Raw genomic sequence first — 230,686 nt, forward strand, 5'->3', positions numbered from 1 at the left:
GTTCAACCGGGTCTGTAGCTTTGCGCCACCCACTGAAAGGCGCGCTGAAGACTCTCGATAACAAGGTGTTCCCCCAATGATGAATTGGCTGCAAAGCAGCAGCGACATGGCTGAACGGGTAATTCAGCATGATTGGGCCAACACGCCTCTCGGTCCGCTGGAGCAATGGCCGGACGTTCTGAAGACCACCGTCGCGCTGTGTTTCGCGTCGAGCTTTCCCCAGGCCATTGTCTGGGGGCCCCAGTTGATCACGATCTACAACGACGCCTTTATTCCGATACTGGGCAATAAGCCCTATGCCTTGGGAAGACCGTTCAGTGACATATGGCGCGAGGTGTGGGCTGACGTCAGCCATATCGCCGACGCGGCGTTCCAGGGGCATGCCACCTATATCGAAAACTTTCCCCTCGTGGTTGAACGCGGCCAGGCGCGGGAACAAGCCTACTTCACTTTCTGCTACAGCCCGATCCGTGATCCCCAAGGCCACGTGGTCGGCTTGCTCGACACCGTGACCGAAACCACTGCCACGGTGTTTCTCGCCAGACGCCTGGAAGTGCTGGATGCCATTGGCAACGCCGTGGTCAATGCGGCCGATGCCGAAGCCATCATGACCCGCACTACCCAGTTGCTCGCCGAACACCTGCAAGTGAGTAATTGCGCCTACGCCGACATGGACGCCGATGAAGACGGCTTTACCATTCGCGACAACTGGACCGCGCCCGGCTCGCCGAGCATTGTCGGTCGCTACAGCCTGGCGGCGTTTGGCGAGGCGGCCGTCAACTGCCTGCGGGCTGGCGAGCCTCTGGTGATCTGCGACAACCTGCGCGAGCTGCCACCCGAAGAGTCTGCGGCCTTCCAGTCCCTGGGGGTGACTGCGACTATCTGCATGCCTCTGATCAAGAACGGACGCCTGACTGCATTGATGGCCGTCCACGACAAATCCCCACGCCCATGGTCACCCTACGACCTGGCCTTGTTGAGGGAAGTCACCGAGCGCTCCTGGGCCCATATCGAACGCGTGCGCGCCGATGCCGAGGTCCGTGAAGGTCTGGCAGCGTATGCCGAGCTGAACACCTACCTGGAACAGCGGGTGGAGGAACGCACACAGGCGCTGGCCCAAGCCGAAGCCGCGTTGCACCAATCCCAGAAACTCGAAGCCATCGGACAGCTGACCGGCGGCGTCGCCCATGACTTCAACAACCTGCTCACGATCATTCGCTCCTCGGTGGATTTTTTGCGGCAGCCAGGCCTGTCGGAAGAGCGCCGCCAGCGCTACATGAGCGCCGTTTCGGATACCGTGGAGCGGGCCAGCAAGCTGACCAGCCAGTTGCTCGCCTTTGCCCGTCGACAACCGCTCAACCCGGAGGTCTTCGACGTAGGCCAGCGGGTACAGAACATTGGCGAGATGCTGGAAAGCGTCACCGGCGCACGCATTCAGGTGCAGGTCGAGATGCCGTCACAGGCCTGTTTCGCCCGCATCGACGCGAGCCAGTTTGAAACCGCGCTGATCAACATCGCCCTCAATGCCCGGGACGCCATGGGCGGCCAGGGTACGCTGAGCCTACGGGTGGTCGGGCGCAAGCCGCTGCCACGTATCCGTGGCGATGCGGGGTCACGCCAACCCTATATCGCCATCTCCATGGCTGATACCGGGCCGGGTATTGCCGCCGATACCGTGGAGCGGATTTTCGAGCCGTTCTTTACCACCAAGGCCGTCGGCAAAGGCACCGGCCTGGGTCTGTCGCAGGTCTTCGGGTTCGCCAAGCAGTCGGGGGGCAATATCGATGTGTCCAGCACGCCCGGCCAAGGCAGCGTATTTACCCTGTATCTGCCCCAGGTCGAAGCACAGGATGTGCCGCCCCAAAGCCCTCAGGGAACGCTCGCCATGCCCCACGACACAACCCAGTGTCGGGTGCTGATCGTGGAAGACAACCTGGAGGTCGGGCGGTTTGCCCGCCAAATCCTTGAAGACTTGGGCTATCAGACCGCCTGGGCGACCGATGCCGAACAAGCCCTGAGCTTGGCCGGCCAGGATGGAATGGCCTTTGACGTCATCTTCTCCGACGTCGTGATGCCCGGTATCACCGGCGTTGCCATGGCCAAGCTGCTACGCCAGCGTCGTGCCGACCTGCCGGTGGTGTTGACCTCGGGTTACAGCGAGGAGCTGGCAGACAGCGGCTATGAAGGCTTCGAGTTTCTGCCCAAGCCTTACTCGGCCGAACAACTTTCGCAGGTATTGATCAAGGCAACACTCAAGGACTGAGCGTCGCCCTACTCCGCCACGGCCACTTGGTTGCGGCCCAGCGCCTTGGCCCGGTACAGCGCCTTGTCGGCGGTGTTCATCAGGCCATGCAAGTCCCCATCCAGCGCATGGGCCGAGGCGACACCCAAGCTGGCTGAAAGCCCCGTGACCGGTTCGGCCGGCAATCCGGAAATCGCCTTGATCAACTGCTCGGCGATACCCCGTGCGGTTTCCAGCGAGGTATTGGGCAGCAATACCGCAAACTCCTCACCGCCCAGACGACCATACACATCAGACTTGCGAAACGACGCACTGATCACCCCTCCAATCTGGCGCAACACTTGGTCGCCGGCCTGGTGTCCGTAGGTGTCGTTGATGTGCTTGAAGTGGTCCATGTCCAGCATCAGCGCGCACAGCGGCTGTTGGTTGTGTCGGCATTGTGCGTACAGCGAATGGGCATGTTCGAAGAATGCACGACGGTTCATCAGCCCGGTCAGCTCATCGGTCTGTGCGGCACGGGTTGAAATGTTGTGGGCTCTTTCCATTTGCCGAGTCAGGCGAAACGCCTTTTCCAGCGCATCGGACAATTTACGCGTGGCGCTGGCGACAAAGGTGGTGAACACCAGCACCGCGATGGCAACACCCACCTGCATGGGAGCCGGCTGGAACAGCAGCCAGAAGGTGCACGGCAGCAATACCAGACCGATAGACGCCAGCGTCATGTAGCGATAGGCCGAGTAACACGACACCGCGCTGACCGACATGCCCACGGTGAACAACATCACCAGCACTTGGGACAGCCGATCATCCGCTGGCATCACCGCTAACGCACCGGCGCCCCAGATACCGGCAGAGAGCACGAGAGTGACCCAGTAGCGGCGCTCCCAGCGAGCCGGCGTGCGCTCGCTGTTGGGACAGCGAAACCAGTCCATGAACATCTTCACACGCAGCAGCGACGACGCTGTGAGCAACAGCATCCAGACCAGCATAACGTCGTGGTCGAAGCGATCCCAACACAGCCAGCAGAGCATGGTAGCCGCCAGGTAACTGCCCAAAATGGCGGCAAATGACTGCCGGAACAGCTGGTGCAGACGGTCAGTCCGCACCTGCTCCTCTATAACGCAATCCTGGTCCTGCTCACGCCCAAGGCCATTCATGAAATTCGCCTGATTCGACTGCCATGACAAAGGCGCCATTGTGGCACCCTGCCAGCACCGCGGACAACTGAATCCCGCGCGGCAGAGCGGTTAACCCCCTTCAGGTCGCAGAATCAACACTCCCAGCGGCGGCAAATTCAGCGACAGCGACACCGGTTGCCCATGGCGCGGTTCATCCTGGGTAAAGACTTCGCCGCCATTACCGAAGTTGGAACCGGCATACATGTCCGCATCACTGTTGATCACCTCACTCCAGCGCCCGGCAAACGGCACACCAACGGAATAGGACTCGCGCGGCACCGGCGTGAAGTTAGCCACCACCAGCACAGGCTTGCCGTCTTTGCTCCAGCGCAGCCACGCGTAGACACTGTTGATCGCGTCATCGCCGATCAGCCATTGGAAACCTTGCGGCGCATCGTCCTGCTCGTGCAGGGCCGGCTCTTCGCGGTACAGACGGTTCAAGTCGCCGACCAGCTTCTGCACGCCTTTGTGCTCGGCGTACTGCAACAAGTACCAGTCCAGTTGCTGGTCGTGGTTCCACTCGCGCCACTGGCCGAATTCGCAGCCCATGAACAACAGCTTCTTGCCGGGATGCATCCACATGAACGCCAGGTAGGCACGCAGGTTGGCAAACTTCTGCCAGCGGTCGCCGGGCATCTTGTCGATCAACGAGTGCTTGCCGTGCACCACCTCATCGTGGGAAATCGGCAGGATAAAACGCTCGGACCAGGCATACACCAGGCCAAAGCTCAGCTCGTTGTGGTGATGGGCGCGATACACCGGGTCTTGCTGGATGTAATGCAGCGAATCGTGCATCCAGCCCATGTTCCACTTGTAGTTGAAGCCCAGGCCGCCCTGTTGGGTCGGCTGGCTCACACCGGGCCAGGCGGTGGATTCCTCGGCGATCACCAACGCGCCGGGAGCTTCCAAGGCCACTACGTCGTTAAGGTGACGCAGGAAGTCGATGGCTTCCAGGTTCTCCCTACCGCCGTGGCGGTTGGGCACCCATTCACCAGCCTTGCGCGAGTAATCGCGGTACAGCATCGACGCCACCGCATCCACACGCAGCCCGTCGATATGGAAGTGTTTAAGCCAATGCAGGGCCGACGCCAGCATAAAGCCGTGAACTTCGGTGCGGCCCAGGTTGTAGATCAGCGTGTCCCAATCCTGGTGGAAACCTTCCAGCGGGTTGGCGTATTCGTACAGCGCCGTGCCGTCAAACTGTGCCAGCCCGTGGGTATCGGTGGGGAAATGCGCCGGTACCCAGTCAAGGATCACGCCGATATCGGCCTGGTGCAGCGCATTGACGAAATAGGCGAAATCTTCCGGCGAGCCAAAGCGCGCACTCGGGGCGAACTGCGACAACGCTTGATAGCCCCAGGAGCCACCAAACGGGTGCTCCATGATCGGCATCAGTTCAATATGGGTGAAACCCAGTTGCTGCACGTACGGGATCAGCCGTTCCGTCAGTTCACGCCAGCCGTATTGGCGGGCGACTTCGCCGGCCTCGTCCAGCTCGCATTGCCAGGAGCCCACGTGCAACTCATAGATCGACAGCGGTGCGGAGGATTTCTGCTTTTCGCTGCGCGACTGCATCCACTCATGGTCCTGCCAATCCACCTGCAACGGCGGAGCGACTTTCGACGCAGTGTCCGGCGGCAGTTGAGTGGCCAATGCCATGGGGTCAGCCTTGAGCGGCAAAATCCCATTGGCACCCAGGATCTCGTACTTGTAGGCCGCACCCGGTTGCAGACGCGGGATAAACAGCTCCCATACGCCCGAAGGATGGCGCAGGCGCATCGGATGGCGGCGACCGTCCCAGATATTGAAATCGCCCACCACCGACACCCGCCGGGCATTCGGCGCCCACACGGCAAAGCGCACGCCCTGCACGCCATCGACGCTGGTCACCTGTGCACCTAGGCAGCTGCTGAGGTCGCGATGGTTGCCTTCGGCAAACAGGTACAGGTCCATTTCGCCCAGCAACAACTGGCTGAAACTGTAGGGGTCTTCGGTAATTTGCTCACCGCCGGCCCACTGGATCTTCAGCAGGTAGGCCTGGCGCGTGGTGAAGTGCCCGACAAACAAGCCCGGCACCTGGGTCGCGTCCAGGCTGCCGATCGGCTCGCCACTGTCCTGCGCCAACACCTGGACGCTCAGAGCTTCCGGCAGGAATGCGCGGATAAATTGCCCACCCTGCTCGTCATCATGTGGCCCGAGGATCGAGAACGGGTCATGGTGCTCGGCGCGCACCAGCGCTTCGACGTCCTTGGACGCCGGCATGGCAGTCAACTTGGGCTGCAGCGGTTCTTTATGCGTGTAATTCATGACGTCTCCCCACCGCGTGCAGTTTTAGATAGAGGTGCTAGCCCGCTGAGCAACCCGTGCAGCCCTTGCAGGGGCACCGGTAGCCAGGTCGGGCGATTCTCCGCTTCGTAAGCCACTTCGTACGCGGCCTTCTCCAGGCTGAACAAGGTCAGCGCGGCGTCCTGGCCTTTGGCATCCTGCCAGTCATGCGCCAGTGTAGACGTAGCTGTCTGATAAGCCTGGATAAATGCCTCGCGTGCTTCATTCAGATAGCGATCGGTCACGCGCCTGCGGGCCAGATCGGCTTGCGGCGAATGATCCACACCTTGCACATTCAAGGCCATGGCCGCCGCGTAATCAAACGAGCGCAGTACGCCGCTCACATCTTTATACGGGCTGTGCTTGCCACGCCGCTCATGCAATGGCCTGGCTGGCTCGCCTTCAAAATCGATCAGGTAAGCATCGCCCTTCACCACCAGTACCTGGCCCAAGTGCAAATCACCGTGAACTCGAATACGCAGCCCGCCCAACGTGGCTTTCGCCAACGCCTGGACATGGGCGCCGATGGCTTTTTTCTGCGCCAGCAAGTCACTGACCAGTGCCTGATCCGCCGGGTTCAATGTGTGTTGATGCAACTTGAGCAATTGCAGCGCGCGGTCAAGCTGTGCGCCCACGTCCTTGGCCCAGGCCTGAGTGTCCTTGGCCGTAGTGACTTCGGGTTTGAAGTCCTTGTTGTCAGTCTTCGCGCCTAGCACCAGGTGCATTTCCCCCAAGCGCTGGCCGAGCAACCCGGCAAAGTCCGCCAGTTCACCCAAGGCGTTGTAGTGCTGTTCCTGCTCGGAAATGGCCTGCGCCAATTCATCGCGAATCGCGCGCTCCAGGTTGTTCTGGGTCCAGCTCCAGGCGTCGCCCTGATTGCTCAAATAACCCTGGGCAATCATCAGCAGGTTGTCCTGGCCGTCGGCGTCGCGACGAATCATCGAGCCCAGCAGCGGCGAGATATTCGGGTAATCGGCGGCGGTGAGGTAGGCGCTCATTTCCAGCTCCGGGTGTACGCCGGCGCTGACTTTGCGGATCAACTTGAGCACCAGGCTCTCGCCCACTACCACCGAACTGTTGGACTGCTCGGCGGACAAGTAGCGTACTTGGGCGTCGTCCGTCAGTTGCAGCGGGGCCAGGTGCGGCGTGGCTTCAAAGCGTAAATCGCCTTCGCTGGAAGTGAGCACCGTACCCGCCTGCAGCCCCTGGATCACCGCGCGGATGAAGTGCTCCAGGCTGAAGGCATCGGTGACCAGCCCCACCTGCCGCGTACGCCGCACACGAGCCAGGGCCAATTGTTGCGGCAAGGCACTGGTGAACTGATCTTCACCCAGGAAGCCAAAGGGCAGTTGATAGCGACTGACTTGGCCGCCGCTGGTGACATCAATTTCACTGAGCAACACCGGATGCTCCGGGTCGCCAAACCGCACGCCGTAAGCGATGTTCACGCTGTCGATGGCGGTGTCCTTACCGGCGAACCAGCGCCGCTTGGGCAGCCAGGCCGGCAACGAGGTCTGCTCCAGGGTGGTGCGACAAGGTTCTTCGAGCAATTCTTCCATGCGTTTTTTCAGTACCAGAGTGGTGAAGTCAGGGATGCTCTGCGCCGGTTCCACATGCCAACTGGGCATCTGGTTTTCCGCCGCCAGTACAAACCAATAGAAGCCGTAGGGCGCCAGCGTCAGCAGGAAATTCAACTGGCCAATGGGCGGGAAAGCGTTTCCGCCAAGCATCTCCACCGGCACCATTCCCGCGAAGGCAGAGAGGTCCAATTCCGCCGCCTGGGCGCTGCGGGACACGTTGGCCACACACAGGATAATTTCCGTACGGCCGTCTTCCCCGGTGTATTCACGGGTATAGGCCAGGATGCGGCGATTGCTCGGCGAGAGCATTTTCAAACTGCCCCGCCCAAACGCCTTGGATTGCTTGCGCACCGCCAACATGCGCCGATTCCAGTTGAGCAGTGAGTGCGGGTCTTGAGTCTGGGTTTCGACATTGACCGACTGGTAGCCGTACAGCGGATCCATGATCGGCGGCAGCACCAGGCTGGCCGGATCGGCGCGGGAGAAGCCGCCGTTACGGTCGATGGACCACTGCATCGGCGTGCGCACACCGTCGCGGTCGCCGAGGTAGATGTTATCGCCCATGCCGATTTCATCGCCGTAATACAACGTCGGCGTACCGGGCATCGACAGCAGCAGGCTGTTAAGCAATTCCACGCGCCGGCGATCCCGCTCCAGCAACGGTGCCAGTCGGCGACGAATCCCCAGGTTGATGCGCGCGCGCCGATCTGCGGCGTAGTAATTCCACAGGTAATCGCGCTCTTTGTCGGTGACCATTTCAAGGGTCAACTCATCGTGGTTGCGCAGGAAGATTGCCCATTGGCAGTTGGCGGGAATCTCCGGGGTCTGGCGCAAAATATCGGTGATGGGGAAGCGATCTTCCTGGGCCAGGGCCATGTACATGCGCGGCATCAGCGGGAAGTGGAACGCCATGTGGCATTCATCGCCGTCGTCGCCCTTTTTGTCACCGAAATACAGCTGAGTGTCTTCCGGCCATTGGTTGGCTTCGGCGAGCAACATGCGGTCCGGGTAGTTGGCGTCGATTTCGGCGCGGATCTGCTTGAGCACATCGTGGGTTTCGGGAAGATTCTCGTTGTTGGTGCCGTCGCGCTCGATCAAGTAAGGGATGGCGTCCAGGCGCAGGCCGTCAATGCCCATGTCCAGCCAGTAACGCATCACCGACAACACGGCCTTCATCACTTGCGGGTTGTCGAAGTTGAGGTCGGGCTGGTGAGAATAGAAACGGTGCCAGAAGTACTGGCCGGCGACCGGGTCCCAAGTCCAGTTGGACTTCTCGGTGTCGAGGAAAATGATGCGCGTGCCATCGTACTTCTGGTCGTCATCGGACCACACATAGAAGTCCCGCGCCGCCGAACCAGGCTTGGCCTTGCGGGCACGCTGGAACCACGGGTGCTGGTCGGAGGTGTGGTTGATCACCAGCTCAGTAATCACCCGCAATCCACGCTTATGGGCCTCGGCGATAAAGCGCTTGGCGTCGGCCAGGGTGCCGTAGTCGCTGTGTACGCCACGGTATTCGGCGATGTCATAGCCGTCATCGCGGCGAGGCGAGGGATAAAACGGCAATAACCAAATGGTATTCACGCCGAGGTCGGCGATGTAATCGAGCTTGGCGATCAGCCCGGGGAAGTCACCGATGCCGTCGTTGTTGGAGTCAAAAAAGGATTTGACGTGAACCTGGTAGATCACCGCGTCCTTGTACCAGAGCGGGTCTTTGATAAAGGTGGCAGGGTTAGGTTTCTTCGCCATTGGAAACTCCTGAATGACTTAAATTCTGCGGACGCGATGCGATCGTTGTGGGAGTGGGCAAGCCCCCTCCCACAATGGATCTGCGCAAGACTTAGGAAACCGTGATGCGCCAGATTCCAAACGGCATCTGCGGATCAAGGCGTGTCCATTGGGTCTTGCCATACCAGGTCCAGCGATGGCCGTTCATCAGGTCTTCGCCTTGGGTCTGCGCATCATCCGGCAGCCCCAGTTCCCACAGCGGCAACTCAAAGTGCGCTTCCTGGGCGTTGAATGGATCGAGGTTGATCGCCACCAGAATGAAGTTACTGCCATCCTCACTGCGCTTGCCGAAGTACAGGATGTTGTCATTCCAGGCGGTGTAGAGCTTCAACCCCAGATGCGTCTGCAACGCCGGATTTTGCCGGCGGATACGGTTGAGCTGGGCAATTTCGGCAATGATGTTGCCGGGCGCGGTGAAATCCCTTGGGCGGATTTCATACTTCTCCGAGTCCAGGTATTCCTCTTTGCCCGGCACCGGCGCTGATTCACACAGTTCAAAACCGGAATACATGCCCCACAGGCCCGAGCCCATGGTCGCCAGCGCGGCCCGGATCAAAAAGCCTGGGCGGCCGGACTCGTGCAGGAAGGCTGGGTTAATGTCCGGCGTATTGACGAAGAAGTTCGGCCGGTAGCACTCGCGCCACGGCGATTGGTTCAACTGAGTGAAGTACTCGCTCAGTTCAGCCTTGGTATTGCGCCAGGTGAAGTAGGTGTAGCTCTGGGAATAACCGACCTTGCCCAACCGCGCCATCATCGCAGGCGTGGTGAAGGCTTCAGCCAGGAAGATCACCTCGGGGTACTTTGAACGCACATCGCTGATCAGCCATTGCCAGAACGGCAGCGGTTTGGTGTGGGGGTTGTCGACGCGAAAGGTCTTCACGCCCTCTTCCACCCAGCCCACTACGATGTCGCGCAACTCCGTCCAGAGACTGGGAATCGCGTCCGCCGCATAGAAGTCGACGTTAACGATGTCCTGGTACTTTTTCGGCGGGTTTTCCGCGTATTTGATCGTCCCGTCCGGACGCCAGTTGAACCAACCCGGATGCTGCTTGAGCCACGGGTGATCCTGGGAGCACTGGATGGCAAAGTCCAAGGCGATTTCCAGGCCATGATCGGCGGCAGCCTGGACCAGGCGGCGGAAATCATCGCGACTGCCCAGTTGCGGGTGGATGGCTTCGTGGCCGCCCTCCTCACTGCCAATGGCGTACGGGCTGCCCGGATCGTCGGGGCCGGCAGTGAGGGAATTGTTCTTGCCCTTGCGGTGGCTGCGGCCGATGGGGTGGATCGGCGGGAAGTACAGCACGTCGAAGCCCATGTCATGGATCATCGGCAGGCGTACGTGCACATCGTTGAAGGTGCCGTGACGGGCCGGATCATCAGTGATCGAGCGCGGAAACAGCTCGTACCAGCTGGCGAATTGCGCCGCTTCACGCTCCACATCAATCGGGTATACGGCACTGATGCTCAAATAGGCGCGGTGATCGGCCTGAGTCATCAAATGTGCACTGTCTTCGTGCAGAAACAGTGCGACCTGCTCGGTTTCCAGCAGGCCGGACAGTTCGTGGTGCAGCAGCATCAAGCGATCGCGCAGTTCGTTGTCACTGCGTTCGGCGGCCTGCAACACCAGGCTGCGGCCTTCCTGCAACTCCAGGCTGACCGGCACACCGGCCTCGTGCTTTTTGCGCAGCTCGTAGCAAAAGCTGGCGAAGGTATCGATCCAGGCTTCGATGCAGTATTCGTGAGGGCCCTGGTCGGTGACGGTAAATGCGCCCTCCCAACCGTTGTTGCCCACATCCGCCATCACCACGCTGTGCCAGCTTTCGTCCTGCAGCGGGCGCCAGCGGATCAATACGGCGAGTTTGTCGTGGCCATCGGCGAACACCTTGCTGGTCACGGTGACCCGCTGGCCCACTGCGGCCTTAACGGCGAATTCACCGCCATCAATCACAGGCATGGTGCTTTCGATTGCAATCCTGGGCAGCAACAGCGCCTGGGACAGCGGCAATAAGGAAACATCTGGAACCTGAGTTTCAGCAGTCATCGAGCATCTTCCCCTTACGCCCTGTGGACGCTCTTTGCTTGATCCGAATTCTGAGACGGCGACGCTCTCCCTGAGCAAGGCCGTAATAGGTCCGAGCCTGAGGCTTGGTCAAAAGTTCAGGTGGATGTTCCGCCATTGAGCGGGGAATCAAATCGCCCGGGCGGTTGTCCACCGGTAGAGCAAAGCACAAAGGAGGCCACACCGATGAATATCCCGATCCCGGCTGAAACCCCTGATCCTAATATCGACAATCCGACCCTGCCGCCCACCGAACCGGAGCCGATTCCAGAAAAAGAGCCGCCCGAAAATGAGCCGCCACCGGTGGAAGAGCCGCCGACAACCATGCCCCCTGTGATCGTCAGTCCTTCTCGAAACGCTTGACGATTTTCGGCATCACGCTGAACACCGCCAAGGCCAGCAACGTACTCAGGACCGCTGTCGATTCCCGGCCCAACCCGGCCGAGACCCCAATCGCAGCGGTCATCCACAGGCCGGCGGCGGTGGTCAGGCCTTTGACATGCCCCTCTTCATCATCCTTGCCTTTGATGATCGTGCCTGCGCCGAGAAAGCCGATCCCCGCGATAACGCCCTGCACCACGCGACTCATGGCATCCGCCTGATTACCTGACATCTGCGGCACCATCACAAACAGCGCGGCGCCCAACGCCACCAGCATGTGGGTCCGTACCCCGGCGGCCTTGCCCTTGCTCTCGCGCTCAAACCCCAGGATGCCGCCGAGTACGGCGGCGATCAGCAGGCGCACGGTGATCTGGGTCAGTTGTTTGGCATCGCCGATATCGGCGAACTCGGCCTGCAGGGTTTGCCACACTTCATGCCACCAAGCGTCCATGGATCCTGTCCTTTAAAGAAGCGGTTAAGTCATGGACAGCGCCTACCGCCAGTCAGTTGCCTTGAACCACGCCACGGCACCATCCCCTAAGGTTCATAGCCGATGAGAAAGGAGTTCGACATGACCCTGCGTATTGAAAACCACCTGTGCTATTTCACGCTCGACGACAATGGCCAGGAACAGAGCGTCCCCGCCACCCGAGTGAAGATATTGACGGACGATGACAAGTCCATGTCCTACGTAGAACTTGCGGGCGAGCGCACCTACATCACCGAAGCTGAAGCAGACGCCTTGACCGTCGAAGGCGCGACAGACGGACGCAACCATGTGAAGGCCACGGAGCCTGGTTCGCTGATTTGATTGATCTGTATCATTACCGCTGAAATGCCCCTGCACCCCAGGCGCGCCGGGGTGCAGCAGATTGTCGCAGAGCTCACCACACGGACCATCTGATCCGCTTTTTATCGCGCTAGCTGAGTCTGTTATGCAAACAGTCCCCGGCCCATAGTTCATCCGCCTGATGGAGGCTGATGAGCGAACGACCATGAGCGAACGAATCCCAACCGTGGAAACCTTTGAGCCCATACACCCAAAGAAGGTGAAGGCCAAATCCAGCGACACCCTGATCCATACCCGCAGCTTCACCGGACTGTTCCGCACCTTGCGCGTAGCCGGTGCCGGCTTTCTGTTCCTGGCGTTTTTCGGCACCGTGTGGCTGAACTGGGGCGGGCGCCAAGCCGTGCTGTGGGATCTGGCGGAAAGCAAATTCCATATTTTTGGCGCGACGTTCTGGCCCCAGGATTTCATCCTGCTGTCGGCACTGCTGATTATCTGCGCCTTCGGCCTGTTCGCGATCACCGTGTTCGCCGGCCGCGTGTGGTGCGGCTATACCTGCCCGCAAAGCTCGTTCACGTGGTTGTTTATGTGGTGCGAAAAGGTCACTGAGGGCGAACGTAACCAACGCATCAAGCTGCAAGCCGCGCCCTGGAGCCTCAACAAACTGGCAAGGCGCTCGGCCAAGCACACGCTGTGGCTGGGTATCAGCGTGCTGACTGGGCTGACCTTTGTCGGCTACTTCACGCCTATCCGCCCGTTGGCCGAGGAACTGCTGACTTGGCAAATGGGGGGCGTGAGCCTGTTCTGGGTACTGTTTTTCACCGCCGCGACCTACATCAATGCCGGTTGGCTGCGTGAGGCGGTGTGCATGCACATGTGTCCGTATGCGCGGTTCCAGAGCGTGATGTTCGATAAAGATACCCTGACCATTTCCTACGACAGCGCCCGTGGCGAGAACCGTGGCCCGCGCAAACGCGAGGTCAAGCCGGCCGATGTCGGCCTGGGTGACTGCATTGACTGCCACCTGTGCGTGCAGGTCTGCCCCACCGGCATTGATATCCGCGATGGCCTGCAAATGGAATGCATCGGCTGCGCGGCCTGCATCGACGCCTGTGATTCGATCATGGACAAAATGGGTTATGCCCGTGGTCTGGTGAGCTATACCAGCGAGCATCAACTGCAAGGCGGCAAAACCCGTCTGCTACGGCCCCGTCTGATCGGCTACAGTGCGGTGCTGCTGGTGATGATTGCCGCGCTGGCAGTAGCACTGGTGGAGCGGCCGATGGTGTCGCTGGACGTGACCAAAGACCGTGGCATGTTCCGCGAGAACGCCCAGGGCCAGATCGAAAACATCTACAGCCTCAAGGTCATCAACAAGACCCAGCAACGCCAGGATTATCGGGTGGAGCTCGTGGAGGCCGACGGCTTCCAACTGCAAGGCAAGACCGAGATCAGCCTGGCGCCGGGGGAAATCATAGATGTGCCGGTGTCGGTGGCATTGCTCGCGGAGAAACCCGCGAGCAGTTCCCAGACATTGCGCTTCAAAGTGATGGATGTAGATGAGCCAGGGATCTATAGCGTTGCCGACAGCCGCTTTGTGGCGCCGTTGAACCGCTGAGATCTATCTAAATCAGTGAGAATCCAATGTGGGAGCGGCTTGCCCTCTCCCGGATTGGATCTGCGCTCGTATAAACATTGTTAAGGCCCCTATGAAACGCTACGAAAAATTCGCCGAAGACATTGCCGAACTGATCCGCTCTGGCGTCCTGGGGCCTGGCCAACGTGTGCCGTCGGTGCGCTACGCCAGCCAAACCTACGGCGTCAGCCCGTCCACGGTGTTCCAGGCCTATTACCTGCTGGAACGCCGTGGCCTGATCCGTGCTCGGCCGCGTTCCGGCTACTTCGTCAACACCCATGCACCGAGCCCGTTCTCTGAGCCGGCGGTGAGCGAGCAGGTGCACGAGTCCACCGAGGTGGATGTCAGCGAGTTGGTGTTTTCCGTGCTCGACTCGATCAAAGACCCCAATACAGTGCCCTTCGGCTCGGCGTTCCCCAGCCCGATGCTGTTCCCGTTGCAACGCCTGGCCCGATCCCTGGCCAGCGCCAGCCGTGAAATGGACCCGCGCCTGGTGGTCACCGACATGTCGCCGGGCAATCCGCAGTTGCGTCGACAAATTGCCCTGCGCTACATGGTCGGCGGCCTGATGCTGCCGATGGAAGAACTGCTGATCACCAATGGCGCCCTGGAAGCCCTGAACCTGTGCCTGCAAGCCGTGACGGAACCGGGCGATCTGGTGGCCATCGAGGCCCCGGCGTTCTATGCCTGCCTGCAAGTGCTGGAACGCCTCAAGCTCAAGGCGGTGGAGATTCCGGTGCACCCGCGCGACGGCATCGACCTCAGCGCCCTGGCGCAAGCCCTTGCGCGCTATCCGATCAAGGCCTGCTGGACCATGACCAGTTTCCAGAACCCCATGGGCGCAACGTTGCCGGAAGAAAAGAAGCAGGCACTGGTTGAGCTGTTGCGCAGTCACCAGGTGCCGCTGATTGAGGACGATGTGTACGCCGAGCTGTATTACGGGCAACAGGCGCCCAAGCCGGCCAAAGCCTTCGACACCGAAGGGCTGGTGATGCACTGCGGTTCCTTTGCCAAGAGCCTGGCGCCCGGCTACCGCGTCGGCTGGGTCGCGGCCGGGCGCTATGCGCAAAAGGTCGAACGTCTCAAGCTGATGACCTCGCTGTGCCCGTCGATGCCGGCCCAGGCGGCGATTGCCGACTACCTGCAACATGGCGGCTATGACCGCCACCTGCGCAAATTGCGTTATGCCCTGGAAGAACAACAAAGCGCCATGCTCGCCGCCATCGCTCGGTATTTCCCGGCGCAAACCCGCGTCAGCCAGCCGGCCGGAGGGTATTTCCTGTGGCTGGAATTGCCGGAACAAACGGACTCATTGAAGTTGTTCCAGATGGCGCTGGCGCAAGGCATCAGCATTGCACCGGGGCCGATTTTTTCGGCGACCCAGCGCTTCAGAAACTGTATTCGCCTGAACTATGGCAGCCCGTGGACCGAGGCCTCGGAGAAGGCGATGGAGACGTTGGGGCGGATTGTGCGGTCGTTTTGAGGGAGGGGGGTTGCTCTTTCTGACGGCATCGGGAGCAAGCCCCCTCCCACACTTGGACTGTGTGAACCCGATCAAAATGTGGGAGGGGGCTTGCTCCCGATGGCGCCCGCACAGACGCTACCGACTCAACGGCCGCCACCCAAATCTAAAAAAAGTCCCGGTGGCATACGACGCCTTATCCGACAACAACCAGATAATCGCTTCCGCCACTTCATCCGGCCGCCCTCCACGGGCCATGGGAATGCCGGACTCCAGCTTGCTGACCCGATCCGGGTCGCCGCTCAGGGCGTGGAAGTCGGTAAAGATATAGCCGGGGCGTACTGCGTTGACGCGGATACCCTCACCTGCCACTTCTTTGGACAGGCCGATGGTGAAGGTGTCGAGGGCGCCCTTGGAGGCTGCATAGTCCACGTATTCACCCGGCGAACCCAGGCGCGCCGCCACCGAGGACACGTTGACGATGCTGCCACCCTGCCCGCCATGTTTGGGCGACATGCGCAACACCGCGTGCTTGGCACACAGGATCGGCCCCAGCACATTGGTCCTCATGATGTTAAGGATGCGGAATTCGGACATCTCATCGACCCGCGACTTGTGCGCCACGGTGCCGGCATTGTTGACCAGGGCGGTCACGCGGCCCAACTCGGCGTCGACGCGATGAAACAACGCAATCACTTCATCTTCGATGCTGACATCAGCCCGCACAGCAATCGCCTGGGCACCCAGGCCACGGACCTGTTCCAGAACGCCCAGGGCCGCTTTTTCATCGGAGCGGTAGTTGATGCAGATGCGATAACCTTCGCGCGCCGCCAGCAGTGCCGTTTCGGCGCCAATACCGCGACTGCCCCCGGTGATGATGACAACTTTGTCCATGCGTACGGTCTCCTGATCCAACCTGGCGTTAGGGTTGGATCCGATACTAACCGTCAGGCACTGTTTTTGTCAGGCGCCTGTGCGTCCTCGGCCCGCAGAATATCCGCCATGAAACCATCGGCCGGCAGCGGATGCCCCAGCAAGTAACCCTGCAGGGAGTTACAGCCCAGCCGCGTGAGGAAACTCTGCTGCACGTCCGTTTCCACGCCTTCGGCGACAATCCGCAATCCCAAGGCCTGGCCGAGGGCAACGATGGCCGAAACGATGGCGGCGTCATCGCTGTCGTGCTCAAGGTCGCGCACAAAACCGCGGTCGATCTTCAACTCGTTGGCCGGCAGGCGCTTGAGGTACATCAGGCTGGAATAGCCGGTGCCGAAGTCATCGATGGACAGGTCGACGCCCATGTCCGAGAGCTGCTGCAACACCGTCATACTCGCGTCGGCATCGCTCATGGCGGTGGTTTCGGTGATCTCCAGGGTCAGGCTGTTGGCCGGCAACTGATGACGATCAAGGGCGTCGGCCACACTCTTGACCAGCCCCGCATGGCAGAACTGCAACGCCGACAGGTTCACGGCGATGCGCCAATGCTCATAACCCAGCGCGTACCACACGCTCATCTGACGGCAGGCCTCATTAAGCACCCATTCGCCGATGGGAATGATCAAGCCGGTCTTTTCCGCTAGTTCGATAAAGGTGGCCGGCAACAACAGGCCCTGCTGCGGATGCTCCCAGCGCACCAGCGCTTCGGCGCCCACCGCAATACCACTGACCGCATCGAACTTGGGCTGGTAGTACAAGCGAAATTGCTCTTGGTCGAGGGCGTTGCGCAGGTCCTGCAACAACTGCAATTGCTTGCGCGCATTGGTGTTCATCGACACGTCGAAAAAGCTGTAGCCGTTCTTGCCCATGCCCTTGGCGTGGTACATCGCGGCGTCGGCGTTCATCAACAATTCCTGGGGGTTGCCACCGTTACCTGGGAACACAGCGATGCCGATACTGGCCGAGATTTTCAGCTCATGCTCGGCCACCTGGAATGAGCGGTTGATCAGCCCGACCTGCCGCTCGGCCAAGCGCAGGGCATCGTCTGGCTGGCTCAGTTGCACCAACAGCACAAATTCATCACCGCCGATGCGCGCCAGGGTGTCGTGGCCGCGCAAGTCTTCGCGCAGGCGCAGGCCGACTTCGCGCAGCAACTGGTCGCCCATGTGATGGCCAAAGGCATCGTTGACTGGCTTGAAGCCATCCAGGTCGATAAACATCAAGGCGAAGCAACCGCCCTGCTCGTTAACCGCCTGTATGGCCTGTTGAATCCGATCGGCCAGCAACGTGCGGTTAGGCAGACCGGTGAGCATGTCATGCAGGGCCAGGTGGGTCAGCTCCTGATTGGCCAGGCTGAGGGAATCGGCGAGCACAGCGGTGCGGGCCTCCAGCCGCGCGTCGAGCAACGAGGTCAGCAATGCGATGGCAAGCACCGCCAGGGTGGTGACCAGCACCAGGTTATCCAGGCCCTTGCCGGTCAAGCCGTCCAACGCGGCAGCGCAGTAGCTTTCATCGGCAAAGCGTGCTGCGGCCATTCCGGTGTAATGCATACCGACGATGGCAAACCCCATCACCACCGCCGCCCCGCCGCGTGCCAGGCGTACATACGGCGTGTTGCGCCGCAGGTTGAAAGCTATCTGCAAAGCGGCGCCCGAGGCCACGACCGCTATTAACAGAGAAGCTCCAAACAAGGTGGGGTCGTAGTCGATACCGGGGGTCATGCGCATCGCGGCCATGCCGGTGTAATGCATGGTGGCAATGCCGGTGCCCATGACCAGCGCGCCAAACACCAATTGCCAGGCGGGCAAGCGCGGTTGGCTGACCAGCCATAAGGCAAAGCCACTGGACATCACCGCGATCAACAACGACAGCGCAGTAATGCCGATATCGAAGCCCAAGGCAAACGGCAGGCGCAGGGCCAACATGCCGATGAAGTGCATCGACCAGACGCCCACGCCCATGGCCAATGCCCCGCCGGCCATCCACAAATAAACCGCGCGACCCTTGGCGGTCGCAATGCGGCCGGTCAGGTCCAGCGCGGTATAAGAGGCCAGGATCGCGACGCACAGGGAGATCACGACGAGGGAGGTTGAATAACTACCGATGAGCATGGGATTTCTCGCGGGCAACAGTTTTGAGACGTCCGTGCCAGGGTGGCAAAGCGCGCGATTGTAGCGAGATTAATTCTGGTGCAGGTGATTAATTATCATAGGGCCATCACCTGTAATTTGACGTCAAACTACTGGCCAGGTCCGGAGTGGTCTATAGCTCGTGTGCGACGTCACCTGCGTATCAAAGGCAGTGTGTCGCTTCAGTGTTGGCGGGTCTCGGGATAACAAAAACTAAAAATTTTAGAGGATTGTTACCCCTTTTCCAGTATAGACGCCCGTATTTAGAAATCGGGTTTAACACAAACTCCCAGCATCCTGCACTCCATAAAAATAAAATTTTTATTCCGTAAGGATATATAAAACTGTCATATCTTACAGGTGACTTTCATGCTGAGAGCGATAAACTTTACTCCACATGACATTCAGAGTTTCAGAAATGGCCATCATCGCACTTCTATACCCTAATAACACTGAGAATACTGGCCACCTGAAAGGCACTCAATGTATTCGAGACAAAGGCGGCGAAATCAAGTCTTATAGAATCGAAAACATCGGAGATGCTCAAGCAGTGACCGATATAACACCCTATGTAGAGCGAAAAATTGCTGAACGCGGCACTTTCCCCATTGACGATGGCGAGTACGTAGTAAGCACTCATCTATGTTATGACAAACAAATATGTTATAAAAAACAAAAAATATATGAAGTCTGGGGGAGAATCGACGCTTTCGAGGACACGGTCATTACCTATCATTTTCCCGGTGGAAAAGAATACCAATTAACCGACGGAAATAACCGAGTATTGAAATTTCGAGTCGCTTGTAAAGTTGACCAAATTCTAAAATACCTACCACGGTACACAAAAATAATTCTGGAATACAAAGGTCGCTCTACAACAGAATTTGGGAGTTTGATATCGTATAACCATGACTCTTTAGAGCTGCATGTTGAGAACAACTCCAAGTCATACAAATTTGCTGATTTAATATCCCTCAGAGCCATTTAACTCAGGTTGGCAAACAATGATGAGTGAGCCGAACAAAGAGCCCTTTCGTTCGGCTATCGCGCGTTGGCCTGTTGATCTTCGCTCAGCAACTACAGACTCAATTGGCTAAGACCGCACCAAGTGCGCGCAACGAGTCCTGACCACGTAGCATTATTCCCCCTCACGCCTACTCGGCTATTGACGTCTGCCCATCCCAACCGCCCCCCAAAGCGGCAATCAGTTGCACGCTGGCTACCAACCGGCTCTGCAGCAGCGTTAACACCGTGCGTTCATTGCTGAGTGCGGTCGCCTGTACCGTCACCACATCCAGGTAGGCAATCAACCCCGCCTTGTACTGGTTCTGAGTCAAGCGCAGGGATTCGCGCGCCGCTTCCAGCGCTTCGTTACTGACCACCGCCTCGTCTTCCAGCACCTTGAGTTGCACCATGTAGTTTTCCACTTCACGGAAGCCGTCGAGCACCGTCTGGCGGTACTTGGCCACGGTTTCGTCGTAGGACGCCACAGTGCGGTCGACTTCCGCCGAGCGCTGGCCGCCGTCGAACAAGGTCATGGCCAGCTTCGGGCCCACCGACCAGAAGCGGTTCGGCAGGCTGATCCAGTCAGCGTACGTGCTGCTGGAATAACCACCGGCCAGGCTCAGGCTCAAGTCCGGGTAGTAGGCGGCCTTGGCCACGCCAATATTGGCGTTGGCAGCGATCACCGAGCGCTCGGCCGAGGCGATGTCCGGGCGGCGCTCCAGCAACTGCGACGGCAGGCTCACCGGAATCTGTGGCAGTGCCGGGATGTCCTTGCTCACGGCCAGGTTGAAGTTGGCCGGCGCTTCACCGATCAAGACCGCAATGGCGTTTTCCAGCTGCGCACGCTGCCAGATCAGGTCGATCAGACTCGCCTGGGTGCTCTTGAGCTGGGTTTGCGCCTGGGCCACCGCATCCTTGCCGGAGACACCAGCGCGGTATTGGTTTTCGGTCATTTGCAGGGAGCGCTGGTAAGTGTCCAGCGTGGCTTGCAGCAAGCGGGTCTGTTCGTCCATCACGCGCAATTGCAGGTAGCTCTGCACCAGTTCCGATTGCTGGCTCAAGCGCATGGCCGCCAAGTCCGCCGAGCTGGCTTCGGCGCTGGCTTCATTGGCTTCCAGACCACGGCGCAATTTGCCCCAGATGTCGGCTTCCCAGCTCACGCCCAATTGCGCGTTGAGGGTGTCGCGGATACCACTGCTGGAACTGCTGAGGCTTGCGCTGCTGCTGCCGGTGCCCTGGCTGGCGCGGGTTTTACCGGCGCTCAGGTCGACCGTCGGGTAAAACGCCCCGCGCGAACTGCGCACCAGTGCCTGGGCCTGGCGAAAACGCGCCTCGGCCTGTGCCACCGTCTGGTTAGCCGTATTCAGGCGCACCACCAGGTCGTTGAGCTGGCGGTCGCCGTACAACTCCCACCAGGCGCCACGGGCCAAGGAATCACTCGGCGTGGCCTGACGCCAGCCCTGGGCCTCCTTGAATTGCACGGGTTCGATAACATCCGGGCGCTTGTAGTCCGGGCCGACGGCGCAGGCGCTGAGCAATACGCCGCAAAGCACCAGGCTCGCGACACGGGAACCGCGGGTCATGGCCAATTTGGCAAAGGTTGAATCGGTCATAGCGCAGTGTCCAGGGCAGCATCGGTACGCACGCCGCGCCATTTATTGAAACGATGGCGCGCGCGGTCGAGATAAAGGTAAACCACCGGGGTGGTGTAAAGGGTCAGGACCTGGCTGAAGACCAGGCCGCCAATGATGGTCAGGCCCAGGGGGCGACGCATTTCGGCGCCGTCGCCAGCGCCGAGCAGCAAGGGCAAGGCACCGAGGATGGCCGCCAGCGTGGTCATCAGGATCGGCCGCAGACGCAACAGGCAAGCGCTGCGAATCGACTCCAAGGGGCCCAAGCCGTCGTTACGCTCCAGTTGCAGGGCCAGGTCGATCATCAGGATTGCGTTTTTCTTCACCACGCCGATCAGCAGGAACAGCCCCAGCAAGGAGATCAGGCTGAACTCGCCCCCTGTCAGGTAGATCGCGAGCATGGCGCCGACGCCGGCCGACGGCAGGGTCGAGAGGATCGTCAGCGGGTGAATGTAGCTCTCATACAGAATGCCCAACACCAGGTACACCGCCACGAGCGCGCCGAGGATCATGAACGGCTGGCCTTTCTGGGTGGCTGCGAAGGCATCGGCAGTGCCGGCCATCTTGGCGATCACGTCCTCGGGCAAACCGACCTTGGCAATCGCCCGTTCGATGGCGGCCGTGCCCTGCTCCACCGTCACCCCTTCGGCCATGTCGAAGGCGATGTTTTCCGAGGCGAACTGGCCTTCGTGACTGACCCGGTCATCGGCCAGGCTGTTCTCGTAATGGGCAATGGTCGACAGCGGCACCCGTGCGCCATCGGCAGTAATCACCTGCATCTGGTTGAGGGTGATCGGGTCCTGGGCGTATTTGGGGTTGACCTCCATGACCACCTGATACTGGTTAAGGCTGTCGTAGATCGTAGAGATCTGCCGTTGGCTGTAGGCGTTGTTCAACACTCCGGTGACCATGTCCATGTCGATGCCCAGGCGCTTGGCCTGGTCGCGGTCGACAATCAGCGTGACCTGGGCTGCGCCCCGGCCTTCACGGGCGTCGATGGCGGTGAGTTGCGGCAGTTCACGCAACGCAGCGACGACTTTCGGGTACCACAGGCGCAATGCGGCCAGATCACCGCTTTGCAGGATGTAGGAGTACTGCGCGCTGGTCTGGTCGCGGCTGCCGCCAAATTGCAGGTCTTGGTCAGCCATCAGGAACAGGCGCCCGCCCGGCACCAGCGGCACTTCCTTGCGCAGGCGCTCGATCACCGCCTGGGCAGAAATCTTGCGTTCGCTGATGGGCTTGAGGCGTACCAGCATTACCGCGTTGTTGGTGCCGTTGTTGCCGCCGATAAAGCCAGCCACGCTGAGCACCGCCGGGTCCTTGAGCACCGCCTTGCGGAAAGTCTCCATCTTCGGCTGCATCACGCTGAACGACAGCCCGTCATCGCCGCGCACAAAGCCGATTAACTGGCCGGTGTCCTGCTGGGGCATAAAGGTTTTTGGCACCACCACGTACAACGCCACGTTCATGCCGATGGTCAGCAACAAGCTGAGCAAGGTCAGGCGTCGATGGCGCAGTACCCAGTCCAGACTGGTGGCATAACCGGCAACCATCCGGTCGTTGATCCTCTGGCTCCAGCGCTGCAAACCGGTCATCCGGTCTTTGACGTGGGGCTTGAGCCAGCGAGCGCAGAGCATTGGGGTCAAGGTCAGCGAGACAATCAACGACACAATGATCGCTGCGGACAAGGTGATGGAAAACTCGCGGAACAGGTTGGTGACAATCCCGCCCATAAACAGAATGGACAAGAACACCGCCACCAGCGACACGTTCATCGACAGCAAGGTAAAGCCGACTTCCTGGGCGCCCAAGTACGCCGCCTTCATGGGCGGCACACCATCGTCGATATGCCGGGAAATGTTCTCCAGCACCACAATGGCATCGTCCACCACCAGGCCGGTGGCCAGGATCAACGCCATCAGCGAAAAGTTGTTCAGCGAGAACCCGTACAAGTACATCACCGCGAAAGTGCCCACCAGCGACACCGGCACCGCCAGGGTCGGGATCAGCGAGGCGCGGAAGTTACCGAGGAACAGGTAAACCACCAGAATCACCAGCCCCACGGCAATCAGCAGGGTCATCTCGGCTTCGTGCAAGGTGGCGGTGATGACCGGCGAGCGGTCCATGGCCAGGCTGAGCTTGACGCTGGACGGCAGCACCGCCTGCAACGCTGGCAGTTGAGCCTTGATCTGTCGGACGGTCTCGATGATGTTGGCGCCGGACTGGCGGTTGATCACCAACAGCACCGCCGGCTCGTTGTTGAAGAAGCCGCTGTTGTAGCGGTCTTCAACGCCGTCGCTAATCTTCGCCACATCCGACAGGCGCAAGGCCGCGCCATTCTGGTAGCGAATCAGCAGCGGCTCGTAGTCCTTGGCTTTTTCCAACTGGTCATTGGCCTGGATCTGCCAGTTGCGCTCGCTGTCTTCCAGCGACCCCTTGGGCCGCCGCTGGTTGGCGTTGGCAATGGTGTTGCGCACATCGTCCAGAGCCACGCCGTACTGGTCGAGGGCCTTGGGCTCCAGCTCGATGCGCACCGCTGGCAGGGAACTGCCGCCGATCTGCACTTCGCCCACACCCGGCACTTGGGACAGGCTCTGGGACAGGATGGTCGAGGCCAGGTCGTAGAGCTGGCCCTTTTGCAACACGTCCGAGGTCAGCGACAGCACCATGATCGGCGCCTGGGACGGGTTGATTTTCTTGTAGGTGGGCATGCTGCGCATGCCGCTGGGCAGCAGGTTGCGTGACGCGTTGATCGCCGCCTGCACTTCACGCGCCGCGCCGTTGATATCACGGTCGGAGTCAAACGCCAGGATCACTCGGGTAGAGCCCTGGCTCGACGAACTGCTCATGGTGGTGATGCCGGCAATCGCGCCAAAGGAGCGCTCCAGCGGCGTGGCCACCGTGGACGCCATCACCTCGGGGCTGGCACCCGGCAAGCTTGCCGAGACCACGATCACCGGGAAGTCGATCTGCGGCAGCGGCGAGACCGGCAACAGGTTAAAGCTCACCCCGCCCAGCAGCATGATCGCCAGGCTCAGCAGCAGGGTCGCTACCGGTCGGCGGATGAAAGGTCCGGACAGGTTCATGACTCAACCGGCTCCAGGCTTTGCGGTTCTTTGCGCCAGCGACGACCCAGGCGATCGAAATACAGGTAGATCACCGGCGTGGTGAACAGCGTCAACACCTGGCTCACCAGCAGGCCGCCGACCATCACCAAACCCAGCGGCTGGCGCAATTCAGCACCGGAGCCGGTGGCCAGCATCAGCGGAACCGCACCGAACAGCGCGGCCAGGGTGGTCATCAGGATTGGCCGGAAGCGCAACAGCGCGGCCTGGTAGATCGCGGTCTGTGGGTCGAGACCCTGGTTGCGTTCGGCGTCGAGGGCGAAGTCGATCATCATGATCGCGTTCTTTTTCACGATACCGATCAGCAGGATGATGCCGATGATCGCGATCATGCCCAGGTCATTACCACTGAGCAGCAGGGCCAGCAATGCCCCCACCGCCGCCGAAGGCAAGGTCGACAGGATGGTGATCGGGTGGATATAGCTCTCGTAGAGCACGCCGAGCACGATGTACATGGTGACCACCGCCGCCAGGATCAGCAGCAAGGTGCTCGACAGCGAGGCTTCGAACGCCTGGGCTGCGCCCTGGAACTGGGTCTGCACGCCCACGGGCATGCCGATGTCTTTCTGCGCCTGGTTGATCAGCTCCACGCCCTTGCCCAGCGCCACGCCGGGAGCCAGGTTGAACGACATCATCACGGCCGGAAACTGGCCGATATGGGCAATGGCCAACTGCGCCTGACGCTGTTCCACACGGGCCAGGCTCGACAGCCGCACTTGGCCGCCGTCGGTGGTTTTCACATGGATCTGGTTCAGAGCATCCGGGCCGAGGGTCTCGCCGGACTGGGCCTGCAACACCACGCGGTATTGGCTGGCCTGGGTGTAGATGGTGGAAATCTGGCGTTGGCCGAAGGCGTCGTACAACGCGTCGGTGATGGTCGACACACTGACGCCCAGGCGCGAGGCCGCATCGCGGTCGATCACCAGGTACACCTGCAGGCCTTTGTCCTGCAGGTCGCTGGCGACGTCGGTAAGCTCCGGCAACTGGCCGAGGGCGTGCACCAGCTTGTCACTCCACAGCGCCAGCAACTCAGAGTCCGGGGAGGACATGCTGAATTGGTACTGGGTGCGGCTCACACGGTCTTCGATGGTCAGGTCCTGCACCGGCTGCATAAACAGGCGGATACCCACCAACTTGTCGATTTCCGGTTGCAGGCGCGTGATTACCTGGGCTGCGCTCAAGTCGCGCTGGCCGTGGGCCTTGAGGTTGATCAGCAAGCGTCCGCTGTTGAGGGTCGCGTTATCGCCATCCACACCAATGTAGGACGACAGGCTTTCCACCGCCGGATCCGCCAGGATGATTTTGGCCAACGCCTGCTGGCGCTGACTCATGGCCGCAAAGGAAATCGACTGCGGCGCCTCGGAAATACCCTGGATCACCCCCGTGTCCTGCACCGGGAAAAAGCCCTTGGGCACCACCAGGTACAGCACCACGGTAAGACCCAACGTGGCGATGGCCACCAGCAGGGTCAGCGGCTGGTGCTTGAGCACCCACTGTAACTTGCGCCCGTAGGCTTCGATCATCCAGTCGATCCAGGCGCCACTGGCCTTGTAGAAGCGGCCCTGTTCTGCCTCTTTCGGCTCACGCTTTAGCAACCGCGCGCACATCATCGGCGTGAGGGTCAGGGACACCACCAGGGAAATCAGGATCGCCACCGCCAGGGTGATGGCAAATTCGCGGAACAGACGCCCCACCACATCGGCCATGAACAGCAGCGGAATCAGCACCGCGATCAGCGAAAGGGTCAGGGAAATCAGGGTGAAACCAATCTGCTTGGCGCCCTTGAGGGCGGCGGCCAGGGGGGTCTCGCCTTCTTCGATGTAACGGGAGATGTTCTCCAGCATCACGATGGCATCGTCCACCACAAACCCGGTGGCGATGGTCAAGGCCATCAGCGTGAGGTTGTTGATGGAGAACCCAGCCAGGTACATCACGCCGAAGGTGCCCACCAGAGACAACGGTACGGCGATGGACGGAATAATCGTGGCGCTGACCCGGCGCAGGAACAGGAAGGTCACCATCACCACCAGGGCAATGGCGATCAGCAATTCATGCTGTACGTCCTTGACCGAGGCGCGGATGGTCTGGGTTCGGTCGGTGAGGACGGTGACGTCGAGGCCCGCAGGCAGATTGTCGGTGATGCTCGGCAGCAACGCCTTGATGCGGTCCACCACCTCAATGACGTTGGCACCCGGCTGGCGCTGGATGTTCAGCAGCACCGCCTGGTTTTCATTGGCCCAAGCCGCGAGGCGCTCGTTTTCGGCGCCGTCGACGATCTGTGCCACATCTTTAAGGCGCAACGGCGCGCCATTGTTGTAGGCCAGGATCAGTTCGGCGTATTGCTGGGGCGAGACCAACTGGTCGTTGGCGTCAAGCATCGACACCCGGGTCGGGCCGTCGAAGTTACCCTTGGGTTGGTTGACGTTGGACGCCGCGATCAAGGTGCGCACATCCGACAAGTTCAGGCCATTAGCCGCCAGGGCTTCGGGGTTGACCTTGATACGCACGGCCTGACGCTGGCCACCAGCGATGCTGACCATGCCGACGCCACTGATCTGGGCAATTTTCTGTGCCATGCGCGTGTCGACCAAGTCATTGAGCTTGGGCAGCAGCATGGTCTTGGAGCTGATAGCCAGGGTCAGCACCGGGGTATCCGCCGGGTTGACCTTGTTGTACACCGGCGGCGCCGGCAGGTCCTTGGGCAGCAAATTGGTGGCGGCGTTGATCGCGGCCTGCACCTGTTGCTCGGCGACATCCATATTAATGTCGAGGTTAAAACGCAGGGTCAGTACCGAAGCGCCGCCGGAACTGGTGGACGCCATCTGGGTCAAGCCGGGCATCTGCCCGAACTGGCGCTCAAGGGGCGCGGTAACCGCGCTGGTCATCACGTCGGGGCTGGCGCCGGGGTAGAGGGTCATCACCCGAATGGTCGGGTAATCCACCTGGGGCAAGGCCGAGACCGGCAGCAAGCGGTACGCGATGATGCCGGCCAGGACAATGGCCAGCATGCTCAACGTGGTGGCGACCGGGCGAAGGATAAACAGCCGCGACAGGTTCATGCGCCGACCTTTTGCGCCTTGCCAGCGTCAGCGCCGGTCTCCCCTTTCGCTGCTGGTTTGCCTTGCAGGTGCTCAGTCGGGGTGGTCGGGACTTCAGTGCTGTCGTTGACTACTTCGATTTCGCTGCCTTCCTTGAGGCGGTCGGTGCCTTCCAGCACCACACGGTCGCCAGCGACCAAGCCTTCCTTGATCACGGTGTTTTCACCGTCGGTATCACCGACCACAAGGGGCTGTACCTTGACCTTCTTGTCGCCATCAAGCTTGTAGACAAAGGTGCCAGCATTGCCGAACTGAATCGCGGCGGACGGCGCCAGCACCACGTTGTGCAGGGTGTCGGCCAGCAGGTGCACGTTGACGAACTGGTTGGGGAACAGCGCTTTGTCCTTGTTATCGAAACGCGCCTTGAATTTCAGAGTGCCGGTGGTGACGTCGATCTGGTTGTCCAGGCTCTGCAACACGCCGACGGCCTGCTGTTTCACGTCGCCACGGTCCCAGGCTTCCACGGGCAGTTTGTTGCCAGCGTGGTAACGGGCGAGCACGGTTTCCAGGGTGTTTTCCGGCAGGGTAAAGGCCACGCTGATCGGCTGGGTCTGGGTGATCACGGCCAGGGCGGTGGTGTCGTTGGCGGCCACCAGGTTGCCGACGTCGAGCTGGCGCAGGCCGACGCGACCGGCGATCGGCGCGCGGATCTTGGTGAATTCAAGGTTGAGCTTGGCGTCGTCCACCGCGCCCTGATTGGTCTTGACCGTGCCTTGGTATTGCAGGACCAGCGCTTCGGCGGTGTCCAGGGTCTGCTTGGCGATACTGTCCTGGGCATACAACCCACGATAGCGTTCCACATCGACCTGGGCATTTTTCAGCTGGGCCTGGTTCTGCATCAGCGTGCCCTGGGCCTGGAGCAAGGCGTTCTGGTAGCTGCGCGGGTCAATCTCGGCCAGCAGATCACCGGCCTTGACCATCTGCCCTTCTTCAAAGGCGATCTTCATCAATTCCCCGCCCACCCGGCTGCGTACATTAATGGTGTTGAGCGCAGTAACAGTGCCCAATGCCTTGTAGTACACCGGAAACTCTCCCAACACCGCCGGCGCCACGCGCACCGGTATCGGGCCCGTGGAACCGCCGAAACCAGGGCGTGCCATGCCGGTTTTGCTGGTGTGCCCGGCCGGTGCGTCTTTTTGGGCCGCGCCGCCGGGCCAGAATTTCCAGCACAGACCGGCGATAACCAGCAGCACAAGCAGGCCGAACAGCCAGCGACGGGAGTTGCGGGGGGAGGATTGCATGGAATGATCAACCATTGGGCGCGAGAGCTTCTTCTTTGGGAGGCTGAAAGATAAGCACTGGGGCGCATTAAGAAAAGCGCCTTTACCGGCTATTTACCTTGGGCTTACAACTTTTAACGTCTGGGTCTAGTCCGTCGGCTATTTGCCTAAACGTCTGAAGCACAAATGAAAACGGCCTGGACTAGGCCAGGCCGCAATCATGTATCACGCGTGTTACTGCAAAACGACAGCATCCACGCAAACAGTTACTTCAGAACAGCCAGAACGGCTTCGTAGTTTGGTTCTTCAGCGATTTCAGAAACCAGTTGGGTGTGCAGGACGTTGTTGTTTTCGTCCAGAACCACCACGGCGCGGGCGGTCAGGCCGCGCAGCGGGCCATCAGCGATTGCCACGCCAAAGTCCTGAGCGAAAGCAGGATCGCGGAAATCCGACAGGTTCTTCACGTTTTCCAGGCCTTCGGAGCCGCAGAAGCGTGCTTGGGCGAATGGCAGGTCGGTGGAGATGCACAGTACAACGGAGTTGTTCAGTTCGTTGGCCTGGGCGTTGAACTTGCGAACCGACGCCGCGCAAGTCGGGGTATCAACGCTTGGGAAGATGTTCAGCACTTTGCGCTTGCCGGCGAAGGTCGCCAGGGTGGCGTCCGACAGGTCGTTGGCAGTCAGGATGAAGTCTGGAGCCTGGGTGCCGACTTGCGGCAATTCGCCTTCAACCTTGACCGCGTTGCCTTTAAGGGTGACTTGAGCCATGAACAGAATCCTTATGCTGGGTTTAGTTAAACGAATTCGAGAGGCGGAAGTTAACCACAAAGTGCCGTGCCTACCTACCGCCAGACACAAATTGTCATGCCCACAGGTTGTGGTTTAATTGCGCGCTTTTCGCCTGCCCTTAAAGGAAACCGTCGTCGATGAATCCGCCTGCCACCAAAGTTCTGGTCATTGGTTATGTCTGGCCGGAGCCCCGTTCTTCGGCCGCTGGTGGGCATATGATGCAGATTCTTGAGACCTTTCTTACGCAAGGTTGGGACATTACCTTCAGCAGCCCTGCTGCACTCGGCGAGCACAAAGCCGACCTGCTCGCCCTGGGCATTGCCGAATGCGCCATCGAGCTCAATAACAGCAGTTTCGACGACTTTATCCGCGAGCTCGCTCCGGATATCGTGCTGTTCGACCGTTTCATGATGGAAGAGCAGTTCGGCTGGCGCGTGGAGAAGTGTTGCCCCGACGCATTGCGCGTGCTGGAAACCTGCGACCTGCAAAGCCTGCGCGACGCTCGCCAGCAACGGCTCAAGAACCACCTTAAGACCCATCCCGACAGCGACGACTTCAGCGCTCTGTTTGCGCCCGCCCTGGAAGATGAGTTCCAACTGATGGCCGACACCGACGTGGCCAAGCGCGAGATCGCGGCGATTTACCGCTGTGACATCAACCTGATGATCTCCGACGTGGAAATGCGCCTCCTGACCGAGCAGTTCAAGGTGCCGGCCGCCCTGCTCCACTGGTGCCCGCTGATGCTGGAGCCCGTGACCGAAAAGTTCGTCCCGTTTGACGACCGCGCGCATTTCCTCAGCATCGGCAACTTCCGTCACGCGCCCAATTGGGACGCTGTGCTGTGGATGAAGAACAGCCTGTGGCCGCTGATTCGACAACAATTACCCGGCGCGCAGCTGCATATCTATGGTGCTTACACCCCACCCAAGGCCACCGCCCTGCATAACCCGGCCCAGGGCTTTCATGTGATGAACTGGGCTGAAGATGCGCTACAGGTAATGAGCGCTGCACGCATCTGCCTGGCCCCCCTGCGCTTCGGCGCGGGCATCAAGGGCAAACTGGCGGACGCGATGTTGTGCGGTACGCCGAGCATCAGCACGCCGATCGGCGCCGAGGCCATGGGCGATGAGCAACCATGGCCCGGCATGATCGAAACCAGCGCGCCTGCCTTGGCCGCCGCTGCCGTGGCTTTGTATCAGGACCGCGAGCGCTGGACCCAGGCCCAGGAAGACGGTCGCCAATTGATTGCCCGCCGCTATGACCAGAACGTCCACGGGCCTGCGCTGGTGGAGTGCCTGGAGCACTGCCGTCGCCACCTCGCCGCCCATCGCCGCGACAACTTTACCGGCAGCATGCTTCGCCATCACGCCCACAAAAGTACCCAGTACATGTCCCAGTGGATCGAGGCAAAAAACCGCGTGCTGTAAACACCGACGCTGGCAGGGTCGCGCGCAAGGGGGCATTATTCGGGTCGCAACCAACAATAAAAGCGACGGCAGCATGACCCGAGCAGCGCGAATCACCGACCCTTCCTACGAGCTGATGGACGATCACAACGGTCTGTCCATCATCTATCGCCAGCATGGTTTCCCCTGTCCGCTGGTGCGCTGGCATTTCCACAAGGAATACGAACTGCACCTGATCGTCGCCAGCTCGGGCAAGGTGTTTATCGGCGACTACATCGGTAATTTCTACCCTGAAAGCCTCTTCCTCACCGGCCCCAACCTGCCCCATAACTGGATCAGCCAGGTGGAAGAAGACGAGGTGGTGCCCAAGCGCGACATGCTGGTGAACTTCACCGATGAATTACTGGAAAACGGCAGCCATATCTTCACCGAGCTGAAAACCCTCACCCCACTGCTGGAACGTGCCCAGTACGGCATCGAGTTTCGTTGCAGAAAGACCATTGCCCAAGCCATGACCCTGATGCAACGCATCGAGGACGCCCAGGGTATGGCGCGCCTGGGGCACTTCTTTATCTTGCTGGAAGTGTTGAGTACCTGTGAGGACTACCAACTGCTGTCCGGCGTGACCACGCCGCAACTGGCCGATGAACACAGCATCGACCGTACCAACCGGGCGGTGGATTACATCTTCGCCCACTACGCGCGGGAGTTGCCGCTGGAGGAAGTGGCGGAACACTTGGGCATGAAGCCCACGTATTTTTCCCGGGTGTTCAAGCAGGCCACCGGGCGCACATTTATCGAATTCGTCAACAGACTGCGCATCAGCAAGTCATGCGAGTTACTGGCAGATGGCGACAAGGCCGTCACCGATGTGTGCTTTGAGTCGGGTTTCAACAATATCTCCAACTTCAACCGACGTTTTCAGCAGCTTAAAGGCATGACCCCTTCCCACTACCGGCGCCTGGCGGTGCAACGGCTGACCGAGCAGAACCTGGCTTGAAGGTTTAAAAGGCTGTGTGACCGAGTGCAAAAAAGTATCAGTCCAAGTGCTCCCAAGGATTTGTCACAACCCCATTTGAAGGCTGTAATCAACGCACACTCTTCCTGACTCCTCGTAGGAAGACACAACAACAATAACTGTCCTTCTGTAGCCCCTGGGCGCGGAAATGGAGTGCGCGATGAAGTTCACAGCAAAAGCACTGCTTGTCTCCACCTGCATGACAACCTGCATGACCCTCAGCGCCGTCAGCTTTGGCGCGCAGACCCTGACCATTGCCACCGTCAACAACAGCGACATGATCCGCATGCAAAAGCTCTCGAAGACCTTCGAGGCCGAGCATCCAGAGATCAAGCTGAATTGGGTGGTGCTCGAAGAAAACGTGCTGCGCCAACGCCTGACCACCGACATCGCCACCCAAGGCGGACAGTTCGACGTGCTGACCATTGGCATGTACGAAGCCGCACTCTGGGGCGCCAAAGGCTGGCTGGAACCGATGAAGGATCTTCCGGCTTCCTACGACCTCGACGACGTTTTCCCTTCTGTGCGTGACGGTTTGTCCGTCAAAGGCTCGCTGTACGCCCTGCCGTTCTACGCTGAAAGCTCGATCACGTATTACCGCACCGACCTGTTCAAGGACGCCGGGCTGACCATGCCCGAGCATCCGACCTGGACCCAGATCGGCGAATTCGCGGCCAAACTCACCGACAAAACCAAAGAGCAATACGGCCTGTGCCTGCGCGGCAAAGCCGGTTGGGGTGAAAACATGGCGCTGATCACCACCCTGGCCAACGGCTATGGCGCGCGGTGGTTCGATGAAAAGTGGCAGCCTGAGTTCAACGGCCCCGAATGGAAAGACGCGCTTAACTTCTACGTCGACAACATGAAGAAATCCGGCCCGCCGGGTGCGTCCAGCAACGGTTTCAACGAAAACCTGGCGCTGTTCAACAGCGGCAAGTGTGCAATTTGGGTCGACGCCAGCGTGGCTGGCTCGTTTGTCACCGACAAGTCCCAGAGCAAGGTGGCCGACAGCGTAGGCTTCACCTTCGCGCCCCACGAGAAGACCGACAAAGGCACTTCGTGGCTGTACTCATGGTCCCTGGCGATCCCGACCAGCTCCAAGGCCAAGGACGCCGCCAAGGTGTTCACCAGTTGGGCAACCTCCAAGGAATATGGCGCGTTGGTCGCTAAGACCGACGGCGTGGCCAACGTACCGCCTGGCACCCGCAAGTCGACCTACAGCGACGAGTACATGAAGGCTGCACCGTTTGCCAAGGTGACCCTGGAATCGCTGAAAGTCGCCGACCCGACCAAACCGACGCTCAAGCCGGTGCCGTATATCGGTATCCAGTTGGTGACCATTCCTGAGTTCCAGGCGATTGGTACCCAGGTCGGCAAGTTCTTCTCCGGTGCGCTGACCGGTCAGCAAACGGTCGATGCTGCACTGACCGCCGCGCAGACCACCACCGAGCGTGAAATGAAGCGGGCGGGTTACCCCAAATAACCCGGGTCTCACCACAGTCAAATGTGGGAGGGGGCTTGCTCCCGATAGCCATCTACCAGTTGATGATTCAGTGACTGATACACCGCTATCGGGGGCAAGCCTTCTCCCATCCTGACCGCATTCCGATCCTTGCTTCGCAATGGCCTTGATTATCATGAATACAGCACCCAAAAACCGCCTGGCCAACCCCGGCTGGTTCCTCGTCACGCCCTCGGTCGCCATGCTGTTGCTTTGGATGATCGTGCCCCTGGGCATGACCCTGTACTTTTCCCTGATCCGCTACAACCTGCTCTACCCCGGCGAAAACCAATTCGTGGGGCTGGAGAACTTCACCTACTTCATCACCGACTCGGGCTTCTTGCCCGGTGCCTCCAACACCCTGTTGCTGGTAGGTAGCGTATTGCTGATCAGCGTGGTGTTCGGCGTGTTGATCAGCGCGCTGCTGGAAGCCAGTGAATTCTTCGGTCGCGGCCTGGTGCGGGTGTTGCTGATTTCTCCGTTCTTCATCATGCCCACCGTCGGTGCGCTGATCTGGAAGAACCTGATTTTTCACCCGGTGTCGGGAATCCTCGCTGCCGTGTGGAAGTTCTTTGGCGCAGAACCTGTTGACTGGCTGGCGCACTACCCGCTGCTGTCGATCATCATCATTGTGTCGTGGCAATGGCTGCCCTTCGCGATCCTGCTGCTGATGACCGCCATGCAGTCCCTCGACCAGGAACAAAAGGAAGCGGCACGTCTGGACGGTGCCGGCGCCATTGCGATTTTCTGGCACCTGACCCTGCCCCACCTGGCCCGCCCGATTGCCGTGGTGGTGATGATCGAAACGATCTTCCTGCTCTCGGTATTCGCCGAAATCTTCACCACCACCAACGGTGGCCCCGGCTACGCGTCGACCAACCTCGCCTACCTGATCTACAACCAGGCTCTGGTGCAATTCGACGTGGGCATGGCCTCGGCCGGCGGCTTGATTGCCGTGGTCATCGCCAATATCGCGGCGATCATCCTGGTGCGGATGATCGGCAAAAACCTGACTGACAAGCCTTGAGGGCCGCGCCATGACGCTTCAACAATCCCGCCGCCTGCAAAGCCTGTTGCTCGGCACGTTGGCCTGGGCCATCGCAATCCTGATTTTCTTCCCGATCTTCTGGATGGTGCTGACCAGCTTCAAGACCGAAATCGACGCGTTCGCCACGCCGCCGCAGTTCATCTTCACGCCGACGCTGGAGAACTACCTGCACATCAACGAGCGCAGCAACTACTTCAGCTATGCCTGGAACTCGGTGCTGATTTCCTTCAGCGCTACCGCCCTGTGCCTGCTGATCTCGGTGCCGGCGGCCTACTCCATGGCGTTCTACGAAACCAAGCGCACCAAGGGCACGCTGCTGTGGATGCTGTCCACCAAGATGCTGCCGCCGGTGGGCGTGCTGATGCCGATCTACCTGCTGGCCAAGAGCTTTGGCCTGCTGGATACGCGCATTGCGCTGATCATCATCTACACCCTGATCAACCTGCCGATCGTGGTCTGGATGGTTTACACCTACTTCAAAGACATCCCCAAAGACATCCTCGAAGCCGCACGCCTGGACGGCGCCACCCTCTGGCAGGAAATGGTCCGGGTACTGCTGCCGATCGCCAAGGGCGGCCTCGCTTCCACGGTGTTGCTGTCGCTGATCCTGTGTTGGAACGAGGCGTTCTGGTCGCTGAACCTGACCTCATCGAACGCGGCGCCGTTGACCGCGCTGATCGCCTCCTACTCCAGCCCCGAAGGTTTGTTCTGGGCCAAATTGTCGGCCGTCTCGACCCTCGCCTGTGCGCCGATCCTGATCTTTGGCTGGATCAGCCAGAAACAGCTGGTGCGCGGTTTGTCCTTCGGCGCAGTTAAATAATAATTTCTAGCGGAGGGCCCATCATGGCCAACCTCAAAATCAAGAATTTGCAAAAAGGCTTCGAAGGTTTCTCGATCATCAAAGGCATCGACCTGGAAGTGAACGACAAGGAGTTCGTGGTCTTCGTCGGCCCGTCGGGCTGCGGTAAGTCCACCCTGCTGCGCCTGATCGCCGGCCTGGAAGAAGTTACCGAAGGCACCATCGAACTCGATGGCCGCGACATCACCGAAGTGACCCCGGCCAAGCGCGACCTGGCGATGGTGTTCCAGACTTACGCGCTGTATCCGCATATGAGCGTGCGCAAAAACATGTCGTTTGCCCTGGACCTGGCCGGCGTCGACAAGAAGCTGGTGGAGAGCAAGGTCAACGAAGCGGCGCGCATCCTCGAACTGGGCCCGCTGCTGGAGCGCAAGCCCAAGCAACTCTCCGGTGGCCAGCGTCAGCGCGTAGCGATTGGCCGCGCCATTGTGCGCAACCCGAAGATCTTCCTGTTCGACGAACCGCTGTCCAACCTCGACGCCGCCCTGCGTGTGCAAATGCGCCTGGAGCTGGCGCGCCTGCATAAAGAACTGCAGGCGACCATGATCTACGTGACCCACGACCAGGTCGAAGCCATGACCCTGGCCGACAAGGTGGTAGTGCTCAACAGCGGCCGTATCGAGCAGGTAGGTTCGCCACTGGAGCTGTATCACCAACCCGCGAACCTGTTTGTGGCGGGCTTTCTTGGCACGCCGAAAATGGGCTTCCTCAAGGGCAAGGTCACGCGTGTCGAGTCCCAGACCTGCGAAGTGCAACTGGACGCCGGCACCTTGATCAACCTGCCGCTCAGTGGTCCGACCTTGAGCGTCGGCAGCGCGGTCACCCTGGGCATTCGTCCGGAGCACTTGGAAATCGCGTCGCCTGGCCAAACCACCCTGACCGTCACCGCCGACGTCGGCGAACGCCTGGGCAGTGACACCTTCTGCCACGTCAACACCGCCAACGGCGAGCCGTTGACCATGCGCATCCGCGGCGACATGGCCAGCCAGTACGGTGAAACCCTGCACCTGCACCTGGACCCGGCGCACTGCCATCTGTTCGACACTGATGGCGTGGCCGTGGCCCGTCCACTGCGCGCTGCCGCCTGATTTCGCGAGTATTACGTTATGAAATTGAACACACAGAACCTCACGCAACTGGCTGAGCAGGTGAAAATCCCGGCCTACGCCATTGCCGACACCCGTCAGGGCATCGCCCATATCGGCGTCGGCGGCTTCCACCGCGCGCACCAGGCGTATTACACCGATGCGCTGATGAACACCGGTGAAGGCCTGGACTGGAGCATCTGCGGCGTCGGACTGCGGGCCGAGGACCGCAAAGCCCGCGACGACCTGGCCGGCCAGGACTACCTGTTCACCCTGTATGAACTGGGCGACACCGACGACACCGAAGTGCGCGTAATCGGTGCCATCAGCGACATGCTGCTGGCCGAAGACAGCGCCCAAGCCCTGATCGACAAGCTCGCCAGCCCTGAAATCCGCATCGTCTCGCTGACCATCACCGAGGGCGGTTACTGCATCGACGACAGCAACGGCGAGTTCATGGCCCACCTGCCGCAGATCCAGCACGACCTGGCGCACCCCACGGCGCCGAAAACCGTGTTCGGTTTTATCTGCGCGGCGCTGACCCAACGCCGCGCCGCCGGCATTCCCGCGTTCACCGTGATGTCCTGCGATAACCTGCCCCACAACGGCGCCGTCACGCGCAAGGCATTGCTGGCGTTTGCCGCCCTGCACAATGCCGAGTTGCATGACTGGATCGAAGCCAATGTGAGCTTCCCGAATGCCATGGTCGACCGCATCACTCCCATGACCAGCACCGCCCACCGCCTGCAATTGCACGATGAACACGGCATTGACGATGCCTGGCCAGTGGTGTGCGAACCCTTCGTGCAGTGGGTGCTGGAAGACAAATTCGTCAACGGCCGCCCGGCGTGGGAAAAGGTCGGCGTGCAGTTCACCGACGATGTGACGCCCTATGAAGAGATGAAGATCGGTTTGCTCAACGGCAGCCACCTGGCCCTGACCTACCTGGGGTTTCTCAAGGGTTATCGGTTTGTGCACGAGACCATGAACGACCCGCTGTTCGTAGCCTACATGCGTGCCTACATGGACCTCGACGTCACGCCAAACCTCGCGCCGGTACCGGGCATCGACCTGACCGACTACAAGCAGACGCTGGTGGATCGCTTCTCCAACCAGGCGATTGCCGACCAGTTGGAGCGCGTGTGTTCGGACGGCTCGTCGAAGTTTCCCAAGTTCACCGTGCCGACCATCAATCATCTGATTGCCGATGGGCGTGAAACAGAGCGCGCGGCGCTGGTCGTCGCAGCCTGGGCCTTGTATTTGAAGGGTGTGGATGAGAATGGGGTGAGCTACAAAATCCCCGATCCGCGGGCGGAATTCTGCCAGGGGTTGGTGACTGACGATGCGCTGATCAGCAAACGCCTACTGGGTGTAGAAGAGATTTTTGGCACGGCTATTCCCAACTCGCCGGCGTTTGTGGCAGCGTTCGAGCGGTGCTATGAGAGTCTGCGTGATAACGGCGTCACCGCTACCCTGAAGCACCTCCTGAAGAAACCGGTTTAAATGTGAGAAGGGGCTTGCCCCCGATGAGGGTGTGTCAGTCAAATATCCTTCACTGACCCACTGCCATCGGGGGCAAGCCCCCTCCCACTGGACCGGGTTGCCAATCCAAAAAAAATAACACTGCTGAGCACACCATCATGACCCAGCAAAACCTGTTCCTCGGCATCGACTGCGGCACCCAAGGCACCAAAGCCATCGTCCTCGACGCCTCCAGCGGCAAGGTGCTGGGCCTGGGCGCCGCCGCGCACACGTTGATCAGCGGCGCCAATGGCCGTCGCGAACAGCACACCCAGGAATGGCTGGACGCCTTTACCGAAGCCACCCACCGCGCCCTGCAACAGGCTGGCGTGGACGGCCAGGACATCCTTGGTATCGGCGTTTCCGGCCAGCAGCACGGGCTGGTACTGCTGGATGACCAAGGCCAGGTCTTGCGCCCGGCCAAGCTGTGGTGCGACACCGAAACCGCGCCGGAGAACGACCGCCTGCTGCAACATCTGGGCGGCGAAAGCGGTTCACTCGAACGGCTGGGCGTGGCCATCGCACCGGGCTACACCGTGTCCAAGCTGCTCTGGACGCGCGAACAACACCCGGACATCTTCAAGCAAATCGCCCATATCCTGCTGCCCCACGACTACCTCAATTACTGGCTCACCGGCCGTGCCGTCGCAGAATACGGTGATGCGTCCGGCACCGGCTATTTCAACGTGCGCAGCCGTGACTGGGATGTGGCACTGCTCAAGCACATCGACCCCAGCGGTCGCCTGGAACAAGCCTTACCGCAACTGATCGAAGCCGATCAAACCGTGGGCAGCATCCTGCCTGCCATCGCCGAGCGCCTGGGCATCAACCCCAACGCCATCGTCGCCAGCGGCGGCGGCGATAACATGATGGGCGCCATCGGCACCGGTAATATCGCGCCCGGCGTGATCACCATGAGCCTGGGCTCATCGGGTACCGTCTATGCGTTTTCGGACCAACCCAACGTCAGCCCCCCAAGCGTCGGTCGCCACATTCTGCTCATCCAGCGGCGGCTGGTTGCCATTGATCTGCACGATGAACCTGACCAACGCCACAGGCGTGATACGCGAGCTCTTCGAACTGGACCTGAACGCCTTCAACGACCTGGTGGAGCAAGCGCCGATTGGCGCCGACGGCGTCAGCATGCTGCCGTTCCTCAACGGCGAACGCGTACCCGCCCTGCCCCACGCCACTGGCAGCCTGCACGGCCTGACCATGACCAACCTGACACGCGCCAACCTGTGCCGCGCCGTGGTTGAAGGCACCACCTTCGGCCTGCGCTACGGGCTGGACCTGCTGCGCCAGACCGGCCTGCAAAGCCAGAGTATCCGCCTGATCGGCGGCGGCTCGAAAAGCCCCGTGTGGCGGCAGATGGTCGCCGATATCATGAACACCGAAGTGATCTGCACCGAACAAAGCGAAGCCGCCGCCCTCGGCGCGGCGATCCAGGCTGCGTGGAGCCAATCCGGCGAATCCCTGGCCAGCCTCTGCGAAAAATGCGTGAGCGTCGACCCGGCCAGCCGTACCCTGCCGGTGGCGGCCCATGTCAGCGCCTATCAACTGGCTTACGAACGCTATCAACAGCACGTGGCAACCCTTTAAGAGCGAACGACTATGTATCTGGTGTGTGGTGAAGCGCTGTTCGATTTTTTCAGCGAGGAAGATGCCAGCGGGCAGGCCTCCAAGGTCAACTACAAGGCGATTGCGGGTGGCTCACCGTTCAACGTCGCGGTGGGGTTACGCCGCCTGGGCATCGAGGCCGGGTTGTTCGGCGGCCTGTCCACCGATTTCCTCGGCCGACGCTTATTGCAGGTGCTGAAAGATGAAGGCGTCAGCGAACAGTTCCTGGTGGAATTCGCCGCGCCGACCACCCTGTCCATGGTCGCCGTGGGTGCCAATGGTTCACCGCAGTACAACTTCCGGGGTGAGGGCTGTGCGGACCGGCTGCTGCAAGCCGAGCATTTGCCGGTACTCGGTGATGACGTGCGTGGGCTGCATATCGGCTCGTTCTCCCTGGTGGTGCAACCGATTGGCGACACCCTGCTGGCCCTGGTACAGCGCGAAAGCGGCAAGCGCCTGATCAGCCTCGACCCCAACGTGCGCCTCAACCCGCAACCCGACATCCAGCTGTGGCGTGACCGCGTCGCCGAGCTGGTCAAACATGCCGACCTGATCAAGGTCAGCGATGAAGACCTGCACCTTCTGTACCCTGACCAGTCGCCGGAAAGCGTGCTGCAAGGCTGGTTGCAACACCGTTGCCAGTTGGTATTCCTCACCCGTGGCGGCGACGGCGCCAGTGTCTTCAGCCGCCAACATGGCACCTGGTCGCAACCTGCGGTCAAGGTGGTGATGGCCGACACCGTGGGCGCCGGCGATACCTTCCAGGCTGCGTTGATTGCCTGGCTGACCGAGCAGCAGTTGGATTCGGTCGACGGCCTGCAACAACTCACCCGCGCGCAGATTGACGCCATGCTGGGCTTCGCGATTCGCGCGGCGGCAATGACCTGCACCAAAACCGGCCCGGACCTGCCGTATCGTAAACAGTTGGGCTGAACACCCGGTTTCATGAAGGTTTTGTCAGCCAGGCCTCGATTAATCGATGGTTAATCCCGCAAGCCGACAGTGAAGTCGAACCCACTTGCGGAGCACCTTCATGAAACTACGTACTTTACTGTGTGGCGGCGCGCTGGCACTGGCAGCCGTCTCGGGCCTGGCCCAGGCCGACAACCAGAAACCCGTGCCTTACCAATACGGCATGCCGTTGAACATCAAGCATGTGATCGCCATGAACGAAGCGCCGACCAATGACTGCAAAGTCATCGACGCCGATATCAAGTTCGTGGACAAGGCTGGGAAAGTCGAAGATGTGGGCTATCGGAAGCTGTCCGACGCGTGCAGCTTCCAGAATTGAGCGTTGCACTGTCACACAGCAAGCCCGCGTAGATAGGCGTATTCTTGCGGGCTTGTCCCAAGGCCGAAAGGAATCGCCATGCCGTTCAGTTTTCGTACCCTCGCCACCACAACCGCCCTGCTGTGCTTTGCCCTCGCACTGGTCTGGGGGTTACGCCCCGATCTGCTGCTCGGGATGTGGGGAGTGAATTCTTCAGACGCCACAGGCCTGGTCGCCCGCCGCAGCGCCGCGCTGTTCCTGGCCATCGGCATCATGTTTTACCGGGCCCGCCATGCGCCGCCTTCGGACACGCGTCGCGCCATGACCAGTGGCTTTGCCATCGGTTGCCTGGTGCTGGCTGTGCTGGGCTTGAGTGAGTGGTTCAATGGCAACGCCGGGCCGGGGATCTTCCTGGCCGTGGCGACCGAAACCGTATTGGGCCTGGCGTTTATCCAAGCCCACAGGTCTTCGGTGGTTCACCCTCAGGCGTCTGCCTAGTAATAGGCTCGACCTCCCGCTCTTTGCAGGGCGGGTGCATGGGTATTTTTCAGATCTTCACGCAACCCGGCGATCAGGTTGCAAATCGCTCGACTGCTGTCGAGTTTGTCCGTCTTGATGCCTTTGACCTCCAAATCCACCCGGTCACGGTCGCGATCGTCATAGATCTTGATCGTCAGCGAAGCATCTTCGGCTTTGGTGCATTCGCACCGTTTGGGCAGGAAACTTCCTTCAATAATGCTGCGAAGCTCTAATTCCGAAAGCATGGCCAACCTCTCCTTTTTTGAGACTGCCAACAGAGTCTTATGGGTGTGGCAGACGCCTGCCTGCCGCGTCTTGCCGACCTTGGAAGACGTTTCAACTACCAGCCTACTCGGCAAAATACGCTTGCGTTGTAACCATTCCTCATAAGGAACGCGCAAGTTTATATAACTTAAACAGGTCCACGCCCGTAGTGTTTATAACATCGTCGAACAGCCACGATTAAACGTTTAACCCTGCGCTTCGTGTGCGTATGCCGTCACTCTTTCAGCAACATGTCGCAAACTATCAAAGTTAATATTCGCCCCGGAATTCACCGCCACCAGAGTCTGGCCATGCACGCCTCGTTGCGCCACGTACTTGCGAATGCCCGCCACCGCCAACGCGCCAGAGGGTTCGGTGATGGAACGGGTGTCGTCGTAGATCAGCTTGATGGCGCTGCACAGTTCGTCATTGCTCACGGTGATGACTTCGTCCACCCACTCCCGGCAGATTTCAAAACCGTAGGCGCCGATCTGCGCTACGGCGGTACCGTCGGCAAACCCGTCGACGCTCGGCAATACCACCCGCTCAGCGGCGCGCAGGGCGGCCAGCAGGCAACTGGAGCCTTCGGGCTCGACACCGACGATGCGCACCTCAGGCCGCAGGTATTTGACGTAGGCCGCGATACCTGCGATCAGACCGCCGCCACCCACCGGCACGAAGATGGCGTCCAACGGGCCCTGTTGCTGGCGCAGGATTTCCATGGCCACGGTGCCCTGGCCGGCGATCACGTCCGGATCATCGAAGGGCGAAACGAACGTGCATCCGGATGTCTCGGCCAGTTGCAGCGCATGGGCCAGGGCAAACGGGAAGCTCTCCCCGTGCAACACCGCTTCGGCGCCTCGGGAGCGCACGCCCAACACCTTCAACTCGGGCGTGCTGCACGGCATGACGATCCGCGCCTTGATCCCCAACTCCTTCGCCGCCAGTGCCACGCCTTGCGCATGGTTCCCCGCCGATGCGGTCACCACACCGCGCGCCTTTTGCTCGGCGGTGAGCTGCACCAGCTTGTTGTAGGCGCCGCGAATCTTGAAGGAAAAGGTCGGTTGCAGGTCTTCGCGCTTGAGCAGCACTTGGTTACCCAGCAGCGCCGACAATGCCGGCGCGGCTTGCAGGGGCGTACGCAACGCCAGGTCATAGACCGGCGCGGCGAGGATCTTTTTTACATAGTGTTCAAGCAATGCCGTATCAGCGGTGTGGGGGACGGGGCACGTGCTCATGGGTGTCTCCTGGTTTTCAAGGGCCCTGGAGACGGAAAAACAAAACCCGCCTCTAAGGCGGGTTTGGGTGCAGCCGTGTGCTATCCCGCCAAATGAGGAATGGCGGTAATAATGCTTGGCTGGCTGCGGAAGGTTTGAAATGTCATGTCACGAAATTAACCGGGCGTCACCGGGCAAGTCAATGGCCAAGCGCCATTTAGCGTTTGGGGGTTTACGATAGATATACGAAACATATACGCTTTGTATATCAACTTTTAAACAGTGAACCCCATGGGCATCGTCAAAATCACCGACCAACTGCATGAACAACTCCGCCTGGCCAGCGCGGCCATGGACCGCTCCATCAACGCCCAGGCCGAGTTCTGGATCAAGATCGGCCTGCTCGCCGAACTCAACCCCAACCTGCCGTACAACGAGCTGATCAACAAACTGTTGCTGGACAAGCCCGACCTGATCCGGGGGCGCAGCTGATGATCAAGACTGCCGCTCAACTGGCTGTGATGCGCGAATCCGGGCGCCTGCTGGCTCAAGTGTTTGACATGCTCGACGGGTTTGTCGCCGCCGGCCGCTCCACCCTGGAGCTGGACGCCGCAGTCGAAGCCTTCATTCGTAACGACCTTAAAGCCCGCCCCGCCAGCCTCGGGCAATACGACTACCCCTTCTCCATCAACACCTCAATCAACGAAGTGGTGTGCCATGGCATGCCCAGCGCCAAGGAGATCCTCAAGGACGGCGACATCATCAACATCGACATCACCCTGGAAAAAGGTGGCTTTATCGCCGACTCCAGCAAGATGTACATGATTGGCAACGTCGCCCCCAAGGCGCGGCGCCTGGTGGAAATGACCTTTGAGGCGATGTGGGCCGGGATCCGCCAGGTCAAACCCGGCGCACGCCTGGGTGATATCGGCCATGCAATCCAGAGCCACGCCCAGGCCAACGGCTACAGCGTGGTGCGTGAATACTGCGGCCACGGCATCGGCAAGCAGATGCATGAAGAACCGCAAATCCTGCACTTCGGCCGACCCGGCACCGGGCTGGAACTGCGCGAAGGCATGGTGTTTACCATCGAACCGATGCTCAACCAGGGCAGTTCCAAGGTGCGCAGCCTGAAAGATGGCTGGACGGTGGTGACCAAGGACAACAGCCTGTCGGCGCAGTGGGAGCACACGGTGGCGGTGACGGCGGATGGCTTTGAAGTGCTGACCTTGCAAACACAGCCAGTCGAATAACCTGTGGCGAGCGGGCTTGTCGAAGAAGTATTCCCTCGCCCCCCTTACATCGTCGCGCCCGCCATCCGTTTGAGCGCCAGTACCATCAAGCCGGCGCCCAACCCCATCGCTGCCAGGAACAATGGGTACGACACCCACCACGGCGTACCCGCGGTCATCATGCTGAACTCCGACATACCGCCAATGCTGGCGATCAGGTTGAGCGGCAAGAACACCACGTTGATCAGCGTCAGCTTGCGCAACAGGTTGTTCATGCTGTTGTTCATCAGGTTGCCGCGCGCATCGATCAGCCCGGAAAACACGTTGGAATAGATCTCCGCCTGTTTGTAGCACTGGTGGTTCTCGATGATCAGGTCATCGATAAGGCCGAGAATTTCAGCACTGAAGTGCTCTTTTTCCCCATGGTTACGCAGCCGCGACAGCACGGCGCCGTTGCTGTGCAGCGCGTTGATGTAATAGATCAGGCTTTCGCTGAGGCTGAACATCTGCATCAGGTGATGATTGCTCATGGACGCGTTGAACTGCTGCTGCAACTCCCGTGCAACCAGCTTGATCACCTTGAGGTGGCCCAGGTAGTGGTGGATGTTGTTGAGCAACAGGTCGAGCAATACGTCCAGCGGCGTGTGCAACGGCCGGCGCTGGCCCAGGCCACTCAGTGGGGTTTCATCGGTGGCGATCACCAGCAGGCGGCCGGGTGAAAACAGCAGGCCGCACGACGCCACTTCGAACACCAGGTTGCCGCCACCGGAATAGTTCTCCGGGCGCTTCCAGATCAGGAACAGGTTGTCGGGGTGAAATTCGATGCGTGAGACTTCGTCCGGGTCGAGCGCCGACGCCAACGCGTGCTCGTCAAGCTTGTGGTGATCACGCAGCCACTCGCGCTCGGCCAGGTCGGGGTTGTTGAACAACAGGATCGGGGCCGCGTCGCTGTGCCCCGGACGTAACTTTCCACCGTTCAGTTCAAAGCGCTGGATCATCGCGCGTCACCACACCTGGCCCTGGCGTTTCAGCTCCAGGCGCCGCACAAACTCTTCCAGCACCAGGCTGTACAGGTCGTCCTGCAAGTAGGCATCTTCGATTCCAGCATCCAGGTTCGGGTTGTCGTTGACCTCGATCACCACCACCTTGTCGCCGGACTGCTTGAGGTCCACACCGTACAGGCCGTCGCCGATCAGGTTGGCGGTCTTCACCGCCAGTTCCACCACCGCCTTGGGCGCTTCATGGACGGCCAGGGTGCGGCATTCGCCGTTGATGGCCTGGCCGATGGCCTTGTGGTTATAGATCTGCCAGTGGCCCTTGGACATGAAGTACTGGCAAGCGAAGATCGGTTTGCGGTTGAGTACGCCGATGCGCCAGTCGTACTCGGTGTAGAAGAATTCCTGGGCCAACAGCAGCACCGAATGCTCGAACAACTCGGCGGTGGCCTTGAGCAAGGCCTCCTGGCTTTCGACCTTGATCACGCCACGGGAGAAACACCCGTCGGGAATCTTCAACACCAGCGGAAACCCGAGGCGCTCGCCGACCCGTTCGAAATCTTCCGGTCGCTCCTTGTAGAGAATCTCGGTGGCGGGCATGCCCAACTGATGGCTGTTGAGCAAGTCGGTGAGGTAGACCTTGTTGGTGCAGCGCAGGATCGACGCGGGGTCGTCCATCACCACCAGGCCTTCGCTTTCGGCTTTTTTGGCAAAGCGGTAGGTATGGTTGTCAACGCTGGTGGTCTCGCGGATCAGCAAGGCGTCGTATTCGGCCAGCCGCGCGTAGTCCTTGCGCTCGATCAGCTCCACATCGATGCCCAGGCCCTTGCCCACGCGGATGAAGTTCTCCAGGGCACGGGCGTTAGAGGGTGGCAGCTGCTCCTGTGGATCGTGCAGGATTGCCAGGTCATAACGGGCCAGGCGCCGCGAACGGGGTTGGCGCCAGATCTTGCGGCTGAAGTTATCAAGGGCATGGGCGAACTGATCTTCCTGATCGTCACGCAACTTGTGCAATACGCCGGATTTCACCCCTTCGATATGCCAACCGTTATTCTTTCTGAATTCAACCAAGAGGATCGGACACGGGAATGTTTCAAACAACTGGCGGGCCAATTCCTGCAACGGTTCTATATTGGTCCTGCCGAAATAAAGTGTCAGGGTAAACCCTTCGGTATTACTGTAGAGGTGATGACTCAAGGCTTTATCAAGGGTTTTATCCAGGTCATCCAGCGCCAGGCCGTACAGCGACTTCTTAGTCAGTTCGCTTATGGTACGCACCGAGGGAATCACCTTGTGTCCGCGCGCTTCGGCCAGCAACGAGCAGTAGTAGCCGTGCCCCAGGTACTTGTAGCTGCGGCACAGATTGATCACCTGTACACGCTTGCCAGTCTCGTTTTGCCGTGTTTGCTCAAGGTATTCCTGGGCGGTGACGATGTCTTCGCTGGGAAAGTAGGAGGCCCAATCTTCCTTGCGCTCAACAATAATCACCACTTGACTGTTACTTCGAGGCGACGCAGAAAAAAGCCCTTCGAAGTTATTGTCGCCGCGACAATTTGCTCGGATACTTCACGCCAATGACCTTGTACCGCCGACATAATATTTGATCCGCTTTAGAGAACTCGACCTTTTCTATTAAGCACGATCTTTTAGGGAAGTCCCGTTTCGTTACGCAACTTTTACGGCGGTTATATGGCTCTTTTCTCTCGCGTTGCATTACCCGGTGATGTACCGGCATTGGTCGCATTGGAACAACAGTGTTTCACCAGTGATCGGCTCTCATCGCGCAGTTTTCACTGGATGATCAGCCGCGCCCACGGCCAGTTGCTGGTAGCGGAACAGGACGGGCAGTTGCTCGGTTATGCGCTAGTGCTGTTTCGTCGTGGCAGCGCGTTCGCACGCTTGTATTCCATCGCCATTGCCGCCCACGCACGCGGCCTCGGGCTGGGCAGGCAGTTGCTCAGCCATGTCGAGGCCTGCGGGGTGACGCACGGGTGCGCGCACCTGCGCCTGGAGGTGCGCACCGACAACCCCGGCGCCCTGGCGCTGTATGAGCGCAATGGCTACCGGCGCTTCGCCCAGGTCAACGACTACTACGCAGACCACACCCCGGCCCTGCGCCTGGAAAAAACCTTGGTCAGGCCACCTGCTTGATCCCGGCCTTGGCTTCCAGCTCACGCACCAGCGGCAGTACGCGTTTGCCGAAGTACTCCACTTCTTCCTGGAAGTGCAGGAAGCCCGCCAGCACCAGGTCCACGCCTACGGCCTTGAGTGCAACGATGCGCTCGGCGATCTGCTGCGGAGTGCCGATCAGGTTGGTCTTGAAGCCATCGTTGTACTGCACCAGGTCTTCAAAGCTGGACTTGGCCCAGTTGCCCTCGCCTTCGGGTGACGCCTTGCCTGCTTGCTTGGCCGCGTCGCCAAAGGCATTCACGGCTTCCGGGTCGGCCTTGTCGATGATCTCTGCGAGTACGGCGCGGGCTTCTTCCTCGGTGTCGCGGGCGATGATGAATGCATTCACGCCGACTTTGACCGAGTGGTTATTTGCGGCAGCCTTGGTGCGAATGTCATCGACCTGGGCCTTGATGCCTTCCGGGGTGTTGCCGTTGGTGAAATACCAATCCGACACCCGCGCCGCCATGTCCCGCGCGGCCCGTGAACTGCCGCCTTGGAACACTTCCGGCTGGCCCAGCGGCTTGGGTTTGAGGGTGTAGTTGTTGAAACGGTAGAAGTCGCCCTTGAAGGTAAAGTCGTCCTGGGTCCAGATGCCTTTGAGGGCGCGGATAAATTCCTCGGAACGGCGATAGCGCTCGTCGTGTTCCAGCCAGTGTTCGCCGATGGCCTGGAACTCGCCCTTGAACCAGCCACTGACGATGTTCACCGCAATGCGGCCGTTGGTGAGTTGGTCGATGGTCGCCAGTTGCTTGGCCGCCAGCGCCGGCTGCCAAGGGCCGGGAAGGATCGCGGCGATGACCTTGAGCTTGGTGGTCGCCGCCAGCAGCGCATGGCTGAACGCCACGGATTCATGCTGGTTCTCGGCGCCGTAGCCAGCGGTGAAGCGGATCTGGGTCAGGCCGTATTCGAAGCCGGCTTCTTCGGCCAATTGCGCCAATTTACGGTTGTAGTCGATGCCCCAGTGGGTGCGTTGTTCGATCTTACTGACCACCAGCCCACCGCTGACGTTGGGCACCCAATAGGCAAATTTCACGGCTTGCTGACTCATCGAACGGTACCTCGTGCAAAAGGGATGTGTCGAGGCTTGAGCAGCAAGCGTGCCAGTCAGTGGCAAAGGCCCATGCCATGGGCGTTGCGCCCAAAAAAACGCCCCCGGCGGGCGTGCACGCACATGTCATGGATCACGCCGGTTTGTCGGAATGCTGTTGCTGGAGCAACAGTAATCAACGCAAATCCCCCGTAAACATTGGGCCACGAACCCGGCACGGACTGTGCAATCCCCCTTGCATTGACCACTGCCCCGGAGCCTTGCCCATGACCGAACATCACGTCATTAACCCGCTGTCCATCGGCGTCGATTACCCCACCTTGGCCGCGCGCTTCCGGCCGATCTTCCAGCGCATCGCCGACGGTGCGGTGCAGCGCGAACTCAGCCGTACCCTGCCCCATGAGCCGATCCAATGGCTCAAGGAGGCCGGTTTCGGCGCGGTGCGCGTACCGGTGGAATATGGCGGTGGCGGTGCTTCGCTGCCACAACTGTTCGAACTGCTGATCGAACTGGCCGAAGCCGACTCCAACGTACCCCAGGCCCTGCGCGGGCATTTCGCCTTTGCAGAGGACCGCCTGAACGCGCCGCCGAGTGCCGGCCGCGACCTGTGGTTCAAGCGGTTTGTCGACGGCGATATCGTCGGCTGCGCCTGGACTGAAATCGGCAACGTGGCCATCGGTGATGTGGTCACCCAGGTCAGCCCCGACGGCGATAAGTGGAAGCTCAACGGTGAAAAGTTCTACAGCACCGGCAGCATTTTCTCTGACTGGATCGATGTGTACGCCCAACGCAGCGACACCGGCGGCGATGTGATCGCTGCGACCCGTGCACGCCAGCCTGGCGTGGTGCACAGCGACGATTGGGACGGCTTTGGCCAGCGCACCACCGGCAGCGGCACCTCGCGCTTTACCGATGCTGAAGTCGAGGCGGATAACGTCATCGACTTTGCCACCCGTTTCAAATACCAGACCGCGTTCTACCAACTTGTCCTGCTGGCCAGCCTCGCCGGTATCGGCCGTGCGGCGTTGCGCGATGTGGCCCACCAGGTGCGCAGCCGCAAGCGCATCTACAGCCACGGCAATGCCCAGCATGTGAGCCAGGATGCACAGATTCAACAGGTGGTGGGCGAAGTCGCGGCGCTGGTGTATGCCGCTGAGGCCAGCGCGTTAAGGGCGACATTGCCAGCGCAACGGGCTTACGTGGCGCGGTTTGGCGGGGATGACGCCGTGGAGCGCGAAGCCAACGTCGCCGCCGAAATTGAATCGGCCACGGCGCAGGTGGTGGTGTCGGAGTTGATCCAGCGGGCTACCAGCGAGTTGTTCAACGCACTGGGGGCGTCGGACGTGCGCCAGGGGAAAGCCCTTGATCGGCATTGGCGCAATGCGCGGACTGTGTCGTCCCACAACCCGGTGATCTACAAGGCGCGGATCGTGGGGGACTGGGTGATCAATGGCACCGAGCCGCCGTTTGTGTGGCAGATCGGTAATGGCCCGGCGAAAGCCTGAGGCTGAGCGGGGTCAAAACTGTGGGAGGGGGCTTGCCCCCGATGGCAGTGGGTCAGTCACTGTATTCAAAAACTGACCCACCGCTATCGGGGGCAAGCCCCTCCCACATTGGATACTGCGCACGCCTCAGAAGGCCAGTTTGTAACCAACCGCCATCAGCATGATCGCCAGGCACGGGCGAAGCACGCCGTCCGGGATCTTGCCGGTCATGTGGCTGCCGAAGTAAATGCCCGGCAACGAACCCATCAGCAGAAAGCCCAGCAGGTGCCAGTCCATATTGCCCATGCCAGCATGGCCTAGGCCTGCCACCAGGGTAAGGGGCACGGCGTGAGCAATCTCGGTGCCGACCAGGCGGCGCGTGGCCAGGAATGGATACAGGATAAACAGCGCCACAGTGCCCAGGGCGCCGGCGCCGATTGAGGTCAGGGCGACCATGGTGCCGAGGATGGCGCCGGTGACAACGGTCAAGCCGTTCAGGTTGCGCGGGTTCATGTGGTAGCTGTCGCCCGCGTGACGCTGGGCGAAGGCCAGCAGGCGTTGCTTGAACAGGATCGCCAGGGCCGTCAACAGCAACACGACGCCGAGGGCTTGCTTGATGACCGCGTTCATCGCCGTAGGATCGGTATGCAAGGTGGCGAGAAACCACAGGGTCAGCAGCACCGCAGGCACACTGCCCAGGGTCAACCAGCCGGTGATGGTCCAATCGATGTTCTTGTTCTTGCTGTGTACCAGCACGCCACCGGACTTGGTGATGGCCGCGTACAACAGGTCAGTGCCCACAGCCGTGGCCGGGTTGATGCCGAACCACAACAGGATCGGGGTCATCAAAGAGCCCCCGCCGACACCGGTCATGCCCACGATAAAACCTACGATCAGGCCGGCAATTACGAAACCAAAGTTACCCACTTCCATTACAGCTACCCGCGGCCTTATAAATTTCTGGCGGCAGGATAGCGATTTTTCTTATAACGACTTATACCAATATGATCTGACTTTAGATCTTTTTCGCTTAATGCAATTTTTTTTGCCGATCACTGCATCCAGTTGGCGTGCCCATGGGTAGTCCTTGCAGCAACCCTGCTGTTTCATCTAACGGAGAAACACCCATGAACGCTAAAGCCCTGCTCTGCCTCACCGGTTTGCTCGTTGCCAGCCCCGCCGCCTTTGCCCAGGCCGGTTTGCCGGACAGCATTAAAGTGCCGGACGGCCACAAGGTGGCGATGGAAACCACCGGTGTCGGCGAAATCACCTACGAGTGCCGCGACAAAGCCAACGCCGCTGGCCAGACCGAATGGACTTTCGTCGGCCCCAAGGCGGTGCTCAATGATCGCAGCGGCAAGCAGGTCGGCACCTACTTCGGCCCACCCGCCACTTGGCAGGCCAAGGACGGTTCGAAAATCACCGGCACCCAGCTGGCCGTGGCGCCATCGAGCCCGGGCAACTTGCCATATCAACTGGTCAAGGCCAACCCGGCCGAAGGCAAGGGCGCGATGAGTGGCGTGAGTTACATCCAACGGGTCGCCCTTAAAGGCGGTGTAGCGCCGAGCACTGAATGCACGGTCGCCAACAAGGGCAAACAGGAAGTGGTGAAGTACCAGGCCGACTACATCTTCTGGGCGGCCAACTGATCAAACTGCGCTACGCTGCCTGTGGCGAGCATGCTCGCCACAGGGGTTCAGCCATTTGAGGGATGTGCGTGTTTGATTACGAAGCCTGTCTGCTGGCCTGTGCCCGTGGCGACCAACGCGCCTTGCGCCGACTGTATGAGCAGGACAGCAGCCACTTGCTCGGCGTAGCCCTGCGTATCGTGCGTGACCGGGCGCTGGCCGAAGATATCGTGCATGACGCGTTTATCAAGATCTGGCGCGGCGCCGGCAGTTTCGACCCCAGCCGTGGTTCGGCGCGGGGTTGGGTGTTCAGCGTGACCCGACACTTGGCGCTCAACGTGGTGCGCAACCAATACCGTGAGGTGCCGCTGGACGACGAACACGAGCACGTCACCGCGCCCACCGACACCTTTGAGTTTTCCGCGCGTTCCGGGCAGATCCACACCTGCCTGGAGCAGCTCGATCCGGCCCGCCGCACGTGCATCCTGCATGCGTATGTCGACGGCTATTCCCATAGCGAAATCGCTTCGAGGTTGGACACCCCCCTGGGGACCGTCAAAGCCTGGATCAAACGTAGCCTCGCCGCGCTGCGGGAGTGCATGGCATGAACAACCCCTTGGACGAACTGGCCAGCGAATACGTGCTGGGCACCCTGCCCGCCGAACAACGGGCCGACGTGGAACAACGCCTGCCCCACGATGCCGAGTTACGCGCGGCGGTGGATGCCTGGGAACAGCGCCTGCTGCCCCTGACCGCGTTGGCCGAGCCGGTGTTGCCCTCGGCGCAGTTATGGCGGCGCATCGAACGTAACACCGCGACCCCGGACGCCGACGTACCGTGGTGGAACCTGCTGGCCTTGTGGCGCGGCCTGGCCGGTGCCGGGCTGGCGGCGAGCGTGGTGCTGGGGACGTTATTACTGACCCGCCCGCCTATCGCGGACCCCGCCTTTGTGGTGGTGCTGGTGGCCCCCCAAAGCCAGGCGCCCGGCTGGGTGATCCAGGCCAGCAACAATCAGCAGATTCAGTTGATCCCGTTGGGCGTGATGGAAGTCCCAGCGGACAAGGCGCTGCAGTTCTGGACCAAGGGTGATGGCTGGCAAGCCCCGGTGTCCCTGGGGCTGGTCAAGCCGGGGCAAACCCTGTCGCTGCCGCTGGACAGGCTGCCGCCGCTGTCGCCTAACCAATTGTTCGAACTGACCCTGGAAGACCCGAACGGCTCGCCGACCGGCAAACCCACCGGGCCGATCCAGGCCATCGGCCGCGCGGTCAAGGTGCTCTGATCAACCGAGGCTGGGCAGCCACACGCGAAACCGCGCGCCACCCAACGGCGACGCCTGGGCGGTCAACGTCCCGCCCTGGGCTTCCAGGGCGCGGCGGCTGATCGCAAGACCCAGGCCGAAGCCGCCGGTGCTGCGGTCGCGGCTGCGGTCGAGGCGATAGAACGGTTCGAAGATACGTTCACGCTGGTCCAGCGGGATGCCGATGCCATCGTCATCCACCCAGATTTCACAGCCCTTGGGACACACCTTGCCCCCCACCTGGATGCGCTTGTCGCAGTAACGCGTGGCGTTGCGCAGCAGGTTCTGCAAGGCACGGGCGGTGAGGCGCGGGTCGAGGCTGAAGCGTTCTACAGCGCAATCAAGCACCACGTCGATGACGATCTCGGGGTTTTCCAGCTCGTCGTCGACGCTGCCCAGCACGCTGTCGATAAACTCATCGAGCACCACCTCGACCCGCTCCGGCAATTGCGCCGGGTTTTGCAGGCGGCTGTAGGAGAGCAACTCCAGCACCAATTCATCCAGCTCACGAATATGCGCCACAAGGCCGTGCAGACGTTCGCGACTGGCCTCGGGCAAGTCTTCGGACAGCGCCAGGGCCAGGCCGAAATCCAGGCGCGTCAACGGCGTGCGCAGTTCATGGGAGACGGCGTTGAGCAGGTCTCGCTGTTGGTTGAGCAGGTGTTCGATGTCGTCGGCCATGGTGTCGAACACCGCCGCCAGGCTGCCGATGTTGGAGCTGGGCGGAATACGGGTGCGCTCGGCCAGGTTGCCCTTGCCGAGTTGAGCGGCGGTGCTTTTCAGGCGTTCCAGATCACGCCAGTGCGGGCGCAGCCAGAACAGCAGGCAGGCGAGCAACGCCGCGCCGATCAGCACATTCATCGACCAGTACAGCAGGTTCATGTCCAGCGGGTCTGGCGGGATGGTCAGCTTGACCACGAACTGCTGGTTGAGCGGCGAGCTGATCTCTTCCATCCAGCCCCATTCTCCCAGGCGAATCACCGGCTTGCCCTGCTCCAGCAGCTTGGCTTCTTGCGGGGTATAGCTAGCGTCCTGACGCAGCAGCAGTTGCACTTTGAGCGGCGCAAAGTCGCGGCCCAGTTGCTCGGTGACCTGGGACCAACGCTCCACCGGCGCACGCAGGTATTGCTTGACGATGAGGGTTTGCTGGCCACGGGACTGCTCAATGTTGTAATCCAGGTAACGGTGTTCGAACAGCTGAATGACCAGTTTGGGAATCAGGTAAATCGCCGCACTGTAGGTGACGATGGTGATCAGGTAGAGGCGCAGCAGTACACGAAACATGGCTCAGCATTCCCACTCGGAACGGCTGAACAGGTAGCCCTTGCCCCACACGGTCTTGATCTTGCGCGCCTCGCCGGCATGGTCGTCGAACTTGCGGCGCAGCTTGGAGATGGCCACGTCTACCGAGCGATCGGTGCCGTTGAACTCGATCCCGCGCAGGCGTTGCAGGATCTGGTCGCGGCTGAGCACTTCACCGGCATGCCGCGCCAACACCACCAGCAGGTTGTATTCGCCGCTGGACAGCTCCACCGGCTGCTCACGCCACACCACGGTGCGCTCCGACAGGTCGATGCACAGGTTGCCCATGTGGATCTGATCGTTGGCCACCTGGGGCTCCGACAAACTGCTGCGCCGCAGCAAGGTGCGCACGCGGGCCAATAGCACGCGCGGCTCGCAGGGTTTGGTCACATAGTCGTCGGCGCCCATTTCCAGACCCAACACCTGGTCGTGGCTGTCGTCGCGAGCGGTGAGCATCAGGATCGGCAGCCCTGCCGAATCGGCGCGCAGCAGGCGGCACACTTGCAGGCCGTCGAGCCCCGGCAGCATGAGGTCGAGGATCACCAAGTCCGGCGGATTGAGGCGTGCGCGTTCCCGTACGTGGTCGCCACGGCTGAGCACACTGACGTGATAGCCATTGCGCTCCAGGTAGCTGGCAATCAGCTCCGAGAGTGCGGCGTCGTCTTCCACCAGGAGGATGTTGGGCATGAAGGTGTTTCCAAAAAATACAGTGATAGGTCGTACACAAATCCAATGTGGGAGGAGGCTTGCCTCCGTTGGCGGTGCTTCAGATGCAGAGTCGTTGACTGATTCACCGCCACCGGGGGCAAGCCCCCTCCCACATTGGATCGTCAGTTTTTGCAAGGTTGTGCAAGGATATACGCCCTCGGCGCCCCGCGCGCCGCACCTTACATTTCTTCACAGACCACCTACACAGCTTCACAGCACCGCGGCGCAGGTGAACTTAGGATGCGCCAGTCACTATTGGGATAAGAGCATGTCGAAGAATCTGTTTGCGCCGTTTTGCCTGTTGGCCCTGACGCTGGCCCTGAGTGCTTGCGACAAATCAGCCGCTGAAGCGCCGGAAATGCCCCTGGCCAAAGTGCGCATCGAAACCCTTGAGGCCAAGCCTCTGTCCATCACCAGCGAGCTGAGCGGACGCATCGCCGCGCCGCGTGTTGCCGAAGTACGCGCCCGGGTGGCCGGCGTGGTGATGCAGCGGGTATTCAAGGAAGGCCACGACGTCAAACAGGGCGACGTGCTGTTTCGCATCGACCCGGCCCCGTTCAAGGCCGATCTCGACAGCGCCCAGGCCAACCTGAGCAAGGCCCAAGCCAACGCGTTCCAGGCGCGCCTGCAAGAGCAGCGCTACAGCCAATTGGTGGAAGGCAACGCCATCAGCGGCCAGGACTACGACAACGCCCGCGCCAACCTGCGCCAGACCAACGCCGAAGTCGCCGCCAATAAAGCCGCCGTCGAACGCGCCAAGTTGAACCTGGGATATGCCACTGTGACGGCCCCAATTTCCGGGCGTATTGGCCGGGCGCTGGTGACCGAAGGTGCACTGGTCGGCCAGAACGAGGCCACGCCCCTGGCGATCATCCAGCAACTGGACCCGATTCACGCTGACCTCACTCAATCCACCCGCGAACTGAACGACCTGCGCCGCGCCTTCCGCGCCGGCAGCTTGAGCAGGTCGGTCAGGACCAGGCCAAGGCCACGCTGATCCAGGACGACGGCAGCCTGTATCCGCTGCCGGGCAAATTGCTCTTCGCCGACATCAGCGTCGACCCCGGCACCGGGCAGATCATTCTGCGCAGCGAGTTCCCCAACCCGGACCTCGACCTGTTGCCCGGCAGCTTCGTGCGAGTGCGCCTGGAGCAAGCGGTCGACAAACAAGGCATCAGCGTGCCGCAACGCGCTATCAGCCGTGACAGTGCTGGTATCCCGATGGTGCTGCTGGTGGATGCCGAGCAGACCGTCAGCCAGCAACCGGTGCAATTGGGTGCGGTGATCGACGATCGCTGGATCGTCAGCAGCGGCCTCAAGCCCGGTGATCGCATCGTCGTCGAAGGCCTGCAACACGCGCGCCCCGGTGAAAAAGTCCAGGTAGACGACAGCCCGACGCCACTCGCTCAGGCTTCCGGCCAATAAGGATTATTCGACCATGCCGCAGTTCTTTATTGACCGCCCGATCTTCGCGTGGGTGGTTGCCCTGTTTATCCTCCTGGCCGGTTTACTGGCCATCCCGCAGTTGCCGGTGGCCCAGTACCCCAACGTGGCGCCGCCGAAAGTCGAGATCTACGCGGTGTACCCTGGCGCCTCGGCCCAGACCCTGGATGAAAGTGTGGTCAGCCTGATCGAGCAGGAGCTTAACGGCGCCGATCACTTGCTGTACTTCGAATCCCAGAGCAGCCTGGGTTCGGCCACCATCACTGCCACCTTCCAACCCGGCACCGACCCGGAAATGGCCCAGGTCGATGTGCAGAACAGGCTCAAGGCCGTGGAGCCACGCCTGCCCCAGGCGGTGACGCAGCAAGGCTTGCAGGTAGAAAAAGTCTCCGCGGGTTTCCTGCTGCTGGTGACCTTGACCTCCAGTGACGGCAAGCTCGATGACGTAGCGCTCAGCGATTACCTCGCGCGCAACGTAATGAACGAACTCAAGCGCCTGGACGGCGTGGGCAAGGCGCAGTTGTACGGCGCCGAACGGGCCATGCGCATCTGGATCGACCCGCAGAAGCTGATCGGTTTCAACCTGACCCCGGCCGACGTCAACAACGCGATCAGCGCGCAGAACGCCCAGGTTTCCGCTGGCAGTATTGGTGATCTGCCGGGCACCAAGACCCAGGAAATCACGGCGGCTATCCTGGTCAAGGGCCAGCTTTCCACCCCGGCGGAGTTCGCCGACATCGTGCTCAAGGCCAATCCGGACGGTTCCACCGTTCGCGTCGGCGACGTGGCGCGGGTAGAAATCGGCAGCCAGGAATACCAGTTTTCCACGCGCCTGAACGGCAAGCCATCCACCGCCGTCAGCGTGCAACTGGCGCCCGGTGCCAACGCGCTGAACACCGCGACCCTGGTGCGGGCGAAGATGGATGAGCTGTCACGCTACTTCCCGGCCAATGTGGAATACAAGATTCCGTACGACACCTCGCCCTTCGTCAAAGTCTCGATCACCAAGGTGGTCTACACCTTGCTGGAGGCCATGGCGCTGGTGTTTGCAGTGATGTTCCTGTTCCTGCAGAACGTGCGCTACACGCTGATCCCTACCCTGGTGGTACCGATTGCGCTGATGGGCACCTTTGCCACGATGCTGTTGCTGGGTTTCTCGATCAACGTGCTGACGATGTTCGGCATGGTGCTGGCCATCGGCATTTTAGTGGACGATGCGATTGTGGTGGTGGAGAACGTCGAACGGATCATGGTCACCGAGGGCCTCTCGCCCAAGGACGCGACGAAGAAAGCCATGGGCCAAATCACCGGCGCCATCGTCGGCATTACCTTGGTGCTGGTGGCGGTGTTCCTGCCGATGGCGTTCATGGCGGGCTCAGTGGGGGTGATTTACCAGCAGTTCTCACTGTCGATGGCCACTTCGATCCTGTTCTCGGCATTCCTCGCCCTGACCTTGACCCCGGCCTTGTGCGCCACCCTGCTCAAGCCGATAGGCAAGGGCGAGCACCATGCCAAGGGCGGTTTCTTCGGCTGGTTCAACAAACGCTTCGAGCAACTCACCGACCGCTATGAAGGCTGGGTGGCCTATGCCCTCAAGCGCAGCGGCCGCTACCTGCTGATCTACCTGGTGCTGCTGATGGGCCTGGGCCTGATGTTCATGCGCCTGCCCGCCTCGTTCCTGCCGGTGGAAGACCAGGGCTACACCATCACCGATATTCAGCTGCCGCCGGGCGCGAGCAAAAACCGCACGGTGCAGGTCGCCGAGCAGATCGAAGCGCACAACGCCGAGGAGCCTGGGGTGGGTGACACCACCATGATCATGGGCTTCAGCTTCTCCGGTTCGGGGCAGAACGCCGCGTTGGCGTTTACCACCTTGAAGGATTGGTCCGAGCGCAGCAGCGAGGATTCGGCCGCATCGATTGCTGAGCGCGCCAATATGGCGTTCAGCGAATTGAAAGACGCGATTGCGTACTCAGTGCTGCCACCACCAGTGGACGGCCTGGGCACGTCCAGCGGTTTCGAGTTCCGCCTGCAGGACCGCGGTGGCGTCGGCCATGCCGCGTTGATGGCAGCGCGCACCGAGTTGCTGGCGGCAGCCGAGAAAAGCCCGATCCTGGCCAACGTGCGCGAAAGCGCCCTGGCCGAAGCGCCGCAAGTGCAGCTGGAAGTGGACCGTAAGCAAGCCAACGCCTTGGGCGTGTCGTTTGCGGATGTGGGTAATGTGCTGTCGTCGGCGATTGGCTCGGCCTACGTCAACGACTTCCCCAACCAGGGCCGCATGCAGCGCGTGGTGGTGCAAGCCGAAGGCGACCAGCGCAGCCAGGTGGCGGACCTGATGAAAATCAACGTGCGTAATAACGCCGGGAAAATGGTGCCGCTGTCGGCATTTGTCGAAGCCAAATGGACCCAAGGCCCGGCGCAACTGACGCGGTATAACGGCTACCCTGCCATCGCCATTTCCGGCGAGGCGGCCCCCGGGCACAGTACCGGCGAGGCGATGGAGGAAATCCAGCGCCTGGTCAGCCAACTGCCAGCGGGCCTGGGTCAGGAATGGACCGGGCTGTCGTTGCAGGAACGCTTGTCCGGCGCACAGGCACCGATCCTGCTGGGCCTGTCGCTGCTGATCGTGTTCCTGTGCCTGGCCGCGCTGTATGAAAGCTGGTCGATCCCGACCTCGGTGTTGCTGGTGGTGCCACTGGGCGTGCTCGGCGCAGTACTGGCGGTAACCTTGCGCGGTATGCCCAACGATGTGTTTTTCAAGGTCGGCTTGATCACCATCATCGGCCTGTCGGCGAAGAACGCGATTTTGATCATCGAGTTCGCCAAGGACCTGTATGACCAGGGTGAAGACCTGATCGAAGCCACGTTGAAGGCTGCGCGCTTGCGCCTGCGGCCGATCATCATGACCTCGCTGGCGTTTATTCTCGGCGTGGTGCCATTGGCGATTGCCACCGGGGCCAGTTCGGCAAGCCAGCAGGCGATTGGTACGGGCGTGATTGGCGGGATGATTACCGCGACGTTGGCGGTGGTGTTCGTGCCGGTGTTCTTTGTGGTGGTGATGACGCTGGTGCGCAAAAAGCGCTGATGCGAACAGCCGGCGGGTTGTAGCGAGCAACCCGCTCGCTACAAAAAATGCGCTAAGGTGCTCACAGGTAACCATCTGTGAGCTGCCATGCCCTTCCTCGCCCGTACCCACCCTCGCCTCTCCGCCGCCGCCGTACTGGGTCTTGCCGCAGGCATCCTGATGCCCGCCGAAACACTCATCAGCAAAATCCTGATCGGCTGGAACGCTGGGGTCTGGACCTACCTGGTGCTGATGCTGTGGCTGACCAGCCGCGCCAAGGCCGAAGACGTCAAACGCATCGCCGAAGTCGAGGACGAAAACGCCGGGCTGGTGCTGTTCATTGTGTGCATCGCCGCCATCGCGAGCCTGGCGACCATTACTTTCGAATTGGTGGGCAGCAAGGAGTTGGCCACCGGGCAACGCCTGTTGCACTACGGTTTCACCGGGCTGACGGTCATCGGCTCATGGCTGCTGATCGGGGTGATTTTCAGCGTGCATTACGCCCGGCTCTATTACACCTGGGCAGGCAAGGAGCCGGCGCTGCGTTTCGCCGAAGGGTTGCTCACGCCCAACTACTGGGACTTCCTGTACTTCTCCTTCACCATCGGCGTGGCCGTGCAGACCTCGGATGTGGGCGTCGCCACCCGTGGCCTGCGCAAGGTTGTACTGGCGCAGTCGTTGATCGGCTTTCTGTTCAACACCGCGATACTGGGGTTCTCGATCAATATCGCCGCCGGCCTGTTCGGCTAGCCTTGCACAAACCTTCTAGACGCTCATTAGCGGATGGGCGCCAATAGCCTCACTTATTCCTCAACGGTGATGCATGGCCGCGCACAATTGGATCGACCTGTCTCAGGACGCCGACACTGGCATCGAGACCCTGCGCGCGCATTTTGAAGGCCATGCCTATGACCCACATTGGCATGACAGCTACCTGATCGGCGTCACCGAACAAGGCGTGCAGCAATTCAACTGCCGCCGTGCCCGCCACAACAGCGTGCCCGGCCAGGTTTTTTTGGTGGAGCCTGGCGAAGTGCATGACGGCGACGCGCCCACGGCGGACGGCTTCACCTACCACATGCTGTACCTCGACCCACAGTGGCTGGCGCGGGAAGTGAGTGCGGTATTTGAAGAAGCGCCGGTCAACAGTCAATTGGGCTTCGCCAGCACCCTGGCCAACGACCCACGCCTGGCGCTCTCCACCAGCCAAGCCTTCCAGACACTGCACAGCGGTGAACTGCGCATCGTGCGGCAACGGGCAATGGACCACTTGCTGGAATGCCTCACCGACCAACTCTACTGGCGCACCCGCTACCGCGAAGATCCGCGCCTGCCGCGGGTGGCCCACAAGGCGCGGGAATACCTGCATGACCACCTGCATCAGGACGTGGGCATGGACGAACTGGCCCTGGCCTGCGGCGTCGACCGCTTTCGTCTGAGTCGCGCCTTCAAAAGCGCTTTCGGCCTGCCGCCCCATGCCTACCTGGTGCAACTGCGCCTGGCCCGCGCGCGCCACTTGCTGGGCAAGGGCGCGCAACCGGCCGATGTGGCGATTGCCTTGGGCTTCGCCGATCAAAGTCACTTGGGCCGCTGGTTCGTGCGCGCCTATGGCCTGACACCGGCGGCGTACCGCAAGCGCTGCTCAAACGTTCCAGACAGCTAAGTCACGGGCTTGCAAGGATGGACACCACTGATCTGTTCACTGGAGTCCCGTCCCATGCTGTCTACCTTGCTGCCCTTCGCGTTATTTGCCTTCGTCGCCTCCATTACGCCCGGCCCCACCAACATCCTGGTGCTGAGCAACAGTGCCCGCTATGGCCTGCGGGCGGCACTGCCGATCATCCTCGGGGCTTGTGCCGGTGCAGCGGGCATTGTGCTGATAGTGGGTTCGGGGTTCGGTGAGTCGCTGATTCATCTGCCCAAGGTACAAGCCACCCTGCAGTGGGTCGGCGTCGCATGGCTTAGCTACCTCGCCTGGCAGATTTTCAGTGCGCCCGCCCAGGCCGTTGAGCGCGATGCATCCCACAAGCGCCTGGGCCTGCTCGGCGCCGCCAGCCTGCAACTGGTCAACCCCAAGACCTGGATGATGGCGTTGGCGGTGGTCAGTGTGTTTGCGGGGCAAGGAGACGGGCGTCAGGCGCATGTGCTGACCCTGTCCCTGATGTTTTTTGTGGTGTCCCTGCCGTGTCTTGGCATGTGGGCGGTGCTGGGCGCCGGATCGACCCGGCTGCTGGGCTCGGCCAGGGCCATGCAACGGTTCAATCGGTTAATGGCGATCTTATTGCTGATGTCGGCCTGGATGAGTGTGTGGACACAGGGCTAGAACCGACGAATGGCAGAGCGAACCTGTTAGTTCTGACAGTTGCCAACCCTGCTCTTATAGCGCGCAATAGCTTCACCCACAGGGATTCATCGGAGCTGGCGAGATGCCTGGACAGAGTACGTTGATCAACAATTTGCTGCGCAACGGCAACTTCAGCAAATTTGGCGCCGACTGGACCACGCAAGACAGCGTGGACTACTCACGCCAGTATTGCCGCGTACTCACCGGCCAGGCTTCCCAAGTCATTGACGCCAGTGCCGAAACAACCTATCTGCTCGAGTTCTGGAGCCAGGTCCTGTTTAAAGGTAACGGCACGCTTTCTATCCGTTCCAACGCGCCCGGTGCCGACTTGGAAGTTGAGCTCAACGACTTCCATGTTTGGAGATGGCAGCAAATCAGCTTCACCACTCCACCGGCGACAACCCTCCTCACCGTGGCTATCACCGGCACCAGCGGAGAAGTGTGCGTCGACGAGATGCAACTGACCCTGGATACGGGCATCCCGCCCCGACCTGAGTTGGTGCTTAACGGGGATTTCTCCAACAACATGGATCACTGGAGTACCGAAGGCTCCCCGATCGGCTCCGGCACTCATTTTGACGGTAGTACCTTTCAGTGCACCCTGGGCGGCCGCGCCCGGCAAACCGTCCCTGTCACCGGAGGAAACACCTACGAATTTTCCTTTCGCTCGCGCAGTGATTTTGGCGGGCATGGGTTCTGCCGATTCGAAGTTGAGCCATCCGGCACGTTTGCGGAAATTCGCGTAGATGCGTCGAGCTGGACCACCTATCCAGAGGAACTGGCGATGCCCGCCAGCGCTACCGCGCTAACCATCATTCTTATTGGCATTGATGGCGCAGAATTTTTCGATGATGTCTCGTTGAGACGCAAAGCTTGAGCCTATCCGCAACCACTGCGCCTCCATCCAGGACGTGAACCGGAGTCGCGATCACTATGTAGAGGAGATGTCGCCATGACAGCCGTTCAAGAAATACTCACCCCAAAATCATCCCAAGAGCTTAATCATTTCAAAGGAACAATCGACGGGAAGGACTTTACTGCCACAGTGTTTTCCATCTCCAAGACAGCGGACCGATGGACTGTTTCCGGCACTCAAGTCGTCGTTCCGGGTCTCGTCCGTCATAAAATCCAGCTCTCGTTTCCGACGACTTTAATGAAAGGCGTTTACAAACTGGAAGAAGAACGTCATCAGATTAGGCTGACCTATACAACAGATGACTTGTTTGATCCCATCTTCATACGCGGTGATACAGGCCTCATTGACTTGACCACCATAGACCCAGCCAATGATCACGTTGAAGGCGGATTGCTAAACATCCTCACACACGATGATGGAAATCCTGTCTCTACCATCACTGCGTTGTTCAGGGTGCGTTGAGCCCTGAGCGATAACCAAAAAGCCACCGCCCAGACACCCAAAAAGGAAGCCGAAGCTTCCTTTTTGGATTACCGCACAGGCTTTTACCAGCTATAGCGCAACCCCACGTTAACGCCCCACGGTTGATCCACATGCTTGCCTTGGCTGTGTTCAAAGTCGCCATGCAACTGCAGGTTCTGCGAGAGCGACACCGCCACACCCGCGCCAAACTCGGCACGCGAGCCCGACAGATCACTCTTGAAGACTTGGCCGTTCACCCGCGCTTTGTTATCGCTGGCAAACTCGTGGGCCACTGCAGCGCGAAGATACGGCTGAACCACACTGCCGTCATTCATGATGAAATCGCGGCCTACCGTCACACCCAATTTACCCAGCACAGAGTGAGTATTTTCACCTTTTGCCTGGAGGCCGTTGTCCAGATCATACTTCTTGCCCTTGACCACCACCGTAGAGGCCTGAGCAAAGGGCTCAATGAAGAACGCGTCATCCAGTTTGATGTGGCGCCCCACTTCGGCCGACGCACCAATACCGTTGGTTCCGTACTTGCCTTTAGCCTGGGCACCATCGCTCATGCCGACCTTGGATTCGTTCTCGAAGCGGTTGGCTTTGACGACACCGTCGAAGTAGTAACCGCTGTCCGCATCCATCCACGTCGCATAGAGACCGGCGTAGTAGCTTTTCACTGTTCCGGAGGTGCCACGGCTCAAGTCCAGGTCCGAGGTGCTGTGCCCCGCCATGACACCGACCAGCCAATTGCTGTCTTCGCTCAGCGGTGTATCTGCACCGAGGGAGAACCCGCGCTGAGTCTGTTTGAAACCCGTACCGTTGGCATCAGAGACTGTGTATTTATTGCCATAACTACGAATCCAACCGCCGGCCTGGGCATCATTGTGCCGCAATTCGCCCATGCGACTGCGCAACGAGGTCATCTCGCCGTACCACACGGTAGGCGCGGTATTGAGCAGCGCCAGTACCGAACGCGTGCCCGGGCTGATAGTGCGTGCGCTGGGGTCGAGAAACCAGTCGTTGCCATCCTGCTTAAGGCCATAAGACCAGGCACCGATATCCACGGCGCCTCCCGCCAGAGAGAACTCCGCGTCGCCGCCACCGGTATGCACGATGTGCACGTCACCGGGGGCAACAGGTTCCAAACCACTGCTGGCCACTAACAAACTGTGTTGGCCGGTAGCTTCCCCGGTGATATTCAGGAAATCGTTCGAGCCGACCGCAAAGTCGGCGCCCATCACGAACGTGCCGTTACCACTGAGGGTGTCCAGGTTCAACTGGTAAAACGCATCGGTCTCACCGAATTTCACCGTACCGCCAGCGAGATCCAGGTCCCCCACCAAGCTGTCACCGGTCAGGTTCCAGAACGACCCATCAGCAATGCTCAACGTGCTGACGTTCAACAAAGCGCCGGTCAACGATGCGTTGTTGTGCAAATTCAAGTTGGCATTGCTGCCAGCTTCAACGATGACATTGCCATTCAAGTGGCTGTTATTGACGTTCATATTGGCCGTCGCACCACCGGTCACTTCCAGCAGGTTGCCGTTGCCGCCGATCAATTGAGAGCCGTTGTTCACATCGATGGTTGCCGTCGGCACCCGACCCGGCAAGCCGGCGACCAGAATTGCCGCGCCGGTTTGACCTTCGACTGTCGTCTGATCCAGGACCAGTGAGCCATCTTGAGTGGTTCCGGCCACACGGGTAAAACGAACCCCATTTTGCTCACCCAACAGCACACTATTCTGGGCAAACGCAGAACCGCCGATTAACAACACGCCGGTGCTGCCGACGGCAGTCCCTTGTACCAGGGAATCCTGCAAATACAGTTCACTGAATTGAGTCGCCGATGCACCCGCTTGTGCGCCCTTTATCGTGCTGTGACTGACGTCTGCACGAGAACCACCCGGCGTCGAGCTATAACGATTGAGTACCAGGCCGATAGATTGGGCACTTTCCAGATGGCTGCCGGAAATGGTCGCGCTGCCGTTGGTCAGCTCCATCGCTGACGCGCCCGCAGCACTGGCTTTAACAGTCGCGGCGTCCAGGCTCACAGTGGAACCTTCCTGGGCAACAATACGTTCAATGGCGCTGCCACTATTCACGGTCAATTGCGCACCCAGGCTAAGGATGGCACCGGTAGTTGCTCCGTTGACGGTCAGGCTGGAGCCGGCCTGCAGCGCCCAGTTTTTTACTGCCTCTCCAGACTCAATAACTTTGGATTCACCTGGGGCGACGACTTCCTGACTTGCCTGGCTTTGTACCGCTACGCCCAGCAACAGGCCCAGTGAAGACACCTTGACAGCCGCACTTATGGGGGAAAGTTTAAAAAAATACTTGATGGACATGCTGTAACACTCGCTCTAACTAAATGCCATGAATCAGTGGCATGACTCGTTCCGAAGGAGTGGAGCCAGACCTGTAGAGGCCGCGAGGTTATAGTTGGGGGAGGTAGGCGTAAGTAGGATAAATCTGAAGAGCGCAGAAGAACTGAGTGGTGCAACCGTAGTAAAAAGCACCGAGACACATCATGTCTCGGTGCTTGTCGCACGCCTTGGGTTACGCGGGCGTTCCATCGCAATAGTTATTGGACGTCACCATACGAATCGGAACAACCGCAGGTATCGATCGTGCCGGTGTTCCGGCGATGTCCAGAGAGTATTGGAACCAGAGCGTATTCCACGGCGCGGCGGCACCGACCACTTTGAGATGCGGATCGAACGGTTTGAGTTGGAAGATAAACCCTTTCGCCGCCATCTCCGCGTCCAGCGTAACTGAAGCTGTACCGCGTGTAGCCTCGATAGGGATATCGCCTAGAAGTCCCGTGGAAGCAACAAACTCAACGGTGATTTGTTTTCCATCCGCAAAAAACTCAGAATTGGGCGGAATCCTCACCTCAACATACTTCTCACTCCACGGCGTACCGGCATCTGTCGGCCGCAAGGAATCACAGATAAGCCTGCCTCTAGGATCCATGCTCCAGGGCCCCAAATGGAGAAACTCCGCCGGGTCGAGTTGATGAGTAATGGCATCGTCCACTCTCACGGACGTGCTATCCGAGTAGTTGCTATTGCTTGCCCCGGAGCGGCTCACCCCATAGAACACCGGAATATCGTCGCCGTTGCCTCCCGCAGCAATCGCAGTTTTATCTACCTCGATTTCGACCTCAGTGCCAGGCCCATCGCCAGGCCCAACCGTGTATGAGCCTGCCAGGTTCAGCTTGCTCCCCCAATACAGCTTAATGACGTCGTCTTCTTCCGGCTCAGGGTCGACAGACCACAAATCGAAGGTGGCCAGGATGGGGCCAACGTGATCGATGTCGGCGGAGTTCAGATAGTTCGTCGTTGGGGCCGACGCGGGGCCGGTGATGGTGACGATGTCCAGGTCTGGGCTAGGCTCGCCCGGAACCGGACCCGGAGGCCCAACAACGCTTAAATCAACACTCACCAGAGTGTCATCGGTCGGAGAATTGGTAGAGCCGGTCCTGATGATGTCATAACTGGCCGTCACCGAAACCGGGCCTTCCTGATCGGCGTACTCGTCCACAATCAGTTGGCCAGGGACCGTGAATTCGAACGGAAAAACCCCGCTTAGAGGCGCCAGAGCGGTGGTCTGGTCGCCCCAATGCAACCTGTATTGATCGCTCGGTTCCCATGCATATTGTGGAATGGCCCCCTTCACGCCGGCCTGCCATGCTTCGATATCCACCATCCCACCAGAGGGTGGTGCAACGATGACAAGAGGATCCAGGTTCAGGTTTGCACTGCGCTTAAGCCTGCGCCCGGTGGGAATTCTGGAAATTTCGCTGTAATTGCCGGCAGCGTCTACGAATTGGCAGTAAGCAAATAAAATGCCATCAGCCATAGCAGCAATGGCTGAAATAGGTACGTTGAACACTGTTCCACCAGCCTCCATGGGTTTGCTGCCCAAAGAGGGCGCATCGTCGGGCGGCTGGATGGCGGTAACCCAGACCCGGGCTACGGTGTCCCCCGCCTCATAATCCCCGTAGCCCGGAATACCGAGCTCAAACCCTCCGGGGTTCAGGTCCAAGGTCTCTTGCGTAATATCAACACCGAGAGGCAATGAAGCCGGCCAAACAACTCTTGCAGGTGCTTCACTCTTACCGGGCGCTTTGTAAGGACCGTACAGATCAATCTTGACCCGTTGTTGGGCAGAGAAGTCTAAATAATCACTGCCCGAACCGGGCCTTACTTTAAACCTGAGATCAAACTCACCATGGCCGAGGGGTGCGATATTGATGGTCACCTGAACGAAAGGTCCCGACGGCTGAACTGGAAAGAAAATGGGATCCAGCGGTATCCAGAAGGCTTGCCCAACCACGCTGAATTCGATCTGCAGTACGTCCCCGTCATCCGGGAAGGCCCAGATGGGGCAGTCAACCCTCAAACCGCCATCGCTGTCCAAATGCGGCCGCCAGATCAAACCGCTTATACCATCGAGGGCCTGAGGAAAAATCGGCGCAGCCAGGTTGGGGTCTTCCCAGCCCGCCACACTTGCTTTTTTTGAACGGTTAATTGCCATCTCAGTTTCTCCTTGCCAGTAGTAAGGCGCTCAAGAATGACCCGGGTATATTGTCGGCCGCTCAGCAACCGAAACAGCCGCCAGCCCGTACATAACCAAGTTCAAATCAAGCACGATGAAGAACGATCAATTAATCTTTAATTACCCTTCACAGCCACGAATGGAAACTTCGTTTTTAGTCCGGACCATCACCACCAGGCCCACAAAACAGTGGCAAATCATGTGATCTACGCCGATCAATTTTTATATAACGAATCAATGAGCTGCCTATGCGATTTTTATTACGCCATACCGTGAACTCAGCATAAGCGCCTGCATCGTCTTTCATGGGTTTTACATAAGGAACATAAGGCACGACACATTCGTAATAACCCTGAGCCTCATGGGCGGCCGACCAATAATCCACAAACACCTCAGTGGTTTCCGGGATAGGCTGGTTGCCGCCGAAGCCAAGCGTACCCTGCCATTTCAGCCGCACTTCGTCCCCTATCTTGATATCAGGATGTTTGAGCACGTGAACACGAACCCCGTCCCAGATGCGTGGGTAGGTGTCACAGTTCAACCAGGCGTTACTGTTTGCATGTGGAAATTCCGGCCGAGGAAATCTAACCGGCGGGGCTATATTTATATTCACCAGTTGACTGGGCGCCAGTTGGTCATTCACACCATTACGGGTTCGATAACTCACTGGGAACGCCGGGTTATTGGGTGTTTCAGCAACCACCGACCAGGCAATAGGGGTAAATGTCACCAAGGCCCCTGCTACGTCCCCGGGCTGTACATGATAGGAGGCCACTGGCTCTTCTTTATCTCCCCAATACAAGTCCAACCACTTACCGACACTCGGACCGTCGGGCAGCGCGACGGTCGCCGTGACAGGTTGATCCGAATCACTGAAATCCAAGTGGTTGGCCGTATCGGAAACCGCACCGCGAATCTCGACCCGCTCCAAGTGTCGATTCAACTCATCAGGTGCCTGATCATGATCCACGCCAAAGACCCGGAAGTCGGCATCGACATGCCGCACGGGCGATGGAATGGCCGTCGGAACGCCTGCACGATAAATGAAGTATTGAACCGGTAGATGGGTCTGCAGGTAACCCTTCTGGATCAACGTAGACCAGGGCACCGGCACCACTTTCGGGAAACCCTCGACCCCCTCTCTTGCCAGAACAATACTGTCCCAGCTGACCACTACCTCGTCTGCCGGATCCCAATCGAAATAGGCTTCAAACCTCACATTGACGCCCGCACGTGCATCCGCGCGATCAATCAGGCCGTCAAATTCGTAGGCAAGGACCTGGGGTGGTTTAAGCCCACTTGGAGACGGTTTCAAATTGATGTAGACGGGCGTAGGCCCCGAATAATTGGTTTGCTGGTTACCTGCCCGGTCACGCAGGCCATAACGAATAAACCGCGGGCCATTCGGTAATTGTCGAAACAAAATAGAAGGCATAGTGACTAGCAACGTATCCTGAACAGTCGTGAGCGTGTACGTATAGTTGGCCTCGAAGGGGTTTGACTCTTCGTTCAATAATAGAAATATCAATATATCGTCATAGGGTTGGGCATCTATATACCTGGGAATACGCAGACCCGTGTTCTCATACTTGCTCAAATACTCTTCAGTGACGCCGTGCTCGATGATCTCGTTGTTTATGAAGGTCGCAGGCTGCAAAGGCCCCGTCCCACCGGGCGGTATCCAGTCCAGTGTGAAGGTCGTGGTATATGGGCAGTGTTCTATGCCGCCGGGTCCGTCAACATAATAGGTAAGGTCATACGAGCCGCTGATCTTCAGCCAGTTTCCGCCTATGGTCAGCTCCACAGGGAAATCGTCTTCCTGGCTCAGTGGCCCTTCTAATGGAATCGGTGTCAGCGGATAGGCTGGCTCAGGCGTATGAGGTTTGATGAAGAAGTGGACATAGTCCGTCTCACCCTCTTGGGCAGGGAACCTCCAGATGTTCTTCAACTGAATTTTTATCGGGTGGTACAAAAACTCAGTGGGAATCAATCCGACTGGATCACCCTCAATGGCATCCACTACTACAGCGGCCTCAAGTGACGATACCTGCCCTTCTGAACGGCCGCAGAAGGATTTTTGGGTGGTCTTCGAAAGCGTCATCGTGCGCTCCTTGATGCTCAGACAGACAGGTAGAAAACCATGGCTGGATCAAATTAAGCGCCCATTTCGAACCTCTGGATACTGTCATAAGTAACAGGTAGGCGACCCCTTTCGTCGGATTCCACAGGAGCCTCCCGACGAGCGCCCCCTTGACGCAAGGGTTGTGTTGGTGTTTCCTGAAACCGGTTTCAAGGCAACCTCCAAACTAATAAAAAAGGCTCTACCGTGACTTCCTTTTCCGATGCCCAGCGCTCTCGCGTCACCATGCTCGACGTCGCCCAACACGCCGGTGTATCCAAGGCCAGCGTGTCGCGCTTTATCGGCGACGACCGTGCCCTGCTCTCCGATGCTATTGCCTTGCGCATTGAGCAAGCCATCGAACAGCTCGGCTACCGCCCCAACCAGATGGCCCGTGGCCTGAAACGTGGCCGCACCCGCCTTATCGGCATGCTGGTAGCCGATATCCGCAACCCCTATTCCATTGCCGTGATGCACGGCGTCGAAACCGCCTGCCGCCAGCACGGCTACAGCCTGGTGGTGTGCAACACCGACCGCGACGACGAGCAGGAACGCCAACACCTGGCTGCACTGCGCTCGTACAACATCGAAGGGCTGATCGTGAATACCCTCGGCCATCACCTCGACCAACTGCTGGAACTGCAACGGGAAATGCCTCTGGTGCTGGTGGACCGCAAGGTCGAGCCGCTGCACAGCGACCTGGTGGGTCTGAATAACCCGGCAGCAGTGCGCATGGCAGTGGAGCATCTGGAACAACAGGGTTATCGCGAGGTGTTGCTGGTGAGCGAAGCCGCCGATGGCACCAGTTCACGGGTTGAACGCTTGGGCAGTTTCAAGGCCGAAATTGCCCGGCGCCCGGCGCTGACCGGCGCGGTGCTGGAGTTGGATGGCAACCTCGAAACCGGCCTAAAGAATTTTCTCGCCAAGCCCGGCCCCAAGGCGGTGTTTTGTGCCAACGGCGTCGCCGCGCTGGCCTGTACTCATGCGCTCAAGACGCTGGGCTGCAACTTGTTTGAAGACGTGGGCCTGATCGCCCTGGATGACCTGGATTGGTATCCGTTGGTGGGCAACGGCATCACCGCCCTCGCCCAGCCTACCGAGGCAATTGGCGCCAGCGCGTTCGACTGCCTGCTCAAGCGCTTGCGCGGTGACGATGCACCCACGCGCACCCTGGACTTCCTGCCACAACTGATCGTTCGCGGTTCTACCCACCGTCGATAATTTTTTTGCACAAAAATGAAACCGGTTTCAGAGGTAAACAACAATGCATAAATACCCCGTCTCCATCAGCCTTTCGAGCTACGGCGCCGACTTGGTCCGCCAGCAAGGCCAGTTGAGTTTTGTCCAGCTATTGGCCGCCGCCGGTGCCCAACGCATCGAGTGGCGAGAAGAGTTGCTGACCGGCGAAAACGCGGCCGAACTCGCCCAGGCCGCTGCCGAAAAAGGGCTGGAAGCCGTGTTCTCATCGCCCCTGGAACTGTGGGTCGCCGGTCGCGCCCAACCCAACGCCGAACTGAACGCGACTCTGGACCGCGCCCAGGCTTTTGGCGCGCGCTGGTTGAAAGTCTCGCTCGGTTACTTCACCGACACTAACGATCTGGAAAGCCTGCACGCCCTGCTCAACCGCCACCCGGTCCATCTGTTGGTGGAAAACGACCAGACTCTGCACGGCGGGCGCATCGAGCCCATGCAGCGGTTCTTCACCGAGGTCGAGCGCCTGGGCCTGCCGGTGAAAATGACCTTCGACATCGGCAACTGGCAATGGCAGGACCAATCCGCCCTCACCGCTGCGCGCCTGTTGGGCCGGCATGTGGACTACCTGCACTGCAAGGCCGTGGCCCGCCGCCCGGACGGCAAGTTGGTAGCGCTGCCGCCTGGCGCCACCGACCTGCACCTGTGGGAACAACTGCTCAAGCACATGACTCAAGGCATTACGCGGGCGGTGGAATTTCCGCTGCAAGGCGATGACCTGATTGATGTCACCGCCCAACAGGTCGCCACCCTTGCCCTGCTCGGCCAACCCCGCCAGGAGAATGCCCATGTCTGAGATCGATATCCTGTCGTTCGGTGAAACCATGGCGATGTTCGTCGCCGAGCAGACCGGTGATTTGGCGCAGGTCAGCCAGTTTCACAAACGCATCGCGGGAGCCGACAGCAATGTCGCCATTGGCCTGTCGCGCCTGGGCTTCAACGTGGCCTGGCTGAGCCGGGTAGGCAACGACTCACTCGGCCGCTACGTGGTCGACACCCTGCAAAAGGAAGGCCTGGATTGCCGTAATGTGGCCGTCGACCCGCTGCACCCCACCGGCTTTCAGTTCAAGTCCCGCGAAGAAGCCGGCGCCGATCCCCAGGTGGAGTATTTCCGCAAAGGCTCGGCTGCCAGCCATTTGTCCATCGCCGCCATCAGCCCTGCGCTGCTGCAAGCCCGCCATTTGCACGCCACCGGGATTCCGCCGGCGTTGTCCGAGGCCACCGGTGAACTGTCCGTCGAGTTGATGACCCAGATGCGCAAGGCCGGGCGCAGCGTGTCATTCGACCCGAACCTGCGGCCGTCGCTGTGGGCCAGCCAAGCCCAGATGATCCGCCAGATCAACGCCCTCGCCGGCCTGGCCGATTGGGTGTTGCCGGGCTTGAGCGAAGGCCGCCTGCTTACCGGTTTCGACGACCCGGCCGACATCGCCGCGTTCTACCTGGACCAGGGCGCCGAAGCCGTGGCCATCAAGCTCGGCCCGGACGGCGCCTACTACCGCACCCACCTGGACCAAGGCTTCGTCGCCGCCGTACAGGTGGACAAGGTCGTGGACACCGTCGGCGCCGGCGATGGGTTTGCCGTGGGCATGATCAGTGCCCTGCTGGAAAACCTGAGTTTCCCCGAGGCGGTACAGCGCGGTAACTGGATCGGCAGCCGCGCCGTGCAAAGCCGTGGCGATATGGAAGGCCTGCCCACCCGCGCCGAATTACCCACCCGATCCGTTGCGTGACCCACACCCTGTTGCCACAACTACAACAAGCTCAGGAGCAACCTCATGGAAACCGTGAAATTCGCCACCCGTCGTTGGTGGTACATCATGCCCATCGTTTTTATCACCTACAGCCTGGCCTATCTGGACCGCGCTAACTACGGCTTCGCCGCCGCCTCCGGGATGGCCGAAGACTTGATGATCACTCCCGGCATGTCGTCGTTGCTGGGCGCACTGTTTTTCCTCGGCTACTTTTTCTTCCAGGTGCCGGGCGCGATCTACGCGCAGAAGCGCAGTGTTAAAAAACTGATTTTCGTCAGCCTGATCCTCTGGGGCGGCCTGGCGACCCTGACCGGCGTGGTGTCCAACGCCTACATGCTGATCGTTATTCGTTTCATGCTCGGCGTGGTCGAAGCCGCAGTGATGCCGGCGATGCTGGTGTACCTGTGCCACTGGTTCACCCGCGCCGAACGATCGCGGGCCAACACCTTCCTGATCCTCGGCAACCCGGTGACCATGCTGTGGATGTCGGTGGTGTCGGGTTACCTGGTGCAGCATTTCAGCTGGCGTTGGATGTTTATCATCGAAGGCCTGCCCGCGGTGCTGTGGGCGTTTATCTGGTGGAAGCTGGCCGATGAGCGTCCCAAGGATGCCAAGTGGCTGAGCGATAGCGAAAAGCACAGCCTGGAAACCGCCCTCGCCGCCGAACAGGTGGGCATTAAGGCGGTTAAAAATTACGCCGAAGCGTTCCGCTCGCCCAAGGTGATCATCCTGGCGCTGCAGTTCTTCTGCTGGAGCATCGGCGTGTACGGCTTTGTGCTGTGGCTGCCGTCGATCCTCAAGGCCGGTTTGCAGATGGACATGGTCGAAGCAGGCTGGCTGTCGGCACTGCCGTACCTGGCGGCAGTGATCGGCATGCTGGTGGTGAGCTGGGGGTCGGACAAACTGCAAAAACGTAAACGCTTTGTATGGCCGCCGCTATTGATTGCCTCCATCGCGTTCTATGCCTCCTACGTACTCGGCGCCGAACACTTCTGGTGGTCCTACACCCTGCTGGTGATTGCCGGGGCCTGCATGTATGCGCCTTATGGACCGTTTTTCGCGATCGTCCCGGAAATCCTGCCCGCCAACGTCGCCGGTGGCGCCATGGCGCTGATCAACAGCATGGGCGCGCTCGGCTCGTTCGGCGGTTCGTACCTGGTGGGCTACCTCAATAGCAGCACGGGTTCACCCGGCGCTTCGTACCTGCTGATGAGCGGTGCATTGATGCTGGCGGTGGTGCTGACGATTTTCCTCAAGCCAGGCGCCAGCGACCGTGAGCGCGTGCCCCTGCAAACCCTCGAATTGAAGGTAAAAGCCCAATGAAAAAGTCTGTGGTGTTGTACAAGAAACTCTCCGCGCCGCTGATGGCCCGCCTGCATGAACAGGCCGAGGTCACGCTGATCGAAGCCCTGGACGACACCGGCCTGGCCAAGCTGCGCGACGCCCTGCCGACCGCCCATGGCCTGCTGGGCGCGAGCCTGCGCCTGGATGCCAAATTGCTGGATCTGGCGCCTCACCTGGAGGCGGTAGCCAGCGTGTCGGTCGGGGTCGACAACTACGACATCGACTACCTGACCCAGCGCGGCATCCTGCTCAGCAACACGCCGGACGTGCTGACCGAAACCACCGCCGACACCGGCTTCGCGCTGATCCTCGCCACCGCCCGGCGCGTGGTGGAACTGGCTGATATGGTGCGCGCCGGCCAATGGAACAAAAACATCGGCCCCTCGCACTTTGGCAGCGATGTGCACGGCAAGACCCTGGGTATCATCGGCATGGGCCGCATCGGCGAAGCCCTGGCCCAGCGCGGGCATTTTGGCTTTGGCATGCCGGTGATCTACCACAGCCATTCGCCCAAGCCGGCGGTGGAACAACGCTTTGGCGCGCAATACCGCAGCTTGAACGACTTGCTGGAGCAAGCCGATTTTGTCTGCCTGACGTTGCCGCTTACGGCTGAAACCGAAAAACTGATCGGCGCGCAAGAGTTTACGCGGATGGGCCCCGAGACGATCTTCATCAATATCTCGCGGGGCAAGGTGGTCGACGAAGCGGCGCTGGTCGAGGCGTTGCAGCAGCGCACAATTCGGGCAGCGGGGCTGGATGTGTTCGAAAAGGAACCGCTGGATCACGGCTCGCCGTTGCTGCGTTTGAACAACGTGGTGGCAACCCCGCATATCGGCTCGGCGACCCATGAGACGCGGGAGGCGATGGCCACCTGTGCGGTGGATAATCTGCTGGCGGCATTGGCGGGCGAACGGCCAAAAAACCTGGTGAACCCAGATGCCTGGAAACACTAGTTTCTAACACTGCAGAGAACACATGTGGGAGGGGGCTTGCCCCCGGTAGCGGTGGATCAGTTATAGATATCTTGACTGACACACCGCCATCGGGGGCAAGCCCCCTTCCACATTTGATTGCTTTGCACAGTGGGTCAGATCACGAACTTGGCCACCATCCCGTTCAAATCCACCGCCAGGCGTGACAGTTCATGGCTGGCAGCGCTCGTCTGGTTGGCCCCCGCCGCCGACTGGGTGGCCAGGTCGCGGATATTCACCAGGTTGCGGTCCACCTCGCGGGACACCTGAGCCTGTTCCTCCGAGGCGCTGGCAATCACCAGGTTGCGCTCGTTGATCAGGCTGATCGACTGGGTAATCTGCTCCAGCGCCACCCCGGCAGCGCGGGCCATTTCCAGGGTGCTCTGGGTACGTTGATTGCTCTGCTGCATCGATTGCACCGCTTCACCGGTGCCGTTCTGGATGCCGGCGACCATTTTTTCGATTTCCTGTGTCGACTGCGCGGTGCGGTGAGCCAGGGCCCGCACTTCGTCCGCCACCACCGCAAAGCCACGCCCGGCTTCACCGGCGCGGGCCGCTTCAATGGCAGCGTTGAGCGCCAGCAGGTTGGTCTGCTCAGCGATCGCGCGGATCACATCAAGCACCTTGCCGATATCGCGGCCCTGAGTGGCCAGGCCTTCGATCATCGCGGCGGTGTTCTGCACGTCCTGGGTCATGGTCTGGATCGCGCCGACGGTTTCCACCACCCGGTCGCGCCCTTCCCGTGCAGCCAGGTTCGACTGGCTGGACGCTTCAGAGGTGGACACCGCATTACGCGCCACTTCTTCGACTGCGGCGGTCATCTCGTTAACCGCGGTGGCCGCCTGATCGATTTCATTGTTCTGTTGCTGCAAGCCTTTGGAGGCTTCTTCGGTGACCGCGCTGAGCTCCTCGGCGGCAGACGCCAGTTGGGTGGCCGAACCGGCGATGTGCTGGATGGTCTGGCGCAGGTTCGCTTGCATCGCGGCCAGGGCGCCGATCAAGCGAGCCGGTTCGTCGTTGCCGTCGTCTGCGATGGTGCTGCTGAGGTTGCCGGCGGCGATGGTTTCGGCCACGGTCACGGCTTTGCGCAACGGCGTGACGATGCTGCGGGTCAGCAACCAGGCCAGTAATACGGTGAGCAACGCGGCGGCGACCGAGACCATAATCACGCCGGTGATGGCACTGTCGTACCCTCGCCCAGCTTCAGCGTCTGCGGTCTTGGCGTCAGCGGCGTTGATGGCAATCAACTTGTTCAGCTGTTCGCCCATCTGATCGGTGCCGTCCTTGATACGGGTGTTGATCAGCGCACGCATTTCATCGACCTTGCCTTGCCTGGACAGGGTCAGCATGTCGGCCTGGGCCTTGAGGTAGTTGTCCAGGGTCGTACCAAATGTCTTGTACAAAGCCGCCTCTTCCGGCCCGGCGGGCAGCGTGGCGTAACCGGCCTGGGCGGTCTTGACCTTGTCGGCCAACACACCGATGCGGGTTTCTGCTTCCTGCAACGCGGCCGGTTCACGGTTGACCAGCACGCGAAAGGACAGGATGCGCAGGCGCAACACGTTTTCCGTGATCGTGCCCAGGTACGTCACGCTGGGCAGCAGGTTGGCACTCATGGCCACTGACGCCTCGCGAATCAGTGTCATGCGGTTGACCGCAAACACACCTAGAACAACCACTAACAACGCGATGAACGCGAAACCCAGAGAAGCACGAGGGGCGATATTCAGGTGACGGAGGGACATAGGCGAGACTCTCAGGAGTAGTGTTTGCGCGCGTCCCTGCCGCGAAACGATCCGCCGGTGTCAACGCACCGCTCAGACCTTGGCCCACTGTTGTTATTGAGGGGTGGGCCTATAAACGGTATCGGCCGGCTGCGGCATTTTATGCAGGGGGTTCATAAATATTTTTTTACACTTCTGACGACTAGCGGTTTCTGGCATCCTGCGCCTCCATTTTCTGACCCGAGCCCTCAACTTGTCTGACGCTCAAGCCCCCCGCCCGCGCTATAAATCCGACCTGATCTACGGCCTGGAAGACCGCCCACACTTCACCGCAGCGATCTTTGCCGCGTTGCAGCATGTGCTGGCGAGTTTCGTCGGCATCATCACCCCAACCCTGATCGTCGGCGGTGTGCTCGGCCTGGAAAGCGAAGTGCCGTACCTGGTGAGCATGGCGCTGTTTGTGTCGGGGCTCGGCACTTTTGTGCAGGCACGCAAGTTCGGCCCGATCGGTTCGGGGCTGCTGTGCCTGCAAGGCACCAGTTTTTCGTTTATCAGCGTGATCCTCAGCGCGGGTTTCATGGTCAAGGCCCGGGGCGGCGGCACCGATGAAATCCTTTCGACCATCTTTGGCATCTGCTTTTTCGCGGCGTTTATCGAAGTGGTCCTGAGCCAATTCATCGGCAAACTGCGCAAGCTGATCACCCCGGTGGTCACCGGCACCATCATTACCTTAATGGGTTTATCGCTGATCAAGGTGGCGGTCACCGACATGGCCGGCGGCTTCGGCGCCAGCGACCTGGGTGCCGCGAGCAATATGGGCCTGGCGGCGCTGGTGCTCGTGACCATCGTGGTGCTCAACCGCTTCAACAACCCGTTCCTGCGCCTGGGCTCGATCGTAATCGGCCTGACATTGGGCTTTGTGGTCGCCTGGTGGCTGGGCCGCGTCGACCTGGCCGCCTTGCCCCACGTGCCCTTGATCAGCGTGCCGGTGCCGTTCAAGTACGGTTTCTCTTTCGACTGGGTGGCGTTTATCCCAGTGGCAGTGATCTTCCTGATTTCGCCGCTGGAAGCGGCGGGTGATCTGACAGCCAACTCAATGATTTCCCAGCAGCCGGTCAAGGGTCCGCTGTATATCAAGCGCATCAAGTCCGGCTTGCTGGCCGACGGCCTCAACTCGGCGATGGCGGCCACGTTCAACAGCCTGCCGATGGTGACCTTTGCGCAGAACAACGGCGTGATCCAGCTGACAGGCGTGGCCAGCCGCTATGTGGCGTACTTCATCGCGGGTTTACTGGTACTGCTGGGGCTGTTCCCGATGATCGGCGCGGTGCTGCAACTGATGCCCAAGCCGGTGCTGGGCGGCGCAACCCTGATCATGTTCGGCACCGTGGCCGTGGCCGGCATCAAGATCCTCGCCGAAGCCGGGCTGCACCGGCGCAATGTGCTGATCGTGGCGATCTCCCTGGGCATGGGCCTGGGCGTCGCCGCCGTGCCGGAAGTACTGCGTGACCTGCCCAAAGCCCTGCACAACATCTTCGAGTCGCCGATTACCGTGGGCGCGTTCTGTGCGATCCTGCTGAACATTTTCCTGCCGGAAGAGTTCATAGAACTGCAAGAAGATGAATTTGATCCGGAGTCCTCCACCCTCAAAGTGATGCAGGACCCGGACGTCACGAAATAGGAGCACTTTTGTATGCGCAAGCTCATGGTTCTATCACTGTTGCTGCTGACCTTGAGCGCCTGCGCGCTGTTCCCCAACCGCGACCCGGTCAACATCAATGTGGTGGGCATCGAGCCACTGCAAAGCCAGGAACTGGAAGTGCGCTTCGTCGTGAAACTGCGGGTGCAAAACCCCAATGAAACGGCGATCGACTACAACGGCGTGGCCCTGGACCTGGAGGTCAATGGCCGGCCGTTGGCGTCGGGTGTCAGTGATCAGGCCGGAAGCATCCCACGCTTTTCCGAGGCCGTTCTGAGGGTCCCCGTCAGCGTTTCTGCGTTCTCGGTGTTGCGCCAGACCCTGGGCCTGAGCCAGACCCAAAGCTTGAACAATCTGCCGTATGTGCTGCGCGGCAAACTCGCGGGTGGGCTGTTTGGCACGATGCGGTTTGTGGATCGCGGTACCCTGGACCTACCCAATACTGCCACTTGGTAAACCTGGAGCTTCTGCAACATGGATGCGTTGCCTACCCTTTACACCGAACGCCTGATTCTGCGCCCGCTGACGCTGGACGATGCGGACGCCGTCCAACAGCACTTTCCCCACTGGGACGTGGTGCGTTACCTCAACGCCCTCGTGCCCTGGCCCTACCCGGCCGACGGCGCCCTCGCCTATCTGCAAAACGTGGCCTTGCCGGCCATGGCACGGGGCGAGGAATGGCATTGGTCAATCCGCCTCAAAACCGCGCCTGAACAACTGATCGGCAATGTCAGCCTGATGGATGAAGTGGATAACAACCGTGGCTTCTGGCTCGCGCCCGCATGGCAAGGCCAGGGATTGATGACCGAAGCCAGCGCGGCGGTGACCGACTATTGGTTCGGCGTGCTGCAACGCCCCGTGATGCGTGTACCCAAGGCCGCGCCCAACCTGGGGTCGCGGCGAATTTCCGAGCGTACGGGGATGCGCTTGATCAGGACCGATGAGGGGCAGTTTGTCGAAGGCACCTTCCCACGGGATATCTGGGAGATGACCCGCGAGGAGTGGTTGGAATCCCAATGACCCAAACGCTGAAATCAACTGTGGGAGGGGGCTGCCCCCGATGGCAGTGGGTCAGTCACACCTGCACCCATTGACACAGCGTCTTCGCGAGCACGCCCGTTCCCACATTTAGACCCGGTTCAGTCTGTAACAAAGCGCACGCCCGGCTTGGCCCGCTCATCCACCGTCAGCTCAAACACATCCGGGCGAGCGTAGTGCCCCACCACGTCATAGTCGTACCGCGCCTTCACCAAGTCATCGGTGTTGATCTGCGCCGTCAACAGCCCAGCCCCACCCAGCAACGGCCCCGCGAGGATGTCGCCCATGGGGCCGACAATCACACTGCCGCCAGCAATCAACGGACGGCCTGCTGGCCAGTTGGCAATCTCCAGCCCCAATGCCTCGGGCGAAGCTTGCACCTGGCACGCGCTCACCACAAAACAGCGCCCTTCATGGGCCACATGACGCATGCTCACCTGCCACATTTCGCGCTCATCCACTGTTGGCGCGCACCAGACCTCGACGCCCTTGGCGTACATCGCCGTGCGTAACAACGGCATCATGTTTTCCCAGCACACCGCGCCACCGAGACGCCCTACTGCGGAGTCGATCACTGGCAAGGTGGAGCCATCGCCCTTGCCCCAGATCAGCCGTTCGGTGCCGGTGGGCATCAGCTTGCGATGCTTGGCCACCAGACCACCCGAGGGTTCGAAATACAGCACGGTGCAATACAGCGTGCTGCCACTGCGCTCGATCACACCCAGAACCAAGCTGGCGCCGGTGCGCGCCGACAAGCCGGCCAGCGCCTCGGTTTCAGCGCCTGGCACATCAATAGCGTTGGCAAAGTAACGGGCAAACGCCTCGCGCCCCTCGGGCAGGCGGTAGCCCAGTTGTGTGCCGAAGCCTTCGCCTTTGGGATAGCCGCCCAGCAGCGCCTCGGGCATGACCACCAATTGCGCGCCGCTGCGTTTGATCTCGTCCTCGTAGCCCAGGATTTGTTCAAGGGTTGCCGCCTTGCCGTCCGGCAACGAACCGAGTTGCAAAGCTGCCACAGTAGAAACAGGCATTACGATCACTCCAAATTAGGGGGGTTGCCCATTCTCCGGCCAGCCGTGATCATGAATAAATCCCACCTCAGCACTGAATGATATGAGCCAAATGAATATCGCCCAGGTCGATCTGAACCTGCTGAAGACCTTCGAAGCGCTGCACGACGAATCCAGCGCCAGCCGCGCGGCATTGCGCCTGGGCGTCACGCAATCGGCCATCAGTGCGGGCTTGCGACGCTTGCGCGAGGTGTACGGCGACCCGCTGTTCGTGCGCACGGGCCGAGGCCTGGCGCCGACGTTGCGGGCCAATCAGTTAAAGCCGGTGATCAGCGAGGCGCTGGACCGTTGCCGACAGAGCCTGGCGATGGTCAACCCGGATAACCCGCATTACCAAGGGCGTTCCGTGGTAGTGGGGTTGTCCGATGATTTCGAGATCGCCTACGGTCGCCGCTTAATGCAGGAGATCGCTCAACGTTTACCGAAACTGCGCGTGATCTTTCGCCAGACCCACAGCCAGATCGTGGCAGGCGCCCTGCTCGACCGCACGCTCGATCTGGCAATTACCGCCGGCGGGTTTGCGCAGAACCGTTTGAGTCGACAGGTATTGGCGGAAGGAGACTACCGTTGCCTGGTAGACCCCGGCAGTCTTGCGCCGGACCAGAACAGCATCGGCCTGGAAGAGTTCGTCAGCCGCGAGCATGTGCTGGTGTCGTCAGGCGGTTTTATCGGAATTACCGATGAGGGGCTCGCAGCGCTGGGGCTGAGCCGGCAAGTGTGTGCGTCGACCAGCCACTTTGCCGCACTGCCGTTTTTGCTCAAGGACAGCCACGCGGTTGCGACCATTCCGGGGCATGCGGCACAGGCGATCGCCGAGATGACAGGCCTGCGCGTACTGCCCTGCCCGGTGGCGCTGCCGCGCTACCCCGTGGAACTCGGCTGGCGGACACAGGCCCAGTTGGACCCTATGTTGCTCAAAGTACGTGAGGCGATTGCCGCCAGCTTTACTTCGCCGCTGCCATCAGCTTATTGACTTCGCTGCGCACCATATTGGAAAACTCTGGCGGTGACATGCCATCAAGCTCTGCGCGGACCCACTCGGCCCACTTGCCCTTGCGCTTGGCACGCTCACCGAACAACCGCGCCGCTTCGCCCTTGGCCTTGCCCAGATTGGTTTGCCACAGGTCATAGAGGCGGGACTTTTCATCTTCCAGCTCGGCACGTTCGGCGAGGGTCTTGTTGGCGAGATTGAAGCTCATGTTGAATTACCTGCTGCACAAATAGGCGACATCTTACACTGTAGGTCGAAATTTCCTGATTCGGATTTTGGCTGGAACTGCGCTCAAGCAAAAAAACTGCAACTTTTGCCATCGCGCGATACTCCATTGTTCACTGCCACATTCACTCGCAAGGAGTCACACAATGGCCCGCAAAACTGCTGCCCAAGCTGTCGAAGACCAGATCAAGGATCAAGCCTTCAGCGAACTCACCGCGCTGATCGAAGAGTCGGACAAACTGCTCAAAAGCAGCGCCGCCCTGGTGGGCGAAGAAGGCGAAACCCTGCGTGAGCAGGTCGCGATCAAACTCAAGCAAGCCCTGGACTCAGTGTCCAACGTGCGCGAGCGTAGCAAGCCAGTGGTGGATGCCACCGAAACCTACATCGGTGGCCACCCGTGGCAAACCGTGGCCATTTCCGCAGGTTTTGGCCTGGTAGTGGGTTTGTTGCTGGGTCGTCGTAACTGATCAAGCAAGCGGCGCAATAGCAACCACACCGCTGATGCTATTGCGCCGTTGCACTGGCTCTTGATCTGTCTGTGATCTTGATCTAATGCCCCCCGGCAAACGGCTATCGCTGACAAACCAGCGCCTACATTTAGGCTGCGCCAAACCCTTCTCAGTCAATCACCAGCGCCTGTAATCGCGCCAGATCCTCAGCCTCCAGCTCAATCCCCACCTCTAACGACTTCGTCCGCGTGCGATGACGTCGATCCCCCGGCAACCTGCGCAACCCTGCCGCATGCATCTGCCGCACCAGTTCCTGGCTGCGCTCGGCAAAGCTTTGCCCAGCGGTTTTGCTTGGGTCGATCACGATCAGCAACTGCCCAGTCCACGGCGTGCGGGCGCCTGGGTGATCTGCCCAATCAAACTCAAAGGAGAAGTTGCCTCCGGTCAACGCCGCCGCCAACAGCTCGACCATCATCGACAACGCCGACCCCTTGTGCCCGCCAAACGGCAGCAACGCGCCGCCTTCGAGCACGGCTTTAGGGTCAGTGGTGGGTTGGCCGAGGCTGTCGACGCCCATGCCCGGCGGCAATCGCTCGCCCTTGCGCGCGGCTATTTGCACGTCGCCATGGGCAATGGCGCTGGTGGCCAGGTCGAAGACAATGGGCGCGCCATCGGCACGCGGTGCGGCGAAAGCGATGGGGTTGGTGCCGAACAACGGGCGGTCGGCGCCATGGGGCACCACGCAGGTCATGCTGTTGACTACGCTCAGCGCCACCAGGCCTTCTTCGGCGAAGGGTTCGACGTCGGGCCACAGCGCCGCAAAGTGATGGGAGTTGTGAATCGCCAGCAACGCAATACCGGCGCTGCGGGCCTTGTCCACCAGCAAGCCACGCGCTGCCGCCAGGGCCGGCTGAGCGAACCCGTTGCCGGCGTCGACCCGCACGAAGCCGGACGCCACGTCGGTGACCACCGGCACCGCCTGGCCGTTGACCCAGCCGCTGGCCAGGGTGCTGAGGTAACCAGGGATGCGGAAGATGCCGTGGCTGTGAGCGCCATCGCGCTCGGCGCTGGCGCAGTTGTGCGCAAGGATCGCCGCGACGTCGGGCGAGGTGCCGTGCTTGACGAAGATCGCCTGCAGCAACGCCTTCAGCTCGTTGAAACCCATGAATGCTGTAGCACTGTCGATGATCGGGGACTGGGCAGACATCTGTAGCTCCGATTTTATAATTGGAAGAGACAACAACAATCCAGACCCGCCGATTAAACAACGCCTCCTGTGCTTGCTGTCAACGTCCGCTTGCCGCCGAAGCAGTTATCTACCGCCCCGCCCCTGGCGCAAGCGCCTACCGTGGAGCCTCGTAACTGCCAGTTTGATGGAGCGAGCACCATGGCGACGCTTTCCCCGCCGTACTTTTTCGACGAATTCCTGCTGCCTGCCGGGCGTAAACAGCCAACGCCACGGGAGCGGGCGTTGGGATTTACCGTCAAGGATCTGGAGTGGCTGCATACGCTTTACTACGCCACGGATGCAGCCCGCCAGGATGCGGCCCTGCACACGCACCCCATGCAGGTGGAGCGACTGCTGATCAACCGTCCTGGCAAACCCGCGCTGACCCTGACTGGCGCGTTCCTGATGAGTCCGACACCGGACGACAATAAAGCCGTGCTCTATACCCCCTACGGCGGGCTGGAGCTGTTCGACAGCCGCGCCGTGCTGCTTGCTGCGGTGCACGAGCGCTTGCAGTTACCAACACAGCGAGACGACCTGCTGTGCTTTATATCAATCGCTGAACGTGACGCGCTGCCGGTAGACGCGCCGGTAACAATTACCACCTCCATCATCCAGGGCGCGGTGATGCAGGATCAGGAGGACGCCATTATGGCCAGCCAGCAGCAGAACGTAGCTGCCCTCCTCAATGAGCTGCGCAAGCTGCCGAGCCTGCACGGGATGCTTGATAGCCTGCTCGGCATCATGGCCCGTTCCTTCTTTCCTAAGTTGAAACAGGCCGACACGCGGGTGGATTTTTTCAGCCGCGCCTCGCAGCAAAAAGACCGCCGCTGGCTGGCCTCACTACCGTTGCGCGATGCACTGCTGCAGTTTTATGCCAAACAAGCCTGGCCCCAGGATCAAACTCATTCGTTCGTCAATATCGGCTACGACAGCAGCGCCTTGAACGCGGACCAACGCGCCCTCGACCAGCAGCGCTGGGACAGTGTGATCGAACAAACCAGCGGCATTCTTTCCTCGTTACTGAAAAGCCTGCTACAGACCTACTGGAACGAAGACGTCAGCGCGGGCCAGTCGCGCCTGACGTTTTGTGCGCGGGTGATGCGCGAAAAATTTCGCGCCGATCTGTTGCTCAAACGCCAAAACGCGATTGTCTCCACCCCAGAGAGCCAGCAACTGCGCGCCGCGTTCCTGCTGGACTCGGCCGCGAGCACAGCGCCCGCGGATGATTTGCGCATAGAAAAGGTGCGTATTCACGCGCCCTATCAACATTACGTCGACCTCGCCAGCACGTTGATGATCAGCAAGGCCCACACCTACCTCTACACCCAGTCCCGCGGTCTGCAAGTGCTCAAGGATCTGAACGACCTCAACGACACGCTGCTGGCGATGCTCAAGGCCGCCGGCCATCAGGATGAGCTGCTCAACTTTCTCTCGCTGGATGAACGCAGCGTGTATATCGGCATGGATCACGTTTAAGTCAGCGGGCAACCGATGCAGGGCGATGTCTTCCAGGACATGCTCGAAGACATCGTCGCCAAGCAGTTCGACAACCTTGAGCATGCCCTCGGCGTGTACCGCCGCAGCGCCAGCGACATCGACCTCGCCGCGCTGCTCGACCATGCGCTGGACGTGCGCACCCTGCTCGATAGCCGTCTGCTGGTGCAGGACGCCGGCGGGCGCTGGTCGGTACACCCCGTGTCCAGCGGCAATGGGCACCCCAGCACCGTGCTGGCGGAAACCGCCAAACGTCATCTGCAGCGCCTGCAAGCCGTTGAGACCGCCATGGCTATGGGGCGCAGCAAACATCCGACCTTGGGCGTGCTGGCGGCCCATGCGTTGGACCTGGAGCTGGCGAAAAGACAGCTGGCGCTCTACGCCGACGATGTCTGCATCAATACCTATGCCACCCCGGCTCAGGAACGTGAGGAGCGCTTGCCCGTGGCGTCTTCGAGCATGGTCGCGCACTTTATCGCGCGGGTGACCGGTCAGGCCGAAGCACTTACGCCCTCGGCCCTGACCTGGTTCTACGGCCTTCGCAGTGAAGGCGTCGCCCGGCAACTGCACAACCTGAGCGTCGATAGCTTCAATGCCATCATCGAGCAGGTGATGAGCACCTTCGCCCAGCACGAGCTGCGCGAACTGCCGCACCTGCTGCTGGACAACAACCAGGCCCATCTAAGCCACGGCCTGTTGCAGGGGTTGAGCGGCGAGGCCGAGATGAGCCGGTTATACAAAAGTTTGTCGCCGCAGCAACTGGCGCTGCTCGACTGCGTGCTCAACGCCGACAGCCTGCGCAGCCGCGCCAGCCGTCACGGGCTCAACGGCTTCCTGCCGGACGCATACGCCCTGAGTCTCTGCAGTGACGCAGCCGCCCTGCCCCAGCCCCTGGCCAACTGTTTTGTACTGACCGAACGCGGAGGCCTGGACCCCGATCACTCCGGCGCGGCCCTGCTGTGGACCCCGCGCTCTGGGTTTGAGGCGTTTGCATCCATCCAGGCGCTGGGTGAGGTGCTGGGGCAACGCTTGCAAGATCCGCTGGTCTGCTGGCCCTTGCTCGAAAACCTGCCGGTATCCAGGCGCATGCCCCACCAGACCTACCGCTTGGGCCCGCTGCAACGCATTGACGATCATCTACTGGATAACCGCCAACGCTCCTACAGCGCCTGGCTGCGCGACGAGATTGACCATCTGCTGGCAATTAAACCCGGCGTGCAGCGCTTCCAGGATTGCATGGACGCTTTGATCCGCCGCGCGCCACCGTCCAACCTGCCCAGGGCGATTGCCATGGCGCACGCGATGATCCACCAGCAGTCACTGCCGGTCTGGCTGGGCATGGCGTCGCCGGATGAACAGATACTGCACGCCGAACTGCTTGAGCAGTACCGCCTCAGCGCGCCGCAGGAGCGTGACTATCTGCACAGCATTACGCCCCTGCGCGAGCAGGTCGCTAACACGCTGACGAGCCTGCTCGATGCTCGCTTTGCCCAACAAGCGCTCAACCCCGATAACATCCTGATTCCCTGCCGTATTGACCTGGACGGCCACACGCAGACCCTCACCGATTTCGCCCTGCGGCACTTGCCGGACCTGCATGCCGAGCGCATCCGGCCACGCTCGCGCACCGCCACGCCGTTACCGGCGGCGCTGGACGGCGATGCCGTCGTGCAACTGGTGCGCCAACTGGACTTGAAAGGCATCTACCAGCAACGGCTTATCACCCACCTCAAGCAACCAAGCGAAGACGCGCGCGCGCGGCGAACCCTGTTTTGCCGGCAGTTACCCTGGCAACTCCTGCAATACGCCCATGAGCAGATGCTCAATGAGCGACTGTCTGCCAACGCCTGGAGCCTCATCCAGCAAGTGTTTGACATGCCCGATGCAGTGGCGCGTGCCAGCGTGAGTGGCAGCTCGGCCACCGTCCGCCACTTGGAGTTGATCGCCACCGAAGGCGCAGCAAGCGCCAGGGCGCTGGGTTGCTACCTGATAGGTCCGCAGGCCGGCGCGTCCGGGCCGCTGGTGCTGTACGCGCCCTTCAGCCCCCAGCATTTGCTGAAGGAATTCGCCAGCGAAGCGGCGCTGCTCAGTGAGTTCACCAACCCCGGCGCACTGCAGGACTGGATCGTGGGGCAACTGGAGGGGGCGCAGCGCGCCACCTATCGCAACCTGCTGGACAAGGGCTGGCACGTCGGACTGGCAGAAATCACCCTCGGCGCAACGCCCATGGGCGGCAACCTACTCAAGCAACTGTTTGAGGACAACGTGCAGATGCTGCTGCAGATGCTAGGCGCGCAGTTTGCCCCGTCGGGCAAGACCCATTGGGATGCGATCACTTGCCTGCTCACTCAGGAAATCCCCAACGGCCTCCAGTTCCTGGCCGGCAAACTGGCCTATCCGCTGGTGGTGTGGCGTAGCTATCAACTGTTCAAAGACTCCGCCGAAAACCTGCAGGCGCACCGCTGGAGGCACGCACTGAAAACCTTCGCCCTCGGCGTGGCTGAATTGGCCTCGTTGCGCAAAGCGCTGGACAGGCCCCTGCAACAGAACGCCGCCACCTGCAGAGCAGCCCTCAGTGGAGCGGTGGCTGCAAGCGCCTGCCCCCGCAGCCGCCAACCTGGACGAGTTGGCAATAACCGCGCCCGAACGCACGCAGTTGCGCGGTTTTGAACACCACGATGACGCCCTCGGCGACTTGTCATTCAGCTCAGCCAACCAGGTGTATCGGGATGACACCACCTCGCGCAATTTCCTGCCGCTGGCGGGAAAAGTCTATCCGGTAAAACGCGCCGGCGAACGCTGGCGCCTGAGCAAGGGCGATCGGCTGGGCCCCTATGTACAGCGCAACGCCCACGGCCAGTGGACGCTGGACCTCGACCGCCATCACCCACGCTACGGCAAAACCTTGAGCCGCTACGCCGGCAAAATGAGCACACGCCTGGCCGAACGGGACGCCATCAACATTGAAGCCGTGGGCATGCGCGAGATCGCCGCGCTATCCAGTTGGAAGGCCCAATGCATTGATGAAGCGCTGAATGTGGCGACTTACTATGCGGTGACCTGCAAGCGCAACTTGCTGCACTTCGCCACGCTTCGTGAACCGAGCAGCCGCCTGGGGCGTTTTTTCAGTGAATTTTTCGGCGTTGTCTCGCTGACGCCCGAACAAGTGCGAAGGGTCGAGCGGCGCATTGACGAGGTGCTTGATGAGCTGATCAATCACACCCTGATCGGGCCCGACTCGATGCGGTTTGTCAGCGGCACCCATCGCTACAGCCCCCACGATTCCTTTGCCTTCGTCGTGCCCGACGATGCCGACCACAAGATCTACCTGCTGGACCGCTTCTTCGACCCGCCCATGGACATCTATCAGAACCGTCTGACCACCCCGTTCAACATCTGCGCCCATGCGCGCGCCACGGTGCTGATACACGAGATCACCCACATCAAATCCCTGACCGAAGACCTGGCTTACTTGGACAGCATGCGGCCCTTCCCGGACCTCATCAACGTTGCCATCAACGGCGCCACGCTGATGAAAACCGACCTGGATAACCTGCGGGATAACGCACTGTCGATCTCCACACCTGCCAGCATGCTGTTCAGAACCTGGGATGCATTTTCCCAGCAATGGGAGGATTTCGGCAGCCGCCGCTTGACCGCGCCGTTGCGCGATAAAGTCCTGAGCACCACCGGCGCCCGCACACTGGAGGAGGCGCGATCGGTGTTTATGAGCAACAGCGACAAGCGTATCGACACGATTCTGGCCAACGCCGACTCGGTGACCTGCATGATCAGCGAGCTGGGGCGCAGTCTGGATGCGGGAGCCTGAGCAGGCTCCCGGCGGGGTAGATCAGTCTTTCTGGTCGCGCAGGATATTGCCCGAAGCGCCGTCGATACGTGCTTCATAAACGGTGCCGTCGGACTTGCGCCCTTTGACTTCCCAATAACCGTTGTCGTCGGCTTCAGCGGCGTAGACCTCGACATAGCCTGCCTTGGTCTTGGCCACTTCGATGGCCTTCTCGATGGTGATCCAGCCCGCACCCGGTTTATCGGCCAGCGCGGCGCCGGCGCTGAGCAGCGCGGTGGTTGCACACAGGGCGACTAAGGTTTTCTTCAGCATTTTCGTTCTCCATTGTAGGAATGTCCTGAATTTTTTAGGTGCCTCCAAACGAGAATAAGTTCCAATTGATGTGCAATCGCCATGATGGATGTTCTCGCGATGCACCCTGGGGGTTAGAATGTGGGAAATCAGGATGAGTTAATGAGCGAAAAGTCCCTTTCAGAAGCCGAATATGACGCCATCACCGACGCCGCTGCGCATTGGTGCATGCGTATGCATGCAAGTGATTGCACCCCCGGTGAACGTCAGGCTTTTGCCCAATGGCACGATTGCGACCCGCTGCACGCCTTCGAATACGCCGCGATGCTGGAAATCTGGGACGTCGCCGACCATCTGCCCCGCCACGAACCCACCGCCTTGGTGGTGCCGTTCAAACCGCGCAGTCGGCTACGTACCTACGCCGCCGCGGCAGCCATATGCCTGGCAGCCTTACCGGTGGCGGCCTTTACCGGTTGGGAAGCGGGCTGGCTGCCCAATGCCTACGAGCGCTTTGAAGCCGCCGATGGTTTGCGCCAGGTGACGTTGGGGGATGGCAGTCAAGTGGAGCTGAACCTCGGCACTGAACTGGTCTACAGCAACTACAAGGACCAACGTCGGGTCACGCTGAAAAAGGGCGAAGCGTTTTTCAAAGTCAGCCACGACCGTGAGCATCCGTTCGTCGTGCGTGCCGGCGAAGGCCAGGTGCAGGTGACGGGCACGCAATTCAATGTGTGGAAATACGGCGATCAGGTGCGGGTCATGCTGCTTGAAGGCGCAGTCCAGATTTCCAGCGACCGGATCCACGGCAGCGTGCCGCTTACCCCCGGGATGCAGGCCAGCTATCAACTGGGCGACGCCACACCGCGCGTCGCCACGATCAGCCCCAACGACAGCGCGCTGGCCTGGCGCCAGGGCAAGCTGATCCTCGACAACCTGGCCCTGGTCGACGCGTTGCCGCTGATCAACCGCTACCTGAACAAACCGGTGATGCTCGCAGATGCCAGCACCGGGGCGATTCGCATTGGCGGGATCTACAACATCAATGAAGTCAACAACCTCATCCCCTCCCTGCCCAAGGTGCTGCCGGTCTATCTGACCCAGAACCAGGATGGCAACCCCGTGCTCAACTCCATTCCGCGTCAATCCCCCAAAGGCTGAGCCTGATCCACATCCCCGGGCCTCTTTGCGCCCGCAGTGTCCATTTTTGAAACACACGGCGCCTCTGAAGCGCCCGTACTGTGCGGATTCATCGATTTGTCATGGGCGGTGTTACAGCGGTGATACAACAGGGTGAATCGTTTGTGGTACGGCCGCGTGCGCGTGCCGTGACCGCAGGTGTATCAGCCATGAAACAGCACTGACATCACTTTGCCCTCGATTCATTCCAACCTATTGAAAATAAACACTAAATAAAAAGCGGCACGGCTTCTGCTCTATCCCTTACAGCGCTGTTTAGGGTCAGCGCGAAGAATAGGGAATGCCGCCGTGATCACACTCACTCAAGGTCCGATGAACGTACTGCTGATCAGCTGTGTACTCAGCGTCGGCATCAGTGTTCCAAGCTTTGCAGGCGATGGCGTGATCGTGACAGGGCGCAACGTACAGGCTCACATGTACGGTCGCGCCGCCTTCGGTAAAGACCCCTACCCCACCACCGCCAACGCCAATCCCAGCCGCGACATCATCGGTGCAACCGGCGAGCTCAGTGATATGGATATCGGCGGCATCAGCAGCGGCTCCAGCATCGTCGGCGCGATTCCGACGAACAACACCTTGACCGGCCTGCATGCCACGCAAAACAGCATGTCCACCCTGGGGGCCGGCTCTGCCGCCGGCCACGGTGCGGGCAGCAGCATGGGTGGACAGATCAGCGACTCGATCCAGCGCGGCATGGCGCCGCTGAACAACATCGGCAGCATGATGGGGGGCAAGTAATGAACCGCTCCCTGCTCGTTCTCGCCCTGCTGGCCGCCGCTCCGGTCTTCGCCGACAACACCGCGGTGATCAACAACAGCGGCCAACAATACGAAGGTGTCGTGTCGATCAACCAGGCGGCCGGCAACCAGCAACAAATGTCCAACAGCCGTGCCATTGCGCTCGGTGGCCAGGCCACCAACGTCAACATCCAGCGCCAGAACGGCAGCGTCGACCCGTCCCTGAACGCCAAAGCGGCGATTCATGGCACCTCTTTTACCAACGGCAACGGTGTGCTGGGTATCAACCAGTCGGCCGGGGCCAATAACCAATCAGTCAATGCCGTGCGGATCAGCATCAACCCTGGCCCGCAAAGCATTGATGACAGCGTCCTGTTGCAACAGAACTCGACGCAGTTGACCGACTCAGGGCTCACCCCCACCACTGGCAGCCGCCAGGTCGCTACCAGCGACCAGGCCTTCACAGGCAGCCGAGGAGTGATTCAGGTGAACCAGAGTGCCGGGGTGGGGAACCGAGTGGCTAACACCCTAGGCATCACTATCAAGTAAACGCTTGGTAGTACTCGTTAGACCGTACCAACACTTAACCAACTAATTAGAAGCAAGGAGAAACACCATGAAACCTCAAATGGCTCTGAAACCAATGGTTTTCGCTCTCGCCGCACTCATGGCTGCTGCTGCTCAGGCAGGTGGTGGTTGGCACCCTGCGCCTCAACCAACTGGTGTGGTTGCGTCCGTGGTTACCGATGTACAAAACAGCGTAGGCAACAAGTTCGACGACACCAAAACCGAAAACAATGCCTCTGCCGACAACTCGGTAAACGGCAACAGCGGCAACACCGGTGTTAACGTTCAGTCGGGCAGCGGTAACCAGGCAGACAACTCCGGCGCCATCTCCAGCGCCAAGGGTGACTTTGCAACAGTATTCGCTGTCGTCGATGTCAATCAAAACAGCGCGCTGAACAACTTCGTCAACAAAGGCACCCAGAACAACGCCTCTGCGGATAACTCCCTTAACGGTAACTCCGGCAACCTGGGTTACAACGGCCAGGCCGGTCAAGGCAACCAGGGTAAAAACAACCTGGCAATCACCACTGCTGATGGCAAAAACATCGCAGCGGCCGCCAACACCGAGCAAAACTCCCTCGCCAACAGCTACCTGAACACTGCCGCTACCAGCTACGGGTATGGCCATGGCAAGGCTCAATACGTGTCCAACAACTCCAGCCTCGACAACTCGGTTAACCGCAACTCTGGCAACGTGGGTGTGAACCTGCAATCCGGTGGCGGCAACCAAGGCAGCAACAGCCTGTCGATCGGTCAAGGTTGCACCGTCTGCGCCAGCGGCGTGCGCTTCTGATCCAACGGGGCCTTGGCAACAAGGCCCTTTTTTATTCCAGTGTCCAGCAGGTCACACGATCATGCGCGTCGCGACCCTCACCCTCCTGATGTTACTCACCGGCCCAACGTGGGCAGGCAACATGGCGATCTCCGCCCTGCCTGGCGGTGCAGTGATCTACAAGAAGGTCGAGAGTATTCGTGAGCGCCGGTTCGCCAACCTGGTGGAACAGAAAACCGATTTCAGCTGCGGTGCTGCGGCACTCGCCACCATTCTGCGCCAGGGTTACTGGCTGGACGTGGACGAAGATCACGTCATCAAAGGCATGTTGGTCAATGCAGACCAGGACCTGGTACGTACCCAGGGCTTTTCCATGCTGGACATGAAGCGCTACCTCGAAAGCATCGGCATGCGTGCCCGGGGCTACAAGATCGGACCAGAGACCCTGGTCACCGTGAAGATCCCTGTGGTGGTGCTGCTGGAAATTCGTGGCTACAAGCACTTCGTGGTGATGCAGCGCGCGGACAAGGACTGGGTCTACATCGGCGACCCGGTATTGGGCCACAAGCGCTATTCGCGTGACGACTTCCTCAAGGGCTGGAATGGCATCGTCTTCGCTGTGCTGGGTGAAGGTTACGACAAGGCCAATGCCTTGCTCGACCCGCCTACTCCGCTGACCGCCAAGAACCAGTTGAATGAGTTCAGGCCCGTAGGCGATGCCGAGCTGATGGACTTCGGTTTTATCCAGAGCGACTTCTTCTAAGAAGCGCAATAAGGGGCAGGACGCTCCAGGAGCAGAAGATGAACACTTCCCGTTGGCTGACGGTCATGTGTCTGGCAGCCTCAATGCCCGCTTATGCTTCATCGGGGTTCAAACCGATCGAACTCAAGGATTCGGAAATGGCCGACCTGCGCGGCCGCTACGTCATGCCGGGGCGCATCATTAGCTTCGGCATTGTCATGAGCAGCACGTGGACCAACGCCGTGGGTGACACCATCACCGGCAAGGCCAGCATGCAGGTCGACTCTTCGACTATCACTCCACAATTCTACGTACAGACCACCGGCTCGACCGGCAACGGGACCAACCCGAACACCGGCACCGGCACAGTCACAGGCGGCGCCGGGCTGGGCAGTGGCCAAGGCGTGACCCAGAGCGTGCGAACCGCTGGCGATGGCAACACCGCATATAACAACGTAGGCATTACCGTCGAGAACGGCTTCGCGCCTTCCAACGCGGTGCAATCGGGGCAAGTACTGGTCGCCGGCGGTACCGTTACCGGGGACAGCGCAGCAGGCCGGGTGAGTGTGTCGGCCAACAATGGCGGCTTGCAGATGGCGATCCAGGCCAACCATAACCAGGGCAACAGTTTGCAGCAGATCGGCGGCGGTACTGTGCTGCAAGGTACGGTTTTGACCGGCAACACCAACTTCGTCAACAACATGACCCAGCTCAACGTCGTGATGAATAACAACGGTTTGAACAACGGTGCGCTGAACTGCAACTTGGACCAACTCAAAGGCCTACGCACCCTCGGTTATTGAACTACGCTGACCCTCGACACTTACGCATTAGAAAAGGACGGCTTATTTCATGCATCGATCGTTATCGCTTCATGCGGTGGTCTGTTTAAGTACGCTCTTGCCTGCATCCGTTCTGTATGCCGCGCCAGACGCCGATATAGAAACGCTCAAACAGGAACTTCTAGAACTCAAGCAGCGGTATGACGTTCAGCAAAAAGCTTTGGCGGTACTGGAACAACGGGTACGACAGGTCGAAGATCAACCGGCGGCACCGGCGCCCAAGCGCCTGGCCAAATCGCCGGCAGACTTTCAGAAAGCCAGTGGCGCGACGGTCGCAGGCACGGGCGCCGCAGCAGCATCCGGCGGCGCCGGTGGTGGTGGCGGCAGTTCCTACGGCCAGTCCCTCAAGGACGACTCGGCCCCTGCGCAAAGTGTGAGTAACCTCTATAACGAAGCCAGCGGCTTTTTCGGGAATGGCAAGTTCAGCTTTGAAACCGGTATTACCTATGCCCGTTACGATGCTCGCCAGTTGACCCTCAACGGCTTCCTGGCGCTGGACTCGATTTTCCTCGGCAATATCAACCTGGACCGGATCAAGTCCGATAACTGGACCCTGGACCTGACCGGGCGCTACAACTTCGATAATCGCTGGCAGTTCGACGTGAACGTGCCCGTGGTGTACCGCGACTCCACCTACCAGTCCGCCGGCGCCGGCAACAACGGCACGGCGACGTCGGAAGCCTCGGTCACGCGCGACCCGACCATCGGCGACGTCAACTTTGGTGTGGCGTACAAATTCCTCGACGAAACGCCCAATCTGCCGGACGCCGTGGTGTCGGTGCGGGTCAAGGCGCCTACGGGTAAAGAACCGTTTGGTATCAAACTGGTCAACACACCCGGCAACGACAACCTGTTCGTGCCGGAAAGCCTGCCTACGGGTAACGGGGTCTGGTCGGTCACGCCGGGGATTTCCCTGGTCAAGACCTTCGACCCGGCGGTGTTGTTTGGCTCGCTCTCGTACACCCACAACTTCGAGGGTTCGTTCGACGACATCAGCAGTGACGTCAACCAGAAGGTCGGCGGCAAGGTCAGCCTGGGCGACAGCTTCCAGTTTGGCGTCGGTGTGGCCTTTGCCCTCAACGAGAAGATGAGTATGTCGTTCTCGGTGTCGGACCTGGTGCAGCGCAAGAGTCGGCTCAAGCCTAATGGCGGCGACTGGCAGTCGGTGGTGTCCAGTGATGCGAACGCCGGGTACTTCAACGTGGGGATGACGATCGCGGCATCGGATAATTTGACGATCGTGCCGAACCTGGCGATTGGGATGACGGATGATGCGCCGGACTTTACGTTTAGCCTCAAGTTTCCGTATTACTTTTAACTGATCCGACGGTGTATTCCTGAGGCAAAGGAGCTTGCTCCCGATAACGTAATAAAAGGAAAAGCCCCGCAACGATAAGGGTCGTTGCGGGGCTTTTCGGTTTACCCGCCCTAGCGGATCTGGTGTTTGTGCAGCAACCGATAGAACGTTGGCCGGGAAATTCCCAGGACGCGGGCAGCGACACTCAAGTTATCGCTGTGCCGGTTGAGCACATCGCACAGCGCCTGGCGTTCGGCGCGGTGTTTGTAGTCTTCCAGTGTAGACAGGGGTGGCGAAATTGCCTGTTCGCTGATCAATCCCAGATCAATAGCCTCGATCTGCCGCCCTTCGGCGAGTACCAGGCCACGACGCACGCGGTTGGCCAACTCGCGCACATTGCCCGGCCACGGGTGTTGCCCCATCGCCACCAGCGCGTCCTCGCTGAAACTGCGCGGACGGCGGCCGGTTTCCTGGCTGTAGAAACGTGAGAAGTGGTTGGCCAGCATCGCTACGTCGCCGTGGCGCTCGCGCAGCGGCGCAGTGACCACTTGCAGCACATTGAGTCTGTAGTACAAGTCCTCACGAAAAGCCCCCTTGGCCACAGCGGCTTCGAGGTCGACGTGAGTTGCCGCCAGTACCCGCACATCCACGGGGATGGGCTGGCTGCCGCCGACGCGCTCAACCTGTTTCTCCTGGAGAAACCGCAGCAGATTGGCTTGCAGTTCCATGGGTAAATCGCCGATTTCATCAAGGAACAGCGTGCCGCCATGGGCCGCTTCGATGCGCCCGACCTTGCGCTGATGGGCGCCGGTGAAGGCGCCCTTCTCATGGCCGAACAGTTCGGATTGGATGAGGTGTTCAGGAATCGCGCCGCAGTTGATCGCGACAAAGGGCTTGGCGTGGCGTTGGGATTGGCGATGCAGGGTCTTGGCCACCAGTTCTTTACCGGTGCCACTGTCACCACGGATCAAAACCGGGGACTCGGTGGGTGCGAGCTTGGCCAATAGCTTGCGAAGTTCGCGAATCGGCCGACTGTCGCCGAGCAGTTCGTGCTCCGGCTCATTTACAGGTGTATTGCCCTTGCCGCGCAAGCGCGCCATGCCAAAGGCCCGGCCGAGGGTAACCTGCACGCGCGCGACGTCAAACGGCAGGGTATGGAAGTCGAAGAACCACTCGCAGACAAAATCACCGACATTCTGCAAACGCAGCACATCCTGGCTGAGCACAGCGATCCACTCGGTGCCGCTGCGGCCGATCAATTCCTTGACCGCTTCGGGGCGCTCCAGGTGATAGGGCTGCAACCGCAGCAAACCCAAGTCACACGACCGGTCGCCCACCGCCTCCAAAGCACAGCTGTCCACCTCCCAACCTGCCGTGCGCAAACCGGGCAATAGCCCATGGCAGTCATCACAAGGATCGACCACGAGCAAGCGGCGTTGCGCAGGTGTAACAACCATGACTATTCCTTGGCGCCAAAATTGTTGATTGCTGGAGGTAAAGTTATTTAGAAACAACGGTTTGTGGCGCTCAGCGCTAACACTAGCAAAATCTTGACGCGGGCCTTGTACCGTTTCGCTATAAGTGCGGGCAAAAAGCCACCCACTGTCGCGTCCATCAAAAAGAGTTGGGCACGGCTAAAACTTTCATTCAGCTTTCAAAACAGCCGCTTACAGGACAGTCATCAGGAAAAGTTAAAATTTGTTGCTCTAACATGTGACCCGTACCCCGTCATCGTGCATCAGTACAAGTAACCCGCCGCACGGTCAGCCCAACCGCCGGTACTCACTTGAATGGGCATTTAGAGAGAGACCCACATGAACGCCCCGCTCCGCATCAACGAAGCTCTTTTGATCGCAGACCGTGCTTTTCAGCCCTTTCAGTGCGTGGCCTGGCACGATGGCAACGGCGCCTTGAGCCTGAGCGTCATCGACCGCACCAATACCCGTATTGGCAGCAAACAACTGTCATCGAACACCTACAGCGACCCGGCGCAATTGGAAGACCTGCTGTTGCAGGCCCGTGCCGAACTCGACAAAGATGGCTACCAGTTGCAGTCCTGGGCCATGCCTAAGTAAGTTGCTGCACCAACTTCCGATCACTGCAAGACACTGATCGGAAGTTGGGCAACTGAACTTAAGACGTTTATCGCGCAGCGAGAATAAACCGCTCGATTGCCTCTGCAGCACCGTCATCAATATTACTACCGGTGACCACATTGGCCTGGCGCTTGACGGTTTCTTCCGACTGCCCCATGGCAATCGATAATCCGGCCACCTGAAACATCGCCGGGTCATTTCCCCCATCGCCGATGGCCGCCGTCTGCTCCAGCGGGACCCCAAGGTGCGCCGCCAGGGTCTTCAAGGCCTCGCCTTTATTGGCCAGCATGGCCGTCACATCCAGATAAATCGGTTGCGAACGCGATACCTGCGCCAGGCCTAGCACCTTGGGCTGTAAACGCGCCTCCAGTTCCACCAACAACTGCGCGTTGTTGCTGGCGGCGACGATCTTGTCGATCCGATCCAGGTACGGCTCGAAACTCTCCACCACCACTGGCCCATACCCCAGGCCATGGGCTTCGCGCGGTTCCATCGGGCCTGGCGGGCCACGGCGCAGCCAATCACCGTCGGCAAATACCCATGGTTCCACGTCCGGCTCGGCCGAGAACATCGCCAGTGCGACCAGCGCCGCCTCCGCCGGCAGATGGTGGGCAACCAGGATGCTGCCATCCGGGTTGATCAAGGTGCCGCCGTTAAAACCGGCTACCGGCACATCGATCCCGAAGGTCTCGATCAGGTGCAGCATGGCTTTGGGCGGTCGCCCGCTGGCGAGGCTGAAAAACACCCCCGCCTCGCGCAACGCACTGACCGCATCGACCGTACGCTGGCTCAGACGGTGATCTGGGTGCAGCAACGTGCCGTCCACGTCGCTGAGGATGAAACGGATGGGATGAATCGCGGCATCACTCATCCCAGGGTGTGCCAAGTGCGACCATCGCGGGCCAGCAACGCATCTGCAGCAGCAGGACCGTCTTCACCGGCCTTGTAAGCCTGGATTCCATCGTCTTCCTTCCACGCATCGAGAAATGGCTGCACGGCACGCCAGCCGTTCTCGATATTGTCGGCCCGCTGGAACAAGGTCTGATCGCCGGTCATGCAGTCGTAGATCAGGGTTTCGTACCCGGTCGACGGTTGCATCTCGAAGAAGTCCTTGTAGGCAAAGCCCAACTGAATGTTGGCCATATCGAGGGTCGGCCCTGGCTTTTTAGCCAGCAGGTCAAACCACATGCCTTCGTTGGGCTGGATCTGGATTTTCAGGTAGGTGGGCTTGAGCTCATCAACCTCGGTATCGCGGAACTGCGCATAAGGCGCCGGTTTAAAGCAGATCACGATTTCGGTGTCGCGCACGCTCATGCGCTTACCGGTACGCAGGTAGAACGGCACACCGACCCAGCGCCAGTTGTCGATCATCACCTTGAGGGCAACGAACGTCTCGGTGCTGCTGTCGGGCGCAACGTTGGCTTCTTCCCGGTAGCCCGGCAACGACTTGCCGCCGATTTCGCCAGCGGTGTACTGCCCACGCACCGAGTTGGCCCGCGCATCTTCCAGGGACCACGGCCGTACCGCGCCAATCACCTTGGCCTTTTCACCGCGCACAGCGTCGGCACCAAATGCGGCGGGCGGTTCCATGGCCACCATCGCCAGCAACTGGAACAGGTGGTTCGGCACCATGTCCCGCAGGGTGCCGGTTTTTTCGAAGAAATTACCCCTGGTTTCCACACCAACGGTTTCGGCGGCGGTGATTTGCACATGATCAATGTAATGGTTGTTCCAGAACGCCTCGAACAGCACGTTGGAGAAACGGCTGATCAGGATGTTCTGTACGGTTTCCTTACCCAGATAATGGTCAATGCGGTAGATCTGCTTCTCGCTCATCACCTTGAGCAAGCTGGCGTTCAGCGCTTCGGCGGTGGCGAGGTCGGAGCCGAACGGCTTTTCGATCACCACACGCCGGAAGCTGTCATCAGTCTCCGTCAACAATCCGGCACTGCCCAGGCGCTGCACCACTTCACTGAAGAAGCGGGGCGCAGTGGCCAGGTAGAACACAGCGTTGCCGGTGCCGCTGTCGGCGATTTTCCTAGCGATGTCGGCGTAGGTGCTGTCGTCGAGGAAATCACCCTCGACGTAGCTGATGCCTTTGGCCAACTGCGCCCACAAGTCCGGGTCCAAAGCGTTCTCGCCATTACCCTTGACCTTGCTCGCAGCCTCGGTGCGAATGAAATCCTCGAGTTTCTTGGCGAAGTCGGCATCGCTGATGGCGTTGTGATCAACGCCTACAATGCGCAGCCCATCGCCCAACAGGCCATCACGACTGAGGTTGTACAGCGCCGGCATGAGCAGGCGCTTGACCAGATCGCCATGGGCGCCAAACAGAAACAGCGTGGTTGGAGGTGCGGGTTCGGCCTTGGGTTTCTTGCCGTTAGCGGTCATTTTTTGGAAGTCTCCACATGACCACCAAAGCCGAAGCGCATGGCAGACAGCATCTTGTCACCGTAGGTGCTCTGCTGGCGCGAGCGGAACCGCGCGAACAACGAGGTGGACAGCACCGGCACCGGCACGGCTTGTTCCATGGCGGCTTCGATGGTCCAGCGGCCTTCACCACTGTCGGCGACGGAACCCGAGTAGCCTTCAAGTTTCGGGTCGGTGGCCAGGGCGTCGGCGGTCAGGTCCAGCAACCAGGACGAAACCACACTGCCACGGCGCCAGACTTCAGCGATATCGGCAACGTTGAGGTCGAAACGCTGGTCTTCCGGCAGGTTGTCCGAGTTCTTGGTTTTGAGGATGTCAAAACCTTCGGCGAAGGCCTGCATCATTCCGTACTCGATGCCGTTGTGGATCATCTTGACGAAATGCCCGGAACCCGCAGGACCGGCGTGGATATAACCCTGCTCGGCGCGCGGATCTGCGGAGGCGGAACGGTCCTTGGTGCGCGGGATATTGCCCAGGCCCGGTGCCAATGCGGCGAAGATAGGGTCAAGGCGTTGCACGGTCTCGGTATCGCCACCGATCATCATGCAATAGCCGCGTTCCAGGCCCCAGACGCCGCCAGAGGTGCCGACATCAACGTAGTGCAGGCCCTTTTGCGCCAACGCCTTGCCGCGACGAACGTCATCCTTATAGTTGGTGTTGCCGCCGTCGATGATCACGTCACCGTCTTCGAGCAGCTCACTGAGTTCATTGATGGTGTTTTCAGTGGGGTCGCCTGCTGGCAACATCACCCACACGGCGCGAGGCTTTTGCAGCCCGGCAACCAGGGCTTTCAAGTCGGCAACGCCAGTGGCGCCCTCCTCGCTCAAGCCTTTGACAAATGCTTCGTTACGGTCGAAAACAACGGTGGTATGCCCATTGAGCATCAGGCGCCGTGCAATATTCCCGCCCATGCGGCCTAGTCCGATAATCCCCAGTTGCATGTGCTGATGCTCCTAACTACTAAATAAATGTGTGACATAGTTTATAGCGCAATGAGGCTAATGAGGGTTAGTCAGGGGCAGATCGATGTAGTTTCATGACAAAAAAGTTGCCATCGTTTCAGCATCACAGCACCAAAAGTCACAGGACCACCAAAAATAAAAAAGTTCCATTGCGCTGAAAAAGAATTCAGAATTGCTTCCGACTGTTGCCGAGAACCTCGACTCAAGCGTTCTGGCACACCGCGACACACCGGCTATTTGCGAGGTAAGCAATGAGCACTGCACAGATGACCCGTCCTCCCCAGACCCTCTACGTCACGCTCCGTCGCGATGAACTGCGCCAGTTGAAAGACGAACGCGAGCAGTTGCAGCAGGAGGTCATGCGCCTGCGTGCTCATATCATTCAAGCCCAGCTGGATCAGCCTTACGGCGCGCAACCTGCGCTCTGCTGAGCCCTGTCATGACTTTGTAAGATAACGGCTACACAAATCTCACAAAGTTTTCACACGCACTTCCCGATACTCCCGCCCACAAGGGCCACCCCAATGCAAGGGTGGCCTCTATTGCGCGCAGCCCTGCGCGTGATTGAAAAACTACCGGGTTGGAGCGCTGGATGGCGATGTTCGAACGCAGCACTAAGTCTGCGAAAGGCTTTGATTGGGCCGGTCTTGGCTGGCTATTCCTGTTTTTCTGGTACTTCTCCGGCATCACACAACTGCTGATCCAGCTCAGCGGCACGTCCGGCTTCAGTGGTTTTCGCCAAGCGTTCTTCATGAGCGCACTGTGGCTCGCCCCCCTGCTCGTTTTCCCACGCCGTACGCGCTTGCTCGCCGCCCTGATTGGCGTGGTGCTGTGGGCCTGCTCCATGGCAAGCCTGGGTTACTTCTTCATTTACCAGCAGGAGTTTTCCCAAAGCGTCATCTTCATCATGTTCGAGTCGAACATCTCTGAAGCCGGTGAATACGCCACCCAATACTTCGCTTGGTGGATCGTGCTGGCCTTTATTGCCCACACCGCCGTCGCGGTTTTCCTGTGGACCCGCGTGCGACCGGTGTACCTGCCGCGCGGCCAAGCCCTGGTGGCGGCAACGGCGATCCTGGTGGCCATTGTCGGATACCCGCTGGTCAAGCAAATTGCCCGCAGCGACACCCTGGACGACGCCATCGACCGCTTTGAATCGCGCATCGAGCCTGCCGTGCCTTGGCAGATGATCGTCGCCTATCGCCGCTACACCGAACAACTCGACAACATGCAAGGCATGCTCGACAGCGCCAGCCAGATTGCGCCCTTGACCAATCTCAAGGACACCATGGCCGGCCAGCCCTCGACCCTGGTGCTGGTCATCGGCGAATCTACCAACCGCCAGCGCATGAGCCTCTACGGTTACCCGCGCAACACCACGCCGGAACTGGACAAGCTGCGCGACCAACTGGCGGTGTTCGACAACGTCATCACCCCGCGCCCCTACACCATCGAAGCGCTGCAACAGGTGCTGACGTTCGCCGATGAAGAGAACCCGGACCTGTACCTGAAAACCCCGTCGATTGTCAGCGTGATGAAACAGGCCGGCTACAAGACTTACTGGATCACCAACCAGCAGACCATGACCAAGCGCAACACCATGCTCACGACCTTTTCCGAACAGGCCGACGAACAGGTGTACCTGAACAACAACCGCAACCAGAACGCACGCCAATACGACGGTGACGTCCTCGCGCCATTCTCCAAGGCCCTGGCCGATCCAGCGGAGCGCAAGTTCATTGTGGTGCACCTGCTCGGCACTCACATGAGCTACCAGTACCGTTACCCGCCGACGTTCGACAAATTCACCGATCGCCAAGGCGTACCGGCAGGCATCAGCGATGATCAATTGCCCACCTACAACAGCTACGACAATGCCGTGCTGTATAACGACTTCGTGGTGTCGAGCCTGATCAAGGATTACGCAAAGACCGATCCAAACGGCTTCCTGCTATACCTGTCCGACCACGGTGAAGACGTATTCGACTCCGCCGGCCACGCCACACTGGGACGTAACGAAGGCAAACCGACTGCGCCGATGTACACCATTCCCTTCATGGCCTACGCCTCGCCGAAATGGCGTGAGAGCCATGACTGGAGTTTCGCCGGCGATCTGCAACGCCCTTACACCAGCTCGCAGTTGATCCACACCTGGGCCGACCTGGCCGGGTTGAGCTCCGATGAAATCGACCGCAGCAAAAGCCTGGTGAGCGACAGTTTCAAAGCACGTCCGCAACTGATCGGCAACCCGTACTTGCGCCAGCAGAAGGCCCTGATCGACTTCAGCCTGATCAAGCCGAAGAAGGTTGGCCCGACCGATGTGGTGCTCCAGGAAGCGCCGGGTTCGTAACAGAAAGATAACAATCATTCTCGTTTAACCCTAAAGTTCCGCTCCTCCTTTCGTCTTTGAGCCAAGGCCTTCCCTTTCCGGGGCGGCCGCAAAGACGACAAGGAGTCTCACGCGATGTTCGCGCCAATTACCCGCTCCATGACCCTCACGCTCGGCCTGTTCAGCGCCGCGCTGAGCCCGGACCTGCTGGCTGAAACCGACCCCGAACAGACCCAACTCGAACTCGGCGCCACCCGCATCACCGCCGAAGGCCTGGGCGCGACCACTGAGCACACCGGTGCCTACACCACCGGTTCGATGAGCACCGCCACCCGCCTCAACCTGTCCGTGAAAGAAACTCCGCAGTCGATTTCGGTGATCACGCGCCAGCAGATGGACGATTTCAATCTCAACACCTTGACCGACGTGCTGCGCCAGACCACTGGTATCAACGTGCAGCACAACGACTCAGACCGCGTGTCCTACTCCTCTCGCGGCTATGGCATCACCAATTTCCAGATTGACGGGATGCTCAACACCTTCGGCTACATGAAGTCCGACGCTGACACCATCATCTACGACCACATCGAAGTGGTGCGCGGCGCCACGGGCCTGACCACCGGAGCGGGCGACCCTTCAGCCACTATCAACATGGTACGCAAGCGCCCCACCGCCCAGTGGCAGGCGAAAACCGGCGTAAGCGCGGGCAGCCATGACAACTATTACAGCTACGTGGACGTGGGCGGCCCGCTGGCGTTCGACGGCAAGTTGCGCGGGCGTACCGTGCTGGCCTATCGCGACAGCCAATCCTTCCGTGACAACTATGAGCTACAGCGGGAGGTCGGCTACGGCATTCTCGAAGGCGATCTGTCAGACGACACCGTGCTGGCCGTAGGTTTTGATTACCAGAACAAACAAGTCCAGGGCACTTCCTGGGGCACCGTGCCGTACTGGAACAGCCAGGGCGGCAAGGCCGGGCTGTCGCGCTCCACCAACATGGCCGCGCACTGGAGTTCCTGGCCGCTGACGGACAAGACCACTTTCGCGACCCTCGAACATCGACTGGGCGGCGATTGGCATATCAAAGCCGCCTACACCCATCGCCAGAGCGACACAGATGGCAAGGTCTACTACGGCGGCTCGGGTTTCCCCAACGACGACCGCAGCGGCATGACCGCCTGGGCGAGCCACATGCGCGGCACCTCGCGGATGGAAGCCATCGACCTCAACCTGGCCGGCAGCTATCAGTTGCTGGGCCGCGAACACGCCTTGATGATGGGCTACGGCGAGGCCGCGCAACGGGACAGTTCGCCGTTTATGCGCGAGAACATCCCAGCCGGCTACTACAGCATTGAAGACTGGAAATACATGGGCGGGATCGCTAAGTTCGGCGACACCGTCACCGGCCTCAAAGGCGAACACAGCAGCAAGGAACAGAAGGCCGGCTACCTGGCTACGCGACTGAGTCTCACCGACCGCCTGCATGCGGTACTGGGCAGCCGCTATGGCAGTTGGGAACTGAAAAGCGCAGCCCCTCGATACGACGACAACGACCAACTGACCGCCGCTGGCAAAACCAGCCAGACCCACAACGACATGTGGACGCCCTATGCCGGGCTGCTTTACGACATAACACCGGAGTACACCGTCTACGCCAGCTACACCGATATTTTCAAACCCCAAAGCCTCAAGGATGCCAACAAGAAATTCCTTGAGCCGGTGGTGGGCAGCAACTACGAAGTGGGCATCAAGGGGAGTGTGCTGCAAGAGCGCCTGAACCTGGCGGCGGCGTATTTCTGGAGTACTCAGGACAACGTTGCCGAGCGCGATTACTCGGTGCCACGCAACCCAAGGACCGGCGAGGAATATTACAAGTCAGGCGGCAAAGGCAACAAAGTGAACGGCTTCGAACTAGAAGCGTCCGGGGAAGTGATGCCCGACTGGAACCTCACGGCAGGCTACACCTACACCCATTCGGTCAACGGTTCGGGCAACCGCAATAACACGGGTCAGCCGCTGAACCTGCTGAAAGTATCCAGCGCTTACCGCCTGCCGGGTACATGGCGCAACCTCACCGTCGGCGGCGCCGTGAACTGGCAAAGCGATTTCTATGATTTCAGCAATCGACCGACCGGTGCGCGCGATACCGATGGCGACCCGATCACCACCCGGGCAAAAATCACGCAGCAGGCCTACACCGTGGTTAACCTCATGTCCCGCTATCAATTCGACGACCATGTTTCGGCGTCGCTTAACGTCAACAACCTGTTTGATAAAAAATATTACGAGCGTGTCGGCTTCTATAACGGCGTGTACTGGGGTGACCCGCGCGCCATTACGTTGGCCTTGGACTGGAGACTTTAAAGCGCACAACCCGAAGTTAACGAAATTGTTAACTTCGGACGTTTCTCGAGTTAATTCCCACTTAATAAGATCGCTGCAAAATCGCCCCATGACTCTGCTCAAGGACAGAACGGATAACCGATCACACTTAATGAGAATACCCCGATGAAACTCTCGACTTTGATGCTTGCCAGCCTGATGACCCTAGCCTCCGCCGCCGCTTTTGCAGAAGATGGCTCGGAGCGCGCGAAGGAGTACTACAACAACTTCACCTTCATGCAGCAGAAGGTTCACGGCACTAACGAGCAAACAGCATCCGCCGACGACACGTCTTCCAAGACCAGCACCACCAATCAGGAACAACCGAAGAGTTAATTAATGTTTAGTTAATCCGCAACACCCTGGGCCATTCCGCTCCGTTGGCAAAGGTTTATTGGGCGCCATTTAATGGCGCCCTTTTTTTGCCTGTTATTTATTAAAGCGGCTTGTTCCAGAACAGCATACGGCCATGAGCCGGATCAAACTTTGAATCATCAAAACCAAACTTTCGATACGCCGACTGAGCGATAGCATTACCCTCAAGCACCTCCAAGGTGATCTTGCAGCAACCGCGCTGGCGGGCAATTTCCTCGACCTTTTGCAGCATTTTCTGACTCAGGCCCAGGCCGCGGAACTCATTCATCACCACCACGTCATGAATGTTGACCAGTGGACGGCAGGCAAAGGTGGAGAACCCCTCAAAACAATTCACCAGCCCCGCTGGCACGCCGCCGACGAACGCCAGCACACTGAAGGCATGGGGGCGCTTGGCCAATTCGGCTGGCAGTTGTTCTAGAAGGTCAGCGGGCAGGCTATGGCTTCCGCCCATGGGGTCTTGTGCGTAGTGGTTGAGCACGCGGCCTATGGCTTCAGCGTGCACGGGGTTGGTGTAGCTGGCTTGCAGCACCAGGATATCTGGGGTTTCCATTGCCTTCCTCGATCACGACAACAAGGGAATCGGCTCCCTTTGAGGGGCTCGATTGTAAGCGTGGAGTTGGCGGTAGATGAAGGAGAAAAACTACAAATATCTGCCAGAAAGCGCGAGGTTCATGCCGACGAAAAAGCGCTGGCGGCAGATTTAGGAGGTTGCCCTGCACGCCTTAGCCGAAACGCTGCAATTGCATCTCCTGCAGCCGGCTCAGGGTGCGGCGGAAGGGAAACTCCAGGTAGCCCTGGGTATAGAGGCGCTCCAGCGGCACTCGGGCCTCGATGAACAGGGGCACCTTGCGGTCGTAGCACTCATCCACCAGGGCGATGAACCGACGCACGCTGTCGTCGTGCACCGACAACTGCGGCAATTCGCGATCACCCGCCACCACCCGCTGGGCGCCGTCTTCGGTGCCTCGGGCAATCCGGCCCGGGCGCTGCTGCGCACTCAGGTCAGGCACCTCGCCAAGTAAAATCGCCTTGAAGCGATCACACAGCAGCATGAAGTCCATAGCGGCCAAGGGTTGTTCGCACAGGTCGGCATAACGACACCAGAGCACGCTGTCACTGGACCGCACCGTCACGATGCTACGGTGACCGACAACGACCGGCTCGTGGCTCACCACCTGCCCTTCTGCCAATTGCGTGAAGACAGCCGCAAGCGCCTCGGGCTGATTCACCCAATAACGCTGCATGCCGACACCTGGATGCAAACGATGGTCTTCACCGCCGTCCACCGCCACCACCCGCATATGCTGCTTGATCGCTGCGATACCCGGCAAAAACCGTTCGCGGTTGAAGCCATCGGCATACAGTTGGTCGGGAGGCTGGTTGGAGGTGCAGACCATCACCACACCTTCCTCGAACATCACCTGGAACAACCGCCCCAGGATAATCGCGTCCCCGATGTCATTGACGAACAACTCGTCAAAGCAGAGTACGCGCACTGCCTGGCTCAGCTCTCGCGCCAGGGCCTGCAACGGGTCGGCGGTGCCAGTAAGCTCGAATGAACGCTGATGCACCCACCCCATGAAGTGATGAAAGTGCTGACGCCGCGCCGGCACTCGCAGGCTCTGGTAGAACTGGTCCATCAACCAGGTTTTGCCCCGACCCACCGGCCCCCACAGGTAGACACCAGTGACCGACGCACGCCCTTGGTGCAGAGCCTCATGGCAGGCTTGCAGGGCATCCACCGCCCGCCGCTGGGCGTCGTCAGCGACGAAACCCTGTTGGGCGATGGCGTGTTGATAGGCAGCGAGAGGCGAGTCGAAAGTCATGCACGCACTCCTGACAGGCCGTTTTCTTAAACTTCGAACTTACGCAAGGCTCTTACTGACCACCTCGAAGACATCGCTCGACAGCTCGCCCGAACCACGAATGCGCTCCAGCTCGGCCTTCATCAGCGCCTGTCGCGCGCTGTCGTATTTACGCCAGCGGGTCAACGGCGCCAACTGGCGCGACGCAATCTGCGGGTTGAAGCCATTCAACTGAATCACCAGATCCGCCAGGAAGCGGTAGCCGGAGCCATCCGCCGCATGGAAGTTGATCAGGTTCTGCCCGGCAAAGGCGCCGATCAGTGCACGCACTTTGTTCGGGTTTTTGAGCGTGAACGCCGGGTGCTCCATCAACGCCTGGACCCGCGCCAGCCCGCCCGGCAAGGTGCTGCCGGCCTGCACACTGAACCACTGGTCCATCACCAACGGGTTGTCCTTGAAGTTCTCGGCAAACACCGCCAACGCCTGGGCTTTTTCCGCCTCGAACGGCGAGTTCACCAGCACCGCCAGCGCGGTCAGGCGCTCGGTCATGTTGTCACTGGTGTCGAACTGCTCCAGGGTGGCCGCCAACACCTCAGGCTTGCCGCTGAGCATCAGGTACGACAGGGCGATGTTCTGCAAGGCGCGACGGGCAAAGTGCTCGGCCGCTGCCACATATGGGGTTTGCTTGGACAGGTCGCGATTGGCCTGATAACGCAGCCACAGCCCTTCGAACAGGTTGTCGGCCAGTTGCTTGCGTGCAAATTCGCGTGCGGCGTGGATCGCATCCACATCCGCCACTTCGCTGATTTCTGTCAGGTAGGCTTCGCCCGGCAACGAGAGCATTTCCGCGACCATCGCCTGGTCCAAACTTTCGTCGCTCAGTACCGTACGCAGCGCGTCGATCAGGCGTTGATCCATTTTCAGCGCCTGGCCCGCCTGATGCTGGCCAATCAGTTCCTGCAACACCTGCACCGACAGTTGCTGGCCGGCATCCCAGCGGTTGAAGCCATCGCTGTCGTGTTGCATCAGGAACATCAACTGATCGCGGTTGTACGGGAAGCTCAGTTTCACCGGCGCCGAGAAGCCGCGCAGCAGCGACGGCAACGGCTGTTCAGCGATGTCGACAAACGTGAACGTCTGCTCGGCCTCAGTCACCGAAATCACGCGGGACGTAACGCCCGCCGCTGCTTCACCGGCCAGGCGCAAGGCGATACCGGCGCCCTTCCCGTCCAGCAAGCCCAGCTCAACTGGAATCACGAACGGCAGTTTCTCGACCTTGTCCGGGGTTGCCGGGCAGCTCTGGCGGAAGGTCAGGCTGTAGGTCTTCGCCGCGGCATCGTACGACTCGCTCACCGCCAGACGCGGTGTACCGGCCTGGCTGTACCAGCGCTTGAACTGGCTCAGGTCGGCGCCGTTGGCGTCTTCCATGGCCTTGATGAAATCGTCGCAGGTCACGGCCTGGCCGTCGTGGCGCTCGAAGTACAGGTCGCTGCCTTTACGGAAGCCTTCGGCGCCCAGCAAGGTGTGGATCATGCCGACCACTTCCGAACCCTTTTCGTAAACAGTCAGGGTGTAGAAGTTGGAGATCTCGATAAAACTGTCCGGGCGCACCGCATGGGCCATCGGGCCGGCGTCTTCGGCGAACTGGTGGGTCCGCAGGTATGCCACGTCCTGGATACGCTTGACCGTGGCCGAGTTCATGTCAGCCGAGAAGCCGGAGTCGCGGAACACGGTGAAGCCTTCCTTGAGCGACAGCTGGAACCAGTCGCGGCAGGTCACGCGGTTGCCCGACCAGTTGTGGAAGTATTCGTGGGCGACGATGGCCTCGACGCGCTGGTGCGCGGCATCGGTGGCGGTTTCGGCGCGGGCCAGCACGGCGCTGGAGTTGAAGATATTGAGACCCTTGTTCTCCATGGCGCCCATGTTGAAGTCGTTCACCGCGACGATCATGAAGATGTCGAGGTCGTACTCACGGCCATAGGTTTCTTCGTCCCAGCGCATGGATTTCTTCAGGCTGGTCATGGCGTGCTGGCACTTGTCGATGTTTTCTGGCTCGACGTAGATGCGCAGCGCCACTTCGCGCTGGGTCATGGTGGTGAAGCTGTCTTCGACGCACCACAAATCCCCGGCCACCAGGGCAAACAGATAAGCGGGTTTCTTGAACGGGTCTTCCCAGGTCGCCCAGTGGCGGCCGTCTTCACCGGGGCCGCTGGCAATCGGGTTGCCGTTGGACAACAGCACCGGGTAGCTGTGCTGCTCGGCGATCACCGTGGTGGTGAAGGTGCTCATCACATCCGGGCGGTCGAGGTAATAGGTGATTTTGCGGAAGCCTTCGGCCTCGCATTGGGTGCAAAACATGCTGCCGGATTTGTACAGGCCTTCCAGAGCGGTATTGGTTTCCGGGTGGATCTTGACCGTGGTATCGAGGGTAAAGGTCGCCGCCGTCGGGTGCACGGTCAGGTGGCTATCAGTCAGTTGGTAGTCAGCGTCCGTCAGTTCCTGGTCGGCCAGATTCACGCTCACCAGCTCCAGCTGCTGGCCATCGAGCACCAACGGCGGCAGGCCCGCGCCACGCTCGGGGTTACGGCGCATCACCAGCTGCGCGTGGACCAGGCTGTGGTCCTCGAACAACTCGAAGGTCAGGTGCGTCTCATCGATCAGGTAGTCCGGCGCCTGATAATCCTTCAGGTAAATCATCTTCGGTTGTTCGGTGCGCATGGGTGGCATCCTTCTACTGGTGCACGGCGAGCTGGTAGGCCGTGTACTTACGAATATTGATAACGCCGGTGTCGAAGATCAGGTATTGGCCCTTGATCCCCAGCAGCGTGCCTTCGGCAATCGGGTTCTTGTCCAGGTTGAAGCTGACGATCTTGGCCGGATACTGCTCCACCGGGTAGCGAATCTCAATCGGCTCGATGTCGGTCACCGGTTGGATGGCTTGCAGGCCAAAGCGTTCCTGCAGGTTTTCCAAGCCTTCGGCGCAGGAGGCGAACAGTTCGTCACGCACCTGCTTGAGGTCTACGGGTTGCGCGTCGCCCTTGAGCAATGCACGCCAGTTGGTCTTGTCGGCCACCTGGCTGCGCAGCACGTCTTCGACGAAGCCGGACTGCTGGCGCGTGGCAACTCGCAGGATCGGCAACGCCTGACTCGCGCCCTGGTCCAGCCAGCGCGTCGGCAGTTGGGTGGCGCGCGTGATGCCGACCTTGATCCCCGATGAATTGGCCAGGTAAACCACGTGGTCGGTCATGCAAAATTTCTCGCCCCAGCCTGGATCACGGCAAGTGCCGGCGTCGTAATGGCAACGCTCGGGGCTCATGATGCACAGGTCGCACTGGGCCAGCTTGGTCATGCACGGGTAGCAATAACCCTGGCTGAAGCTGGTCTTGGTCTTGCGGCCGCAATGGCTGCAATGGATGGCGCCGAGGTACTCCAGGCGGATATGGGTACCGATCAATGGGTTGACCGGCACCTCGGTCTCGCCCAGGCGAAACGCGTATTGAACGGTCGGCTCACCGAGTTGCGCCGACATTTTGCTGACTGCACCGCGACCAATTTCAATCAATGGATCGCATCCGACTTGAACAGGATGTTCGCCACCGGCTCGGATTTGGACGCGCATTCCTGCGGGCCCATGTAGCCGGTGCGCTGGTCTTCCGGCAGGTTCTGGATTTCCCAGGCGATCATCGCTTGCAGGGACAGTTCACGCTGTTCGGCGGTGAGCTTGCGGCCATCGGACCACTTGCCGATTTCCACGGCGAGCTTGAGGCTCTCGTAGATGTCCGGGGTGATGTTTTCGATCATTTCAGCAAAAGAGGACATTAGGCTCTTCCTTATCAAATAGACGATTTGCGGCGGCTGTACAGCCCACCCAGCAAACCGGTGAGGCAACCGATAACCAGGCCGCCCACGTGGGCTGCGTTGGCGATTTCGCCGAAGCCGATCATAGAGACCAGCCCCGACATGCAGAGCACCAGCCAAATCAGCATCATCGCCAGCACGCCACGGGGCAGGCGATAAGCCGGATTCGGCGAGAGTAAATGAAAGATCCAGCAATGCCCGAGCAGGCCATACAGCACGCCCGACAACCCGCCAAACAAACCGGGGCCACCGTAAGCGTATTGAGCGTAGTTGGAGACCAGGCTGAACAGCACGGTCAAACCGAGCAAGTTGACACTGCCCTGGCGTGCTTCGATACGCCGTCCCAGTTCCCAGTACCACATGCCGTTCATGGCCAGGTGCAGGATGCCGAAGTGGATCAACATCGGCGTAACCAACCGCCACCACTGCCCCGACGCCAAACTGTCGGCCAGCGGCGTGAATTGGATGTACTCGCCCAGGATGCGGAACGGCAAAAACGTCAGCCAGGCGACGGCTTGCAGGTTGTCCCCCAGCAAGGTCAGTGCGCCGACGATAATGCTCGCCAGCAGCACAGACGCCGTAACCGGGCTGTGACGCACTTGCTGGGCAAAACTCGGACGCGTCATCGGCGCCTGTTCAGGGATATCCAGTTGCTGGTCGGGGTCCCCGGCGGGAAACCGCTGGTACAGCACGCGCACGTCGTCGCTGATGGTCTCGGGCACCCACAACACCTGCTCGCCCGCCTCTTCGCTGACGCGATGGGGCACTTGCATGCGTTGCAGCAGTTTGACGAAGCCGCCCAGATCGACACTCAGGGGCAGGCGCAGTACAGCCACGGTACTCATGTGATGACCTCAGGCCGCTCAACATCGACCCATACGAATTTACGTGGATCGAGGCGGGTTTCCTGATCCAGGCGATACGCCACCAGCTTGCCGTACAGCACTGCGCTGTAGTCCAGGCAAGCCAGGTTGTCGCGGATCGGCGCCGGTTTGCCGCTGCGCCAGTAGTGGCCGACGAACAACAACGGCTCGTCGACGCCATAGCGCAGCAGTGAATTTTTTTCAGTGGAGGACAGCGGCGTGCGCGCCACCGGCTCGGGCAGTGCGTCGGGCTGGAACACGATGTCGCCGTAAGTCTTCGGGTCGTCTTCCCAGAACTTGGTGCGGAAGAACGAACGCGTCAGACCGTCGCCACCGGTGAGCGTCAGGCCATCGGGCAGGCGCATGTCGGTGCCGCGCAGCAGGCGGTCAAAGGCGTTGCAGGCAAAACTGCCAGGGACGGCAGCGGCCTGCAGGAAGTGCTGGTCGATGCAGCCATCCGGGAAGGTCGCACGCAGCGGCGTGATAAAGCCGTCGTCCCAGCACGCATGCACCACGCGGAAACGCCCGGCATCGACAAACAGCGGCATGTCGTAGAACCAGCCGAGGAAGTCGTGCCAGTCGGCCGGGTGGTGTTCGAACTGGGTCAGGGTCTCTTGGATCAACCGCGCATGCCGTGGGTTGTGCTCACGCACGAACTGCTTGCCACTGCCCGGTGGCGCTGGCGTGGTCCAGCCCCAGAGCGTTGAACTCGTGGTTGCCCATGATGCACAGCGCCTGGCCGGCCTCGGCCATGTCGTGGACGATATGCAGCGCCTCGCGGATGCGTGGGCCACGGTCGATGATATCGCCGAGGAACACCGCCATGCGCGACGGATGGCGCCAGGTGCCGCCCTGCTTGTGGTAACCCATTTGGTCGAGCAAGTGCTCAAGGGTATGAGCGCAACCGTGCACGTCACCAATCAGGTCGTAGCTACGCGCGGGATCGAGCATCAGTCGCCTCCACCCCCAAGCGGCTGCCCCAGCCCAACTTGGTGCGGCACACTTCGTAATAGTTGTGGTCCAGCGGGTGGATCAACCGCAGCTTCTGCGCCTTTTTGCTCACGGTGATGGTGTCACCGGGGGCGCAGGTGAAGTGGTTCTGCCCGTCACAGGAAACCTGCGGGTAGATTTGCATGTCTTTGGACACCACGATTTTCAGCTCACTGTTGCCATCGACCACAATCGGTCGGCTCGACAACATATGGGGATACATCGGCACGATCACAATGGCATCCAGCTTGGGATGCATGATCGGCCCGCCGGCCGACAGCGCGTAGGCCGTGGAACCGGTGGGCGTGGCGACGATCAGGCCGTCAGCCTTCTGGCTGCACACGAACTGGCCGTCGATGTACAACTCGAACTCGATCATCCGCGTGGATTTACCGGGGTGCAGCACCACATCGTTGAGAGCATCGCCCTGGCCGATGGCTTCGCCGTGGCGGCGCACTTCGGCTTGCAACAGGAAGCGGTTTTCCACCAGGTAGTGGCCGTCGAGCACCTTGGCCACTTCGACTTCCAGTTCATCGGGGCGGATATCGGTGAGAAAACCCAGGCTGCCCCGGTTGATCCCCAGCACCGGCACGTTATGCCGCGCCAACGCCCGCGCGGCACCGAGCAGGCTACCGTCGCCGCCCACCACGATGACCATGTCGCACACTTCGCCGAGCATTTTGCGCGACGAGGTTTGCAGGCCGTGGCCAGGAAGAATCTCGGCGATGGTGTCTTCGAGGATCACGTGCAGGTGGCGATCCAGCAGGAATTTTTTCAGCCGGCGGACGGTGTCCAGCACCTGGGTACTGCCCAGGCGACCGATAATGCCGATATTGCGAAAGTGCTCCATGGGGCTCCTGCGGGATATGGGGTGTGGCAAAAAAGAAACGATTATGGGCGAAAGGCCGCCTCAGACAAAATCCTTTGTCATCGCCAAGCCTTGATGACAATGGTTCTCAGGGCTTCTGCTCATCCTGCGCCCGCATTAAAAGGCTATGCTCGGACCATGACCGTATTCCCCGACCTGCACAGCTTACCCCGCCAATTGCGTCACCCTGAGGTGCGCGACCTGGCGTGGGTGGTGCTCGCCCCGCCGATGCTCGCGCAGACGCCCTGGCCGCAACGCCATCCATTGGCCGGCAGCGACTGGGTGCAGGCGCCCGAGCGTCTGGAACGCTGGCTGCGGCAACTGGACCAGGACAGCCGTGACTTGCAGCACTGGTTAAGCCTGGCCCGCACTCGCCGCCTGGGCCTGTACTACGAGCGACTTTGGCAATTCGCCGTGCAGCATGCGCCGGGCGTGGAGTTGCTCGCCGCCAACCTGCCGATCCGCCGCGCCGGGCATACCCTGGGTGAGTTGGACATGTTGCTGCGCGACCGCGATGGCGTGCATCACCTGGAACTGGCGATCAAGCTCTATCTCGGGCCGCAGGCGGGTAATGGCGAGGACCCGGCGCAGTGGCTGGGGCCGGGCTGCCATGACCGACTGGACCGCAAGTTGGCGCATCTTGCCCAGCATCAATTGCCTATTTCGGCGCGTTCGGAAAGCCGCGAAGCACTGGCGGCGCTGGATATCCAGCAGTTCGATGCGCATTTGTGGCTTGGCGGGTATTTGCTCTATCCCTGGCCTGGACTGGCCGAAGCGCCCCACGGCGCCCATCCGCAGCATTTGCGGGGGCGCTGGTTGCATCAGCGTCATTGGCAGGATTTTGTCAGCGCCAGCGCGCCAGGTCGCTGGCAACCATTGCCCCGGCATGCGTGGCTGGCGCCGGCGCACTACTCGGCGGATGAAGTGTGGAGTGACGACCAGATGCAGCATTGGCTGAGGAGCTCGATCCGATGGCGCCCGCGCAGTTGCTCGTGCGCATGGTGCAGAGCGGCGAGGATTGGGGAGGAAGCCGAGCGGTTATTCCTGGTGGCGGATCTTTGGCCGAATGTGCCGGGGGCTGGCTGATGGAGTGTGTGGTGTCTGTGAGTGCCTCATCGGGGGCAAGCCCCCTCTCACACTGACCGCATTCCAAAGGGGTGTACTCGGTCAAATGTGGGAGGGGGCTTGCCCCCGATAGCGGCGACACCGCCACTACAAATTATCGATATGCCGATAATCCAACTGCAACCCGGCCGCCAGCGCCTCGGCCCGGCCCAGCCTGATTGGCCCGCGCTCGATATCCACCAGCAACCCTGAACACTCCAACGACGGCAACGCGGCGATGTCCTTGAGGCGTCCATCGGTGATCACCAATAAACGCTGCTGCTCAGCCGGATAACGCCTGCGCCGCGCCGTCAGCCACTGCCCGGCCTCGGTCAGTGCGGCCAGCAATGGGGTGCCACCGCCCGCGCCGAGCTGATCCAGCCAGCCTGCCAAGCCTTTCGCCGCCTTCAAGCCCTGCACCTGCCATTTGGGCGCCTGCCCACTGGCGGTCAGCAATGCCATGCGCGCCCGTTGTCGGTACGCGTCATCAAACAGCTGGGCCAGCAAGCCCTTGGCATCGGTCAACGCGTGATGGCGCCGAGTAGAAGCCGATGCGTCGACAATCACCAGCCACAATTGCTGGGCCGAACGGCTGCGCAGGTGAAACAGCAACTCCTCACGGGATTGCGGTCGGCCGCCAAGCAAGGTGCCCGGCCAGTTGATCGAACCCTGTTGCGCGCTGCGCGCCTTGCCCTGCCTGCCTCTGTCCAGTCGCCCTGCCTTGGGCCGGGCATCCGCCCCCGCGTCAGGTCGGGGGCGAATGCCTAGGGCTTTTTTGGCCAGCTGGGTACTTCGCGACGTGCGCCGGTGGGCAGCGGCGGCGCGGGCATGTCACCCCATTGGCCTTGACCCGGCGAAGCCTCGCTGGACTTGGGCGACTGGCCTTCAGGCGGCGGACTGGCGGGCGGCGACTGTTCCTGGCGACGGTGGCGCAGGGCAAACTCAGCCACGGCTTCAATATCCTCCTCGGCAATTTCATCAGCGCCACGCCACGCCGCATGGGCCCTGGCGCCGCGCAGCCAGACCAAGTCCGCGCGCAAGCCGTCGACGCCCGCAGCAAAGCAACGCTCGGTAATCTGCGCCAGGGCCTGGTCATCCAGCGCGATACTGTCGAGCCGCGCCCGAGCCTGGGTGCAACGCTCGCGCAAGGCCGCCTGGGGCTCGGCCCACTGGGCGCAGAACGCGACGGGGTCGCTGTCGAAATCCAGGCGACGGCGAATGATCTGGCCACGCTCGGCTGGCAAGGTCTGCCCACTCAAGGCCACGTTAAAACCGAAACGGTCGAGTAACTGCGGACGCAACTCACCCTCTTCCGGGTTCATCGTGCCGATCAACACAAAACGCGCGCTATGGCGATGGGAGATGCCGTCACGCTCGATCAGATTGGTGCCGCTGGCCGCCACGTCCAGCAACAGGTCCACTAAGTGGTCGGCCAGCAAGTTGACTTCATCGACATACAACACGCCGCCATCGGCCTTGGCCAATACGCCGGGGGAAAACTGCGCGCGGCCCTCGCCCAGCGCAGCGTCGAGGTCCAGGGTACCGACCAGGCGCTCCTCGGTCGCACCCAACGGCAAGGTGACGAATTGACCGCTCGCAAGCAGGTCCGCCAGGCCACGGGCCAGTGTGGACTTGGCCATGCCACGCGGGCCTTCGATCAGCACACCGCCGATCTTCGGGTCGATGGCAGTCAGGCACAGCGCCAGTTTCAGGTCGTCGGCGCCGACCACGGCGGACAGCGGGAAATGGGGAATATCGGTCATCCGGTCTCTCTTTAAATTCTGCTGTACACGTAATCACCCTGTCACGAGCCCGCTTCTTGTGGCGAGCGGGCTTGCCCGCGCTGGGCTGCGAAGCAGCCCCAATAGAAGCGCCGCAGTCTGCCAGGCAGCTCCGAGGCTATGTTTTGGGGCCGCTTCGCAGCCCAACGCGGGGCAAGCCCGCTCACCACAACAGCACCGCCCGCCACAACAGGCCCATCTCGCGTTCTAACTGTCTTCTTCTATATCCAGCAACAGATTTTCCAACGCTTCACGGTACGCCCCCGGCTCTTGCCAAAGGCCACGCTGTTGCGCCTCCAGCATGCGCTCGGTCATGTCCCGCAACGCCGCTGGGTTGTGCTGCTGCACAAACGCGCGGGTGTCGGGGTCGAGCAGGTAGGCGTCGGCGAGCAAGGCGTATTGATGATCGTCGATCAGCGCGGTGGTGGCGTCGAAGGCGAACAGATTGTCCACGGTCGCGGCCATCTCAAACGCACCTTTATAGCCATGACGCTTCACCCCATCGATCCACTTGGGGTTGGCAGCGCGGGCACGGATCACCCGGTTCAGCTCTTCCTTCAAGGTGCGGATCTTCGGCAAGTCCGGCTGGCTGTGATCACCGTGATAGCTGGCAGCCTTATCGCCGCTCAGGGTTTCCACGGCGGCGAGCATGCCGCCCTGGAATTGGTAGTAATCGTTGGAGTCGAGCAGGTCGTGCTCGCGGTTGTCCTGGTTTTGCAGCACGGCCTGCACCTGGCTCAGGCGCTGGGCGAACTGCTCGCGGGCGGCGGTGCCTTCGTCGGCGCCGCCATAGGCGTAGCCGCCCCAGTTCAAGTAAACCTCGGCCAAGTCCTCGCGGCTTTGCCACAGGCGGCCATCGATCGCGCCCTGCACCCCTGCGCCATAGGCACCGGGCTTGGCGCCAAAAATGCGCCAGCCGGCCTGTTTCGCCGCGACCTCTTCATCCAGGCCAGACGCCAGCAACGCCGCTCGTTCGCTGCGCACCTTGGCGGCCAGTGGGTTCATGTCGTCCGGTTCGTCCAACGCCGCCACCGCCTGCACCGCCGCGTCAAACAGGCGGATCAAGTTGGCGAAGGCATCGCGGAAAAACCCGGACACCCGCAGCGTCACATCCACACGCGGGCGGTCCAGCAGGCTGACCGGCAGGATTTCAAAGTCATCCACCCGCTGGCTGCCCGTGGCCCACACCGGGCGCACGCCCATCAGCGCCATGGCCTGGGCGATATCATCGCCGCCGGTGCGCATGGTCGCGGTGCCCCAGACCGACAGGCCCAACTGGCGCAAATGATCGCCGTGGTCCTGCAAATGCCGCTCAAGAAGCAAGCTGGCCGACTGGAAGCCGATGCGCCAAGCCGTGGTGGTGGGCAGGTTGCGCACATCGACGGTGAAGAAATTGCGCCCGGTGGGCAGTACATCCAAGCGCCCACGACTCGGCGCGCCGCTCGGACCTGCCGGCACGAAACGGCCGTCGAGGGCTTCCAGCAAACCGCGCATTTCCGCCGGGCCGCAGGCATCCAGGCGTGGTGCCACGACGATGCGCAGGCTTTCGATAACCGCTTTCACGTCTTCCCAGCCGGGTTCTTCCAACTGTTCAAGGGGACCTTCCAACGCCTGCTCGATCAGCCGCGCTGCGTACAACTCCAGACGCTCGCGGGTGTCGCCGGCGGTGCGCCACACCTGCGCATCGATGCTCTGCAACACCGCCGGGCGGCGCCCAGTCCACGGTTCGGCCAGGGCGCAGTCCAACGGGTCGAAGCCCAGCCCAAAGGCCTTGGCCACCACGCGCAGCAAGCTCGATTGCGGGCCACGGCCATCGCCTCGGGGGATGCGCAGCAAGGCCAGCAACGTATCAATGCGCAAACGGCCTTGCGGCGATTCACCGAAGATATGCAGGCCGTCGCGGATCTGCGATTCCTTCAAATCACACAGGTAGGTGTCCAGGCGCGGCAGCCAAATCGCCGCATCGGCGTCGCCATCCAGTTCAAGCTCCTGGTCGATACGGGTTTCGCGCACCAGCTTAAGGATGTCTTTTTGCAGCTCACGGGCACGGCGTGGGTCGAGCAGTTGGGCCTCGTAATACTCGTCCGCCAACAGCTCCAGGTCACGCAGCGGGCCGTAGGTTTCGGCGCGGGTCAGCGGCGGCATCAGGTGATCGATGATCACTGCCTGGGTGCGCCGCTTGGCTTGGGCGCCCTCGCCCGGGTCGTTGACGATAAAGGGGTAGATATTCGGCAGCGGCCCCAGTATTGCGTCAGGCCAGCAGTGTTCCGACAGGCCCACGCCCTTGCCTGGCAGCCATTCCAGATTACCGTGCTTGCCCACATGGATGACGCCATGGGCGCCATAGGTGTGGCGTAACCAGAAATAGAACGCCAGATAGCCGTGGGGCGGCACCAGGTCCGGGTCGTGGTACACCGCACTGGCGTCCACTTGGTAACCCCGCGCCGGCTGGATGCCGACGAACGTCAGGCCCAGGCGTAGGCCGGCGACCATCAGGCGGCCATCGCGGAACATCGGATCGTTATGGGGCGTGCCCCAGCGCTCCAGCACGGCGCGCTGGTTGGCTTCAGGCAGGCGCTTGAACATCGCCTCGTACTCATCCAGGCCCAGGCTTTGATGGCACGGGCGCAAGTCGAGGCTGTCCAGATCGTTGGTGACGCCACCCAGCAAGTCGTGGATCAAGGCGGTGCCGCTTTCCGGCAGTGCCGCTGGCACCGGGTAACCTTCAGCTTGCAACGCACGCAGGATATTCAGCGCCGCCGCCGGGGTGTCCAAGCCCACGCCATTGCCGATGCGGCCATCGCGGGTCGGGTAGTTGGCAAGGATCAGCGCGATGCGTTTATCCGCATTCGGCACACGCGCCAGTTCGACCCAACGGCGCGCCAGCTCGGCGACAAAATCCATACGCTCGGGCGCTGCGCGGTAGCACACCACATCCGACTGGCTGCGTTCGCTGCGCCAGGCCAGGTCTTTGAAGCTGATCGGCCGGCTGATAATGCGGCCGTCCAGCTCCGGCAAGGCAATGTGCATCGCCAGGTCGCGCGGGCCCAGGCCTTGTTCACTGGCCTCCCAGCCGGGCTGGTTATCCTGGGCGCAAATCGCCTGGATCACCGGAATATTGCGGCGAAATGGCCGCAAATGCGGGGCTTCGGGGCTGGATTGGGCAAAACCGGTGGTATTCAGAATCACCGATGCCTGCACGTCATCCAGCAAATCCTCGACCACCGCGAGGCAGCCGGGCTCTTTCAAACTGGCCACCGCCATCGGCAACGGGTTGAGGCCCGCCGCCTGCAAGCGCTGGCAGAACACATCGATAAAACCGGTATTGGCCGCCTGCAAATGGGAGCGATAGAACAGCACCGCCGCCACGGGTTGGTCGGCGTGCCAATCTGCCTGCCAGTCGCTCAGGCGAGCATTGGCTTTGCCGGGATGATAAATCGCCGTACGCGGCAAGGCTTGCGGCTCGGCCCACGGGTAGTCGCGGCCCATATAGCCGCTGGCCAGGCAGCGATAAAAGTCCAGCGCGTTGCCCAGCCCGCCCTGGCGCAGAAACTGCCATAGGCGATCCCGCGCCTCGACGCCGACGGTACTGAGACCGCTGAGTTCCGGGTCCGGGCGATCATCCCCCGGCACCAGGATCAGCTGCACACCGCGCTCGGCCAACTCCACCAAGCGCTCGATGCCGTAGCGCCAATAACCGATGCCACCGTGCAGGGAAATCAGGATGACCTTCGCGTGGCGCAGCACCTCATCGACATACAGGTCGACCGAAGCGTGGTTCTGCACCTGCATCGGGTTGGCCAGACGCAGGCTCGGGTAGTCATCCGGCAACTGCTGGGCCGCTTCGGCCAGCAGCGCCAGGCTGGAATCACCGCTGCACAGGATCACCAGTTCGGCGGGGGTCTGTCCAAGGTCGGCAATATTGTCGTCCGCGACAAAACCACCGGGCTGAGTCCTGAGCAGGTGCATGGATTAAACGCTGAGCGCGGCGCGCAGTTGCACTTCGAGGCCGACCGCATCCAGGTCCTGGCCGATCAGTACCAGGCGCGTGATGCGTGCTTCGTCAGCACCCCAGGCGCGGTCGAAGTGTTTGTCAAAGCGGGTGCCCACGCCCTGGATCAACAGGCGCATCGGCTTGTTCGGGATCGCGGCGAAGCCTTTGACACGCAAGATGCCGTGTTGCACGACCAGTTGAGTCAATGCGTCGAGCAGCAGCGCTTCGTCGGCCTGGGGCAAGTCGATGGAGATGGAATCAAACGCATCGTGGTCGTGATCGTCTTCACCTTCGTGGTGATGATCGTGATGACTATGACGACCGTCGATATGCTCTTCGGAGCCGGCACCCAGGCCAATCAACACGTCCAGGGGCACGCGACCGCTGCTGGCTTCGATGATTTTGACGGCTGGCGGCAGCTCTTCGGCGACTTCCAGGCGCACACGGGCCAGGTCTTCCGGGCTGATCAGATCGGCCTTGTTAAGGATGACCAGGTCCGCGCTGGCCAGTTGGTCGGCGAACAGCTCGTGCAGTGGCGACTCATGGTCCAGGTTCGGGTCGAGTTTGCGCTGGGCGTCCACTTGATCGGGGAACGCAGCAAAGGTACCGGCGGCCACGGCCGGGCTGTCGACCACGGTGATCACCGCGTCAACCGTGCAGGCGCTGCGGATTTCCGGCCACTGGAAGGCTTGCACCAGCGGTTTTGGCAGGGCCAGGCCCGAGGTTTCGATGAGGATATGGTCGAGGTCGCCGCGACGGGCGACCAGTTCGCGCATCACCGGGAAGAACTCTTCCTGCACAGTGCAGCACAGGCAGCCGTTGGCCAGTTCGTACACGCGGCCATTGGCTTCTTCTTCGGTGCAACCGATGGAGCATTGCTTGAGGATTTCACCATCAATGCCCAACTCGCCGAACTCATTGACGATGACGGCGATGCGACGGCCCTGGGCGTTGTCGAGCATATGGCGCAGCAAGGTGGTTTTGCCCGAGCCGAGGAAGCCGGTAACGATGGTGACGGGGAGTTTGGCCAGTGTTTTCATCGGATGCCCTTGGGGGCGGGCATACGGGACGATAGGCCCTGCGGCGCGGCGCAGAAGCGGATTTCGTCACCGGATCACCCCGCCCGGTTGAATTAGAAAATCGGTTGCGAGGCAGGTCTCCTGGCTTAGGGCTTGCGGGTCGTTAGACCGGCGCCGGCTGCGCCTTCCCGCCGTTGATGGCAGTGGCGTGGCAGTCGGATGAACCCTTCACAGTTGCGGGGGCAGCCGCGGATTGAACCGCGTTCCCTTCTTAGCTTCGGCCTGGGCCGAAGAACCTCGAAGGTGCAAGGCTACAGGGGCTCGGTGAATTTGACTACCGTCGCTCTGCATGCTTTCCTACATGCCTTGTTTCGGGTGCCCTTCACAGGGTGAAACGGGAAACCGGTAAATCATGGCTGCCATGACCAGTCCGGTGCTGCCCCCGCAACGGTAAGCGAGTGAAGCGTCAGATCCACTGTGCCTGTAAGGCATGGGAAGGCGATGCTTTATAGACCCAGTGTCCCTCGCAAGCCCGGAGACCGGCCCGAAAAACCAGATAACAAACCCGCGGTGGGCGGGCGCTGTTCGGAACTCTGCGTGCCTGGCTCGCGGGGTTTTCATGCGCTCGTTTCATCCAGACACCTGAAAGGGACGCGCCATGTCGATCATCAGCAGCACTTCGCACTCCGCCAGCAGCACCTCTACCTTGAGCCAACGCCTGACCGCCGCCATCGGCGCGTCGATCCTCGGCGCGTGTCTGGTGTATTTCGCCGGTTTCTCGCATATCGAGGCGGTGCACAACGCTGCCCACGATACCCGCCACAGCGCCGCGTTCCCGTGCCACTGAGACCTGCCGACATGATCAAGCGTATTGCGCAAACCGCAGGTTTCACCGGCCTGTTGGCCGCGCTGCTGCTGACCCTGCTGCAAAGCTTTTGGGTCGCCCCGCTGATTCTTCAGGCGGAAACCTTTGAAAAAGCCCCGGCGGCAACCGAAGTGGTGCATGAGCACGCTGCCGGCGCTGCTGCCCACACCCACGATGCCGAAGCCTGGGAGCCTGAAGATGGCTGGCAGCGCGTGCTGTCGACCACCGGTGGCAACTTGGTGGTGGCGGTTGGTTTTGCACTGATGCTGGCCGGCCTCTACACATTGCGCGCCCCCACCCGCACGGCGCAGGGCCTGCTGTGGGGCCTGGCCGGTTACGCAACCTTCGTGCTGGCGCCGACGATGGGCCTGCCACCCGAGTTGCCGGGCACCGCCGCCGCTGATCTGGCACTGCGCCAGACGTGGTGGATCGGCACTGCGGCCTCCACCGCTGCCGGGATTGCGCTGATCGTGTTCGGGCGCAACTGGCTGCTGAAAGTGCTGGGCGCTGCCATCCTCGCGGTACCTCACGTCATTGGCGCGCCGCAACCGGAAGTGCACGCAATGCTCGCGCCGCAAGCCCTGGAAACGCGGTTCAAAATCGCTTCGCAACTGACCAACGTGGCGTTCTGGCTGGCCCTGGGCCTGATCAGCGCCTGGCTGTTCCGCCGCAAACGCGACGATCAATACTCCGCATGACCTACGTGGTCGGCCTGGGTTGCCAGCGGGGTTGTGAGGTTCATACCCTGATGGCGCTGTTTGATACCGCTCTCGCCGAGGCAGGGATTGATCCCCAATGCATCACCGCGCTGGCCAGTATCGACCGCAAACACGACGAGCCAGGCTTACTGGCTCTGGCACGGCACTTGAACCTGCCGCTGGAGTGCTTCAACGCCGAGCAACTGGCGATTTATGAACACCGGCTAAGTCACAAGTCCGACGTTGCGTTCGCCCATACGGGGTGTTACGGCATCGCCGAAAGTGCCGCCCTGGCCCTTGTTGAACAGCTCGGCGGCGCGCCTGCCAAGTTGCTCATCACCCGCAAAAAAACCGCAGAAGCCACCTTTGCGTTGGCCTGCGCCGGTTAAAACCCCGATAATCGCCCTCCCCGATCATGAGCAATCTTCATGCTCGCCCGTTTTTTGACAGGAATTCTCCATGACCGTCTACTTCATCGGCGCCGGCCCCGGCGACCCGGAATTGATTACCGTCAAAGGCCAGCGGCTGATCCGTAGTTGCCCGGTGATCATTTATGCCGGTTCGCTGGTGCCTGCGGCGGTATTGGAAGGTCATCAGGCAGAACACGTGGTCAACAGCGCCGAACTGCACCTTGAACAGATCATCGACTTGATCAAGACCGCACACGCCAAAGGCCAGGACGTGGCGCGCGTGCACTCCGGGGATCCGAGCCTTTACGGAGCGATCGGCGAGCAGATCCGCCTTTTGCGGGAATTGGGCATTCCATTCCAGATCATTCCTGGCGTCACCGCCGTAGCGGCCTGCGCAGCGTTACTGGAGACGGAGCTGACCCTGCCAGACATCGCCCAAAGCGTGATCCTGACCCGTTATGCCGATAAAACCAGCATGCCCGCCGGTGAGGGTTTCGACAGCCTGGCGCAGCACGGTACGACCATGGCGATTCATCTGGGGGTGAATCATCTGGAGAAAATCGTCGCCGAACTGCTGCCGCACTATGGCGCGGATTGCCCGATTGCCGTGGTGCATCGGGCGACTTGGCCGGACCAGGATTGGGTAGTGGGCACCCTTAGTGATATCGCCGAGAAAGTCGCGTCCAAAGGTTTTCGGCGTACGGCGTTGATTGTGGTGGGCCGGGTGCTGGCGAGTGACAGTTTCAGTGAGTCGTCGCTGTATCGGGCGGGGCATGCGCACCTTTATCGACCTTGATTTTTCACTTCAAAAAAGCCCTATAAGCTACTGATAAATATCAATAAATACAGATAAATATGGGAAGGTCTTGCTCCTGTTAGCGGTGGGTCAGCTTCCAATGGGGCAACTGAGCTACCGCTATCGGGAGCAAGCCCCCTCCCACAGTTAATCTTAGTTGTTAGGTTTGTTGCGTAAGATTCTGAATTTAAAGCAAAAAAAACGGCGCTCACGGGGCGCCGTTTTTCTGTTCGCAGTGAACGCCTTACTCAGTAGTAGGCGTTTTCTTTCTGCGTGTGGTCCGTCACGTCACGGACGCCCTTGAGCTCCGGAACGCGCTCCAGCAGGGTGCGCTCGATGCCTTCACGCAGGGTCACGTCCGCCTGGCCGCAGCCCTGGCAGCCGCCGCCGAACTTCAGCACGGCGATACCGTCATCGACCACGTCGATCAGGCTGACCTGGCCGCCGTGGCTGGCCAGCCCTGGGTTGATCTCGGTTTGCAGGTAGTAGTTGATGCGCTCGTTGACCGGGCTGTCGGCGTTGACGCTCGGCACCTTGGCGTTCGGCGCCTTGATGGTCAACTGGCCGCCCATACGGTCGGTGGCATAGTCCACCACCGCGTCGTCCAGGAAGGCTTCGCTGAAGTGGTCGATGTACGCGGTGAAGCTTTTGAGCCCCAGGGCGGTGTCTTCAGGTTTCTCTTCACCGGGTTTGCAGTAAGCAATACAGGTCTCGGCGTACTGGGTGCCGGGCTGGGTGATAAAGACGCGGATGCCGATGCCTGGGGTGTTCTGCTTGGACAGCAGGTCAGCCAGGTAATCGTGGGCGGCGTCGGTAATGGTTATGGCAGTCATGGAAACTCCTCACAGGCTTGCCCGGAGTTTACGCCAAATTATTACGGAGGTACAAAGTCCTAGTGTTTTTGTCGGGTTAGGCTTTGGTTTCGGGGTGGTGGTGTGGATGTGGGGTGTATATCCGTTATTTAGGTGGCGGCTACAATTGGTTCCGACCTGACGGCGGGTCACTTTTGAAAAGAGCCAGAATGCCGGCCCCGCCAAAAGCAACCAAAAGGCTCTTGCCCCATCACTCGGTGCCTCGCCTAGGCACGGCATAGCCGTAATCCGAGATTGATTTTGGGGGGCGCTTTCAGATCAAAAGCTAGAGCGCGACGGCTTTAGAGCCGACTGGATTTTTGTCTGGTGTACTCGGGTAAAAATGTGGGAGGGGGCTTGCTCCCGATGGCAGTGGGTCAGTTACAGATCTTTTCGCTGACACACCGCCATCGGGAGCAAGCCCCCTCCCACATTTTGATCTCCATGTATCAGATAGGTATCAGCCTGCTTTTGCTCTGCTTTTGCTCTGCTTTTGATCTGGCCCTTACATCCTTTTCGCTGACGAAGTCAGCGGTCTTTTGATCTGCGCTTTTGATCTTGATCTTGGGCGCCCCATCAAACACGCTGGCCGAACGCAGGCTTGAATCCGTGGGTAACCCGGCAGGACGCCGGGTTAGCCGCGCTGGGCCATGGATGGCCCATCGCGGCGGCCCACGGATTCAAGCCGGAGTGAGGGCACACCGAGCCTAGGCGAGGTGCCGAGTGGTGGGGCGAAGCGTTTTTGGTTACTTTTTGCGCTCTTCAAAAAGTGACCCGCTGTAAGAGCGGAACCCATAGCCGCCGTTACCCAAATAACGGATATGCCCGCCCCCACCCCCCCCCAACCACTCACAAATTCTCATACCGATTCATATCCAGGACCCCCGCCTCAACCGGCGTAGTCTCCCGAACATACTCCGACAAGTCGTGGAAATACTGCCAAAACAGCGGATGACTACGCCTCACCCCCCAACGATCCACAATCTTCTCAAACTGCGCGGCATCCTTGACCTGCTCCATCTGCGCCACAAAAACAGGCACTTCCTGCGCCGGAATATTGAACATGAAGTTCGGATAACTACTGAGCACCCCAGGGTAAACAGTCACCGTATCCAGCCCCGGCTGATAGCGGTACGCCTCACCCAGCAAAAACGCCACATTACTGTGAGCCCTATTACGCAGCAGGCTGTAAACCACACGCGTCCCACTGGCAGTCTCAACACGCAACATCGTCGCCTCAGGCAACTGATCTATCACCTTAAGACCAGCCGCCGGACGCAAGGTCAGCCGGCTAAGCGCCTGCTCAGCATCCTGCAAGGCAGGCTCAATACCGTCACGCGAACAATAAGCACCAGAACAGCGATTGATCGGGTCCGGGCTCGCATTCAGATCGCCGTAACGGGCAATCAACTGGTTGGCAAAGTCCCGCTTGGGATCCTGTTCATTGAGGTGCAAACCTGTCGGCTTATCGTCATCAATGGCTTCGTAATCCAGCCACTAGCTTGATCTTGCCGCTGTTCTGGTACCAGTCGTCCATAAAGTCTTCACGAGAGTCCGCCGGCATCAGGCGCAGGAAGTTCTGCTCGGCACCGTTACGGATCAAGTCGAAGTAAAGGCGAGTCTGGGCCTGGTGCGAGACGTTGCCAAACACATCGAAATTCACCGCCAACTGGTAATAGGTCCGTTCCAGCAACGGATAGTCGAACAGCCACATCGTCTGAGGCACTTCGCCGATCAGGCCTTTGTTGACCGACGCACTGTCAAAGTGGCGGAAGATACTCAGCAAGGCGTTGTCATTGCCCGCCCACAGGCTCGACCAACTGGGTGGCGGCAAATCGGCATAACTGTCCCGGCGCAGCGCTTCGTACTGGTTGCGCTTGTCGCGATAGGCCAGCCACAGGCTCAACACGCTGCCTACATCATCGTTCTGCCCCGGCATGGCGAGCAACGGTGTGGCCTGTCCGCGATAACGTGCATCGGTGATGTACAGGTCGTGGTCCGGGTCCTGGAACAGGGCCCAGAAGTTGTCGCGGATCACATCCGTGGCGATCTGCCCACGGCACACCGGCCCACGAATAAAGGTGCGTACAAAGTACTCGGCGTTATCCAGCATGAACTGGTAGCGCGCCTTGGCGGGGATTGCCTCGAAGGTGTCGAACGGATTGGCGCGACGTCCAGGCCCGTAACCCGGCAAGGCGCTGACCTGCCAATCACCGGTGTAAAACAGCGCTTTGATCCGCACCATTTTGGCAGCGCTGAACGGATAGGTAATGTGAGTCTTGTGCACGATCACACCCTGCACCGGCCACAGACGGTAGTACACCCGCGTGCCCGGATCGTCATTGGGGCGACGGGTGCTGATCAGGTCGATGGGCTGCCCACTCGGCGTGCGCGAGCGCACCCACTGGAAGAAATGCCCCGGCTCGCCGTTCTCGAAATAGATGTGGGCCAGGAACAAGTGCTCGAACAACCAGCGGGCCACCAGGCTTTCTCGGGCGCCGGGCTGGTTGAGCAGGTTTTCCCACTGCTGCACCTGCAAGGCTTCCTTGGCACTCGGTGCCAGGCCCTGCTCATCGATCGGCGCGCCGGACGCCAGCCAGCGCTGCAGCGTCTGGTATTGCTGGTCGGTCAGGCCGGTGACCGCCAATGGCATGCCTTCCTTAGGATGACTGCCTGCGTAGGCATTGAATTCGCCGGGGGTGGCGCACATGTTTTCGCGGTTCAGGCCCAGCACAATGTCGTCCGGCAGCTTGGCGTTGGGCTGCAGCGGCGCGTTATGCCCCAGTTCCAGCATGCGTGCCATCAACGCGGCCTGGCTGCCCTGGGCGTCCAGCACCGAATAGAAGCCCTTCTGCTGCCAGGCTTGCTTGCCGAATGCGTCATAGAACAAGCGCGTAGTCGGCGCAGCCTGGCTGCGCTCGCCGTCGTACACAGGCACTTTGCTCGCGCCTCGGGCGGCGCCCTCGGCACTGCCCAGGTTGAGCTGGCAGGCGGAGTCATAGCAGGCATGGCAGGCCACGCACTTCTCGGTGAAAATCGGTTGGATGTCGCGGGTGTAGGAGATCGCCGGGGCGGGACCTTCTGCCTGGGCAGTACTGGCAATCAATGCCAGGACGGCGCTGACGATAAGACGAAGTGACATGTATCCGGTCCCGATTCAATGCGTGCGCTGAAAAATTGCCAGTGATTCTACCGGGCCATCGCACCTCACAACGTGAGCGATATTCATGCAAAAGCCGGACATGCCGCAAATCCGCACAGGTTTGCTATGATCCACGCCCTCCGTAATGCCTGACCAGAGTAGTCCCATGTCCGATCGTAGCGCTCGTCTGCAAGCCCTCCACCACGCCCTCAAGGAACGCATCCTGGTCCTCGACGGCGGCATGGGCACGATGATCCAGAGCTATAAACTGGAAGAGCACGACTACCGTGGCAAACGCTTTGCCGACTGGCCGAGCGACGTCAAGGGTAACAACGACCTGTTGGTGATTACCCGCCCGGACGTGATCGGCGGCATCGAGAAGGCCTACCTGGATGCCGGCGCCGACATCCTCGAAACCAACACCTTCAACGCCACGCGCATTTCCATGGCCGATTACGGCATGGAAGAGCTGGCCTATGAACTGAACGTCGAAGGCGCACGCCTTGCGCGCAAGATCGCGGACGCCAAGACCGCCGAGAACCCGGACAAGCCACGCTTCGTTGCCGGCGTCCTGGGCCCGACCAGCCGTACCTGCTCGCTGTCGCCCGACGTGAACAACCCCGGCTACCGCAACGTGACCTTCGATGAACTGGTGGAAAACTACACCGAGGCCACCAAAGGCCTGATCGAAGGCGGTGCGGACCTGATCCTGATCGAAACCATCTTTGACACCCTCAACGCCAAGGCCGCGATCTTCGCCGTGCAGGGAGTGTTCGAAGAGCTCGGTATCGAATTGCCGATCATGATCTCCGGCACCATCACCGACGCCTCCGGCCGTACCCTCTCGGGCCAGACCACCGAAGCATTCTGGAACTCGGTCGCCCACGCCAAGCCGATTTCCGTGGGCCTGAACTGCGCCCTGGGTGCCAGCGAGCTGCGCCCGTACCTGGAAGAGTTGTCCAACAAGGCCAACACCCATGTGTCGGCGCACCCGAACGCCGGCCTGCCAAACGAATTCGGCGAGTACGACGAACTGCCTTCGGAAACCGCCAAAGTCATCGAAGAGTTTGCCCAGAGCGGCTTCCTCAATATCGTCGGCGGCTGCTGCGGCACTACGCCTGGTCATATTGAAGCCATCGCCAAGGCCGTGGCCGGTTATGCGCCGCGCCCGATCCCGGCTATTCCCAAGGCCTGCCGCCTGTCGGGCCTGGAGCCGTTCACCATTGATCGCAGCTCGCTGTTCGTCAACGTCGGCGAACGCACCAACATCACCGGCTCCGCACGCTTTGCCCGCTTGATCCGCGAAGACAACTACACCGAAGCCCTGGAAGTCGCCCTGCAGCAGGTGGAAGCCGGCGCCCAGGTGATCGACATCAACATGGACGAAGGCATGCTGGATTCGAAGAAGGCCATGGTGACCTTCCTCAACCTGATCGCCGGCGAGCCGGACATCTCCCGCGTACCGATCATGATCGACTCCTCCAAGTGGGAAGTGATCGAAGCCGGCCTCAAGTGCATCCAGGGCAAGGGCATCGTCAACTCCATCAGCATGAAGGAAGGCGTCAAGCAGTTCATTCACCACGCCAAGCTGTGCAAGCGCTACGGCGCCGCCGTGGTGGTGATGGCGTTCGACGAAGCCGGCCAGGCCGACACCGAAGCGCGCAAGAAAGAAATCTGCAAACGCTCCTACGACATCCTGGTGAATGAAGTCGGCTTTCCGCCGGAAGACATCATCTTCGACCCGAACATTTTTGCGGTCGCCACCGGTATCGAAGAGCACAACAACTATGCCGTCGATTTCATCAACGCCTGTGCCTACATCCGCGACGAGCTGCCGTATGCGCTGACCTCCGGCGGCGTGTCCAACGTGTCGTTCTCGTTCCGTGGCAACAACCCGGTGCGCGAAGCGATCCACTCGGTGTTCCTGCTGTATGCGATCCGCAACGGCCTGACCATGGGTATCGTCAACGCCGGCCAGCTGGAGATCTACGACCAGATCCCGGCCGAGCTGCGCGAAGCCGTTGAAGATGTAGTCCTCAACCGCACCCCGGAAGGCACCGACGCCCTCCTCGCCATCGCCGACAAATACAAGGGCGACGGCAGCGTAAAAGAGGCTGAGACCGAGGAATGGCGCGGTTGGCCGGTGAACAAGCGCCTGGAACACGCGCTGGTCAAGGGCATCACCACCCACATTGTTGAAGACACCGAGGAATCCCGGCAGTCGTTCGCGCGCCCGATCGAAGTGATCGAAGGCCCGCTGATGTCCGGCATGAACATCGTCGGCGACCTGTTCGGCGCGGGCAAAATGTTCCTGCCCCAGGTGGTGAAATCCGCCCGTGTGATGAAGCAGGCCGTGGCTCACTTGATCCCGTTCATCGAGCTGGAAAAAGGTGACAAGCCGGAAGCCAAGGGCAAGATCCTGATGGCCACGGTGAAGGGCGACGTGCATGACATCGGCAAAAACATCGTCGGCGTAGTGCTCGGTTGCAACGGTTATGACATCGTCGACCTGGGTGTGATGGTGCCGGCGGAGAAGATCCTGCAGGTGGCCAAGGAGCAGAAGTGCGACATTATCGGGCTGTCCGGCCTGATCACGCCGTCCCTGGACGAGATGGTGCATGTGGCCCGCGAGATGCAGCGTCAGGACTTCCACCTGCCCCTGATGATCGGCGGCGCGACCACCTCCAAGGCGCACACGGCGGTGAAGATCGAGCCTAAGTACAGCAACGACGCGGTGATCTACGTCACCGACGCCTCACGCGCGGTGGGCGTGGCCACGCAGTTGCTGTCCAAGGAGTTGAAAGCCGGCTTCGTCGAGAAGACCCGCCTGGAATACATCGATGTGCGTGAGCGCACCTCCAACCGCAGTGCGCGCACCGAACGCCTGAGCTACCCGGCGGCCATCGCCAAGAAGCCGCAGTTCGACTGGAGCAACTACACACCGGTGGTGCCGACGTTTACCGGCGCCAAGGTGCTGGACAATATCGACCTCAACGTCCTGGCCGAGTACATCGACTGGACTCCGTTCTTTATCTCCTGGGACCTGGCCGGCAAATTCCCACGCATCCTCACCGATGAAGTGGTGGGCGAAGCCGCCACCGCGCTGTACGCGGATGCCCAGGAAATGCTCAAGAAGCTGATTGATGAAAAGCTGATCAGCGCCCGTGCGGTGTTTGGTTTCTGGCCGACCAACCAGGTGCAGGACGATGACCTTGAAGTGTACGGCGACGACGGCCAGCCAATTGCCAAACTGCACCACCTGCGCCAACAGATCATCAAGACCGACGGCAAGCCGAACTTCTCCCTGGCCGACTTCGTCGCGCCTAAAGACAGCGGCGTGACCGACTACATCGGTGGCTTTATCACCACCGCCGGCATCGGCGCCGAAGAAGTGGCCAAGGCCTACCAGGATGCCGGCGACGATTACAACTCGATCATGGTCAAGGCCCTGGCCGACCGTCTGGCCGAAGCCTGCGCCGAGTGGCTGCACCAGCAAGTGCGTAAAGAGCACTGGGGCTACGCCAAGGACGAGCAACTGGACAACGAGGCGCTGATCAAAGAGCAATACAGCGGTATCCGCCCTGCTCCCGGCTACCCGGCGTGCCCGGACCACACCGAGAAAGCCCAGTTGTTCCAACTGCTCGACCCCGAGGCCCGCGAAATGCACGCCGGGCGCAGCGGTGTATTCCTTACCGAACACTACGCGATGTTCCCGGCGGCGGCGGTCAGCGGCTGGTACTTCGCCCACCCGCAAGCGCAGTACTTTGCCGTGGGCAAGGTCGACAAGGATCAGGTCGCCAGTTACACCGCCCGCAAGGGCCAGGACCTGGCCGTGACCGAGCGCTGGCTGGCGCCGAACCTGGGTTACGACAACTAAGCCCTGACGGAGAAACGTGCCCACGCTCAACGCGGGCATGCAGCCCGTGACACTGCGCGTCGCCTCCCCGAACCCGCCTCGGGCAATCGTCTATGCTTTCCCTCACACACCTTGTGTCGAGGGACGTATGGACGATCCAGCCAACTACAAGCCCCCTACCTTCTGGCAGATGCTCCACAGTGTGGTGGCCGCTGCGTTTGGCGTGCAGAGCGGCAAGAATCGGGCCCGCGACTTCACCCATGGCAAGCCCAGCCACTTTGTGATCCTGGGCATCCTGTTTACAGCGGTGTTTGCCTTGACCTTGTTTGGAATCGTCAAGCTGGTGCTGCACCTGGCCGGCGTCTAGCGCAGCAACAGACGTAGGCTGAATGGGTAGCGATAGGACTCGGGCTTGCCCTGGGCCGACAGCACGCGAAAATTCACCGACGGTGTCGGCCCCAACAAACGCCGCGCCTGGCCGGCATCGATCAATTGGAACAACGTCAACTGCCGGTCGCGCCCACCGTATGCGCCAATGTCCAGGCCCTTGGCATCATCATGAACCAACACCATGGCCCAGCCGCCGACAGTGAAATGCCCGGCGACCAGGGACGACAAGCGTCCGTCCAGTCGAGCCTGCAAAATCTCCGGCGAGCTGTTGATCGCGCTGAACAGCACGTCCTTACCCGGTAACCGCCCGCTGGCCTGCAGCGCCTGCATGGCGCCCAGCGCCATCTGATCGTTGGCCGACCACACCAGCGCCGTCTGCGGGTAGCGCTTGAACAGTTGCGTCGCTTGCTCGAAGGCGCGCTCGCGGCTCCATTCACCGTAGACCAACTGACGCAGGCGCACCTCGGGATGTTCGGCCAGCGCCCGACGCATGCCCCGCTCACGCAATTGCGCGCCCGGCGTGGTCTTGACGCCGGAAAAGGCCAACAGATCGAGGGATTGACCGGGCGCAACCGGTCCGTGCTGGCGCAGCAAGTCGCGGAGCATCAGGTAGCCAGCCTCTTCATCGTCAGCGACCAGGCTGCCGATCAAACGGATGCCACTGCGGGTTCCTAGCAAATGCATCTGGTCGGGGGTCAGCGCGCTGTTCACCAACAGCAGCTTGACGCCACTGCCCTCGGCCATGCGCAGGATCTGCGGTGCAACGTATTGCTCATTCACCAGCACCAGGTAATCAGGTCGCTGGCTGCCTTGCAGCACCTCACGCGCCTGAAGCAGCGTATTGTCGGGATTACGCTCGCCATAACGCACACGCAATTCCAGGCCGAGGTCCTTGGCGGCGGCCTGCATGAATTGCGTGTAGCTGACCCAGAAGGTTTCCGTCGACACGCCCGGATTGAGAAAGACCACCGACGTTGCATGAGCCATCACTCCATACGTCGATCCCAGCAACCAGACACACGTAATCAACACCTTCAACATAGATGCCTGAGCCTCGAAAATAGGCCGCCATGATAGTAGCAATGCCCAAACCAATCGAGGTTCGATCAACCACCTTTATTGGTGGCTTACCCAAAACACGGCAGTTCCCACCACCAGAATGATCAAGAACAGAATGGCCCACGCATCCACGGTACTGTCGGGTTTACTAGCTTTTGTCGGATTGCTCATCGCATCGCCTCTTGTCGGTTTTATAGGTGATTGCACTAAGACTCGCTCACAGTAAAGTTGATGATTGCCCGCATGACAAATGTGGATATCGCGATAACTGTTCTCATTAGTCATTTTGGTTATTTGCATATACTCAAACATCACTTTTGCGCATAAACGCAAACTGGTATCGTGCGCCGGCTCCGTTGGGAGTGCGCGGCCGTGCGCGCAGATTTGCCGAGAACAGGACCTATATGTACGTATACGACGAATACGATCAGCGCATCATCGAGGACCGCGTTAAGCAGTTCCGTGATCAGACCCGACGCTACTTAGCAGGTGAACTGAGCGAAGAAGAGTTCCGCCCTCTGCGCCTGCAAAATGGCCTTTATGTTCAGCGCTTTGCGCCGATGCTGCGGGTGGCCGTGCCCTATGGCCAACTGACTTCGCGCCAGATGCGCATGATGGCCAAGATTGCCCGCGACTTCGACAAAGGCTATGCCCACATCAGTACCCGCCAGAACGTACAGTTCAACTGGCCGGCGCTGGAAGATGTGCCGGACATCCTCGCCGAGCTGGCCACCGTGCAGATGCACGCCATTCAGACCAGCGGTAACTGCCTGCGCAACGTGACCACCGACCAATTCGCCGGTGTTGCCGCCGATGAGTTGATTGACCCGCGCCCATGGTGCGAAATCGTCCGTCAATGGACTACCTTCCACCCCGAGTTCGCCTACCTGCCGCGCAAGTTCAAGATCGCCGTCAACGGCTCGACCTCGGACCGCGCGGCCATCGAAGTCCACGACATCGGCCTGGAGCCGGTCTACAACGCCGCTGGCGAGCTGGGCTTCCGTGTGCTGGTGGGTGGCGGCCTGGGCCGTACCCCGGTAGTTGGCGCGTTTATCAACGAGTTCCTGCCGTGGCAAGACTTGTTGAGCTACCTCGACGCCATCCTGCGTGTCTACAACCGCTATGGCCGTCGTGACAACAAGTACAAGGCCCGGATCAAGATCCTGGTCAAGGCGCTGACCCCTGAGGTATTCGCCCAGAAAGTCGATGCCGAGATGGAACACCTGCGCGGCGGCCAGACCACCCTGACCGAAGCCGAAGTGCACCGCGTCGCCAAGCACTTCGTCGACCCCGAGTACAAGGCCCTGAGCAATCAGGACACCGAACTCGCCGCACTCGACCAGCAGCACCCGGGCTTCGCCCGCTGGCGTACGCGCAACACCCTGGCGCACAAAAAGCCGGGCTATGTGGCCGTAACCCTGTCGCTCAAGCCTACCGGTGTTGCCCCAGGTGATATCACCGACAAGCAGCTGGACGCCGTTGCCGACCTGGCCGACCGTTACAGCTTCGGTCAACTACGCACCTCCCACGAGCAGAACATCATTCTCGCGGATGTGGAGCAGAGCCAACTGTTCACCCTGTGGGGCGAACTGCGCGAAGGCGGTTTCGCCACGCCGAACATTGGCCTGCTGACCGACATCATCTGCTGCCCAGGCGGCGATTTCTGCTCCCTGGCCAACGCCAAGTCGATCCCGATTGCCGAATCGATCCAGCGCCGTTTCGACGACCTGGACTACCTGTTCGACATCGGCGAGCTGGACCTGAACATTTCCGGTTGCATGAACGCCTGTGGTCACCACCACGTCGGCCACATCGGCATCCTGGGCGTGGACAAGAAAGGCGAAGAATTCTACCAAGTGTCCCTGGGTGGCAGCGCCAGCCGCGATGCGAGCCTGGGCAAGATCCTCGGCCCGTCCTTCGCCCAGGAAGCCATGCCCGAGGTGATCGGCAAACTGATCGATGTGTACATCGAACAGCGCACCGAAGATGAGCGTTTCATCGACACCTACCAGCGCATCGGCATTGACCTGTTCAAGGAGCGCGTCTATGCAGCGAATCATTAAGAACAACGAAGTCCTCGACGAAACCTGGCACCTGCTGCCCAAGGACGCGAGCTTCGACGGCATTTCCAACTGCGACGACCTGATCGTGCCGCTGGCCCTGTGGCGCGAGCATGGCCACGCGCTCAAGGCCCGCGACGGCGGCCTGGGTGTGTGGCTGGACGCCGATGAAGAAGCCGAAGAGATCGGTCCTGACGTGGAACACTTCCAGGTCATCGCCCTGAATTTCCCGGCCTTCACCGACGGTCGCAACTACTCCAACGCACGCTTGCTGCGTGACCGTTATGGTTACAAAGGTGAGCTGCGGGCGATCGGCGATGTGCTGCGCGACCAGTTGTTCTACCTGCGCCGTTGCGGGTTCGATGCCTTCGCGCTGCGCGCAGACAAAGACCCGTACGAAGCATTGGAAAGCCTCAAGGACTTCTCGGTGACGTACCAGGCTGCAACCGATGAGCCGTTGCCGCTGTTTCGCCGGCGTTAAGTCTGCGGACATGAAAAAGCCCTGGCATGCCAGGGCTTTTTTTATGGTTGAAGTTTTATCGACGCCAGCACCTGCTTCTGCCCCATGGAGCATGGCACGCCTTCCGGCTGCGCCCGCACGGCCTCGATCACGCCCAGCAACTGCGCTTTGCTGTGGGCCAATTGCGCTTGCATCACTTCGATCTGTGCCACTTTGCGCTCCAGGGCCTCGATCAACTCGTCGCGCTTGTGCTCTCCAGGCGCAGGCATCAGCGCCTTGAGTTCCTGCAAGGTAAACCCGGCCTGCTGCGCACTCTGAATCAATTGCAGGGTCTGCAAGGCCTCAGGTGCATAACGCCGGTATCCGTTGGACTGGCGTCCGACCTGACTGATCAACCCTTCGCTCTCGTAAAAACGAATGCGTGAAGCGGCCAGACCGCTCTGTTTTGCCAGCTCACCAATATTCATCACAACGCCTGCTTGACATTAAAGTTAACTTTAAGCTTAGCCTGAGCCCTCCCCCGCTCAGGAGTCAACTCATGTCACCTTTTGAAGCCCTGCAACTGCCCAACGGCCAAATCATCGCCAATCGCATCGCCAAGGCTGCGATGGAAGAGAACATGGCCGATATCAACCAAGCGCCATCCCGCGAATTGAAGCAGTTGTACAAGGCCTGGGCAGATGGCGAACCCGGCCTGCTGCTGACCGGCAATGTGATGATCGACCGCCACGCCATGACCGGCCCCGGCGGCGTGGCCCTGGAAAACGAGGAGCACCTGGACAGCTTTCGCGAATGGGCCGATGTAGCCCGTAACAAGGGCGTGCACTTCTGGATGCAGCTCAGCCATCCAGGGCGCCAGACCATGGCCAATCTCGGGCAACAAGCCTTGGCACCGTCTGCCATTGCGCTGGACCTGGGCAGCTTTTCCAAGATGTTCGCCACACCAAAAGCGATGACCGAAGACGATATTCAGGACGTGATCCGGCGCTTCGCAACCAGCGCACGCCTGGCCGAGAAAGCTGGCTTTACCGGGGTGCAGATCCACGGCGCCCACGGCTATTTGCTGAGTCAATTTCTCTCGCCCTTGAGCAACCACCGCAGCGACCGTTGGGGCGGCTCGCTGGAAAATCGCGCGCGCCTGTTGCTGGAAGTGATTCACGCCGTGCGCGCCAGTGTCAGCTCGTCGTTTTGCGTGGCGGTCAAACTCAACTCGGCGGATTTCCAGCGTGGCGGCTTCGATGAAACCGATGCGCGCGCGGTGGTCGAAATGCTCAACCCGTTGCCCATCGACTTGTTGGAATTGTCCGGTGGCAGCTACGAGGCGCCCGCCATGCAAGGCGAAGCGCGGGATGGTCGCACCCTGGCCCGTGAGGCGTATTTCCTAGAATTTGCCGCAGAAATGGCCAGCGTCGCCACCATGCCCGTGATGGTCACCGGTGGCATTCGCCGACTGCCTATCGTGAAGCAGGTACTGGACAGCGGCGTCGCCATGGCCGGTATCGCCACCGCCCTGACCCTGGAACCACAATTGATCAAGCATTGGCGCGAAGGACGCGACCTCAACCCGCAACTCAAACCGATCGATGGTGGAAGCGCAAGCCTCTGGCCTCACTCGCTACGCTCGCCGTGGTGCGCGGCCAGATGCGCCGCCTCAGCCGTGGTCGTTTGCCCAACCCCAAGGTTATCCCCTGGCTGGCCCTGGCGTGTGACCAATGGTTTATCGCTCGGCGCACTCGGCAGTACCGTGCGGCCATGACGCAATCTTCACATTAAAGACGGAGCATTCGCCGTGATCGAGCTGTCCCCTATTGATCAGCAGTTTTTTAACCTCACTGACGATTGGAGTGCTTCATGGCGAAAATCAACCTGGCCCAGCAACTGGCGACCACCCTTGAACAGGCGGGCATCAAGCGCATTTGGGGCCTGACCGGCGACAGCCTCAACGGCCTCACCGACGCCTTACGCACCATGGACAGCATTGAGTGGATGCATGTGCGCCACGAAGAAGTCGCCGCGTTTGCCGCCGGTGCCGAAGCAGCAGCCACCGGCGAGTTGACGGTGTGCGCAGGCAGCTGCGGGCCGGGCAACCTGCACTTGATCAATGGTCTGTTCGACTGCCATCGCAACCATGTGCCAGTGCTGGCGATTGCCGCGCAGATTCCGTCTTCGGAAATTGGCCTGAACTACTTCCAGGAGACCCATCCCCAGGAACTGTTCAAGGAATGCAGCCACTTCATCGAGCTAGTCACCAACCCCGCGCAGATGCCCCAAGTGCTGCACCGCGCCATGCGCTCGGCGATCCTCAATCGCGGCGTAGCAGTGGTGGTGATTCCGGGGGATGTGTCGCTGCTGGAAGTCGAAGACACCCTCAAGCCGTGGCCGGCCCTGCACGCGCCACGCACACTGCCTGCGGAGGCCGATCTGCTGCACTTGAGCGAGATCCTCAAGGACAGTGAAAAAGTCACGCTGCTGTGTGGCAGCGGCTGTGCGGGCGCCCATGCGCAAGTGGTGGCCCTGGCCGATACGCTGGGTGCGCCGGTGGTGCACGCCCTGCGCGGCAAAGAACATGTGGAATGGGATAACCCGTTTGATGTGGGCATGACTGGCCTGATCGGCTTCAGCTCCGGTTACCACGCCATGCTCGACTGCGACACGCTGATCATGCTCGGCACGGACTTTCCATATCGCCAGTTCTACCCTACGGACGCAAAAATCATCCAGGTCGACCGCAACCCACAGGCATTGGGTCGTCGCGCTACCTTGGACTTGGGCATCGCCGCAGATGTGGGCGAAACCATCGACGCCCTCCTTCCGCGCTTGACCCGCAAGACGGATCGCAGCTTCCTTGAGACTTCATTGAAGCATTACGTGAAAGCCCGCCAGGGGCTCGATGACCTTGCGCAACCTTCAAAAGCCAACCGGCCGATCCATCCGCAATACGTCGCGCGATTGCTCAGTGAGCTGGCCGACGATGATGCGATCTTTACCGCCGATGTCGGTTCGCCCACGGTCTGGGCGGCGCGCTACCTGAAGATGAACGGTAAACGCCGCCTGATCGGCTCGTTCAACCACGGCTCCATGGCCAACGCCATGCCCCAGGCCATTGGCGCGCAGGCAGCATTCCCGGGGCGGCAAGTGATTTCGATGTCCGGCGATGGCGGGTTCGCCATGTTGATGGGGGATTTCATCTCGCTGGCGCAGCTGAAGTTGCCGGTGAAAGTCATCGTGTTTGATAACTCGTCACTGGGGTTCGTCGCCATGGAGATGAAGGCGGCGGGTTATCTGGACGCGGGCACCGAACTGAAAAACCCGGATTTCGCGGCGATGTCCAACGCCATGGGTATCCTCGGCATTCGTGTGGAGCAGTCCGAAGACCTGGAGCCGGCCCTGCGCCGCGCCCTGGCCCACGATGGCCCGGTGCTGGTGGACGTGGTGACTGCCACCCAGGAACTGGTGATGCCACCGAGCATCAAGCTGGAACAGGCCAAGGGGTTTAGCTTGTACATGCTCAAGGCGGTGATGAGTGGGCGTGGCGATGAGGTAATCGAGCTGGCGCGGACCAACTGGCTGCGCTGATCTAAGCATGTGGGAGGGGGCAACCCCCTTCCCACGCTTTACGCTATTGCCAACTCAAGCCGTTTGTTTTTCTACCCACTGGCCGTAGGCATCGATAAACGCCTGCAAAAACGGCTTGGTCTTTTCCGACACTTTGCCCGACTCATCAAACACACTGCCCGCCCCACCCAGGTAGGCTTCGGGCTGCTGCATGCACCACACATCCAGGAACACCAGGGACTGACGCAGATGGTGGTTGGCGCCAAAGCCTCCGATAGCACCAGGCGACACACTGATGATCGCACCCGGCTTGCCGCTCCAGGCGCTTTGCCCATAAGGACGGGAACCCACATCAATCGCGTTCTTCAACGGGGCCGGCACCGAGCGGTTGTATTCCGGGGTCACGAACAGCACCGCGTCGGATGAACTCACCTGTTTGCGGAAAGTACTGTAGGCTGCCGGCGGTGAATCAGCGTCGATGTCTTCGTTGTAGAGCGGCAAATCGCCAATTTCGACGATGTTCAACTTCAGATTGGCTGGGGCCAGTTCGGCCAATGCCAACGCGACCTTGCGGTTGATCGACTGTTTTCTCAAGCTGCCAACCAGGACGGCAATCGTGTAGACCTTGCTCATTGAGGTTTTCCCGATGTCTGACTAAAGGAGCTTGTAGTTATAGAGGCTTCACGACAGGTTCACCAGAAGGTTTTGAGAATCCTCCAGACGTTTGCCTCGCACCTCTCTGCGTAGGAGGCGTCGTAAAATCCCAGCGAATAGTATTTTTTTTCCGTAGGCAAACTACCCCTCTTTATTACGGTCTACAGAACCGCAAATCGAGTGTTTATCTCCAGAGGTTCTAAACAGATGGCAGCAGTACTTGTCGGACAGTTCCATGCCAGAGACGCGGAAGGTCGCGTTTATTCCGTGCATGAGTTCCAGGAATCCAACCCGGCGCAAGGCGACCTGGCTGGCTCGGCGCCCACCACAACCTACAAGCTGGCCATTGGCGACCGTGTAGAAAAACTGGAAGGCGATGAGTTCAAACTGATCCAGTCGGGCATCATTATTGTCCGCGAATCGCAAACCACCCTCGCTTCATAAGATCTCGCCTTGATGACCTGCTCAGTCCTGGCCATTGCTGGCGTTGACTGGGCTGGGGTGATCAGGGGCTGCGGATTTCCGTCACTTCGATGCCCTGCTCGCCTTGCTTGAGCGTCACCAGCAAGTGCCCCCGCTCCCCTTCCACGGCGTACATCGAGCGCGTGTAGCCCGACGTGTTGTACGCGGGATACGCCTCCACCTGCCTGATCAAGGTCACCCCCAACACCGCCCCCACTTGTTCGCCGACCTGTTCCTGAGCACGGATAAACGCTTCGAGCGCCAGACTTTCCGGTGTGTTGTTGTCGTGATTATTGAGGAGATAAGCCGCCGCGCACCCCACGGTCACCAGAACCATGAGTTGCTTGGCCGTTACCCCGAAGAACGTCGAGGGAATAGGCATTCGAGACCAGACCTGTTTTTGTTGTAGTGCCGGTACCCGGCTTTGGTCGTTGATGATCAGACGAGCCATTTTAGTAAGGTCGTGGCTGAACGCCAGTGGCATAGGCGACTTGCACCGTCTTTTTTGCGCACGACCGCTTGCACCATTGAAACCCCACCACACTGCACATAGACTCCGGCCATGCGTTTACGTCATATCGAAGTGATTCAGGCCATCTTGCAGACCGGACACCTCGGCACGGCCGCCGAATGGTTGCAACTCCCTGTGGGCGATGTGGACGCGGCGCTGAAGGAAGCCGAGCAGCAACTGGGCTTTATGCTGTTTGCCAGCGTGCGCGGGCGCTTGCAGGCAACACGGGAAACCCTCGAACTGCAGGCAGAAATCGCCCATATATACGAAGCGCTGGAACCGGTGCAACGCCTGGCCAGCCGTTTGAAACACCATCACGCCCCGCCCTTGCGTGCGCTCTGTACCCCGCCCCTGGCCAATCAACTGCTGCCGCAAAGTATCGCAGTGCTGCGTCGACGCTTTCAGGACACCCCGTGCAACCTATCAAGCCAGCCCACAAGGGAGATCGTCAGGAGCCTGTTGCTGCATGAGGCCGATGTCGGCTTGAGCCTGCATGACCCGGAACACCCGCAAATCGTCAGCACCGTGCTGGCTCAAGGCAAACTGCAGTTGCTGGCGCCCCACGGCTGGCTCAAGCCCAAGCAGAAGTACATTGCACTACAGGACCTGGCCGGCCAGTCGATGATCGGGTTGGAGGGGCAAGACCCGCTCAGCCGCCTGCTGGACGCCAAGCTGCAAGCCCTACGGCCGCTTCCGGTGGTGCAGACGCGGGTGCAGACCTACCAGATGATGCGCAGCATGGTAGAAGCGGGAGAAGGCTTGGCGATTGTCGACCCCTTCACTGCGTTTGGCGCGCAAGAGGCCGGACTGGATGCGTGCCCGGTGTCGCCGCCGATGATGGTCAGCCTGTACGCGCTGACCCTCAAGGATGGCGTGGCCTCTCCAGCGATGAATGCATTGCTGGAGATTGTCACGCAGAAGGCTGAAAGCCTGCTGCTGAGTTAAGCCTTGTCGACTTCGGCCTTGAACAGCCGATACCAGAAAATCGCCACTTCGCGAGTTTGCGGATCAATGCCGCGATAGCGCAGGTGGTCGATCCCGCCCATCACATAGCCGCATCGCTCATAGAGGCGGCAGGCGCCGAGGTTGTTGTTCTGGGTTTCGAGCATCATGCCCGGCAGGTTTTTCTTGCGGCTCCAGAACTGCGCTTCATCCAGTAATGCCTTCGCTACACCGTGCCGCCGCGCCGGCAAGACCACCGCCAGTTCATCCACATGGGCAAAGCCATTCCAGTTGGTGCTGACCACGACATGCCCCACCGGTCGATCGTCCAGATAGGCCATGAAGATCGCACTGTCTGGGGCATCGCGGAAACTGGCGAACTCCTCAGGATCAATCCCATAACATTTGCGGTACGGCAGGATACGCTCCAGCGGCCATTGATCGACGCGCTTGCCCATCTCCGGCACGCTGTAGGCGCTGACCTCGAAACTGAAGTCATTGCCCCACACGTAGGCATCAAAACCTTCGTCGGCGACTCGCACACTGAGCCCTGGATACTTCGGGTTCATTACAGCTTGCATAAACATCCTTAACCCTTGATGCAGTCGACGGTGTAACAACGACCACTGCCGTCATCTTCGTGTTGTAACCCGTGAACATCGGCAAAAAAACCGGGAAAACTGCTATCGAACGTACGGGCAAATGCCAGGTAGTCGATGATCGAGCGGGTGCTCTCGGTAAAGCGCTCGCCGGGCATGATCAACGGAATACCAGGCGGATACGGCACCAGCATCACGGCTGCGACGCGTCCTGGCAAGGCATCAATCGACACTGCTTCCACTTCACCCCTTACCAATTGGTCGTAGGCGTGCGCCGGTTTCATCGCAATCTCCGGTAGTAGGGTGTACATGCGCTTGAGGTGTTTGGCGGTGGCGTTGCTGCGGTAACAGCTGTGCAATTGGTCGCACAGGTCGCGCAAACCCAGGCCCTGATAACGCGCCGGGCCTTGGGCAAACACCGAGGGCAAACAACTGGCCAGGCTGACATTCGCGTCGTAGCTGCGTTTGAATTCCAACAACTCGGTGAGCAACGTACTCCATTTGCCTTTGGTGATGCCCATGGAAAACAACACGAGGAAGGAATACAACCCGGTCTTCTCCACCACCAACCCGCGCTCCCAGAGGAACTTACTGACCACGGCGGCAGGGATCCCACAATCGCTCAAGGCGCCGCCGGCATTGAGACCGGGCATGACCAGCGTCACTTTGATCGGGTCCAACAACACATAATCTTCGGCCACATCCCCAAAGCCATGCCAGTCATCCTGCGGCTGCAACAGCCAGTCCTCCGTCGCGACGCGGTCGATGCCCGCCACCGACGGCGGCTGCCAGATCGAGAACCACCAATCTTCAGCGGCGATATGCTGCCGGAGGTTAGCCAGCGCGCGGCGAAAACTCAGGGCTTCGTCGAACATTTCCTGGAGCAACGAACGCCCGGCAGGGCCTTCCATCATCGCCGAAGCCACGTCCAGCGACGCGATGATGCTGTACTGAGGCGAGGTGGAGATGTGCATCATGAACGCTTCGTTGAAACGGTCACGGTCCAACTGACGGGCGCCGCCGTCCTGTACATGGATCATTGAGGCCTGGCTGAACGCGGCCAACAACTTGTGAGTGGAGTGAGTGGTGAACACCAGTGGGCTGTCCGGAGTGCGCGAGGTGCCCATGCCATAGCGCCTGGCAAAGAATTCGTGGAACGCCGCGTAGGCGTACCAGGCTTCGTCAAAGTGCAGCACCTCGACGCTGTTGCCCAATTGCTGCTTGATCAGCTCGGCGTTGTAGCACAGGCCGTCATAGGTGGAGTTGGTGACCACGGCCAACTTCACTTTCGCTGGCCGGCCACGGGTCAACGGGCTGGCGTCGATCTTGGCGCGGATCGACTCGGGGCTGAATTCACTCAGGGGGATCGGGCCGATAATGCCCAGTTCGTTGCGCTCCGGGCACAGGTACAGCGGGATCGCGCCGGTCATGATGATCGAGTGCAATACCGACTTGTGGCAGTTGCGGTCCACCAGCACCAAATCATCGCGGGCGACCATCGAGTGCCAGACAATCTTGTTGGCGGTGGAAGTGCCGTTGATCACAAAGAAGGTGTGATCAGCGCCAAAATTACGGGCAGCACGAGCCTCTGCTTCGGCCAGGGGGCCAGTGTGGTCCAGCAGCGAGCCCAATTCGGGCACAGAGACCGACAAATCCGAACGCAGGGTGTTTTCCCCAAAGAACTGATGAAATGCCTGCCCCACCGGGCTTTTGCGGTAGGCCACGCCACCGCCATGGCCGGGGGTGTGCCAGGAATAATTTGAATCAGCGGTGTGCTGCACCAAGGCCTTGAAGAACGGCGGCAACAGGCCATCCAGGTAGGTGCGCGCAGCGCGGGCCACTTGCCGGGCCAGGAATGGCACGGTGTCTTCGAACAGATAAAGGATGCCACGCAGCTGATTGAGCTCGCTCATGGCATCGGCCGGGGCGTTTTCCAGGGTGACTTGCTCGCCCAAGGCAAAGATCGGCAGATTCGGTGCCCGTACCCGCGCCAAGCGAATCAGCTCAACCATGTTTTGCAGCAGATGGGTATTTTCGCCAGCGCCTTCGGCGGCGATCAACATGCAGGCCAAGCCGTGATGGGTAGACGCCACTAGCCGACCTTCGGCGTAGTCCACGGCGGAAAAAACACTGAAGCCCTCTTGTTCCAACTCCCTGGCGATGCCGCGGACCCGGTCGCCGGCAACGGTGTCGGCCTTGATGTCGCGGTGCACGATAAGGATAGGGAACTTCAGGTCTTTGTACATGAGGGCGTGGGAGTCCTGAGGGCTATGCACTCAGGGTAGAAGCTGGGAAGCGATGACGCGAATGAAGATTTTGAAAGCTATGCAGATCAACTGTGGGAGGTGGCTTTCTCCCGATCACGGTGTGTCAGCTAATAGTTGATTGGCTGATCCACCGCTATCGGGGGCGAGCCCCCTCGCACAGGTTGATCGGACCCACGCAGGGCTACTGTTGTGTCAATTGGGTCCACAGCGCCGGCGCGCCCGCCGACTTGGCAATCGCTTCCAGGCGTTGCGCATGCTCGACCATGTCCTGCTCGCTGGCGCGGAGAATGGTGGTCGGCTTGCGATCTGCCGGCAGGCGCCGGATTTCCGAAGGACGATTGCCCGAGCCTTCCGCAGAGCCGCTGCCATCGGAAGCATTGCCGGCCAAGGACAGGCTGGTCTGCCCGCCGGTCATGGTCAGGTAGACGTCGGCGAGAATCTCGGAGTCGAGCAAGGCGCCGTGGAGTTCTCGGCCGGAGTTGTCGACGCCATACCGCTTGCACAACGCATCCAGGCTGTTGCGCTGGCCAGGGTGACGCTCCCTGGCCATCATCAAGGTGTCGAGGATCGAGCAGTGCTGGGAAATATCCGCGCGATCCGTCTGCCCCATGAGGGCAAATTCGTTGTTGATGAAGCCGACGTCGAACGCCGCGTTATGGATGATCAACTGGGCGCCGTTGATGAATTCGAAGAACTCATCGGCCACCTCGGCAAAACGCGGCTTGCCCTTGAGGAACTCGTCGGTGATGCCGTGGACGCCGATGGCGCCTTCGTCACTGTCGCGATCCGGTTGCAGGTAGACGTGGAAGTGACGCCCGGTGAGGCGCCGACCCATGAGTTCGACACAGCCGATTTCAATGATCCGGTGGCCGTCAGTCACCGGCATGCCGGTGGTTTCGGTATCGAGTACAACAGATCGGATGGCCATCAGGGTTCAGCTCTCAACGGGGTGGTGGTGTGCGTCAAAGGGCGGGATGTTAACACGTCAGACGGCATCAGCTTTGCTTGTAGCCCCGCACTTCATCCACGCCACGGTTGGCCAACTGGTCGGCACGCTCGTTGCCGGGGTGGCCGATGTGACCACGTACCCACTTCCAAGTGATGTCATGGCGATTGCATTGCTCATCGAGCAGTTGCCATAGGTCGGCATTCTTGACCGGTTCTTTGGCGGCGGTCTTCCAACCGCGCTTTTTCCAGTTGACCATCCACTCGTTGATGCCCTTCATCACATACTGCGAGTCGGTCACCAGCAGTACGTTGCAACGGCGCTTGAGTTCTTCAAGGCCGCGAATCGCACCCATCAATTCCATGCGGTTGTTGGTGGTGTTGGCTTCGCCGCCCCACAGTTCCTTCTCGACGCCCTTGCACACCAGCAACGCGCCCCAGCCGCCGGGGCCTGGGTTGCCCTTGCAGGCGCCATCGGTGAAGAGTTCTACGGTATCGGTCATCGGTTACATCCATCAAAACAGGCGGGATCTGAAATCAAAAAGGTTTTACGGTTCGCTTTGCTTGCGATTGACCTTGGCCATGGGCATCGGCACCAGCTTGCCCATGGGCTGGCGGGGCACCTGGCGCACTGGCCGTAGCCCGACCACAATCTTGCGCGCTACTAATAAATAGAAGCCGCCGCCCGACAGTTGCCAGGCACCCGCGCGGCGTTCCCAGCCGGCCAGGCGCGCCTGCCACTTGGTCGAGGCAAGCGGCGGACGATAGCACCCGAAGCGGCGTTTCTCCAGCGCGAAGCCCAGCAGGTTCAACCAGTCCGCCACCCGCGACGGCGAGATGCAGCGCGCCTGGCGAAGGCCATCATGAGCGAACACATGGCGCAGCCCCCAACTGCTCCAGGGGTTGATACCCACAATCAGCAAATGGCCACCAGGGCGCACGCTGCTCGCCGCCTCGCGCAGCAATCCGTGAGGCGACAGGCAGAAATCCAGACCATGCTGCAACACCACCACATCGGCAGCGTGCTCGCTCAACGGCCAGGCCTGTTCCTCACAAACGATCTCTACGCCCGGCAACGGCGCACCCAGGCGCACATTGCGCTGCACCTGCGGCGCAGAGGGCGGCGTCTGTGCCGAGGGACCGTAATGCACGAGGTAGCCACCAAAGAAACGACCCAACTCGTCTTCGAGCATGCGCCGTTCTTCATCCAGCAAAAATTGCCCGATGGGCCCGGACAGCCATTCGCGGGCCGCGCCGATCAGGGCCAGCCACTCAGGATCGGCCTGGGCGAACGCTTTATCAGTCATTGCATTCTCCAACTCGCCTAGACGTTCTAAGATGCACCAATGTGTTCAGCTTGGCGAATCGAAGAATGATACAGATCAGTGCTCTGCCCGCCTTCACCGATAACTACATATGGTTGCTACAGGACCCGCATACCCAACGTTGCGCGGTGGTCGATCCCGGCGATGCCGCGCCGGTACTGGCCTGGCTTACGCAACATCCGGAGTGGACCCTGAGCGACATCCTGATCACCCACCATCACCATGATCACGTGGGTGGCGTCGAGCAACTCAAGCGCGTGACCGATGCCAAGGTCTACGGACCGGCCAACGAGCAGATCCCGGCGCGGGACGTCGCCCTGCAGGATAACGATCGCATCAACGTGCTCGGCTGGGACTTTGACATCTATACCGTGCCAGGCCACACCCTCGGCCATATCGCCTTCTATCACCAGGGCGCGCTGTTCTGTGGCGACACCCTGTTCGCCGCTGGCTGCGGCCGCCTGTTCGAAGGCACGCCAGAGCAGATGCACACTTCCCTTGAGCGCCTGGCCGCACTGCCCGCCGACACGCTGGTGTACTGCACCCACGAATACACACAAAGTAACCTCAAGTTCGCCCAGGCAGTGGAACCGGACAACGCTGATATCGCCGAACGGGTGGAAATCGTCCGCCAACTCCGGGCCCGTGGTGAGATAACACTGCCCTCCAACCTGGCATTGGAAAAACGCACCAACCCTTTTCTGCGTACTTCTGAAACATCCGTTAAACAAAAAGCGGACGAACGGAATGGCCGCGACAACCGCTCTGGGGCCGAGGTGTTTGCTAGCTTGAGGGCTTGGAAAGATAAGTTCTAAGACGATGCAATCTGATACGTAATTTCTGAATGGTTGACCGGAACCAAAGTGCTTTCTAGAATCGCCCGACATTTTTGCCCGGAACTTACTTCCAGCCAATGTCGTCATCTATTCGTAAATCCAACCATTCAGACGCATTGACCCGCCTGGCTCAAGCTGTGGCGGTGGCTGTGTCCGCAACGCTGGCGGGCTGCCAATCGACCAATTTCACTGCACAATCCACCGTGCAACCCAAGCCCAACCTTACTGCCAAAATCAAACAGAAACCCGTCATCTGGCTTTCAGAAAAACCTGCTCCCGAAGTACCGCAGGATGTCTGGGAACGCATGCGACGGGGCTTTCAATTGCAGGACAACGTTGGCGTCAACCCGCGCATCGAGCAACAGCGCCTGTGGTTCGCCAGCAACCCGTCCTTCCTGGAGAACGCCGGCGAACGCGGCAGTCTCTACATTCATTACATCGTCGAACGCCTTGAAGAACGCAACATGCCCCTGGAGCTGGCGCTGCTGCCAGTGATCGAAAGTGCCTACAACCCAATGGCCTACTCGCGCAGCGATGCCGTCGGCTTGTGGCAGTTCATCCCCTCCACCGGGCGCTACTTCAACCTGCGCCAGACCCGCGCCTATGATGGCCGCCGCGACATTACCGCCTCCACCACCGCAGCCCTGGACTACCTGACGCGTCTGCACGACATGTTCAACGGCGACTGGCTGCTGGCGCTGGCAGCCTATAACGCCGGCGAAGGCACGGTGAGCCGGGCGATCGAGCGCAACGAGAAGCTCGGTCTGCCCACCGACTACTGGAACCTGCCCCTGCCCCAGGAAACCAAGGATTACGTGCCCAAGTTCCTGGCGCTGTCCCAGGTGGTGCTGGCCCCTGAGGCCTACGGCGTAAACCTGAACCCGATTGCCAACACGCCTTACTTCGAAGTGGTAGAAGTCAAACAGAGCATGGACCTGTCACGGGTCGCTGCGCTGGCTGAAATCGATGAAGACGAGCTGTTCCAGCTCAACCCGGCCCTCAAACAACGCACCACCCTGGATGGCCCGCAGCATCTGTTGGTACCGAGTTCCAAGGCGCAGTTGCTGACCAGCACCCTTTCGACGATGAAGCCTGAAGAATTACTGGCGATGCGCCCGAAGAAACAGGTCTTCGACGAAGTTGAGACCGCACGGGTTGCCGGCCGCAGCCGAAGCTACAAGGTGCGCAGCGGCGACAACCTCACGCTGATCGCCAAGGCCAACAAGGTCGATGTGCATGACCTGCAACGCTGGAACAAGCTTAACGGCCAGGCCCTCAAGGTTGGCCAGACCCTGGTGATGCAGGACACCCGCCGCGCAGTAGCCAGCAGCAAGAAGCCGGTGCAATACAAGGTCAAGAAAGGCGACTCGCTGTACATCGTCGCCAAGCGTTTCAACGTCGAGATGCAACATCTCAAGCGTTGGAACCCGCGTACTGGCCAAGCGTTGAAGCCGGGGCAGATGCTGGTAGTTTCCGGGCCGCGCTAAGGCTTTCAGAACACTGTAGAACCAATGTGGGAGGGGGCTTGCCCCCGATATCGGTGGATCAGCCAATGAATCTGGTGGCTGACAAACTGCTATCGGGGGCAAGCCCCTCCTACACTGAATCTCCAGTGTTCCCAACCGGCTTTTTCCAACCGGAACAAGCTGTTACTGTACCGACCATAAAGCCCAAGCCGCCTGGATCGGATCTCTGACTTGAAGCGTCCCCTCCTTCTACTAATAAGTCTGGCCTTGAGCTTTGGTGCGAACGCGACGATTACCGAGAGCCACGGGTATACGCAGTTCGGCAGGCTCAAATACCCAGCCAAATTCACCCACTTCGATTGGGTAAATCCTGCAGCGCCGAAAGGCGGGACCTTGCGGGTCATGGCGTTTGGCACCTTCGATACGCTCAACCCCTACACGTTCAAAGGCTCAAGCCCGGTTTCAACCCCCAACTTCCTGCAATACGGCGTCAATGAGCTCAACGAGCCATTGATGGTCGGCACCGGCCAGTACGCGCCATCCGGCGATGAGCCCACCTCAAGTTACGGATTGATTGCCCAATCGGTGGAGTACAGCGAGGACCGCAGTTGGGTAGTGTTCAACCTGCGCCCGGAAGCACGCTTTCACGATGGAAAGCCGATCACCGCGTATGACGTGGCGTTTTCCTATCGCACCCTGCTGACCGAAGGCCACCCGCAGTACCGCACCAACCTGCAGGAAGTGGCGCGGGTGGACATCCTCAACCGTCACCGCATCCGCTTTGTATTCAAGCGCGCCGGCAACCCGCTGCTGATCCTGCGCTTGGGCGAGTTACCGGTGCTGCCCCAACACTATTGGAAAACCCGCGATTTCAAGGCGACCACCTTCGAACCGCCGCTGGGCAGTGGGCCTTACCGTATCAGCAAGGTCACGCCTGGGCGCCAATTGGTGTTCGAACGGGTCAAGGATTACTGGGGCAAGGACCTGCCAGTCAACCAGGGTTTCTATAACTACGACAAGGTCGAGGTGGAGTTCTACCGCGACAGCGACGTGGCCTTCGAAGCCTTCAAGGCCGGCGAGTTCGACATCTATATCGAGCACCAGGCCAAGAATTGGGCGAATGGTTACAACTTCCCGGCGGTGAACCGGGGTGACGTGATCAAGGCGCAGATCGCTCACCAGATCCCCACCCAGAGCCAGGGCCTGTTCATGAACACCCGCCGGCCGACCTTCAGCCAGACCAAGGTGCGCGAAGCCCTGGGGCTGATGTTCGACTTCGAATGGACCAACCGCACGCTGTTCAGCAACGCCTACAAACGCACTTTGAGCTACTACCCCAACAGCGAATTCGCGGCGACCGGCGTACCCGTGGGCCACGAATGGCTGATGCTCTCGCCGTACCGCGAGCAATTGCCGGCGAACCTGTTTACCCAAACCTTCAGCCTGCCGCAGACCGACGGGCGCGGCATCCCCCGTGAAAACATGCGCCGCGCCCTGTCGCTGCTGGGCGAAGCCGGGTGGAAGTTGTCGGGCCAACGCCTGCTCAGCAAGGACGGGCAACCGCTGCGCTTCGAGATTCTGCTGGTCAATCCGAACCTGGAGCGCATCCTGCAGCCCTATGTCGAGAACCTGATCAGCATCGGCATCGACGCGCGGCTGCGCACCGTTGACCGCGCGCAGTACAAGCAGCGCCTGGATCAGTTCGACTTCGACATGATCCTGATCACCCTCAATCAGACCCTGAGCCCCGGCCTTGAGCAGTGGCAGTACTTCCACTCCAGCCAGGCCGCAATCAAGGGCAGCAAGAACTACGCGGGCATCGCCAACCCCATTGTCGATCACCTGCTGGAACAACTGCTGGCCGCCCAGACCCGCGAAGAACAACTGGCCGCCGGCCGCGCCCTGGACCGAGTGCTCCTGTGGCAGCACTACAGCATTCCCAACTGGTACCTCAACTATCATCGCCTGGCGTACCGTAACCGGTTCGCCTTTGTCACCACGCCGCCCTACAGCCTGGGCCTGAGCGCGTGGTGGCTGAAAGCGTCGGAGAAAGCCCAATGATGTCTTTGCGTACTTCACTGTTTGCCGGCCTGTTGCTGTGCTCCGCAGCCCACGCGGCGCCGCAACATGCGCTGACGCTCTACAACGAGCCGCCGAAATACCCCGCCGACTTCAAGCACTTCGACTATGTGAACCCGGATGCCCCCAAGGGCGGCACCTTCCGCGAATCGAGCATGGGCGGCTTCGACAGCCTCAACCCGTTTATCAGCAAGGGCGTGCCGGCCGACAACATCAGTCTGATCTACGACACCCTGGCCATGCAGAGCCTGGACGAACCCATCACCGAATACGGCCTGGTCGCCGGCAAGATCGAAAAAGCCCCGGACAACAGCTGGGTGCGTTTCTACCTGCGCCCCGAAGCGCGGTTCCACGACGGCCACCCGATCCGCGCCGAAGACGTGGTGTTCACGTTCCAGGAACTGATGAAGGAAGGCTCGCCGATCTACCGCACCTACTACGCCGATGTCGATGAAGTGGTCGCCGAAGACCCGCTGCGGGTGTTGTTCAAATTCAAGCGAACCAACAACCGCGAGTTGCCACTGATCCTCGGCCAACTGCCGGTACTGCCCAAGCATTGGTGGGCCACGCGGGACTTCGCCAAGGGCAACCTGGAGGTGCCGCTGGGCAGCGGGCCGTACAAGGTGGCCGAGGTCAAGGCCGGGCGCATGATCCGCTACGAGCGGGTCAAAGACTACTGGGCCAAGGACCTGCCGATCACCAAGGGTTTCTACAATTTCGATAACCGCATCACGGACTACTACCGCGACAGCACCGTGTCCCTGGAAGCGTTGAAGGCCGGGCAGTTCGACTACTGGCTGGAATTCAGCGCCAAGAACTGGGCCAACGCCTACAACATTCCGGCAGTGACCCAGGGCCGGTTGATCAAGGAAGAGATCCCCAACGGCAACCCCACGGGCATGCAAGGTTTTGTGTTCAATACGCGCAAGGCGATGTTCCAGGACGTGCGCGTGCGCAAGGCCATCAGCCTGTTGCTGGACTTCGAGTGGAGCAACAAACAGCTGTTCAACGGCGCCTACACCCGCACCCGCAGTTACTTCGAAAACTCTGAAATGGCCGCCACCGGCCTCCCCGGCCCGGATGAGCTGAAAATCCTCGAGCCCCTGCGCGACAAAATCCCGGCCGAAGTCTTCACCCAGGCCTTCGAGCCGGCCAGAACCGACGGCAGCGGCATGATCCGCGCCCAGCAACGCGAGGCCTACCAACTGCTGCAGGAGGCCGGCTGGCGCATCGTTGATGACAAGATGGTCGACACCACGGGTAAACCTGTGACCATCGAGTTCCTGCTGGCACAGACCGAGTTCGAACGCATCCTGCTGCCCTTCAAGCGCAACCTGGCGGACCTGGGCATCGACCTGGTAATCCGTCGGGTGGACGTCTCGCAGTTCGTCAACCGTGTCCGCTCTCGGGACTTCGACATGATGGTGGGCAGCTTCCCGCAGTCCACTTCGCCGGGTAACGAACAACGGGAGTTCTGGAAGTCTTCCAGCGCCGACAAGCCTGGCAGCCGCAACTACATGGGCCTCAAGGACCCAGCGGTGGACCAGTTGGTGGAAGAACTGATCGACGCCGATTCGCGCAAAAGCCTGGTGGCCCATGCCAAAGCGCTGGATCGCGTGCTGCAGTTTGGCTACTACGTGATCCCCAACTGGCACATCAAGACGTTCCGCGTGGCGTATTGGGACCACCTGGGGCACCCCAAAGTCCCGCCGCGCTACGACGTGGGCACAGCCACCTGGTGGAGCAAACCCAATGTCAAACCTGCCGTCACCTTGGACACAGACACGAACGCCGATTCGGCGAGCGGAGGCGATTAAATGCTGGCCTATATTGTTCGCCGCCTGTTACTGATCATCCCCACGCTGTTCGGGATCCTGCTGATCAACTTCATCATCATCCAGGCCGCCCCCGGTGGCCCGGTGGAGCAGATGATCGCCAAGCTTGAGGGCTTTGAAGGCGCCACCAGCCGCATTGCCGGCGGCGGCGCCGAAGTCTCGGTGGCTGGTTCCAGCAGCTATCGCGGCGCCCAAGGGCTGGACCCGGCGCTGATCAAGGAAATCGAAAAGATGTACGGCTTCGACAAGTCGGCGCCGGAACGCTTGTGGATCATGGTCAAGAACTACGCCCAGCTGGATTTTGGCGACAGCTTCTTCCGTGACGCCAAGGTCATCGACCTGATCAAGGAAAAGATGCCGGTGTCCATCTCCCTCGGGCTATGGAGCACGCTGATCATGTACCTGGTGTCGATCCCCCTGGGGATCGCCAAGGCCACGCGGCATGGCAGCCATTTCGACGTGTGGACCAGTTCGGCGATCATCGTCGGCTACGCGATCCCGGCGTTTTTGTTCGCCATCCTGCTGATCGTTGTATTTGCCGGCGGCAGTTACTTCGACTGGTTCCCGTTGCGCGGGCTCACCTCCAACAACTTCGACGAGTTGAGTTGGGGCGGCAAGATCCTTGACTACTTCTGGCACCTGGCATTGCCCATCACTGCTCTGGTTATCGGCAACTTCGCAACCATGACGCTGCTCACCAAAAACAGCTTTCTCGACGAGATCAACAAGCAGTACGTGGTCACCGCCAAGGCCAAGGGCCTGACCAACAACCGCGTGCTCTACGGCCATGTGTTCCGTAACGCGATGCTGCTGGTGATCGCCGGGTTTCCGTCCGCGTTCATCGGGATTTTCTTCACCGGCTCGTTGCTGGTGGAAGTGATCTTCTCCCTCGACGGCCTGGGCCTGATGAGCTTTGAAGCGGCGATCAACCGCGACTACCCGGTGGTGTTTGGCACGCTGTTTATCTTCACCCTGCTGGGGCTGATCGTGAAACTGATCGGCGACCTCACCTACACCCTGGTCGATCCGCGTATCGACTTCGCCAGCCGGGAGCATTGAGATGAATCTATCCCCCCTCAATCGCCGCCGGTTCGAGCGTTTCAAGGCCAACAAACGTGGCTGGTGGTCCCTGTGGCTGTTCCTGATCCTGTTCGGGCTGAGCCTGGGCGCGGAGCTGATCGCCAACGACAAGCCGCTGGCCGTGCACTACGACGGCGACTGGTATTTCCCGGCGCTCAAGCGCTACCCGGAAACCACCTTCGGCGGCGAATTCCCACTGGAAGCCAACTACAAGAGCCCGTATATCCAGGAGCTGCTCAAGGCCAAGGACGCCTGGACTCTGTGGGCACCGATCCCGTTCAGCTACCAGAGCATCAACTACGACCTGAAAGTGCCGGCCCCCGCGCCGCCTTCGAGCGTCAACCTGCTGGGCACCGATGACCAAGGCCGCGATGTACTGGCGCGGGTGATCTACGGGTTCCGGGTTTCGGTGCTGTTTGCCCTGACCCTGACCATCCTAAGCTCGATCATTGGCGTGATCGCCGGAGCCTTGCAGGGTTTCTATGGCGGCTGGGTCGACCTGGCCGGGCAGCGTTTCCTGGAAATCTGGTCCGGGCTGCCGGTGCTGTATTTGCTGATCATCCTCGCCAGCTTCGTGCAGCCCAATTTCTGGTGGCTGCTGGGCATCATGCTGCTGTTTTCCTGGATGAGCCTGGTGGATGTGGTGCGCGCCGAGTTCCTGCGTGGGCGCAACCTTGAATACGTGCGTGCAGCCCGGGCACTGGGGATGCAGAACGGCGCGATCATGTTCCGCCACATCCTGCCCAACGCCATGGTCTCAACCATGACCTTTATGCCGTTCATTCTCACCGGCGCTATCGGCACCCTGACCGCACTGGACTTCCTTGGCTTTGGTCTGCCAGCCGGCTCGCCGTCCCTGGGTGAACTGGTAGCCCAGGGCAAATCCAACCTGCAAGCACCGTGGCTGGGCATGAGCGCGTTTGCCGTGCTGGCGATCATGTTGAGCTTGCTGGTGTTTATCGGCGAGTCCGCTCGCGATGCCTTCGACCCGAGGAAATGAGATGAATCAGGACAATCTGATCGAAATCCGCGACCTCAGCGTCGAGTTTGTCACCGGCGAGCATCACCACAGGGTGGTCAATAACGTCAGCTTCGACATCAAACGCGGCGAAACCATCGCGCTGGTCGGCGAAAGCGGCTCTGGCAAGTCGGTGACCGCCCACTCGATCCTGCGCCTGCTGCCCTACCCCTTGGCACGGCACCCGAGCGGCATCATCCAGTACGCCGGACAAGACTTGCTGACCCTCAAGGAAAAGACCCTGCGGCACATTCGCGGTAACCGCATCGCAATGATCTTCCAGGAGCCGATGACCTCGTTGAACCCACTGCACTCCATCGAGAAGCAGATCAACGAAGTGCTCGGCCTGCACAAGGGGCTCACCGGCAAGGTTGCCACGCAGCGCACCCTGGAATTGCTCGAACTGGTGGGCATTCCCGAACCGCACAAGCGCCTAAAAGCCCTGCCCCACGAGTTGTCCGGCGGTCAGCGCCAGCGGGTAATGATTGCCATGGCATTGGCCAACGAGCCGGAACTGTTGATCGCCGACGAGCCGACCACGGCCCTCGACGTGACCGTGCAGTTAAAAATTCTGGAGCTGCTCAAGGAGTTGCAGGCACGTCTGGGCATGGCCTTGCTGCTGATCAGCCACGACCTGAACCTGGTGCGGCGCATTGCCCATCGCGTCTGTGTGATGCAGAAAGGTTGCATCGTAGAACAGGCCGAATGCGAGACGCTGTTCCAGTCGCCGCAACACCCTTACACCCAGGAATTGCTGGCGGCCGAACCCAGCGGTGGACCGGCCAATAATGTGGTCGGGCCGCCGCTGCTGGAGGTCGATGACCTGAAGGTGTGGTTCCCGATCAAGAAGGGCTTTTTGCGCAACACCGTCGATTACGTCAAGGCGGTCGATGGCATCAACTTTAGCCTGCCCCAAGGGCAAACCCTGGGCATCGTCGGCGAAAGTGGTTCGGGCAAATCCACCCTCGGCCTGGCGATTTTGCGCTTGATCGGAAGCAAAGGTGGGATTCGCTTCGAAGGCCAGCAGCTTGACCGCCTGACGCAACAGCAGGTGCGCCCGCTGCGCCGGGAAATGCAGGTGGTGTTCCAGGACCCGTTCGGCAGCCTGAGCCCGCGCATGAGCGTCAGTGAGATCGTTGGCGAAGGTCTGCGCATTCACAAAATGGGCACGCCGGCCGAGCAGGAAGCGGCGATTATCGCGGCGCTCAAGGAAGTGGGCCTGGACCCGGAGTCCCGCCACCGCTACCCCCACGAATTTTCCGGCGGGCAACGCCAACGCATCGCCATCGCCCGCGCGTTGGTGCTCAAGCCGCGCCTGATCCTGCTGGACGAACCTACCTCGGCGCTGGACCGCACGGTGCAACGCCAGGTCGTGGAATTGCTGCGCAGCCTGCAGGCCAAGTACAACCTGACCTACCTGTTCATCAGCCATGACCTGGCGGTCGTGAAGGCATTGAGTCACCAATTGATGGTGGTCAAGCATGGCCAGGTGGTGGAACAAGGCGATGCGCGGGCGATTTTTGCTGATCCGCAGCACGCGTATACCCGGCAGTTGCTGGAAGCGGCGTTCCTCGTTCCTGCCTGAATGCACGCAGACCAAATGTGGGAGGGGGCTTGCCCCCGATGAGGGATTGTCAGCTGATGCAGCTGTGGCTGACCCACAACAATCGAGAGCCCCCCTCCCACCTTCAGCCCTACTCCTTTAAGCCTGCCTAGTAGCGAACCAATATCATTTGCGCTCACCCCATCCTTTTGCTTTAATCGCGACCAATTCTTATTTACACCGTTTCTCTCGCGCTGGATGGCTAGTGTGTCGACCTCCTTCACCCACCTCTACGGCACCCACCACGGCTGGCTGCTCGGTCTGTTGCGCAGACGCCTGAACGACCGCTGGGATGCCGCCGACCTGGCCCACGAAACCTTTATCCGCCTACTCAGCCGCCCACCGACCGAGACCGATCACGCGCGCCAGCGCTCCTACCTGGCCACCATCGCCCGTGGTTTGTGCATCGACCATTGGCGACGTCGCCAACTGGAAAGAGCCTGGCTCGATAGCCTCGCCCTGCGTCCCGAAAGTACCCAGCCGTCGCTGGAACAGCGGGCAATCATCGTCGAAACCCTCTACGAAGTGGACGCCATGCTCGCCCGCCTGCCGAGCAAGGTTCGCGAAGCATTCCTGCTGGCCCAACTGCATGGCCTGCCCTACAAAGCCATTGGCGAGCAACTGGGCGTGGGCGAACGCATGGTCAAGAAATACATGGCCCAGGCCTTGCTGCATTGCGCGATCCTCGAAGCCGAGCTGGATGGGATGCTGGTGCAATGAATACCCCCGGCAAGCTCAGCCATGCCAGCCTGGAACAGGCCGCGCACTGGTACGTGCGCCTGCAGGACCAAGGCAGCGCCCAGGAGCAGCAACGCTGGCAGGCCTGGATGGCGCAGAACCCGGAGCATCTGGCGGCCTGGCAGTATGTGGAGCGCGTCAGCCAGCGTTTCGCGCCGCTGATGGACCAAGCCCCGAGCGCCAGCCGCGCCTTGCGCAGTTCGCGGCGCCAGACACTCAAAACATTACTGGCGTTGTGTGCCGGTTCAACCCTGGCGTGGGGCACTTGGCGCAACACCGCTCTGCCCCGGCTGGTGGGCGGCTGGAGCGCCGACTACGCCACCGGCAGCGGCGAGACCCGCGATGCCGTGCTGGCCGATGGCAGTCATGTATGGCTCAACGCCCTGAGCGCGCTGGATGTACGCTTCGATCCCCTGCAACGCCTGTTGCACCTGCGCTTTGGCGAAGTGCTGATTGATACGGCCAAGGACGCCGGCCGGCCCTTCCTGGTAGACACCGAACACGGCCGCCTGCAGGCCCTGGGCACTCACTTCAGTGTGTTGCAAGGCGAAGACCACACTGAGCTCAACGTCTTTGAGGGCCGGGTGCACGTGCGCACCGCCAGCCAGCAGGTGCGCATCATCGACGCCGGCCAGCAAATCGCGTTCAACCGCGATGGCTTCAACCCAACCACCGCGGTATCCCCCGCGCGTGAAGCCTGGAGCCGTGGCGTGCTGCTGGCCGACAATTTGCCCCTGGGCCAGTTGGTGGCCGAGCTCAACCGCTATCGCCCCGGCCACCTGGGCTGTGACCCGGCGGTGGCGCACTTGCCGGTGATGGGTTCATTCCCGCTGATGGACAGTGACCACGCCCTGCATCTGCTGCAAGCCGCGCTGCCGGTTCGGGTCGATCGGCTGATGCCATGGTGGGTCACCGTCGGCCCACGGTAAGTTTTTCCCCGCCGCCAGTTCCCTTTTTCAAAACTCGTTCGGTTAACCCTGTAGACGCTTTCAATTCGCCGATCGACTTGATCCAAAGGGAAACATTCATGTCGCAACCTGCTCGCTTCGCGCTGCGCCCATTGGCGCTGGCCACTTCACTGTTTTGCCTCGGTGTGCCGGTGGTGCATGCCGCCGAATCGCCTTCGACCCAGGAGACCACGCGCAGCTACCGCATCGCTGCTGGTTCGCTGATCAGTGTGCTGAACCGCTTTGCCGAGCAGTCGGGCATTTTCATTGCCGGCCACAACAGCCTGGCCGCAGGCAAGACCAGCCCTGGCCTGTCGGGCAACTACACCGCCGCCAGTGGCTTGCAACACGTGCTGCAAGGCAGCGGCTTGCAGGCCCTGCCCCAGGGCAACAATGGCTACGTGCTGGAACTGATCCCGGCCAGCACCGGGGCCCTGGAGCTGGGCGCTACCACCATTTCTGGCCAGGACTTGGGCGCTACCACTGAAGACACCCACTCCTACACCACAGGCTCGATGGCCTCGGCCACCGGTCTACCGTTATCAATGCGTGAAACCCCGCAATCGGTCACCGTGATCACCCGCCAGCAGATGGACGATCAGGGTTCCAATAGCATTGCCGATACCCTGCGCCGCGCCCCTGGCGTGAGCGTGCAGAACTACGACAGCGAGCGCTGGGAGTTCTCCAGCCGTGGCCTGCCGATCACCAATTTCCAGTACGACGGCGTCAACTCCACCTACGACGGCGTGTACGACTACGGCACCACCAGCACCGACATGGCGGTGTACGACCACCTGGAAATCATCAAAGGTTCGGCTGGCCTGTTAAGCGGCTCCGGCGACCCGTCCGCCACCGTCAACCTGATCCGCAAAAAGCCCACCAAGGACTTCAAGGCCTCGGTCACCCAGACGTTCGGCTCTTGGGACAACTACCGCACCGAAGGCGATATCTCCGGCTCTTTGACCGAGTCTGGCAATGTACGCGGGCGCTTTGTCGGCGTGTATCAGGACCGCCAGTCCTACCTGGACCATTACCAGAACACCAAGGACATCGCCTACGGCATCCTGGAAGCGGACCTGACGCCCGACACCCTGCTGACCTTTGGCATCGACCAGCAGAACACTCGCTCGCGCGGCGCCAGTTGGACCGGTTTCCCGATGTACTTCAGCGACGGCTCGCGCACGAATTTCTCGCGCTCGTTCAACCCGGCTGCCGACTGGAGCCGCCGTGACTTCCAAAACCAGACGCTCTTCGCCTCGGTACAGCACAAACTGGCCAATGACTGGTCGCTCAAAGTCAGTCTCGACCGCAAACGCAGCCAGCACGACACTCTTTTGGCCTCCGCCAGCGGCGGCAACCCGGACCCGGTCACCGGCGACGGCATGTACATGTTCATGGGCAAGTACAAGGGCGACCAGGTGCAGAACACCCTGGACGTTAATCTCAGTGGACCGTTCAGCCTGTTCGGCCGCGAGCATGAGTTGATCATGGGCTTCATGGCCACACGCTCGAAACAGGACGTGCCGGTGTACGGCTCGATCTACCCCGGCGTGGGCGGCAGCATCTTCGACTGGCAAGGTGAATACGCCAAACCGAACATCCCACGCAGTGGCCAGAACGATATCGTGCAACGCCAGACGGGTGCCTACCTGGCCACTCGCCTGAAGCCCACCGATGACCTATCGGTGATTCTCGGCACCCGCGTGAGCAATTTCAGCGGCACCGACAGCACCGACTTCTACGACCCGACCCAGACCGACAACCGCACCACCTACCACCAGAGTGGCGTGGTCACGCCGTACGCCGGGATCGTCTATGACCTCAACGACACCTGGTCGGTGTACACCAGCTACACCCAAATCTACCGACCACAAACCAGCAAAGACGCTGACCGCAAATTGCTCGACCCAGTGGAAGGCCAAACCTACGAAGCCGGGCTCAAGGCCTCGTTCTACGACGGTCGCTTGAACGCCAGCTTCGCCGCGTTCCGCATCGAACAGGACAACGTGGCCGAGTATGTCTCAGGCTTCGATACCGACTCGATTTACCGCCCCATCGCCGGCGCGACCACCAAGGGCTTTGAAGCCGAACTGTCGGGCGAGGTGCTGGACGGCTGGAATATCGCCGCCGGCTACACCTACCAGCACACCCGCGATGCCGATGACGGCTACGTGTACAGCTCGGTGCTGCAGACCACCACGCCACAGCAAGTGGTGCGCCTGTTCAGTTCCTATCGCCTGCCCGGCGCACTGGAAAATGTCACCGTGGGCGGTGGCGTGAACTGGCAGAGCGCGTTCTTCGGCAACGTGTTCCAGCCCGATCCGAGCGATACCGTCAACTTCGGCCACGACTCGCGCATCACCCAGGACAGCTACTACCTGGTAGACCTGATGGCGCGCTACCGCTTCAACGAGCACCTGAGCACCACGTTGAACGTGAAGAACCTGTTCGACAAAAAGTACTACACGGGCCTCGGCAACTTCGGCACTGGATTCTACGGCGAACCGCGCAGCCTGCAGCTGGCGACCAAGTGGGACTTCTAAGCTGACGCCATTGGCGGCGTGTGTAATGATCATCCCTCGTTCTTCCAAGGGATGGAGCCACCGCTATGTCACCGGACACTTGCGTGACACACTCGCCCCGCTTCTGGCGTGACGAGCGCTTGCCGTTCATAGAAGCGCGGACCATCGCCGACGGGCGCAAGGTCACTTACACCCGTCACGCCCATGAGCATTTTTCTATCGGCGCGATCACCACCGGACGCAGCTATTACCACTACGGCGCCGAGACCTTCCAGATCAGCGTCGGCACGGTGGTATTGATGAACCCTGGCGACGTGCATGCCTGCAACCCTATTGAGAACGAGCATTGGTCCTACCATATGCTCTACCTCGATACCCCGTGGCTCACGAACCTGCAATACCAACTGGGCTTCAGTACCGAACAGGGTTACCGGCCATTCAATACGCCCCATACCCGTGACCCGGTGTTGTTCAGCGGCCTGTTGGCGCTGTACAGCACATTGGTGGACGAACAGGCCGAACTGCTGCAAAAGCAAAGTGCACTGATCAGTTATTTCAGTGAAGTTCAGCAGCGCCTGAACCCATCGCTTACGCCAGTGCGGGAGGTGAACCACAAGCTGGAACGCGCCGCCGAATTCATCCGCGCGCACTGCACCCTTGCGTTGAAACTGGAAGATATTTGCCAGGCGGCCGAGCTGTCGCCGTCTTACCTGATCCGCGCGTTCAAGCAGTATTACGGGCTGACGCCCCATGCGTTTGTGGTCAATGAGCGTATCCAGTTTGCCCGCAGCCAACTACGCCAGGGCGAACTGATCGCCGATGTGGCCCTGGCCGCAGGCTTTGCCGACCAAGCGCATTTCCAGCGTGCCTTCAAACAGCACTTCGCCGCCACGCCCGGCCAGTACCGCGACCGGCTCAAGCCATCAGCAAATAACCCACACTGGCCACCAGCAACGCGGCCATTGAGCGGTTGAACACGCGCACGCCCTGAGGGTTACTCAAGTAGCGGCGCAGGAAGGTGCCCGCATAGGCCCAGCACGCCACCGACAGGTAACAGATCACCAGGTAGAGGCTTGCAAACAGCCACACCTGACCGGCGTCGCCATCGGCCACGAACAGGCCCATTCCCGCCACACAAGCCAGCCAGGCCTTGGGGTTGAGCCATTGCATAATCGCGCCGTAAAGCATTGATGGCGCAGTGGCGGTGCCCTCGGCGTCCAGACGGCCATCATCGACGGCCAGTTTCCAGGCCATGTACAGCAAAAAGGCCACGCCGCCCCATTGAATCAATTGGGTCAGGATTGGCCAGCGCACCAACACTTCATGCAGGCCCAGGCCGATCAGCACCAACAGCAGGGTGAAGCCGACGGCAGCGCCGAACACGTGTTTCTGGCTGGCGGCAAAACCGAACCGAGCGCCGGAACTCAGGGCCACGACATTGACCGGTCCCGGTGTGATAGAGGTGGCCAGAGCGAAGGCGGCCATGGAAATAATCAAGCTCATTGCGGATCCCTTTTTATGGTGATGCATAAAGAGGGATCCACGGTATAAGGCCGAGCCGAAACGGTATTGAACAAAATCACCCTGGCCCCCAGTCTCGTGGCGAGGCTGCCTCAGCGCTGCGCAGGAATGCGGATATCGCCCTCCCGGCATTGGGTTTTCACACTGCGCGGGCAGCCGGCGAACGCCAGCTCCTTGGTCAGGCAGACGCGCACTTCCGACAGCACCTTGCCTTTGCAGATCACGGCCAACCCATGATTGCCCATGCGCGGGTTGCTCTCGCGAAACAACGCCTCGATCTCACGGACAGGCAACGAAGGCGGTGTATTGAACGGTTGCAGTTGCGGCGGAATGGCGACAACACCCAGTGCCACATCGGTCTTTTCCAGATACGCCATTGGATCCAGCCCACTGCAAGTACCGTGCTTGGCCCATTCGTGCTTGAGCAGGGAACGCGTGGGAAACAGCGCCGCGCCCTTGTCCATCTCTTCGCGAGACAAGCGTGACTGGGAATCACAGGACGCCGGCCACCCGCCCTTCGCGTATTGCGGCCACAGACCGTGAAGCACAAAACCGTAGCCTTTACCTGAACACTGTTCGTTATCCGGGTGCGTCAGGCAAAACGTCGGCGACCATGACAGCGACAACACGTAGAAATCAAACTCTCCAGGCGTGCCCTGACTTCTTGGGGCCGCCATTGCGCCTGTAGCGAACACAAGGCACAACACCATCCAGTATCTCATCCGTCTATTCCTTGAGAAAAAACACGTATATCGCATCTAGCCGGGATGATGGGGGTTGCGCTGTAGCGCCTTGTCCAGAATCCGGTCGGTTTTCAATGCCTCGATGGCCAGCGAAGGATGCTCGGCTTCACCACGGATATGCGCGTTCATGGCCAACACGTGGTGCCACTGGATATGCGCGTGGCACGGCACGTCCAGCACTTCGTTGGTCTCGCCTTCAAGGCGCAGCGGTTGGTCTTCGAAAACGGCAAACGTAATGCGCCCCTTACTGCCGATCAGCTCGACGTTGTCTTCCCGTCGGTCGGCAACAAAGTTCCAGCAACCCATGCCCAGCGCGCCCGAGCTGAAGGTCCAGCAAGCTGTAACCGCGTCCTCGGCCACATAGCGACCTGCCTGGCGTGCGGTAAAACCGGACACCTCGACGATATCCCCGGCCAGGTACTGGAACAGGTCAAAACCGTGGCTGGCCAGGTCGGCAAAGTAGCCGCCACCCGCGATCAGCGGGTCGGTGCGCCAGTTGGCGGCGCTGGCGTCCTCGGCAGCCGGTGGTTTGCACAGGGTCCAGGTAAGCTGACGCAGCTCGCCGATGCGCCCATCCCGCAGCCAATCGCGAACTTGCTGAAAGCGCGGCAGCGAACGGCGGTAGTAGGAGACAAACAAATGCAGCCCGGCACGCTCGAAGGTACGTTGCATCAATGCGCTTTGCTCGGCATTCAGCGCCATGGGTTTCTCGACGCAGCAATGCTTGCCGGCCGCGGCCACCATCAGGCTGTATTCCAAGTGGCTGTCGGGCGGTGTGGCGATGTAGACCGCGTCCACCTCGGGGTCGTTGATCAGCGCCTGGGCGTCGGTATAGGAACGGGCAATGCCATGGCGTGTTGCATAATCGCGCACGGCGGCCTCGCGACGCCCCATCACGGCCACCAGGGCCGAACCTGGCGCTTTGTAGAAAGCGGGCCCACTCTTCAATTCAGTGACACTGCCACAGCCGATCATGCCCCAACGTACGGTGCTCATCTGTTTCCCTCGTGCGTTTTGTTCAGTCGGGCAGTATCCACATACCCATCCCTGCGCGCCATAACCACTTAGCATGACAATTGCATTACACTTTTATGACATTCATGCCGCTGCGGGACACAAACGATGAAAATCAGGGCAACGGTCATATGCGAACACGAGGGGCATATCCTCTTCGTGCGCAAGGCCAGATCAAAATGGGCGTTGCCGGGTGGCAAGGTCGAACGCGACGAACGCCCGGTGGGCGCCGCCGAACGCGAGCTGGAAGAAGAAACCGGATTGAACGTGGACGGCCTGCTCTATCTGCAGGAACTCAAAGCCCGCGACACGCTGCATCATGTGTTCGAAGCGTCAGTGGTGAACATCGCGGACGCGCGACCCTGTAACGAGATTGTCGACTGCCAGTGGCACGCTTATGGCGCGCTCGACCAGTTGGACACCACCGACGCCACCAAACACATCGTCAAATCCTTTCTACGCCGCCTGTAAATCGACGCTCTGGTCGCTGGCCAACACCCCTCGTATCACCAAGCCATTTGCTCTCTGCCGTTCGACAAAGGATTTGACGAACGCGGCAGCGGCTGCCTGCACCAACGGTACTGTCAGTGTTCAAAAATCCAGCGTCTATTTGTAGCGAAAACGCCGAAACACCCGCGCCAAAAAGCCTCTTTCACGACCTCTCGTCTGCTGCCTCGGCTTACGCTTGACTCCAAGCGACGATCAAAAGAGGCTCTTGGCTATTCGCCATCATCCCCGAGCACTCCCATGAGCATCGATCACCCAAGCCAGCCCGACAGTGACGTATACCGAACGCTGTTGGAGTCGACCAAAGCCATCCCCTGGCGTATCGATTGGCAAACCATGACGTTCAGCTACATCGGCCCGCAGATCGAAACATTGCTGGGCTGGACCCCGCAGAGCTGGGTCAGCGTGGACGACTGGGTCGAGCGCATGCACCCGGATGACCGTGAATACGTGGTGAATTTCTGTGTGTCGCAGTCCCGCGCCGGCGTGGACCACGAGGCGGATTACCGGGCACTGACGGTCAACGGCGACTACGTGTGGATTCGTGACGTGGTGCACGTGGTGCGCAAGGACGGCGAGGTCGAAGCCCTGATCGGCTTCATGTTCGATATCAGCGAACGCAAGAAAACCGAAGAGCACTTGGTACGCCTGCAAAAGCAACTTGAGGAATATTCCTACCAGGACGGCCTGACCGGCATCGCCAACCGACGCATGTTCGACACCGTGCTTGAGCGCGAATGGGCCAGCGCCCAGCGCAGCCAGTTGCCGCTGTCGTTGATCATCCTGGATATCGATTTTTTCAAGCAGTACAACGATCACTACGGCCATATCAAGGGCGACGAATGCTTGCGCCAGGTCGCACGTACCCTGTCGCTGGCAGCCAACCGGCCACGGGATTTCATCGCGCGGATCGGCGGTGAAGAGTTTGTATGGCTACTACCGGAAACCGACGCGGCGTCGGCCAAACAGGTAGCACGACGTTGCCTGCACCTGATCTGCCAGCAGCAGATCGAGCATGGTTTTTCGGCGGTGTCGAACCTGCTGACCATGAGCCTGGGCGTCGGTACACGTATCGTCACACCAGATAGTCCGATGCTGGAATTTGTCGAGGGTGTCGATAAATTGCTCTACCAGGCCAAACGCAATGGACGGATGCGCGCGGAGTTTGCCGAGGGTGAAGTTTGACGCGGAGGTCAAATCGCGGGCAAAAAAAATCCCAAGTAGCTGATGGAAACTTGGGATTTAAAAATGCATAAACCGTGGGAGGTGAACGCCCGGCTATAGTAACGACTGTAAAAACGTGTAACAAGACTATTTCAATCCTTTCGTCGGATTGGAAGTGTTGTAAGTCCTTCAATAACCACATGTTTTTTAGGGTAGTGACGGATACAAGTGCCACTTTTTGGTGCAACTACCGGGTATATTTCCACTTATAAAAAAGGGTTATTAATAAAAATAACGACGCATCCTTAGATGGGTCCACGCGTGATTACACCCTGTTTTTTTCGTAGCGCACGTCGTCACACTCAACCTGCCCTACTTTCGACCAGCCCAGGCGTTGGTAAAAACCATTTGCACGAATGTGGTCACGCCCGTCGGTGATCAGAAACAGTGTGGTGTGGTGTTCAAACAACACGGCTTCGGCAACAGCCATCAGTTTCCGACCGAGGCCGAGACGCTCGTGAGTCGGCAGTACGAACATCGCAAACACTTCGCCTTCGGCCAGGTCGACCATCGCAAAGGCTGCAGGTTGACCGTCTACCTCAGCGATCCATGCACAGGGCGCGTCACGAATGCTCTCGGCCAGAACTTGGGGCGTAATGCCCAGGTCGGCCATCTGCGCAACGCTCAAATGGTTTTGCACCACAGACGTACGGATGGCGAAGAGCGTGGCGACATCGTCCTGCGTCGCTACCCGGATAGTGGTTTGCATACTGGCTCCCTGTCCTTGGATAAAGGCGCAATTGTAGACAAATGAGAAGCCAGGGGTTGGGATGGTTTTGTAAGCCGAGTGCTGGTGGCCGAGGCCTATTTACGCGCCACTTTGTAGCGTACGCAGTCCTGGTAGAAGCTTTGGCGGATCGCCTCCGGCTTGAGGCGTGAACGGCTGTCGTAGGTCTGTTCGGTGATGCCCATGGCCATCATGCGCATCCAGGATTTGTTGAACTTGAGGGTCTGGATCTTCTGCCGAGCGGCGTACAACGACACCCCCGACAGCTTGAGTTCCTGGGCCCTGGCAGCGGTGCCAGCGCCCCAACTGCACATGTACTTGTCACCCTCGCGCAGCTCCCGTGCCTGCACGACAGCCGCGCCCCCTGCCAGGGAGCAGGCGATCAGCATGATTCCAACATTGCGCATTTGCATCCCCGCCTAACCACCTGAAAATAAAAGCGATTCTGGCGAGAATTTTGTTACAAAGGGGCCATTAAATTGCCTTATCGAGTGAACGGGTTGTTGGCGAGCACGCTCGCCTCACAGCGTTCACCCATTACAACGTTGCAGGCAGTCACCACTGATAAGTCGCACTCGCCTGCACCGTGCGCTGCGAGCCATACCAGCACCACGAGTAGGAATAGCACGACGCGACATACTCTTTATTCGCCAGGTTGGTAGCGTTCAGCGCCAGGCGCAGGTTGTCCTTGAGGTTGACGATGTTCTTGATGTCGTAGTGCACCGCCGCATCGAACAAGGTGTAGCCCGGTACTTTCAGGGTGTTAGCCGTATCGCCCCACGAAGAGCCGACATAACGCGCACCGGCGCCGGCACCAAAACCCTTGAGGTTGCCGTCATGGAAGGTGTAGTCCGCCCACGCCGAGGCGGTGTGACGCGGAACCGCGTAAGTGGTGGTGCCCTCTGCGTTGATGGCCGGGCCTACGCCGATGTCGCTGATGGGTGCATAGCGCACGGTATTGTTGGACTTGCTGATGCGGTTATCCAGGTACGCGTACGCCGCAGTGATGTCCAAATTGTCATTGAGGCTGGCCTTGCCTTCCAACTCAAAACCACGGGATTGCACTTCGCCGTCCTGGCTCTGGCAACGACCGGTACCGCACAGGTGCGTCGGGTCCGGATCGGTCGTCAGTACGTTGCTCTGGCGCAGGTCAAATATCGCCGCCGTGATAAAGCTGTTACTGCCCGGCGGCTGGTATTTGATGCCGATTTCATACTGTTTACCTTCGGTCGGCTTGAACACCGAGCCGCCATACCCGGTGCCCGACTGCGGGTTGAAGGATTCCGAATAGCTGGCATACGGCGCCAGGCCATTATCGAAGAGATAGACCAGGCCGACACGACCGGTGAAGGCCTTGCTGTCCAGCGAGGATTGACTCTTGACGCCCGTGCGAAGAGTTTTGGTGCTGCTCTCGGTGCTGGCCCAGTCATAACGACCACCCAGCAGCAACACCCACTTATCCCACTTCATCTGCTCTTGCAGGTAGACGCCGGTCTGTTCGCTATGCGACGTGCCGTCGGTGGTGTACGCCGGTACCGTAACGGCTGCGCCGTAGACCGGGTTGAAAATATCCAGGGTTGGCCCAGCAGTGTAGGTGCCTGAGCCGGACAGGGTGTCGGTGCTGGTGTTCTGATAATCGAGCCCCATCAGCAAGGTGTGCTGCAACGGGCCCGTGTCGAATTTGGCTTGGACCTGGTTGTCGAGGGTATAAGCGTCCATGTCCACATCAGTAGCGATAGTCGAACGGCGGATAGTCCGATAATCCGTCAGCAGGTAGTTGCTGTAGAGGCTACGGTATTGGCCTTCACTGCGCAGGTAACGCGCGTTTTGGCGTACGGTCCACACGTCATCGAAGTGATGTTCGAAGGCGTAGCCGATGGAGTAATACTCGCGGTCGCTCTTCTCAAAGTTCTTTTCACCGTCGTAGAAATCCACATCAATGCTGCGCCCGGTTGGGCTGTGCAATACCGAGCCCCAGGCGGGCACTGATCCGTAGGACGCGCCCTTGGGGTCCTTTTGAAAATGCCCGAGCAGCGTCAGCGACGTGGCATCGTCCGGGCGCCAGGTGAACGCGGTCGACAGCGACTGGCGGCGGGTCTCGGTGTGTTCAACCTGACCATCGGCATCGTCGAAAAGTCCGGCAACACGGTAGGAGTACACGCCCTGATCGTCTATCGGCCCGCTCAAATCGAAGGTGGTGCGTTTCTTGTCGAAGGTGCCGTATTCGACGCCCACTTCATGAAACGGCGTGTCCAGCGGGCGCTTGGTGACCATGTTAATTACCCCGCTCGGTGTGCCTTGACCGTAGAGCACCGACGCCGGACCACGCAGCACTTCAACACGCTCCAGGTCGAAGGCGTCTTTTTGCGGCAAGGCATCACGACTCGATGGCATCCGCAGGCCATCAAGGTAGGTGGCCGGAGCGAACCCGCGGATGGTCAATTGGTCCAGACGCGAGGCGGTAGCGCCACGGGTTTCCGGGACCACGGCGGCGCTGTAGCGCAGGATCTGGTTGAGGCTCTCGGCGTTCTGCGCACGCATCTGGTCTCTGGTCACGATGGAGATCGACTGCGGGGTTTCAATCAGCGCGGTGTCGGTCTTGGTTCCCGACAGGCTGCGCGTGGCCACATAGCCGGACACCGGCCCAGTGGGGCTTTCAGCCTGGTAGGCAGCGCTGATGGTGGTGGGCTGCAACTCCATGGCGCCGCCGTTATCCGGGATGGCTTCCAGGCGGTAGCGGTCGGCGGAAATCTTCAAGGCTTGCAGGCCGTTGCCGGCCAGCAGTTGGTTCAGGGCCACATCGGTGTCGTATTGCCCGCTCAAGCCATTGCTACGCTTGCCCCGAGTCAAGCTTGCATCAAAGGCCAAGACCAGCCCCGCCTGCTCGGCCAGGCTATTGAGGGCCTGGCTCAAGTCACCGGCCGGGATCTGGAAGCTACGCACAGCGCGGCTGCTTTCTTCGGCAAAGGCGGATTGGACATTCAGCAACGGCACTGCGGCAAAAGCCATCGCCACTGACAGAGCCAGTGGATGCAAGGGACGAGCGAGGCGCGACATGGGAAATCCTGCGTAATAGAAGTTCTATTAACCATGACGGCCATGTCCGCAAATCGGGCAGGAATGAGATCGTTTTTTATTTGAGAAAGTTTTCCCCGTGTACTGATGCAATCAGTTGGATCGCGTTTTTGTGTAGTCCTCTGCCGAGACATGGGTGGGCTCCCACGAATTCCTCTGGTTCAAAACTGGTACTTCATCCAGTCATGATCCAGGGATCTGAAAAAGCGATCCGTCCATCACCCCCACGCCACCACCAACAACCCTACCCCCAACGCCAGGCACAAAGGCGAATAAAACCACGTGTCCATACTCGCAAACCGCGACCCACTGACTTTCTTGAAAAACCCGACCAACTCCGAGTCCCCAATCGCCCTGGCAAACATCACCAAGGCAATCGCGCTGATCCCCCACTGCAATGCCCCATGGGACACTGGCGAGAAATAAAGCCCAGCCCGAAGACACACGAGCAGCGCAATCGCCACCAGCCCCATCGCCACCAGAAAAGTGCCCAATGCCGACGGTTTAAACGCCGGGCGTGGCCCGCTGGCGAATTCGCCGGGGAGTTGGGGGATGGCGGCGAGGCTGCCGAGTTTTCCTCCCGCCGCCCAGTACAGGTGGACCATGCTGATGCAGGTAAAAATGCCGACAATCCACCGCGCGATGACAAAGCTCATGGCTGGCTCTCCTTAAAGGTGCGAAACAGGATAGTCGCCCAGAGATTTTTTGCAGGCATTTCGTCGGCAGCTGATGCTAAAGTGCCGCCCCATGAAATTCGCCCGTGCCGACCGCTCGCTCATTGCCTGGATGCTGTATTGCTGCGTCCTGTTCAATGTGTTCGTCTGCAGTATTGGTCATGGGCAGATGGTGGGGATGCAGCTCAATGGCATCGGCGGTCAGTTCTGTACCGTGGACCCGCGTACCCAGGCGCCCCAGCCGTCCAACTCCACCGATGAGAACCTGCCCACGCTGTCCAAGGCGTTTGGTTGTCCGCTGTGCTCCTCCGGCGGGATGGGACCGGCGCTCAGTTCCAGCCTGAATGTGGCGGTGTTGCCGCAACCCCATGCGCCACCGCCGGCCATTGTGCTGGCCGCCGACATCCCTGCTCGCTTCACCTGGCCCGCGGCTAACCCGCGCGCGCCTCCTGCCTTCGCCTGATCCCTTCGCTTTCCGATCTGCACCGGCCACCGTTTTTCCAAGGAGATACGGACGGCTGTGCGTTGCTTTCAAGCCAAGTTTTTCAGGATTCAATCATGAAACATTTACCCCTGTTGGCGGGCCTGTTCGGCTGCCTGCCTGTCTGCGCCTGGGCCATTGAGCTGGCCCCGACCACCATTGATGGAGAATCAACTGCCGAGCCTGGCCTGTCCCTGGATCAGTCCAGCGGCGTGGCTTCGCGCTTGGGATTGAGCGTGCGGGAAACCCCGGCGTCGGTGGCCATAGCCAATCGCAACGATATCGAGCGTCATGGCGCCAAGACCTTCCGCGATGCAGCCAACACCCTGCCCGGCGTCAACGCCAGCGCACCGCCGGGTTTCGGTGGGTTTGTGTCTTATCGTGGATTTACCAGCAGCCAGATCACCCAAATGTTCAATGGGATCAACGTCGCCACCGGCCTGGCGCGTCCCGTGGATGCGTGGATCTATGACCGGGTGGAACTGGTCGGCGGCCCCTCCTCCTTGATCAACGGCGCTGGCTCCGTGGGCGGCTCACTGAACTACGTCACCAAGTTGGCGACCCGTGAGGATCAAGCCGCCGAAGGCCAACTGACCTATGGCAGCTACGACACGGCCGGCATGGCTTTTGGCGTGAACCAAGCGTTGACCGAACCGGGTGCCGAGATGCAGCACTATGCGCGCCTGGATGTCAGCCGCAATACCAATCACAGCTACATCGACCGCGCTCAGCGCGATGCCTGGAGCCTGGCGTTTTCCCTGCTCAGTGACCTCACTCCCGACCTGTCACACACCCTGGCCCTGGAGTATCAGGATGAACACGAAGACAGCCCGTATTGGGGTACACCGGTGCTCAACCCCAAGGCCGGCGAGCTGAAGATCGACACACACAACCGCTTCAACAACTACAACGTGGCAGACGGTCGTTATGAACAGCGCACGCTGTGGGCACGCTCGATCATCGACTACCGGATCAACGACAGCACCACGCTGAAAAACACCCTCTACCACCTCGACAGCCAGCGCGACTACCGCAACCTGGAGACCTACCAGTACACCACCAATAACAGCGCGGTGAACCGGTCCACAGCCTACCAAGTGCGCCATCAAGGCGAACAGAACGGCAACCAGTTCGAGCTGCGCCATGACGACAGCTTGTTCGGCCTGTCGACCACTTGGTCCGGCGGCTTTGAGTACAAGGTCAACAGCACCACCAGCACGCCCTGGAATATGCCGGGTAACAGCACGGTGGATCCAAACGACTTCAATCCCGGGCACTTCTACGACATCCCGCGAACCCAGGAAAAGTTCGGTAAGGACAAGACTAATGAAGTCACCACCAAAGCACTGTTCGTGGAAAACCGACTGGGCCTAACCGATAAACTCTCGCTGCTCAGCGGCCTGCGTTACGACGCCATCGACCTGGATGTGACCAACCACCGCGTTGTCACGGCTACTAACCCACGGCACTTCAAGCGCCGTTGGGAGCCGGTGACAGGCCGCGTGGGCCTGACGTACCAGTTCATCCCCTCAGCCAATGTCTACGTGCAATACAGCACCGCCGCCGAGCAGCCCACTACCACCACTCAGGTGTTCGACGTCTCGACCGGCAAGCAGTGGGAAGTGGGCAGCAAGTTTGACTACTTGGACGGGCGTGGCTCGGCGACCGTGGCCGCATACAGGATTGAGCGCAAGGATTTTGCCGTCACCGACCCACAGGACCCGACCACCAGCATCCCGGTCGGCGCGCAGTCGTCCAAGGGCATCGAGCTGGCGACTTCGCTGCGCATCACACCAAAGCTTCTGGCAGAGGGCAACTTCGCCTGGGTGGATGCGGAGTACGACGAGTTCAACGAGAAAATCGCCAGCGGCGCAGTGGTTTCGCGTAAAGGCAATACGCCGACCAACGTGCCCAAGCGCGTGGGGAATGTGTGGATGACTTATGATTTCGCCGAGGACTGGCAAGGCGGCGTAGATGCGCGGTATGTCGCCGAGGTGTACGCAGATAATGCCAACACGATGACCGTCCCTGCCTACACCCTGTTCGGGACGTTCCTGCGATACAACGTGGATGCGCACACGTCGGTGACTGGGCGGGTGCGCAACTTGACCAATGAGGTGTATGCCGAGTTTGCGCATGTATCGCCGGCTTACTACCTCGGTTCGCCGAGGACCTTTGAAGTGGCGGTGCAAACCAAGTTCTAAACAGCAACGTGTTCACAATGTGGGAGGTGCGGTGCGACGATTCGGCTTGCTCCCTCCCACATTACGGATCATTTCAGGCTGGCTTCAACTTTCCCCGCCACATCCTCCGTCAACCAAGCCTTCCACACTTCAGGGTGTTCTTTCATAAACGCCTGAGCCACGTCACGTGGCGGTGTGTGGTTCTCGCTCATGGTCGCCAAGGCTTTGTTCAGCGGCTGAATCGGAAACTCGACCTTCTCGAAAAACGCCGCAATCTGCGGGTGTTCCTTCTGAAACGGGGTAGACACACCGATGCTCAACTTGGACGCCAAAGACCGCGTAGGCTTCGGATCAGGATTATCCGCATCCGTCAGCGTTTTCCAGGCCTCGGCATCGAACGGTGGTTCTTCCAGCTGGATCAACTTATAGCGCCCCATCAAAGGCGTCGGCGACCAGTAGTAGAACAGCACCGGCTTGCCACGGCGGATCGACGAGGCAATTTCGGCATCCAGTGCCGCCCCCGAACCACTGCGAAAGTTCACATAACTGTCGTCAAGGCCATAGGCCTTGAGCTTCTGCTTGTTGACCACTTCCGAGGTCCAGCCGATGGGGCTGTTAAGGAAGCGTCCTTTGCCTGGGGATTCCGGGTCTTTGAACACGTCCTTGTAACGAGCCAGGTCTTTTACGCTTTTAAGGTCCGGTGCCATAGGCTTGATGCCTTTGGCGGGATCGCCCTTGACCACGTATTCCGGCACCCACCAACCCTCGGTGGCACCTTTGACCGTATCGCCCAGGCCGACAACCTTGCCTTCGGCCTCGGCCTTCACCCACACCGGGCTGCGCCCTGCCCACTCTTCGCCGATGACCTGAATGTCGTTCTTGGCCAGGGCGGTTTCCAGCGTAATAGTGGTACCGGGCAAGGTGTCGGTGGGCAGGTCATAACCCTTCTCGACAATCACCCGCAGTATTTCGGTGATCAGGCTGCCGCTTTCCCAGTTCAGGTCGGCAAAGTGTACCGGCGCCTGCGCGGCCGAGACAGACAGACTCAGGGCCGTAAACGACGCAGCCAACAGCGTTCTCAATCCTTTCATGCCCTTGCACCTCGCGATATCGCAGCAAACAGCGGACGGCTTTGCTGCTATGCGCGAAGCCTCTGAATAGTTAAGTCAACTCAACTGTAGTAGAGGTTCCGGGAGATAGGAGATGTTCGCAGTATTTGTTGGCTATTCGCTGGCCTTGAACGTTACCAGCTCACCCTTGCGCCATTTGGCGGCCTTGCCGGTCACGGCTTTGAGGGTTTTGGTCAGGCCTTCCTGCAGTTGCTCATTGGCCGCAAACACCAGCATCACGCTATGGCCTTCCTTGAAGACGATGCCGTGACCTTCGGCCGTCGACACAAAGGCATAGTCGCCCAGGCCATACACCGTCAACTTGATGTCGCGGAACTTGAGTTCGAACTTGCCACCTTCGCGACTGGGCAATACCGCGGCACGAAAATGGTCACCCACCTTGAGTTCCAAGCGCGGCTTGTCATCTACGACCATCGCCGCTTCCGTGTCTATTTCGGCGATGTAGATGCCTTCCGGCGTCTGCTCAGTGATGTAAACGAAACGGGATTGAAACTGTTTGACCAACTTTGCGCGCAAATCACCCAGCACGAACAACGCGTGCATATCCAGATTACTGACTGCCAAGGAAACGCCCCCACATCGAAAAGAGCGCTGTCCGCCAGAGCGGGCAGCACAAAAAAACGGCCATCTCGGCTCGATCACACAACACAATCATAGAAAAAACTGAAGAAGATCTCGCGGCTGCGCTCCAGGAGACTAGTGCAGACGCACACGATGGGCCTCATGCAAGGTCATCGCGAATCGCAGGAGATCACAGGTTCAATAACCAGAGAATACTGGTCGACCCGCTTCAGAAAATAACACTATTAAAAACGCAGTTTCCGACAGCGTATACAAACAAAAAACGCCTCGGCGTGGAACCAGACGCCAACTGCCGACGACAATACTAAAACAGCAACACAGGTTAAAACCACCTGTAACGCTGCTGCTGGGTCAACAAAGATCGATCGACAGGAGCTGACCATGCAACGACGCCAATACAACGCTATGCCTTCCAGCACTCGTTCATCATGGCAGGACGAACATCCATACTACTGCTTGCACAGTCCCAACGGGTACCCTCAATCAGTTCTTTACCAAGTAGTACCCGCCGGAAGAAACTTCTTTCATATCCGCGAAGTGACCAGCGGCAGGATCAAAGGCTTTCGCAGCGACCACATCGAGGCCTGTGAACTGGCCAAGCGGCTGGAGGCCTCCCTGCTCGGGGGGATCGTTTCGTCACCCGGATGACTTTACTGCGCCGCCACCCCTCAACAACTGCCATACTGGCCTGTCCATTGAAATTGGCCCCGTTCGGGTCAGGTTTCATCAGTGCAGTTGGTTACCTCGAAGGGAAGGCTATACGTGACGGAATTTGATATTGGCGAATTTTTCATCCACGGCGACGCAAGGGAAGTAGACGGTGAGTTTCAAGCAGTGATCGTGATGCGCGCCAAGCCACCGTTGACCACTGTCACCACGCATCAGGTGGAAAAGGACCGTTGGTTCAAGACGCTGGATTCCGCCGCCATCGCTGGAAAAGAATCCGCCCAGGCGCTCAAGACTGCGGTGGATTCAGGCGCGCTGACCTCCTGACAATCCGATCGAACTCTACCGCGCCACAAGCCTCCCATGCATAACCATCTAGAAACCTGCAGGGAGACCGATATGGACGCGCCAATACCTACACTCGAAACGTTATTCGAACAACTGGGCCTGGACTCGTCGCCGCAAGCCATCGACGCCTTCATTGTCGCGCACCCGCTGAGTGACGACGTGAAGTTGATCGACGCACCGTTCTGGACGCCGCAACAGGCTCAGTTTCTGAAGGAAGAACTGCGTGAAGACGCTGACTGGGCCATCACCGTAGATGAGCTCAACCAGCGCCTGCATCAACCGCAGTAACCCACTCGACGCAGGCGGCCTGCGACTCGCAGGCGCTTGCCCTACCTGCAACCGTGCCTAACGCACAGCCTTCGCCGCCTCCGGCTTATAGCCCAGACGCAAGCCACCCCAATGCCGCCCACGGACCATGATAGGTACCGACAAATCGTGCATCAACTCGCCGGTATCGCGGGTGTAGGTCTGCAACAACACCGCTTGTTGATGGCTGCCGCAACGAATCCCGGTGCGGTCGTCGAACTTGCGCTTGGTCCGATTCTGCACCGCGTCGACTTGGGTATCACCGGTCAGCGCCTGGGAAAACGCGTTGTTGTGGGTCGGCACATAGCCTTGGGGCGTGCAGGCAATCGCAAACACTAACCCTTCGTGACGTGGCAGCAGCGCTTCCTGAATCGCCGGCAACACCTGGTCGGTATAACCGTCGAACCGCGTGTGGTACTTGCTCGGGCTGGTTTTGGGGATCAGCGTGTAGCTGCGGTCGAACAGGTCGTCCAGGCTGATGCGGTTTTGCTGCACATCCGCCTCGAACTGCTCGGCAATGCGGCCAGCCCCCTCCCGCGCCAGGTCGTAGACACGCTGGTGATAGTCATCGAGCCCGACCTCGGCGAGGCGCTCGCTGATGGTTTCCGCCTGCCCTTCCATTTGCACAGCGGCGTCGGCCAATTGGCGGGTTTGCTGGTCGCTTATATCCAGGTCGCTGCGCATCTGTTCAACGGCGTGGAACAAACTGTCGAGCTGGGCGCGGTTGGTGTCGGCGCCCTGGGCGATCTCATTGACCTGCCCTTCCACATCCGCCGCCAGGCTGGCGATGCTGTGCAGTTGCTCGCCAGCCTGCTCCACCTGCTCGACACCGGTGTGCAAGTCCGCCGACAACTGGCGAATCTGCTCCACCACCTGAGCCGTGCGCTGCTGGATATCCGCCACCATCAACCCAACTTCATCGGTGGCGGTGGCCGTACGACCGGCCAGGCCACGCACTTCGTCCGCCACCACGGCAAACCCGCGCCCATGCTCGCCCGCCCGCGCCGCTTCAATGGCGGCGTTAAGCGCCAGCAGGTTGGTCTGGCTGGCGATGGACTGGATCACCAGGGTGACGCGCTGGATTTCTTCGCTGCGCTGGCTCAAGGCCTCGATCAACTCGCGGCTGGCATTGGCACGTTGGCTGAGCTGGTGCATGCGGATGATCGACTGGGCCAGAACTTCACGACCTTCAGTGCTGCGCTGATGGGCTTGGCTGGCAGCATCCAAAGCCTCGCGGCTCAGTTGGGAAGTGACTTTTTCGGTGCCGATCATCACTTCGGCACTGCTGACAATCTGCTTGGCGGCGCTCAATTGCGATTGCACGCGCGCAGCCAGCTGCTTGACCGAATAGGCCACTCCGGCGGCGGACAGTGCGTTATGGCTGGTGGTATAGGACAGGTCGCGGGTCAGCTCGCCTATCGCATCGATGGCGGCAGACTGCTCGATCACAGGCTTGGGACTTTTCAGGCGGGGCAACCAGATGACCAGCAAGGCCAGTGGCAGGCAGAGGTACAGCGGCAGGCTGGCATAAGCAAGGCCCAGCAGTACCAGCACCAGAGCAGTGCTCTGCAAGAGCGGCATCAACCAGCCGGGCAACCCGCGCACCACCGCTTGGGGTGGCACTGCTGCGCCCATCAGAGTTCCGTCTCCAGCCATCTTCATTACCCCACTGCTTGTCGTTATTGTGTCTGCATTTAACGCCACTATCGGGCCATTATCCATGGGCCTTTAGTGGGGTGGGCTGCAGCAGATCAATAGACGGGCGTAACGGGGGGTCTTTCTCTGGGGAACCGCGCGGGCGGCCCCCAGCTTCACCGCATCAGGCTTGGCGCTGATGCTTGTCGATCTGCTCGTGGCGCTCTTGCGCTTCGATGCAGTACTTGGTGGTCGGGCTGATCAACAGGCGCTTGAGGCCGATAGGCTCACCGCTGTCATCGCACCAGCCAAAGGAATCTTCCTTGATGCGTTCCAGTGCACGCTCAAGCTGCGGCAGCATGCGCTGGTCGCGGTCGATGGCGTTTACCAGCCAGGTGCGCTCTTCTTCAACGGAAGCGGCGTCGGCCGGGTCAGCTGGAGTGTCCAGGCTTTCAATGGCGATACGGTTCTGTTCAATGCGCTCGTGGTGCTCCACTTTCATGTCTTGCAGCAATTGCTCAAAAAAAGCGTGCTGTTCGGCATTCATGTAGTCATCCGCCGGCATGGCCAGCAACTTTTCCTTTGTCATTGATTTCTCTATAAAAAATACGTGCATTAAGGCGAATAAGGGAGCGTTCCGGCCGACCTCTGCAGGTCTCGGAAGGGCGCCATCCATTCCAAGCGCCACCCGGCACTCAATTTACGAGGGGCGGCAGTCTAAGGCCGACTTGAGGGCGCAGCAACTGAAAAGACAGGCATTTTTACCGATACAACCCCAAAAGGCACCAGGACGGGCTTGGCGAATGGTTATCGGAGTGCGTTTATAGCAAGAAATTCAGTGTTGTGGAGCTATATAGAAGACAAACGGTTGAAACAGACTGTTGATGATTAAATGTGGGAGGTGCGGTGCGACGATTCGACTTGCCCTCAGTCGAATCGTCGCACCGCACCTCCCACAGTTTGTACCGCGTCAGCGTTTGAGTTTGCGTTTGTTGCGGTACTGGTCGATCACCACCGCCACCACGATGATCAAGCCTTTGATGATGTCCTGGATATACGCATCCACCCCCACAAAGGTAAACCCGCTGGCCATCACCCCAAGGATAAGCGCGCCGATCACCGTACCGGTAATACGCCCTACCCCGCCCGCCAGGCTGGTGCCGCCGATGACCGCTGCCGCAATCGCGTCCAGCTCATAAGACATGCCCATGCCCGCCTGCCCCGTGGCGGCGCGTGCCGAAGCCACCACACCTGCCAGGCCTGCCAGGAGGCCGGCGATGCTGTAGACGATGATCAGGTGACGCTTGACGTTGATCCCCGAGGTCCGCGCCGCCTGCATGTTGCCGCCGATGGCGTAGGTGTACTTGCCGTACTTGGTGTAGCGCAGGGCGATATGGAAGATCACCGCCACCACCAGGAAGATGATCACCGGCATCGCGCCATGACCAATAGCCGTGTACGAGTCCGAGAGCATGCTCACCGGCTGGCCTTCCGTGTAATAACGCGCCAGACCACGGGCCGAAACCATCATGCCCAGTGTCGCGATAAACGGCGGGATACCGGTGACGGCAATGATGCTGCCGTTGATCGCCCCTGCCAGCAGCCCCACACCCAGCCCCATCGCTACCGGAATCCACACGGGCAGATCGGTCAGCGACGGGAACACCGCCCGGGAAAAGTCAGAAGTCTGAGCCAAACTGGCGGCAATCATCGCCGACAGCGCCAGCACCGAGCCCGAAGACAGGTCGATCCCCGTGGTGATGATTACCTGCGTCACCCCGATGGCCAGCAGGCCGATGATCGATACTTGCAGAATCATCAGCACCAGCCGCTGGGAGTTCATCAAAAAGCTCTGGTCACGCACGATCCAGCCGAACAACTCAAACACCAGCCCGATGCCGATCAGCACGAGGAAGATACTCAGCTCGGTGGGCAGTCGCCGCCGGTTCTTGACCGGTGCCGTGGCAGGCTTGTTGTCTGTTATCGCGTTCATAGCCAATCACCTTCTTATTCTATGGTGCGGACCAACCGCAAGCCCGCACGGCTGTTCGTCAGTGGACTACGGTCATACCGGAGGCCAACTGCATGACTTTTTCCTGGGTCGCATCCGCACGGTCCAGGGTGCCCATCAGTTCACCCTCGTGCATCACCATCACCCGGTCGCTCATGCCCAGCACTTCAGGCAGCTCCGAGGAAATCATGATCACCGCCATGCCTTCGCTGGCGAGGAAGGAGATCAGGCGATAAATCTCGGCCTTGGCACCGACGTCGATGCCTCGGGTCGGCTCATCCAGGATCAGCAACCGCGGATTGGTCATCAACCACCGGGCGAGCAAGGCTTTCTGCTGATTGCCACCGGATAAGGTGTCGATGCACTGCTCAAGAGACGGGGTTTTCACCCGCAGCTTCTTGCACATGTCTTCGCACAGCGCACGCAGGGCTTTCTGCTGGATAAAACCGTTACCCGAATAGTGCGGCAGTACCGCCATCTCCATGTTTTCCAGCACCGACAGGCACGGGAACAGGCCGCTGAGCTTGCGGTCCTCGGTCAGCAGCGCAAAGCCTTTCTCGATGGCCATGTGCGGGTCGGTAATGCGTACCGGCGCGCCATCCAGGGTGATCTGCCCGCTGCTGCTTGGGGTGATGCCAAAGATGGTTTCCGCCACGTTGGTACGGCCCGAGCCCATCAACCCGGCAATACCGAGGATCTCGCCAGCATGCAGGTCGAAGGAGACGTCCTTGAACACGCCATCCAGGGTCAAGTCGCGCACCGACATCAGCAACTCGCCGATAGGCGTCTCGCGCACCGGAAACAGCTGGCTCAGCTCGCGCCCCACCATCATCGAGATCAAGCTGTCGCTGTTCATGCTGTCGGCACGTTGAAGGCCGATGTAATGGCCGTCGCGGAACACCGCCACCTCATCGGCGATGGCAAACACTTCGTTCATTTTGTGCGTGATGTAGACGATGCCTTTGCCCTGCGACTTGAGGTCGGCAATGATCGAAAACAGGTGGGCCACTTCCTTTTCGGTAATGGCCGAAGTCGGCTCATCCATGATCAGGATGTCGGAGTCGTAGGACACGGCCTTGGCAATCTCGACCATCTGCCGTTCGGCGATGCTCAGGTTACCCACGTGTTCCTCGGGGTCCAGGTTGATGCGCAGGCGCGCCAGCAACTCGGCGGTGCAGCGGTGCATTTCGCGGTGGTTGACCATGTGCAGGCTGTTGAGCTGCTCGCGGCCGATCCAGATGTTTTCGGCGATGCTCATATGGGGCATCAGGTTGAGTTCCTGGTGGATCATCGCGATCCCGGCTTTCTGGGCCGCCAGGGGTGTTTCAAAGACGATGGGCTTGCCGCGCAGACGGATTTCGCCAGCATCCGGCTGATAGATACCGGCGATGATTTTCATCAAGGTCGATTTACCCGCACCGTTCTCGCCCATCAGCGCCAGCACCGTGCCGGGGCGCACACGCAGTTGTACGTCGGCCAAGGCGACGACGCCGGGAAAGCCTTTGCTGATGTTGACGATTTCCAGCAGGTAGGGTTCTTCCTGCGCCAGCGGCTGGATACCGGGAGGCTGCGAGACAACGGCTTGAGCGAGCATAGGGAGGTACTCCATCAGCAGGGCGGGCACGACCGCCCTGCCGGTTCATTGTTGTTATGTCTGGGCTACTTGAACTTGGCGACGTTTTCCGGAGTGATCAGTTGGAACGGGATGATCACGTTCTGCTCGACCGGCTCGTTCTTGGCCATCTTGCGCGCTGCTTCCACCGAGCCCACCGCCTGGCCCTTGGCGTCCTGGAACGCGGAGGCAGCCATGTCACCCTTGGTAATCGCATTCAAGCCGTCCGGCGTACCGTCGACCCCGGCGATCAGCACACTGCCTTTTTCCTTGCCAGCCGATTTCAAGGCCATGGATGCGCCGATCGCCATCTCATCGTTGTTGGCCAACACCGCATTGAACTCGCGGCCTTGGGTCAGCCAGTCGTTGACCAGGGTCATGCCTTTGTCCCGCAGCCAGATACCGGTCTGTTCCTGTTCGATCTTGATGTCCGGGTACTTGGCCAACACTTCCTTCACGCCCTTGGTGCGATTGGTGGTGGAGTTGTTCGCCAGGTCGCCCAGCAGGATCACGATCTTGCCCTTGCCGCCGAGTTTTTCAGCGATGTACTGCATTTGCAGCTTGCCGGCCTCGACGTCATCGGAGGTCACGGCCACTACGTCCTTGGGCAGGTCTTTCTGGTCCGGACGGCGGTTGACGAACACCAGCGGGATACCCGCCTTGGTCGCGGCGTTGATGATGTTCTTGGTGGAAGCCGTGTCGACCGGGTTGACGATGATGGCGTCGACTTTCTGACTGATAAAGTTCTCGACCTGGCTCAGTTGCTTGACCACATCGGCGCGGGCGTCTTCGAACTGCAGCTGCACGCCGTCTCCCTTTGGATAGGACTTGGCTTGCTTGTCCATGTCTTCGCGCAGGTAAGTGAGGAAGGTGTCATCGAACGCGGACATGCTCACGCCGACCTTGATGTCGGCGGCGCTGGCAAAACCGCTGGCCAGCAGCATCGATAAAGCCAGCGCGGTAAAACGGATCGGGGTCTTCATGAACGGTCTGTCTCCACTTTCTTGTTGGTTTTTTGGACGTTGCGTTTATCAGAGCTCGGCGGGCAGTCGAACGACCGGGGCGCCAGGAATGCAGCAGACCAGCGCGCCTTGGTTTTCGACGCACAGCACATTAAGGAAAGAGAAGTAGAACGGCCGGGCGCGGGGCAGACCGCGGGGCGTGTGGGCAGGGCGTAAAACTCGCAGTACAGCGTTGAAGATTTTCATCTGACGGTACCTGGTTGTTTTTGATCTTGTTTTTGTTGAGTCGCCGGGGTCGAGCCCAAGACGTACTTTATGCAACCTGGAAAAGACTTTATTGGAAAATAATTTCCATATCAACCTGTTTTAGAATTTTATTCTATTTTTGTTGAAACCACCTGCTGACGCTCGGCGCTCAGGCGTGCGGCGTCCAATATACGGGTGGTTTCCAGCGCGTCATAGGCATCTACCGGCAAGGGTCCCTGCCCTTGCACGGCCGCTTGCAGTTGCCGGTAAAACTGCGTCCAGCAGCCCTTTTCTGAAGGCACCCGTTCACGCTCATCACCTTGCTCAAACCAGCCCCAGCGGCGGTGCTCCTCGGCGCCCCAGTGCTCGCCTTCGGTTTTCGGCGATTTGCCCGCCATCAGCGCTTCTTCCTGGCCATCCAGCCCGTCCACCGTGTAACAACCCAAGGTGCCACTCACCCGAAAGCGCGGGGCCTGGCTGTTTTGCAGGGCGTTGCCCCACAGATGGGAAATAACCCCGTTGGCATGGGTCAGGGAGACGAAGAAACCGTGGTCGACGCTGGGGTGTTCGGCGGTGTAGTGCAATTGTGCGAACACCCGGTCCACCGGGCCAAACAATTGCAGCGCCTGGTCCACCAGATGACTGCCCAGATCACGCAGCCACCCCCCGCCACTGGCATTGCCCACCGCTTGAGGGCTGAAGCGTTCCACGCGGGATTCGAAACGAGTGATGGTGCCCAGTGCACCGGCGTCGATGAGCTTGCGAAGGGTCAGGTAATCCGAGTCCCAGCGCCGGTTCTGATAGACGCTGAGCAACACTTCATGGCGTTCGGCAGCGGTGATCAACGCCTGGGCCTGTTCAGCGTTGGCAGCAAAGGGTTTGTCGCTGACCACCGCCACACCGTGTTCGATGGCTTCCAGCACCAGCGCCGGGCGGCCCTTGAGGGTGGTGGAAATGACCAGCGCATCGACACCGGCTTCGACGATCTGGCCAATGCTGTCAAAGGCCTTCACACCTGGAAGATCAGTACTTAATTGCTGGCGCCGCTCTGGTGAGCGCGTCACCACGCCGACAAACGTCGCACCCGGCAAAGTCGCAATCAGCGGCGCATGAAAAAAGCGCCCTCCGTGGCCGTAGCCGACTAGTCCGATTCGCATGATCAACTCCTGAGTTGAATTGGAAACCCAATCAACTGTGGGAGGGGGCTTGCCCCCGATAGCGGTGGATCAGAAACAAATTTATTGCTGACCCACCGCTATCGGGGGCAAGCCCCCTCCCACATTGACCGAGTGTTAGCCGTAGAAGTGCGGACGATCCGGCAAGCTCACCTTCACAATCTGCTCACTGCCCTGCGCCTCAATACACGCATCCGCTGCCACCGCCGCCGCAAACCCATCCCACGCCGACGGCCCACCGACCTGCCCAGCGCGCACGCTATCAATGAAGGCCTGCAACTCCACGTCATAGGCACCGATAAAACGGTCCTTCCAGTCCATCAAAATTGCGTTCGACAGTTTGGCACCGCTGCGCAATTGCACTTGTGAAGGCTCCGGCAATTTGGCGATGCCGGTCTCCCCTACCACTTCGCACTGGATGTCGTAGCCGTACTGGCAGTTCACAAACACTTCCACATCGATACGGGTGCCCTTGGCGGTTTCCAGCAGCACGATCTGCGGGTCACGCAGGTGGGCCAAGGCCTTGCTGGTCTTGCGCGGGAACACCACTTGCACTGATACGTAGTCGTCGTTGAGCAACCAGCGCAGCACGTCCAACTCGTGGATCAGGGTGTCGGTGATCGCCATATCAGTCTTGTAGTTCTCACCCACCGTCGGGTTGCGGTGCGCGCAATGCAGCATCAACGGCTCGCCGATCTGGCCGCTGTCGATCACGGCCTTGAGGGCGCGATAGCCTTCGTCATACGGGCGCATGAAGCCCACTTGCACCAGGCGCTTGCCGTGGGCCACTTCGGCCTCGACGATCTTGCGGCAGCCTTCGGCAGTCACCGCCAGGGGCTTTTCACAGAACACCGGCTTGCCGGCGGCGATGGCCGCGAGCACGAATTCTTCATGGCTCGGGCCCCACGAGGTCACCAGCACCGCTTCCACCTGCGGCGAGTTGATCAGCGCGTGACCGTCCGGATACACCTCGGCGTCCAGCTTCAACTCCGCAACCACCTTGGCGGCCTGCTCAAGGTTGATATCGGTCACCGCCACCACCTGGCTGTTGAGCAAGGTCTGGCTGCAACGACGAATATGGTCGCGGCCAATGGCGCCGGTACCGATCACTCCAAGCTTCAAAGACATACAAACACTCCTCTTGTTATTAGTACTGCCGGGCCTTCGCCAGGTGTTCATTGAGTTTTTTCGCCGCTGCGTTGGTGCGCTCACTGGTGGAAACCTGCGCCACGCCTACCCGCCACCACGACAGGTAGCCGTGGATCATGGTCTTGGGCAGCACTTTGATGTCGATCAGGGTCGAGACGGTTTGCGTGCGCGCATCGGCCAGGGCCGCTTCAAGCTGCTCCACGGTGCTGACCTTGTAGGTCTTGCAGCCGTAGGCCGCCGCACTCATGGCGAAATCCACCGGCACCAGCGCGCCGTCGAGCTTGCCGCTCTCGGGGTCGCGGTAGCGGAATTCAGTACCGAAGCTGTCCATGCCATTGCCGATCTGCAGGTTGTTGATGCAGCCGAAGGCCATGTTGTCCAGCAGCACTACGTTGATCTTGCGTCGCTCCTGGATGGAGGTGGCCAGCTCCGAGTGCAGCATCATGTAGGAGCCATCGCCGACCAGCGCGTAGACCTCTTTGGTCGGCTCGGCCAGCTTCACGCCCAGGGCAGCATTGATCTCGTAGCCCATGCACGAGTAGCCGTATTCGACGTGGTAGGTGTTGACGCCCTTGCTGCGCCAGGCGCGCTGCAAGTCGCCAGGCAAGCTGCCGGCGGCGGCCACGATGATCGCGTCATCGGCCAGGGATTGATTGAGCACGCCGAGTACGCGACTTTGGGTCAGGCACGAGCCGGTCAGCTCGATAAATTCGCGCAGTACAGCGCGGTCCAGGTGGTCGTCGACCTCAGGCACAAAGTCATCACCCTGGTATTCCACCTGGTGCACACGGTCCACTTCGGCGTCCAACTGCGCCTTGGCCTCACTGATCTGCGAGCCCCATCCGGAGCGATAATCGCCGAGGGCATCGGCCAGCGCTTGCAGGGCCAATTTGGCATCGGCCAACACCTGCACGCCGTCCAGCTTCAAGGCGTCGGCGGGGCTGATATTCAAGTTGAGAAACTTCACCTCGCCATGTTTGAACAGTGACTTGGATGAGGTGGTGAAGTCGGTATAGCGGGTACCGATACCGATGATCAAGTCGGCCTCTGGCGCCAGCAGGTTGGCGGCCAGGCAGCCGGTTTCACCGATACCGCCCACGTTCAGCGGATGGCTTGAGACCACCGCACTTTTGCCCGCTTGGGTTTCAGCGAACGGAATATCAAAACGCTCGGCAAACGCCTGCAACGCAGCATTCGCGCCGGAGTACTTCACGCCGCCGCCACAGATAATCAGCGGCTTGCGCTTGCCTCGGAAAGCCGCCAACGCATCGCCAATCATCGCGGCGGTGGCCGGACGGCGGTCGATACGGTGCACGCGTTTTTGCAAGAAATAATCAGGGTAGTCCCAGGCTTCGGCCTGCACATCCTGAGGCAGCGCCAGGGTTACCGCGCCGGTTTCAGCAGGGTCAGTGAGCACGCGCATGGCGTGAATTGCGGCGGTCATCAGTTGCTCAGGACGGTTGATACGGTCCCAGTATTTGCTCACCGAGCGGAACGCGTCGTTGGTGCTGATGCTCAGGTCGTGGAACTGCTCGATCTGTTGCAGCACCGGGTCCGGTTGACGGCTGGCGTACACGTCACCGGGCAACAGCAGCAACGGGATACGGTTGGCGGTGGCGGTCGCCGCAGCGGTCAGCATATTCGCCGCGCCAGGGCCGACAGAGGCGGTGCACGCGTAGATCTTGCGGCGCAGGTGCTGCTTGGCAAAACCGATGGCGGCGTGGGCCATGCCCTGCTCGTTGCGGCCCTGGTGCACCACCAGATCGCCGCTGTCCTGCTCCAGCGCCTGGCCCAGGCCCAACACATTGCCGTGGCCGAAAATGGTAAACACGCCGGCGACAAACTTGCTCTGCACGCCATCGACTTCGATGTATTGGTTATCCAGGAACTTCACCAGGGCCTGGGCCATGGTCAGTCGTGTTGTGGTCATGTCGCGCCCCTTAACGATTTTGCAGGTGGGCGATGCTTGCCCCCAACGCCTGCTGTATATCCGCCAACTCATGCACGCTTGTGGCAAATGGCTCGAACGACAGGTAGCCGCTGTAACCGGTGCTGAGCAACGTGTCGATCTGTGCGGCATTACCGAGGATGTCGCCCTCGCCCACCAGCACACGATGGCCGTCGCGGATCGAGTTGAGCGGCGCCTCGGCATCTTCCACGCCGGAGATATGCACCAGGCCGGTCAACTCCGGGAAGAACTCATGTTCATTGGCCAAGTGGTGGTGGAAGGTGTCGTGCACCACGCGGAACACATCCAGGCCGCCAATGGACTTGATTGCGTCCACCGCCACACGCTTGCGGCGCAGGGCGAGACTCTTCGAAGCCCAGGGGTTCGACGAAACCGAGAATCCCGTACTCGCGCAGGATCGGCGCCAGCTCGCTCAATGCAGTGCGCAAACCGGCGGCGCGCTGGGCATCGTTGCGCGTGTCGCCCGGTTCATTGAGCGGGCACATCACCAGGCCTTGGGCGCCGCATTCACGGGCGTAGGTAGCGAGTTTGATCGCCTGGGCGCGGCGCTCGTCGTTCCACACATCAAAGGGGTACAGCGCGTTGATCGACAGCACCGTAATGCCCTGCACCGCGCATAACTCACGCACGCGACTGGCCGGGGTGCCGTATTCGATTTCACGGTCTTTGAGGTCATTGCGAATTTCGATGGCATCGCACTGAAGCGCGGCCGCCAATTGGATGAAATCCGGCAGGGACAGGTTGGGCGCGACCATGCGGTTCAGGGCAAAGCGTAGAGGCGACTTCATTGTTGTTCTCCGTCTAGAACCGTTTTAAAGGTCAAGCAGCCAACTGTGCTGCGGGTCGTTGTGGAAATGCCAGGCGCGCTTGGGGCCGGCCATGACGTTCAGGTAATAAGACTCGTAGCCGTACGGCACACTGACCGGGTGATAGCCCTTGGGTACCACCACCAAGTCACTGTTTTCCACGGCCATGGCTTGGTCGATGCTGCGGTCGTCGGTGTAGACCCGCTGGAACACAAAACCCTGGGGCGGGTTGATCTGGTGGTAGTAGGTCTCTTCCAGAAAGCTTTGGTGCGGCAGATCGTCGGTGTCGTGCTTGTGCGGCGGGTAGCTCGACGAATGACCCGACGGCGTGCGTACTTCTACCACCAGCAGCGAATGGGCCGGCGAGGTGTCGGGCAGGATGTCGCACACGTAACGGGTGTTGGCGCCTTTGCCACGTACGCTGCGCTTGCAGTCTTGCGGGCGGATCAGGCGCGGTTCGTAACCGCCGGCACCGGGAGCAGCGCAGACGGCAATTTGTACGTCGCTCAAGGCGGTGACCTGGGCATCGGTGCCCGGCGGCAAGTAGGCGGCGAACGGGGACTTTTCCTCGAACACTGACTGGCGATCACCAAGGTTCTGCCAGTTGAAGCCCTCGCCGTCGATATTCACCCGACCGCTGAGCAGCACCAGGCACAGCTCTTTATCGCCGGCGCTGACCGGCAGGGTTTCACCGAGACTCAGACGGTAGGCTTTGAACCCTACGTATTCCAGACGCCCCTCTTCCAAGGCAACCATGGTTTGCCCGCGTTTGTTGCTTTTGACCAACAGACTCATTGTCCAACCCTCTCAGTGAGAAGAGCACGCAAGGTGTCATAGCCCTTTTTCGCGTAGATATAACTGGGCGCCACCGCCGGATCCTGCTCGGCCTCCACCACCAGCCAACCTTCGTATTTGGCGGCCAGCAGCACATCGAGCAACTCGGCAAAATCGATATCGCCATCGCCGGGCACAGTGAAAGTGCCGTTGACGATGCAGTCGGGGAAGCTCCACATCTGGTTGCGCGCCAGCTGCACCACCGGTTTGCGCACGTCCTTGAAATGCACGTGGCACACGCGGTCAATGTGTTTGCGCAGCACGTCGAGGGGTTCGCCGCCGCCCATGTAGCAGTGGCCCGAATCGAACAGCAGGCCGACTTCCGGCCCGGTGCGGCGCATCAACTCGTCGATGTCTTGCGGGGATTCGACGTACGCGCCCATATGGTGGTGGTACGCCAGTCGCACACCTTGGGACAAGGTAAAACGCGCTAACTCAGTGAGCTTGTCGGCGTATTCCTGCCAGGCCAGTTCGCTATGAAAGCGCGGGCGTTCGATCAGGCGAATGCGCGAGCCCTGGATCGAATCGGCCACCTCGCCGTACACCAGCACCTTGGCGCCGTTTTGTTTCAGCAGTTCGACGTGGCCGGCAATGGCTTCGATTTCTTCAGCCACCGAGCGGCGCGCCAGACGGCTGGAATACCAGCCGGAGACCAGCGCCAAGTCATAGGGGCGCAATACGTCGCCGACGCCCTTGGCATCCTTGGGGAATTTGCCGTTAAGTTCGAAACCTTCGTAGCCGATTTCCTTACCTTCGCTCAGGGCAGTGCTCAGCGGAGTTTCACCGCCGAGGGCCGGAAGGTCGTCGTTACTCCAGGAGATCGGGTTGATGCCAATTCGGATTGCGGGCATGGCTGCACCTTTATTATTTTCAGGTATCACTGAGATCTGCTTTCTGCTTTATGTGGGAGGGGCTTGCCCCCGATAGCGGTAGTTCAGTTACAGAAGTGTTGTCTGACACTCAGCCATCGGGGGCAAGTCGAATCGTCGCACCGCCCCTCCCACATTGGATTGCATTTCAAATTAGGAACTGGGTTTAGCCTCGGGCACTGCGCCAGGCGTTGATCAATTGCTCAAAGGTCGCCTGTACCTGCTGAATCAACGTCTCATCATCAATCTCCCCCGCCATCCACAAACGGCTCGGTTCCTGGAAGATCGTACGGCCCACGGCAAACCCACGGCAGGTGGTGCTTTGGCTGGCTTGCTGGAAGCCGTCAGCGAGAAACTCAGCCGAGGCATTCAAGCCCAACAACACCACGCCACGGCAGTACGGGTCACGCTCCTGGATCAGCTCGTCGAGCTTTTTCCAGTCCTCGGCCGACTGCGCCTCGATTTTCCACCACGCCGGGTAGATGCCCAGGTTGTACAGGCGCTTGAGGCTGCGGTAGAGCGCGTCCGGGTAGGTGGACGGGTGATCCTTGGGCGGGATGACTTCCAGCAGCAATTCATGGCCGCTGACCAGGGACGCCTCGTACACCGCCTTGAGCTGGGCTTCCTGTTCCAGGCGCAGCAAGGGTTCGTCATCCGGGTGGAATTGCACCAGGCACTTGATGATCTGTTCCTGAGGCCAGGCAATCAGGTTGCTGCCAATCGAACGGCCATGCTCGAAGGCCAAGGGCCGCGAGTTCTGCACTTCCACCGGGCGGGCGATCCACCAGCCACGACCGCTGGCGGCGTTGAGCGCGTCCTGACCAAAACGCTGGTCGGCCAACAACCCCACATCGGCGGCAACGCCCTGCTCGGCGAGCTTTTTTTCCACGCGTTCGATGGCCTGGATAAACAGCTGCTTGATATCGCTGATGCGTGCCGGATCCTGGCCGCCTCTTTGCGCCAGGTCGACCAATTGCCAGCGGTGGTCGAAGGCGAAAATAAACAGTTGCTTCCATTGCTTGCGCGGCACGCTGACACGGTGCAGACGTTGCAGGGTCACGTCCTGGTCCGGCCGAGTGATCGGCACCGGGCTGTTGAACAGGTAATCAAGCTCGGCTGGCGTCGGCATGGCCGGAGCGCAAGCGTGGCGCGAGACCACCAGGCCGCCACAGGCATTGGCCAGTTGGCTGCAACGTTCGTCGCTGGCGTCATTGATCCAGCCGCTGAGAAAGCCCGACATAAATGCATCGCCGGCGCCCAGCACATTGAGCACTTCCACACGCACGCCAGGGTAGATCGCGCCGTCTTCCAAGCGCGCAGGAATCGCACCGTGGATGACCGTGCACCCCCTGCGGCCCGAGCTTGACCACCAGCGTGGCAGGCGTAAGTTCGCGCACGGTGCGCAGCGCGGTGAGCAGGTCTTCGCTGCCGCCGGCGATCAGGAATTCTTCTTCGGTGCCGACGATCAGGTCGAAACGCGGCAGGATTTTCTGCACATGCTGGCTGACATTCTGGTCCGCGACAAAACGCGTCTCGCCATCTGCCTTGCCTGCCAGGCCCCACAGCACAGGGCGGTAGTCGATATCCAACACGCGCTTGACGTTGTGCTTGGCCGCATAGTCCAGCGCTTGGATGCTGGCCTTGTACACACCGTCGGTGGAGAAATGCGTGCCGGTAATCAGCAGCGCTTTGCTGGAGGCAATAAAGGCTTCGCTGATGTCTTCGGCGCGCAGGGCCATGTCGGCGCAGTTTTCGCGGTAGAACACCAACGGGAAGGTTTCGCGGTCCTTGAGGCCCAGCAGCACCAGGGCAGTGAGTCGTTCCGGGTCGACCTTGATGCCGCTGACATCACAGCCTTCGCGGGCCAGGGATTCCACCAGGAAGCGACCCATATGATCGTCACCCACGCGGCTCAGCATCGCCGACTTAAGGCCTAACCGCGCAGTGCCGAAGGCGATGTTGGCGGAGGAACCGCCGAGGTATTTGGCGAAGCTGGACACGTCCTCAAGCCGCGCACCTACTTGCTGTGCGTAGAGGTCGACGCCCAGGCGCCCGAGGCAAATCAGATCCAATTGACGCCCACTGGCAAAACGAGTCTGGCCCATGCTGGCTCCTGTTATTTTTATCAGCCTGCGTGGTGCCGCCGTGGTGACGGCTCACGCTCTTGGTGAGAGCAGACTAGAACGTTCAGCGGGCTCAATCAATATTTATTCCAGAATTATTTTTAGTGGAATATTTTTTCCAATAAGCCAGCATAATGGCACCCTAGCCCGCGTGCATCGTTTCAGCAGCCCACCGGGGCCGTGATGCCGGGGTATTTTTTTGCGCCTACCCTGTAGACTTGCGCCACCCATCAGCGCATCAGACGAACACGCCAGAAGGATTGCCCATGTCCCGCACCGATCCCGAGACCACCCTGGAAGCCCCTCTCGCCAGCCCTCCGGTCAATGCCGAACGCCTGTTGCAGCTGATCACCGACGAATATGAAAGCCTGCCTCGGCAACTCAAGCGCATTGCCAGCTACATGAGCCAACAGAGCGACCGCATCATGGTCGACCGCATCAGCGACATCGCCCGCGAATGCGAAGTGCATCCCTCGGCGATCGTGCGGTTTTCCCAGCGTTTCGGCTTCAGTGGGTTCAGTGAAATGCAGGCACTGTTTCGCGAGGCCTACACCCACAAGACCACGCCGGTACAGAACTACCAGCAGCGCATTCGCAGCATGATTGCCAACAAATCCCAGAAGGCCAGCGGCGGCGACCTGGCGCGCGAATGCGTCAACGCCACGCTGTCGGGTATTGAGCGTCTGGGGCTGGAGTTGGATGACGTCGCGTTCGACAAGGCCGTGGACCTGGTGGTCAATGCCGACAATATCTACGTGGTGGGTGTTCGCCGTTCGTTCGCGGTGGCCGATTACTTGGTCTACAACCTGCAGCACACTAACAAGCGTATCCATCTGATCTCGGGTCTGGGCGGCAGCTACCGCGAGCAGATGCGCAGCGTGCGCGCCAATGATCTGGTGATCGCCATCAGCTTCACGCCCTACGGCAAAGAGACCCAGCACTGCCTGCGCATTGCGCAACACCACCAGGCAAAGACCCTGATCATCACCGACAGCAACCTGTCGCCCCTGGCCAAGCGGGCGAACGCAGTGTTGTTGGTGAATGAAGGTTCGTCGTTTGCCTTCCGCTCATTGAGCGCGACCCTCTGCCTGTGCCAGGCGCTGTTTATTGCGGTGGCGTATCGGTTGGAGTTGAAGGTGGACGAAATTCACGAGCAAGTCGGGTTCGACGACTGACTATCAAACACCGCAAAGCAAATGTGGGAGGGGCTTGCCCCCGATGGCGTTGGAACAGTCGATGTTGCTGTCGACTGACACTTCGCTATCGGGAGCAAGCCCCCTCCCACAATGGACCGAGCGGGGTCCGGATCAGTGCATGAAAATCGCGATCAGGATGATCACCGGGATCGGCACGCCGAGGAACCAAAGCAGTAATGAGCGCATGTTGTTCTCCTTGAATTAACGAACGTAGTTTTCGGTTTCGACGTACACCACGGCATCGCGACGACGACCACCAAAGGTCGCAGCGAAGCTGGCAAAGAACGCACCGATCAACAGGGCAACAAAGGTCCAAAGCGAGGTGTAAGCGGCGACCTTGGCGGCGGTATCAGCAGCCTGTTTGGCTTTGAGCTTGGCGTCTTCGACGGCTTTACGGGCATCGCCGTAAACCTTGTCGATACGCGCTTCGGCGTCGGCCTGGCTGAGGTTGGTGCGCTGGCTGATCAACTGGGCCAGGTAGGCACGGTCTTCAGCGGCCAGTTGGCCGTCGTTGCTCAGGGTGCGGGTGAAGATGCGAGCGACTACGCCGTGGGCCGCGTCATCGCTGACGGCAACTGGGCGGTCATCGCGAAATAGGCTGTCGACGTAATAATCGAAGTCGCCGCCGTTCACGCCTTTAGCCGCACTGCCCGCCGCTTGAGTGATTCCGCTGGCAGCACCCGCCGCCACGCTGGCACCGGCTTTGACGCCACCGCTGACAACACTGCTGACCGAACCGACCACCAGCACTGCGGTAACCAACGTGGCTACCGCCCAGGCCAGGAAGCCATGGGCTGTGTCGCGAAAGTACACCTCGTCGCCATGCATCCCGGCCCACTTCACACGTAACCGGCCGGCGATATAGCCACCCAAGCCGGACGCAACGATCTGGGTAAACGCCAGCCAGACAATGGTGGAAATGCCAAGCCCCTTGGCACTGATACCGCTATCGGCCCACGGCGACACCGCCGAAAAGCCCAGGCCGAAACCCAGCAGTACCAAAATCAGCGACAGCGCAGCTGCCGCCGCGGCCCCTGCAAAAATAGCCCCCCAGGAAACCCCGGAGAGCGTGCTCGACTCTTGCAGCGTGGATGAGGATGTGATCATTGTTGTTTTGCTCCCGGCAGGAAAAATAGTGTTACAAGTCTCAAAAGGGACAGTGCAGGCACCATGCCAGCCGGCAATAAAATTAAAATCCTTAAAATTCAACACGTTAACTCGATTGAACTTAACCGAACCATGCAAGTTGCAAGATAGGGCTTTCACCAGCGGGCGTTATGCAAGCCCTGCCCAACTTTATGAGCGCCAACCGTGGAAACAGGGTGAGCTTCAGAAACATGAAGTTTTATTTAGGAAGCGTTCAGCCATTTCTTGGCAAAATGCCGCACTTCTAGTGTGAATCGCTCACCAGGTAATCCTATGACCCGCATTTTGACCATCGAGGATGACGCCGTAACGGCCCGCGAGATCGTCGCCGAGCTGAGTAGCCATGGACTGGACGTAGATTGGGTGGACAACGGCCGCGAAGGCCTGGTCCGCGCCGTGAGTGGTGATTACGATCTGATCACCCTCGACCGCATGCTGCCCGAACTCGATGGCCTGGCCATCGTCACCACCCTGCGCACCATTGGGGTGTCGACGCCGATCCTGATGATCAGCGCCCTCTCGGATGTCGACGAACGCGTACGCGGCCTGCGCGCCGGGGGTGATGACTACCTGACCAAGCCGTTCGCCTCCGATGAAATGGCCGCCCGCGTCGAAGTGCTGCTGCGCCGCAAAAGCACGGTCAAGGAGTTCGAAACCGCCCTGCGCGTGGCCGACCTGGAACTCAACCTGATCAGCCGCGAAGCCAGTCGCGCCGATCAGCCCCTGAGCCTGTTGCCCACCGAATACAAACTGCTGGAATTTTTGATGCGCAACACCGGGCAGATCCTGTCGCGGATGATGATCTTCGAGGAAGTCTGGGGCTATCACTTTGACCCAGGCACCAACCTGATCGACGTGCACATCGGCCGCCTGCGCAAGAAAATCGATCCACCGGGCCTCACGCCGCTGATCCGCACGGTACGAGGTTCCGGTTATGTCATTGCTGAACCCCTCTAAGGGCTGGCGTTCTTCCAGTAGCCGTCTGCTGGCGCTGTACAGTTCGCTGTTCGTGGCCTGGAGTTGCATCCTCATGGGGGTGCTGTATTACGAAGTCTCCGGTTACCTGAGCGACCTCTCGCGCCACTCGCTGATGCAGCGCCAGCACCTGTTCCAGCGTTTCGACGGTGAAGAACTGGTGGAAGCGCTGACCACCAGCATGACCTTCGACATGAAAGGCGTGGACGCCTACGGCCTGTTCGACGAACAATTTCGACCCTTGAGCGGGCCGATCCGCGCGATACCACCCGACTTGCCCCTGGACGGCAAGATCCACACCCTGACCAATTGCGTCGACTCCGACGATCCCAAACTGCCCAAGGACAGCTGCGACGCCGTCGCCACCCACACCGACGAAGGCCGCTGGCTGGTGCTGGTGCGCGCCAACGGTTCGCTGTTTGGTGTGACGCGGATCATCTGGCATGCATTGCTGTGGGCATTGTCCCTGACGATCATCCCCGGCGCTGCCGGCTGGCATTTGCTGCGCCGCCGTCCGTTACGGCGGATTCGCGGGATCCAGGCCAGCGCCGAAGCCATCGTCGCCGGCGACCTCACGCACCGCTTGCCATTGTCCAACCGCCGTGACGAACTGGACATGCTCGCGGCCATCGTCAACGCCATGCTCGACCGCATCGAGAAGCTGATGAACGAGGTCAAGGGTGTGTGCGACAACATTGCCCACGACCTGCGCACCCCGCTCACTCGCCTGCGCGCGCAGTTGTACCGCATCAAGCAGCAGGCCGAAGCCGAGTCGGCGCATGCGTTGCAACTGGACGACGCCATCGCTGAAACCGACACCCTGATGGCGCGCTTTCGCGGGCTATTGCGTATCTCGGAGCTTGAAGACCACCAGCGCCGCTCAGGCTTTCTCGTGATGGACCCACTGCCGCTGCTGCGCGAGTTGCACGACTTCTACCTGCCCCTGGCCGAAGAAGGCGAGCTGCATCTGGTGCTCGACACCCCGGAATCCTTACCGTGGATCACCGGCGACCGCGCACTGCTGTTCGAAGCCCTGGCCAACCTGCTGAGCAACTCAATCAAATTCTCCCCTGCGGGAGGCGAAGTGATTTTGCGCGCGGTCAACGATGGCGGCAGCACGCGCATCGAAGTGCACGACTCCGGACCGGGCATACCGGCGGCAGAACGCAAAGCAGTGTTCCAACGGTTTTATCGCGTGGATGAGAGCGACCAACAAGGTGGGTTCGGGTTGGGCTTGTCGATTGTGGCGGCGATCATCAACTTGCATGGGTTCAAGTTGGAAGTTGGCAGCAGTGCAAGCGGGGGCGCGCGTTTGGTATTGGAGTGCCGCCAACAGCTTATGCCCGAATAGCCTTAACCGAGTGAATGTGCGTGTTGTGGTGCGCCATTCATTATTCTGCTGTACCCGTTATCTTGCTGTACCAGCTATCCCGTGGTGCCAGTTGTCTGCGGTGACAGTTGTCTGTGGTACCAGTTGCCTGTAGTGACAGTTATCTGTGGTGACAGTTGTCTGTAGTGACAGTTATCTGTGGTGACAGTTGTCTGTAGTGACAGTTATCTGTGGTGACAGTTGTCTGTAGTGCCAGTTATCCGTGGTGAGCGGGCTTGCCCCGCGCTGGGTGGCGAAGCCGCCCCAAACCAGGCGACCCGTTGCTGCTTGACACTGCGCGGTGCGCTTATTGGGGGCCGCTTCGCAGCCCGGCGCGGGGCAAGCCCGCTCACTACAGAAGCCCGCTCATGAGGTCAGAAATTCGCCCGCAGCGCCTCAACACCACCCTTGTAAACCCCGGCAAATTGTAGTGCCAGTTGTCTGTGATGACAGTTATCTATGGCGACAGTTATCTGTGGTGACAGTTGTCTGTAGTGCCAGTTATCTGTGGTGAGCGGGCTTGCCCCGCGCTGGGTGGCGAAGCCGCCCCAAACCAGGCGACCCGGACGCTGCCTGATACTACGCGGTGCGCTTATTGGGGGCCGCTTCGCAGCCCGGCGCGGGGCAAGCCCGCTCACTACAGAAGCCCGCTCATGAGGTCAGAAATTCGCCCGCAGCGCCTCAACCCCGCCCTTGTAAACCCCGGCAAATTGGAGTGCCAGTTGTCTGTGATGACAGTTATCTATGGCGACAGTTGTCTGTAGTGACAGTTATCTGTGGTGAGCGGGCTTGCCCCGCGCTGGGTGGCGAAGCCGCCCCAAACCAGGCGACCCGTTGCTGCTTGACACTACGCGGTGCGCTTATTGGGGCCGCTTCGCAGCCCGGCGCGGGGCAAGCCCGCTCACTACAGAAGCGCGCTCATGAGGTCAGAAATTCGCCCGCAGCGCCTCAACCCCACCCTTGTAAACCCCGGTAAATTGGAATGCCAGTTGTCTGTGGTGAAAGTTGTCAGTGATGACAGTTGTCTGTGGTGAGCGGGCTTGCCCCGCGCTGGGTGGCGAAGCCGCCCCAAACCAGGCGACCCGGACGCTGCCTGATACTACGCGGTGCGCTTATTGGGGCCGCTTCGCAGCCCGGCGCGGGACAAGCCCGCTCACTACAGAAGCCCGCTCATGAAGTCAGAAATTCGCCCGCAGCGCCTCAACACCACCCTTGTAAACCCCGGCAAATTGGAGTGCCAGTTGTCTGTGATGACAGTTATCTATGGCGACAGTTATCTGTGGTGACAGTTGTCTGTAGTGCCAGTTATCCGTGGTGAGCGGGCTTGCCCCGCGCTGGGTGGCGAAGCCGCCCCAAACCAGGCGACCCGGGCGCTGCCTGATACTACGCGGTGCGCTTATTGGGGCCGCTTCGCAGCCCGGCGCGGGGCAAGCCCGCTCACTACAGAAGCGCGCTCATGAGGTCAGAAATTCGCCCGCAGTGCCTCAACCCCACCCTTGTAAACCCCGGTAAATTGGAATGCCAGTTGTCTGTGGTGAAAGTTGTCAGTGATGACAGTTGTCTGTGGTGAGCGGGCTTGCCCCGCGCTGGGTGGCGAAGCCGCCCCAAACCAGGCGACCCGGACGCTGCCTGATACTACGCGGTGCGCTTATTGGGGCCGCTTCGCAGCCCGGCGCGGGACAAGCCCGCTCACTACAGAAGCCCGCTCATGAAGTCAGAAATTCGCCCGCAGCGCCTCAACACCGCCCTTGTAAACCCCGGCAAATAACTCTTCGACCGCAGCATCCGTGGTGCCCGCCGCCGGCGTGAATACGCCCGACCAGGTTACCTTCGCCGACGATTCGCTCAGCGCTTCAACCTGCAACGTCGCCAGGTACGCAGTCACAGGAAATGACGATTCCTCGATGGTGTAGCTGTAGGTGCGCGCCACGTTATCAAAGGTCTGCAAACGTTCTACGATCACACCACCGTCGCCAGTGGTCAGGTGACGCAAGCGGCCGCCTTCGCCTGGCTCGCTCTTGGCGATCAGCGGCAACCAGTCCGGCAGGCTGTTGAAGCCGCCAACCAATTGCCAGACCGTGTCGGCCGATACCGGGATTTCAATCACTGCTGATGCTGTTGCCACGGTAAATCTCCAAGTCGTAAGAAAACGTCGTCCAGACTGCCACGCCACGCGCCTCAATGCATCAACTCCCTCAAGCCGCGGCGAACACAACACCTTTAGGCGTTCTTGCTGAAATCTAATCCCTAAGCCGGCTTCCACCGTTGCGGGTGAGGTGAAAGAACCATTCTCGATAACTTGTAAAACCGCGCCGTAATGCCTAGCTTATGCGCCCCCCCGCCCTGCGCTTTAAGGCCCTGCCCCCATGGTTTTGCGTTTTCGTCCCGTCGTTAGTTCACGTTTCGCCCTCGGCCTGTTGCTCAGCGGCGGTATTGGCAACAGCCTCGCGGCAGAGATCGAACTGCCGGCCGTGAAGGTTCAGGGCCAGGATGAGTCCGGTTATCGCGCCGATACCGCCTCGGTCGGCGGCTTCACTGAAGCACCGCTGCTGGAAACCCCGGCGTCGATCAGCGTGTTCAACGCCGACCTGATCAAGGACCAGCAAGCGCGACTGCTCAGTGAGGTGCTGCGCAACGACGCCTCGGTAGGCGACAGCTATGCGCCCATCGGCTACTACGAAAACTTCGTGGTGCGTGGCTTCTCGCTGAATGCGGCAAGCAGTTACAAGATCAACGGGCGCACCATCACCGGCGAACAGAACGTGGCCCTGGAAAACAAGCAACAGGTCGAAGTGCTCAAGGGCCTGGCCGGCCTGCAAAGCGGGATTTCCGAGCCCAGCGGCGTGATCAACTACGTGACCAAGCGCCCTGAGGATGTGCGTTCGGTAACGGTGTCCACCGATGACCGCGGCAGCGGCTATATCGCCACCGACGTCGGCGGCTGGTTTGGCAGCGAGCAGCAATTCGGGCTGCGCGCCAACGTCGCCCATGAAGACCTCAATTCCTACGTGGAGCATGCCAACGGCCAGCGCGACTTTGTGTCCCTGGCCTTCGACTGGAACATCAGCCCCGACGCGGTGCTGCAACTGGACGCGGAATACCAGAACAAGCAACAACGCTCGGTACCGGGCTACCAGTTGCTGGGCGGCACTGAGGTGCCCCACGACGCCTCGCCGAAAAAACTGCTGGGCCACCAGAGCGGCTCCAAGCAAGTCGGCATCGACTCGTTGAACCTCAACGGCAGGTTTGAATACCGCTTCAGCGACCAGTGGAAAGCCAGCGTCAGCGCCGCGCGCAGCAAGGTAGTGATCGATGATTACAGCTCGTTCGCCTGGGGTTGCTATGGCTCGACCAGTTGCACCTCAAGCGTGCCGAACACCTTCAGCCCCGAGGGAAACTACGACGTCTACGACTACCGCAGCCCCGACGACACCCGCCGCGACGACGAAGTGCAGGCGGCCATGACCGGGTTGTTCGACACCGCAGGCATCGGCCATGAGCTGACCTTTGGCACCAGCGCGTTCCGTCGGGTGATCGACAAGCGCAACCCGGTCAACGAGTACATCGGCACCAGCAACATCGACGAAGACACGCCAACGTTCACCCCCACCGACAAACCGCTGAATCCAAGCCACCGCAACCTCGACAGCCGCCAATACGGCGTGTTCGTCACCGACCGCATCCGTTTCAATGAGCAATGGCAAACCATCCTCGGTGGCCGCGAAGTGCGCCTGGATGAAAAATCCTTCGACGCTGTCAGCGGCGACCAGACACGCGATACCCAGCAATACGTGTTCCTGCCCCAGGCTTCGCTGATCTACACACCCATTGAAAACCTCTCGCTGTACACCAGCTACAGCAAGGGCCTGTCCCTGGGCGGCACCGCGCCGTGGTTCGCCACCAACGCTGCTGAAACCCTGGCACCCACCACCTCACGCCAGATCGAAGCCGGGGTGAAATACGACTGGCGCCGCATCAGCTTCGCCGCTGCCGTGTTCCAGACCCGCCAGGCCTACCAGTACGCCAAGCCCGGTGCTGCCGGCGACTTCACCTATGTGCAGCAGGGCGAGCAGAAAAACACCGGATTAGAACTCTCGGCCAACGGCTGGGCCACTGAACGCCTGCAAATCTCCACCAGCGTGGCGGCGATTCGCGCACGGGTGACCAGCAGCGGCACGCCGCAATACGAAGCGCATCAGGCGATCAACGTGCCGAAGCTGCGCGCCAGTGTCTACGCCGACTATGCGTTGCCGTGGGTGAATGGATTGGCGGTGCTCGGCGGCGTGCAATACAGCGCCAAGAAGTACGCCAACCGCAGCGGCAATGTGGAGGTGGGAGATTATGCGGTGGTCAACGTCGGCAGCCGCTACACCACCAAGGTCGACGGCTACGAGACGGTGTTCCGCCTGAGCGTCGACAACCTGTTCGACAAGCGCTACTGGCGCGACGCGGGTGAGTACATGGGCGATGACTATCTGTTCCAAGGCGCGCCACTGACGGCGCGCCTGAGTGCCTCAGTCAACTTCTGACGCTTACTTGGGCATCTTGCGAAAACCCACCGCCAGACGGTTCCAGCTGTTGATCGTCGCGATCGCCACGCTCAGGTCGATCTGCTCTTGGGCGCTGAATTCAGCGGCCAGCGCGTTGAAGTCTTCGTCCGGGGCGTGGGTCTGGCTGATCAGCGTCAGGCTTTCAGCCCAGGCCAGCGCCGCACGTTCACGGGGGGTGAAGAACGGCGTTTCACGCCAGGCTGACAGGGTGTACAGGCGACGCTCGGTTTCGCCGCCCTTGCGGGCATCGGCGGTGTGCATGTCCAGGCAGAAGGCGCAGCCGTTGATCTGCGACACACGCAGGCGGATCAATTCCAGCAACGGCAACTCGATGGAGAGTTTGCCGACCGCCGCTTCAAGGGCAAGCATGGCTTTCATGGCGTCCGGGGAAGCGGTGTAGAAGTCGGTACGGGATTGCATGGTGAAACTCCAGAACGGTGGGATTGGTGGCTAGGTTAGTCACCGTCGCGGCCGTCAGGAATATCCAATTCCGGGGAAGATCAGGTAGCCAATGCATCAGCCCGGCAACGGAATCACCCGCAACGGCCGCACCGACTTATAAGAAAAACTCGAATAGATCTCTTTGACGCACGGCAGCGTCTGCAACACCTCCCGCGCAAACTCGCCAAACGACTCCAAATCCTTGGCGACCACTTCGAGCAAAAAGTCATAGCGCCCCGATACGTTATGACAGGCCACGATTTCCGGAATCTCCAACAACCGCTGCTCAAACGCCCGGGCGATATCCTGGGTGTGGCTTTCCATCATGATGCTGACAAACGCCGTCACCCCATACCCCAGCGCCTTGGGCGAAAGAATCGCCTGGTAACCGCTGATCACCCCGCTCTCCTCCAAGTGACGGACCCGACGCCAGCACGGTGACGTGGTCAGTGACACGCGTTCGGCGAGTTCGGCCACGGTTAAACGGGCATTGCCTTGCAGGGCGTTCAATAACGCTTTGTCGGTGCGGTCCAAGGTGACGGGCATGATTTGCCTCTGTTCATTATTTTTAGGGTTTTTTCATCCCTTAACGCGGGATTTGTCGGCAAAGTTTGGAAAATTCAGCCTTGGTTATGAGCATAGCATTGTAGGAAATAAGGAGCGCCCGACATGAACAATAAACATAATGCATTCGGCTTTTCTACCCGCGCCATCCACCACGGCTACGACCCCAAGGACCACCACGGCGCGCTCGTGCCGCCGACCTACCTGTCGGCCACGTTTGCGTTTCCCACTGCCGAATACGGCGCCGCCTGTTTTGCCGGCGAAGCCGACGGCCACTTCTATACACGCATTTCCAACCCGACTCTGGCGCTGCTGGAATCGCGCATGGCCACCCTGGAAAACGGCGAGGCGGCAGTGGCGTTCAGCTCCGGCATGGGCGCAATTGCCGCGACGTTCTGGACCCTGCTGCGGCCAGGCGATGAGGTGATCGTCAGCCAGACCCTCTACGGCTGCACCTTCGCCCTGCTGCATCACGGTATCGGCGAGTTCGGCATCAAGGTGCGCCATGTGGACCTCACCGACCTGGCCGCCCTGCGAGCGGCGCTCAGCCCTGCCACTCGTATGATCTACTGTGAAACCCCGGCCAACCCCACCCTGCAATTGGTGGATATCGCGGCCGTTGCCGCCCTCGCCCATCAACAGCCAAATGTGACGGTGGTGATCGACAACACCTACTGCACGCCGTACCTGCAACGCCCGCTGGAACTGGGTGCCGATGTGGTGGTGCACTCGGCCACCAAGTACCTCAGCGGCCACGGCGACATCACCGCCGGCATCGCCGTCAGCAACCTGGCCACGGCCCAGCGCATTCGCCTGCAAGGCCTCAAGGACCTGACCGGCGCAGTGATGTCGCCCCAGGATGCGTCGCTGCTGATGCGCGGGCTCAAGACCCTGGCCCTGCGCATGGACCGCCACTGCAGCAACGCCCAGGCCGTGGCCGAAGCGTTGCAGGCGCACCCGGCGGTGGATTGGGTCACGTATCCGGGGCTGCCCTCTTTCCCGCAATACGAACTGGCGGCGCGGCAAATGAGCCAGTCGGGCGGCATGATTGCTTTCGAGCTCAAAGGCGGGATCGATAGCGGTCGGCGCTTCATGAATGCCCTCAAGCTGTTCACCCGCGCGGTCAGCCTCGGCGACGCTGAATCCCTGGCCCAGCATCCGGCGAGCATGACTCATTCCACCTACACCCCGGAACAGCGCGCGCACCACGGCATCAGCGAAGGCCTGGTGCGTTTATCGGTCGGGCTTGAGGACGTTGCCGACCTGCTGGCGGATGTGCAACAAGCACTGGCCACATGCACGCGCGCCTTGCCGCGCCGAACGCTGATGGCGGCGCATGCGGTGAGATGAGTTTGTTTTGCCCTGACGGCGGTCGGACAGGTCCGGCCGCCGTTGGCCGTGCTTAATCTGGTTTTTTCCCAATTGGATCCCCATCCCGCCGCCAGGCTGTACTAGCATACGTCCTGCACTCGACATTCATGGACGAACTGATGAACTCAAACCTGTTCCCACATATAGGCAAGGTCATCGCCAGCACCGGCAGTCGCCATTTCCCACGCATGCTGCATGACCTGATTCTCACCCAACTGGCAGTGGACGCCACCCATATCACCCAAATGCGCGTGAGCCCCGAAGGGCACACCCGCCGCAAGATCAGCCCGGTCTACACCGATTCGGTGGCGGCCCTGGGCGAAGCACAACCCGCCGCACAACTGCACCTCACACGCCGCAAAGACGACGTGCGCTACGTGCTGTCGGTGTACCGCTCGCACCAGTCCGAAAGCTTTTCGCTTCAGGAGCGCAGCATGCTGCAGGACTTCTCCACCCTGCTGCTGCCGATGGTGGAAAAACACATCGCCGCGATCCAGCCCTGCCGCCAGGACAGCGATCCGAGGGAGCCGCAAAACCAGGGCATCGACACCCTGCGCCGACGCATTGAAGAACGCCTGGTGCAATCGGGCCTGACCCTGTCCAACCGCGAGCTGGAAGTGTGTGTGGGCCTGCTGGCCGGGCGGACGGCGCCGGAGTTGGCGGAGCAACTGGCATTGAAGGTCAACACGATTGAAAGCTACCTCAAGCGGGCGGCGATCAAACTGGGGATCAGCGGACGGCATTCGTTGTTGCGCTGGATGTATTCCACGGACGACGTCACCAGTTAACCGGTGGGAGGGGCTTGCCCCCGATAGCGGTGTGTCAGCCATAGATGCATCAACTGACAGTCCCTCATCGGGGGCAAGCCCCCTCCCACACTTGATCTTCACCGGCCAACAGAAATCAGTCCCTGGCCAATGCCTCAATCGGGTCCAGCCGCGCCGCGTTCCGCGCTGGCACAAAGCCGAACACAATGCCGATCAGCGTCGAACAGGCGAAGGCTGTGACGATTGAGCCGACCGAAAACACCATTTCCCATTCCTTCACAAACAGCGAAAACAGAAACCCCAGCGCGTAGGACAGCGAGATACCAATCAAGCCGCCGATGAGGCACACCATCACCGCTTCCACTAAAAACTGCTGACGAATGTCCGACTGCCGCGCGCCCACTGCCATGCGAATACCGATCTCACGAGTACGCTCGGTGACCGACACCAGCATGATATTCATCACGCCAATCCCCCCCACCAGCAATGAAATCACTGCGATCAACGACAACAGCAGCGCCAGGGAGCGGCTGGTTTTCTGCACCGTCTGCATGATGCTGTCGAGGTTGTTGGTGAAAAAATCCTTGGTGCCGTGGCGTTGCAGCATGAGCTTGTTGACGTTGTCTTCCACCACCTTGCTCGGCTGGCCGTCCTTGATGCGCACGGTGATGCTGTCCAAATGGCGCTGGCCTAAAAGACGCCCCGCCGCGGTTTCGTAAGGCACCCACACGTTGAGCGCCTTGCTGGCGGCGAACATGTTTTTGTTGTCGGCCGTCACGCCAATCACTGTGCACGGCAGGTTGCCCACCAGGATCACCTGGCCCAACGGGTCCACGTTCGGCCCGAACAGACGGTGCCGGGTGTTGTGGTCGATCACCACCACCTGGGCCTGGCGCCGTGCATCGCTTTCGCTGAAGGCAATACCGGCTTCAAGCTTCAGCCCCTTGACCTTGAAGTAGCGGTCGCTGACGCCATTGACTTGGGCATCCAGATCAATATTGCCGTAGCGCAGCAACAGGCTGCGGCCCACCACCGGCGTGGCACTGTCCACGTAGTACAACTGGTTCAGCGCGTCCACATCCGACGGCATCAGGGTTTCGATGGCCGAGGCGCGGCTGTCGCCGAAACTGGTGCCGGAAAAGATATCGATGGTGTTGCTGCCAATCGCCTGGATGTCCTTGAGCACATAGCGCTTGGCGCCTTCGCCGATGGCCGAGATCGACACCACCGAGGTGATGCCGATGACAATGCCGAGCATGGTCAGCAAGGTGCGCATGCGATGGGACACCAGCGCGACCCAGGCCATGTTGAACGCTTCCTTGAACAACCCAAGGCTCGCCACCAACCGCCGTGCGCCGCTGCGCCGGGGCTCTATCGGCGCCTCGGCAGGCGCGTCCAATCCACTGCGGGTGTTGGCCTTGTCACTGATGATCTCGCCGTCACAGACCTCGACAATACGCTGGGCATTCGCCGCCACCTTGGGATCGTGCGTGACGATAATCACCGTGTGCCCGGCCGCGTGCAGCTCGGCGAGGATACGCATCACCTCCTTGCCGCTGTGGGTGTCGAGGGCGCCGGTGGGTTCGTCGGCGAGGATCACTTCACCGCCATTCATCAAGGCTCGGGCGATACTCACCCGTTGCTGCTGCCCGCCCGACAACTGGCTGGGACGGTGGGTGGTGTGGCTGGCCAGCCCCAGGCGTTCGAGCAACTCCCGTGCGCGACTGTGGCGTTGAGTCTGTGGGGTGCCCGCGTAAATCGCCGGCATTTCCACGTTGTGCAAAGCACTGAGGTGCGCCAGCAAGTGGTAGCGCTGGAAGATGAACCCGAAATAATCGCGGCGCAGTTCCGCCAGTTGTTCATCACCCAACGAACGGGTTTCGATGCCATTGATCTTGTAACTGCCGGCAGTGGCGTAATCCAGGCCGCCAAGGATATTCATTAAGGTGGATTTACCGGAACCGGACGCGCCGATAATCGCGATCATTTCCCCGGCCTGAATCGTCAGGTCGATACCCTTGAGCGCAATGAACTCACGCTCGCCGGCCATGAAACTGCGGGTGATGCCCTTGAGTTCCAACAGTGGCTGGCTCATCCGTCAATTCCCCGCCACAGCAGGTGACGCATCACCGATCACCACTTTATCGCCCTCGGCCAGGCCCTCCAGGATCTGCACCTTGACGTTGTTGTTGATGCCGGTTTTTACATCACGGGACACCGCCTTGCCCTTGGCATCCAGCACCCGCAGCGCGTAACTGCCGTCCTTATTGCGCGCCCCGAGCGCCGCCACCGGCACCATCAACGCGGCCTGGGCGGTGTCGAGCACGATACGCACCTGGGCGGTCATGGCGATGCGCAGGCGATGGTCGGGGTTGGGCACATCGAACAACGCGTTGTAGAACACCGCCGTGTTCTGCTTGGGCGTGCCGGCGGTCTGGGTTTCAAGGAAGTTCTGCGGTGCCGGCTCGGTGCCGCGCAGCTTGGCGTAGTAGCGTTTGTCGGCTTCACCGAGGATGGTGAAATACACCTGCTGGCCGGGGCTGATATGAATCACATCCGCCTCCGACACCTGGGCCTTGACCGTCATGGTGTCCAGGTCCGCCAACTTGAGCAGCACCGGCGCCAGTTGGCTGGCGATCACCGTCTGGCCTTCTTGGGTGACGATGCCCACCACATCGCCGTCGATGGGCGCATTGATGCGGGTGTAATCCAGGTTGATCTTGGCGGTGTCGATCTGGATATGTGCGCTTTTGATCTGCGCATCCAGGGCCAACAGATTGGCCTGCTGCACCTGGAAGGTCGATTCGGCATCTTCAAAGTCCTGGCGCGATACCGACTCGTCATCCTGCAAGCCTTTGTAGCGTTCATACACCGACTTGGCCTGCTTGAGCTGAGCCGCCGTGGCCCTGCGCTGGGCCTGGAGATTTTCCTCATCCACTTGGGCTTTGCGCAGGGTGTTTTGCAGGATCAACGGGTCGATTTCGGCGAGCCATTGGCCCTTTTTTACCTTGTCGCCCACTTTGACCTTGAGTGACTTTAACTGGCCGGAGACTTGGGCGCCGACGTCGACTTGTTTGATGCCTTCGAGTAGACCGGTGGCCAGGACGGCGTTTTCGATGTCGCCGCGTTCGGCGGTGGCGGTGAGGTACAGCGGTGCGTCGGCCGGGGCCTGGACGGTGTAGATGATTAGGCTGATGGCTACGGCCAGTACGGTGAATATGCCGATTTTGCGGAATTTAGAGTTTTGCATAGATGACCATAGAAAGTGGTTTGGCCCGGCCTATTGGGTTGGGCTTTTTTTGATTGGGTACATATCCGTTTCTGCAGGAATGGATATGCACACCGAAAGATCGCTATCGAGGGCAAGCCCCCTCCCACCTGTGAAAGCAGTTCGACTCAATAAACCGGTCGGCTCTAAGGCCGCCGCGCTCTTGCTTGTGATCCGCGGTCGCCCCGTAAAACCACGCTGGCCGAACGCAGGTTTTGGAGCGGCGGCCCACGTTCCAAAGCCGGAGTGAGGGCACGCCGAGCCTAGGCGAGGTGCCGAGTGGTGGGGCGAAGGCCTTTTGGTTACTTTTGGCTGGGCCGGCATTCCGGCCTTTCCAAAAGTGACCCGCTGTAAGAGCGGAACCACAAGCCGCCGTTACCGCGGGAATGGATATGTGCACCGAAAGATCGCTATCGGGGGCAAGCCCCCTCCCACATTTAAAGCGGTATACCCTCTTCACGAAACCACCTCCCCAATCACCGCAGTGTCCAACCACCACCGCGCCAGCCCGTGAACATTCGGTGCTTTGAGCAATGTGAAGTGATTCCCCACCCCATACCAAACCTCCAAAGAGCTGCCCTGCTTACGCCACCCCTCAATCATCCCCCCCTGCTCCCGCTGATTGCCCACCGCATCCAACGCCGGATCCTGCGCCAACACCAACCGCACCACCCCGCGATATCGCTGAGTCGGCCGATACTCCGTACGCAACGCCGCCGCATAAGTCCGGGCCGGTCCCGCCATCGCATCAACACTGGCACGGGCCGGCAACAACCCCACCCCAACCATTCCCCCATGCAGGCTCTGGCGCTGCGCCACTTCGTCGCCAACCGCGAAGGTTTCACGGTCAATCCCCAAGGGTTTCCCCGCCGCCAGCTGCATCGCCTCGATCAACCTCAACAACGCCGCCGTCGTCGTATAAGCCCGACCCGCACTACCCGGCGCTTCGCTGTCGATCACCGTCAACGACGCCACTTCCCGTCCAGCCGCCTGCAACCGCAGCGCCATCTCCAGTGCCACCCAGCCGCCAAACGAATGCCCGACCAGATGCACCGGCCCATGCGGGCACTCATGTTCCAGCGCGTGCAGATAACAGCGCGCTGCCGCTTCCACCTGGCTGTGGGGCACCGCCTCGCCATCCAACCCACGTGGCTGCAAGCCAAACAACGGCCAGTCCCGTCCAAGCGCTTCGCTCAGGCCCACAAACCCGGTGACGCTGTCCCCTGCCCCCGGCACGCAGAACACCGGCGCATACCCGGCCCGTCCGCTCTGGATCCGCAGCAAAGGTTGATGCGCCGTTTCCCTCACCGGTGAACACCCTGCCAATGCTTCTGTCATCGCCGCACCCAGCGCACGGATATGCGGCGCCTGCATCATGCTCTGGTGATCACCCGGCACTTCAACCTGACGCAACTGCCCAGGCGCCAGGGCGTCATCCCAACCCAGCGACACACTGCGCCGCGACAACTCGGTCGGCCGCTCTATAGCGCTGAACAGGTGCACAGGCACCGGCAGCGGAAACAAGCTGTAGTGCGCCAGCGCATGCCCATGCCCGACTTCGCGCTCGATAAAGCTCAAGAGGTCCGCATCCGCAGCCGCCGCCATTTGCGCGTATAGCAAACCTTGATCGCGACAGCGTTGCAGCACACCTGCAAAGTCCAACTGTCCAATCTGCGCGTCCAACTGTTCAATCCTTGCCAGCTCATCCACACCTCCCTGTGCGTTCCAATAGGCGCGGCACTGCAACAGCAAATGCCGCTTGAGCGCGTCTGGCCCGCTCCAACGCGCCTTGCCCTGGTCGGTCAGGCGCGGCACGTAGCTGTCGATCAAGCCAAGGAACGCCACCGGTTCATCCAGCCCCAGTAGCTGCATCGCCACTTCATAGGCCAGCACACCGCCAAATGACCAGCCGGCGATGCGATACGGCCCATGGGGCTGCAAGCCGCGAATCAGGCCCACCATGCGCGCCGCCAAGCCTTCCAGGGTGTTGAGGTGCGCCTCGCCGAGCGCCACACCCGGAAGGCCATAGATCGGGTAATCACCCGGTAAATGCTGGCCCAGCGCTGGGAAATACACGTCCATGCCGCTGAATTCATGCACCAGGAACAACGGCGCTTGCGAGCCGCTGCTGCGCACCGTAATCACCGAGCTGTCGCGCACCGGCTCAGCGGTGCGCTGGCGCAGCATGGTCGCCACCGACGCCACGCTGGCGTGCTGGAACAACTCGGCCAGGCTCACTGCCAGCCCCGCTTCGTCCATCAGGTTGACCAGGCGAATCGCCAACAGCGAATGCCCGCCCAGTTCAAAGAAGCTGTCATGCCGGCCCACCTGCTCCAGCTTCAGCACCTCGCCCCATAATTGCGCCAAGGTCTGTTCCAGGGCGTCGGTCGGTGCTTCGAAATCACGACTGACCAGCGCGTCCAGAGCCGGCACCGGCAAGGCTTTTCGGTCGACCTTGCCATTGGCAGTCAACGGCAAGCGGTCCAGCGGCACATAGGCCGATGGCAGCATGTAGTCTGGCAGTTGCCCTTGAAGATGGGCACGTACGTTGTCGATGCCTACCGGTTCGGCAGCCCAGGTGAAATACGCCACCAAGCGCTTATCCCCCGGCGCGTCTTCACGGGCCAACACGACCGCGTCCTGAATACCCACGCAGGTCATCAGGCGCGCTTCGATCTCTCCCAGCTCAATACGGAAACCACGGATTTTCACCTGATCGTCATTGCGCCCGATGCATTCGAGCAGGCCCTGCGCCGTCCAGCGGCCGAGGTCGCCAGTGCGGTACATCAAGGCGCCTGGGTTGAACGGATCCTGCACAAACTTTTCAGCGGTCAGTTCAGGACGGTTCAAGTACCCCTTGGCCACGCCGTCACCACCGATGCAGATTTCACCGGTCACGCCCTGGGGCACTGGCTGCAAGTGCGCATCCAGCACATAAATCTGGGTGTTGGAGATCGGTCGCCCCACCGGCACGCTGTCGGCGTCGTCGGCAAGTGCGCGCACTTCATAGGTGGTGGCGTAGGTGGTGGTTTCCGTTGGGCCGTAGCAATGCACCAGGCGCAACGTCGGCGCCTGGGCCAACAGGCTGCGGAACGCCGCTGGATCGGCACGCTCGCCGCCGCACAGCAGGATGCGCAAACCCGCCAACGCGTCGGGAATCAGTTGCACGTACTGGTTGAACAGCGCCGTGGTGACGAACAACACCGTCGCGCCCTTTAACGCCATGCCGAATGCCACAGGGTCGAGCAAGGTGGCGTGATCGATCACCTGCACTTGCCCGCCATTAAGCAGTGGCCCCCATACATCCATGGTGCTGGCGTCGAACGCCGGGTTGGAGGCGAAGACCACGCGGTCGCTGGCATTGAAATCGGCATAGCCGTTGTTGAGTACCAACCGCGTGATGCCCCGATGGGGCACCAGCACACCCTTGGGAACGCCGGTGGAGCCGGAGGTGTACATGATGTACGCCTCGCTGTCCGAAGACTGCGACAAATCTGGGTTATGGCTAGGTTGTGGATCGAGGGCCAGGGTGTCCACGTCCAGGCGTTGCGCCGCGTACTCGATCACCGCGTCGCTGTGGGTCAACAACCAGCGCGCACCGCTGTCCTGCACCATGAACGCCTGACGTTCGGCGGGCGCGTTGATGTCCAGCGGCACATAGGCGGCCGCGCACTTCAACACGGCCAGTTGGCCGACCAGCAGCGCGACAGAACGCGGCAGCAGGATCGGCACGTTGTCGCCAGGTTTTACGCCCAGTCCTAACAGGTAATGGGCCAGGCAATTGGCGCGGGTATTGAGCTCGCCGTAGCTCAGACGCTGCTCGCCATGCACCACGGCCAATGCGTCCGGACGCGCCTGGGCCTGGGCTTCGAACAGACGCTGCACGGTGTGTTCACGGGGGAAGTCGCGGGTGCTGGCATTGAACGCTAGCCGCAGTTGATGCTGTTCGGCGGCGGGCAGGATCGGCAAACGGCTGATGGCGATATCGCTACCCTGTTCCAGCGCCTGCACCAGTTGCTCCAGGGCCACATTCAGGTACTCACACAGGCGCCGGGCGCCCTGCCCCGAGGCTTTCAACGTGAAGCCATCGCCCAGGTCATCCACGCTCATCGACAGGCCGTAGTTGCTGTGTTCCTCGGCCTTGAGCAGCTCAATACCTTGCCATGCCTCGACGACTGCACCGGCCTGCGGCGCGCTGTGCCGATAGTTGAATAGCACACTGAACAGCGGCGTGGTCACCGGCACGCCGCTGCAACGCTGGGCCAATGCCAGCGGCGCGTGTTCATGGCTGAGCAGTTGGCTCAGCCGCGCATGGGTGGCGCGCGCGGCGTGGCGTACCGAGTGCTCGCCCAGGTCGACCCGCAACGGCAACGTATTGATGAACACGCCCATGGCCCGTTCGGCGCCTTCACCGCCTTGCAAGCGGCCAAGCATCACGGTGCCGAACACCACCTGCTCACGGCCGGACACCTTGCCCAGCACCTGGGCCCAGCCCAAGTGCATCAGGCTGGCGGCGCTGACGCCGGATTGGCGCGCCTGAGTGCGCAGGCGCTGGCTTAATTCGGGAGCAATCGTCAGACGGGCCTGCTCATCGATGCCCAGCTTGGCCACTTCCGTGGGCTCGTCGATCTGGCCGAGCATTTCGCGGAAAAACCCTTCGTGATCGTCTGCGCCCAAGCGCATCTGCGCCACATAGTTGCGATACGGCACAGGCGTTCCCAGGCGGTGTTGAGTGCCCAACAGAAACGCCTGCATCTCGTGTTGCAGGATCTCCAGGGCGATGTGGTCCATGACCAAGTGATGGAACAGCAAGGTGGCGACCACACGCGGGGTTTCTTCGCTGCACACCAGGCGCATCAACGGCGCTTGGGACAGGTCGAGGCGTTGCGGCAGCGGCGCGGTTTCAACCCGCAGCGACGCTTTGCGCCAGACCACCTGCACCGGTTCTTCCAGGCCGTCCCAGTGGAACGACGAACGCAGGATGTCGTGGCGCTCGATCACCGCCTGCAACGCCAAGGCAAACGCGTCCAGACGTTGGCGGCTGTCAAAGGCAAACTGCGCCTGCAACACATAGGCATCGCCTTCCTGCACGGCGCGGTGGTGATAGAGCATGCCGGCCTGCAACGGCGTCAGGGGGTAGATATCCTGCACATTCGCCGCACCGCCGGGGATGCAGGCGACGAGGCGGTCGATGGCGACTTGCTCCAGCGCGATCAGCGGCAACATGCCCGGCGTGATCGAGGTGCAACCGTCAACGATGCCATTGACCGGCACCGCCACTTCACGACCAGTGCCCAACGCCGCCGCCAGTGCCGACAAGGTTGGCTGACCGAACAGCACTTTTACGTCCGCCGACAAGCCAAGGCCGCGCATGCGCCCCATCAGGCTCACCGCCAGCAACGAATGCCCGCCCAGTTCGAAGAAGTTATCGTGACGGCCCACACGTTCCACCTTGAGCAACTCGGCCCACAGGCTTGCCAGGGCGATTTCCGTGTCGCCCTGAGGCGCTTCGTATTCGCGCACCACCACCGAATCCAGGCCCGGCGCGGGCAGCGCCTTGCGGTCGAGTTTGCCGTTGGGACTCAGGGGCAGTGCGTCGAGATGAACGAAGATCGCCGGCACCATGAATTCAGGCAAGTGATGCAGCAACTGACTGCGCAGCACGTCGATGTCGGTGAAGGCACCGGTGTAGTACGCCACCAGACGGTCTTCGCGGGCGATCACGGCAGCCTCGTTGACTGCTGGGCACTCGGTCAGGCGCGCCTGGATCTCGCCCAGTTCGATACGCAGGCCACGGATTTTCACCTGGTCGTCGTTGCGGCCCAGGTACTCAATATTTCCATCGGGCAAGTAGCGGCCGACGTCGCCGGTGCGGTACATGCGACCGCTGGTAAATGGATCTTGAAGAAAGCGTTCGGCGGTCAGTTCCGCACGGTTCAGGTACCCCCGCGCCACTTGCACGCCGCCGATAAACAGCTCGCCGACCACGCCCAGCGGCACCGGCTGCAACTGCGCGTCCAGCAGGTACATGCGGGTGTTGGCAATGGGCTTACCGATGGGCGTGTTGTCCGGCGTCACCGGGCCCGCGCAGTTCCATGCCGTCACGTCGACGGCCGCTTCGGTCGGGCCATACAGGTTGTACAGGCCGATCCCCGGCAACTGCGCCTTGAACCGGCGCACCAGGCTGCCCGGCAGCGCTTCGCCGCTGCACATCACCCGCACCAGCCCGGCCGCCTGGCTGACGTCGCCATGGGCCAGGAACACGTCGAGCATCGACGGCACAAAGTGCAACGTGGTGATGTGTTCGGCCTCGATCACCTCGCACAGGTACGCCGGATCTTTATGCCCGCCAGGACGGGCCATCACCAGGCAGGCGCCGGTGAACAGCGGCCAGAAGAATTCCCAGACCGACACATCAAAGCTGAACGGGGTTTTCTGCAAGACCCGGTCCTGGGCGGTGAGCCCATACTCGTCCTGCATCCACAGCAGGCGATTGACCACGCCGCCATGGTCGTTGATCACGCCCTTGGGCTGGCCAGTGGAGCCGGAGGTGTAGATCACATAGGCGCTCAGGCCCTGCACCGCGGGGTTATCCACGGATTGCGCGTGCCAGCTCGGTTGGTCCAGATCGACCACCGGCACCGCGCCCACCAGCGCACGAGTAGCGCCCTGGATCAGTACAACAGCGGGTGCGCTGTCGCTGAGCATGTAGGCGATGCGCTCCAGCGGGTAAGCCGGGTCCAGCGGCACATAAGCGGCGCCGGCCTTGAGGATCGCGTACAGGCCGATGACCATCTCCAGGCCGCGCTCCACGCAGATCGCCACCCGCGAATCCGGCTGGACACCCAGCGCCAGCAAGTGATGGGCGAGTTGGTTGGCCCGCGCGTTGAGCTCGGCGTACGTCAGTTGCTGTTCGCCAGCCTTGAGCGCAATCGCATGGGGCGTGCGGGCCACCTGGGCTTCAAACATGCCGTGCAAGGTCTGGTCGAGGTTGTAATCCACCTGGGTGGCGTTGAAATCGAACAGCACCTGCCGACGCTCGCCCTCGTCCAGCAGCGGCGCATGCTCCAACACCGCCTGGTCGTTATCGACCATGGCCTGCAACACGCGGGTGAAGTAGCCGACGTAACGCTGCATCGTCGCTTCATCGAACAGCGCCACAGCGTATTCCAGCGCGCCGATAATCGTGCCCTGCACTTCGCCGAGGTTCAGCGAGAGGTCGAACTTGGCAAAGTGGCTGTTCTCCACGATGCCTTCCAGGGCCAGGTCGCCCAGGGCCAGGATCGGCGCGCTGCTGTCCTGCCAGGCCAACAGGGTTTGGAACAATGGGCTGTGGGCCAGGCTGCGTACCGGCCGGGTGATTTCGACCACTTGCTCGAAGGGCAGGTCTTGATGGGCCTGGGCCGCCAAGGTCAGCGCCTTGACCCGCGCCAGCAGCGCTTCGGTAGTGGGCGCGCCCGAGGTGTCGATGCGCACCGCCAGGGTGTTGACGAACAGGCCGATGAGGCCTTCGACTTCAGTGCGCGTACGGTTGGCCACCGGCGAGCCGATCACCACATCTGCCTGCCCCGAGAGCCGCGCGAGCAAGGACGCCCAGGCGGTCATTACCGTCATGTACAGCGTGCTGCCGTGGCGTTGGCTCAAGGCCTTGAGCCCGGCGGTGAGGCGCTCGTCCAGACGGATCTCCACGCTGCTGCCGGCGTAGTCCTGCTGCGCCGGGCGCGGGCGGTCGGTGGGCAGGCTGAGCAACGCCGGCGCACCAGCCAGGGCCTGTTGCCAATAGCGGCTCTGGCGGTGAAGTACTTCGCCGCTGAGCCACAAGCGTTGCCACACGGCAAAGTCGCCGTATTGGATCGGCAGTGGCGGCAACGGGTCGGGCTGCCCATGGCTGAAGGCCTGGTACAGCGCCATCAGTTCGCGGGTGAGCACGCCCATGGACCAGCCATCGGAGACGATATGGTGCAGGGTCAGCAACAGCACATGGTGCTCGTCGGCCATCACCACCAGGCGCCCGCGCAGCAGCGGGCCGCGTTCGAGGTCGAACGGCGCCGACGCTTCGCCGTGGATCAACGCATCCAGCGCCTGTTGCGGTTGCGGGTGACGGCGCAAGTCCTGCACTTGCAGCGGCAGCACGTCGTCGGCCGCGACGATCAGCACCTGGGCGTCGTCACCGTGCTGGGCGAAGCGGCTGCGCAGGGTTTCGTGCCGCGCAACGATCCGAGCCAGCGCCCGTTGCAAGGCCTGCACATGCAGTTGCCCGCGCAGGCGCAAGCCGATGGGAATGTTGTAGGCCGTGTTGGCGCCTTCCATCAACGCCAGGAACCACAAGCGCTGCTGGGCGAACGACAGCGGCACCGGCTCATCGCGGTTGGCCGGCAGGATCGCCGGCAAGGTGCTGCGACCGGCCTGGGCCAGCACGTCGGCAACGGCGGCCAGTTCGGCATTGGCAAACAGGTCGCTGAGCAACAGCTCCACGCCCAGTCGTTGGCGCACCTGGGACACCATGCGCATGGCGAGCAGCGAGTGCCCGCCCAGTTCAAAGAAGTGGTCGTAACGGCCGACGCGTTCTACCTGCAAGACATCGGCCCAGATCTGCGCCAGGCTGCTTTCGATCTCGCCCTCGGGCGTCGCGTATTGGCGGGTAAACACCGCGGCCCTATCCGGCGCTGGCAGGGCCTTGCGGTCGAGTTTGCCGTTGGCGGTCAAGGGCAGCGCGTCAAGTTTCATGAAGGCGACCGGGACCATGTAGTCCGGCAGGTGCGCCACCAGATGGGCGCGGATATCGCCCACCGCCAATGAATCAAGTTGCGGGTTTTCGGTGTAGTACGCCACCAGCCGCTCGTCACGCACCAGCACCACCACTTCCTGCAAGCTCGGCAGTTGGTTGAGTTGGGTTTCGATTTCCCCCAGTTCGATGCGCACACCACGGATTTTCACCTGATCGTCATTGCGGCCCAGGTAATCGAGGTTGCCGTCGGGCAACCAGCGCACCAGGTCACCGGTGCGGTACATGCGTCCGACGTTGAACGGGTCGTCCAGGAAGCGTTCGGCGGTTAGTTGCGGACGGTTCAGGTAGCCGCGCGCCACGCCCTTGCCGCCCACATACAACTCACCCGCCACGCCCAGCGGCACCGGGCGTTGTTGCTCGTCCAGCACGTACACCGTGGCATTGGCGATGGGCTTGCCGATATGCAACGCCTGCCCCGCCTCGACCTTTCCGGAGGTGGCGACCACCGTGGCTTCGGTAGGGCCGTAGTTGTTGATCAGCTCAAACCGCTGCGCCCGCCCGAACTGCCGCAGGCGGTCGCCGCCGACCAGCAAGGTGCGCAGCGTCGGGTGCTCGATGTGCTGGCTGAAGGCGTACTCGGCCACCGGCGTCGGCAGGAAGCACACATCCAGCGGCTGCGCGCACCACCAGGCCAGCAACGCGTCGATGTCTTCGGGGCCGTCATGGGCCGGTGGCAGGTGCAGGGTCGCGCCGACACACAGCGCCGGCCACACTTCCCAGGCCATGGCATCAAAGCCGAACCCGGCGACGCTGGCGGTGTGGCGCCCGGCGCAGAGGTCGAAGGCGCGGCAATGCCAATCCACCAGGTTGGTGACGGTGTGGTGTTCCACCATCACGCCTTTGGGCAGGCCGGTGGAGCCGGAGGTGTAGATCACATAGGCGAGGTTCGCGGGAGTCACGGCGACGCTGGGATTGCTCGCCGCGTGGTGGTGCCAGGTATAGCGGTCCAGGTTGATCACCGGCACGTCCAGCTCGGGCAGGCGTTGGAGCAACGCGTGCTGAGTCAGCACCGCCACCGGGGCGCTGTCGCTGAGCAGGTAGGCGAGGCGCTCGGCCGGGTGGGACGGGTCCACCGGTACGTAGCAGGCGCCGGCTTTAAGGATCGCCAGCAACCCGGCCAGGGTGTCCAGTCCACGACGGGCGACGATGGCCACGCGGTCATCGGGTTTGACGCCCAGCGCCAGCAAGTGATGGGCCAGCAGGTTGGCTTGCCCGTTGAGCTCAGCGTAGGTCAGCGAGCGTTCAAGCTGCACCGCCGCGATGGCATGTGGCGTGAGAACGGCCTGGGCTTCGATACGCCCATGCAAGGTGGTGCCTTGGGGGAACTCGGCCTGGGTGGCGTTGAACTGTTCCAACAGCAACCGCTGCTCGACGGCGGGCACCACCGGCACTTGATTGAGCGCGGTGTCCGGCGCCTGCTCCAGGGCCGTCACCAGGTTTTCCAGGGCAGTTTGCAGGTAGGCGCAGACCCGCTGCGGGTCCACCTGGGTGCTGGCCAGCAGGCTCAGGCCAAAGCCTTCGCCCAGGTCATCGACGCTCAGGGTCAGTGGATAGTTGGTGCGTTCTTCAGCACTGAGGGCGGCGATGCCTTGCCACGCCGAGACGGCTTCGGCGCTGGCGGCGGGCGCGCTGTGGCGATAGTTGAGCAGCGCGCTGAACAACGGCGTCGGCGCGATCACCCCACTGCAGCGCTGGGCCAGGGCCAGTGCCGCATGCTCGTGGCGCAGCAGTGTGGTGAGTCGACCATGGGTGGCCTTGACCCCGGCGCGCACGTCCTGGCCGTCCACGTCCACGCGAAACGGCAAGGTGTTGATGAAGATGCCCAAGGCGCGGTCCGTGTCATGACTGCCTTGCATACGGCCCATCAACACCGTGCCGAACACCACCTGTTGCTTGCCGGCCAATGCTCCCAACACCTGCGCCCAGCCCAGGTGAAACAGGCTTGCCGCGCTTACCCCCAACTGCCGCGCCTGGGTGCGCAAGCGCTGGCTCAATAGCGCCGCCAAGGGCAGGCTGAGTTCGCTGATGCCCCGCGCATCGCCCTGCACATCCTGCAAGCCAAACGGCAAGGTCGGCTCGCTAATATCGCCAAGCATCTGGCGGAAGAAGCCTTCGTGTTCCTGCTCGCTGATGCCCAGCCGTGCCTGGGCTACATAGTTGCGAAACGGCACCGCCTGGCCCAACGCCGCGCCTTGCCCCAGCAGGCACGCCTGCATTTCATGGCACACCACTTCCAGGGCGCTATGGTCCAGGGCCATGTGGTGGAACAGCAAGGTGGCGACGATACGCCCATTGGCCGGGTCATCGGCACGCACCAAGCGCAGCAACGGCGCCTGGGTCACGTCGAGGCGATAGTGGCGCGCATCGAACAGGGCGTGCAGTTGGGCGGCGATCTCGCCATCCGCCGGGTCGAGTTGCAAGGCCTGCACCGGCAGGCGCGCCGTGCGCCACACCACTTGCGACGGCTGTTGCAGGCCATCCCAGACCACGCCGGTGCGCAGGATGTCATGGCGGTCCATCACCGCTTGCAGCGCCTGGGCGAACGCCTCGAAGCGCGCCAGGCTGTCGAACGCGAACTGAGATTGCATGACGTACGGGTCGCCCTGCTCGGCGCTGACATGGTGGAACAGGATGCCTTCCTGCAACGGTGCCAGCGGGTAGATGTCCTGGATATTCGCCACGCCGCCGTCGACGGTGGCGACGATGCGGTCGATCTCGTCCTGGCTGAGGCTGGACAACGTCAGCATGTCCGGTGTGATGTGCTGGGCGCCGGCCGGGATGCCATTGGCCGGTACGTCGACTTCACCGGCCTTGGTGGCGGAATACTCGCCGGCCTTAATCAGCTCGATCAGCGCCGGTTTGTGCTCGCGCAAGGCGGCAAGGATCGCCGGGTCACTCAACGCTTGCTTGTTGCCTTGCACCGACAACTGCTCGCCCTTGAGCGCCAGTTGAATGTCCTTGGTTTTCAGGGTTGCCAGCAGCTCTAAGAGGCTCACAGGACGATCTCCATTCGTTCGGTCATTGCGGCGTAGCCGGCCAGGGTCGGCTGTTCGAACAGCGCCCGGACGTCAGCTTCCATGCCTTCCTGGCGCAAGCGCCCGATCAAGCTCACGGCAAGCAGCGAGTGCCCGCCCAGTTCAAAGAAATTATCCTGGCGCCCGACCCGCTCCACGTTGAGCAACTCGGCCCACAGCTGCGCCAGCAGGATTTCGGTGTCGCCTTCCGGCGCTTCGTACTCACGCACGTTCAAGGCGTGCAAGCCGGGCGCTGGCAAAGCCTTGCGGTCGAGTTTGCCGTTGGGGCTCAAGGGCAGCGCGTCGAGGTGCACGAACAGCGCGGGCACCATAAAGTCCGGCAGGTGTTGCAGCAGGTGAGCGCGCAGTGCCTCGATCTCGGTTGGCGTACCGGTGTAGTAGGCGACGAGGCGATCTTCACGGGCGACCACCGCCGCTTCGCTGACCTGGGAGTGCTCAAGCAGACGCGCCTGGATTTCCCCCAGTTCGATACGCAGGCCACGGATCTTGACCTGGTCGTCATTGCGGCCCAGGTATTCGATAGTGCCGTCGGGCAAGTAGCGGCCAAGGTCGCCGGTGCGGTACATCCGACCCGCGTGGAACGGGTCGTCGAGAAAGCGCTCGGCAGTCAGCTCAGGGCGGTTCAGGTAACCCCGCGCCACTTGCACACCGCCGATAAACAGCTCGCCGACCACACCCAGCGGCACCGGCTGCAACTGCGCATCCAGCACGTACATGCGCGTATTGGCGATGGGCTTGCCGATGGGAGTGTTGTCCGGCACGTCGGGGCGTGCGCAGTTCCAGGCGGTCACGTCCACCGCCGCTTCAGTCGGGCCGTACAGGTTGTACAGGCCGATCCCCGGCAACTGCGCCTTGAAACGGCGCACCAGGCTGCCCGGCAGCGCTTCGCCGCTGCACATCACCCGCACCAGCCCAGCCGCCTGGCTCACATCGCCATGGGCCAGGAACACGTCGAGCATCGACGGCACAAAGTGCAACGTGGTGATGTGTTCGGCCTCGATCACCTCGCACAGGTATGCCGGGTCCTTATGCCCGCCGGGGCGCGCCATCACCAAGCGTGCGCCCGTGAACAGCGGCCAGAAGAATTCCCATACCGACACGTCGAAACTGAACGGGGTTTTCTGCAACACCGCGTCATCGGCCTTGAGGCCATAAGCGTCCTGCATCCACAGCAGCCGGTTGACCACCCCGGCGTGTTCGTTGATCACGCCTTTGGGCTGGCCAGTGGAGCCTGAGGTGTAGATCACGTAGGCCTGATGCCGGGCGGTCAGGCCCGGTACCTCGGGGTTGCTCAGCGGCTGATGCTGCCAGGTGTTCAGGTCCAGATTGAGCAGCGGCACGTCGCCCAGCAAGCCTACGGTGGCGTTCTGGGCCAGCACCACGACCGGCGCGCTGTCGTGCAGCATGTAGGCGATACGCTCCAGCGGGTACGCCGGGTCCAGCGGCACATAACCGCCACCGGCCTTGAGGATGGCGAACAGGCCGACGACCATGTCCAGGCCGCGCTCCAGGCAAATCCCCACCCGGGCATCCGGCTGTACACCCAGCGCGCGCAGATGATGGGCCAGGCGGTTGGCACGCTCGTTGAGTTGTTGGTAGGTAAGCTGCTGCTCGCCCGCCTTCACCGCGATGGCGTGCGGCGTGCGCTGAACTTGGGCTTCGAACATCCCGTGCAGGGTCTGGTCGAGGTTGTAGTTCACCTCCGTGGCGTTGAACGTCACCAGCAGCGTGTGTCGCTCCTCGGAACTCAGAATCGGCAGGCGATTGAGCGCCTGGTTCGGTGCCTGCTCCAGGGCCTCGACCAGCCCGGACAGGGCCACTTGCAGGTACCCGCAGACGCGTTGCGCATCGACCTGGGCCAACGCAGTCACGTCGTAGCCATCACCCAGGTCATCCACGTTCAAGGTCAGCGGGTAGTTGGTGCGCCCGTCGTTGACCAGGGTCTGCATACCTTCCCAGGCGTGTTGCGCCTCCTGGGAACGGGTGGCGCCGCCGCGATGGCGATAGTTGAGCATTGAGCTGAACAACGGCGCAGGTGCAGCCACCCCACTGCAACGCTGGGCCAGGGCCAGGGAAGCGTGCTCATGACCGAGCAAAGCGGTGAGCCGCGCATGCGTGGCGCGTACGGCGGAGCGTGCGCCCTGACCGTCGATATCCAGGCGCAGCGGCAACGTATTGATGAACACGCCCAGCGCACGGTCGGCCCCTTCACCGCCTTGCAGACGCCCCACCAACACAGTGCCGAACACCACACTCTGGCGCCCGGACGTGGCCGCCAGCACTTGGCCCCAGGCCAGGTGGAACAGGCTCGCGGTGCTCACACCCAGCAAACGGGCCTGGGCACGCAGGCGGCGGTTGAGGTCGCTGTCCAGGTGCAGGCGGTGCTCTTCGATGGCGTTACCGTCGCCGCGCACGTTTTGCAGGCCGAATGGCAGGGTTGGCTCGTCGACATCGCCGAGCAGGGTGCGGAAGAACGTTTCATGCTCCTGCTCACTCACCCCCAAGCGCGCCTGGGCCACGTAGTTGCGGTACGGCATCGGTGCAGCGGTCGGCGCCGGATGGCCCAGCAGATAACCCTGCATTTCCCGCAGCACCACGTCAAAGGCGGTGTGGTCGAGGGCGATATGGTGATAGAGCAGCACCACAACCACACGCTGGTTGGCCGGATCGTCGGCGTAGGCCAGGCGAATCAACGGCGCTTGGCTGATGTCCAGGCGGTAGCGGCGTGCATCAAAACGTTGATGCAGGCCGGCCAGTACATCGCCTTCAAGCTGCAGCTGTTCAAGGGGCAACCGGGCCTTGCGCCACACCACTTGCAGCGGTTGCACCAGCCCTTCCCACACCACGCCGGTACGCAGGATGTCGTGGCGGTCGATCACCTGTTGCAGCGCCTGGGCAAAGGCGTGCAGGCGCTCGACACTGTCGAACGCCAGGTGCGATTGCAGCAGATACGGGTCGCCCTGCTCGGCGGTGAGGTAGTGGTAGAGAATGCCTTCCTGCAACGGCGCCAACGGGTAGATGTCCTGCACATTGGCTGCGCCACCGGGCACCTGGGCCACCACTTGATCAAGGGTGGATTGGTCGAGTTCCACCAGCGACAACAGGTCCGGGGTCAGGCGCTGGCAGTCGACCGGGATGCGGTTGGCGGGCACCTGCACTTCGCGCCCACTGCCCACCGCTGCCGCCAGCGCGGCCAGGGTCGGCTGGCTGAACAGCACGCGCACATCGGCGCTGAGGCCGACCTGGCGCATGCGTTCGATCAGGCTGACCGCCAGCAACGAATGGCCGCCCAGCTCAAAGAAATGATCGTGGCGACCCACCTGCTCAACCTGCAACACCTCAGCCCAGATCGCGGCCAGGGTGGTTTCCACTTCACCCTGAGGCGCTTCGTAGTCACGGGTCAGCAACGCGGCCTGATCCGGTGCCGGCAAGGCACCGCGGTCGAGTTTGCCGTTAGCGGTCAGGGGCAGCGCGTCGAGTTTGACGTAGGCCACCGGCACCAAAGCCTCCGGTAACTGCGCCTGCAGTTGCTCGCGCAGGCTTTCAATCAGCAGCGGCTGTTGCTCGGTGAACCAGGCGATCAAGCGGCCTTCGCGCACCAGCACCACCGCGTCGCCGACGCCTTGCAGTGCCGCCAGGCGGCTTTCGATTTCGCCCAGTTCAACGCGCACGCCACGGATTTTTACCTGGTCATCGTTGCGTCCCAGGTACTCGATATTGCCATCGGGCAACCAGCGCACCAGGTCGCCGGTGCGGTACATGCGCCCGTCATTGAACGGGTCTTGCAGAAAGCGTTCAGCGCTCAAGTCCGGGCGATTGAGGTAACCCCGCGCCACGCCGCTGCCGCCCACATAGAGTTCACCGGCCACCCCCACCGGCACCGGACGCAACTGCGCGTCCAGCACGTAGACGCTGGCATTGGCGATAGGTCGGCCGATATGCAGCACCTGCCCGGCACGTACGCGGCCGGAGGTGGCGACCACGGTGGCTTCGGTGGGGCCGTAGTTGTTGATCACCGCAAAGCGTCGCTCCTGGCTGAACTGGCGCAGGCGGTCGCCGCCGATCAGCAGGATGCGCAAGGTGGGGTGCTGCAAGTCCTGGCTGAACGCGTATTCGGCCACCGGCGTGGGCAGAAAGCTCACGTCCAAGGGCTGCGCCAGCCACCAGGCGAGCAGTTCGTCGATGTTTTCGTTGCCCACATCCTCCGGTGGCAGGTGCAGGGTGGCGCCCACGCACAGCGCTGGCCATACCTCCCAGGCCATCGCATCAAAGCCAAAGCCGGCCACGCTGCTGGTGTGGCTGACGGCGTGCAGGCCAAAGGCTTCACAGTGCCAATGCACCAGGTTTTCCACGGTGCGGTGTTCCACCATCACGCCCTTGGGCTGGCCGGTGGAGCCCGAGGTGTAGATCACATAGGCCAGGTGGGCCGGTGTCAGGGCGGCGAGTTGCGGATTGCTGACGGGGTGGTGCCAGGTTGCGTGCACGTCGATGCTGGTGACCGCGCCCAGCAAGTCGCGGGTGCTCGCTTCGGCCAGCACCGCTACCGGTGCGCTGTCCTGCAATAAGTAAGCAATGCGCTCGGCGGGATACGCCGGGTCAATCGGCACATAACCGGCGCCGGCCTTGAGAATCCCCAGCAACCCCACCAGCATCTGCGGCCCACGACGGCAGCACAGGGCGACGCGGTCGTCCGGCTGCACACCCTGTGCGATCAGGTGATGGGCCAACTGGTTGGCACGTTGGTTGAGCTGCTGATACGTCAGCGACTCGCCGTCCTGCACCACGGCTATGGCGTGAGGTTGGCGGTCGGCCTGGATTTCAAAGGAACCCTGCACGGTGTGGCCGCTCGGGAAATCCTCAGCCGTGGCGTTGAACTCGCGCAGCAGGGTTTCGCGTTCGCTGGCGGGGAGAATAGGCAACTGATTGAGCGGGGTTTGCGCAGTGTTTTCCAGGCTATCGACCAAGTGTTCAACGGCATTGGCCATGTACTCGCACAGGCGCTGGGCGCCGATGCGGGGCAAGGCCAGCACGGTCAGGCCGAAGCCTTCGCCCAGATCGTCGACGCTCAGGGTCAGCGGGTAGTTGCTGCGCTCTTCACCGCCCAGCAACTGCACACCTTCCCAAATTCCTTGGCCGTCGCGGGCCATGGCGCCGGGATGGCTGTGACGGTAGTTGAGCAACGCGCTGAACAGCGGCGTGGAGGCCGCCACCCCACTGCAACGCTGAGCCAGGGCAAGGGACGCGTGTTCATGGCCGAGCAACGCGCTCAACCGTGCATGGGTGGCCTTGACGGCGGCGACCGCGCTGACTGCGGTGTCCACCCGCAGCGGCAAGGTGTTGATGAACATCCCCAAGGCCCGATCCGCACCGTCGCCGGCCTGCATACGGCCCATCAATACGGTGCCGAACACCACGTCGTCACGCCCACAGACCAGCCCCAGCACCTGGGCCCAAGCCAAGTGCATCAGGCTTGCCGCGCTCACGCCCAGGCGCCGCGCCTGTTCACGTACGCGTTGGGCCAGCGCCATGGTCAGGGCCTGTTCGGCCTCTTCGATATCACGGCCGTCGCCCTGCACGTCCTGCACGCCGAAGGGCAAGGTGGGCTCATTGATGTCGGCAAGCATTTCGCGGAAGAACCGCTCATGCTCGTCGACGCTCACACCCAGGCGCGCCTGGGCCACGTAGTTGCGAAATGGCGCGGCCGCCGGCAAGTCCTGGCCGTGGTTGAACAGGAACGCACCCATCTCGTGACCGACCACGTCCATGGCGGTGTGGTCCAGCGCCAAGTGGTGGAACAGCAGGATAGCTGCCACATGCCCGTTCACTGGATCCTGGGCGTAAACCATGCGCAACAGCGGCGCCTGGGTGATATCCAGGCGGTAATGCCGCGCATCGAAACGGGCGTGCAGCTGTTCGAGGATGTCGCCCTCGGCGGGATCAAGGTTCACCTCCTGCACCACCAGGTGCGCCTCACGCCAGACCACCTGCACCGGGCTGTCCAGGCCTTCCCAGACCACGCCGGTACGCAAGATGTCGTGACGGGCGGCGACCCGTTGCAACGCGCCCATAAAACCGTGCAACCGCTCAAGGCTGTCGAAGGCCATGCGTGATTGCAGCAGATACGGGTCGCCCTGCTCGGCGCTGATGTGGTGGTACAGGATGCCTTCCTGCAAGGGCGCCAGCGGGTAGATGTCCTGCACGTTTGCCGCGCCGCCGGGGACGTTGGCGATGATGCGGTCGATGGCGCTTTGGTCGAGTTGCACCAGGGTCAGCATCGCTGGCGTGATGTGGGTGCAGCCCGAGGGAATGCCATTGGCCGGCACCACAACCTCCCGACCACTGCCCACCGCCGCCGCCAGCGCCGCCAGGCTCGGCTGGTTGAACAGCACCCGCACATCCGCGCTCAGGCCCGCCTGACGCATGCGTTCGATCAGGCTGACCGCCAGCAGCGAGTGCCCGCCCAGCTCAAAGAAATGGTCATGCCGGCCCACACGGTCGAGCTTGAGCAGGTCCTGCCAGATCTGCGCCAGCAGGCTTTCCACCTCGCCTTCCGGCGCTTCATAACCACGGCTGAGCAGCGCGCCTGCATCCGGCACCGGTAGGCCTTTGCGGTCCAGCTTGCCGTTGGCGGTGAGCGGCATCAGCGCCAGCCAGACATAGGCCGACGGCACCATGTAATCCGGCAACTGACCTTGCAGATGGGCGCGCAGCGCTTCGATTGGCAGCGGCGCGGCGGCGGTGTAGTACGCCACCAGACGCTTGTCGCCGGGTTCGTCTTCGCGCACCAGCACCACTGCGTCGTTCACGCCAGCGAAGGCTCCCAGGCAGGCTTCGATTTCACCCGGCTCGATGCGGAACCCGCGAATCTTCACTTGCAGGTCATTGCGTCCCTGGTACAGCAAGGTGCCGTCGGCCTGCCAGCACGCCAGATCGCCCGTGCGGTACAGAACGCCCTCGCCAAACGGGTTCGGGATAAATTTTTCGGCGGTCAGTTGCGGCTGGTTCAAGTACCCCTTGGCCACGCCCGCGCCACCGATATACAGCTCGCCGACCGCGCCCAATGGCAACAGTTGCTGGCGCACATCCAGCACATAGGCCTGGGCATTCGCCATCGGCCGGCCAATCGGAATACCGCCCTCGCCCAGGTGGGTAATTTCATGGGTGGTGGAGAACGTAGTGGCCTCCGTCGGCCCATAGCCATTGAGCAAGTGCCGGGGCTTGCCGTGCTTGAGCACGCGGCCGATCACGTGCGGGTCGAGCACATCGCCGCCGACGATCAGATAACGCAACTGCGGGAACACCGGCAGCAGCGCATCGGCGTACTGGTGGAACAACCCGGCGGTCATCCACAACACGCTGACGGATTGCTCCTGCAACAGCGCGGCAAACGCGGCCTGGGACAACAGCACTGCCTGTTCGACCACCACCACGCAGCCGCCATTGAGCAACGGCGCCCACACGTCGAGGGTGCTGGCGTCGAACGCCGGGTTGGAAGCGAAGGCCACGCGGTCCTGAGGGTTGAACTCGGCGTAGCCGTTATTGAGCACCAGGCGCGAGATCGCGCGGTGTGGTACCTGCACGCCCTTGGGCGCCCCCGTGGAACCGGAGGTGTAGAGGATGTACGCCACGCTGTGGGAGGAAAGTACCAAGTCGAGGTTGCGCGGGGACAGCGCGTCCAGATTCAGCTCGGCCAGGGAGTTGAGCACCCGCTTCGCGCCACTGTCCTGCACGATAAACGCCTGGCGTTCCAGCGGCGCATTCACGTCCAGGGGCACGTACACGGCGCCACACTTGAGGATCGCCAGTTGGCAGATCAGCAGATCGAGGGAGCGCGGCAACGCAATCGCCACGCTTTCCCCCGGTTGCACGCCCTGGTTGATCAGGTGATGGGCCAGACGGTTGGCGCGGCGATTGAGATCGCGATAGCTCAAGGATAACTGGCCTTGCACCGCCGCCACGGCTTCGGGACGCGCCAGGGCCTGGGCTTCGAACAGTTGGTGCACGGTCAGTTGCGATGGGTAATCGCGGGCAGTGGCGTTGAATTCCACCAGCAGTTGGTTGCGCTCGGCAGGCGGCACAATCGATACGCCTTGCACTGGCGTGGTCGGCGCTTGTTGCAACGCGGTCACCAGATGGCGCAAGGCCGTGAGCATGTAGTCGCCGACACGCTGCACGTCCAGCGTGGCTACGCCTTGCACGGTCAGCGCGAAGCCTGTGCCCAGGTCATCGACGTTGAGCACCAGCGGGTAGTTGCTGCGCTCCTCGGAGCTCAGGATCTGGATGCCGGACGCCGCAAACGGGCTGTCTCCCGGCGCTTCATCCGGCGCGCTGTGGCGGTAGTTGAGCAGCGTGCTGAACAACGGCAATGAGCCCGGCACCCCGCTGCAACGCTGGGCCAGGGACAGCGACGCGTGCTCATGCCCGAGCAACTGCGCCAGGCGCGCGTGGGTGGCGCGCACGGCGGCTTGTACGCCGACTGCGCCGACGCTGACCCGCAGCGGCAAGGTGTTGATAAACATCCCCAGGGCGCGGTCGGCACCCTCGCCGCCCTGCATACGGCCCAATAGCACGGTGCCGAACACCACGTCCTGCTGACCGGAGACTTGCCCCAGCACATGCGCCCAGGCCAGGTGCACCAGGCTCGCGGTGCTCACGCCCAATTGCCGCGCCTGTTCGCGCAGGCCCAGGCTCAGGGCCGGTTCCAACGGCAGGTGCGCCTCGACAATGCCGCTGCCGTCGCCGTGCACATCCTGCAAGCCGAAGGCCAGGGTCGGCTCATCGATATCACCCAGCATCTCGCTGAAGAACGCTTCATGCTGGGCCTGGCTCACCCCCAGCCGCGCCTGGGCCACGTAGGTGCGGTACTGCACCGCGTCAGGCAGTTGCGCGCTGCGCCCGGACAGGCTGGCGCTCATCTCCTGCACCAGCACGTGCAGGGCGGTGTGGTCGAGCAGGATATGGTGCAGCAGCAGGATGCCGACGAAGCCGCCCGGCGCTTCGGCGTAGGCCAGGCGCATCAACGAGGCGCGGGACAGATCGAGGCGGTAGTGGCGTGGGTCGAAACGCTGTTGCAGGTGGGCCAGGGCATCCACGCCTGGGGTTTCGACCCGCTCAACGGCCAACGGCGCCTGGCGGCAGACCACTTGCACCGGTTCGTCCAGGCCTTCCCAGAGGATCGCGGTGCGCAGGATGTCATTGCGTTCGATCACGCTGTGCAGCGCCTGGATAAACGCGTCCAACGCCGCTTGATCGTTGAAACCCAACTGCACCTGCAACACGTAGGGATCTCCGTCGGTGGTTGCCAGGTGGTGATACAGGATGCCGGCCTGCAACGGCGCGAGGCCGTAGATGTCCTGCACATTGCCGATGCCGCCGGGCACCTGTTGCAGGATGTGGTCGATGGCGGCCTGTTCGAGTTCGATCAGCGGCAGCATGTCCGGGGTGATGACGGGGCTGTCTGCGTGGATCTGGTTGACCGGCACCCGCACTTCCCGTTGCCCGCCCACCGCCGCGGCGAGTGCGGCAAGAGTGGGTTGGCCGAACAACACGCGCACATCGGCGCTGAGGTCGACCTGGCGCATACGCTCAATCAGCTTGACCGCCAGCAGGGAATGACCGCCCAGTTCGAAGAAGTTGTCGTCGCGCCCAATGCGTTCAAGTTTGAGCAGGTCTTGCCAGAGGGTCGCGATGGCTACTTCAACGGTGCCGCGTGGAGCCTCGTAATCACGTCGGGCCAACGCGTCGGCATCCGGCGCGGGCAAGGCCTTGCGGTCGAGTTTGCCGTTGGGGGTCAGCGGGAAGGTGTCCAGCAACACGAAGGCGCTGGGCACCATATGGTCAGCCAGGCTCAGCCGTAAATGATCACGCAGCATCGCGACGTTGATGTCGCCTTCGGCGATCACATAGGCCACCAGGCGCTGGTCACCGGGCGTGTCTTCACGGGCGATGACTACGGCGTCGCGCACACCTTGAGCGGTGGCGAGGCGCGCCTGGATTTCGCCCAACTCGATACGGAAACCACGGATTTTTACCTGGTCGTCATTACGTCCCAGGTATTCCACGCTGCCATCGGCCAACAGGCGGCCGAGGTCGCCGGTTTTGTAGAGGCGCTGGCCGGTGGTTGGGTTCGTCAGGAAGCGCTCGGCGGTTAATTCGGCGCGGTTCAGATACCCCCGCGCCACACCGGCACCACCGACGTACAACTCGCCGACCACGCCCAATGGCAGCGGCTCGCGCTGTGCGTCCAGCACATACAGTTGCAGGTCGGGAATGCGCACGCCAATCGGACTCACGCCCACCAACTGCGCATCCGCCGCGTGCAGCGCTCGATAAGTCACGTGCACGGTGGTTTCGGTGATGCCGTACATGTTCACCAGTTGGGTGCCGGCATTGATCGCCCGGGCGTACCACGGCTTGAGCATGCCCGGCTCCAGGGCTTCGCCGCCGAAAATCACTTGGCGCAGCGAGTGGGCCTGGGGGCTGTTGCCCTGGGCCGCAATCAACTGGCGGAAGGCGCTTGGCGTTTGGTTGAGGATGCTCACGCCCGCTTCGCACAACAGCGTGTAGCACTCGTCCGGCGAGCGGCTGACCAATTGCGGCACGATCAGCAACTGGCCGCCGTGCATCAACGCGCCCCAGATTTCCCACACGGAGAAGTCGAACGCAAAGGAATGAAACAGTGCCCACACATCGGTGTGGTCGAAGCCGAACCACTGCTCAGTGGCGCTGAACAGTCGCGCCACCTGGCGGTGTTCGATCATCACGCCCTTGGGCTGGCCGGTGGAGCCGGAGGTGTAGATCACATAGGCCAGGTGCTGCGGGCTGACCGCAACGTGCGGGTTGATCAGGGATTCACCG

The 230,686-nt window shown here is 60.7% G+C and carries 169 protein-coding genes, 9 pseudogenes and 2 riboswitches (1 of these 180 only partly in view); of the genes and pseudogenes, 94 read left to right on the plus strand and 84 right to left on the minus strand.

Going from position 1 to position 230,686, the window contains the following annotated elements; genetic code table 11:
* Nucleotides 1-76: 76 nt before the first annotated feature.
* Nucleotides 77-2,263, plus strand: a complete 2,187-nt coding sequence (locus AB4N82_RS27310) for a GAF domain-containing protein (protein ID WP_032886846.1) — start codon at nucleotides 77-79, stop codon at nucleotides 2,261-2,263.
* Nucleotides 2,264-2,271: 8 nt separating this feature from the next.
* On the opposite strand, the gene AB4N82_RS27315 is transcribed toward AB4N82_RS27310, so the two are convergent.
* The 4 genes from AB4N82_RS27315 to AB4N82_RS27330 form a co-directional block, all read right to left on the minus strand.
* A complete protein-coding gene (locus AB4N82_RS27315) occupies nucleotides 2,272-3,438 on the minus strand; it encodes a GGDEF domain-containing protein (RefSeq protein WP_032886848.1) in 1,167 nt (388 codons plus the stop codon).
* 51 nt (nucleotides 3,439-3,489) lie between these two features.
* Nucleotides 3,490-5,727 (minus strand): 1,4-alpha-glucan branching protein GlgB, encoded by a 2,238-nt coding sequence (gene glgB, locus AB4N82_RS27320; protein WP_122753602.1) that lies wholly within the window; start codon nucleotides 5,725-5,727, stop codon nucleotides 3,490-3,492.
* Entirely contained in the window at nucleotides 5,724-9,071 is a 3,348-nt protein-coding gene (gene treS, locus AB4N82_RS27325; protein WP_032886850.1) for a maltose alpha-D-glucosyltransferase, read from the minus strand. Before treS ends, glgB begins: the two co-directional genes overlap by 4 nt.
* 91 nt (nucleotides 9,072-9,162) lie before the next feature.
* A complete protein-coding gene (locus AB4N82_RS27330; RefSeq protein WP_122764271.1) occupies nucleotides 9,163-11,151 on the minus strand; it encodes an alpha-1,4-glucan--maltose-1-phosphate maltosyltransferase in 1,989 nt (662 codons plus the stop codon).
* Nucleotides 11,152-11,355: 204 nt separating this feature from the next.
* On the opposite strand from AB4N82_RS27330, the gene AB4N82_RS27335 reads away from it, so the two are divergent.
* Nucleotides 11,356-11,532 carry a hypothetical protein gene (locus tag AB4N82_RS27335; protein ID WP_163033259.1) on the plus strand — a complete coding sequence of 59 codons (177 nt, stop codon included), beginning with the start codon at nucleotides 11,356-11,358 and terminating at the stop codon, nucleotides 11,530-11,532.
* On the opposite strand, the gene AB4N82_RS27340 is transcribed toward AB4N82_RS27335, so the two are convergent.
* On the minus strand, nucleotides 11,510-12,001 hold the full coding sequence (locus tag AB4N82_RS27340) for an MgtC/SapB family protein (RefSeq protein WP_032886852.1): 492 nt from the start codon (nucleotides 11,999-12,001) through the stop codon (nucleotides 11,510-11,512). The genes AB4N82_RS27335 and AB4N82_RS27340 overlap by 23 nt on opposite strands.
* Before the next feature lie 120 nt (nucleotides 12,002-12,121).
* On the opposite strand from AB4N82_RS27340, the gene AB4N82_RS27345 reads away from it, so the two are divergent.
* The 3 genes from AB4N82_RS27345 to mapR all read left to right on the plus strand — a co-directional run bounded on the left by AB4N82_RS27345 (nucleotide 12,122) and on the right by mapR (nucleotide 15,456).
* Nucleotides 12,122-12,361, plus strand: coding sequence for a DUF3203 family protein (locus AB4N82_RS27345; RefSeq protein WP_032886853.1), 240 nt, complete (start codon nucleotides 12,122-12,124; stop codon nucleotides 12,359-12,361).
* Between the two features lie 184 nt (nucleotides 12,362-12,545).
* Entirely contained in the window at nucleotides 12,546-13,955 is a 1,410-nt protein-coding gene (gene ccoG / locus AB4N82_RS27350) for a cytochrome c oxidase accessory protein CcoG (protein ID WP_122764272.1), read from the plus strand.
* 91 nt (nucleotides 13,956-14,046) lie between these two features.
* Nucleotides 14,047-15,456, plus strand: coding sequence for a GntR family transcriptional regulator MpaR (mapR, locus tag AB4N82_RS27355; protein WP_099602873.1), 1,410 nt, complete (start codon nucleotides 14,047-14,049; stop codon nucleotides 15,454-15,456).
* Nucleotides 15,457-15,581: 125 nt separating this feature from the next.
* On the opposite strand, the pseudogene AB4N82_RS27360 reads toward mapR, so the two are convergent.
* Nucleotides 15,582-16,329: pseudogene (locus AB4N82_RS27360) on the minus strand (SDR family oxidoreductase).
* 53 nt (nucleotides 16,330-16,382) lie between these two features.
* On the minus strand, nucleotides 16,383-18,479 hold the full coding sequence (locus AB4N82_RS27365) for an EAL domain-containing protein (RefSeq protein ID WP_122764273.1): 2,097 nt from the start codon (nucleotides 18,477-18,479) through the stop codon (nucleotides 16,383-16,385).
* Between the two features lie 436 nt (nucleotides 18,480-18,915).
* Between AB4N82_RS27365 and AB4N82_RS27370 the strand changes: the two genes are divergently transcribed.
* Complete coding sequence (locus AB4N82_RS27370) at nucleotides 18,916-19,485, plus strand: hypothetical protein (RefSeq protein WP_460103943.1); 570 nt, start codon at nucleotides 18,916-18,918, stop codon at nucleotides 19,483-19,485.
* 166 nt (nucleotides 19,486-19,651) lie between these two features.
* Here AB4N82_RS27370 and AB4N82_RS27375 read toward each other — a convergent pair whose 3' ends face one another.
* From AB4N82_RS27375 to tpx, 5 genes are all read right to left on the minus strand, one after another.
* Complete coding sequence (locus AB4N82_RS27375) at nucleotides 19,652-21,115, minus strand: efflux transporter outer membrane subunit (RefSeq protein ID WP_032886861.1); 1,464 nt, start codon at nucleotides 21,113-21,115, stop codon at nucleotides 19,652-19,654.
* Nucleotides 21,112-24,219, minus strand: a complete 3,108-nt coding sequence (locus AB4N82_RS27380) for an efflux RND transporter permease subunit (protein WP_032886862.1) — start codon at nucleotides 24,217-24,219, stop codon at nucleotides 21,112-21,114. The genes AB4N82_RS27375 and AB4N82_RS27380 overlap by 4 nt, the downstream gene beginning before the upstream one ends.
* The gene (locus AB4N82_RS27385) at nucleotides 24,216-27,317 is read right to left on the minus strand and encodes an MdtB/MuxB family multidrug efflux RND transporter permease subunit (protein WP_032886863.1); all 3,102 of its coding nucleotides are present in this window, start codon (nucleotides 27,315-27,317) and stop codon (nucleotides 24,216-24,218) included. Before AB4N82_RS27385 ends, AB4N82_RS27380 begins: the two co-directional genes overlap by 4 nt.
* The gene (locus tag AB4N82_RS27390; RefSeq protein WP_032886865.1) at nucleotides 27,314-28,612 is read right to left on the minus strand and encodes an MdtA/MuxA family multidrug efflux RND transporter periplasmic adaptor subunit; all 1,299 of its coding nucleotides are present in this window, start codon (nucleotides 28,610-28,612) and stop codon (nucleotides 27,314-27,316) included. The genes AB4N82_RS27385 and AB4N82_RS27390 overlap by 4 nt, the downstream gene beginning before the upstream one ends.
* Nucleotides 28,613-28,842: 230 nt before the next feature.
* Nucleotides 28,843-29,343 (minus strand): thiol peroxidase, encoded by a 501-nt coding sequence (tpx, locus tag AB4N82_RS27395; RefSeq protein WP_122764274.1) that lies wholly within the window; start codon nucleotides 29,341-29,343, stop codon nucleotides 28,843-28,845.
* Between the two features lie 158 nt (nucleotides 29,344-29,501).
* Here tpx and AB4N82_RS27400 point away from each other — a divergent pair, with 158 nt between their 5' ends.
* The 11 genes and pseudogenes from AB4N82_RS27400 (at nucleotide 29,502) to AB4N82_RS27450 (ending at nucleotide 41,190) form a co-directional block, all read left to right on the plus strand.
* Nucleotides 29,502-30,791, plus strand: a complete 1,290-nt coding sequence (locus AB4N82_RS27400) for a glycosyltransferase (protein WP_122764275.1) — start codon at nucleotides 29,502-29,504, stop codon at nucleotides 30,789-30,791.
* A gap of 73 nt (nucleotides 30,792-30,864) precedes the next feature.
* Nucleotides 30,865-31,770, plus strand: a complete 906-nt coding sequence (locus AB4N82_RS27405; protein WP_099602877.1) for an AraC family transcriptional regulator — start codon at nucleotides 30,865-30,867, stop codon at nucleotides 31,768-31,770.
* A gap of 217 nt (nucleotides 31,771-31,987) precedes the next feature.
* Entirely contained in the window at nucleotides 31,988-33,271 is a 1,284-nt protein-coding gene (locus AB4N82_RS27410) for an ABC transporter substrate-binding protein (RefSeq protein WP_371260725.1), read from the plus strand.
* Nucleotides 33,272-33,425: 154 nt separating this feature from the next.
* Nucleotides 33,426-34,316, plus strand: coding sequence for a carbohydrate ABC transporter permease (locus tag AB4N82_RS27415; protein ID WP_050442832.1), 891 nt, complete (start codon nucleotides 33,426-33,428; stop codon nucleotides 34,314-34,316).
* Between the two features lie 10 nt (nucleotides 34,317-34,326).
* A complete protein-coding gene (locus AB4N82_RS27420; protein ID WP_032886872.1) occupies nucleotides 34,327-35,157 on the plus strand; it encodes a carbohydrate ABC transporter permease in 831 nt (276 codons plus the stop codon).
* A 23-nt stretch (nucleotides 35,158-35,180) separates the two neighbouring features.
* Complete coding sequence (locus AB4N82_RS27425) at nucleotides 35,181-36,284, plus strand: ABC transporter ATP-binding protein (RefSeq protein ID WP_095185869.1); 1,104 nt, start codon at nucleotides 35,181-35,183, stop codon at nucleotides 36,282-36,284.
* An 18-nt stretch (nucleotides 36,285-36,302) separates the two neighbouring features.
* The gene (locus AB4N82_RS27430; protein ID WP_122764276.1) at nucleotides 36,303-37,784 is read left to right on the plus strand and encodes a mannitol dehydrogenase family protein; all 1,482 of its coding nucleotides are present in this window, start codon (nucleotides 36,303-36,305) and stop codon (nucleotides 37,782-37,784) included.
* A gap of 137 nt (nucleotides 37,785-37,921) precedes the next feature.
* A pseudogene (gene xylB, locus AB4N82_RS27435) lies at nucleotides 37,922-39,404 on the plus strand (xylulokinase).
* A 12-nt stretch (nucleotides 39,405-39,416) separates the two neighbouring features.
* A complete protein-coding gene (locus tag AB4N82_RS27440) occupies nucleotides 39,417-40,355 on the plus strand; it encodes a carbohydrate kinase family protein (protein ID WP_095185871.1) in 939 nt (312 codons plus the stop codon).
* 100 nt (nucleotides 40,356-40,455) lie between these two features.
* A complete protein-coding gene (locus AB4N82_RS27445) occupies nucleotides 40,456-40,713 on the plus strand; it encodes a DUF2790 domain-containing protein (RefSeq protein ID WP_095185872.1) in 258 nt (85 codons plus the stop codon).
* Nucleotides 40,714-40,791: 78 nt separating this feature from the next.
* Entirely contained in the window at nucleotides 40,792-41,190 is a 399-nt protein-coding gene (locus tag AB4N82_RS27450) for a hypothetical protein (protein WP_095185873.1), read from the plus strand.
* Here AB4N82_RS27450 and AB4N82_RS27455 read toward each other — a convergent pair.
* Together AB4N82_RS27455 and ilvA are read right to left on the minus strand one after the other, a co-directional pair.
* Entirely contained in the window at nucleotides 41,187-41,456 is a 270-nt protein-coding gene (locus AB4N82_RS27455) for a DUF1652 domain-containing protein (protein ID WP_032886880.1), read from the minus strand. The two genes, AB4N82_RS27450 and AB4N82_RS27455, sit on opposite strands and share 4 nt — an antisense overlap.
* A gap of 225 nt (nucleotides 41,457-41,681) precedes the next feature.
* Complete coding sequence (gene ilvA, locus AB4N82_RS27460; RefSeq protein WP_122764278.1) at nucleotides 41,682-42,713, minus strand: threonine ammonia-lyase, biosynthetic; 1,032 nt, start codon at nucleotides 42,711-42,713, stop codon at nucleotides 41,682-41,684.
* A gap of 270 nt (nucleotides 42,714-42,983) precedes the next feature.
* Between ilvA and AB4N82_RS27465 the strand changes: the two genes are divergently transcribed.
* Together AB4N82_RS27465 and map are read left to right on the plus strand one after the other, a co-directional pair.
* Entirely contained in the window at nucleotides 42,984-43,184 is a 201-nt protein-coding gene (locus AB4N82_RS27465; RefSeq protein WP_025855286.1) for a ParD-like family protein, read from the plus strand.
* Nucleotides 43,184-43,945, plus strand: a complete 762-nt coding sequence (map, locus tag AB4N82_RS27470; protein ID WP_122764279.1) for a type I methionyl aminopeptidase — start codon at nucleotides 43,184-43,186, stop codon at nucleotides 43,943-43,945. The genes AB4N82_RS27465 and map overlap by 1 nt, the downstream gene beginning before the upstream one ends.
* Before the next feature lie 44 nt (nucleotides 43,946-43,989).
* On the opposite strand, the gene AB4N82_RS27475 is transcribed toward map, so the two are convergent.
* Nucleotides 43,990-44,922, minus strand: a complete 933-nt coding sequence (locus tag AB4N82_RS27475) for a magnesium transporter CorA family protein (RefSeq protein ID WP_032886884.1) — start codon at nucleotides 44,920-44,922, stop codon at nucleotides 43,990-43,992.
* A gap of 6 nt (nucleotides 44,923-44,928) precedes the next feature.
* Complete coding sequence (locus AB4N82_RS27480; RefSeq protein ID WP_460105182.1) at nucleotides 44,929-46,407, minus strand: RimK family protein; 1,479 nt, start codon at nucleotides 46,405-46,407, stop codon at nucleotides 44,929-44,931.
* A 201-nt stretch (nucleotides 46,408-46,608) separates the two neighbouring features.
* Between AB4N82_RS27480 and AB4N82_RS27485 the strand changes: the two are divergent.
* A pseudogene (locus tag AB4N82_RS27485) lies at nucleotides 46,609-47,058 on the plus strand (GNAT family N-acetyltransferase); the annotation flags it as partial.
* Here AB4N82_RS27485 and sfnG read toward each other — a convergent pair.
* Entirely contained in the window at nucleotides 47,054-48,139 is a 1,086-nt protein-coding gene (sfnG, locus tag AB4N82_RS27490) for a dimethylsulfone monooxygenase SfnG (protein ID WP_032886892.1), read from the minus strand. The pseudogene AB4N82_RS27485 and the gene sfnG overlap by 5 nt on opposite strands.
* 266 nt (nucleotides 48,140-48,405) lie before the next feature.
* Here sfnG and AB4N82_RS27495 point away from each other — a divergent pair, with 266 nt between their 5' ends.
* On the plus strand, nucleotides 48,406-49,644 hold the full coding sequence (locus AB4N82_RS27495; protein ID WP_099602885.1) for an acyl-CoA dehydrogenase family protein: 1,239 nt from the start codon (nucleotides 48,406-48,408) through the stop codon (nucleotides 49,642-49,644).
* A 126-nt stretch (nucleotides 49,645-49,770) separates the two neighbouring features.
* Here the strand turns inward: AB4N82_RS27495 and AB4N82_RS27500 are convergent, their stop codons facing one another.
* Complete coding sequence (locus tag AB4N82_RS27500) at nucleotides 49,771-50,556, minus strand: sulfite exporter TauE/SafE family protein (protein ID WP_032886896.1); 786 nt, start codon at nucleotides 50,554-50,556, stop codon at nucleotides 49,771-49,773.
* A 194-nt stretch (nucleotides 50,557-50,750) separates the two neighbouring features.
* On the opposite strand from AB4N82_RS27500, the gene AB4N82_RS27505 reads away from it, so the two are divergent.
* The 3 genes from AB4N82_RS27505 to AB4N82_RS27515 all read left to right on the plus strand — a co-directional run bounded on the left by AB4N82_RS27505 (nucleotide 50,751) and on the right by AB4N82_RS27515 (nucleotide 52,530).
* Nucleotides 50,751-51,272, plus strand: a complete 522-nt coding sequence (locus AB4N82_RS27505) for a DUF3455 domain-containing protein (protein ID WP_032886898.1) — start codon at nucleotides 50,751-50,753, stop codon at nucleotides 51,270-51,272.
* A 62-nt stretch (nucleotides 51,273-51,334) separates the two neighbouring features.
* Nucleotides 51,335-51,859, plus strand: a complete 525-nt coding sequence (locus AB4N82_RS27510; protein ID WP_095185881.1) for a sigma-70 family RNA polymerase sigma factor — start codon at nucleotides 51,335-51,337, stop codon at nucleotides 51,857-51,859.
* Nucleotides 51,856-52,530 carry an anti-sigma factor gene (locus AB4N82_RS27515; protein ID WP_122764280.1) on the plus strand — a complete coding sequence of 225 codons (675 nt, stop codon included), beginning with the start codon at nucleotides 51,856-51,858 and terminating at the stop codon, nucleotides 52,528-52,530. The genes AB4N82_RS27510 and AB4N82_RS27515 overlap by 4 nt, the downstream gene beginning before the upstream one ends.
* Here the strand turns inward: AB4N82_RS27515 and AB4N82_RS27520 are convergent, their stop codons facing one another.
* Together AB4N82_RS27520 and AB4N82_RS27525 are read right to left on the minus strand one after the other, a co-directional pair.
* Complete coding sequence (locus tag AB4N82_RS27520) at nucleotides 52,531-53,832, minus strand: ATP-binding protein (protein WP_122764281.1); 1,302 nt, start codon at nucleotides 53,830-53,832, stop codon at nucleotides 52,531-52,533.
* A 3-nt stretch (nucleotides 53,833-53,835) separates the two neighbouring features.
* Nucleotides 53,836-54,537, minus strand: coding sequence for a response regulator (locus tag AB4N82_RS27525; RefSeq protein WP_032886904.1), 702 nt, complete (start codon nucleotides 54,535-54,537; stop codon nucleotides 53,836-53,838).
* Between the two features lie 289 nt (nucleotides 54,538-54,826).
* On the opposite strand from AB4N82_RS27525, the pseudogene AB4N82_RS27530 reads away from it, so the two are divergent.
* The 7 genes and pseudogenes from AB4N82_RS27530 (at nucleotide 54,827) to AB4N82_RS27560 (ending at nucleotide 62,787) form a co-directional block, all read left to right on the plus strand.
* Nucleotides 54,827-55,983: pseudogene (locus AB4N82_RS27530) on the plus strand (efflux RND transporter periplasmic adaptor subunit).
* A 13-nt stretch (nucleotides 55,984-55,996) separates the two neighbouring features.
* Complete coding sequence (locus AB4N82_RS27535) at nucleotides 55,997-59,086, plus strand: multidrug efflux RND transporter permease subunit (protein WP_122764282.1); 3,090 nt, start codon at nucleotides 55,997-55,999, stop codon at nucleotides 59,084-59,086.
* An 87-nt stretch (nucleotides 59,087-59,173) separates the two neighbouring features.
* Nucleotides 59,174-59,815: a DUF1345 domain-containing protein gene (locus AB4N82_RS27540; protein ID WP_122764283.1), complete on the plus strand. Its 642-nt coding sequence runs from the start codon at nucleotides 59,174-59,176 to the stop codon at nucleotides 59,813-59,815.
* Nucleotides 59,816-59,888: 73 nt separating this feature from the next.
* The gene (locus tag AB4N82_RS27545; RefSeq protein WP_032887015.1) at nucleotides 59,889-60,728 is read left to right on the plus strand and encodes an AraC family transcriptional regulator; all 840 of its coding nucleotides are present in this window, start codon (nucleotides 59,889-59,891) and stop codon (nucleotides 60,726-60,728) included.
* 54 nt (nucleotides 60,729-60,782) lie between these two features.
* Nucleotides 60,783-61,388, plus strand: a complete 606-nt coding sequence (locus AB4N82_RS27550) for a LysE family translocator (protein ID WP_122764284.1) — start codon at nucleotides 60,783-60,785, stop codon at nucleotides 61,386-61,388.
* A gap of 121 nt (nucleotides 61,389-61,509) precedes the next feature.
* Complete coding sequence (locus tag AB4N82_RS27555) at nucleotides 61,510-62,286, plus strand: carbohydrate binding domain-containing protein (RefSeq protein ID WP_163034936.1); 777 nt, start codon at nucleotides 61,510-61,512, stop codon at nucleotides 62,284-62,286.
* 75 nt (nucleotides 62,287-62,361) lie between these two features.
* Entirely contained in the window at nucleotides 62,362-62,787 is a 426-nt protein-coding gene (locus tag AB4N82_RS27560; protein ID WP_122764285.1) for a hypothetical protein, read from the plus strand.
* 83 nt (nucleotides 62,788-62,870) lie between these two features.
* On the opposite strand, the gene AB4N82_RS27565 is transcribed toward AB4N82_RS27560, so the two are convergent.
* The 3 genes from AB4N82_RS27565 to AB4N82_RS27575 form a co-directional block, all read right to left on the minus strand.
* A complete protein-coding gene (locus AB4N82_RS27565; protein WP_122764286.1) occupies nucleotides 62,871-65,138 on the minus strand; it encodes an autotransporter outer membrane beta-barrel domain-containing protein in 2,268 nt (755 codons plus the stop codon).
* Nucleotides 65,139-65,349: 211 nt separating this feature from the next.
* Entirely contained in the window at nucleotides 65,350-67,332 is a 1,983-nt protein-coding gene (locus tag AB4N82_RS27570; protein ID WP_122764287.1) for a hypothetical protein, read from the minus strand.
* A 175-nt stretch (nucleotides 67,333-67,507) separates the two neighbouring features.
* Nucleotides 67,508-69,454, minus strand: coding sequence for a hypothetical protein (locus AB4N82_RS27575; RefSeq protein ID WP_460103955.1), 1,947 nt, complete (start codon nucleotides 69,452-69,454; stop codon nucleotides 67,508-67,510).
* 225 nt (nucleotides 69,455-69,679) lie between these two features.
* Here AB4N82_RS27575 and AB4N82_RS27580 point away from each other — a divergent pair, with 225 nt between their 5' ends.
* The 5 genes from AB4N82_RS27580 to AB4N82_RS27600 are packed head-to-tail and all read left to right on the plus strand — an operon-like array spanning nucleotide 69,680 to nucleotide 74,771.
* On the plus strand, nucleotides 69,680-70,693 hold the full coding sequence (locus AB4N82_RS27580) for a LacI family DNA-binding transcriptional regulator (protein ID WP_122764289.1): 1,014 nt from the start codon (nucleotides 69,680-69,682) through the stop codon (nucleotides 70,691-70,693).
* Nucleotides 70,694-70,736: 43 nt separating this feature from the next.
* A complete protein-coding gene (locus tag AB4N82_RS27585) occupies nucleotides 70,737-71,519 on the plus strand; it encodes a sugar phosphate isomerase/epimerase family protein (RefSeq protein WP_095185893.1) in 783 nt (260 codons plus the stop codon).
* The gene (locus tag AB4N82_RS27590; RefSeq protein ID WP_095185894.1) at nucleotides 71,512-72,453 is read left to right on the plus strand and encodes a sugar kinase; all 942 of its coding nucleotides are present in this window, start codon (nucleotides 71,512-71,514) and stop codon (nucleotides 72,451-72,453) included. The genes AB4N82_RS27585 and AB4N82_RS27590 overlap by 8 nt, the downstream gene beginning before the upstream one ends.
* A gap of 45 nt (nucleotides 72,454-72,498) precedes the next feature.
* Complete coding sequence (locus AB4N82_RS27595; RefSeq protein ID WP_032887028.1) at nucleotides 72,499-73,797, plus strand: MFS transporter; 1,299 nt, start codon at nucleotides 72,499-72,501, stop codon at nucleotides 73,795-73,797.
* On the plus strand, nucleotides 73,794-74,771 hold the full coding sequence (locus AB4N82_RS27600; protein ID WP_099602897.1) for a 2-hydroxyacid dehydrogenase: 978 nt from the start codon (nucleotides 73,794-73,796) through the stop codon (nucleotides 74,769-74,771). Before AB4N82_RS27595 ends, AB4N82_RS27600 begins: the two co-directional genes overlap by 4 nt.
* A 134-nt stretch (nucleotides 74,772-74,905) precedes the next feature.
* Here AB4N82_RS27600 and AB4N82_RS27605 read toward each other — a convergent pair whose 3' ends face one another.
* Nucleotides 74,906-76,531 carry a methyl-accepting chemotaxis protein gene (locus tag AB4N82_RS27605; protein ID WP_122764290.1) on the minus strand — a complete coding sequence of 542 codons (1,626 nt, stop codon included), beginning with the start codon at nucleotides 76,529-76,531 and terminating at the stop codon, nucleotides 74,906-74,908.
* A gap of 232 nt (nucleotides 76,532-76,763) precedes the next feature.
* Here AB4N82_RS27605 and AB4N82_RS27610 point away from each other — a divergent pair, with 232 nt between their 5' ends.
* From AB4N82_RS27610 to AB4N82_RS27620, 3 genes are read left to right on the plus strand one after another with little or no spacing between them, the layout of a single operon-like run.
* The gene (locus AB4N82_RS27610; RefSeq protein ID WP_032887032.1) at nucleotides 76,764-78,191 is read left to right on the plus strand and encodes a nucleobase:cation symporter-2 family protein; all 1,428 of its coding nucleotides are present in this window, start codon (nucleotides 76,764-76,766) and stop codon (nucleotides 78,189-78,191) included.
* Between the two features lie 12 nt (nucleotides 78,192-78,203).
* Nucleotides 78,204-78,665, plus strand: coding sequence for an LEA/WHy family protein (locus AB4N82_RS27615; protein WP_032887033.1), 462 nt, complete (start codon nucleotides 78,204-78,206; stop codon nucleotides 78,663-78,665).
* Nucleotides 78,666-78,683: 18 nt separating this feature from the next.
* Nucleotides 78,684-79,229 carry a GNAT family N-acetyltransferase gene (locus AB4N82_RS27620; protein WP_032887035.1) on the plus strand — a complete coding sequence of 182 codons (546 nt, stop codon included), beginning with the start codon at nucleotides 78,684-78,686 and terminating at the stop codon, nucleotides 79,227-79,229.
* A 119-nt stretch (nucleotides 79,230-79,348) separates the two neighbouring features.
* On the opposite strand, the gene AB4N82_RS27625 is transcribed toward AB4N82_RS27620, so the two are convergent.
* Nucleotides 79,349-80,275, minus strand: coding sequence for a carbon-nitrogen hydrolase family protein (locus tag AB4N82_RS27625; RefSeq protein ID WP_032887037.1), 927 nt, complete (start codon nucleotides 80,273-80,275; stop codon nucleotides 79,349-79,351).
* 91 nt (nucleotides 80,276-80,366) lie between these two features.
* Between AB4N82_RS27625 and AB4N82_RS27630 the strand changes: the two genes are divergently transcribed.
* Nucleotides 80,367-81,287: a LysR family transcriptional regulator gene (locus AB4N82_RS27630; RefSeq protein WP_122764291.1), complete on the plus strand. Its 921-nt coding sequence runs from the start codon at nucleotides 80,367-80,369 to the stop codon at nucleotides 81,285-81,287.
* Here AB4N82_RS27630 and AB4N82_RS27635 read toward each other — a convergent pair.
* Nucleotides 81,259-81,513 carry a hypothetical protein gene (locus tag AB4N82_RS27635; RefSeq protein ID WP_003190904.1) on the minus strand — a complete coding sequence of 85 codons (255 nt, stop codon included), beginning with the start codon at nucleotides 81,511-81,513 and terminating at the stop codon, nucleotides 81,259-81,261. The two genes, AB4N82_RS27630 and AB4N82_RS27635, sit on opposite strands and share 29 nt — an antisense overlap.
* A 163-nt stretch (nucleotides 81,514-81,676) precedes the next feature.
* Here AB4N82_RS27635 and AB4N82_RS27640 point away from each other — a divergent pair, with 163 nt between their 5' ends.
* Nucleotides 81,677-81,997: an ElaB/YgaM/YqjD family protein gene (locus tag AB4N82_RS27640; protein ID WP_032887039.1), complete on the plus strand. Its 321-nt coding sequence runs from the start codon at nucleotides 81,677-81,679 to the stop codon at nucleotides 81,995-81,997.
* A 151-nt stretch (nucleotides 81,998-82,148) separates the two neighbouring features.
* On the opposite strand, the gene AB4N82_RS27645 is transcribed toward AB4N82_RS27640, so the two are convergent.
* Nucleotides 82,149-83,186, minus strand: coding sequence for an Ldh family oxidoreductase (locus AB4N82_RS27645; protein WP_122764292.1), 1,038 nt, complete (start codon nucleotides 83,184-83,186; stop codon nucleotides 82,149-82,151).
* A 180-nt stretch (nucleotides 83,187-83,366) separates the two neighbouring features.
* On the opposite strand from AB4N82_RS27645, the gene AB4N82_RS27650 reads away from it, so the two are divergent.
* The 3 genes from AB4N82_RS27650 to AB4N82_RS27660 are packed head-to-tail and all read left to right on the plus strand — an operon-like array spanning nucleotide 83,367 to nucleotide 88,533.
* Nucleotides 83,367-84,686, plus strand: coding sequence for a hypothetical protein (locus tag AB4N82_RS27650; RefSeq protein WP_460103961.1), 1,320 nt, complete (start codon nucleotides 83,367-83,369; stop codon nucleotides 84,684-84,686).
* 15 nt (nucleotides 84,687-84,701) lie between these two features.
* Nucleotides 84,702-87,374: a dermonecrotic toxin domain-containing protein gene (locus tag AB4N82_RS27655; RefSeq protein ID WP_460103962.1), complete on the plus strand. Its 2,673-nt coding sequence runs from the start codon at nucleotides 84,702-84,704 to the stop codon at nucleotides 87,372-87,374.
* Nucleotides 87,280-88,533, plus strand: a complete 1,254-nt coding sequence (locus tag AB4N82_RS27660; RefSeq protein WP_460103964.1) for a hypothetical protein — start codon at nucleotides 87,280-87,282, stop codon at nucleotides 88,531-88,533. The genes AB4N82_RS27655 and AB4N82_RS27660 overlap by 95 nt, the downstream gene beginning before the upstream one ends.
* A gap of 21 nt (nucleotides 88,534-88,554) precedes the next feature.
* On the opposite strand, the gene AB4N82_RS27665 is transcribed toward AB4N82_RS27660, so the two are convergent.
* On the minus strand, nucleotides 88,555-88,824 hold the full coding sequence (locus tag AB4N82_RS27665) for a PepSY domain-containing protein (RefSeq protein ID WP_016979404.1): 270 nt from the start codon (nucleotides 88,822-88,824) through the stop codon (nucleotides 88,555-88,557).
* 141 nt (nucleotides 88,825-88,965) lie between these two features.
* Here AB4N82_RS27665 and AB4N82_RS27670 point away from each other — a divergent pair, with 141 nt between their 5' ends.
* From AB4N82_RS27670 to AB4N82_RS27700, 7 genes are all read left to right on the plus strand, one after another.
* Nucleotides 88,966-89,961, plus strand: coding sequence for a FecR family protein (locus tag AB4N82_RS27670; protein ID WP_095185903.1), 996 nt, complete (start codon nucleotides 88,966-88,968; stop codon nucleotides 89,959-89,961).
* A 327-nt stretch (nucleotides 89,962-90,288) separates the two neighbouring features.
* Nucleotides 90,289-90,738 (plus strand): hypothetical protein, encoded by a 450-nt coding sequence (locus tag AB4N82_RS27675; protein ID WP_032887045.1) that lies wholly within the window; start codon nucleotides 90,289-90,291, stop codon nucleotides 90,736-90,738.
* A complete protein-coding gene (locus AB4N82_RS27680) occupies nucleotides 90,738-91,286 on the plus strand; it encodes a hypothetical protein (protein ID WP_032887046.1) in 549 nt (182 codons plus the stop codon). Before AB4N82_RS27675 ends, AB4N82_RS27680 begins: the two co-directional genes overlap by 1 nt.
* A 67-nt stretch (nucleotides 91,287-91,353) precedes the next feature.
* On the plus strand, nucleotides 91,354-92,097 hold the full coding sequence (locus AB4N82_RS27685; RefSeq protein WP_122764294.1) for a hypothetical protein: 744 nt from the start codon (nucleotides 91,354-91,356) through the stop codon (nucleotides 92,095-92,097).
* Nucleotides 92,098-92,158: 61 nt separating this feature from the next.
* A complete protein-coding gene (locus AB4N82_RS27690) occupies nucleotides 92,159-92,839 on the plus strand; it encodes a C39 family peptidase (protein ID WP_122764295.1) in 681 nt (226 codons plus the stop codon).
* A gap of 38 nt (nucleotides 92,840-92,877) precedes the next feature.
* Nucleotides 92,878-93,621, plus strand: a complete 744-nt coding sequence (locus AB4N82_RS27695; RefSeq protein WP_095185906.1) for a hypothetical protein — start codon at nucleotides 92,878-92,880, stop codon at nucleotides 93,619-93,621.
* A gap of 49 nt (nucleotides 93,622-93,670) precedes the next feature.
* Nucleotides 93,671-94,978: an autotransporter outer membrane beta-barrel domain-containing protein gene (locus tag AB4N82_RS27700; protein ID WP_122753571.1), complete on the plus strand. Its 1,308-nt coding sequence runs from the start codon at nucleotides 93,671-93,673 to the stop codon at nucleotides 94,976-94,978.
* A 110-nt stretch (nucleotides 94,979-95,088) separates the two neighbouring features.
* On the opposite strand, the gene AB4N82_RS27705 is transcribed toward AB4N82_RS27700, so the two are convergent.
* Nucleotides 95,089-96,414: a sigma-54 dependent transcriptional regulator gene (locus AB4N82_RS27705; protein ID WP_032887052.1), complete on the minus strand. Its 1,326-nt coding sequence runs from the start codon at nucleotides 96,412-96,414 to the stop codon at nucleotides 95,089-95,091.
* Between the two features lie 357 nt (nucleotides 96,415-96,771).
* On the opposite strand from AB4N82_RS27705, the gene AB4N82_RS27710 reads away from it, so the two are divergent.
* On the plus strand, nucleotides 96,772-97,032 hold the full coding sequence (locus AB4N82_RS27710) for a hypothetical protein (RefSeq protein ID WP_032887053.1): 261 nt from the start codon (nucleotides 96,772-96,774) through the stop codon (nucleotides 97,030-97,032).
* Between the two features lie 67 nt (nucleotides 97,033-97,099).
* On the opposite strand, the gene AB4N82_RS27715 is transcribed toward AB4N82_RS27710, so the two are convergent.
* From AB4N82_RS27715 to gnd, 3 genes are read right to left on the minus strand one after another with little or no spacing between them, the layout of a single operon-like run.
* Nucleotides 97,100-97,924: an HAD family hydrolase gene (locus tag AB4N82_RS27715; protein ID WP_460103969.1), complete on the minus strand. Its 825-nt coding sequence runs from the start codon at nucleotides 97,922-97,924 to the stop codon at nucleotides 97,100-97,102.
* A complete protein-coding gene (gene zwf, locus AB4N82_RS27720) occupies nucleotides 97,921-99,444 on the minus strand; it encodes a glucose-6-phosphate dehydrogenase (RefSeq protein WP_099602905.1) in 1,524 nt (507 codons plus the stop codon). The genes AB4N82_RS27715 and zwf overlap by 4 nt, the downstream gene beginning before the upstream one ends.
* Complete coding sequence (gnd, locus tag AB4N82_RS27725; RefSeq protein ID WP_032887058.1) at nucleotides 99,441-100,424, minus strand: phosphogluconate dehydrogenase (NAD(+)-dependent, decarboxylating); 984 nt, start codon at nucleotides 100,422-100,424, stop codon at nucleotides 99,441-99,443. Before gnd ends, zwf begins: the two co-directional genes overlap by 4 nt.
* 272 nt (nucleotides 100,425-100,696) lie before the next feature.
* Here gnd and AB4N82_RS27730 point away from each other — a divergent pair, with 272 nt between their 5' ends.
* The 4 genes from AB4N82_RS27730 to AB4N82_RS27745 all read left to right on the plus strand — a co-directional run bounded on the left by AB4N82_RS27730 (nucleotide 100,697) and on the right by AB4N82_RS27745 (nucleotide 105,492).
* The gene (locus tag AB4N82_RS27730; protein ID WP_256226376.1) at nucleotides 100,697-100,876 is read left to right on the plus strand and encodes a DUF6026 family protein; all 180 of its coding nucleotides are present in this window, start codon (nucleotides 100,697-100,699) and stop codon (nucleotides 100,874-100,876) included.
* Between the two features lie 161 nt (nucleotides 100,877-101,037).
* Nucleotides 101,038-102,795, plus strand: coding sequence for a phosphoethanolamine transferase CptA (locus AB4N82_RS27735; RefSeq protein WP_032887059.1), 1,758 nt, complete (start codon nucleotides 101,038-101,040; stop codon nucleotides 102,793-102,795).
* A 114-nt stretch (nucleotides 102,796-102,909) separates the two neighbouring features.
* Entirely contained in the window at nucleotides 102,910-105,138 is a 2,229-nt protein-coding gene (locus AB4N82_RS27740; protein WP_122757126.1) for a TonB-dependent siderophore receptor, read from the plus strand.
* A gap of 144 nt (nucleotides 105,139-105,282) precedes the next feature.
* The gene (locus tag AB4N82_RS27745) at nucleotides 105,283-105,492 is read left to right on the plus strand and encodes a hypothetical protein (RefSeq protein ID WP_095185911.1); all 210 of its coding nucleotides are present in this window, start codon (nucleotides 105,283-105,285) and stop codon (nucleotides 105,490-105,492) included.
* 100 nt (nucleotides 105,493-105,592) lie between these two features.
* Here the strand turns inward: AB4N82_RS27745 and AB4N82_RS27750 are convergent, their stop codons facing one another.
* The 8 genes and pseudogenes from AB4N82_RS27750 to AB4N82_RS27785 form a co-directional block, all read right to left on the minus strand.
* Nucleotides 105,593-106,084 carry a GNAT family N-acetyltransferase gene (locus AB4N82_RS27750; protein ID WP_095185912.1) on the minus strand — a complete coding sequence of 164 codons (492 nt, stop codon included), beginning with the start codon at nucleotides 106,082-106,084 and terminating at the stop codon, nucleotides 105,593-105,595.
* A gap of 172 nt (nucleotides 106,085-106,256) precedes the next feature.
* Nucleotides 106,257-107,360 carry a cell division protein ZapE gene (gene zapE, locus AB4N82_RS27755; RefSeq protein WP_122764298.1) on the minus strand — a complete coding sequence of 368 codons (1,104 nt, stop codon included), beginning with the start codon at nucleotides 107,358-107,360 and terminating at the stop codon, nucleotides 106,257-106,259.
* Between the two features lie 39 nt (nucleotides 107,361-107,399).
* Nucleotides 107,400-110,057 (minus strand): aminopeptidase N, encoded by a 2,658-nt coding sequence (pepN, locus tag AB4N82_RS27760; protein ID WP_122764299.1) that lies wholly within the window; start codon nucleotides 110,055-110,057, stop codon nucleotides 107,400-107,402.
* Between the two features lie 13 nt (nucleotides 110,058-110,070).
* Nucleotides 110,071-110,901, minus strand: coding sequence for a DUF2797 domain-containing protein (locus AB4N82_RS27765; protein ID WP_032887068.1), 831 nt, complete (start codon nucleotides 110,899-110,901; stop codon nucleotides 110,071-110,073).
* Nucleotides 110,898-111,158 carry a YeaC family protein gene (locus AB4N82_RS27770; protein WP_032887070.1) on the minus strand — a complete coding sequence of 87 codons (261 nt, stop codon included), beginning with the start codon at nucleotides 111,156-111,158 and terminating at the stop codon, nucleotides 110,898-110,900. The genes AB4N82_RS27765 and AB4N82_RS27770 overlap by 4 nt, the downstream gene beginning before the upstream one ends.
* 14 nt (nucleotides 111,159-111,172) lie before the next feature.
* Nucleotides 111,173-112,042: a rhomboid family intramembrane serine protease gene (locus AB4N82_RS27775; RefSeq protein ID WP_032887072.1), complete on the minus strand. Its 870-nt coding sequence runs from the start codon at nucleotides 112,040-112,042 to the stop codon at nucleotides 111,173-111,175.
* Nucleotides 112,039-113,014, minus strand: a pseudogene (locus tag AB4N82_RS27780) (metallophosphoesterase). Before AB4N82_RS27780 ends, AB4N82_RS27775 begins: the two are co-directional and overlap by 4 nt.
* Entirely contained in the window at nucleotides 112,992-113,900 is a 909-nt protein-coding gene (locus AB4N82_RS27785) for an NAD(+) kinase (RefSeq protein ID WP_460103974.1), read from the minus strand. Before AB4N82_RS27785 ends, AB4N82_RS27780 begins: the two are co-directional and overlap by 23 nt.
* Before the next feature lie 156 nt (nucleotides 113,901-114,056).
* Here AB4N82_RS27785 and AB4N82_RS27790 point away from each other — a divergent pair, with 156 nt between their 5' ends.
* Nucleotides 114,057-115,004, plus strand: coding sequence for a DUF1853 family protein (locus AB4N82_RS27790; RefSeq protein WP_460103976.1), 948 nt, complete (start codon nucleotides 114,057-114,059; stop codon nucleotides 115,002-115,004).
* 126 nt (nucleotides 115,005-115,130) lie between these two features.
* Here AB4N82_RS27790 and AB4N82_RS27795 read toward each other — a convergent pair whose 3' ends face one another.
* The 4 genes from AB4N82_RS27795 to cobW all read right to left on the minus strand — a co-directional run bounded on the left by AB4N82_RS27795 (nucleotide 115,131) and on the right by cobW (nucleotide 121,837).
* Nucleotides 115,131-115,733: a vWA domain-containing protein gene (locus tag AB4N82_RS27795; RefSeq protein ID WP_122764301.1), complete on the minus strand. Its 603-nt coding sequence runs from the start codon at nucleotides 115,731-115,733 to the stop codon at nucleotides 115,131-115,133.
* Between the two features lie 53 nt (nucleotides 115,734-115,786).
* Nucleotides 115,787-116,785, minus strand: a complete 999-nt coding sequence (locus AB4N82_RS27800; protein ID WP_099602911.1) for an ATP-binding protein — start codon at nucleotides 116,783-116,785, stop codon at nucleotides 115,787-115,789.
* Nucleotides 116,786-117,010: 225 nt separating this feature from the next.
* Entirely contained in the window at nucleotides 117,011-120,772 is a 3,762-nt protein-coding gene (gene cobN, locus AB4N82_RS27805; protein WP_122764302.1) for a cobaltochelatase subunit CobN, read from the minus strand.
* Between the two features lie 3 nt (nucleotides 120,773-120,775).
* Nucleotides 120,776-121,837, minus strand: coding sequence for a cobalamin biosynthesis protein CobW (cobW, locus tag AB4N82_RS27810; protein WP_122764303.1), 1,062 nt, complete (start codon nucleotides 121,835-121,837; stop codon nucleotides 120,776-120,778).
* 93 nt (nucleotides 121,838-121,930) lie between these two features.
* Nucleotides 121,931-122,131, minus strand: a riboswitch (cobalamin riboswitch).
* Nucleotides 122,132-122,172: 41 nt separating this feature from the next.
* A riboswitch (cobalamin riboswitch) is annotated at nucleotides 122,173-122,378 on the plus strand.
* Between the two features lie 96 nt (nucleotides 122,379-122,474).
* Between cobW and AB4N82_RS27815 the strand changes: the two genes are divergently transcribed.
* From AB4N82_RS27815 to cobM, 4 genes are all read left to right on the plus strand, one after another.
* Nucleotides 122,475-122,663 (plus strand): CbtB domain-containing protein, encoded by a 189-nt coding sequence (locus AB4N82_RS27815; protein ID WP_012723860.1) that lies wholly within the window; start codon nucleotides 122,475-122,477, stop codon nucleotides 122,661-122,663.
* A gap of 11 nt (nucleotides 122,664-122,674) precedes the next feature.
* Nucleotides 122,675-123,379 carry a CbtA family protein gene (locus AB4N82_RS27820; protein WP_122764304.1) on the plus strand — a complete coding sequence of 235 codons (705 nt, stop codon included), beginning with the start codon at nucleotides 122,675-122,677 and terminating at the stop codon, nucleotides 123,377-123,379.
* Nucleotides 123,376-123,768 carry a cobalamin biosynthesis protein gene (locus tag AB4N82_RS27825; protein WP_122764305.1) on the plus strand — a complete coding sequence of 131 codons (393 nt, stop codon included), beginning with the start codon at nucleotides 123,376-123,378 and terminating at the stop codon, nucleotides 123,766-123,768. The genes AB4N82_RS27820 and AB4N82_RS27825 overlap by 4 nt, the downstream gene beginning before the upstream one ends.
* A gap of 70 nt (nucleotides 123,769-123,838) precedes the next feature.
* A complete protein-coding gene (cobM, locus tag AB4N82_RS27830; RefSeq protein ID WP_095185923.1) occupies nucleotides 123,839-124,585 on the plus strand; it encodes a precorrin-4 C(11)-methyltransferase in 747 nt (248 codons plus the stop codon).
* A gap of 248 nt (nucleotides 124,586-124,833) precedes the next feature.
* On the opposite strand, the gene nfuA is transcribed toward cobM, so the two are convergent.
* A complete protein-coding gene (nfuA, locus tag AB4N82_RS27835; RefSeq protein ID WP_032887092.1) occupies nucleotides 124,834-125,418 on the minus strand; it encodes a Fe-S biogenesis protein NfuA in 585 nt (194 codons plus the stop codon).
* Nucleotides 125,419-126,285: 867 nt separating this feature from the next.
* Nucleotides 126,286-128,578: pseudogene (locus AB4N82_RS27840) on the minus strand (fatty acid cis/trans isomerase).
* A gap of 166 nt (nucleotides 128,579-128,744) precedes the next feature.
* Between AB4N82_RS27840 and metH the strand changes: the two are divergent.
* Together metH and AB4N82_RS27850 are read left to right on the plus strand one after the other, a co-directional pair.
* Nucleotides 128,745-132,455: a methionine synthase gene (gene metH / locus AB4N82_RS27845; protein WP_122764307.1), complete on the plus strand. Its 3,711-nt coding sequence runs from the start codon at nucleotides 128,745-128,747 to the stop codon at nucleotides 132,453-132,455.
* Nucleotides 132,456-132,582: 127 nt separating this feature from the next.
* A complete protein-coding gene (locus AB4N82_RS27850; RefSeq protein ID WP_032885836.1) occupies nucleotides 132,583-132,801 on the plus strand; it encodes a DUF2970 domain-containing protein in 219 nt (72 codons plus the stop codon).
* Here AB4N82_RS27850 and AB4N82_RS27855 read toward each other — a convergent pair.
* Nucleotides 132,798-133,865 (minus strand): ABC transporter substrate-binding protein, encoded by a 1,068-nt coding sequence (locus AB4N82_RS27855; RefSeq protein WP_122764308.1) that lies wholly within the window; start codon nucleotides 133,863-133,865, stop codon nucleotides 132,798-132,800. The two genes, AB4N82_RS27850 and AB4N82_RS27855, sit on opposite strands and share 4 nt — an antisense overlap.
* 422 nt (nucleotides 133,866-134,287) lie before the next feature.
* Here AB4N82_RS27855 and AB4N82_RS27860 point away from each other — a divergent pair, with 422 nt between their 5' ends.
* Together AB4N82_RS27860 and AB4N82_RS27865 are read left to right on the plus strand one after the other, a co-directional pair.
* A complete protein-coding gene (locus tag AB4N82_RS27860) occupies nucleotides 134,288-135,946 on the plus strand; it encodes a nitrite/sulfite reductase (protein WP_095185928.1) in 1,659 nt (552 codons plus the stop codon).
* On the plus strand, nucleotides 135,930-136,424 hold the full coding sequence (locus tag AB4N82_RS27865) for a DUF934 domain-containing protein (RefSeq protein ID WP_032885833.1): 495 nt from the start codon (nucleotides 135,930-135,932) through the stop codon (nucleotides 136,422-136,424). Before AB4N82_RS27860 ends, AB4N82_RS27865 begins: the two co-directional genes overlap by 17 nt.
* A gap of 41 nt (nucleotides 136,425-136,465) precedes the next feature.
* On the opposite strand, the gene AB4N82_RS27870 is transcribed toward AB4N82_RS27865, so the two are convergent.
* Nucleotides 136,466-136,870: a MerR family transcriptional regulator gene (locus tag AB4N82_RS27870; RefSeq protein WP_032885832.1), complete on the minus strand. Its 405-nt coding sequence runs from the start codon at nucleotides 136,868-136,870 to the stop codon at nucleotides 136,466-136,468.
* Nucleotides 136,871-136,941: 71 nt separating this feature from the next.
* Here AB4N82_RS27870 and AB4N82_RS27875 point away from each other — a divergent pair.
* Nucleotides 136,942-138,176 (plus strand): annotated as a pseudogene (locus tag AB4N82_RS27875) (NADH:flavin oxidoreductase/NADH oxidase family protein).
* A 78-nt stretch (nucleotides 138,177-138,254) separates the two neighbouring features.
* Nucleotides 138,255-139,979, plus strand: a complete 1,725-nt coding sequence (poxB, locus tag AB4N82_RS27880) for a ubiquinone-dependent pyruvate dehydrogenase (protein ID WP_032885830.1) — start codon at nucleotides 138,255-138,257, stop codon at nucleotides 139,977-139,979.
* Between the two features lie 54 nt (nucleotides 139,980-140,033).
* Here the strand turns inward: poxB and AB4N82_RS27885 are convergent, their stop codons facing one another.
* Entirely contained in the window at nucleotides 140,034-140,591 is a 558-nt protein-coding gene (locus AB4N82_RS27885; protein ID WP_032885829.1) for an NADPH-dependent FMN reductase, read from the minus strand.
* A 228-nt stretch (nucleotides 140,592-140,819) separates the two neighbouring features.
* On the opposite strand from AB4N82_RS27885, the gene AB4N82_RS27890 reads away from it, so the two are divergent.
* Nucleotides 140,820-141,056: a hypothetical protein gene (locus AB4N82_RS27890; RefSeq protein ID WP_032885828.1), complete on the plus strand. Its 237-nt coding sequence runs from the start codon at nucleotides 140,820-140,822 to the stop codon at nucleotides 141,054-141,056.
* A 61-nt stretch (nucleotides 141,057-141,117) separates the two neighbouring features.
* Here AB4N82_RS27890 and AB4N82_RS27895 read toward each other — a convergent pair whose 3' ends face one another.
* Complete coding sequence (locus AB4N82_RS27895) at nucleotides 141,118-141,456, minus strand: hypothetical protein (RefSeq protein WP_122754398.1); 339 nt, start codon at nucleotides 141,454-141,456, stop codon at nucleotides 141,118-141,120.
* A gap of 180 nt (nucleotides 141,457-141,636) precedes the next feature.
* Here AB4N82_RS27895 and AB4N82_RS27900 point away from each other — a divergent pair, with 180 nt between their 5' ends.
* Nucleotides 141,637-142,530 (plus strand): LysR substrate-binding domain-containing protein, encoded by an 894-nt coding sequence (locus tag AB4N82_RS27900; RefSeq protein ID WP_122681398.1) that lies wholly within the window; start codon nucleotides 141,637-141,639, stop codon nucleotides 142,528-142,530.
* Here AB4N82_RS27900 and AB4N82_RS27905 read toward each other — a convergent pair.
* From AB4N82_RS27905 to AB4N82_RS27925, 5 genes are all read right to left on the minus strand, one after another.
* A complete protein-coding gene (locus tag AB4N82_RS27905) occupies nucleotides 142,527-143,096 on the minus strand; it encodes a GNAT family N-acetyltransferase (RefSeq protein WP_460105184.1) in 570 nt (189 codons plus the stop codon). The genes AB4N82_RS27900 and AB4N82_RS27905 overlap by 4 nt on opposite strands.
* Before the next feature lie 20 nt (nucleotides 143,097-143,116).
* Nucleotides 143,117-145,372, minus strand: coding sequence for an Orn/Lys/Arg family decarboxylase (locus AB4N82_RS27910; protein WP_460103983.1), 2,256 nt, complete (start codon nucleotides 145,370-145,372; stop codon nucleotides 143,117-143,119).
* 202 nt (nucleotides 145,373-145,574) lie between these two features.
* Nucleotides 145,575-146,315: a DNA polymerase III subunit epsilon gene (dnaQ, locus tag AB4N82_RS27915; RefSeq protein WP_163033241.1), complete on the minus strand. Its 741-nt coding sequence runs from the start codon at nucleotides 146,313-146,315 to the stop codon at nucleotides 145,575-145,577.
* A 73-nt stretch (nucleotides 146,316-146,388) separates the two neighbouring features.
* Nucleotides 146,389-146,841, minus strand: a complete 453-nt coding sequence (gene rnhA / locus AB4N82_RS27920; protein WP_017738572.1) for a ribonuclease HI — start codon at nucleotides 146,839-146,841, stop codon at nucleotides 146,389-146,391.
* Nucleotides 146,842-146,886: 45 nt separating this feature from the next.
* Nucleotides 146,887-147,645, minus strand: a complete 759-nt coding sequence (locus AB4N82_RS27925; protein WP_032885822.1) for a class I SAM-dependent methyltransferase — start codon at nucleotides 147,643-147,645, stop codon at nucleotides 146,887-146,889.
* A 65-nt stretch (nucleotides 147,646-147,710) separates the two neighbouring features.
* Between AB4N82_RS27925 and gloB the strand changes: the two genes are divergently transcribed.
* The 11 genes from gloB to AB4N82_RS27980 all read left to right on the plus strand — a co-directional run bounded on the left by gloB (nucleotide 147,711) and on the right by AB4N82_RS27980 (nucleotide 162,761).
* Nucleotides 147,711-148,478, plus strand: coding sequence for a hydroxyacylglutathione hydrolase (gloB, locus tag AB4N82_RS27930; RefSeq protein WP_095185932.1), 768 nt, complete (start codon nucleotides 147,711-147,713; stop codon nucleotides 148,476-148,478).
* Between the two features lie 98 nt (nucleotides 148,479-148,576).
* Complete coding sequence (locus AB4N82_RS27935) at nucleotides 148,577-149,986, plus strand: lytic transglycosylase domain-containing protein (RefSeq protein ID WP_032885820.1); 1,410 nt, start codon at nucleotides 148,577-148,579, stop codon at nucleotides 149,984-149,986.
* A gap of 210 nt (nucleotides 149,987-150,196) precedes the next feature.
* On the plus strand, nucleotides 150,197-152,026 hold the full coding sequence (locus tag AB4N82_RS27940) for an extracellular solute-binding protein (protein WP_460103985.1): 1,830 nt from the start codon (nucleotides 150,197-150,199) through the stop codon (nucleotides 152,024-152,026).
* A complete protein-coding gene (locus AB4N82_RS27945; RefSeq protein WP_095185934.1) occupies nucleotides 152,023-153,861 on the plus strand; it encodes an extracellular solute-binding protein in 1,839 nt (612 codons plus the stop codon). Before AB4N82_RS27940 ends, AB4N82_RS27945 begins: the two co-directional genes overlap by 4 nt.
* A complete protein-coding gene (locus AB4N82_RS27950) occupies nucleotides 153,862-154,938 on the plus strand; it encodes a microcin C ABC transporter permease YejB (protein WP_122681402.1) in 1,077 nt (358 codons plus the stop codon).
* A 1-nt stretch (nucleotide 154,939) separates the two neighbouring features.
* On the plus strand, nucleotides 154,940-155,959 hold the full coding sequence (locus tag AB4N82_RS27955; RefSeq protein WP_032885814.1) for an ABC transporter permease: 1,020 nt from the start codon (nucleotides 154,940-154,942) through the stop codon (nucleotides 155,957-155,959).
* Nucleotide 155,960: 1 nt separating this feature from the next.
* A complete protein-coding gene (locus tag AB4N82_RS27960) occupies nucleotides 155,961-157,562 on the plus strand; it encodes an ABC transporter ATP-binding protein (protein ID WP_032885813.1) in 1,602 nt (533 codons plus the stop codon).
* Nucleotides 157,563-157,778: 216 nt separating this feature from the next.
* A complete protein-coding gene (locus AB4N82_RS27965) occupies nucleotides 157,779-158,300 on the plus strand; it encodes a sigma-70 family RNA polymerase sigma factor (protein WP_122764312.1) in 522 nt (173 codons plus the stop codon).
* Complete coding sequence (locus AB4N82_RS27970) at nucleotides 158,297-159,247, plus strand: FecR domain-containing protein (RefSeq protein ID WP_122764313.1); 951 nt, start codon at nucleotides 158,297-158,299, stop codon at nucleotides 159,245-159,247. The genes AB4N82_RS27965 and AB4N82_RS27970 overlap by 4 nt, the downstream gene beginning before the upstream one ends.
* Before the next feature lie 98 nt (nucleotides 159,248-159,345).
* The gene (locus tag AB4N82_RS27975) at nucleotides 159,346-161,808 is read left to right on the plus strand and encodes a TonB-dependent siderophore receptor (protein WP_122764314.1); all 2,463 of its coding nucleotides are present in this window, start codon (nucleotides 159,346-159,348) and stop codon (nucleotides 161,806-161,808) included.
* Between the two features lie 65 nt (nucleotides 161,809-161,873).
* Nucleotides 161,874-162,761 carry a helix-turn-helix domain-containing protein gene (locus tag AB4N82_RS27980; protein WP_122764315.1) on the plus strand — a complete coding sequence of 296 codons (888 nt, stop codon included), beginning with the start codon at nucleotides 161,874-161,876 and terminating at the stop codon, nucleotides 162,759-162,761.
* On the opposite strand, the gene AB4N82_RS27985 is transcribed toward AB4N82_RS27980, so the two are convergent.
* The 3 genes from AB4N82_RS27985 to AB4N82_RS27995 form a co-directional block, all read right to left on the minus strand.
* Nucleotides 162,703-163,290: a LysE family translocator gene (locus AB4N82_RS27985; protein WP_032885806.1), complete on the minus strand. Its 588-nt coding sequence runs from the start codon at nucleotides 163,288-163,290 to the stop codon at nucleotides 162,703-162,705. The genes AB4N82_RS27980 and AB4N82_RS27985 overlap by 59 nt on opposite strands.
* Nucleotides 163,291-163,400: 110 nt before the next feature.
* Complete coding sequence (locus tag AB4N82_RS27990) at nucleotides 163,401-164,030, minus strand: ribonuclease T2 family protein (RefSeq protein ID WP_122764316.1); 630 nt, start codon at nucleotides 164,028-164,030, stop codon at nucleotides 163,401-163,403.
* Between the two features lie 36 nt (nucleotides 164,031-164,066).
* Entirely contained in the window at nucleotides 164,067-165,047 is a 981-nt protein-coding gene (locus tag AB4N82_RS27995) for a Gfo/Idh/MocA family protein (RefSeq protein WP_122764317.1), read from the minus strand.
* Between the two features lie 126 nt (nucleotides 165,048-165,173).
* Here AB4N82_RS27995 and AB4N82_RS28000 point away from each other — a divergent pair, with 126 nt between their 5' ends.
* Entirely contained in the window at nucleotides 165,174-165,536 is a 363-nt protein-coding gene (locus AB4N82_RS28000; RefSeq protein ID WP_032885802.1) for an NUDIX hydrolase, read from the plus strand.
* 276 nt (nucleotides 165,537-165,812) lie between these two features.
* On the plus strand, nucleotides 165,813-166,757 hold the full coding sequence (locus AB4N82_RS28005; protein ID WP_095185941.1) for a sensor domain-containing diguanylate cyclase: 945 nt from the start codon (nucleotides 165,813-165,815) through the stop codon (nucleotides 166,755-166,757).
* 304 nt (nucleotides 166,758-167,061) lie between these two features.
* Here AB4N82_RS28005 and AB4N82_RS28010 read toward each other — a convergent pair whose 3' ends face one another.
* From AB4N82_RS28010 to AB4N82_RS28025, 4 genes are all read right to left on the minus strand, one after another.
* Nucleotides 167,062-167,505: a GNAT family N-acetyltransferase gene (locus AB4N82_RS28010; RefSeq protein ID WP_032885800.1), complete on the minus strand. Its 444-nt coding sequence runs from the start codon at nucleotides 167,503-167,505 to the stop codon at nucleotides 167,062-167,064.
* Between the two features lie 95 nt (nucleotides 167,506-167,600).
* Nucleotides 167,601-167,930: a hypothetical protein gene (locus AB4N82_RS28015; RefSeq protein WP_032885840.1), complete on the minus strand. Its 330-nt coding sequence runs from the start codon at nucleotides 167,928-167,930 to the stop codon at nucleotides 167,601-167,603.
* 148 nt (nucleotides 167,931-168,078) lie between these two features.
* Nucleotides 168,079-170,580: a TonB-dependent siderophore receptor gene (locus AB4N82_RS28020; RefSeq protein ID WP_460103992.1), complete on the minus strand. Its 2,502-nt coding sequence runs from the start codon at nucleotides 170,578-170,580 to the stop codon at nucleotides 168,079-168,081.
* Between the two features lie 236 nt (nucleotides 170,581-170,816).
* A complete protein-coding gene (locus AB4N82_RS28025) occupies nucleotides 170,817-171,254 on the minus strand; it encodes a DUF3995 domain-containing protein (protein WP_032885797.1) in 438 nt (145 codons plus the stop codon).
* Between the two features lie 91 nt (nucleotides 171,255-171,345).
* Here AB4N82_RS28025 and AB4N82_RS28030 point away from each other — a divergent pair, with 91 nt between their 5' ends.
* Both AB4N82_RS28030 and AB4N82_RS28035 read left to right on the plus strand, forming a co-directional pair.
* Nucleotides 171,346-171,735 carry a DUF2946 domain-containing protein gene (locus AB4N82_RS28030; protein WP_095185943.1) on the plus strand — a complete coding sequence of 130 codons (390 nt, stop codon included), beginning with the start codon at nucleotides 171,346-171,348 and terminating at the stop codon, nucleotides 171,733-171,735.
* Between the two features lie 95 nt (nucleotides 171,736-171,830).
* Nucleotides 171,831-173,957 (plus strand): TonB-dependent receptor, encoded by a 2,127-nt coding sequence (locus tag AB4N82_RS28035; RefSeq protein WP_122764320.1) that lies wholly within the window; start codon nucleotides 171,831-171,833, stop codon nucleotides 173,955-173,957.
* A 68-nt stretch (nucleotides 173,958-174,025) separates the two neighbouring features.
* On the opposite strand, the gene AB4N82_RS28040 is transcribed toward AB4N82_RS28035, so the two are convergent.
* Both AB4N82_RS28040 and AB4N82_RS28045 read right to left on the minus strand, forming a co-directional pair.
* Entirely contained in the window at nucleotides 174,026-175,027 is a 1,002-nt protein-coding gene (locus AB4N82_RS28040; RefSeq protein WP_122764321.1) for an ABC transporter substrate-binding protein, read from the minus strand.
* Between the two features lie 132 nt (nucleotides 175,028-175,159).
* Entirely contained in the window at nucleotides 175,160-175,609 is a 450-nt protein-coding gene (locus AB4N82_RS28045; RefSeq protein WP_032885792.1) for a hypothetical protein, read from the minus strand.
* Between the two features lie 420 nt (nucleotides 175,610-176,029).
* Between AB4N82_RS28045 and AB4N82_RS28050 the strand changes: the two genes are divergently transcribed.
* The 3 genes from AB4N82_RS28050 to AB4N82_RS28060 all read left to right on the plus strand — a co-directional run bounded on the left by AB4N82_RS28050 (nucleotide 176,030) and on the right by AB4N82_RS28060 (nucleotide 176,950).
* Complete coding sequence (locus AB4N82_RS28050) at nucleotides 176,030-176,296, plus strand: hypothetical protein (RefSeq protein WP_163033237.1); 267 nt, start codon at nucleotides 176,030-176,032, stop codon at nucleotides 176,294-176,296.
* A 114-nt stretch (nucleotides 176,297-176,410) separates the two neighbouring features.
* Nucleotides 176,411-176,641: a hypothetical protein gene (locus tag AB4N82_RS28055; RefSeq protein ID WP_032885791.1), complete on the plus strand. Its 231-nt coding sequence runs from the start codon at nucleotides 176,411-176,413 to the stop codon at nucleotides 176,639-176,641.
* A 72-nt stretch (nucleotides 176,642-176,713) separates the two neighbouring features.
* The gene (locus AB4N82_RS28060; RefSeq protein WP_460103996.1) at nucleotides 176,714-176,950 is read left to right on the plus strand and encodes a DUF2789 domain-containing protein; all 237 of its coding nucleotides are present in this window, start codon (nucleotides 176,714-176,716) and stop codon (nucleotides 176,948-176,950) included.
* A gap of 57 nt (nucleotides 176,951-177,007) precedes the next feature.
* Here the strand turns inward: AB4N82_RS28060 and AB4N82_RS28065 are convergent, their stop codons facing one another.
* The 12 genes and pseudogenes from AB4N82_RS28065 to AB4N82_RS28120 all read right to left on the minus strand — a co-directional run bounded on the left by AB4N82_RS28065 (nucleotide 177,008) and on the right by AB4N82_RS28120 (nucleotide 192,341).
* Nucleotides 177,008-178,690 carry a methyl-accepting chemotaxis protein gene (locus AB4N82_RS28065; RefSeq protein ID WP_460103997.1) on the minus strand — a complete coding sequence of 561 codons (1,683 nt, stop codon included), beginning with the start codon at nucleotides 178,688-178,690 and terminating at the stop codon, nucleotides 177,008-177,010.
* A 97-nt stretch (nucleotides 178,691-178,787) separates the two neighbouring features.
* A complete protein-coding gene (locus tag AB4N82_RS28070; protein WP_010564800.1) occupies nucleotides 178,788-179,192 on the minus strand; it encodes a TraR/DksA family transcriptional regulator in 405 nt (134 codons plus the stop codon).
* Nucleotides 179,193-179,573: 381 nt separating this feature from the next.
* Nucleotides 179,574-180,596, minus strand: coding sequence for an ABC transporter permease (locus AB4N82_RS28075; RefSeq protein WP_032885788.1), 1,023 nt, complete (start codon nucleotides 180,594-180,596; stop codon nucleotides 179,574-179,576).
* 58 nt (nucleotides 180,597-180,654) lie between these two features.
* Nucleotides 180,655-182,208, minus strand: a complete 1,554-nt coding sequence (locus AB4N82_RS28080) for a sugar ABC transporter ATP-binding protein (RefSeq protein ID WP_032885787.1) — start codon at nucleotides 182,206-182,208, stop codon at nucleotides 180,655-180,657.
* 65 nt (nucleotides 182,209-182,273) lie between these two features.
* Nucleotides 182,274-183,209, minus strand: coding sequence for a sugar ABC transporter substrate-binding protein (locus AB4N82_RS28085; protein ID WP_122764322.1), 936 nt, complete (start codon nucleotides 183,207-183,209; stop codon nucleotides 182,274-182,276).
* 353 nt (nucleotides 183,210-183,562) lie between these two features.
* Nucleotides 183,563-184,591 (minus strand): Gfo/Idh/MocA family protein, encoded by a 1,029-nt coding sequence (locus tag AB4N82_RS28090; RefSeq protein WP_032885785.1) that lies wholly within the window; start codon nucleotides 184,589-184,591, stop codon nucleotides 183,563-183,565.
* Between the two features lie 135 nt (nucleotides 184,592-184,726).
* On the minus strand, nucleotides 184,727-185,737 hold the full coding sequence (locus AB4N82_RS28095) for a bifunctional inositol 2-dehydrogenase/D-chiro-inositol 1-dehydrogenase (protein ID WP_032885784.1): 1,011 nt from the start codon (nucleotides 185,735-185,737) through the stop codon (nucleotides 184,727-184,729).
* A gap of 19 nt (nucleotides 185,738-185,756) precedes the next feature.
* Complete coding sequence (gene iolD / locus AB4N82_RS28100) at nucleotides 185,757-187,688, minus strand: 3D-(3,5/4)-trihydroxycyclohexane-1,2-dione acylhydrolase (decyclizing) (protein WP_122764323.1); 1,932 nt, start codon at nucleotides 187,686-187,688, stop codon at nucleotides 185,757-185,759.
* A gap of 10 nt (nucleotides 187,689-187,698) precedes the next feature.
* Nucleotides 187,699-188,515, minus strand: a pseudogene (locus AB4N82_RS28105) (TIM barrel protein).
* A gap of 24 nt (nucleotides 188,516-188,539) precedes the next feature.
* The gene (gene iolB, locus AB4N82_RS28110; protein WP_122681417.1) at nucleotides 188,540-189,328 is read right to left on the minus strand and encodes a 5-deoxy-glucuronate isomerase; all 789 of its coding nucleotides are present in this window, start codon (nucleotides 189,326-189,328) and stop codon (nucleotides 188,540-188,542) included.
* A complete protein-coding gene (gene iolE, locus AB4N82_RS28115) occupies nucleotides 189,325-190,218 on the minus strand; it encodes a myo-inosose-2 dehydratase (RefSeq protein ID WP_122764325.1) in 894 nt (297 codons plus the stop codon). Before iolE ends, iolB begins: the two co-directional genes overlap by 4 nt.
* Before the next feature lie 184 nt (nucleotides 190,219-190,402).
* Nucleotides 190,403-192,341, minus strand: a pseudogene (locus tag AB4N82_RS28120) (bifunctional 5-dehydro-2-deoxygluconokinase/5-dehydro-2-deoxyphosphogluconate aldolase).
* Between AB4N82_RS28120 and AB4N82_RS28125 the strand changes: the two are divergent.
* Complete coding sequence (locus AB4N82_RS28125) at nucleotides 192,340-192,543, plus strand: hypothetical protein (RefSeq protein WP_143499427.1); 204 nt, start codon at nucleotides 192,340-192,342, stop codon at nucleotides 192,541-192,543. The pseudogene AB4N82_RS28120 and the gene AB4N82_RS28125 overlap by 2 nt on opposite strands.
* Before the next feature lie 82 nt (nucleotides 192,544-192,625).
* Nucleotides 192,626-193,534 (plus strand): MurR/RpiR family transcriptional regulator, encoded by a 909-nt coding sequence (locus AB4N82_RS28130; RefSeq protein ID WP_032885775.1) that lies wholly within the window; start codon nucleotides 192,626-192,628, stop codon nucleotides 193,532-193,534.
* Nucleotides 193,535-193,756: 222 nt separating this feature from the next.
* Here the strand turns inward: AB4N82_RS28130 and AB4N82_RS28135 are convergent, their stop codons facing one another.
* Nucleotides 193,757-194,662 (minus strand): hypothetical protein, encoded by a 906-nt coding sequence (locus tag AB4N82_RS28135; RefSeq protein WP_032885773.1) that lies wholly within the window; start codon nucleotides 194,660-194,662, stop codon nucleotides 193,757-193,759.
* A 312-nt stretch (nucleotides 194,663-194,974) separates the two neighbouring features.
* Between AB4N82_RS28135 and AB4N82_RS28140 the strand changes: the two genes are divergently transcribed.
* Nucleotides 194,975-195,658 carry a response regulator transcription factor gene (locus AB4N82_RS28140; RefSeq protein ID WP_010564812.1) on the plus strand — a complete coding sequence of 228 codons (684 nt, stop codon included), beginning with the start codon at nucleotides 194,975-194,977 and terminating at the stop codon, nucleotides 195,656-195,658.
* Nucleotides 195,636-197,027: a sensor histidine kinase gene (locus AB4N82_RS28145; RefSeq protein WP_032885772.1), complete on the plus strand. Its 1,392-nt coding sequence runs from the start codon at nucleotides 195,636-195,638 to the stop codon at nucleotides 197,025-197,027. Before AB4N82_RS28140 ends, AB4N82_RS28145 begins: the two co-directional genes overlap by 23 nt.
* Nucleotides 197,028-198,759: 1,732 nt before the next feature.
* Here the strand turns inward: AB4N82_RS28145 and AB4N82_RS28150 are convergent.
* On the minus strand, nucleotides 198,760-199,170 hold the full coding sequence (locus tag AB4N82_RS28150; RefSeq protein WP_032885770.1) for an SRPBCC family protein: 411 nt from the start codon (nucleotides 199,168-199,170) through the stop codon (nucleotides 198,760-198,762).
* Nucleotides 199,171-199,411: 241 nt separating this feature from the next.
* Between AB4N82_RS28150 and AB4N82_RS28155 the strand changes: the two genes are divergently transcribed.
* Entirely contained in the window at nucleotides 199,412-201,574 is a 2,163-nt protein-coding gene (locus AB4N82_RS28155) for a TonB-dependent siderophore receptor (protein ID WP_122763620.1), read from the plus strand.
* Between the two features lie 3 nt (nucleotides 201,575-201,577).
* On the opposite strand, the gene AB4N82_RS28160 is transcribed toward AB4N82_RS28155, so the two are convergent.
* Both AB4N82_RS28160 and AB4N82_RS28165 read right to left on the minus strand, forming a co-directional pair.
* Nucleotides 201,578-202,015, minus strand: coding sequence for a carboxymuconolactone decarboxylase family protein (locus AB4N82_RS28160; RefSeq protein ID WP_095185955.1), 438 nt, complete (start codon nucleotides 202,013-202,015; stop codon nucleotides 201,578-201,580).
* A 96-nt stretch (nucleotides 202,016-202,111) separates the two neighbouring features.
* Entirely contained in the window at nucleotides 202,112-202,582 is a 471-nt protein-coding gene (locus AB4N82_RS28165) for an Lrp/AsnC family transcriptional regulator (protein WP_032885766.1), read from the minus strand.
* Between the two features lie 123 nt (nucleotides 202,583-202,705).
* Between AB4N82_RS28165 and AB4N82_RS28170 the strand changes: the two genes are divergently transcribed.
* Both AB4N82_RS28170 and AB4N82_RS28175 read left to right on the plus strand, forming a co-directional pair.
* On the plus strand, nucleotides 202,706-203,950 hold the full coding sequence (locus AB4N82_RS28170) for a methionine gamma-lyase (RefSeq protein ID WP_122763621.1): 1,245 nt from the start codon (nucleotides 202,706-202,708) through the stop codon (nucleotides 203,948-203,950).
* 140 nt (nucleotides 203,951-204,090) lie between these two features.
* On the plus strand, nucleotides 204,091-204,759 hold the full coding sequence (locus AB4N82_RS28175; protein WP_460104001.1) for a response regulator transcription factor: 669 nt from the start codon (nucleotides 204,091-204,093) through the stop codon (nucleotides 204,757-204,759).
* 115 nt (nucleotides 204,760-204,874) lie between these two features.
* On the opposite strand, the gene AB4N82_RS28180 is transcribed toward AB4N82_RS28175, so the two are convergent.
* The 4 genes from AB4N82_RS28180 to AB4N82_RS28195 form a co-directional block, all read right to left on the minus strand.
* A complete protein-coding gene (locus AB4N82_RS28180; protein ID WP_032885760.1) occupies nucleotides 204,875-206,833 on the minus strand; it encodes a MacB family efflux pump subunit in 1,959 nt (652 codons plus the stop codon).
* A gap of 3 nt (nucleotides 206,834-206,836) precedes the next feature.
* Nucleotides 206,837-207,988 carry a macrolide transporter subunit MacA gene (gene macA / locus AB4N82_RS28185; RefSeq protein ID WP_122681425.1) on the minus strand — a complete coding sequence of 384 codons (1,152 nt, stop codon included), beginning with the start codon at nucleotides 207,986-207,988 and terminating at the stop codon, nucleotides 206,837-206,839.
* A 474-nt stretch (nucleotides 207,989-208,462) separates the two neighbouring features.
* A complete protein-coding gene (locus AB4N82_RS28190; protein WP_122763623.1) occupies nucleotides 208,463-219,790 on the minus strand; it encodes a non-ribosomal peptide synthetase in 11,328 nt (3,775 codons plus the stop codon).
* Nucleotides 219,787-230,686: the 3' portion of a non-ribosomal peptide synthetase gene (locus tag AB4N82_RS28195; RefSeq protein ID WP_122763624.1), read on the minus strand. Its footprint extends 2,006 nt past the window's final position; only the last 10,900 of its 12,906 coding nucleotides appear in the window; its start codon lies off the right edge, out of view; it ends in the stop codon at nucleotides 219,787-219,789. Before AB4N82_RS28195 ends, AB4N82_RS28190 begins: the two co-directional genes overlap by 4 nt.

This window comes from Pseudomonas sp. H1_D04, from assembly GCF_054683855.1.

Coding starts and splice junctions, on each gene's coding strand:
- AB4N82_RS27310 (WP_032886846.1), top strand. CDS start 77: ATGATGAATTGGCTGCAAAGCAGCAGCGACATGGCTGAACGGGTAATT.
- AB4N82_RS27315 (WP_032886848.1), bottom strand. CDS start 3,438: ATGGCGCCTTTGTCATGGCAGTCGAATCAGGCGAATTTCATGAATGGC.
- glgB (WP_122753602.1), bottom strand. CDS start 5,727: ATGAATTACACGCATAAAGAACCGCTGCAGCCCAAGTTGACTGCCATG.
- treS (WP_032886850.1), bottom strand. CDS start 9,071: ATGGCGAAGAAACCTAACCCTGCCACCTTTATCAAAGACCCGCTCTGG.
- AB4N82_RS27330 (WP_122764271.1), bottom strand. CDS start 11,151: ATGACTGCTGAAACTCAGGTTCCAGATGTTTCCTTATTGCCGCTGTCC.
- AB4N82_RS27335 (WP_163033259.1), top strand. CDS start 11,356: ATGAATATCCCGATCCCGGCTGAAACCCCTGATCCTAATATCGACAAT.
- AB4N82_RS27340 (WP_032886852.1), bottom strand. CDS start 12,001: ATGGACGCTTGGTGGCATGAAGTGTGGCAAACCCTGCAGGCCGAGTTC.
- AB4N82_RS27345 (WP_032886853.1), top strand. CDS start 12,122: ATGACCCTGCGTATTGAAAACCACCTGTGCTATTTCACGCTCGACGAC.
- ccoG (WP_122764272.1), top strand. CDS start 12,546: ATGAGCGAACGAATCCCAACCGTGGAAACCTTTGAGCCCATACACCCA.
- mapR (WP_099602873.1), top strand. CDS start 14,047: ATGAAACGCTACGAAAAATTCGCCGAAGACATTGCCGAACTGATCCGC.
- AB4N82_RS27365 (WP_122764273.1), bottom strand. CDS start 18,479: ATGCTCATCGGTAGTTATTCAACCTCCCTCGTCGTGATCTCCCTGTGC.
- AB4N82_RS27370 (WP_460103943.1), top strand. CDS start 18,916: ATGGCCATCATCGCACTTCTATACCCTAATAACACTGAGAATACTGGC.
- AB4N82_RS27375 (WP_032886861.1), bottom strand. CDS start 21,115: ATGACCGATTCAACCTTTGCCAAATTGGCCATGACCCGCGGTTCCCGT.
- AB4N82_RS27380 (WP_032886862.1), bottom strand. CDS start 24,219: ATGAACCTGTCCGGACCTTTCATCCGCCGACCGGTAGCGACCCTGCTG.
- AB4N82_RS27385 (WP_032886863.1), bottom strand. CDS start 27,317: ATGAACCTGTCGCGGCTGTTTATCCTTCGCCCGGTCGCCACCACGTTG.
- AB4N82_RS27390 (WP_032886865.1), bottom strand. CDS start 28,612: ATGGTTGATCATTCCATGCAATCCTCCCCCCGCAACTCCCGTCGCTGG.
- tpx (WP_122764274.1), bottom strand. CDS start 29,343: ATGGCTCAAGTCACCCTTAAAGGCAACGCGGTCAAGGTTGAAGGCGAA.
- AB4N82_RS27400 (WP_122764275.1), top strand. CDS start 29,502: ATGAATCCGCCTGCCACCAAAGTTCTGGTCATTGGTTATGTCTGGCCG.
- AB4N82_RS27405 (WP_099602877.1), top strand. CDS start 30,865: ATGACCCGAGCAGCGCGAATCACCGACCCTTCCTACGAGCTGATGGAC.
- AB4N82_RS27410 (WP_371260725.1), top strand. CDS start 31,988: ATGACAACCTGCATGACCCTCAGCGCCGTCAGCTTTGGCGCGCAGACC.
- AB4N82_RS27415 (WP_050442832.1), top strand. CDS start 33,426: ATGAATACAGCACCCAAAAACCGCCTGGCCAACCCCGGCTGGTTCCTC.
- AB4N82_RS27420 (WP_032886872.1), top strand. CDS start 34,327: ATGACGCTTCAACAATCCCGCCGCCTGCAAAGCCTGTTGCTCGGCACG.
- AB4N82_RS27425 (WP_095185869.1), top strand. CDS start 35,181: ATGGCCAACCTCAAAATCAAGAATTTGCAAAAAGGCTTCGAAGGTTTC.
- AB4N82_RS27430 (WP_122764276.1), top strand. CDS start 36,303: ATGAAATTGAACACACAGAACCTCACGCAACTGGCTGAGCAGGTGAAA.
- AB4N82_RS27440 (WP_095185871.1), top strand. CDS start 39,417: ATGTATCTGGTGTGTGGTGAAGCGCTGTTCGATTTTTTCAGCGAGGAA.
- AB4N82_RS27445 (WP_095185872.1), top strand. CDS start 40,456: ATGAAACTACGTACTTTACTGTGTGGCGGCGCGCTGGCACTGGCAGCC.
- AB4N82_RS27450 (WP_095185873.1), top strand. CDS start 40,792: ATGCCGTTCAGTTTTCGTACCCTCGCCACCACAACCGCCCTGCTGTGC.
- AB4N82_RS27455 (WP_032886880.1), bottom strand. CDS start 41,456: ATGCTTTCGGAATTAGAGCTTCGCAGCATTATTGAAGGAAGTTTCCTG.
- ilvA (WP_122764278.1), bottom strand. CDS start 42,713: ATGAGCACGTGCCCCGTCCCCCACACCGCTGATACGGCATTGCTTGAA.
- AB4N82_RS27465 (WP_025855286.1), top strand. CDS start 42,984: ATGGGCATCGTCAAAATCACCGACCAACTGCATGAACAACTCCGCCTG.
- map (WP_122764279.1), top strand. CDS start 43,184: ATGATCAAGACTGCCGCTCAACTGGCTGTGATGCGCGAATCCGGGCGC.
- AB4N82_RS27475 (WP_032886884.1), bottom strand. CDS start 44,922: ATGATCCAGCGCTTTGAACTGAACGGTGGAAAGTTACGTCCGGGGCAC.
- sfnG (WP_032886892.1), bottom strand. CDS start 48,139: ATGAGTCAGCAAGCCGTGAAATTTGCCTATTGGGTGCCCAACGTCAGC.
- AB4N82_RS27495 (WP_099602885.1), top strand. CDS start 48,406: ATGACCGAACATCACGTCATTAACCCGCTGTCCATCGGCGTCGATTAC.
- AB4N82_RS27500 (WP_032886896.1), bottom strand. CDS start 50,556: ATGGAAGTGGGTAACTTTGGTTTCGTAATTGCCGGCCTGATCGTAGGT.
- AB4N82_RS27505 (WP_032886898.1), top strand. CDS start 50,751: ATGAACGCTAAAGCCCTGCTCTGCCTCACCGGTTTGCTCGTTGCCAGC.
- AB4N82_RS27510 (WP_095185881.1), top strand. CDS start 51,335: ATGTGCGTGTTTGATTACGAAGCCTGTCTGCTGGCCTGTGCCCGTGGC.
- AB4N82_RS27515 (WP_122764280.1), top strand. CDS start 51,856: ATGAACAACCCCTTGGACGAACTGGCCAGCGAATACGTGCTGGGCACC.
- AB4N82_RS27520 (WP_122764281.1), bottom strand. CDS start 53,832: ATGTTTCGTGTACTGCTGCGCCTCTACCTGATCACCATCGTCACCTAC.
- AB4N82_RS27525 (WP_032886904.1), bottom strand. CDS start 54,537: ATGCCCAACATCCTCCTGGTGGAAGACGACGCCGCACTCTCGGAGCTG.
- AB4N82_RS27535 (WP_122764282.1), top strand. CDS start 55,997: ATGCCGCAGTTCTTTATTGACCGCCCGATCTTCGCGTGGGTGGTTGCC.
- AB4N82_RS27540 (WP_122764283.1), top strand. CDS start 59,174: ATGCCCTTCCTCGCCCGTACCCACCCTCGCCTCTCCGCCGCCGCCGTA.
- AB4N82_RS27545 (WP_032887015.1), top strand. CDS start 59,889: ATGGCCGCGCACAATTGGATCGACCTGTCTCAGGACGCCGACACTGGC.
- AB4N82_RS27550 (WP_122764284.1), top strand. CDS start 60,783: ATGCTGTCTACCTTGCTGCCCTTCGCGTTATTTGCCTTCGTCGCCTCC.
- AB4N82_RS27560 (WP_122764285.1), top strand. CDS start 62,362: ATGACAGCCGTTCAAGAAATACTCACCCCAAAATCATCCCAAGAGCTT.
- AB4N82_RS27565 (WP_122764286.1), bottom strand. CDS start 65,138: ATGTCCATCAAGTATTTTTTTAAACTTTCCCCCATAAGTGCGGCTGTC.
- AB4N82_RS27570 (WP_122764287.1), bottom strand. CDS start 67,332: ATGGCAATTAACCGTTCAAAAAAAGCAAGTGTGGCGGGCTGGGAAGAC.
- AB4N82_RS27575 (WP_460103955.1), bottom strand. CDS start 69,454: ATGACGCTTTCGAAGACCACCCAAAAATCCTTCTGCGGCCGTTCAGAA.
- AB4N82_RS27585 (WP_095185893.1), top strand. CDS start 70,737: ATGCATAAATACCCCGTCTCCATCAGCCTTTCGAGCTACGGCGCCGAC.
- AB4N82_RS27590 (WP_095185894.1), top strand. CDS start 71,512: ATGTCTGAGATCGATATCCTGTCGTTCGGTGAAACCATGGCGATGTTC.
- AB4N82_RS27595 (WP_032887028.1), top strand. CDS start 72,499: ATGGAAACCGTGAAATTCGCCACCCGTCGTTGGTGGTACATCATGCCC.
- AB4N82_RS27600 (WP_099602897.1), top strand. CDS start 73,794: ATGAAAAAGTCTGTGGTGTTGTACAAGAAACTCTCCGCGCCGCTGATG.
- AB4N82_RS27605 (WP_122764290.1), bottom strand. CDS start 76,531: ATGTCCCTCCGTCACCTGAATATCGCCCCTCGTGCTTCTCTGGGTTTC.
- AB4N82_RS27615 (WP_032887033.1), top strand. CDS start 78,204: ATGCGCAAGCTCATGGTTCTATCACTGTTGCTGCTGACCTTGAGCGCC.
- AB4N82_RS27620 (WP_032887035.1), top strand. CDS start 78,684: ATGGATGCGTTGCCTACCCTTTACACCGAACGCCTGATTCTGCGCCCG.
- AB4N82_RS27625 (WP_032887037.1), bottom strand. CDS start 80,275: ATGCCTGTTTCTACTGTGGCAGCTTTGCAACTCGGTTCGTTGCCGGAC.
- AB4N82_RS27630 (WP_122764291.1), top strand. CDS start 80,367: ATGAATATCGCCCAGGTCGATCTGAACCTGCTGAAGACCTTCGAAGCG.
- AB4N82_RS27635 (WP_003190904.1), bottom strand. CDS start 81,513: ATGAGCTTCAATCTCGCCAACAAGACCCTCGCCGAACGTGCCGAGCTG.
- AB4N82_RS27640 (WP_032887039.1), top strand. CDS start 81,677: ATGGCCCGCAAAACTGCTGCCCAAGCTGTCGAAGACCAGATCAAGGAT.
- AB4N82_RS27645 (WP_122764292.1), bottom strand. CDS start 83,186: ATGTCTGCCCAGTCCCCGATCATCGACAGTGCTACAGCATTCATGGGT.
- AB4N82_RS27650 (WP_460103961.1), top strand. CDS start 83,367: ATGGCGACGCTTTCCCCGCCGTACTTTTTCGACGAATTCCTGCTGCCT.
- AB4N82_RS27655 (WP_460103962.1), top strand. CDS start 84,702: ATGCAGGGCGATGTCTTCCAGGACATGCTCGAAGACATCGTCGCCAAG.
- AB4N82_RS27665 (WP_016979404.1), bottom strand. CDS start 88,824: ATGCTGAAGAAAACCTTAGTCGCCCTGTGTGCAACCACCGCGCTGCTC.
- AB4N82_RS27670 (WP_095185903.1), top strand. CDS start 88,966: ATGAGCGAAAAGTCCCTTTCAGAAGCCGAATATGACGCCATCACCGAC.
- AB4N82_RS27680 (WP_032887046.1), top strand. CDS start 90,738: ATGAACCGCTCCCTGCTCGTTCTCGCCCTGCTGGCCGCCGCTCCGGTC.
- AB4N82_RS27685 (WP_122764294.1), top strand. CDS start 91,354: ATGAAACCTCAAATGGCTCTGAAACCAATGGTTTTCGCTCTCGCCGCA.
- AB4N82_RS27690 (WP_122764295.1), top strand. CDS start 92,159: ATGCGCGTCGCGACCCTCACCCTCCTGATGTTACTCACCGGCCCAACG.
- AB4N82_RS27695 (WP_095185906.1), top strand. CDS start 92,878: ATGAACACTTCCCGTTGGCTGACGGTCATGTGTCTGGCAGCCTCAATG.
- AB4N82_RS27700 (WP_122753571.1), top strand. CDS start 93,671: ATGCATCGATCGTTATCGCTTCATGCGGTGGTCTGTTTAAGTACGCTC.
- AB4N82_RS27705 (WP_032887052.1), bottom strand. CDS start 96,414: ATGGTTGTTACACCTGCGCAACGCCGCTTGCTCGTGGTCGATCCTTGT.
- AB4N82_RS27710 (WP_032887053.1), top strand. CDS start 96,772: ATGAACGCCCCGCTCCGCATCAACGAAGCTCTTTTGATCGCAGACCGT.
- AB4N82_RS27715 (WP_460103969.1), bottom strand. CDS start 97,924: ATGAGTGATGCCGCGATTCATCCCATCCGTTTCATCCTCAGCGACGTG.
- zwf (WP_099602905.1), bottom strand. CDS start 99,444: ATGACCGCTAACGGCAAGAAACCCAAGGCCGAACCCGCACCTCCAACC.
- gnd (WP_032887058.1), bottom strand. CDS start 100,424: ATGCAACTGGGGATTATCGGACTAGGCCGCATGGGCGGGAATATTGCA.
- AB4N82_RS27730 (WP_256226376.1), top strand. CDS start 100,697: ATGAGCACTGCACAGATGACCCGTCCTCCCCAGACCCTCTACGTCACG.
- AB4N82_RS27735 (WP_032887059.1), top strand. CDS start 101,038: ATGGCGATGTTCGAACGCAGCACTAAGTCTGCGAAAGGCTTTGATTGG.
- AB4N82_RS27740 (WP_122757126.1), top strand. CDS start 102,910: ATGTTCGCGCCAATTACCCGCTCCATGACCCTCACGCTCGGCCTGTTC.
- AB4N82_RS27745 (WP_095185911.1), top strand. CDS start 105,283: ATGAAACTCTCGACTTTGATGCTTGCCAGCCTGATGACCCTAGCCTCC.
- AB4N82_RS27750 (WP_095185912.1), bottom strand. CDS start 106,084: ATGGAAACCCCAGATATCCTGGTGCTGCAAGCCAGCTACACCAACCCC.
- zapE (WP_122764298.1), bottom strand. CDS start 107,360: ATGACTTTCGACTCGCCTCTCGCTGCCTATCAACACGCCATCGCCCAA.
- pepN (WP_122764299.1), bottom strand. CDS start 110,057: ATGCGCACCGAACAACCGAAGATGATTTACCTGAAGGATTATCAGGCG.
- AB4N82_RS27770 (WP_032887070.1), bottom strand. CDS start 111,158: ATGTCCTCTTTTGCTGAAATGATCGAAAACATCACCCCGGACATCTAC.
- AB4N82_RS27775 (WP_032887072.1), bottom strand. CDS start 112,042: ATGAGTACCGTGGCTGTACTGCGCCTGCCCCTGAGTGTCGATCTGGGC.
- AB4N82_RS27785 (WP_460103974.1), bottom strand. CDS start 113,900: ATGGAGCACTTTCGCAATATCGGCATTATCGGTCGCCTGGGCAGTACC.
- AB4N82_RS27790 (WP_460103976.1), top strand. CDS start 114,057: ATGACCGTATTCCCCGACCTGCACAGCTTACCCCGCCAATTGCGTCAC.
- AB4N82_RS27800 (WP_099602911.1), bottom strand. CDS start 116,785: ATGACCGATATTCCCCATTTCCCGCTGTCCGCCGTGGTCGGCGCCGAC.
- cobN (WP_122764302.1), bottom strand. CDS start 120,772: ATGCACCTGCTCAGGACTCAGCCCGGTGGTTTTGTCGCGGACGACAAT.
- cobW (WP_122764303.1), bottom strand. CDS start 121,837: ATGAAAACACTGGCCAAACTCCCCGTCACCATCGTTACCGGCTTCCTC.
- AB4N82_RS27815 (WP_012723860.1), top strand. CDS start 122,475: ATGTCGATCATCAGCAGCACTTCGCACTCCGCCAGCAGCACCTCTACC.
- AB4N82_RS27820 (WP_122764304.1), top strand. CDS start 122,675: ATGATCAAGCGTATTGCGCAAACCGCAGGTTTCACCGGCCTGTTGGCC.
- AB4N82_RS27825 (WP_122764305.1), top strand. CDS start 123,376: ATGACCTACGTGGTCGGCCTGGGTTGCCAGCGGGGTTGTGAGGTTCAT.
- cobM (WP_095185923.1), top strand. CDS start 123,839: ATGACCGTCTACTTCATCGGCGCCGGCCCCGGCGACCCGGAATTGATT.
- nfuA (WP_032887092.1), bottom strand. CDS start 125,418: ATGACTGCCATAACCATTACCGACGCCGCCCACGATTACCTGGCTGAC.
- metH (WP_122764307.1), top strand. CDS start 128,745: ATGTCCGATCGTAGCGCTCGTCTGCAAGCCCTCCACCACGCCCTCAAG.
- AB4N82_RS27850 (WP_032885836.1), top strand. CDS start 132,583: ATGGACGATCCAGCCAACTACAAGCCCCCTACCTTCTGGCAGATGCTC.
- AB4N82_RS27855 (WP_122764308.1), bottom strand. CDS start 133,865: ATGTTGAAGGTGTTGATTACGTGTGTCTGGTTGCTGGGATCGACGTAT.
- AB4N82_RS27860 (WP_095185928.1), top strand. CDS start 134,288: ATGTACGTATACGACGAATACGATCAGCGCATCATCGAGGACCGCGTT.
- AB4N82_RS27865 (WP_032885833.1), top strand. CDS start 135,930: ATGCAGCGAATCATTAAGAACAACGAAGTCCTCGACGAAACCTGGCAC.
- AB4N82_RS27870 (WP_032885832.1), bottom strand. CDS start 136,870: ATGAATATTGGTGAGCTGGCAAAACAGAGCGGTCTGGCCGCTTCACGC.
- poxB (WP_032885830.1), top strand. CDS start 138,255: ATGGCGAAAATCAACCTGGCCCAGCAACTGGCGACCACCCTTGAACAG.
- AB4N82_RS27885 (WP_032885829.1), bottom strand. CDS start 140,591: ATGAGCAAGGTCTACACGATTGCCGTCCTGGTTGGCAGCTTGAGAAAA.
- AB4N82_RS27890 (WP_032885828.1), top strand. CDS start 140,820: ATGGCAGCAGTACTTGTCGGACAGTTCCATGCCAGAGACGCGGAAGGT.
- AB4N82_RS27895 (WP_122754398.1), bottom strand. CDS start 141,456: ATGCCTATTCCCTCGACGTTCTTCGGGGTAACGGCCAAGCAACTCATG.
- AB4N82_RS27900 (WP_122681398.1), top strand. CDS start 141,637: ATGCGTTTACGTCATATCGAAGTGATTCAGGCCATCTTGCAGACCGGA.
- AB4N82_RS27905 (WP_460105184.1), bottom strand. CDS start 143,096: ATGAACCCGAAGTATCCAGGGCTCAGTGTGCGAGTCGCCGACGAAGGT.
- AB4N82_RS27910 (WP_460103983.1), bottom strand. CDS start 145,372: ATGTACAAAGACCTGAAGTTCCCTATCCTTATCGTGCACCGCGACATC.
- rnhA (WP_017738572.1), bottom strand. CDS start 146,841: ATGACCGATACCGTAGAACTCTTCACCGATGGCGCCTGCAAGGGCAAC.
- AB4N82_RS27925 (WP_032885822.1), bottom strand. CDS start 147,645: ATGACTGATAAAGCGTTCGCCCAGGCCGATCCTGAGTGGCTGGCCCTG.
- gloB (WP_095185932.1), top strand. CDS start 147,711: ATGATACAGATCAGTGCTCTGCCCGCCTTCACCGATAACTACATATGG.
- AB4N82_RS27935 (WP_032885820.1), top strand. CDS start 148,577: ATGTCGTCATCTATTCGTAAATCCAACCATTCAGACGCATTGACCCGC.
- AB4N82_RS27945 (WP_095185934.1), top strand. CDS start 152,023: ATGATGTCTTTGCGTACTTCACTGTTTGCCGGCCTGTTGCTGTGCTCC.
- AB4N82_RS27950 (WP_122681402.1), top strand. CDS start 153,862: ATGCTGGCCTATATTGTTCGCCGCCTGTTACTGATCATCCCCACGCTG.
- AB4N82_RS27955 (WP_032885814.1), top strand. CDS start 154,940: ATGAATCTATCCCCCCTCAATCGCCGCCGGTTCGAGCGTTTCAAGGCC.
- AB4N82_RS27960 (WP_032885813.1), top strand. CDS start 155,961: ATGAATCAGGACAATCTGATCGAAATCCGCGACCTCAGCGTCGAGTTT.
- AB4N82_RS27965 (WP_122764312.1), top strand. CDS start 157,779: ATGGCTAGTGTGTCGACCTCCTTCACCCACCTCTACGGCACCCACCAC.
- AB4N82_RS27970 (WP_122764313.1), top strand. CDS start 158,297: ATGAATACCCCCGGCAAGCTCAGCCATGCCAGCCTGGAACAGGCCGCG.
- AB4N82_RS27975 (WP_122764314.1), top strand. CDS start 159,346: ATGTCGCAACCTGCTCGCTTCGCGCTGCGCCCATTGGCGCTGGCCACT.
- AB4N82_RS27980 (WP_122764315.1), top strand. CDS start 161,874: ATGTCACCGGACACTTGCGTGACACACTCGCCCCGCTTCTGGCGTGAC.
- AB4N82_RS27985 (WP_032885806.1), bottom strand. CDS start 163,290: ATGAGCTTGATTATTTCCATGGCCGCCTTCGCTCTGGCCACCTCTATC.
- AB4N82_RS27990 (WP_122764316.1), bottom strand. CDS start 164,030: ATGAGATACTGGATGGTGTTGTGCCTTGTGTTCGCTACAGGCGCAATG.
- AB4N82_RS27995 (WP_122764317.1), bottom strand. CDS start 165,047: ATGAGCACCGTACGTTGGGGCATGATCGGCTGTGGCAGTGTCACTGAA.
- AB4N82_RS28000 (WP_032885802.1), top strand. CDS start 165,174: ATGAAAATCAGGGCAACGGTCATATGCGAACACGAGGGGCATATCCTC.
- AB4N82_RS28005 (WP_095185941.1), top strand. CDS start 165,813: ATGAGCATCGATCACCCAAGCCAGCCCGACAGTGACGTATACCGAACG.
- AB4N82_RS28010 (WP_032885800.1), bottom strand. CDS start 167,505: ATGCAAACCACTATCCGGGTAGCGACGCAGGACGATGTCGCCACGCTC.
- AB4N82_RS28015 (WP_032885840.1), bottom strand. CDS start 167,930: ATGCGCAATGTTGGAATCATGCTGATCGCCTGCTCCCTGGCAGGGGGC.
- AB4N82_RS28020 (WP_460103992.1), bottom strand. CDS start 170,580: ATGTCGCGCCTCGCTCGTCCCTTGCATCCACTGGCTCTGTCAGTGGCG.
- AB4N82_RS28025 (WP_032885797.1), bottom strand. CDS start 171,254: ATGAGCTTTGTCATCGCGCGGTGGATTGTCGGCATTTTTACCTGCATC.
- AB4N82_RS28030 (WP_095185943.1), top strand. CDS start 171,346: ATGAAATTCGCCCGTGCCGACCGCTCGCTCATTGCCTGGATGCTGTAT.
- AB4N82_RS28035 (WP_122764320.1), top strand. CDS start 171,831: ATGAAACATTTACCCCTGTTGGCGGGCCTGTTCGGCTGCCTGCCTGTC.
- AB4N82_RS28040 (WP_122764321.1), bottom strand. CDS start 175,027: ATGAAAGGATTGAGAACGCTGTTGGCTGCGTCGTTTACGGCCCTGAGT.
- AB4N82_RS28045 (WP_032885792.1), bottom strand. CDS start 175,609: ATGCACGCGTTGTTCGTGCTGGGTGATTTGCGCGCAAAGTTGGTCAAA.
- AB4N82_RS28050 (WP_163033237.1), top strand. CDS start 176,030: ATGCAACGACGCCAATACAACGCTATGCCTTCCAGCACTCGTTCATCA.
- AB4N82_RS28060 (WP_460103996.1), top strand. CDS start 176,714: ATGGACGCGCCAATACCTACACTCGAAACGTTATTCGAACAACTGGGC.
- AB4N82_RS28065 (WP_460103997.1), bottom strand. CDS start 178,690: ATGGATAATGGCCCGATAGTGGCGTTAAATGCAGACACAATAACGACA.
- AB4N82_RS28070 (WP_010564800.1), bottom strand. CDS start 179,192: ATGACAAAGGAAAAGTTGCTGGCCATGCCGGCGGATGACTACATGAAT.
- AB4N82_RS28075 (WP_032885788.1), bottom strand. CDS start 180,596: ATGAACGCGATAACAGACAACAAGCCTGCCACGGCACCGGTCAAGAAC.
- AB4N82_RS28080 (WP_032885787.1), bottom strand. CDS start 182,208: ATGCTCGCTCAAGCCGTTGTCTCGCAGCCTCCCGGTATCCAGCCGCTG.
- AB4N82_RS28085 (WP_122764322.1), bottom strand. CDS start 183,209: ATGAAGACCCCGATCCGTTTTACCGCGCTGGCTTTATCGATGCTGCTG.
- AB4N82_RS28090 (WP_032885785.1), bottom strand. CDS start 184,591: ATGCGAATCGGACTAGTCGGCTACGGCCACGGAGGGCGCTTTTTTCAT.
- AB4N82_RS28095 (WP_032885784.1), bottom strand. CDS start 185,737: ATGTCTTTGAAGCTTGGAGTGATCGGTACCGGCGCCATTGGCCGCGAC.
- iolD (WP_122764323.1), bottom strand. CDS start 187,688: ATGACCACAACACGACTGACCATGGCCCAGGCCCTGGTGAAGTTCCTG.
- iolB (WP_122681417.1), bottom strand. CDS start 189,328: ATGAGTCTGTTGGTCAAAAGCAACAAACGCGGGCAAACCATGGTTGCC.
- iolE (WP_122764325.1), bottom strand. CDS start 190,218: ATGCCCGCAATCCGAATTGGCATCAACCCGATCTCCTGGAGTAACGAC.
- AB4N82_RS28125 (WP_143499427.1), top strand. CDS start 192,340: ATGCTGGCTCCTGTTATTTTTATCAGCCTGCGTGGTGCCGCCGTGGTG.
- AB4N82_RS28130 (WP_032885775.1), top strand. CDS start 192,626: ATGTCCCGCACCGATCCCGAGACCACCCTGGAAGCCCCTCTCGCCAGC.
- AB4N82_RS28135 (WP_032885773.1), bottom strand. CDS start 194,662: ATGATCACATCCTCATCCACGCTGCAAGAGTCGAGCACGCTCTCCGGG.
- AB4N82_RS28140 (WP_010564812.1), top strand. CDS start 194,975: ATGACCCGCATTTTGACCATCGAGGATGACGCCGTAACGGCCCGCGAG.
- AB4N82_RS28145 (WP_032885772.1), top strand. CDS start 195,636: ATGTCATTGCTGAACCCCTCTAAGGGCTGGCGTTCTTCCAGTAGCCGT.
- AB4N82_RS28155 (WP_122763620.1), top strand. CDS start 199,412: ATGGTTTTGCGTTTTCGTCCCGTCGTTAGTTCACGTTTCGCCCTCGGC.
- AB4N82_RS28160 (WP_095185955.1), bottom strand. CDS start 202,015: ATGCAATCCCGTACCGACTTCTACACCGCTTCCCCGGACGCCATGAAA.
- AB4N82_RS28165 (WP_032885766.1), bottom strand. CDS start 202,582: ATGCCCGTCACCTTGGACCGCACCGACAAAGCGTTATTGAACGCCCTG.
- AB4N82_RS28170 (WP_122763621.1), top strand. CDS start 202,706: ATGAACAATAAACATAATGCATTCGGCTTTTCTACCCGCGCCATCCAC.
- AB4N82_RS28175 (WP_460104001.1), top strand. CDS start 204,091: ATGAACTCAAACCTGTTCCCACATATAGGCAAGGTCATCGCCAGCACC.
- AB4N82_RS28180 (WP_032885760.1), bottom strand. CDS start 206,833: ATGAGCCAGCCACTGTTGGAACTCAAGGGCATCACCCGCAGTTTCATG.
- macA (WP_122681425.1), bottom strand. CDS start 207,988: ATGCAAAACTCTAAATTCCGCAAAATCGGCATATTCACCGTACTGGCC.